Below are 230,686 nucleotides of genomic sequence, written 5' to 3'. Positions count from 1 at the left end.
GAAGCTGTGGAGCGCTTCTGTGCGCTGGCCGACGAAGAAAATCTGCAGGCGGTGGTGGTGGCTGAGGTCACCGAGCAGCCGCGTCTGCGCATGGAGTGGCGCGGCGACACCATCGTCGACCTCAGCCGCGCGTTCCTCGACACGAACGGTGTGACGCTTTCTGCGAGGGCGTATATCCCGGCTCCCGATCTTTCCCAGAACTACCGCGAGCTGGTTCCCGCCGAGCTTGCGGGTCAGCCGCTTACAAAAGCGTTTGAACAAAATCTGTCGCGCTTGCAGGTTTGTTCCCAGCAGGGCCTCGCAGAGCGCTTCGATGCCAGCATCGGCGCAGCGACCGTTCTGATGCCCTTTGCGGGAAAATACCAGAGAACCCCTGAGGAAGCCATGGTGGCAAAGCTCCCGGTACCCGGCGGAGAGACCGACGATGCGACTGCAATGAGCTTCGGCTTTATCCCCGGTATCTCTCGCTTCAGCCCGTTCCACGGTGCAGCCTGGGCGGTGGTGGAAAGTTTGTCGAAGCTGGCGGCGGTCGGCGCTGACCCTCTGTGTGCCCGGCTGACGTTCCAGGAGTATTTTGAACGCCTGCGCCAGGAGCCCGAGCGTTGGGGCAAACCGACGTCGGCTCTGCTCGGCGCGTTTTCCGCACAGATCGGCATGGGCCTTGCCGCCATCGGCGGAAAGGACAGCATGTCCGGTTCGTTTGAAGAGCTGGATGTTCCGCCCACGCTTGTCAGCTTCGCGGTGGCGATGACCAAAGCAAGCCGCACGCTTTCCGCGGCTTTCTCTACACCGGGCGACAAGGTGTATTTGCTGCCGCTGCCGGAGCAAAAGGACACCGGCCTGCCGGATTATCCTGCTTTGCAGGAGTATTACCGCGCGGTGCGCACAATGACGGAGCAAGGCGGCGTGGCCGCGGCATCCGTGGTGCGTGAGGGCGGCGCGGCTGCCGCGATTGCGCGCATGTGCTTTGGCAACCGTTTGGGCTTCCGCTTCGAAAACGGGGCGCTAGCGGAAAAGCTGTTGTTTGCGCCGCAGTCCGGTGCGCTGGTGATCGAAGCCGCGGCCGGTGCCGTTCTTCCGAAGGAGCTTCGCGCTGCCCTGCTGGGTATGGTGACCGAGGAGCCTGAGGTGATTTTGGGTAACGAAACGTTTGCTATTGATCATTTGCTTGCGGTTTGGACCGGTACTCTCGAAAAGATATTCCAGACGAAAACCAAAGAAGCTTCTGTGGAAGAGGTACCGCTGTTCACGGAGCGCTTTACGGGCGCGCCCGCCATCAAGACGGCAAAGCCCCGTGTGGTGATTCCGGTGTTCCCGGGCACGAACTGCGAGTACGATTCAGCCCGCGCGTTCGCGCTGGCCGGCGCGGAGCCGGAGGTTCTGATTGTGCGCAACCTGACCCCCTCGGCGATTGAGGAAACCATAGACCGGCTGGAGCGTGCGATTCAGAACGCGCAGATCATCATGCTGCCCGGCGGATTTTCCGGCGGCGACGAGCCGGACGGCTCCGGTAAATTTATCGCCACCACGTTCCGCAATCCGCGCCTTTCGCAGGCCGTGGAAGAGCTGCTGTATCATCGTGACGGCCTGATGCTGGGCGTCTGCAACGGCTTCCAAGCGCTGATTAAGCTGGGTCTTGTTCCGTCCGGCCATATTGTGCCAACGTCTGAATCCGCCCCTACGCTCACCTTTAATGAGTTGGGCCGCCACGTTTCCCGCATGGCGTATACGCGCGTTACTTCGGTAAAATCGCCCTGGTTTGCGGGTGCGCAGGCCGGCGACGTGTTCTGCGTACCGGTTTCGCACGGGGAGGGCCGCTTTGTGGCAGACGAGGAAACGCTGCGCCTCCTGATGCAGAACGGGCAGATTGCCACGCAGTACACCACCCCGGAGGGAATCCCCAGCGGAGAAACCCAGTGGAACCCCAATGGTTCTGTTTGGGCGGTGGAGGGCATTACCAGCCCCGACGGGCGTGTTCTCGGCAAGATGGGCCACTCGGAGCGCAAGGGCGAGAACCTGTACAAAAATGTGCCGGGTGCGAAGGATCAGCGCATTTTTGAATCCGGCGTAGCCTATTTTAAGTAAAATAAGTAAAATCGAAACAAAAAAATAGGGCTGTCGCGGCTGCTCCTAAGGAGCTCTGCGACAGCCCTTTTGTTTTTCAGCTTGCATATACGTTAACGCTCGCTTTCGTACCATTCTTCGCCATTGAAAATCAGATCATCCAGGTCAACACCGGTGCTTAGTTCGCTGTACAGACAACGGTACAGGTCATCATCCAGATTTTCAGGGCGATTCAGCTGCATGGACTGTTCCATGTCATCGCCTCCCCAATCCCTTATTTAAAAAGTGTTCTACCAGTATATGCTCTAACTTCTGAAAAAATCCCAAAAGAATGACGAATGATCTGCAAGTATTGAAATAATTTTGTCTGTTTTATTTTGCATGCTTTATCTTGCCCGCAGCGGTTGATTATTTGCCGAAGCGGTACTATAATAGAAGCCATATCCGTACAAATAAGCACCGGGCTTTGGGCCCGGTTATTGAATTTAAAGTAAGGAACCGGTGTTTCATGAATCATTTTTTAAAGCGTACCTGGGCAGAGGTTGACCTAGATGCTCTGGATCACAATTATGATGTGATCCGCGCGGCGGTGAACCCTAAAACGAAAATTTGCTGTGTCGTCAAGGCGGACGCTTACGGCCATGGTGCGTCGTTTGTGTCGCGCGAGTTTCAGAAAAAAGGAGCGGACTGGTTTGCGGTATCTAATTTGGAGGAAGCAATTCAGCTGCGCCGAACCGGGATTCTGCGTCCAATTTTGATTTTAGGCTATACGCCGCCTCAAATGGCGGAACGCCTACAGGAGCTTTCTATTTCGCAATCGGTATTTTCCGCGGAATACGGGAAAGAGCTTTCCGACTGCGCCATAGCCGCCGGCGTTCGAGTTCGAATTCACATTAAGCTCGACAGTGGGATGAGCCGCATCGGATTTTTGTATCAAAATCAGGAGAGAGACAAGGCTTCGCTATCCGAGATTGAGGCTGTTTGCAAGGAACCGGGCCTAATTCCGGAAGGAATTTTTACCCACTTTTCCGTTGCGGATGATGGCAGTGCCGGCGAAGATTTTACCATGGAACAATATGCTTGCTTTGATGGCGCGGTAAAAGAGTTGAAACAGCGCGGCATTATCTTTGAGCTGCGTCACTGCTCAAACAGCGGCGCGGTGGTCGACTACCCGAAGCTGGATCTCGACATGGTGCGCCCCGGCGTGATTCTGTACGGCCTGATGCCGTCGGATCAGATGCGGCGCGACCTGGATCTGCGCCCGGCGATGGAACTCAAAACGGTGATTTCGCAGCTGAAAACAGTGGAAACGGGCACGAGTGTGAGCTATGGGCGGAAATTCGTAACCGAACGGCGCACTACCTTGGCTACGGTTCCCATCGGCTATGCTGACGGCTATCCCCGCCGCCTGCACGACCGGGCAGATATGCTTGTCTGCGGTCGGCGCGCCCGTGTTGTGGGCAGCGTCTGCATGGATCAGGTGATGCTGGATGTGACTGATATTCCGGATGTGCGCCCGGGTATGACGGTGACCATCTGGGGCAGGGACGGAAAAAGTGAAGTCAGCGTGGATGAAATTGCCAAGCTGGACGAAACGATTCATTATGAGATGATCTGCCTTGTTGGCAAGCGTGTTCCGCGTGTGTTCTTGCGTTCGGGCAAGCCGGTAGGTCAGCTGAACTATATCTGCCCCGAAGAAGAGGGCTGATTTTTCTAAACGAGTTTCCCCTTGCCGAAGCGATGTGCTTTGGCAAGGGGAATTTTACGTAGATGATAATGAAAAAATGACCGGAGCTTTCCTTTGAGGGGGAAAGTTCCGGCCATTTTTTCGGGATGGATAAACGTATTCCCGTACTGTGAAAACATTACGCGGGAAAAGTAGACGAACGAAGGAGAGGAAGCTATGGAGAAAATAAAGGCGGCGGCCATTGCCGGGTTTACGGCACTTTCCGCTTGGATGGGGGTTTTGGCTGTGCCGGTGTATTTGCTGGTGCTGACCAACTTGATCGACTATGCCACGGGCATTGCGGCCTCCGTCTGCCGGAAAGAGGCGGTCAGCTCTTATCGGGGGATTCATGGAATCATCAAGAAAGTCTGCATGTGGCTTTTGGTCGCCGTTGGCGCTATCATTGACATTCTGGCGGCGTATGCCGCCGAGCAGGCGGGAATCTCGCTGCCGTTCGGCTATGCCGCGGCATCGCTGGCCGCCGTGTGGCTGGTCTGCAACGAGCTGCTTTCTGTTTTGGAGAACATTGCACAGACAGGCGTGCAGCTGCCGCCGTTTCTGGAAAAGATGGTTTCTTACCTGAAAACGCAGGCGGAAGATCTGCCAACCGGTGGGGGACAGAAATAAAGTAAGGGCAGGCCACGTTTATGGCCTGCCCTTACTTTTTGTGTGAGAGTTCAATCATCGATAAAGCCTGTATCGGCTACCAGAAGGACGCCGTTGGTCAGGCGGAGATATCATTGGCAAATAGTGTGGCGTGGCAGTTTCGAGGCTGCCGCCGCGGCGGTTTACGCAGATGCCGGCCATCGTGCGCGCCATGTCGGAGCTTGCGCCGGTAACAATGCAGATTTTATCTTGCCGTTTCACACGGTATTTTTCTAATGCTATAAAATAGTAGTATGCTAAATCAATCAAGTGATGGTTCATACTATAACAGATTCAGCATAAAAAGTATATATTTTTTATTGGGTAATTTTCAAATTCATTTAAATGCACGAAAGAAGACGGACAGGCTTGTTGAAATGGAAGAATCGAATACCGGTTTTTCGTTTGATTGGCAGTCTGCCGTTAGCTGAAAGATAAGGCGGGGTGCGGATTACGGTTCCTGTGCCGTTCGACAAAGTGAGCGCACTTGCTCGCGAATATTCTGTTCTTGCGTTTCCGAAGAGAGAATTACCAGATAATCTCCTGGCATAATTCTTGTTTTGCCGCTGGGAATCAGCTCCTTTGTTCCGCGCCGAAGACCCACAATCAAAAGCCCCTGCGGCCATTGAACCTCTTTTACCGTGTGGTTTGCAGCAGTGCTGCCGTACTCCACCGGGAATTCAATCAGGCCGCCCTGCTCAGGCTGGGGCAGCGAGTTGTCGCTCTTTTCCATCAGGCGGTTCAGCAGTGCGTCGTAGATTGGCTCGATTTTCAGCATATCGGAAACAAGCAGGGCGAGGAATGCACATGCCGCCACAGGCAGCAAATGCACCAGTGAACCGGACATTTCCGCCGTGAGCAGAATGCTGGTGACGGGCGCCTTAACGGAAGCCGCCAGCGCGCCGGCCATGGCGCAAACGGCAAAATCAGAAACATACTGCGTCGGCAGCCCTGCCGAAGAAGCTACGTAGCCCACAATACTGCCGGAGAGTGCCCCTACCGTCAGGATGGGAAAAAAGATGCCGCCTGGTACACCGCTGCCAAAGCTGGCACCGGTAAACAGCAGCTTTACGATCAGGTAAACAAGCAACATGCCAATGCCAAGCTGTGTGCTTTCCGAAAGGCGGATCAAATTCCGCCCGCCGCCCAATGTCAGAGGCAGAAACAGTCCGCAGGGCAATGCGATCAGCAGCGCGATGCACGGGCGCATCGGTGCGGGAAGCTTGGCGTACAGCTTTTGAAAATCCAGCAGAGTGCGGTTGAGCAGCGAGCCAATCAGACCCGAAATAAATCCAAGCGGCAAAAGCCACCCGTAATAGGAGATGGGCAGCACGGGCACATCCGTAAAATCAAGAACAGGCTTTAACCCAAAAAAATATTTAGAAATAAAATCAGCCGTAAGAGAGGCGGCAGTCGCAGAAATCAAGATCAGCGGGGAAAAGCTGCGGTGGATTTCCTCGAGTGCGAATACCATGCCCGAAAGAGGGGCGTTAAATGCTGCGGAAAGTCCCGCTGCCGCACCGCCTGTGATGAGGTAATCGTCTTCCAAGGTGCCGTGGCGGCCACAGCGTTCCGCGGCGGCTTGGCCTGCGGCTGCGCCAATCTGAATCGACGGGCCCTCACGCCCCAGTGACAGGCCAAAATAGGAACACAAAATTCCGCCGATAAACCGCACGAGCAAAATAGATTTCCATTTCATTTTTAAACCGAACAGCACAATGCCCTTTACCTGCGGAATGCCGCTGCCCGAGGCCATCGGCTCACGCCCCACCAGCCAGTTGAGCAGAAATCCGGCCCCTAAAATCAAGACCAACCATGGCAGCAGAAGAAGGGGATGCGCTTTCAGCCAGGCGTATATTTCTACGGAGGTATCTACTCCATGCTCAATGCCCATTCGATACAATACGGAGAGAAGGCCGGCCAGCAAACCCACGGCGACTCCCTTTAGGGTTAGGCTCCATTTGAGCTGGTTCATTCCGGAGAGAATGCGATATATTCTGGTTTTTGCTTTTTTCACGTATGATAGCTCCTGTTCAAAGAAATACGACCCTTTTGGCCGCGATTTTGATTATAGCACTTTGCATAGCCGTGTTCAAACCACACAGCATGGCGCGAAGGAAACCCCCTCCTTGTGAAGAGAAAATTTTGAATAAAAAATAAAATTGCTTTTTCGAGCGGATTAGAAATAATAAGTATTTTTTTACAAAAATGTAGGCCTGAAAAAGACGATTTGCAAAAGAATCACAAGTATTATTTAAAAAGTATTATAAATATTTATATAAAAATTTATATAAATCTAGATATAAAAACATTAAATATCGTTTATTTTTAAACAATTTGTTGTTGATATTAATAAAATAATAAAATTTTATTCGTTAAAATTATATAAATTAATTTTGAAATATGAAAATAACCAAAAATTCGATTGTAAAATTTTAAATGGTGTGTATAATGGTGAGCAACAGGGAAGAAATGAGGGATTCCGTTGAAGGGAACTATAAAATTGATTAGTGATATGACCGGTTTTTCTCCGGCAACCGTTTCAAATGCTCTGAACCATAAACGCGGAGTCAGCAAGCAAACGGTGGAACGTGTTTTGCAGGTGGCGGAGGAAATCGGTTACTCCGTCAAACCCAGAATATCCAAAATCAAGTTTGTTATTTATAAAAAGAACGGCCTCATCATCAACGACAGCCCGTTTTTTCCGGCGGTGATTGAGGGTGTGGAGCGCCAGGCGAAAAACCTGCAGTTTGAGACAATGTTTTGCAATATCGACAGCAGCAGCCCCGACTGCGCGGAGCAGGTACATAATATTTTAGAGGATACCAGCGCGGCGGTGATCTTGCTTGGCACGGAGCTGATGGAACAGGATTTTCAGCTATTCCGAAACCCCAAGTGCCACCTGATTCTGCTCGACGGCTGGAGCGATACCATCACGTTCGACAGTGTTTTGATCAGCAACACCGATTCCGCCTGCCATGCAGTGGAATACCTGATTGAAAAAGGGCACAAGAAAATCGGCTATTTGCGCGGGCGGTTCCGCATTAAGGCGTTTTCCTACCGGGGAATCGGCTACCGGCGCGGACTCAGTAAGGCCGGCCTGCCGATTGAGCCTCAGTATACCATTACGCTTGGCACCACCACGGATTCTGCCTACCGCGATATGGTGGACCATCTCGAAAAAAACCGTGAGCTGCCCACGGCGTTTTTTGCCGACAACGATGTGATTGCCCTTGGTGCGATGCGCGCTTTACAGGAAAAGGGCTACCGTGTGCCGGAGGATGTTTCGATTATTGGATTCGACAATATTCCGTACTGCGAGATTTCGAGTCCCCGGCTGAGTACCATTCACGTATTCAAGCAGGAGATGGGCGAAATTGCGGTGCGGCGGCTGAATGATCATATTCGGCAGGAGAGCAAGGTCAAAACAAAAATACAGGTCTGCACCGAGTTTGTCGAGCGCGAGAGCGTTCGGGACCTGAATGCGAACTAAAAACAGGGAGGGTTTTTCCATGGAGAAAATCAAGCTGGGATTCGCGCCCACCAGAAGAAGCATTTTCAGTGCGCCGGACGCGCTCAAATACAGGAACCTGACGGCAGACCGGCTGCGAGAGCTGGGCGTGGATTTCGTGGATATTACAGATGTTAACGACGAGGGCCTGCTGTTTGACGACGAGGACATGAAGAGAATCGCGGAGAAGTTCAGAGCCGAGAAAATTGACGGGCTATTTTTGCCCCACTGTAATTTTGGTACGGAATATGTGTGCGGAAGGCTTGCCAAGGAGCTGAACGTTCCCGTACTTCTGTGGGGCCCGCTCGACGAACGCCCCGAGCCGAACGGCGTGCGCTTGCGCGACACCCAATGCGGTCTGTTTGCCACAGGCAAGGTGCTGCGGCGCTTTCAAGTTCCCTTTACCTACATGACAAACTGTCGGCTCAGTGACCCCGTGTTCGAGCGCGGCCTGCGCGATTTTATGGCGGTGTGCAATACAGTGAAAACGTTCCGACATATTCGCATTTTGCAAATTTCAACCCGCCCGTTCGATTTTTGGACCACCATGTGCAATGAGGGCGAGCTGCTGGAACGCTTCAACATTCAGCTGTCTCCCATCCCGATGCCGGAGCTAACGCAGGAAATGCGCCTGGCCAAGGAGCAAACTCCCGACGAGGTGGCGCAGGTGCTCGATTACATACGCGAAAACATGGATGTTCGCATTTCGGAGGAAGCGCTTCAAAATGTTGCGGCTCTCAAGGTTGCAATGAAGCATCTGGTGAAAAAATACGGCTGCAACGCGGTGGCGATTCAGTGCTGGAACGCTTTGCAGCAGGAAATTGGGATTATGCCCTGCGCGGCAAATGCGCTGATGAACGACGAGGGAATCCCGGTTGTGTGTGAAACAGATATTCACGGCGCGATTACCGCCCTCTTGGTGGAAGCTGCCGGGATGGGCGAAACCCGCTCGTTCTTTGCGGACTGGACAGTGCGCCACCCCGACATTGAAAACGGCGAGCTGCTGCAGCACTGCGGCCCGTGGCCGGTTTCGGTCGCACAGCAGAAGCCGGTTTTGGGTTACCCACTTGCATTTAAGCACCCGGGCAGCCTGACCGCCGAGGCAAAGCACGGCGAGCTGACTCTGTGCCGGTTCGACGGCGACAACGGCGAATACTCCATGCTGCTAGGCAACGCGAAAGGCGTAGACGGCCCGAACTGCATGGGAACCTACCTTTGGATCGAAGTGGAAAACATTAAGCGCCTGGAAGAAAAAATCGTCTGCGGCCCGTATATTCATCACTGTGTAGGCATCCACAAGGATGTGGTGCCGGTTTTGTACGAGGCCTGCAAATACATTCATGTAAAGCCCGATTTTTACGATCCCATTGAGGAGCAGGTGCGCGCTTATCTCAGGGGGGAATGAAAATGGTGAATTTACAGGAAAAGGCATGGCAGATCCGCGAGGACATCGTGACGCTGATCCACAAGGCCGGGAGCGGCCACATTGGCGGCGACATGAGCGTGGCCGACATTCTGGTGACGCTGTACTACAAGCACATGAACTGTTCGCCCGAAAACCAAAACGACCCGAACCGCGACCGCTTCATTTTGAGCAAGGGCCATTGCGTGGAGGCGCTGTACTGCATTCTGGCAGATAAGGGTTACTTCCCGAAATCGGACCTCGACAACTATTCGGGCTATCTTTCGAAATACATCGGTCACCCCAGCGATAAGGTGAACGGCGTCGAGATCGGCTCCGGCTCTTTGGGGCATGGCCTGCCGTACAGCATCGGCATGGCGTTGGCCGGTAAAATGGATGGTGCGCCGTACCGGGTTTACACCGTGATGGGTGACGGCGAGCTGGCCGAAGGCTCCGTGTGGGAGGGCGCGATGGCGGCGGCCCACTACAAGCTCGACAACCTGACCGCCTTTATCGACCGTAACCGGCTGCAAATTTCGGGCTCAACAGAAATGGTGATGGCGCAGGACAGCCAGGAGGAGCGCTGGCGTGCGTTTGGCTGGCATGTAATTTCCGTAAACGGCAACAGCACTAAAGAGCTGGATTTCGCCGTGCAGGAGGCAAAACAGATCAAAGGCAGACCCACCATGATTATTGCGAACACCACAAAGGGTTGCGGTGTGTCGTTTATGGAGAATCAAGCGTCCTGGCACCACAAGTCCCTGGACGATGAGCATTATGAAATCGCGATGCGCGAGCTGGAGCAAAGGAGGGCGGCGGCACATGAACAAGATTGCAAATAAGCAGGTAATCTGCGAGGTGCTGCTGCAGAAATCAGAGCAGGACAAAGACATTGTTGTTCTGTGCAGTGATTCCCGTGGCTCCGGCTCCATGACACCTTTTGCCGAGCAGCGCCCACAGCAGTTTGTAGAGACCGGTATCGCCGAGCAGAATCTGGTTACGATCAGCGCGGGGCTGGCCAAATGCGGTAAAAAGTCGTTTGCGGTGTCCCCGGCGTGCTTTCTCTCCACCCGCAGCATGGAGCAGGCCAAGGTGGACGTGGCATATAACCACGCGAATGTGAAGCTGATCGGCATTTCCGGCGGAGTCAGCTACGGTGCGCTGGGCCTGACGCATCATTCCACGAACGACATCGCGACGATGGCCTCAATTGTGAATATGCGGGTGTATCTGCCGAGCGACCGCCTGCAGACCGAATGCCTGATTCATGCGCTTCTCAAAGACGAGGAGCCCGCATATATCCGGGTAGGCCGAAACGCCGTGGAGGATGTTTACGAGGAAGGAAATGTTCCCTTCGAGATGAACCGCGCGACATTGCTGCGCGACGGTACGGATGTGACGATCATCGCGTGCGGCGAGATGGTTTCTGCTGCGAAGCAGGCTGGTGAACTTTTGGAGCAGAAGGGCGTATCCGCCCGCGTACTCGATATGTACTGTTTAAAACCCATGGATCGGGAGGCGGTAATAAAAGCCACACGCGAAACAAAGGGGATTATTACGATTGAAGAACACACCGCATATGGGGGGCTTGGTTCGATGGTCAGCCAGATCGTCTGTGCGGAGCATCCCACACGGGTAAAGAGCCTTACTCTGCCGGATGAACCGGTAATCACGGGAAAATCCCAGCAGGTATTTGATTATTACGGCCTGAATGCCGAGGGCATTGTAAAGGCTGCGATGGAGTTGATCTGACGATGCGGCAAACCTATTTGCTTGCAATAGACCAAAGCACTCAGGGGACCAAGGGGATGCTGTTCGACTGTGAAGGGCGGCTGATTTCCCGCTGTGACCGCTCCCACGCGCAGCTGATTGACAACAAGGGCTGGGTGGAGCACGACCCGGAGGAAATCTACCGCAACACCGTTGCCGTGGTGCGCGACGTGGTGGAGAAAGCCGGGATCGACAAAAATCAGGTTGCGGCGGTTGGTATCAGTAATCAGCGCGAAACTGCCGTGGTATGGGACCGGGAATCCGGTAAACCGGTTTACAATGCCATTGTGTGGCAGTGCGCGCGCGGGGAACAGATTTGCGAAGAAATTCGCGCGGCAGGCTATGCGGAGCGGGTTCGCGAGAGCACGGGGCTCCCGCTTTCGCCGTACTTTTCAGCGGCGAAGATTGCCTGGGTGTTCCGGAATGTAGACGGCGTGGAGGAACGCGCCAGAGCCGGGGGCATCTGCTGCGGCACGGTAGACAGTTGGCTTTTGTACCGCCTGACCGGTGGGAAAACCTATGCCACTGATTACTCCAATGCGTCGCGTACTCAGCTGTTTAATATTCGCGCCCTTTCGTGGGACCCGGAGCTCTGTATGCTGTTCGGCATCCCGATGGACTGCATGGCACAGGTGCGAGGCTCTGACGAATGGTACGGGGATACGGATTTCGAGGGCTTTTTCGATCATTCCATTCCCATTCTTGCGGTGCTGGGTGATTCGCACGGCGCGCTGTTCGGGCAGGACTGCCGGGAGCCGGGCTTGGTAAAGGCCACCTACGGCACAGGTTCCTCTGTGATGCTCAACACGGGCGACGATCTCATCGTGAGCCAAAACGGGCTGGTCACTTCGCTTGCGTGGTGTATGCACGGCAAGGTGCAGTATGTGCTGGAGGGCAACATCAATTACACGGGTTCGGTGATTGGCTGGCTGAAGAACGATCTCGGACTGGTGCAAACGGTGCAGCAGGCTCATGAGCTGGCCGCCGCCGCGAATCCGCTCGATAAAACCTATTTTGTTCCGGCGTTCACAGGGCTGGGCGCGCCGTATTGGGACAGTGCCGCAACAGGACTATTTACGGGAATTACCCGTTTGACTGGCCGGGCCGAGCTGGTGAAAGCCGGCGTGGACTGTATCGCTTATCAGGTGGCGGATATTGTCAGTCTGATGCGCGAGGAGTCGGGTCTTGCTATCCGCGAGCTGCGGGTAGACGGCGGGCCCACGGAAAGCAGCTACCTGATGCAGCGCCAGAGCGATATTCTGGGGATTCCGGTCTGTGTGCCCCAGTGGCAGGAGCTTTCAGGGATGGGCGCGGCCTATGCCGCCGGAATTTCGGCCGGAATTTACGATCAGGGCATAATTTTCTCCTGTATGGAACGAACAGCCTATGAGCGCAAAATGCCGCCCGGGCAAAGCGAAGAGCTGTACCGGGGCTGGAAGCATGCCGTACAAACGGCACTGAATCACGGATAGAAGACCGGCGGGAAATTTGGGGTCCTGTGGTCTCTATTGGGGCGGGCCGGAAAAGAAATACGGCAGGCTCCAAATATATTACAAAATTGGGAGGAAACAAAATGAAGCACACAAAGAAACTGACAGCAGGTCTTTTGGCCATCGCAATGGCAGCGAGTATGGCGGGCTGCGGGGGCGGAACCACCGCTACAACCAGCTCTGCGGCACCGGCCGCCAGCACACCGGAAGCCGCCTCTTCCACAGCTGCGGCAGCAAAGCCTCTTACCGGCGGCGGTTCGAAAATCATGTACATCATCACTCCCTCGCACTCGAACCCCTTCTTTAAGACAGAAGCAGAGGCTGCTTCCGCCAAGGCAAAAGAGCTGGGCTATGAGGTGAAGGTCGTTTCTCATGATGACGACGCGACCAAGCAGGCCGAGCTGTTTGACAACGCCATCGCCGATAAAGCCGCCGCGATCGTCTGCGACAATGCCGGCGCTGACGCAACTGTTGCGGCAGTGAAAAAGGCTCGCGACAACAACATCCCCACGTTCCTGATTGACCGCGAAATCAACGAATCTGGCGTGGCAATTTCCCAGATCGTAGCGAACAACTACCAGGGCGCGAAGGCAATTGCTGAAAAGTTTGTGGAAGCGATGGGTGAGAAGGGCGAATATGCCGAGCTGCTCGGAAAAGAGTCCGACACCAACGCGGGCGTTCGTTCTGCCGCGTTCCATGAGATCATCGACCAGTACCCCAACATGAAGATGGTTGCCCAGCAGACCGCGAACTGGGAGCAGACTGAGGCTTACCAGAAGGTAGAGACTATCCTGCAGTCCAACCCCAAGATTAAGGGTATCGTTTGCGGCAATGACACTATGGCAGTCGGTGCGGCTGCGGCTATCAAGGCGGCGGGCCTGAAAGACATCGCCATTGTTGGCGTTGACGGTTCCGATGAAGCGGCTGAACAGATCAAAGCGGGCGCCATGGTCGGCACAGCGCTGCAGCAGGCTGCTCTTATCGCTCAGATGGGCGCGGAGCAGGCAGACCAGTACCTGAAGAACGGCACCACCGGCAAAGATGAGAAACAGCTGGTAGACTGCATCGCCATTACCAAGGACAACGTAGCCAAAGTGAAGAACTTCGTATACTCTGGCTGATAGAGTCGATACATTTTAAAACCGCCCGTATTTTTCCCGGTCCAAAGCGTGGGAAAACAAAAGACTCTATTTGATAAAGCTTTTTAAAGTGGTGTTGCGATTAAAAACCAAACTGGGCAAAAAACATAAGATTTGATTGGTGAGGATAAGGGCAGGGTAAAAGTGAAGGGCTCTCCCTTATCCTCATTCCTTTTTAAACAACGTGTAACTTGGAAAACAGAGCCTGAACAGGCTTTCAGCGATATTTCAGAAATGGGGAGTGCAAGTTGAAAAAACGATTAGCCGCGCTGCTTTTGGTTCTGGCGTTCGCAGCATCCTCCTTGACCGGCTGCGTAAAAGTGGTAAAAATCGGGGAAGAAGGTAAGCTGACGGGAGAAGTCGCCTTTAACGCGGACAGCGATGTGGAAAGCATCTGGCAGTCTAAGGCGGTGCCGGAGCTGACGGAAAAAGCGGTGGACCTGAACACGTTTCTGACGGATTCGAAAGGGGATCTGAAAACCCTCGCGGAAAAATACGGAAAATATTCCATGGGCTCCTCCGGTGAGCTGAACTATGTGGTGAAGGGAACCGCCGAGGTTGTAAAGGTAGACCAGTCGAAAAAAGCCGGGGTGATGGATGTAAAACTGCAGGGCTACAACGGCCCCGAAACCGTTCAGCTTCAAATCGGCTCGGTGTTTAAGGGCTCAGCCGTGCGAGATTCCCTGAACTTTATTAAGTATGAGGATTATAAGAATCAGGTGCAGTGGGCAAACGTATCTCAGAGTATTCACGCAGTGATTCAGAAGCAGGTCATTGACCCGCTAAACGTGACATCTTTGAGCGGAAAAACCGTTGAGTTTGTCGGGTGCTTTACGGTAGACGGCAACGACAAGCTGCTCATCACCCCAGTGCAGATGACAGTGAAATAGGGGGATTGCAGCATGGATAACAATGAAATCTGTCTGAGAGCGGAGCATATCTGTAAAATCTACCCCGGTACTAAGGCACTGGATGATGTTTCTTTCAACGTACTGAAAGGCAAGGTAAATGTGCTGATCGGTGAAAACGGTGCGGGAAAATCCACGCTGATGAAGATTGTTGCGGGGATTGAGCAGCCCAGCTCCGGTAAGCTGTACCTGGATGGGCAGGAGGTTTCCTTCCGGAACACCACCGAGGCCCGCGCGCACGGAATCGGCATCATCCATCAGGAGCTGAGCCTGTTCCCCAACCTGAATATTTACCAGAATGTATTTATGTCGCGTGAAAAAACAAAAAATCACATTCGGCTCGATAACGCCCAACACGCGGCACTCACCGAAAAAGTACTGCAGCGTCTGGAGCATCCCATCCCCCCGGAAACGCTGGTGGGCAACCTGCGCGTAGGGCAGCAGCAGATTATTGAAATTGCCCGCAACCTGATTCAAGACGACCTGAAAATTTTGATTATGGATGAGCCCACTTCGTCGCTTTCGGCGCAGGAGGTGCAGATTCTGTTCAAGATTATGCGCGAGCTGACAGCCGAGGGAATTTCGATTGTGTACATATCACACCGTCTGGAAGAAATTCTGCAAATCGGCGACCATGTTACCATTCTGCGCGACGGCAAGTACGTTGCGGACGAAGAAGTCGCAAACATCAATGTTCCGTGGATTGTAAAGCGGATGGTCGGCGAGGAAAAAGGCTACGCTCACCGGGAGCGGGGTGTGGATTGGAGTGAGGCCCCCACTGTGCTTGAGGTGCGTGACATCACCCTGCCGAAAAGCGGCGGTGGCTATTTGCTCGACCATGTCAGCTTTCAGGTCAGGCGTGGAGAAATCCTTGGAATCTATGGGCTGCTGGGAGCGGGACGTACCGAGCTGTTTGAGTGCATTATGGGTCTGCGCCCTGAGCATACCGGCCAGGTGCTGCTCGACGGCGAGGAAATCAAGATTGACAGCGTGGCCGGGCAAATCCATCGCGGCTTCGCGCTTGTGCCGGAGGACCGCCAGCGCGAGGGCCTGGTGCAGACGATGAACATCGCAAAAAATATTTCTCTTTCCAACCTGAAGGCCTGTACAAAAGGAATTTTTCTGGATAAAAAGAAAGAGAACGAACAGGTGGAGCGGCAGATTAAGGAGATTCACATTAAGGTTGCGGATAAGCGGCTGCCCATTTTATCGCTGTCGGGAGGCAACCAGCAAAAGGTTGTTATTGGCAAGGGCATCCTGACGGACCCCAAAATACTGCTGATGGATGAGCCCAGCCGAGGAATCGATGTTGGTGCCAAGGCAGAAGTGTTCGATATCATCAATCAGTACGCGGAGCAGGGACTGACCATCCTCGTGATTTCTTCGGAACTAAAAGAGATACTGGCAATTGCAGACCGGATTGTGGTGCTTTCCAACGGGAAGAAAACGGCGGAGCTGGCCGGGGATGAAATTACGGAAGATAACCTTGTGATGGCGTCCTACCAGGGGCATCATCTGCAGGCATCGGGAACATAAAGGGGAGAATGCTGGTATGAAAAAGAATCAATCCAACCATGGGCTTGCCATGACGCTGCTGAAGGGCCGAACCTTCATCGTGCTAATTGTTCTGCTGATTTTCTTCAGCTTTGCGGCGCCTAACTTCTTTTCGCAGAATACGATGCTTCTGATTGCGAAGCACGTGGCCTTGTACGGTATTTTGGCCATCGGCATGACCTACGTCATTATCACGGGCGGCATCGATCTTTCGGTTGGCGCGGTGGTCGGTCTGGCCGGTATGGTGGCCGGCGGTTTGATTAACAAGGGCCTGACCTTGCCGATGTTCGGCGTTACGCTGTATTTTGACGTGCCGCTGATCGTGCTGATTACCATCGTGGTCGGCGCTCTGGTCGGCTGGTTGAACGGCATCGTGATCACACGGTTCAACGTGGCCCCGTTTATCGCCACCCTGGGCATGATGTATGTGGCGCGCGGCCTGGCGATGCTGCACTCGAACGGAGCCACCTACTCGAATATCGTCGGCAAGCCGGCGCTCGGCAACACTGGCTACGATTTCTTCGGCAGCAGCGTTCTGGGCATCCCGGTCGGCGCGATCATACTGGTCATTATTGCGGTTATCACCGCAATCCTATTAAAATTCACGCCCTTCGGCTGGCATGTGTTTGCCATTGGCGGCAACGAAAAGGCCGCGAAGCTTTCGGGCATCAAGGTTAATCAAGTCAAAATTATGGTGTATATTTTGTCGGGTGTCTGCGCGGCGATTGTCGGCATTATCAATTCCGCGCAGCTGGTGGCCGCTCACCCCGCCTCCGGCGAGTCGTGGGAAATGAACGCCATTGCGGCGGCGGTTTTGGGCGGAACTTCTATGGCCGGTGGCATCGGTACCATTGGCGGCACCATTGTGGGTGCGTTTGTCATCGGTGTCATCAACGATGGCATGGTCATGTGCGGTGTTTCGGAGTTCTGGCAGATGGTCATTAAGGGCCTTGTCATCGTGTTCGCGGTTGTGATCGACCAGTTCCAGAGAAATCTGCAGGCAAAAATGGCGCTTCAGGCGCGCAATGAAGATAAAGAGGCAGTGGCTTCCAATTCGGGAGGGAATTTAGCATGAAAAAATTTGGAATTCTCAATGCGCAGCTGGCGGGTTATATTGCCGGGTTGGGACATAAGGAGCGTTTTTTGATCGGCGACGCGGGAATGCCGGTTCCCAAGGGGATTCCGGTTGTTGATCTGGTACTTTGCGGCGGGATTCCCAGCTTCCGGCAGGTGGTGGATGCTGTTCTGAATGAAACGGTAATAGAATGCTACACCTTTGCCAAAGAGGCCGAGGGAAAAAACCCCGAGATGGTGGCATATGTGCGCGGTAAGCTCGAGGGCATTCCCGGGCAGACGATTCCCCACGACGAACTGAAAAAACAGACGGAGACCGTGAAGTTTGCCATCCGCACCGGCGAGTTTACGCCGTATTCCAATTTGATTTTACAGGCGGGAGTGGCGTTCCCTGATTAAAAGGAGCCTTTCTATGAAGATACTGAATTTCGGTTCTCTGAATTACGATTATGTTTATTCTGTCGATCATATCCTGCTTCCGGGAGAAACCTCTGCCGCGTGGCGGATGGAAACCTTTGTGGGAGGCAAAGGGCTGAATCAGTCGGTAGCGCTGGCTCGTGCAGGAGCTGAGGTGTGGCATGCCGGGCAGGTAGGCGAGGAAGGCGAGGAGCTGCTTCACCTGTGCCGAGAAAACGGCGTGCATACCGAATACATTCGCAGGGTACCGGGTAAGAGCGGCCACACGGTAATTCAGGTGGACAAAAAGGGCCAGAATAACATTCTGCTGTTTGGGGGAGCCAATCGCAGCATTCCGGAGGACTATGCCGACGAGGTGCTGGCTGCGTTCGGCGAGGGCGACCTTCTTCTGCTGCAGAACGAGATCAACGGCATCCCCCGTTTGATTGACCGCGCATATGCGCGCGGTATGCGTATTGTTTTGAACCCCTCTCCCTATGATGAGGTGATCGGCGAGTGCGATCTTTCCAAGGTTTCCGTTCTGCTGATCAATGAAATCGAGGGTTGGCAGATTAGCGGGCAGCGAGAGCCTGACGCGATTCTGGATGATCTGGTGAAAACACACCCTGAGCTGGCGGTGGTGCTGACACTGGGCAGCCAGGGGGTTGTATACCGGCACAAAGACGAACACTTCTCGCACGGAGTCTATTCCGTGCCGGTGGTGGATACCACCGCGGCGGGCGATACCTTTACCGGCTATTTTCTGGCTGCAATCACCCGCGGCGGGAGTGTGCCGCAGGCTTTGGAACTGGCCTCAAAGGCTTCTTCCATCGCCGTAACCCGGCGCGGCGCTGCGCCGTCGATCCCCTTACTGCGGGAAGTGCAAAGTTACGCGTTCTAATCACTTTTTATTGTGATCTCATATTCCTCCTGAACGGCCCAAAGCATGCTGGATGCGATGGGCCGTTATTTTTTATAGTATTATTTTTTTCCGCCAAAGGCGGGGGGAGAAATCATTGACACGATTTACTGGTTTATTGAAGATGAATAGATGGATATTTTTCACATAAATAGAAAAAGTTTCCTCTCTGCTACTATAATAATAAAAAAGGAGGGGAAAAAGATGAAATTTGGTCGAAAAAGCCCGACTCTGGTCGTGCTGGCGGTGATCGCCGCCCTGTTGTTTGCGGCAATTGGCTCACGATCTATTTTTGCGGGTTCCTCTGCCGCCGCGGTATCGCTCCAGTTTCCCTCGGGTTTTTCGAACCCGGAGAGGGTGGAGCTGCTGCCGGCCGGGGATGATCGCTTTTTGCTCTGCGGAACGCAGGAGAACCGTTCGTTCGTCCTGCTTTTAGACGAAAACGGACAGGTAATCGATCAGGCCGTCGTTTCAGCTTACATGGCCTACCCCTTGTACCGAACGGGTGATCTTTCTCTGGTTTGTCCTTATCAGGGCAGTGGCGAGGATGAATTTGGTGTGGGCGTGTATACCTATACGGTTCATCAAAATGAGCTGGATTCACGTACCTTTATTGATCTGCCGCAGATTTATGTGGAGGAACGCAACGATTTTGATATGGATTCCGCCGGGCGGTACTATGCGATCCATACTCCAATGAAGGAAACAATGCTGCTGTTTGATTCTTCCGGTTGGATGCTGAATAGCATTCCCTCGTCGCACGGCGGCTTTTCCTCGCTCGCGGTGTCGCCCGATCATGTACTCTACATGCTATATTCCAGCGAAAGCAAGCTGGGGATAAAAGTGCTGCCCGATTCCATTCGGGAAGAAACACAGCTGGGGGAACCCTCGCTCCTTGACAGTGAAATTCCACAGCGCGGCTTCCGATTCTTAAGTGCTGGGATTTTGATTGATGGGGCTGGCGCTTTGTACAATGTGCAGCCCGATACGCATCTTTTGAGCCGCTCGGTAGAAACCGAGGGCAGCACGGACTGTGCCGCCGCGCTTTATTCCGGTCGGGTACTTGTCAAAACGGAAGAGTCTCGCGCGGCCGTGTTTGAAAACGGAGAGCGTACTGGAACCTATGGCTTCGATGGAGAACTGATTTCTCTGGCCGCGGACGGAGATCGGGCGCTCGCGGTGGTGCGCGGCGAAGACAGCTGGTATTTTGTACCGGTAACGGATGATCTGTTGGAAAATCCAGATGATTCTTCACGGGAAGAAAGCAGCGGGGAAACATCCTCCCAAACGGGAGAATCTTCGTCCTCCGCCTCCTCTCAGCCGGAGGATTCCTCCGGCTCGGGCCAGGCGACAGAGATTTTCAGCCTTAGCGACACCGTTCGAATTGACCGCGCAGTGCAAAAAATGTATCTTCCTGCGAATACTACCTATGCGGCACTCAAAAATATGCTGAGAGTGCAGAACGGAACGCTAGAGGTGCAAAAACCGAACGGAGTGCCTCTTGTGAGCGGCTATGTAATGACGGGAGCGGTTTTTCTCGCCAAGAATGAGAGCGGAGAGGTGATAGACGGCCTTACGGCCATTGTGCCCGGCGACCTGAGCGGTACGGGGCGCTTGACGCAGACCGACAGTAAGCTTCTGTACCGTGTTCTGAACGGCACGGCGGAGCTGGAGGAAGCGTCGTTCTCCGCGGCTGATCTGGACGGCGACGGACATCTGACGACTGCGGATCTGCTGATCCTGAAAAAAGAATTAAAGAAATCCCCTTGACTTTTGCTTTATTTCAGATAAAAATATAAGAATCAGCTTAAGAACGGGATTGGTTTTGTTCCTCGCTTTTCGTGGGGGACAAAACCGTCATTTTTCGCTAAGCAGGTGAATGGACAGGAAATAAAAAAATAATATCAATATTCAGGAGATCAGCAGTATGTCATTTATTGAAACAAAGGACTTATTTGATTTGACGCATACGCTGGCGGCTCCGTTTCTGCGGGACTGTCAGTATCCCTGGCAGGCGTTTTCCCAGATTAGCGGATGGATTCGTGAGCTGGGCGCGTCTCTTTCGGCGGAAGAATACGAACAGCGCGGAGAAGAGGTTTGGGTTTCGCGCAGCGCCAGGGTAGCCCCCACGGCTTACATTGCAGGCCCCGCGATTATCGGACCTGGCACCGAGGTGCGCCACTGCGCGTTTATTCGGGGCAGCGCTCTGGTGGGCGCGGACTGTGTGGTAGGCAACTCCACGGAGCTGAAAAACGTTATTCTGTTTGACCATGTGCAGGTTCCGCACTACAATTACGTGGGCGATTCGATTCTGGGCTATTGTTCCCATATGGGAGCCGGTTCCATTACGTCTAATGTCAAGTCCGACAAAACATTGGTTACAGTTCGCAGTAAGGAAGGCGCGCTCGAAACGGGGCTGAAAAAATTTGGTGCCGTTTTGGGAGATTCGGTAGAGGTTGGATGCAATTCGGTTCTGAATCCCGGCACGGTTGTGGGGTCCGGCTGCACGGTGTATCCGCTTTCTATGGTGCGCGGAGTGATACCGCCGAACAGCATTTACAAATGTGCCGGCGAAATTGCAGAAAAGAAATAGAGGTGTTTTAGTATGGAACGGCAAAAAAGAGTAGCGGCAATCCACGATATTTCAGGATTTGGAAAATGTTCCCTGACCGTGGCGCTGCCGATTATTTCAGCGGCTGGAATTGAAACCAGCGTGATGCCCACAGCGGTGCTTTCTACCCATACGGGTGGATTTACCGGTTTTACGTACCGGGATTTGACGGAGGACCTTTCCCCGTTTGCTGCGCACTGGAAGAGCCTTGGCCTGCAGTTCGACGCGCTGTACAGCGGCTTTTTGGGCTCCTTTGAGCAGATTGCGATTGTAGAGGACATTTTCCGCCAGTTCCGGACAGAGGATAACCTGATTATGGTTGACCCTGTGATGGCGGATAATGGGGAGCTGTATTCTATTTACACGCCCGAGATGGCTAAGGGGATGGCGCGCCTGTGCAAAAGCGCGGATTTGATCGTTCCGAACCTGACCGAGGCCGCTTTCCTTTTGGAGAGAGAGTACAAGGAAGGCCCCTATGAAAAGCAGGAGATCGAAGAGCTGTTGAAGGCTCTGGCAGCACTCGGCCCGAAGAAGGTGGTTCTGACCGGAGTTTGGTTCGATGAGAGCCAGCTTGGCTCCGCCGGGTACGACAGGACTACCGGCGAGATCAGCTACGCGTTTTCGGAGCGGATTGAGGGATCTTACCACGGTACAGGTGATGTATACGGCAGTGCGCTCCTGGCTGGGCTGCTGCGCGGCTTTGATCTGCAAAAATCCATGCAGCTGGCGGTCGATTTCACCTGCGGGGCGATCCGCAGAACCAAAGCGGCGGGAACGGACATCCGCTTCGGTGTGAATTTTGAAATGGAGATTCCCGCGTTCCTGAAAAACCTTGGCTTAGTGAAATAAAGGACGATGGTTCTTTATCAGAGAAGCGCCCCTGTGCATGGCACAGGGGCGCTTCTCTTTTCGGGATAAATAGAATTAGGTTAGAACCTAGGTGTAAGTAATAGAAAATGAGGATGAGTTAGCCAGGAAGTATAATGATATTATCTGAGGGAGCGAAAGCTCCGGTAGAATTTGATTGTGGGAAGGCAGCCTTCATTAGCTGCGTCGCTTTTTCCAGATTTTCCTGGAATGCCTTTGCTTGCGTTTCTTTTCTCAAATCACTTGTCCGAATATTAAGGGAGGGAGCCAGTTCGGCCAATTTTTTGGTATTGCTTTGAAACGTTTCCTCCTGTGGAATCCGGTTATCTGTTTTGAGCCTGTTTCCAAGCTGCTCCAAATAATCTGATTCTGCGGAAGTATAGGTGTTCAAAGACTGTTTGATTTCTGGTGAAATCAGCTGATTTTCCAGTGCAGACTGATTGGAGTAAATGTTTTGCAGAAAATAGCCGGTGCGGGAAGAGGTGCCGCCCCGCAGATACCCGAGCAGGTAGTCGGTGGATTTTTTGGAATTCGCATCAGTTGCCATTTCTGCAATGTTTTGTAAAGTATTACATTGATCGAACCAGCCGCGGGAAAAGGTGTTGTACAGTGCCGCAGATAACTGCATCTCTGCCGTGCTTTTTTTTGAAAACGAAAAAGCAGAGTCGGCAGGAGCACAACTGCCAAATAAGAAAAGAATCGCTGCAAGGCATAAAATAATAAATTTCGAAAAGGAACGGCTTTCCTTTTTACGACCTAGTAAATGCACTGTAAATCACCTGTAGTTCATTCAGATTCCTGATCAAAGGGTATGATTGGTTTTTCGGTTTGCTTATTTAAAAGAAAGCACTTGGAATCGTTGTAAAATATTTCTAGCACGGCGTGTCAATCAGAAGAGGTACCCAGTTTTTAAGAATCAGCAGGAATCACTGTCAGTAATACTGACGTTCTCAACTGTGCCGTTACGATAAATATTTGCGTTGACTTCCAACTCGTATGAATGCCCGCTCGCAACATAGTACGATTTGTCAAACAATAATTCATCGCCGGAAACGGTTTTCGTCCATGTTTTCACCGTTTTGGTTCCGTTGTCGGTTACCTGTTTCAATAAAATAGTAGCCTTAATTTTGGTCGCTCCGGATTTTGCCTCGATAATAGCAGAGCAATCCGCGCGATTGCCGGTAAAATTCAAGGTCGAACTCACTCGATCTGTGTTAGACCACATGATAATATATGGGGAATTTACCTTTGGAACATCCAGCCTTTCTGCTGCAAAAGCAGGGACGCTTAATGCAGCCATCATAGAAAAAGTTAATACTGAAGCAACAATTTTTTTGTTCATACCTATTCTCCTTTTCTTTTTAAAAATTGTTTCTGTTAATATAACGTTTTAGACCCCTGTTTTGTTACATGATTTTCCAAAAAAAATTATTTTTTTATACTTTCAGCAATTTTTGTCAATTCTTCTGGCGAGATTTCAGAGCTTAACAGAAAACTGTAGGTTTTGTCTTCCCAAGCCAGATAGGAGGTTCCTCCGGAAGTCTTGGCAACCAAAAGAATGGCTTTTTTTCCGTGTATTTCGATTTCTTTGCGAGTTGTGTGTTCTGAATCTAATGCGACACTTCCCTCTGCGGATAATGGTGTCAACTCGAAATAAATGGAGATTCCTTGAGTATTCTGGTATTCCGTTCTGTTTTTTAATCCTATTTTAGCTGTCTCTGTCTCTGCAAAGCCTTCTGGTAAATACTGCGGCTTGATAGTCGAGCTGCCGGGTTCCTCTGGTTCACTGGAGGAAACTGCGCCATCCTGATATTTAATCTTAACATGGTCAGATTCCCAATTCATCACAGCATTAAAAATCGCATTCCGGGAGGCTTCTACGCTGAGCAGGCTTACCATAGTAACCGGGATGAGGATTGCGACGATCACCGCCACTTTTTTGGCCGCCTTCTGAATACGCCGCCATTTTAAACGACGATTGGCTTCCCGAATCATGTTCTCTATTTTTATTCGGGTTGGCTGCGATAGCTCATATTGTTCCGTCAATTCTTTTGCCGTAGGAAGCTGCTGGCATTCTTTTTGAAAGTTTTCCGTTACTGCGGTTTGAAGCATGACCTCAAAAATTTGATCTTTCATTTCATTTTTGTTCATGATTTTCTCCCCTCTCTGTTAGCTTTTGTAGAAGGGCAGTTTTGGCCCGGTGGAGACGCACCCGTGCACTTTCTTGTGAAATATTTAGCAATTCGGCTATTTCACGATCGGAGTAATCGTAAATATATTTCAGCTTTAAAACGCTGCCCGATGTTTCACTTAACTCGGAAATCTCTCTTACAATAGTCTGGTAACTTTCTTCCGACGCGAGCTTTTCATAAGGAAGATCTTCCATATTGTGGGACCATTTTGCCTCATCCAATGCAATTACACTGTATCGATTCTCTAATCGAAGCATGTCGCAACAAATATTTCTTACTAATATAACGATTAAACCCTTCGTTTTGTTACAGTCTTTGAAAGAAAATTTTTGCAGGTTATCAATAATCTTAAGAAAAGTGAGAGAAACCGCGTCTTCCGCCTTTTCCTGATCATTTAAAATCCCTTTGGCTATGTACAGCATCAAACGATGGTAGTTGTGATATAAGGACTCTATTGTGCTTCGGTCTTCCTCGCTTTGAATTATCATGCCGCAAAGCAGCATTGGTCATCACCTCTCTCGTTGCTTTCATTATAACCATATCAATGGAGAAAACCAACTGTAATTATTGTGATTTGTTACAAGCTCAACAGGAATGTTTCACAGAGAAAGGGCAAGCGCCGCAGTGTACACTGCGGCGCTTGCCCTTTCTCTGTAATTCAGTTCCTATGTTTGTGAATTAGTCTGCCGCGGCTTTCCCCAGCGCAATCGACAGAATTTCTTTGGGGTCGCGCACAACGTGCTTTGCGTGGCTTCGCTCCAGCTCGCTGCGGCAGCGGAATCCCCACAGCACGCCCACAGTATCCATCCCGGCAGCCTCACCGGTTTGCATATCTACGTTGCTGTCGCCAATGTAAAGACAGTTTTTCGGTTCTACACCAAGCTCTTTTGCGATTCCCAGTGCGCCTTCCGGCGACGGCTTGCGCTCTATATGGAATCGCTGACCGTAGCACACATCGAACAGCCCGGGAGAATACAGCATCGTAATCAGGCGGGAGGTAATATTGTGGGGCTTATTAGAAAGCACCGCCAGCTTGATCCCATGATTTTTCAGCTCACGCAGCATGTCTTCCATACCTGTGTACTGATCTACAAAGTGCATCGGGTCCTGCTCGTAAAGACTCTCATAGATTTTGCGCAGCAGCATCACGTCGTCTTCCGTGTATCCCTTTGGTGAAACCTCCTGAAGCATTCCGCGCATCAGAAGATCCGAACCTTTCCCAACCAGATAACGGTACTTTTCGCGGTCAATTGCCGGGTATCCGCATTGCGCTAATGCAGAGTTGCCGAAATACGCGATGGAATCGAGTGTATCCGCGAGTGTTCCATCCAAGTCAAAAATACATGCTTGGTACATGATAAGCAATCTCCTTTCTGTATGGTATCTGAAATATTGCTTACATTCTTATCTAAACATATTTTTCTTTGTTTTGCAAGGATTTGCAGGAACTATTCTTGAAAGCTGCAGAAAATATGTTATACTGAAACCAAATGTGCAAAAATTGGAGGAATAGCAAATGGATTATGCAGCAGAAGCATTAAAAAAGCATAAAGAGTGGAAGGGAAAGATTCAGATTCAGGTGAACTGCCCTGTTGAAACCAGAGATGATCTTTCCGTTGCCTATACTCCCGGAGTGGCGGAGCCATGTAAAGAGATCAGCAAGGACGTGGATAAGTCCTACGAATACACGCGACGCGGCAACATCGTGGCTGTGGTAACGGATGGCACGGCAGTACTGGGTCTTGGCGATATCGGCCCGGAGGCCGGCATGCCCGTTATGGAGGGAAAGGCCGTGCTGTTCAAGGCGTTCGGCAATGTGGATGCGATTCCACTGTGTATCCGCTCTAAGGATACAGACGAGATTGTGCGTACGGTAGAGCTTCTGGCAGGCTCTTTCGGCGGCATTAATTTGGAAGACATTGCCGCGCCCCGCTGCTTCGAAATTGAGCGCAGGCTGAAGGCGTCGCTGGATATTCCGGTGTTTCACGATGACCAGCATGGCACGGCGATCGTGGTGGGCGCGGCGCTGATCAATGCGCTCAAGGTTGTAAAAAAGGAGATTGCCACAGTGCGCGGCGTTGTCAACGGCGCGGGCTCCGCGGGAATCGCCTGCGCGAAGCTGTTGCTGTCCCTCGGCGTCAAAAATCTGATTTTGTGTGACCGCAATGGCGCTGTCTGCGAGGGCGAGGATTGGATGAACCCCGCGCAGGCCGAGATGGCAAAGATCACAAACCGCGAGCACCTTCGAGGTACGCTGGCGGATGCGATGAAGGACGCGGATTTCTTTCTGGGCGTTTCCGCTCCGAACTGTGTAAATGCTGAGATGGTGAAAAGTATGGCGCAGCAGCCGATTGTGTTTGCGATGGCGAATCCCGTACCCGAAATATTCCCCGATGAAGCGTTGGCCGCCGGAGCGGCTGTAGTGGGAACGGGCCGTTCCGATTACCCAAACCAGATTAACAACCTGCTGGCTTTCCCCGGAATTTTCCGCGGTGCGCTGGATGTTCGAGCGAAAGACATCAACGACGAAATGAAGCTCGCGGCTGCATTCGCAATTGCTGGAATGATCCCCGACGAAGAGCTTTCGCAGGAGTATATCATTCCGTCTCCGCTCGACAAACGCGTCGCGCCGGAGGTGGCAAAGGCCGTGGCCGAGGCCGCGCGCCGCACCAATGTGGCCCGTATCTGAATGCTTTCAGACTAATTTCAGCTGGCGGACACATTTTTTTCTCGATTCCGTCACAAAAAAGATAAGAGGATTTCATAGGTTTTTCATATTCCTTTGGCATACTAAGACTATCGAAACAAGCCACACAGGAAAGGACCTGATGATATGTATCCCTATGATGATTACAACCGTCAGAATAACGCAGAACGCGACAATTATACAACGGATAGCAGCTACCAGTGGAGCAATCCGCAGCAGTCTGATCAGATTCGGTGGGACGGCAGCTCTTACCACTCGTACGGCTCTTCACCGGAGCCGGAGCCACCCAAAACACCCAAAAAGGGGACAGGCAAAAAAATATTATGCGGGGTCTTGGCTTGCCTGATGATTTCGGCTGGGTCGGTAGGCGGTTTTGTCGCACTGGTCAATAATGGCTATGTCACCTTAAACGGCGGCACTTCTTCCGGCAGCGCTTCCTCGAGCCAAACCTCTACGACTTCTTCTGTTATGACAACGCAGACCGCGACGAAGACCGGTACCCTTACGGCGCAGGAAATCGCAAAAAAAGTGATTCCCTCCGTGGTATGCATTCAGAATTATCAGGTGAGCCAGTCAACCCAGCGCAGGTCCTCCGACAGCGGTGACACAACTCTTTCTCCTACCAGTGAGGGCTCGGGGATCATCGCCTCCTCTGATGGGTATATCGTGACGAACGCCCACGTGGTATCTGGTGCGGATTCCTTGAAGGTGATTTTGTCCGACGGCAAATCCTATGAGGCCAAGCTGATCGGCAGCGATACTGTAACGGATTTGGCTCTGGTTAAGATTGAGGCCACAGGTCTGACCGCCGCTGAATTCGGTTCTTCTTCCTCCTTGCAGGTGGCCGATACCGTCATGGCGATTGGCAACCCCGGTGGATTGGAGTTTAACTCCAGCGTAACGATGGGTTATGTTTCCGCGCTGAACCGTGAAATCACCAACAGTGAAAACGGCTACACCATGAAGTGCATCCAGACCGATGCCGCGATCAACCCCGGCAACTCGGGCGGCGCGCTTGTCAATTCCGCCGGCCAGGTGATCGGCATCAACTCCTCCAAGATTGTGGCGGAGGGCTACGAGGGCCTCGGATTTGCAATCCCGATTGACGATGCCAAGCCGATTGTTGATGACCTCAAGCAGTACGGTTATGTGAAAGACCGCGCAATGCTCGGCATTTCCGGCCAGTTTGTCGATACCATGACTTCCCGCTTTTACGGTCTGCCGGTCGGGTACTATGTATCCTCCGTGGTAAACCCCTCTGTGAGTGCGGCGGGGATTGAAGCCGGCGATGTGATTACCAAAATTGACGGGAAAGACATTAATTCCAGCACTGTGCTTACCAGCGCGATTGCCGCGAAGAAGCCGGGAGAAACCGTATCGCTGAGTGTTACAAGGTCAAAGACGGGCAAAACCTTTACGGTTACCGTCACACTGGCTCAGTCCACCGGCAGCTGATAATACCAACAACGATTTTTCATAAACTCTCTTCCTTCCGAACAAAACGGCTCCTGGAATGTTTTCGGGCGCTACGGCAAAAAGCAGCAAAGCAAACAAATGCCTTGCTGCTTTTTCCATTTTTCGGGCATTTCGTCGCGTTGCAAACGCCCGTGAAACATGCTAGAATTGAATTGAAAATAAAAAGGATGGCTGTTTCCTTCCTACTGCCGAGGGCGGGGGGAAGAAATAAAACAGTTTGAGCTTTGAAATGGCATAACTACTAAAATAATAATACAGGTGATGAATTTGAGAAGGCTGCTTTCTGCGCTTCTTGTCGCGTGCATACTGCTGGCGTTCCCGTCCTGCGGGCAGCAGAAGAACGAGGCCGCGGACAAAACCATACAATATTATATCGATCAGGAGCCCCAAACGCTCGATCCGCAGGTGGCCTCCGATTCTTCGGCTATTCTGACCATCGGTGCCCTTTACGAGGGACTGGCCAGGCTGGATTCGGATGGAAAAGCCGCACCCGGTGTGGCGGAAAGCTGGAGCGCAAACGATGCCGGAACAGCGTTTACCTTCCATCTGCGAGAAAATGCCGTTTGGTCCGACGGTCAGCCGGTAACAGCGTCAGACTTTGTATTCGCGTTTCGCCGTGCGCTGGCTCCGCAGACAAAATCGGCGGCTTGCCGCCCGCTGTATGTGGTGAAAAACGCCCGCAAGATCAGTGACGGCTCTCTGCCCGCCGAGCAGCTTGGTGTTCGGGCCGAAAACGACAAAACGCTGGTGGTAGAGCTGGAGTACGCATATGCGGATTTTCCGGCGCTGACTGCCGAAACCGTGTTTATGCCCTGCAATGAGAAGTTCTTTCAGCAGACGCAGGGCAAATACGGACTGGAATACAAATCTATTTTAAGCAATGGCCCGTTTGTTTTAGGGGGAAAATACAGCTGGGATCACGGCAAGCAGATCAAGCTGACTCGCTCCGATACCTACAAAGGGGAGCAGCCGGCTCTGCCCGCCACACTGATCTTTGCCATGCTCGGCTCAGATGTGGATGTTTCCGACCCGATCAAGGCACTTACCGCCTCTAATGTAGACGCGATTGCTCTGCCGGAGCAACAGGTTGCCGAGGCGCAGAAGTTGGGACTGCCCCTCACCTCGTTTCAAGATATTACCTGGGGCCTTGCGTTTAACACCCAGGATTCACTGATGCAGAACGAAAAAATCCGCCAGGGCCTCACAGCGGCACTGCCACGGCAGAAGCTGCTGAATCATCTGCCCGAAAAGGCGGAGCAGGCGGAGTATATCATTGGGCCGCAGGCCATGCTAATGGGTGAAAATTACCGTAAGCAGGCAGGTACTGCCGTGGGGTACCTAAAAGAAAGTACACAGAGCGGCGCGCTGGTGCAGGCAGGCCTGAAGGAACTGGGGCACCCGGAATTTTCACACGTTACGGTTTTGTGCCCGGATATCGAGCAGGCGAAGTTAATGGTCAACGAAATGCTTGTGTCGTGGAATCGTTTGACCGGCCAGTATTTCAGCATGCAGCCCATGGCCGAAAGCGAGCTCCAAAAAGCGGTAGATTCCGGCGACTACCAGATCGCGCTCACCGGGATTTACCCGGAGAGGGACGGAAAGCTGCTTTCTGTGTTCCGATCCGACAGCCCGCAAAATCCGTCGCGTCTTGCCAGCCCGGATTTTGACCGTCTGCTTCTTACGGCGGAGCAGTCCGGCAGTGCCGCCGCGCTTTCTTCGTATCTTCAGGCAGAAAATTACCTGAGTGCGCATGCTGTTTTTTACCCGATTTATTATAAAAACAGCTATTACGCCTGCGCAAAAGGAGTGACTGGAATCGTGTTCCGCCCGAACTCGGCTGGAATTGATTTTCTGCTGGCTGGAAAAACGGACTAGGGATTGACGAAAGACAGCAAATTCTATATAATGTAACGACGGAGGCGCAGGGGGAGTGGGTTCCCCGCTTACAGCGTGCGCGGAGTATACTTGCCTTGGGCTACGGAGTACGGCTTTGGCAAAGAACCCTGACGGGGTTAAGGGAGGACGAAAGGATGTTGGATGCAGCCTTGTCGAAACAGCTTTCTTTGATCGTTGCGATTGTAAACCGCCATCAAGGGGAAAAGGTATCAAAGCTTTTGAATTCTGAAAATTTAACATTTAACTATATCTTTCTGGGACATGGCACAGCCAGCTCAGAGTTGCTGAATTATTTGGGGATCGGCGAAACGGAAAAGGATATTGTACTCAGCTCTGCCCCGGCGGAGAAAGTTCCGGCGCTGATGGAAAAGCTGCAGCATGAAATGCAGCTGGATAAAGCGGGCAGCGGCGTTGCGTTTACAATCCCGATTTCCAGTGTAGGCGGGTCGAAGACTCTGTCTCTTATGACGGGTGAGTTTCAAAAAGGAAAGGGGAATTCCTGTGATTGCTGCGAGCCAGTATAATCTGATCATTACCATTGTCAACCGCGGGTACTCGGAACAGGTGATGAAAGCGGCAAAGCTGGGCGGCGCCACCGGAGGAACCATTGTGTTAGCGCGCGGAGCGGGAATGCACGAGGCCGAAAAGATCCTCGGGTTCTCGATTCACCCGGAAAAGGAAATTGTTCTGATTTTAACCCTGCGGGAGAAAAGACAGGACATCATGCGGGCCATCTGCCAGAACTGCGGATTCTGCACCGAGGCGCACGGCATGTCGGTTGCGGTTCCGGTTGAGGATGCGATGGGTCTGCCGGTAGCCGACATGGAGCGGGAGCTGCACGCACAGGAGCTTCGTGAAACAGGTACCTGAACTGAATAAAGCAAAAAGCTCTTTCCCGAAAGGGAAAGAGCTTTTTTTCGCACTAGTACAAAAACCGACCCGTTATTACACGGGTCGGTTTATTTATCGAACTCAGCGGAGTTCTTCTTCAATTAAGTAGCGGGGTCTGTCCTTGACCTCGTTGTAGATTTTCCCGATATAACCGCCCAGCACGCCGATGCACAGAAGCTGAATGCCCCCGAGAAGCCAGATGGAACAGACAATAGCCGTCCAGCCCGCCACAGCGTTGCCGGTAAAATAAGAGATGAGGGCGTACAGCAGGCCGAGAATGCTCAAAATAGAAACCAAAACCCCCAGGTTTGCAATAATTTTCAGAGGCTTCACGCTGAACGAGGTGATGCCGTCGAGCGCAAAGGAGATCATCTTTTTGAGCGGGTATTTCGATTCGCCCGCAAAACGTTCGTGCCGCTCATACGTTACGGTGCCGCTGCGAAAGCCGATCAAAGGCACAATGCCGCGCAGAAAGAGGTTCGTTTCTCGGTAATCTGCGAGCGCATCCAGCGCCCGACGGCTCATCAGGCGGTAATCCGCATGGTTGTAAACGAGGTCGACACCCAGCGTTTTCATCATCCGGTAAAAGGCCAGCGCGGTGCTGCGCTTAAAAAAGGTATCAGTTTCGCGCTTGCTTCGCACGCCGTACACTACGTCGCAGCCATCCTGAAACTGGCGCACGAACTGGTCGAGCACCTCAATATCGTCCTGCAGATCGGCATCGAGGCTGATAACGCAGTCGGAGTATTGCCTTGCGGTCATAAGGCCCGCTAAAAGAGCGTTCTGGTGCCCCCGGTTGTGTGCCAGCTTGACTCCGCCCACCAGCGAATTCTCGCGATGATAGCCTTCGATGAGCTCCCATGTTTTGTCGCGGCTGCCGTCATCCACAAACAGCATACGGCTTTCAGGCGAAGCGATTCCGCTTTCGATCATGCTGCTGAGCTTTGCCGTCAGGCGTTTCACAGTTTCGGGGAGCACCTGCTCCTCGTTATAGCAGGGAATCACAAAATAGACAATAGACATTACAATTCCTCCTCCGCGGCTTCGCTTTCCGTGGCCGTGCTGCGCTCTGGGAGCTTGACCCGGAATACGCGGTGTTTGCGGTTTTTCTGCCGGCGGCCGTCCATGCGCACGGTCAGACGGTGATACAGCACAAAAAGAATCAGCGCCGCACCGGACAAAGCGATTCCCACCATGAGGCCCGGGGTGCGGTATTCAAAGCGGATGTCCGATTCCCCGGCAGGCACCTTGACTGCCATAAAACCGACGCTTACCTTTTCAACGGTAACCGGCTGCCCGTTTACTGTTGCGCTCCAGCCCGCTTCATACGGAACACTGAAAAAGACCAGCCGTTCCTTCTCTGCCGAATAGTGCAGGGAAAAGCCGGTATTGTCGTGAGAAAATTCCGTGCCCGCACTGGCTTGCCGCTCTTGACACGCCTCGTAATAGTCGTCGTGGTTAAAATTTAGGTCAGCGATATCCAGCTGCGTCAGCAGAGAGCCATACGTTTTAATCTGTTCCTCTGAGAGCACCAGAGCGTGCAGTAAAAGAAGGTCTCGATCTGCTTCTGAGGTTTCGTCGTACTGCTCCTGGGTTACATAAGAATCATAGCTGAATCCCATGGGAATATAGTATTCGTTTTCCCAAACATCATAGCCGTTTTGGGTTCCATAATAGTGCCAGCCCGGCATTTCAGGATTCTGCCGGTTTTCACCGCCAAAATAATTGTCGTCGCCGATATAGTCGAACAGCCAGCGGCAGGAGGTGAGCGCCCGCAGCCCGTACGTTTTCGTATCCGGCCGGGAGCCAACGTCACGCGTAACCCCGATGGTTGGATAAAACTCCATAATCGATCCGGGCACAATGCTGTGGAATGCCTGAATGCTGGGAATCTGCCAGTACATAGCCTGATTGTCCATCGCGTGGTAAAAATCGGAGCGCACGTTCTGCAGATCGGGCAGGGTAAGATCGGCGCCACCGTTGAGAGCGTAGGGGATCAGCTGCCGGCGCACGTCCTCCGACTGGGTCTTCCCGAGTGAGATAAAGAAGACGGAATATAGAAAGGCAATCGCGGCAATTCCGGCAAACAGCCGGCGCTGAAACGCTTTTCTGTCACGCCGCCAGTATTTTAGGACGATGCACAGGAGCAGAAGGCTGAGCAGGGCCAACGCCACATAGGCCCAGAAGCGGGTGGGGTATTCCTCAAGCCCGATGGTGCGGGTGGTAGTGCCGTTGCTGGTTTTTGACTGCGGCATCAGGCCGATCGGTAAAGCGATGCCAAGTGTGATTCCCAGAACCCAGCGAACAGCGCGGCGCCAGTTACTGCTTTCACGCTCGAGGGCGATCAGCGTAGCAAGACACATCATGAGTACCAGCATATAGAACCACCGTGCGTAATAGGAGGCGTTAAACAGCTGGAACGCGGAATTCAAAATTGGCACCATTGCCATTACAAACAGAATGCCTAACAGCTTTTTCAGCCAATGACGGCGGCGGCTTTGCAGAAACGCGAACACACCCGTCATGCTGAACAGCGGCAGCCATGCCCCGAGCGAAGCCCATTTTGCCTCGGAATTCGGGGTGAAGTTTGGCCGGGCCGGGATGTCCGGCGGGAAGAAGAACGACTGCAGGATGTGCATATAGCGCTGGTTCCAGCCGTAGAGCAACGCGCTCCAGCCGTCGGGCGGGTTGTTGACGCGGGGATTTTGAATTACCGCCATAATCGTTGGAACCAGCAGCGCGCTGGCCATTGCGACGCCCAGCACCGATTCCAAGAGCAGAAGCAGAAAATCCTGCGCGGTGAACTTCCAGCTGCCGCAGAAGGCCCTTACCAGCCAGTACAGAATGCAGAACACGACCTGCCCGACAAAAAAATAATAATTCACAAAGCAGCACGCAAATACCATCACCGCGAATACGCCGCGCCGCCGGTGGTACATGTATTCATCCATTGCCCACAGCAGCAGGGGGAACACGATGATTGCTTCGTGAAAGTGATTGAAGAAAATATTGTAGACGGAAAAGCCTGAAAACGCGTACAGCATTCCGCCGGCCACGGCAAACTCGGGGTCGCGGACATAGCGCCTGAGGTACAGGCAGCCAGTGCAGCCGGAGCAGGCAAATTTTAGTACCAGGAGCGGACCCATCAGGTATGGCACCGCATTGCTGGGAAACGGGATCGTCAGCCAAAAAAACGGGCTGCCCAACAGGTAAAAGGAATAGGAGCCGATGAAGTTGGCGCCCAGGTCGGTCGTCCAGCTCCACTGCCAGTTGCCGCTGCGAATCGCGTCGTGACACATGCGGTAGAACGGAATCTGCTGAACGTTAAAATCACCATAAAATAAAAAATAGCCGCTGTCTACCAGCTGAAAGGGCAGAAAAATCAGCGTGGCAAGACCCAGACTATACAAAAATGCTTTCAAGAGTACGTTTTTGTTTTTCACCGTTCCGGAAAGCAGGTTCAAAACCGTCCACTCCTTTGTGCAAAAAAAATAAGCGTCTGCCTATCCATCAAGAGACTGCGGTGTGGCGACAGTACGCAAACCGGAGGCAAAACGCGGCGGGCGGCCCGCGCGTTTGTAGCGTGAGATTATTATAACATAGGAATTCCCCTGAATGAAGAGGAAATCATGCCAATTGTAAAATAATTTCGATTTGTTGTATCTGGCGATTTTCTCTGATATAATAAACGCTGGACGTTTCTTATAGTAATCCTTTCATTGATAAAGAAGATTACGGCGGCGCTTGGCGCCCGTAATAGAAAAACTTTCGTAGTTGTTTTGATGCGAAATCTGTCGCATTCAGCGGCTGGGGGGAATGGGAATGTATCATTTTTATGCGATGCTGTCGCGCATGAAATACATTAACCGATGGGGCCTGATGCGTAATACCAGAAGCGAGAACATTTGCGAGCATAGTCTGGATGTTGCAGTGATTGCCCATGCTCTTGCGCTTTTGCGCAATACCCGCTTCGGCGGCAGCGTAAACCCTGAGCGGGCCGCCGTGTTGGCCATGTTCCATGATGTCACCGAGATTTTAACCGGGGATTTGCCTACACCGGTGAAATACGACAATCCCGAAATCCGGCAAGCCTACCGCCGGGTGGAAGAGATGGCGCAGCAGCGCCTTCTGGCCTTACTTCCGAAGGATCTTCAGGAGACATATGAGCCACTGATTTGTGAAAGTGAGCCGGGCGACAAAGAGCTTTATCCGCTGGTCAAGGCGGCGGACAAAATTTCCGCTTTGATTAAATGCGTGGAGGAGCGCGGCATGGGAAACGCTGAGTTCCGCCGGGCAGAGCAGACGCAACGGGAGGCGATTCTGGCGATGGGCTTACCGGAGGCGGAATGCTTCCTGACAGAATTTCTGCCGTCTTATGAGTTGACTCTGGATGAGCAGGACTTACCGGAGCAAGATTCCGAGCCGAACAATTCGGAGTGAAAATAAGGACAAACCCTGCCTGAGCGGAAGGACATAAAAAGGATAAAACAGAACAAGATAACACATAAGGGAGAACTGCGGTGCCGGCAAGCATTTGATCTGGCTGAGCCACCGAAGAAGGGATGATGTTGTGAAAAAGAAAAAGCCGATGAAGGGTCGCAGGCCCGCTTCAACAAAAGGAAAAAAGGCTGTGATTTTGAATGTGGCAATTTTGGTCGTCAGCCTTGTTTTGATTACGGTGGGCGGAACGCTGGTTTATGCGGATCATCTGCTGGGGCGGATACAGTTTCAGGAGGATCCCGCGCAGTCCTCAACTGCAAACAATTCGGGAGTTACGTCTTTCGATAATATGGGGGATTCCCAGTACGTCGTCAACGGGCTGTATCATGATGATAAAATCCTGAATGTGCTGCTGATGGGTGTGGATGATTACCAGGAAAACGACAAGGGCCGCAGCGACAGCATGCTGATGGTATCTTTGGATCGCCGGCACGAAAAGCTGAAAATGACGTCTTTTATGCGCGACATGTACGTTTCTATCCCCGGTCACCAGGCCAATAAGCTGACGGTGGCGTATTCTCTCGGTGGGCCGTCGCTGACGGTGCAGACCATTGAAAACAGCTTTGGTGTTGATATTGACCGCTATGTGCTGATCAGCAATGATTCCTTCAATAAAATCATTGACCGCTTGGACGGCGTTACGCTCGAGATTACCAACGCGGAAGCGAAGCTGATTAATACGTATTCCGGCGAATCTTCCTCTAAACGGCTGACCGGCGGTATGCAGCATATGACGGGACGGCAGGCGCATTATTATTCCCGCATTCGCGACATTGGCAACGATTATGAGCGTACGCTGCGCCAGCGCAAGGTGCTCCAGGCCATTATCGACAAATTCAAATCGTCCGATCTGGGTACAATCAATGGGATTTTGTATGATGTACTCCCGCTTGTGTCCACCAACATGACGAAGAACGAGATTTTGTCACTTGCAGCAAATTCGCTGACGTATCTCAATTACCCCACCAGCCAGAACCGAATTCCTGTGGACGGGGCTTTTGATGATCAAAATATTCCGGGTGTGGGTTCCTCTTTGATTGCTGATTTTGAAAAAAATCACAAGAATTTGGTGGAGTTCATTTACGAGGAACACCTTGGGTCGTCGGATTCCTCTCAGGAATCTTCTTTTGAAAGCCAGTGAGTTTGATTGAAAAAGCCTTGGGCCAGTTCATAGGCCCAAGGCTTTTTACCGCTCTTTCAGCAAAAGGCGTGTTTGGCCTTCATTCAGAGAAATGAGTTTGCTTTGAATCCGCGGGTGCTTTAGCTGGAATCGCACCATGTTTTTCAGTGCCTGTCCGTGGCTGTATCCGTGAATTACCACGACCTCATGTACGTCTTTTCCGGTGCGGGAGAGCAGCTGCTCCAGCTGACGCTTGGCATCGTTTGAATTGAGTCCATGAATGTCTACGGTCAGGATGCTTCCTTTTTGGTTCATCAGCATAACGGCTTCTCCTTTCCATTTTGGAAAATTCCCGTGCGGGGAATGCAAAAAAGCGGGGTTTATGATATAATTTACTAACAGTCTATCAGGCCGGACGGGCAGGCCGTATCCGGCGGGAAAGCGGGGGAATTCTATGACGGTTGTGGATATTCGCAACAAGGTCACTGACAGCCGCGTGAAACTGATCGAAATCAGCGGATCGACGGTCTATTACGCTGAAGAAAAAGCGGAAGAGGGGCATTACAGCCTCTTCCTGCTGGAATATGACAGGAATACCAAGACCGAACGGGTTGTTGCCAATTGCTTTTTAGGCGACCCGTCTGTGGTTCTGCACTTTTTTTCTTTTCCCGGCGACATCATTGTCGTGATGGAAAGCGGAGAGAGCTCTGCGCGCCTTTTGCGGTTCGACAAACAGACAGGACAGGAGAAAAATTCGGAGGAGCTGCGTTTTGTAGGCAGCTTTGCCGGCTGCCAGGCGCTGGATGAGAGCCGTGTGATTTTCTATACGGAAGAGAACGAGCGTCATCGGCACTTGTTTGAGGAATACAAAAAGGCGTCTGGCTTTGAGCGGATTGCTTACCTGTATGATCTGGAGGAAGGGCGCTATTATTATGTGAGGGATAAGCGGATCTGCAATCTTTCCGCCGAAAAGCTGGTTCCATTTGATGTGGCCGGTGAGCGGATGCTTCTGGTTCTGGAGCCCTACGGCAGTGATGAGGAAAAAGAAAAATGCTACCGTAATCGGCGATGGCTGGGGGACGAAATTTGTGATAATGTGTGGCTTTGCCCGCTGCTGGATTTTGTCGTTGCCGTTAAGGCGGACGAGACCCATCTGCCGTTGGAGCTGCTGCTCAGCGCCAGTACGCAGGGTTTGGTGCGTTATGTGGGGCAGGATGAACACAGCCTGTATTTCCGGGCGAAATACTACCCCAACAGCGACCAGCGCATCTGCGCGGTGGAGAAGGCCGGCGGTAAAAAAACCGTTGCGGCGGAGCTGAATCTAAAAGAAGGGGAGGAACCGGCCTCGTTTTTCATCGAGCCATGCCCTGCCCGGATTTACCGTGTGACGGAGCATGACGATACCTATGAAATTCTGGGTGTGTTCAATTCTTCGGTAAGCAGTCAGTACAGCAAAGAGCTTGGCCAGTTCGTCGCCTGTGTGGAGGACCGCTTTCTGGTAGCGGAATATGTGATCAGTGACGAAACGGATTCGTTCGTTTTTTACTCCATTTTCGATCTGGAAACGCAGCAGCAGCAGAGCTTTGAATGCAGGTGCGCCGTTCAGGGCGACACCATTGTGCTTTATTAAGGTAACGCGGGCTCATTTCAGTTGCAGACGAGTCAGAGAACACGGGAATCTCTGGCCCGTCAACCGTTTTTTCAGCCCCTTATTGTTCAGGCTTATTCATTACGTATTTATAATTCCTCTGTTCCGGCTTCTGCCGGAATGGGGGATTTTTTTGTTTCAGTTACAAATTAGATCCTAACACGCACCTTTTTATATTGCAAGAAAAAGATAGCCTTTCACGGCGGACAATCTCAGAACGGCTGCTGCATTTCATTAGGAAGGGAAGCCCCCCATTTATCTAACATCATAGAGAGTGGATAGAGGCGCTGATTTGAAAATGCTCTGGACGGAAAAAGCCACCCTTGAATCGAAGACCCAAAGGTGGCACAGAGGCGCAGTATTTTGAAAAGCGTTATTGAAGCGCAGAGGGATCGCCGCCAAGAGAGAGAAAATCCGTTTTCACTTTCTCAATGAGCGGCCCGATGGTTCTGATTTCTTCTCCGGCTTTATTAATATCTTCCACATTATATGGATGCTGCAGATGTTCCATCCATTGGTCTTTGTTGGCTTGCAAAGACGAATATAAAATGGCTGTTTCTTTAACGGTATACTCCATTGATGAATGCCTCCTTTCCATTGCTTTGTTTGCAATCTTAGCTTTCACGCTTTTGTTTTTTTCTATCCAGAAGCATGTTAAGTAAGACAAAACAAATGAGAAATCGATATTACAGATATTACCTTGTTACGGCCTCGCCCACTGATCGCAGATTGATTGGACGGAACTTCTGTAAACTGATAAGGGTCTGTTTTAACGGTTTCGGTTATGTGAAATAGAAAGGCATCTCAAGAGAGGAGTAAAAGATGGGCGAACATTTTTTTAAAATAAAAGATTTACTTTCTCTCAATAGGGAAAGATTCTCCCCGTTTGTGTGAGGTATTAGATACAGGTTTCCTATCATTGAATCGGGAGAGAGATTTGTGTTCCAAAAATTTGAAAGGTACCGTAGCTTGTTGCTACCGTTGCTTTCAGTTTATTTCCGTTCACAATGCCTTTTGCGGTATATCTTAAATAAAGAAGACCGGTGTTTAAAATCCCGGAGAATTCGAACGAATTTCCGCTTGCTTTTCCGTTTTTAAAGTAACTGGTATTTCCCATTGCGCGAATCGAGCCGCTTATTGCTATGCCTTCGTCTATAAAGGAAATCACTCCATTTTGCAGGCCGATTGGAGTACGCATAGAAATTCGGTAAGTTCCATTCATTTTCGCCACCACATTTCTTTCAATTTAATTTATAAGATATGCGGTTGGGAACAGAAATGTTTCAACAATTTCAACCGGATTATCAACATGTTGTGATTAGGTAAATGTGTATACACAATTTATTCTATAAAACGGAGGATGATTATGCAACTGCTTGAAAATATTACGATTCCGCATTCACTGCGTATCACGATTGAGAACGGCACTTTCACTGTTTCGGATCACCTGATGCTGGCTGCGGCACAGTTTACCGCCGCTTTGTTCCCGAACGCCACGATCTATATTGGTTCACAGCAAACGGTGAATGCTCCGGCTCTGTTTATCGACTACTGTTCCATCACAAATCAAAAACGGCTGAAGCTGACGACGGAATATGAATTCGGGCTAAAAATCACATACGTTCCGGCCGACGGCTCTGACTGCCGGGAACTGCAAAACGCCATATTTTTGCTTGAACAGAATTTGGACCGACTGGAAAGCGAGATTGGAGTATTCCGGTGCTTCTCCAAACATTCCGACATCACAGATGGGCTGGCCCATGTGACCGGCACTATAAAAGTATGGGAAACTGACGTGCCTGATGACCCGATCATTGGGCGCGCAGTCCAAAATATAACACCATAAGGAGCTGAAGAAGATTGATTACAAAAATCTTGCCTGGCACAAACATTGAGCTAAAATCCGGCGCCCGCGATGCCAATCTGAGCGTTACCGGAGTTGTGGCGATGGCCTTGCCTCTTAGTTGGGGTGATCAGGTTACCGTTATCAACGCAGGCGACAATACGCTTTATTCTTTGGGCTATAAAACCTCGGCGGCCGCACTGAAGCTGGTGCGCGAAGTCATGAACGGGGCAAAGCAGTTGATTTTGTATCGACTGAACGCCGCAGGCGGAAAGGCTTTCGCGGAGATTTCCTCCGGGGTCACCGCAGAAGCAATTTTCCCCGGTACACGCGGAAATGACCTTTCCGTTGTGATTGCATCCAGCGGTACAAAATGGCTTGTTAAGACCTATCTTGGCACACAGGAGGTGGATTCGCAGGTTATTTCCACTGCGGCGGATTTTTCGCCGTATTATGTGGCACTCTCCGGTACCGGAGCACTTACGGCGGCAACGGTAAAGCTGGCCGGCGGCAGCGACGGCACGACAGAAAGCGATTACACCGGATTTTTCACCGAGCTGGAAAAGCGGGAGTACAACGTGATTTGCAGCACAGATTCAGCCCGTGCGGCGGATGTGGTTTCTTTTGTGAAGGAACAGAACCGGAGTAAATCCTATGTGCAGGGCGTGGTGACCGGGGTGCAGCCGAACTGCGAAAACATTTATGTGTGCAGCTCCACCGGTGGTGTAACGGCTGATTATGAGCTGACACCCGCGGAATCCTGCGCGACACTGGCCGGCTTGATTGCGCAGGCCGGGGTGGAAAACAGCCTGACCTACCACAGGGGAATCACCGGCTGGACGGACGTACAGCCGCATTTGACCCCGGATCAGCAGATCCGCAGAACGCAGAACGGCGAAATGCTGTTTGTGCCGCTGTATGGCTCCCCGTCTGTTTTGTATGACATCACCAGTCTGACTGTGGTGGACGAGGATCATCCGAAGGATTTTGGGAAAGGGCTGGTTGTGCGCACCCTGCAGAAATATCAGGGTGATTTGCAAAAGCTGCTCGACACCAGATGCATCGGGAAAATCCGCAACAGTGTGGAAGGGCGCGCGCAGATTAAAGCGATGGTATTTGAAATGACCTCGCAAAGCTATTTTGCGCCGGGGTACATTGAGAATTTTTCTGCGGACGATATTACCGTGGCAGCCGGCACAGAGCGTGATGCGGTAAATGTAGTGGTAGGCATTCAGGCAGTGGATACGGTGGACAAGATTTACGTCACCGTAACCGCACTGTAAGGAGGGATTTAACATGGCAAGAACAAGATTGCAGGACGTTTTCTCAGGGCATGACGGAGAAGCCTTCATCCGACTCAACGGCTCCATTGTTTCGGCGTTTAAAATTTCAAAAATCAGCGCGAAATTAGAGGCTATTGTGGAAAACAGGCGTTTTCTGAACGACCCGATGGAGCAGGCCGCACAGCGCGGACTCAAGGGTAGCGGCGATATGACCTATTACCACACCACGCCCGCCTTTATTCAAGCGATGCGCAATTACAAAAACGGCGGTTCGGCTCCCAAAATCAGTCTGCAGTTCTACGCGGATTCCGCGGGCTCCCAATATGACCGCATCGGCGTGACGCTTTCGGATGTGGTTCTTGCCAATATTGGACTGATTGCGCTGGACGACAGCAGCGACAATGCCCAGACGATTGAAACGACCTTCACCTTTAATGATTTTGATTTGGCATAAGGAGGCACGGATATGGACAAGTCACTGATGCAGTTTTTACACCCCGACCGCAAGCCAAATGTAACATTTCGACTCAACAGCTTTGGAGACGCGGAATTTGAGATGCGCGTGCTGACAGCGGATGAGATGGCGCAGATGTCGGCCGAGGTACAGACCAAAAGTCTTAAGGGACTGGAGGCGCTTTACCCCACCATTGCCGCGAGTCTGGTGCGCCCGAATCTGCGCAGCGCGGATTTGCTGGACGCTCTTTCTGAGCGGGAAGGCCGCAAAATTTTAAACCCCACCGATGCACTCAAAGCGATGTTCACCGCTGGTGAGATCGGCGCGCTGCTCAGCATTTACAACGAGCATGCGGATGTGACGGTCGACTTCAGCAAAAAGGTGGAAGAAGCAAAAAACTGATTCAGCGGGGTGAGGACGGCTTTTTTTTCTATGCCCATCTCGCCCTGCAAAATCACAATATTCTTCCGCACGCTTTTATGGAGCTTTCGGTACAGGAGCGCGCGCTGATCATTGCCAGCGATCTGATTGTAAACAATGAGATGCGGGGAAAATAAGCGGCGGATTTGATCCGCCGTTTTTGGCTCCATTCATTTCAACTGATTTTTATATGCACCACAACGGAAAAGGGGTGATCCCTATCGCAAATAACTTAGATGATCTTTTAAAACTGGCAGAGAAATACTCTGCCGATATGGAGAAGATTTTGCAAACCTCCAAAAAGTATCGTCAATACCAGAAGCTGGCCGCAAATGCAACACAGGAGTTTAAAAGTGGCCTGACAAACATCAAGAGCGTTTCGAACGACGCTTCCAATGGGATTGGCAAAATCAATCAAAAAATTTCTGATACGATTTCAAAAGCCAAGCTGGGGAAAAAAGCGCTTGATTTGATGGTCAGCGGTGTAAAAAATGGAGCGAATCAACAGGTGCAGAAAATTTCGCTTCAATCAATGCTGGGCAGCGAAGCAGCCGGTTCCGCCGTGTACAATTACGCTGAAGCTTACGGTGCGCAGAAATCCATATTAGGTGCTGAAACAACGATTAGTGCTACAAAAGCCTTTTTGCCATATACACACGATATGGACGAACTAACCAGACTGTACGGACTGGCCGAACGCCTGTACGCGCGGGACCCCTCTCAGGATCCCGACAGTGCGGTTTCTTCCGTACAGGCGCTGTTGTCGGGAGATGCCTCCGGAATCCGGGATAACTATCACATTGCCGGGGTAGATGAGAATACAGTAAAGGGCTTTACCGACAGCGGAGATATGGCCGGGGCGATTGACTACCTTGACGGTGTGTTTAATAACTTTGGCGCTACCCAGGAAACGGTGGACAAAAATTTTCTCTCTTTGCAGACGCAGGCCGCTAAATTTGGTGAGAACATGCAGTATGCCATGGGTGATCAGTCCAGCTCGGTGGTGCAAGGGTTGGCTATCCTACTCCAGCAGCTCAACGATCAGCTGGTCTCCGGCGGCTTTGACTGGTTTTTTAACGCGGTCGGCAACGGAATGCAGATGCTCGGCTACGCGATGCAATGGGTGGCGGACAACAGTAACACACTAATTTTTGTTTTGAAAGCGGTTGTGGTTGCGCTGGCCGCCTATCAGATGGCCATGAAGACAGCCACGATTATAACTATAATTATGAAACTTGCAACGGGCGCGGCTTCAGGGAATATTGTTGGAGTTATTTCTGCTCTTGTTGGCGCCGGTGCCGGGATCGGAGCACTGAAGCTGATGGATCAGCTGTTTCCGGAAGATTCCAAAGGCGGGACCTTTGCAGATTTGGATCAGGCACACGCTACAGCCCAAAAAGAGATGGCTAATTCCAAAACGCAGACATTTGATGCAATGAATCAGAAGGTTCAAGCAGAGGTTACCAATACTGCCCCGATTGCGGTGACCGGTGAGGTGGAAATTCAAAAAGAAGTGCTGCGGTATCAGTTTGATCTGGCTGCGCAGAAGGCCATGGCGGTGTTCCGAATGCAACAGTTTACACCGCAGGTCATCATCCAGAACCAGAATGTCAGCCAGACGGCAGACCTCAATGAAATCAATTCCAGCCTGGGAGATATGATCTACCAGAATCAACAGCTGCAGCCAGCGGGGGTGTATGCATGACCTATTATGTAAATCTGGGCGGTATTCTGCTTTACGGGATCAAAAGTGTGGACGACGACAGCGAACGGGAAATCACCTCTTATGACGGTATCGGGCAGGGCTTCTTCCCGGTGCCGGAGTCCCGCAAGCTGCATACGTGGACAATTGAATGTGAAATGACGGAAAAGAATCTGAGCAGGCTGGCCAACTGGTCTGCCGCCAGTAAGGTTTTTACGGCGTTTGAGGTGCTGCTCGCCACCAAAGACCCCAGTCGCTTTATTTTTGTTTCGGACAACCGGAGTGAATCCATGTCCGGCTATTTAACCGGGTACAGCAAAAAAGAGGAATACCCCGGCGTTTACAGCGTGACGGTAAAAGTGACGGAGTATAAAGCGGCGGGGATGAAAACTACGGATATTCCGTATATTAAGCGGTCCGGGAAAGCTCCGAAAATACCGAAAACGGTGGTTTTCGGCAGCAAGACAACGCCATATGTATTGAAAAAAGACGAGGAAAAAGGTGGCGGAACGGGCACGGGCGTCACTGCATCTGGTGGAGGCGGCAGTGCGTCAAAAGGTGCCGGAGTTGGCAGGCTTACCGTAAAAGGTACAGGAAAGCCAGTTATAAACCCTGCTACATTGAAAGACGGAGAAGAGTATTCATACTCTGTTGCCCAAAAAGCTCCTGAAATTTACTCCGGAGTCAGAAGTGCACTTAGTGCAGTCGGCAAAGCGCTTTCATTTTTTGCAGATAAAGGCATTGGCAGAAATAACTGATTATTTTTGTTCCTTCGTTTGATTTTCTGAAATTTGTAACGGTGTGAGGCTATGGGACAGCATGTAGTTAGTATAACCCAACTGATCTATGATTTCTCCAATACCATACAAGACAGCCCCAGATATAGCACCTGCACCCCATATGCAGACTGCTAAATTAAAGGAAAAATTGCTGGGGATAACCGACGAACTTCCGTATTCTGCTCCAAAATATGCTGCAGCAGCAACGACAATAATGCCAAGAGCTTTTAAAATTTTAGATATCATCATTTTTAATTGCCTCCTCTTAATTAACTAAAGATTACCATTTTATGGCGGGTGATGCAATGCTATTAATCAACAATACCGATATTTCTGACATTGCGCTGAACGTAACGTATCAATCCTCCTGGAACAATGGGGCCGGTCAGCTGACGTTTGACTACCCTGCCTCCAAAGCAGGGATGTTCCCGAATGGCAGCACGGTTATTTTTACTTACGGCGGCGCAAATATTTTTTACGGGTTTCTGTTTACAACCAAGCAGGATACCAAAAAATTCAGCTGTGTCTGCTATGACCAGCTGCGATATTTTAAAGCGAAAAACACCATCATTCGGCCGCTCAGCACACTAACGGAGTTTATGAACACAGTAGCGGCGGCAATAGGCGACAGGGTACGCCTTGGACAGATTGACAGCACAATTGCAAAGCTGCCCCTGTACCGGTTTAACAACCAGACTCATCTGGATATGATTTACAAATCCATTGAGGAAACTCTTTGCACGAATGGGCATTGGTATGTTTTGCGCGACAACTTCGGAGCGATTGAGCTGCGCGATTTTGTAGACCTGCGGCTGCCGATTTTGATTGGGGACGGCTCAATGGCAACCGGCTTTGATTACGAGCGCTCCATCGACGAGGACAGTTACAACTATATTAAGGTTGCCAAGGACGACAGCAAAACGGGAATTTGCAACACTTATGTTGCCATGGATGCCGGCAATATCAAAAGCTGGGGCAAGCTGATTCTCCTGGACAAGGTGAGTGCGGATTTGAATGAATCACAGCTGGCGGCGCGCGCGCATCAACTGTTGCAGCTGAAAAACCGGGAAACACAAACCCTGAAGATTGACTGCATGGGCGACCCTCGGGTACTTGGCGGCAGCGGCATCCGGGTGAAAATCGCCGAGGCCGGGCTGGATTTATGGACGGTTGTGGACAGTGTAACGCACAATTTTAGCCACAACAAACACACCATGAATCTGGAATTAAAATTTGTGTGGTGATGAGATGGACTTAAATACCGCAATTAAAAGCATCGTTAAGGAATACCTGCAAAATGAGGTCTTGTGTGACTTGATCTACGGCACCTGGGGTGGCTCCAGCGTGAAAATTGACAATCGGCCTCTGGCGGTTCCGCTCGAAATGGTGGATGTGCCGCAGGGTCTGACGGTAACCATCGGAGCGCGGGTCAGCATGATTCAGAAGCATGGCGGCCAGCGATTTGCAGTGATAGGGGTGATTGGATGAGCGTACTGAAAACCTATGGCGACGATACGGACAGCTTTCACCCCTCTAAAACGTGGAGGTTGTCCGAAACTCGCCTGCAGGGGATGATCGATGGGAAGGAGGCCGCCGCGCAGGCAGCCGACCTGGCGCTTTCTACGGAGCGCTTTTTTTACGACATTTTTTCGTACGATTACGGCGTGGAGCTTGCCGACTTGATTGGCCAGGACCGAGACTATGTTAAGGCCGATTTGCGGCGGCGCATCGAAGAAGCACTTGGCGAGGACGACCGGATTACGGGAATCTCTGATTTTACGATTGACTTTGATCGGGAAGCCGCAAACGTGCGCTTTACGGTCAATACAATCTTTGGAGATTTTGATACAGAAAGGAGTGTAACGCTTGGCTGAACCATATGAGTATGAAGCAATCCTAAAGCAGATGCTGGACCGGGTACCCGATGACATCGACAAGCGCGAGGGGAGCATTATTTACCATACGCTCGCTCCCACCGCATTTGTGCTGGCTCAGCAAACCTATATGATTGCGTATTTGACAGACCTGCTGTTTGCAGATACGGCACAGGAGGAATGGCTGGAGCGGGTCACGTCGGATTTTGGCATTGACCGCGAGCAGGCGACGCAGGCAGTACGGCAGATCAACACCTTTGACAGCTCCGGCGCGCCGAAGGATATTCCGATTGGCAGCCGTTTTGCCGTTCAGGATGTCTCCTTTACTGTTACCGAAAAAATCGCGGTGGGTCAGTACAAAGCAGTCTGTGATCAATCCGGTATTCAGGGCAACGCCTATGGCGGTTCGATTTTGCCGGTGGATAACATCAATGGACTTGCGTCGGCGGAGCTGATCTCTCCCGCTCTGATTCCGGCGAGGGATCAGGAAACCGACGATGATCTGCGTACGCGGTTTCAGGTCGCTGTGCGGCAGCAGCCCTACGGCGGAAATATCGCGGATTACAAAGAAAAAACGTTGGCCATTGACGGTGTGGGTGCGGTTCAGGTGTTCGGAGCTCCCTCCATGGGTGCCGGGCGTGTTGGGCTAATCATTGGCGATGAACAGGGCAATACCGCTACGCAGACACTGGTGGATCAGGTACAGGCCGTAATGGGCACAGACGGTGACGGAATCGCGCCGATTGGCCACACCGTAACGGTGGGAACCTCGGTCAATCTTCCGGTAAATATTACGGCACAGATCCGCCTGAAAAGCGGTGTGAGCTTAGAGCTTGTAAAAGCGTCGGTAGAGCGGGCAATCGCCGATTACATTGGCAGTATCGATTTTGCCGCTGAAACGGTGTTTTACGCAAAGCTGGTCGCGAATATCCTGAACGCGCACGAAAGCATTGTTGACGTTGGTACGGTGACTATGAACGGCGTCAGTGCAAACCTCTCCCTGCTCAAAAACTTTACTACATTCCAAGTGCCGACAATCGGGGCAATCGCAGTGAGTGAGGTGGTCGGCTGATGTTTTACGACCACAAAAACGATTACAAAGCCTACCTGATTGACAAGCTACAGGACGTCGTGGAAATCGACGCGATTGCCGGAGTCGTGAACATTCAAATGGATGTTTTATCGGAACAGGTGCGGCGGATGGTGAAAAATAAATCCGTATCCACCTGTGACGAAGCGGGCGCACAGCGCTGGGAGAAGCTGCTCGGCGTTTCCTCTCCGTTGAATTCCACCTTGCAGGCGCGGCGTGACGCGCTGAAAGCCAAGCTGATGACAAAGCCGCCGATCAATACTACTGTGCTGCGTGGAATGGTAGAGGCATACATGGGCCTTGGCGTTACTGTAACCGTGAAGGATTCTGTCATTCAAATCCGCTACCGCGGAGAGAGCCGGATCGCCGACCTAAAGCCGCTCTACAAAACGGCGTATGAGATGATCCCGGCGAATCTGCTGCTGGATATTGCCTATCTCTATGTAACCTGGGACGAGCTGGACGGACAATCGATCACCTTTGACCAGCTGGACGAAAAGCATTTGACCTTAACACAATTTGAAAGGGGCGAGTGGATTGCCTGACATTACCACATTATTTGAGGGAACCGAAGGGGTATCCCGCACTCTGTTCAATCAGAAGCTGAGCGATATCAATACGCATGGGAAGGATGGGAACAGCCATATCTCCACCGCCCTCCACACCCGCACCGGCACGGTCAACAATCTTGCCGTAGACCCCGGCGCAAAAAACCTCACCTTTTTAGCCGTGGCAGACCTCGCTGACGGCGACACATGGACGGTCAACGGCAGCGCTGTAACCGCGGTGCTACAAAACGGCGAGGCTCTGCCCGGCGAGCTGTTCAAGGCGGGTTGTTGGGTGACGGGGGTGAGACTGAGCGACGACGGGACGCAGCTTTTTTTTAAGGGCGCGGGAGGTGCAATTTCTCAGGATTATGACTTCCCGCTGTCCATTCAAACTGCTGATGCTATTGGTGTTAACACCAATCACATATGGATAGTTAATGACAACAAGTTGCCTTTGATTATTGATGATGCTCCAAGAGTAACAGATGGAGATTGTTATTATGGTATTTTGGATACTCAAAAGACTTATGGCGGTTTTTCTAAAAACGGGTATAGACTTACCGACGGGTCAAAGGTAAATGTTTCTGACAGGATGATGCACTCTGCATATTCAAATCAACCTTGGACACCAAGTACCGCTAGAGATATTAAGGTCAATGGAACAGGGCGATCTCTTAAAGCCCCATTTCCGAGGGTTATGAGTAAAATCAATGGTGTGGTTGACCTTGAAACAGCAAAACGCTGGGACGGCTCAGCGTGGCAATATATAAGTCAAAAAGGAAGTATTGCTGTAGCTGGGAAAAATCTGTTTTCTATTACAGAAAATGGTGCAAGTTTAGAAAGTGTGGCGCCTAGTGCATCAGATAGTCTTGGAGAAAGAACAGTAATAAGTAAAGATGGGTCAAAAGTATTTATAGGTTCAAGATACTATAAAAGAATAGGAACAACTCTCTCTTTAGTTCAGACTCTAACTCATAATAGTTCAAATATTATTAGCGTAACATCTGTATCTGACGATAACTCTATTTGTGTTGCTTATTCTAATACCTTAGGAATGGTTGTTATTTATAAATTAAATACAACTACCGGACTATATGGGGAAATAAATCAACAAATTACACATCCAGCTTATGGTGCGGGTGGTTCTGGTGTCATTAGTCCAGATGGTAAAAGAGTAGTTACCTTACATGTTATATCTACTGAGTCCAATACGTACTTTCTATGCCGTGTTTTTAAATTTGATGGAACAACTTTTGTATTGGAAAATAGTGCTACAAGACAACAGACTGCTGATGGCCTTACTATACCTGTGTTAGCCTATACACCACCGGGCATTGCTTGGAGTGGAGACAGCAAAAAATGTTATTTGATTTATCCCAATAATTCAGGCGGTAATTATGGTGATCTTTGGGTATATGTACTAGTAGATGATAACGATATTACGGCTATATACATGAGCGCATCATTCATATTCAATTATGGTTCATATGCCCATATAGCTGTAAATTATGATGGGTCAAAAAACGTAATGTCCTGTACATGTTCACATTCAGACATAAAAAGTGTTTATGCAAACACAAATGATAACCTATATACTGGAGCTGGAGTAAGTGGAGTAGCTATCTCACTTGATGGTAGAAGAATCTTTATGTCTGGAAAGCCAGGTTATACTGGTAAGATATTCTGGTTAAATGCTCAAAATCATTTTGATTTCGCTTACAATTTACCAGATTTTATATCCAATAATGGCTGTTCTATATTGATGCCATACAACGTATAACACAACGTATAACCACAGGAGGTGTTTAAAAATGTATTATCTATATGATAGTCAGGCTGAGGTTTATGCCAAGTCTGATACTCAGCCTGAATCCGGCGATTATTGCACCAGCGACATTGACTTTGACCTTGACCTATACACTGTGTATGTTGGTGCGGTCAGTGCGGACAAGCAGCTCACCTATTACACCCAGCGGGCAAAACCAGCGGAGCAACTTGCACAGATCATCAAGAGCCAGCAAGCAGAAAATGTGGCATTACATCAAGCACAATCGGATTCTGACCTTGCGGCGCTCGATCTGGATTACAGATTGACGCTGCTCGAAAATGGAGTAAAGGTAGGTGAAATCTAATGACATACAAACTCCTGAAAAGGATCATCGACAGTGGAAATTATAACCGCGATGATGTGCAAAACAAAATGGATGTGTTTTTGACGTTTAATCGTATCACACAAGAGGAATACGCCGAGCTGCAGCTCGCAATGGGAGAGACAAGCATTGCTTAACGGTATCGACGTCAGCAACGCCAACGGATGCGTGGATTGGGACAAGCTCAAGGGCAATATTGATTTTGCCATTCTGCGCTGCGGGTATGGCAGCGATATGGTGAGTCAGGATGATGAGCAGTGGGCGCGAAATGTGGCTGAATGCAATCGGCTGGGAATCCCATGGGGCGCGTATCTTTACAGCTACGCAATGTCCACTGCCGAGGCCGAGAGCGAAGCCGCGCACGCTATGCGGCTGATGAAAGGCCTAAACCCCACCTACCCGGTCTATATCGATATGGAAGACGCTGATGGCTACAAAGCAAAGCGCGGCGGCATCAGCAAACAGATGGCAACAGCCATCTGTTTGCTTTTTTGTGAACGGTTCAGCGCCGCCGGGTATGTTGCGGGGGTATACGCCAACAAGGATTGGGTGGTCAACCGGCTCGATATGGCGCAGCTTTCTAAATACACGTTCTGGCTGGCACAATATAACGACAAGGTCACCTACCCCGGAAAATATGACATATGGCAGTACACCAGCGACGGCAGTATGCCGGGCATTGGCGGGCGCGTTGACCTCAATTATTGTTATCGGAATTTTTCTGCGAATGCCGTTCCAAGTAGCTCCGGCCTGAGTCTGGACACCTCGAGCAAAAACCTGGCATCTGGAGCGAAATACACCGTGTTGGCACGCTGCCGGGAAAAGCCCACGGTAACCACGGTTGGCCGCGACGTGATTGCTGTGTCGGAGCCTCGTTCCGACCCCAAAGGGCGCGGCTGGCTTATTGATGTGCAGGGTCTGCCGCCGGAACCTGTGGTAAGGCATGGACATATTATGGTTACGTCGGGTGGACAGACAGTGCAATGCAATTTTAATGTGGGCTGAAAATCCAATCTTACCTGGCAGAAAGAGGGTTCTTCATGAGTAAAATCAATTGGGCGCAGAAGCTGACATCTCGTAAATTCTGGCTGGCCGTGGCCGCTTTTGTGGTGGGTGTGCTGGCGCTGTTCGGAACAGACGCGAATACCACGCAGCAGGTCAGCGGCGTCATTTTGTCGCTGGGCGCTGTTGTTGCTTATATCGCCGGTGAAGGGTATGTTGACGGGCAGACGGCGGGGGAAAACAAAACCGAGTAGTGTTTAGACGGCATCCGAATGCAGAAATACCGCCGCGAGAAATGGATCATAAAAGCAAAGCCTCCAATTGCAGGGCAGACCTGCGATTGGGGGCTTTTTGCTGTTAATAGCAGTGGTGCTTGATGCGCTCTGGCATAAAGTGAATTTCGATTGATTAGCTTCCGTGTTGCTTCATTAAATATCACTGAAAAACGATAGAAAGCGTCTTTACAAAGCGCGGGGGATTTCCCCCGCTGTTGCGGAAAGCACCTTTTGCGCCAGCAGCTCGAGGTCATGAAAAACCGTCAGCTGCCCAGCCTCACGGCGAAAGGCTGCCGCGTTGGGCAGACCCTTGAGGTACCAGCCGGTGTGCTTGCGGGCTTCACGCATGGCGCGGTCTTCCCCTTTGTCCTCGCACATAGTACGCACATGACGCAGCATTACAAGAAGCCGCTCATTTAAGGTAGGCGGCGGCAGGAGGATTCCTGTTGTAAGGTAGGCGTGAACCTCGTGAAAAATCCATGGATTCCCTAAGGCTGCACGTCCGATCATCACCATGTCACAGCCGGTTTGTTCGAGCATTTGTGCGGCGCTTTTGGCATCGGTTACATCGCCGTTGCCGATTACGGGAATTTTAACAGCCTGCTTGACCGCGGCAATACTCTCCCAGTCCGCGCTGGGCTGGTACATTTGCTCGCGGGTTCGCCCGTGTATGGCAATTGCGTCTGCACCCGCCGCTTCGCAGATCTGCGCTACTTCTACGGCGTTGACGCTGTTTTTATCCCATCCCTTGCGGATTTTTACCGTTACCGGCACGTTGACCGCAGCCTTTACCGCCGCTACGATTTTTCCGCAAAGCTCCGGCTCCTTCATCAGCGCGCTGCCGCTGCCGTGGCCTCGGCCGCTGGTGCCGCATACCTTCGGCGCGGGGCACCCCATGTTGATGTCGATGGCGTCGGGAGAAAAGTTCATCGCGATCTCCGCGCCGCGCGCCAGGTAATCCGGTTCGTCCCCGAACAGCTGAATCGCAGCGGGGCGCTCTGTATCAGACAGCTTCATCAGCTGGTTTGTTTTATAATTTTTATACGTCAGGCCTTGCGCGCTCACCATTTCAGTCACGACATACCCGGCTCCGAAATCCACACACAGCTGGCGGAACGATGCGTCGGTAATCCCCGCCATGGGTGCGAGCGCGGCGCGGCTTTCAATTTGAAAAGAACCCAGTTTCAAGTAGAAAAATCCTTTCAATAAAAAGTAATGATGCTTTCATAATATACCACAATCCGGAACGAAAAGCACTTAATTTTTTCATTGGAAGATGTTATAATAACCTCACGGCATGAGCGAAAGCAAAGCTTTCGACGCCTGAGAGAGCATTGAATCATCAGCGATGCGATTCCGGAACTGCGTGTGGAATGCTCATAAGCCTGTTTGATGATTTATGATATAATAACTTAAGAATTAGAGTAAACAAAGGCAGAGCCTTTTTCAAATACACCAAGCCCGCTCCTTGTGGAGCGGAGGAATGGAGAAAAATGATGAAATTACTGGTGCTTGACGGAAACAGTATCCTGAACCGCGCGTTTTACGGGATTAAGCTGCTGACCACCAAGGACGGCCATTTTACGAATGCCATCTACGGCTTTTTGACGATGCTCAAGAAAATATCTGACGAAACGCAGCCGGATGCGGTTGCGATTGCGTTTGACCGCAGGGAGCCAACGTTTCGGCACCTGGAATACGACGGATACAAAGCTCAGCGCAAGGGGATGCCTGAAGAGCTGGCGGAGCAGATGCCGGTGTTAAAGGAACTGCTGGAGCTGCTCGGCTACCCCTTGGTGGAGCAGGCAGGCTTTGAGGCCGACGACATCTTGGGAACACTGGCCAAGGCCAGCCGCCAGCAAGGCGCGGAATGTGTGATTGCCACGGGAGACCGAGACAGCCTGCAGCTGGTGGGCGACGGCGTGACCGTACGCCTTGCCGCGACCAAGTTCGGCCAGCCGCAGGTAACGGTGTACGACACCGAGAAAATCCGCGAGGAATATGGCGTGGAGCCGCCGCAGATGATCGAGATCAAAGCGCTTCAGGGAGACAGCTCCGACAATATTCCCGGCGTGGCGGGCATCGGCCCCAAGGGCGCGGGCGAACTGATCCGCAGCTTTCACGACATCGACAATATCTACCAGAATCTCGATACCATCGAAATCAAAGAAGGAATGCGCAAGCGCCTGCGCGAGGGAAAGGACAGCGCTTACCTCAGCCATAAGCTGGGTACCATCTGTACGGAGGTACCCATCGACACGAAGCTCGAAAGCTACCGCCCGCAGCCGGGCGACAAAGCGGCTGCGGCTCGCCTGATGGCTCGCTTGGAGCTGTTTTCGCTGATTCCAAAGCTGGGGCTGGACGCTCCGGCAAAGGATACCCCCGAGCGGAGTGAAGCGGCAGAGGCTTTGCCGGTCAAAGTGTTGGTCGACGGCGCGGGGTTGCTGATCCCTCTGCAGGAGCGGGGCCGCGCGGATCTGACAGCTGTGTACGACGGCAACGAGATTTCTTCTCTGCTCTTGCCCATAGACGGTACGGTGTCGGTTCTCAAACCTGACAAAGCGTTTTTGCGCGCGCTGTGCGGCAACGCGAAGATCGTAAAGAACATTCACAACAGCAAGCCGTTTTTTGCCGCGCTGGAGCGCCTGGGGCTGGAAGTTAAAAACCTCGGCATGGATACTCTGCTCGCGGCCTATCTGCTGAACCCAACGTCGTCAGATTACGGGGTGGAGCGGCTCGCGGCGGAATACGAGGTACTGGTGCCGAACGCGAACGGGGAGTACCCGGATGCGGCCCGTGCGGCGCTTCTTCCCGCTCTGGTTGATCGCCTCACAGCCGAAATTGAAAAAAATGGTCAGCTTGATCTGCTAAGAAACATTGAGCTGCCACTTGCCAGTGTACTAGCCCGCATGGAAACCGCCGGTGTTGCGGTGGATGCAGCCGGTATTGAGGAATATGGCAAGGGCCTGCAAATCCGCATCGACGAAATCCAGAGCCGCATCTATGAACAGGTCGGCTATGAATTCAATCTGAATTCCCCAAAACAGCTTGGGCAGGCATTGTTTGAAAAGCTGGGGCTCCACACGGGTAAAAAAACAAAAAGCGGCTACTCCACCAACGTGGAGGTTCTGGAAAGCCTGCGCTATGACCATCCTGCGGTAGAAATGATTTTGGAATACCGCGGGCTGACGAAGCTCAAATCCACCTATTGCGACGGGCTGCTGAAGGTGATCGGGCCGGACGGGCGGATTCACTCGAGCTTTAACCAGACCGAAACGCGCACGGGGCGCATCAGCTCCACGGAGCCGAATCTACAGAATATTCCCGTGCGCACCGAGCAGGGCCGCGAGCTGCGCCGCTTTTTTATTGCCCGGCCCGGGTGGGTGCTGGTGGACGCCGACTACTCGCAGATTGAGCTGCGGGTGCTGGCCCATGTGGCTGACGATAAAAATATGATCGAGGCGTTCCGCGAAAACGCGGATATTCACCGCATCACCGCCGCTCAGGTGTTCCGAATGCCGGAGGAGATGGTCACACCGATGATGCGCAGCCGCGCCAAGGCGGTCAACTTCGGCATCGTGTATGGCATCGGCGCGTTTTCGCTGTCAAAGAACATCGGCGTTACCCGCAAAGAGGCGGATGATTATATCAAGGCGTATCAGGCTCACTACGACGGCGTGCAGCGATATATGAACCGTGTGGTAGAGCTGGCCAAGGAGCGCGGTTATGCCGAAACGCTTTTCGGCCGCCGGCGCTACCTGCCGGAGCTGACCAGCAGCAACTTTAATCTGCGTTCCTTTGGTGAGCGTGTTGCGATGAACATGCCGATTCAGGGCACCGCGGCGGATATTATTAAAATCGCGATGATTCGTGTGGCGGAACGACTGACCCGTGAAAAAATGCAGGCGCAGCTCATTTTGCAGGTGCACGATGAGCTGATCGTCGAAGCACCGGAGGAAGAGGCCGAGGCTGCGGCGAAGCTGCTCACAGAAGAAATGCAAAATGCGGTTTCGCTTTCCGTGCCGATGCTGGCGGAGGCCAAAATTGGCAACACATGGTATGACGCAAAGGAATAATGAAACATTCAGCTCCCGGCGACGGTAGGGAAGAAAGAGGAATGCATATGAAAATGCTATTTATCTGTACGGGCAATACTTGCCGCAGTCCCATGGCCAAGGGGTTATTTGATCAGCTGCTGGCTGAGCGCGGCATTACGGATATCACCTGCGACAGTGCCGGGCTGTTCGCAAATGCAGGCGAGCCTGCGGCAGAAAATGCGGTGGTTGCCTGCCTCGAACTGGGGGTCGACCTTTCCGTCCACCGCTCTAAAACCCTCACGAGGGAAATGCTGCAATCTGCCGATCTGTTTGTTGTGATGATGCAGAGCCACGCCGGGGTACTTCAATCAGCCGGGGTACCGCAGGAGAAAATTAAGGTACTGGGCGGCGGTGTGGGCGACCCGTTCGGCGGGAGCCTTGCGATTTACCGCGCCAGCCGCGACCAGATTCAGAAGGCGCTTGAGGAACTGTTACAGGAGCTGGGGTACTGAGATGGAGCAGGATAAAACAGTTGAAATTCACATTGTCCCCATGCAGGAACAGCATCTGGACGCGCTGGCCGAGTTGGAGCAGCTCTGCTTTTCTCAGCCTTGGTCGCGCGAGGGCCTTGCAACAGAACTCCTGGAGCCGACCGCCTGCTTCCTGGCAGCGGAATGCGGTGGTAAAACGATTGGCTACGCGGGAATGCACTGTGTTCTGGAAGAAGCGTATGTCACCAATGTTGCGGTTGACCCCAGATTCCGGCGGCACGGGGCCGGGCGGCTGTTGATGCAGGCGCTGGAGCGGGCAGCCGTCGAACGCGGCGCAGCGTCTTTATCACTAGAGGTGCGATTATCTAATCAGGGTGCGATTGATTTATACCGGGGCTGCGGATTTGAGGAAATCGGCCTGCGCCGGGGCCTGTATGAGCAACCGAAAGAGGATGGCCTGATTCTCACTAAGACCTTTTGCTGAAAGAAGGGTTTTCATGAAATACTGTGTTGTGTACGGTAGCCCTCGCAAAAAGAATACGTACCATGCGGTGCAGATCGTCAAGGAGCGTCTGACCGCTCTGGGCCCTGCGGAATTTACCGAATTTTACCTGCCTCAGGATTTGCCGAAGTTTTGCACAGGGTGCTTTACCTGTATTATGAAAGATGAGGCACTATGTCCTCATCGAGAATATACGGAGTCGATCGAACGCGCGATGCTGGAAGCCGACGGTCTGATTTTCTCTTCGCCGGTCTATGTGATGGAAGTGGCGGCTCCGATGAAGAACATGCTCGACCATTTTGGGTACCTATTTATGCCCCACCGCCCGCACAAAGAGATGTTCCGCAAGAGTGCGCTGGTTGTTTCCACCACGGCGGGTGCGGGAACAAAGTATGCGATGGATGCCATTGCCCGCTCTCTGTCATATTGGGGCGTTAGTCATATTTTTCGTTGCGGGTTTGCCATGCAGGCGGCAGATTTTAACGGAATGAAAAAAGAAAATCGCAGCAAAGCGGAGCAATCCTTGCGTCAGGCAGCAGATCGCCTGTATGAGAGCCTGAAAAAAGGCTCTCCGCCAACCATCCGAACACGGGGTATGTTCTTCGTGATGAAAAAGATGGTGCTGAATATCGCCAATAATCCTCCGGACCGTGCTTACTGGAAAGAACAGGGATGGGATCGGGGAGAAAAACCGTGGAATCAAGCAAAGGGGAAACAGGAATGAGAGTGTTAGGAATTGAAAGCTCGTGCGACGAAACAGCCGCGTCTGTGGTAGAGGACGGGAGGCGTGTGCTGTCGTCTGTCATTGCGTCGCAGGTGCTAGAGCACCGCAAATTTGGCGGAGTTGTGCCTGAAATTGCCTCGCGCCGCCATGCGGAGGCCATTGTGGGCGTGGTGCAGCAGGCGCTGGATGATGCCGAAATGAAGATAAAGGATTTGGATGCGATTGCGGTCACAGCGGCGCCGGGCTTGATCGGTGCGCTTTTGGTAGGCGTGAATTTTGCCAAGGGGCTGAGCTTTGCGTCCGGCGTGCCGCTGGTGCCGGTGCATCACCTGCGCTCGCACGTGGCGGCAAATTATCTCACAAGTCCCACGCTCGAGCCGCCCTTTTTGTGTCTGGTGGTTTCCGGCGGGCATACGCATATTGTCCATGTAGCGGATTATACGAAATTCCGCGTGCTCGGCTGTACGCGCGATGACGCTGCCGGCGAGGCGTTTGACAAGGCGGCCCGCGCCATGGGCCTGCCCTACCCGGGCGGCGTGTTTCTGGATAAAGAGGCGGAGCTTGGGAATCCGGGTGCGTTTTCTCTGCCCCACCCGTCGGTGGAGGGCGCACCGTTTGATTTCAGCTTCTCCGGCCTGAAAACATCGGTGATTAATCTGATTCATAATGCAGAGCAAAAGGGGGAGGAGATTCCATGCGCCGATCTGGCGGCATCGTTCCGCCGTGCGGTGGTAGAATGCCTGGTGCGCAATGTGACCGCCGCCATGCGCGAAACCGGGGAACACCGGCTGGTGATTGCGGGCGGCGTGTCCGCCAATTCTTTGCTGCGGCGCGAAATGGAGCGGGTCTGCCAAGAAAACGGCTGGGAGTTTTACCGGCCTGAGCTTTCTCTTTGCGGGGACAATGCCGCCATGGTTGCGTCGCAGGGGTACTACGAGTTTCAAGCAGGTCGGCGCGCCGGCTTGAATCTGAACGCATTGGCCACCATGGAAATCCAGCTCGATTTTCAGTGATTTGGAACAGATTGGCAGCTGATGTTTTTTTCGTGATTCCTTAAACGAACTTAACAGATATTCTGATTGTTTTTTGGTTGACAATCCACAAATATCAATTGATTCCTAAGTCAAAATCGATTATAATAAAAAACAGAGTTATCGTATTTGGCCAACAGGCCGGAAGGAGAACTGGAATGACAAACAACAAATCGGTATTGAACTGGATCGAAGAAATGAAAGCTCTTGTCAGCCCCGATCAGCTGGTCTGGATCGATGGCTCCGAGCAGCAGATCGAACAGCTGAGAGCAGAGGCTTGCTCTACCGGGGAGCTGATCAAGCTTAACCAGGAAAAGCTGCCGGATTGCTATCTGCACCGCACTGCGGTCAATGATGTTGCCCGCGTGGAGGATCGTACCTTTATCTGCTCCCGCAAGGAAGAGGACGCCGGCCCCACCAACAACTGGATGGAGCCCCAGAAAGCCTATGAAATGCTTTACGATATTGCTCGGGGCAGCTATCAGGGCCGCACAATGTATGTAATTCCCTACTCCATGGGCCCGGTTGGCTCGCCTCTCGCGAAGATCGGCGTGGAACTGACGGACTCCATTTACGTTGTGCTGAACATGGCGATAATGACCCGTGTAGGCCAGGCGGTTTGGGATGTTCTGGGCGATAATCCCGAGTGGGTGCGAGGGCTGCACTGCAAATGCCAGATTGATCAGGAAAAGCGCTACATATGCCATTTTCCGGAGGACAACACCATCATTTCCGTGAACTCCGGTTACGGCGGAAATGTTCTGCTCGGCAAAAAATGCTTTGCGTTGCGTATCGCGTCCAATCTGGGCCGTGAGCAGGGCTGGATGGCGGAGCATATGTTGATTTTGGGCATTGAAAACCCTGAGGGCAAGGTCACTTATATTTCGGCGGCGTTCCCGTCGGCTTGCGGCAAAACGAACCTGGCCATGCTGATCCCGCCGGAGGGCTACCGCAATCAGGGCTACCGAGTCTGGACAGTGGGCGACGACATCGCTTGGATGCGCCCCGGTACAGACGGCAGACTGTATGCCATCAACCCCGAGAACGGATTCTTCGGCGTCGCGCCCGGCACGAACGCCAAATCAAACTTTAACGCTTTGGAGTCTACAAAGAGGGGTACCATCTTTACCAACGTGGCGCACAATCTGGACGACAACACCGTTTGGTGGGAGGGTCTCGACAAGAACCCGCCCAAGAACGCTATGAACTGGAAGGGCGAGCCTTGGGACGGCACCACCTCCACAGAGAAAGGCGCGCACCCCAACAGCCGCTTTACCGCACCTGCCAAGAATTGCCCCTGCATCAGCCCCGAAATGGACAAGGGTGAGGGCGTGCCGATTTCCGCCATCATTTTCGGCGGTCGCCGCGCGCAGACTACTCCGTTGGTCTATCAGTCTCGCGACTGGGATAACGGTGTGTTTGTCGGTTCCATCATGGCCTCCGAAACAACCGCTGCCGCTGCGGGCGCTGTTGGCGTCGTTCGCCGCGACCCCATGGCGATGCTGCCGTTCTGCGGTTACCATATGGGCGATTATTTCGGCCACTGGATCGAAATGGGCAAGGTTCTGGGCGATAAGGCTCCGAAAATCTTCAATGTCAACTGGTTCCGTCTGGACGACGAAGGTCATTTTCTGTGGCCCGGTTTTGGCGACAACATGCGCGTGCTGGATTGGATTATCGCCCGCGTAGAAGGCAGAGCGGACGCGGAAGAAACCGCTATCGGCTTTGTACCCAAGGCCGAAGACATTAATATTCATGGCATTGAGGATGAGATTTCTCTCGATACGCTGCACAGCATCCTGAAGGTGGATCAGGCTCAGTGGGCCAAGGAAGCGGAGGGAATCGAGGAATTCTACCATAAATTCGGTGATAAGCTGCCCAAAGAGCTGCATGAGGAACTTGAGAAGCTGCAAAAGCGCGTGAAATAAGTTTTTAATCAGTAATGCGGGTTTTATTCCGATCATACAATCTGCATAAAAGGAACGGTTCCTTCCTGGAACCGTTCCTTTCTTATGTTTATGAGAAAATGTGCCTATATTTGGAGCCGAAAACGCGGGAGGAGCAGTAGTTTTTGACTATGGTGAAAATCTGTAAGTGAAATTGCTTGCGATATAAAATTCATAAATATAACTAAATAGATTATAAAATACTTAAAAAATCAAAAAAATACAATTAAATGAAGCGTAAATATTGATAAAATTCAAAATTTAGAGTATAATCAAAAATAATATGCAAGAGGAGGTAATCCACATGTCTTTTCAAAATCAATATCTGTTGTCCGTGTATCAAGCCGTATGCCAACGCAATGCAGGCGAACCGGAATTCCTTCAGGCTGTTCAGGAAGTTCTGGAATCCCTTGATTCTGTGGTGGAAAAACGACCGGATCTGGCAGCGTCAGGTATCATAGAAAGGCTTGTGGAACCGGAACGGATGATTCAGTTTCGGGTATCTTGGATTGACGATAAAGGCGAAGTACGGGTGAACCGTGGCTGGCGTGTTCAGTATAACTCTGCGATTGGCCCTTATAAAGGCGGGCTGCGTTTACACTCCAGTGTAAATGCTTCTATACTGAAGTTTCTCGCATTTGAGCAAACCTTTAAAAATTCTCTGACCGGTCTGCCGATAGGCGGTGCAAAGGGCGGTGCGGATTTTAATTCAAGAGACAAAAGCGAGGGGGAAGTCATGCGATTCTGCCAAAGCTTTGCCACAGAGCTGACCAAACACATTGGAGCAGATACCGATGTGCCTGCGGGCGATATTGGAGTAGGTTCCAGGGAGATTGGGTATATGTTTGGTCAGTATAAACGGCTTAATAACGAATTTACCGGTGCCTTTACCGGAAAATCTCTGTACTCCGGCGGTTCTTGGGTCCGTAAAGAGGCAACTGGTTATGGACTATGTTATTTTGCACAGGAAATGTTGTCTTACCTAAAACACGATTCCTTTGAAGGAAAAACCGTAGTGATCTCCGGTTCAGGGAATGTAGCGATTTATGCTAATGAAAAAGCAGCGCAGCTGGGAGCAAAAGTGGTTGCCATGTCAGATTCCAACGGCTATATTTACGATGAAAACGGAATCAATCTGGCGGTGGTGAAGCAAATCAAAGAGGTGGAACGCGGCAGAATTCAGTTGTATGCCGAGCGTGTTCCCGGAGCAGTATATACCCCGGGCTGCGGTGGAATCTGGAGTGTGAAATGTGATGTTGCTCTGCCTTGCGCCACGCAAAACGAACTCAATAGCGAACACGCGCAGCAGCTTGTGAATAACGGGGTCACCATTGTAGCGGAGGGGGCCAACATGCCATGTACTCCCGAGGCGATAGAGATCTTCCGCTCCAACCACGTTTTGTACTCTCCCGGCAAAGCTTCCAATGCGGGAGGCGTTGCGGTGAGCAGCCTGGAAATGTGCCAGAATTCCATGCGCTATTCCTGGAGCTTTGAAGAGGTGGATGCAAAACTGAAAGACATCATGGCGTGCATTTTTCATAATGCGTATCAAGCTTCCGAAGAGTTTGACCATAAAGGGAATTTGGTGATAGGTGCAAATATCGCAGGTTTTTTGAGGGTGGCCGAAGCAATGAAATGGCAGGGTGTCGCGTACTGAATCTGGTGCCTTATTATGTATGGAGAATGGTTTGTTCTACGGAACAAGCCATTCTTTTAAGTATAAAAAGCTGCAGATTATGACAATGAAATAGAAAAAATTATTTCGAAAAAAGAAAGAAATCATGTAAAATTCTTAAAATAGTTATGAATAAACTGTTTCTAAATCGAAAATTTTGTCGATTCGCACACTTGATTTTAAGGAAAGAATTCTCTATACTTAAGATTGTTGATTCAAGTCCTAAAGATAGGCAAAATCTCTAAGAAGCCGTATTTGGCTTCTTACTTTATTTCAGGAGGAATGAACGAATGGCGGAAAACAAGCAGGTCACGTTTCACCCTAAGGGAGATTTTTTTGACCTGAAAGGGCAGAACACCAATGTAAAAACCGAGGTTATGGCAGGCGTAACCACCTTCTTTACCATGGTATACATTATTATGGTAAACCCCAGCATGCTGTCGCAGACAGGGATGCCTTGGGGAGCGGTTTTTTTGGCAACCATTATCGCTTCGGTGATCGGTACTCTGGTTATGGGTCTGTTTGCCAACGTACCCTATGCACAGGCGCCCGGCATGGGTCTGAACGCCTTCTTTGTTTTTACCGTTTGTTTCGGTTTAGGCTTCAAATGGCAGGAAGCTCTCGCGATGGTTTTCCTGTGCGGCATTTTGAATATCATTATTACGGTGACCAAAATCCGCAAGATGATTATTGAGGCGATTCCTCCCATGCTGCAGCACGCGATCGGCGGCGGTATCGGCGTGTTCATCGCGTATATCGGCGTGAAAAAATGCGGATTGCTTTCCTTTACCTCAGACCCCGGCCAGAATATTGTTCTGGATGGCGGCACGGTTGTTGCAAATTCAAGCATCGTTCCTGCAATTGTACAGTTCAACACTCCGGCGGTTTTGTTGGCTCTGTTTGGCATTATCCTCACTGTGGTTTTGATTATCCGCAATGTAAAGGGTGCGATTCTGCTCGGTATTCTGGTTACCGCGGTGATTGGTATCCCGCTTGGCCTGACCACCATGAGCAACTCCATCAGCTTTTCTGACGCGGTCAGCCAGCTGCCGCAGACCTTCGGCGCGGCGTTCGGCAATCCCGGCATGCAGTCACTGTTCTCAGATACTTCAAAACTTCCCCTCGTTCTGATGACGATTTTCGCATTCAGCTTGTCTGATACGTTCGATACCATTGGTACCTTTATTGGTACCGGCCGTAAGTCCGGCATTTTCTCCGAGCAGGATGAAAAGGCTCTGGAGGAGAACAAGGGCTTCCAGTCTAAGATGGACAGAGCGCTGTTCGCGGATGCGACCGCTACCTCCATCGGCGCGATTTTCGGTACCTCCAACACCACCACATATGTGGAAAGCGCAGCCGGTATCGGCGCGGGCGGACGCACCGGCCTGACCAGTGTTGTTACCGCTGCTATGTTTATCCTCAGCGCATTTTTTGCTCCGCTTGTCAGTGCGATTCCCGACGCGGCCATTGCCCCGTCTTTGATTATTGTCGGTATTATGATGCTCAGTTCCTTCCGCGACATCAAGTGGGAGAACATGGAGGATGCGATTCCCGGATTCTTTGCCGGTATCTTTATGGCGTTCTGCTACAGCATTTCCTATGGTATCGCGGCAGGCTTCCTGTTCTACTGCATCATTAAGGTAGTGAAGGGGAAAGCAAAGGAAGTTCACCCCATTCTGTGGGTTGCCACCATCCTGTTCGTGCTGAATTTCGTTATCCTTGCAAAAATCGCTTAAATTTGTTTGTTTGCCTTTTTAGTTAGCTTGAGGTTTTATACAGAAAAAACCGCCTTGGGGATGGCACCCAAAGGCGGTTTTTTCTTTTGGGCGGCGCTGTTTGCCGCAAAGGGCTCCTTTTGTGAAGTCGCTCCACGGGAGATTCCGCTTGCGCGGGCTTTGCCCCTCGTGCCGGGGCTGGCACTTACTTTCGCGAAAGGGCGAAAGTAAGCAAAGGCCTTCCAAAGGACACCTTTGGAATCCGTTTGGGGAACGACTCCGGAACGCTTCAATAAAAGCTACTGGAAAGGCGCTCTATTGAAACTGCCCACTCGCCTTGTTTTGGCAAATGGGCAGTTTTACCGTTTTCGTCCGGCGCCGGTCATTTTCAGAGCGCTCTCGTCGGCTCGGAGCTTGTGAACGAAAGTTTCTTCTAAGGTGGTTTTTGCGTGAGGACAAGCCAGCTTATTCTGCTTGTCGCCACGCGATGTGGGTGCAAGCTCAGCCTGTGTTAGCGCCGTGCTTCTCTTTTGCGCGTCAGCTCGGTTAGGCGCTCAATGTTGCGCAGCATCGCCTCTTTGTCCTCCGGAAGCCGCCCGCGCACATCAATATAGTTGGAGGCGTGCGCGCTGGTGTAGTAGCAGTGCTTTAAATCGAGATGCTCGATCAGCAGCTTCATTTCCTCCAGTACCTGCGTCGCGGAGGGAAGACGGAATGTTCCTTCGGCAATTTTGCGGAACATATCGGTGTCGTTGCCGGCGTGCAGAACCAGCATGCCCACATAATCGGGCTGCATCTGGTTCAGGGCGTCTGCGGTTTCGAGAATATGCTCGCGCGAAAACTCCTGCCCACCAAGCCCTGAAATGATACTGATGGAAAGGCGCAGGCCCGCTTCGGTGGCCGCTGTTGCGGCCGCGATCATCTCCGCCTTAGTAATACCCTTGTTTACTTCCTCCAGAACCCGGTCGCTGCCGGATTCCAGACCGATGTACACCATTTCAAGCCCGGCCTCATGGAGCTGACACAATTCCTCATGGCTTTTGCGCAGAATGTCCTGAGCGGAGGCATATACGCGAACCGCTTCCAAATTGGGGTACAGCTCGCGGATGGTTTCCAGAATCTCGAGCAGCATCGGTGTTTTCAGCACCAGCGCGTCGCCGTCGCACAAAAAGATGCGGCGAATCTGGTTGCGCCAGCGGGAGCCTTCCTTCAGATCGGCTTTGATTTCATCCATGCTGCGCACGCGGAACTTCTTATCGGAATACATGTCGCAGAATGTGCATTTATTCCACGAACAGCCTACCGTCACCTGAACCAGCAGGCTGTCGGACTCTGACGGCGGGCGGAAAATGGTACCTTCATAATGCATAATTTAAAATCCTCCTTATTTGTGACGCGCTTCCCGCAAATTTTCGGGAGTGAGCGGGAATCTATTGCATATTGATGTTGTTTTCGGTATGCTAATATTAAATTGTAGCATGATTCGATTGTTAAGAAAAGGTCACACATTATTTTTTGGCGATTTTACCTGCCATATGTCTGAAACAAGATTGAGAGTGAACACAATGCTTGATTTTTTTCTTCTATATGGTAGTAATATGCAGGCTTGTTGCTTGCTTGGAATCATAATTATAGTAGGGAGGCTTTTATATGGATCAGGAGAGAATCAGAGCGGCGGTAACGGAGCTGCTGCTGGCTGTGGGGGAAGACCCACAGCGTGAGGGACTGCGCGAAACGCCGGACCGCGTTGCAAAAATGTATGCCGAGATTTTTTCAGGGCTGGAAGAAGACCCCATGGAGCACCTGAAAATCTTTCAGGAGCCGCAGCAGCACGGGGAGCTGGTTTTGGTGCGAGATATTCCGCTGTACTCTGTTTGTGAGCATCATCTGCTGCCTTTCGTGGGGAAGGTGCATATTGCCTATATTCCTAAGGATGGCAAAATCATCGGCCTTTCCAAATTCGCGCGGATTGTGAAATGCTTTGCCTCGCGCCCCCAGGTGCAGGAGCGTCTGACTGCGCAGATCGCGGATTTCCTGTTTGACAATCTCGAGCCGTACGGCGTAGCGGTTGTGGCTGAGGCCGAGCATCTGTGCATGACAATGCGGGGTATCCGCGCGGCCGGGGCGGTTACGCAGACCTCCGCTTTGCGTGGCGCGATGCGCACCGAGGCGAAAACCCGCAGTGAGGTTATGTCGCTGCTGGCGGGAGGGTGCCACCGATGAGCGGGTTCCAGGCGGGAAAATATTTCCTTTCATTGAATGGGCCGGCCTGTATCATGGGCATATTAAATGTAACGCCCGATTCCTTTTCCGACGGCGGGCAGAGCTTTCGCCCCGAGAATGCCGTGGCGCGCGCGCTCGAAATGCAGGAGCAGGGCGCCGGGATGATCGACATCGGCGGGCAGTCCACCCGCCCCGGCTTTACCGCCATTCCCCCGCAGGAGGAGTGGGCACGTATCGAACCGGTTTTAAAAGCCCTTGCAGGGCGTTTCAGCGTTCCGGTGTCCGTAGATACCTTTTATCCGCAGGTGGCTGCTCTGGCGCTCTCTGCGGGCGCGGATGTCATTAACGACGTGAACGGCTTTACCGATCCCGGGATGTTTCCTGCGGTACTCCAGAGCGGCTGTGGCTGTATCATCATGCACAACGGGCATGTATTGCAGGAAAACACGGAAGAGGATATTTTGGTTCGCGTGAGGCGCTTTTTTGAGGACAAGCTGCGTCAGGCACAGGGGATGGGCATCGCGCCAGAGCGCATCTGCTTTGACCCCGGCGTGGGTTTCGGAAAAACCTATGAGGAAAATTTGCGCCTGCTTGCAAACGTTGATGCCGTGCGAATCGAGGGCTGCGCATTTCTGATGGCCGCGTCGCGCAAGGGGGTCATCGGCAAAAGCTGCGGCAATCCGCCCGCGGCAGATCGAATGCCCGGTACGCTGGCGGCGCATACCCTAGCGCAGGCTGGCGGTGCGCAGCTGCTGCGTGCGCACGATGTTTTAGAAGCGGTGCAGGCGGCGCAGGTTGCACACGCGGTGCTTGGTGCAAGAGAGAGAGGGACAGGTTGTGGATAAAATAATAGTCAAGGGATTGCGGGTTTTCGCATATCATGGTGTCAATGCGGAAGAAAAGCGCGACGGCCAGCATTTCGTGGTCGATCTCACCGCGTCGGTGGAGTTGTCTGCGGCGTGCGCCAGCGATTGCATCGATGACACGGTCAGCTACGCCAAAATCATGAAAACGGCGATCCGCGTCATGACGGAACAATCTTATGATCTGCTGGAGCGGGTGGCCCAGCGGATTGCGGAGCAGATCTTCGAGGAATACCCGGCGGTAATGGAGCTGGAGGTTCTGCTGAAAAAACCGGAGGCTCCAATTCAAGCAGAGTTTGAGTACACAGCGGTATCGATTACCAGAAAGCGAAGTGATTTTAATTGAAAAAAGCAGTGATCGGCTTAGGTTCTAATTTAGGCAACCGGCTGGAGAACATCTCACATGCGCTCCAGGCGCTGAAAAACTTGCCCGGTACAACGGTGATTGCTACCTCCCGTTATTATGAAACGGCGCCGGTAGAGGTGCAGAGCGCACAGAATGACTACCTCAACGCCTGCACGCTGCTTCTCACGGAGCTTTCGCCTCATGCACTTCTGGGGGCGTGCCTTGGCATTGAGGCAGGGCTTGGCCGTGAACGCCGTGAATTCCACGGCTCGCGCGTGATTGATTTGGATTTACTTTTATATGAAGATGCTGTTTTTCGCGAGGATGAGCTTCGCCTGCCGCACCCCGGCATTTTAAGCCGCGGATTTGTCCTGGCGCCCCTTTCAGACCTCTTCCCAGAGAAAATGGCTCTGGGCCTGGATTTTTCCGACATTTTTCGCGAAACAGACTTCTCTGGAGTGCGCCTTTTTGAGGCAAAATGAAACTTTTTTAAAAAAAACCGAAAAAACTTTAAAAAAAGCATTGACAATAGGTGAATGGTTTGGTATTATAGTCAAGCGCCTTACAGAACGGCGCACGAAACGAAAGGCCGCAAAGCCCGGTAGAATCGGACAGGACCTTGAAAATTAAACAACGAGAAAGACAAGAAGGAACCCGTAATTTTTGAGAGAAAGCTTCTTGAAAAAGAAGTGAGTACTTCCGGATAAGAGTTCTCAGAACTCTATAAAAACTGAGAAACGCGAAAGCGTACTAATTGAGCAGATAAAATGCTCTAAAATAGATTAGATTGACTTCGGTCATTTTAATACAATATTTTAGAGAGTTTGATCCTGGCTCAGGACGAACGCTGGCGGCATGCCTAACACATGCAAGTCGAACGGAGTAAGAGAGAAGCTTGCTTAGCTCTTACTTAGTGGCGGACGGGTGAGTAACGCGTGAGTAACCTGCCTTTCAGAGGGGGATAACGTTCTGAAAAGAACGCTAATACCGCATAATATATCGGTGCTGCATGGTACTGATATCAAAGGAGCAATCCGCTGAAAGATGGACTCGCGTCCGATTAGCCAGTTGGCGGGGTAAAGGCCCACCAAAGCGACGATCGGTAGCCGGGTTGAGAGACTGAACGGCCACATTGGGACTGAGACACGGCCCAGACTCCTACGGGAGGCAGCAGTGGGGGATATTGCACAATGGAGGAAACTCTGATGCAGCAATGCCGCGTGAGGGAAGACGGTCTTCGGATTGTAAACCTCTGTCCTTGGTGAAGATAATGACGGTAGCCAAGGAGGAAGCTCCGGCTAACTACGTGCCAGCAGCCGCGGTAATACGTAGGGAGCAAGCGTTGTCCGGATTTACTGGGTGTAAAGGGTGCGTAGGCGGCTTTTTAAGTCGGGCGTGAAAGCTGTGGGCTTAACCCACAAATTGCGTTCGAAACTGGAAGGCTTGAGTGAAGTAGAGGTAGGCGGAATTCCCGGTGTAGCGGTGAAATGCGTAGAGATCGGGAGGAACACCAGTGGCGAAGGCGGCCTACTGGGCTTTAACTGACGCTGAGGCACGAAAGCATGGGTAGCAAACAGGATTAGATACCCTGGTAGTCCATGCCGTAAACGATGATTACTAGGTGTGGGGGGTCTGACCCCTTCCGTGCCGGAGTTAACACAATAAGTAATCCACCTGGGGAGTACGGCCGCAAGGTTGAAACTCAAAGGAATTGACGGGGGCCCGCACAAGCAGTGGAGTATGTGGTTTAATTCGAAGCAACGCGAAGAACCTTACCAGGTCTTGACATCCAACTAACGAGGCAGAGATGCATTAGGTGCCCTTCGGGGAAAGTTGAGACAGGTGGTGCATGGTTGTCGTCAGCTCGTGTCGTGAGATGTTGGGTTAAGTCCCGCAACGAGCGCAACCCTTGTGATTAGTTGCTACGAAAGAGCACTCTAATCAGACTGCCGTTGACAAAACGGAGGAAGGTGGGGACGACGTCAAATCATCATGCCCCTTATGACCTGGGCTACACACGTACTACAATGGTCGTTAACAGAGGGAAGCCAAGCCGCGAGGTGGAGCAAACCCCCAAAAACGATCTCAGTTCGGATTGTAGGCTGCAACCCGCCTACATGAAGTTGGAATTGCTAGTAATCGCGGATCAGCATGCCGCGGTGAATACGTTCCCGGGCCTTGTACACACCGCCCGTCACACCATGGGAGCCGGTAATACCCGAAGCCAATAGTCTAACCGCAAGGAGGACGTTGTCGAAGGTAGGATTGGCGACTGGGGTGAAGTCGTAACAAGGTAGCCGTATCGGAAGGTGCGGCTGGATCACCTCCTTTCTATGGAGACTTGATGGAGCTAAGGCTTCGTCAGACATCCAAGGTCAGGATTACGGAACCTAGTCTACTATCGTTGTTTAATTTTGAAGGCCCTGAAAAGGGACTTCAGGAAATGAAAGAAATCGAAACAGCAGAACGAAGCCTTAGTGTTCAATAGAATATGGGGGTGTAGCTCAGCTGGGAGAGCACCTGCTTTGCAAGCAGGGGGTCATCGGTTCGATTCCGTTCATCTCCACCACCAGACTTAGTCTGGAACAAAACGGGTAACAGAGGCAAGCGAGAAGCCGACGGCCTCTAGCCGAAGATATGGGCTCATAGCTCAGCTGGTTAGAGCACACGCCTGATAAGCGTGAGGTCGGTGGTTCGAGTCCACTTGAGCCCACCACCAAGCTACGCTTGGAAACAACTGCATAATGCAGGGCACAACGGCAGTTTGGTTGTGAACGCGACTGTGAGGAATTTTCCTCGGAATCGACGATCGCGACTAAAAAGTGCACGAGTGCACCGGACATTGAAAACTGAATAAAGAAAAGAAGCAGATAAAGCGAGAAAAATTGTTTTTTATCTAAATCTACAATTTACCAAACAATGCAGTTCTATCGAGTTCAGGACTGTATTGTATAGAACAAAGCAAGAACCAAGAATCACATGGTCAAGCTACAAAGAGCGCAAGGGGAATGCCTTGGCACTGAGAGCCGATGAAGGACGCGACTAACTGCGATAAGCTATGGGGAGCCGTAAGTGGGCATTGATCCATAGATTTCCGAATGGAGCAATCCGGCTGGAGTCATGTCCAGTCACTGCATGATGAATACATAGTCATGCAGGGGGAACCGCCTGAACTGAAACATCTAAGTAGGGCGAGGAAAAGACATCAACAGAGATTCCGCTAGTAGTGGCGAGCGAACGCGGAAGAGGCCAAACCGAGGGTAGCAATACCCTCGGGGTTCGGACAGCAACATGTACGACAAGAAATAGCAGAATGGCATGGGAAGGCCAACGAAACAGTGTGAGAGTCACGTATGCGAAATTTTGAGTCGGCTAGCTGTATCCAGAGTACCGCCGGACACGTGAAACCCGGTGGGAACATGGGGGGACCACCCTCCAAGCCTAAATACTACTCAGTGACCGATAGCGAAAAGTACTGTGAAGGAAAGGTGAAAAGAACCCCGGGAGGGGAGTGAAATAGAACCTGAAACCTTGTGCTTACAAGCACCGAGAGCCCGTCAATGGGTGATCGGGTACCTATTGTAGAATGGTCCGGCGAGTGAGTATAACTGGCAAGGTTAAGGACTTAAGGTCCGGAGCCGCAGCGAAAGCGAGTCTGAAACGGGCGCGTGAAGTCAGTTGTATTCGACCCGAAACCGGGTGACCTACCCATGTCCAGGTTGAAGTGGAGGTAAAACTCCATGGAGGACCGAACCGACTCCTGTTGAAATAGTAGCGGATGAGGTGTGGGTAGCGGAGAAATTCCAATCGAACCCGGAGATAGCTGGTTCTCTCCGAAATAGCTTTAGGGCTAGCCTCGTATTAGATTACTGGAGGTAAAGCACTGAATGGGCTAGGGGCCGAAAGGTTACTGAACCCTATCAAACTCAGAATGCCAGATAATTGATGTACGGGAGTCAGACAGTGTGAGATAAGTTTCATTGTCAAAAGGGAAAGAGCCCAGACCCACAGCTAAGGTCCCTAAATACGGTTAAGTGGAGAAGGATGTGGGGGTGCACAGACAACCAGGATGTTGGCTTAGAAGCAGCCATTCATTAAAAGAGTGCGTAATAGCTCACTGGTCGAGTGCCCCTGCGCCGAAAATTTAACGGGGCTAAATCGTATACCGAAGCTTGGGATAACACGTAAGTGTTATGGTAGGAGAGCGTTGTGTAAGGGGTGAAGTCAGAGCGGAAGCGCTGGTGGACTTTACACAAGTGAGAATGCCGGAATGAGTAGCGAGAAATATGTGAGAATCATATTGGCCGAAAGTCTAAGGTTTTTGGAGGAAGGTTCGTCCGCTCCAAGTAAGCCGGGAGCTAAGGTGAGGCCGAAAGGCGTAGCCGATGCACATACGGTGGATATTCCGTAGCCGCCAAAAGATTTAAGCAAGAGGACACCTTGAAAGGGCATAACCCAGGCGTTGGTTGACCTGGGCGTAAGGGACCGAAATTAGAGTAGGGAAGTATGCTTGGACGAGGGCGAGAAAAGTCTTGTGTATATCTAAGGCGCCCGTACCGCAAACCGACACAGGTAGACAGGAAGAGAATTCTAAGGCCAACGGGAGAAGGGTAGTTAAGGAACTCGGCAAATTGACCCCGTAACTTAGGGAAAAGGGGTGCCACAGCAATGTGGCCGCAGAGAATAGGCCCAGGCAACTGTTTAGCAAAAACACAGGTTTCTGCCAAATCGAAAGATGAAGTATAGGAGCTGACACCTGCCCGGTGCTGGAAGGTTAAGAGGAGATGTGCAAGCATTGAATTGAAGCCCCAGTAAACGGCGGCCGTAACTATAACGGTCCTAAGGTAGCGAAATTCCTTGTCGGGTAAGTTCCGACCCGCACGAATGGTGTAATGATCTGGGCACTGTCTCAATTACCCGCCCGGCGAAATTGTAGTACCGGTGAAGATGCCGGTTACCCGCGACAAGACGGAAAGACCCCATGGAGCTTTACTGCAGCTTAATATTGGGTTTTGATCATTTATGTACAGGATAGGCGGGAGACTAGGAAGCCGCGGCGCCAGCCGTGGTGGAGTCATCCTTGGGATACCGCTCTTAGATGGTTGAAATTCTAACCTGCGGCCGTGAATCCGGCCGGGGGACATTGTTAGGCGGGCAGTTTGACTGGGGCGGTCGCCTCCTAAAAGGTAACGGAGGCGCTCAAAGGTTAGCTCAGCACGGACGGAAACCGTGCCTCTGAGTGTAAACGCGTAAGCTAGCCTAACTGCGAGGATGACAATCCGAGCAGTAACGAAAGTTGGAGTTAGTGATCCGGCGGTATGAGAGTGGAATTGCCGTCGCTCAACGGATAAAAGCTACCCTGGGGATAACAGGCTGATCTCCCCCAAGAGTCCACATCGACGGGGAGGTTTGGCACCTCGATGTCGGCTCATCACATCCTGGGGCTGTATTCGGTCCCAAGGGTTCGGCTGTTCGCCGATTAAAGTGGTACGCGAGCTGGGTTCAGAACGTCGTGAGACAGTTCGGTCCCTATCTGTCGTGGGCGCAGGATATTTGAGGAGAGCTGTCCTTAGTACGAGAGGACCGGGATGGACGCACCTCTGGCGCACCAGTTGTCATGCCAATGGCACAGCTGGGCAACTAAGTGCGGATCGGATAAACGCTGAAAGCATCTAAGCGTGAAGCCGACTCCAAGATAAGATATCCCATAGCGTAAGCTAGTAAGACCCCTTGAAGACTACAAGGTTGATAGGCTGCGTGTGTAAGTGTAGTAATGCATTTAGCTTGGCAGTACTAATCGGTCGAGGGCTTGACCATTAATCTTGGTTAACGCCTTGCTCAATCGCTTTCTTCTGTTTCTTCTTTATTCAGTTTTCAGTGCCCGAAATGAGGGTACCAAAGATCGGCGAAGGGCTGCGAGCGCATCTGTTGCTGGAAACAGCGGCGAGAAGTTCAAGTTTTCGCTTGGCAAGCACCATTAGCTCAGTTGGTAGAGCACCTGACTCTTAATCAGGGTGTCCCGGGTTCGAATCCCTGATGGTGCACCACGAAGAATGAAGTCAGGCAGGGGTTCGAGGATCTCTGACCTCTGCACCTGGCTAAGGCTGAGATGTGGCCCGTTGGTCAAGCGGTTAAGACACCGGCCTCTCACGCCGGTAACGGGGGTTCGATTCCCCCACGGGTCACCAAAACAATCTTTGAAGTAGTCGTAAGAAACAGGAAACTGTTTTTACAAATATCCGACAGGAAGGCGAAAACCTCCTCTGCGGAACATAGTTGGTGTCGATGACGGTGAGGGTCCACCCGTTCCCATTCCGAACACGGAAGTTAAGCTCATCAGTGCCGAAGATACTTGGCTGGTAACGGCCCGGGACAATAGGATGACGCCAACATTGATATTCCTCAATAGCTCAGCCGGTAGAGCATGCGGCTGTTAACCGCAGGGTCGTTGGTTCGAGTCCAACTTGGGGAGCCAAGCAAAGTGCAGGGATGTGCCGTCGTTATTTTTTAGCGGCGGCTTTTTTCCTACTTTGCACTAAGAAAGTATATTAGGGCCATTAGCTCAGTTGGTTAGAGCAGCCGGCTCATAACCGGTCGGTCCAAGGTTCGAGTCCCTGATGGCCCACCATAAAAAAGGCTACACCAGACGGTTGAAACGTCTGGTGTGGCCTTTTTTATGGCTCCTTGTCAAAAAAACGTGCGTTCTGGAAGAACGGCTGGGACGATAGGAAGGCTTATTGATTGGCTTGTATGCCTCAAATGTTTCCCCAGCCATCCAAAGGGATGGCTGGGGACTTATTATATCAGCACAAACGATCGATCTGATTTCTACTTCGTCTGAGTTCAAAAAAATTAAAATTTTTTAAAAAACATGTAACAAAACAGAAGTAAAAAACGTTATATTAATGAAGAAAAAAATTGGAGGTAATTTCCATGGTTTAGTTATATACAAGTTATGATTTAAGCTGAAAAAAAGCAGCTTTTCCTGAATCGAGGTTAGCGTATACTGATTCGTCGATGAAACAAATTATAACAAGAAAAAAATTGAAATAGTTTATAAAAAAGATTATCAGCACAGTTTGTGTTTCCGCAATGTTGGTAGTTCCTACGACAAATATGGTTTTTGCGGCATCCAGTGGTGTCTGGAAGGAAATTCTCAAATTACAATGAATGGAAAAACAACCAATACTTATCTGAATGTTTCAGATGAAGAGAAAGCAGATATTTTAAGAAGCTATGGCTTTACGGAGCAAGAGGTTCAGTATTATGTCTGGCAAGAAAGCAATAAAAACCCGGAAAGACTTACTTTTGGCCCTAATAGCAAGTCTAGCGGTATTTCCATTATGGCTTTTCCAAGTAATCCGAAAATCGGAGATACTTACAGAATTAGCAGCAATGGAAATTATTCCGGAAGGAGCTTCCGTGCAGGAAATAGTAAAAGCACTCATGAAGAAAAAGCCGATTCTAATTCTTGCGGCCTTGCGGCTTTGGGAGTAGCGGCCTCAATTGCACAAATTTATGGAGACAGTAAAGGTTACAGAGGATATAATATTACTATTAATTATCTTTATACTTATGACAACGATGTATTTGCTAATTGGGTTTACAGCAAATTAGTAGTAAAGGGATATAAATAATTACCATTATAATAGATGAAGGTGTGTAGATGAACTCATCAGTTAAGTATTATGTCGCGCAAATTTTTTTGACTATGTTTTTAATTGTTTTGGGTATCCAATGCGTATTTCTTTTAATAACCGGTAACTCAAACATCCAACTAAGTCTTATTGTTTTGATTTATTTTCTGATTATTTTAGTAGTTGAGCAATTTATTAGCAGAAAACCATTGCCAGAAGAAATTCGCCAAGAATTAATGAGCAAAAAACCATATTATATATTGCAATTAGTGAATATGTATTTCAGTAGACTTATCAGTGCAGTAGCTACCGTAATACTGATTTATTCAATTTTTGTTCAGGAAAAATAATTTGGCGGCCCGGGAAAAGCGTAATTGCTTGCTCCCGGGCCTTTGCGATACAGAAATCATGGTTATGTTTCAAATAAAGCAAAATCAAAAATAGAATTGATTCATATTTTCCTTTACTAAGTTAGATTTTTATGGTATAATATGGTAAAAGTTGTGATTTTCTAACCGGATTTTCATTTGTCGAATTGCTTGAACAAGGTTCCCAAAGCCTTTTTTTCAATGCGTGATACATAAGAGCGGGAGATATCCAACGCAGACGCAACTTCTCTCTGTGTTAGTGGTGCCTGCCCGTTGAGACCATAGCGCAGCTCAATAATTCTCCTCTCCCGCGGGGAGAGGGATTGGCAAATGTATTTCTTCAGCTGCTCCGATTTGATTTTGCAGTCCAGATTATCGATAATATTATCTTCTGTGGACATAATGTCAATCAGAGTTAGTGTGTTCCCGTCCTTATCTGTGTCGATGGGCTCGTTCAGGGAAATGTCCTGAGCGCTCTTTTTCCCACTGCGAAAAAACATTAAAACTTCATTTTCAATACATCGGGCTGCATAGCTTGACAGCCGAATCCCTTTATCGCTATTAAAGCTGTCAATCGCTTTGATGAGCCCGATTGTGCCTATAGAGATTAGGTCCTCCTGATCATTTAGATTCGAGTAGTACTTTTTAATAATGTGGGCTACCAGGCGCAAATTATGTTCAATCAGTTTACTCCGTGCTTTCGTGTCACCGTTTTTCCATCGTTCCAGGTACTCGCGTTCTTCCTGCGCGGAAAGCGGGCGCGGAAACGATCCGTTTCCCGTTACGTGCAGCACGAAGAATAGCAAATTAGAAATAGCTTCCCGCAGCAAGGATAGCAGCATGCATCATCCCTCTTTTTCGGTGTTTTTTCATTTTATGCGTCCGACAGCCTGTATGTTGCAAGTCCCCCTGATAAAAATGCAATCGGAATCTTTACATTCCGCATATATCATGATATGATAATCATAAGAAAAATAATGATTATCGTTTTCTTTTGAAAGGATTGTACTTATGCAGAGACGTCAGAATTTCAGTCGAAAAAGAAAAGCGATTTTAGATGTGGTGATGAGTACCGACACTCATCCTACTGCAGAATGGATTTACCAACAACTCAAGCTGGAGTACCCGGATTTGAGCCTGGGAACCGTGTATCGCAATCTTTCCCGGTTTAAAGAGGAAGGGAAGATCATGAGTGTCGGTGTGGTAAATGGGCAAGAGCGCTTTGATGCGATTGTTGATCCGCACGAGCATTTCATCTGTGAACTTTGTGGGGCCGTGAGAGATTTGAAATACCAGCTTCTGCCGGATTCTGTCGATCAGCAGATGGCGCGCAGCTGTGGACTGCAGATTCATTCCCACAGTCTGGTATTTTACGGAATCTGCCCGGACTGCCTGGAAGCACAGAACGAAACGCGCTGATTTTCCAGGAGGGTTTGCATGAGAAAATATCAGGTTGGCATGGTGCAGTTGAGTTCCGGCGAGGATAAGGAAGAAAACCTGAACCGGATTGGCGGCTATATTGCAGAGGCTGCCAGTAATGGCGCCCGTCTGGTTGCCTTGACGGAGAATATGAACGTGATCGCTGGCACAGCTCTGCCCGCGTCAGATTTTGCGGAAGACGAGTCGGGGGAAACGTACCAGCGTATTTCTGACGCGGCCAAGCGGTTTGGGGTCTATATTCACGGCGGCAGCTGGGCCGAAAAAATTCCGGGGGATTCCCGGGTATACAACACCAGTTTTCTGTTTTCCCCAAAGGGTGAGCTGCTGGCGAAATACCGCAAGCTGCATACCTTCGATATCATCCTGCCCACCGGCAAGGCGGTGCGGGAATCGGAGGAGGTGGCCGCGGGCGACGGCATCGTAACGGTTGAAACAGAGCTGGGTGTGTTTGGTTTAGCCATTTGCTACGACCTGCGCTTTCCGGAGGTTTATCGCCTGATGGCGGAGCGCGGCGCCCAAATTTTGTTTAATCCCTCAAACTTTACCCTGCCCACTGGCAAGGATCATTGGGAGCCACTTTTGCGGGCGAGAGCGATTGAGAACAGCTGTTATATGATTGCCCCGAACCAGATTGGCCGAAATGCCCGCCTAACGGCATTTGGAAGCAGTATGGTCATAGACCCCTGGGGGACAGTGATTGCCCGCGCAAAGGAAGAGCCAGGCGTAACTATGGCGGAGATTGATCTGGATTATCTAGACCGTGTGCGTGCGCGCATGCAGACGATGGAGAATCGTCGTACAGATATTTACCGTTTGGAAGAGATTTCGCGTTCCTGAGAGTCAAAACGATTATAAAAAACAGATGCTGTTCAAGGCATCTGTTTTTTTGTTTGGTAATTTGATTTTTAAGACGGTATTCTATATTAATTTTAAAGGCAAGGGTTTCTTTACGCTTCCACCACAGGGTTTCTGCTGGCGCAGGCTTGCCCCTCGTGCCGGGGCGGGCATTTACTTTCTTTACGAAAAGAAAGTAAACAAAGATTTGCCCAAGGCTCCGCCTTCGGAATCCGTTTTTGGGAACGGTTTCGGTGAGTATTAACGCCAGCCTTCGGGAAGGCGCTCTATGGTAAGTGTACACGCGCCTTGTTTTTTGGAAGCATGTAGTGTGTCGCTTTCGTTCGGCGGCGCACCCTTACCGAGCGCTCTCGTTGGCTTGGGGATGGGCGGCACTGCGTGCCGGGGCTTGATTTGTGGCGGGTTTCCCCCGCGCGGGAAATTCTGCTAGCGCAGGGCTTGCCTCTCGTGCCGGGGCGGGCATTTACTTTCTTTACGAAAAGAAAGTAAACAAAGATTTGCCCAAGGCTCCGCCTTCGGAATCCGTTTTTGGGAACGGTTTCGGTTAGTATTAACGACAGCCTCCGGGAAGGCGCTCTATGGTAAGTGTACACGCGCCTTGTTTTTTGGAAGCATGTAGTGTGTCGCTTTCGTTCGGCGGCGCACCCTTACCGAGCGCTCTCGCTGGCTCGGGGAGGGACGTCCTTACGGTAGCTTTGATTCAAAGTTTACCATAGTTCTAAATATGTCGATTAAAAACGCGGCGAAGCCGCACCTAAAAACTGTGAGCCAACGAGAGCGCTTTGAAAATGCCCGCCGACAGACGGGACAGCAAAGTTTATTTTCAGATGAAGCTCGGAGAGTGGGCATTTTCAATGGAGCGCCTTCCCGGTGGCTAGTGGCAGCACTCGCTGGAACCGTTCCCCAAACGGATTCCAAAGGTGCCCTTTGGAAGGCCTTTGCTTACTTTCGTCCTTTCACGAAAGTAAGTGCCCGCCCCGGCACGAGGGGCAAGCCCTGCGCCAGCAGAATTCCACGGGGAACCCCCGGAGACCGGGAGAGATTTTTTCTAACCGGGGTTCCGTCTGAATCTCATTTTATGGAAAGCAACATACAAAAAAAGCTATTTTTTAGCACTCTGACTGTTACAAGGATCTTCTGTTTCTTCCTGTTCTTCCTCGCCGGGAGGGGGCTTTTTCGCTAACAGCTCCCGCACGCCTATGAAAAGCAGCATCACGCCGAAAATTCGCCGAAGCCAGACAACATCGATCCAGCCCGAAAGAAAGACGCCGCCCAGCGCACCGACAAGGCCGGCAGCGGCTGCCGCCAAAGCAGTGCGGAAATCAATCAGTCCCTTACGCACATAACAAAATAACGCCAGCACGGCGCAAGGGATAAACAGAATCAAGTTAATTCCCTGTGCGGCGCGCTGATCCAGTCCTGCGATCAGCGTTAAATAAATGATCAGCACTCCGCCGCCGCCCATTCCCATAGAACCCAGAATGCCCGAAATCAGTCCGGCTAAAGCCATCCAAATCCATTCCATCAGAACAGAATCCTCCATGCGGCCCACAGCATCAGCGCGCCAAACAGGCGGCGCAGCAGCATCCTATTGAGCCGGGGCAGCGCCCACGAACCAATGACGGAGCCGGCTAACATCCAGGGCAGGTACGGCAGCGCCTGACCAATCGTTACGCTGCCGCGGAATAAGTATAGCCCGGCGCTTAGTATGCAGATGGGAAGGATCACCGCTACGGAGGTTGCGTGGCTTTTTACTACGGGCAGCCCCGATTTTCTCAGCATGGGTACGATCACCATGCCGCCGCCCGCACCCAAAAGTCCGTTAGCCACGCCCGCCAGGAAACCGCCCAGCACGCGAAAGGTTCGTTTCATACCTCCACTCCTTTGCGGATTCCAGTCACACGCCACTGAACCATAATAATTGAAATTGACAATTTGTTTCCCTGCCAAAGGCGGAGAAGAACTTTATGCCGTCTTCTATTGGTATGTGCTGTATTCTGCCCGAATAAGAGAAAAAAACACGCAAAACAAAAACAGAGCAAAAGAAAAACGCCCTTGCAGCAATTTTGCTGCAAGGGCTGATTCTTGTTATAAATGGCCCGCCTGGCCGTAACGAGCGAAAAAAACCTGCTACTAAACAGCAGGTGGGTGCCCTCCCAACGTTTTCATGCTCCCTTCTTCCAGCCAAAAGGCCGGGAGGTCTGCAATCCGCCGCCGGAGCCGGGCTCCCGGTAAGATCATTGTAGGGTTAATTTGCATCGGTCCACGCACCAGGCAGGGAGTACGTTTTTTTGTTCCTGCAAGCATTAGTATAACAGAAAATAACGAAAAATAATTCTATAAACGAAATTATTCGTCGCTTTCGTCAGAAATATCTTCCTCTTCGTCATACAGCTCGTCAAAGCGGCTCTCAAAGAGCTCTGCCAGCTTATCCAGCAGTTCTTCGTCTTCCACCTCGGCCAGCTGCTGCTCGCCATCCTGATCGATTGCTTCGAAAATATAGTAAGTGCCTTCAGATTCCACGCTGTCCTGCGGGTTCTCGAAGGTGGGGAGCAAAGCATAGAAGCAGCCGTCTTCGTTGTCGATTACGTCTAGCACTTCAAATTCATGCTCGTTTCCTTCGTCGTCCACCAGAGTCAGAACATCTGGGCCAAATTCTTCGTTCATATTGTCATCTCCTCATCAGTTAAAAGGTATGGATTCATTTTACCGTTGTTCTCGGGGGAAGTCAACAAAAAATTTTATTAGAATAAAAACAACATAATTTAATTAATTTATTTTAAAAAACTATTGACATTAACCTAACTTGTGCTATACTATAGTTGCAAAGGGAAAGGATATTGGTAACAGGCGGATCAGGAAAAACGGCTTCGGCGGTTTATTCTGATAAAAAGCTCAGGTGCCGCCACAAAAATGGCTGCATAACAGATGCTTTACGGAAGGAACGCCTGAGATCAACATTCGGTTTGAAAGGGGTGAGTCCAATGGTACAAGAAGAAACGCAGCACCAATCAGCCGGTCTGTTGGGCTTAGGCTGCCGGAGATGCAAAGTTCGTGCGCATCATTTCAACAAAAGGAGTTGAGTCCTAAATATCAGGTAATGTCAGTCACCGCAAATTCGGTTATCAATCGTTTGGAACCGATCCGGCGGGATGGCCGCCTGGGAATTGCGTGGAAATCCTCCCGCGTTCCGTATTTGGCTCCCGAAAAGAGTTTCAGTTTGGGGTAATGTTTTTCCAATGTTCCCTTAGGGTACCTTTCTTTAAAGGGTTTTATTCTAGAAAAATTTGTAACAGGGCATGAGTAACCGAAAAGCGATTCCCAGAATAACTGAAATATTGCAGTACGACGAATTGATTAGTTTTACAAGAATCGGACCAATGCGTTTGAAACGACAGCGGTGCAAATGAAATAAAATTCCTATAGTTAACCATAAGAGGGCTGTGACGATTCCGTCACAGCCCTTTCCAATATTCTGTACGGCTTTATAAAGGGGTAATTAGTCCAACTAGAGCGGTGCAGAGTCAACAGAGGTGTGGGTTGTGAGATAGTTTGTGTTTATGGAGAACAGCGGCAGGTAAGAAAAAGAAAAATCAAAACAAAAAACTGCTTCCCTCGTTTTTAGAGGGAAGCGGTTTTTCAGTTTTCGTTACCTGGAGCAATCAGCCGGCGGTGGAAGAACTGCCGGTATCTTTCGGAATAAACATCGTGGGCTGGTACGAATTGATTGCTTTTTGATTGACGGTAATATCCTTGGATTCTTCGGCAATCTTCGTCATTTCATCCTCGAACTCTTTGTTCTTCATGCCGCTCAGAACCTGGGAACGAGTGCTTTCGTCCGAAAGCTGTGTGGCGGTCTTTTTCGTCACGTCATTTTTCACGACGAGCAGCGCAGCGCTCACGGTGGAAAGAGTGATGGTCTTTGCCTCGCCGGTCTTCATACCGCTCAGCAGAGAAATCAGGTCGCTTGGGTAGCCGGATTCCTCATTCAGCTGGGTCGTCACGGTCTGAGAGGGGGCGTAGTCAAGGCTCAGCTTCTTCTGCGCCGCGGTGGAAACCGCGTCAAAGGTGGTGCTGCCCTTGTTCAGAGCTGCCGCCTGATCCTCAAGGAACTGCTTGTAGTCCTTTTCGGTCTTTTCATCCAGCGCGGCATAGGTGGTGGGATTGTACAAAGGAAGCATCACATAGGAAAAATCGGTATAGTTTTTCTCAAAGAATGTTTTCAGGTCTGCATCGCTGACGGCCTTCGTGCCGTTCTTTCCGTAAATTGCATTAAACACCTTAGCGGATTTCGTATTGAATTCCGCCGTAGCGGTCGAGTAGGATTCCTTCGAGATGCCGTAGCCCTCCAGCGTACTGCTGTATTGGGTCCACTGGCTGGTCGCTGTGCTGGCAATTTCTTTGGTTTCCGCATCGGTCAGCGAGAGTTTCAGCTCTTTCATCTTATTGTCGATGACAAACAGGAGCTTGGTGTAATCCAGCGCCTTTTTCTTGATCCACTCGGTTGCGTCGGTGTTTTCAACCTTCTGCTCCAGTACCGGCTTTGAGGAATCCTCAATCTTGCTAGAAGCATTCTGGTAGGCCAGATATTCATAATAGATATATACGCCGATGGGGAGGGTCTTTTCATTCGTTTTGGCAGCCCAGGTTTTGTCCGCACCCGAGCAGGCCGTCATTCCTGTCAGCATCGCGACACAAAGTAAGGATGCCGTCAGTCTTTTCAGAAAATTCATACGTCACACTCCGATTTTTTGAATTTCATGATTGCAGTTAATACACTTTAAAAGCGTTTGTTTCTTCCTCCCCACCATAGGCGAAGGGAAGAAACATGGCATTCCATTTTGAAGCGATTAAAGTGATATTACTATAAACTATACACGCAGAAAAAGGCTTTGTCCAGCAATTGGTGGAAATCTCATCCAGTTGAGGTATTAGTCCTTCGTGTTCTGCATGGCGTGCAGGGCCTCCCGCAGAGTTTCGAGCGGAGGTGCTCCCTTGGTTTCGCGTACGCTGATGTACGGTTTTGAGCCCGCGCTGAGCATCACGCGCGAACGCAGGGAGCTGATCATGCCGGAAATGCGCTTCATATCCACCTGATCCACATACAGCAAAAGCATTTCACCCTGCTGCTTAATCTCGTACACACCCAAAGAGGCAGCTGTGTTACGCAGCAGAGCTACGTCGATCAGGCCGCGTACGGAGGCCGGCGGCTCGCCGAAACGGTCGATCAGCTCGTCGAGTACGTCGCTTGCGTCGTCGTCGCCGCGAATGTCCGCGATACGGCGGTAGATTTCCAGCCTTTGGTTTAAGTTTTCGATATATTCCTCCGGAATATGCGCCTCGATCTGCAAATCTACCAAACATTCTCCCGGCGGCGGCGCTTCGCCTTTTTCCTGACTGACGGCTTCTCCAAGAAGCTTTAAATACAGGTCGTAGCCGACAGCTTCCATGTGGCCGTGTTGTTCACCGCCAAGGATGTTGCCCGCGCCGCGGATTTCGAGGTCGCGCATCGCGATTTTAAAGCCGGAGCCGAACTCGGTGAACTCGCGGATGGCCGAAAGGCGCTTCTGCGCGATTTCGGAAAGCACCTTGTTGCGGGTAAAGGTGAGATAGGCGTAAGCGCGGCGCGACGAACGCCCCACGCGCCCGCGCAGCTGATGCAGCTGGGAAAGGCCCATGCGGTCGGCGTTGTCAATGATCAGCGTGTTCGCGTTCGGGACATCTACGCCGGTTTCAATAATGGTAGTGCAAACCAGCACGTCAATTTCCTGATCGACCAGCCGCCGCCAGATTTCGGACAGTTCGTTTTCATTCATCTTACCGTGGCCGATGCCGATGCGCGCTTCGGGTACCAAGGCCTGCAGCGTAGCGCTGACGCGGTCGATGGTGCCGATGTCGTTGTGCAGGTAATACACCTGCCCGCCGCGCCGCAGCTCACGGTGAATGGCGTCGGCCAGAATGCCGTTGTCGTGCTCGAGTACATACGTCTGTACCGGGTGGCGGTCGTGCGGAGCCTCCTCAATGACAGACATATCGCGGATGCCTGAAAGTGCCATGTTCAACGTGCGGGGAATTGGGGTAGCGGAAAGCGTCAGCACATCCACGTTTTTGCAAAGGTCCTTGAGCTTCTCCTTCTGTGCCACGCCAAAGCGCTGCTCCTCGTCAATGACGACCAGTCCCAAATCGCGAAAACGCACGTCTTTCGAAACCAGGCGGTGTGTGCCAACAACAAAATCCACTTCGCCGCGTTTCAGGCGGTTTAAAATATCCTCCTGCTGTTTGGGCGTGCGGAAACGCGACAGAAGCTCCACCCGCACAGGGAAGCCTTCCATCCGCTTGATGATTGTCTGATAATGCTGCCAGGCCAAAATTGTGGTTGGCACCAGCATGGCGCACTGCTTGGAATCGCTGACGCATTTGAACGCGGCGCGCAGGGCCACCTCGGTTTTGCCGAAGCCCACGTCGCCGCATAAGAGGCGGTCCATGGGGGATTCCCGTTCCATGTCGGCTTTGATTTCTTCGATGCAGCGCAGCTGATCGTCTGTTTCTTCAAATTCAAAGTGGGATTCAAAATCGTGCTGCCATTCCGTGTCCTCGGCAAAAGCATGGCCCTTGGCGTTCATGCGCTGGGCATACAGCTTAATTAGCTCCTTAGCCATGTCCTTAACGGCAGAGCGGACACGCGCCTTCGTCTTTTGCCAGTCGGAGCCGCCCAGGCGGTGCAGGCGTACCTGCGCGTCCTCCCGTGGGCCGATGTATTTGGAAACCAGGTCGAGCTGCGTTACCGGCACATACAGCGTATCGTTCTTGGCATACCGCAGCTTCAGGTAATCCTTAACGATGCCTTGCATGCTGATTTTGTGGATGCCCTCGAACACGCCGATACCGTGCGCGGAATGCACCACGTAGTCGCCGGGGTTCAGGTCGGACAGGCTGTAAATCTCCTGGCTGTTTTTGGAACGCTTGCTCTGGCGGATTTTGCGCTGTGCCAGCAGGCGCCCGTGGGTAATCAGTCCAAAGGCTGCACCGGGGTATTCCATGCCGGCGGAGAGGCCGCCTTCCGTTACGATGACCTGCCCGGGTGAGAGCTGCTCCGGCTTGGGGAGATACACCGCGTTTACACCTTCGCGCTGCAGGTCTGCGGCAATGGTCTGCGCCGCGCGCTCGCTGCCGGCCAAAACCACGCAGCACCAGCGGTTGTGCAGCATCGCCTGCACGTCCTCGGTCAAAAGCTGCATACTGCCGCTCCATACCGAATTCTGGCGCACGTTCATGTTTTCCAGCGAGTGTACCGGGGTTTCATAGCTGCCGCGGGCAAAGGCATCCAGGTAAATCGCTCCAAGAGTATTACACTGCTCCAGCGCATACTGCCAGTCGGCACTGTACGTATCGAGCCCGCGGCACAAAACGCCGTGGGAAAGGTAATCCTTTAAATCCTCACCCCACTGCCACAGAGCGGTGCGAACCTTCTCCTTGTTTTTGACCGGCTCCGAAACGAACAGCAAGGTGTTTTCGTCCGCGTAATCAAATACGGTGGCGGGTTTGTCATAGAGAAAGGGAATATACTTATCCGCACAGCCTGGTAAAGCTCCGGAAGTTAGCTTGTCGGCCTCGGCTTCCAGAATCTCGCGGGCGGCGGCTGCGGTTTTTCCGCGCAGGGTGGCAGCGTGGCGGCGGATTTTTTCTGCGAGCATGTTCGGGTGCTCGATGAGTGCCTCCACCGACGGTGCGATCGTAATTTCATCAATAGTGTTGGTGCGGCGCTGGGTTTCGCGATCAAAAAACGACAGCGTGTCGATCTCGTCACCCCAGAACTCCACGCGCACAGGGTTTTCCGCGTCGGGCGTGAAAAAGTCGAGAATACCGCCGCGCAGTGCGAACTGCCCTGTGCCTTCGATCTGGTCGGCGCGCTCGTACCCGCACGACACCAGTATGTTCAGAACCGCCTCCGGCGTGATCTGCTGGGCGGTGCGCAGCGTAACGGTGCGGCGCTGCAGCTCCCCGGGCGGAAGCGTGTACTGGAGGGCGGCGTCCATGCAGAATATCACGCAGTCGCAGCCTCCGGTCAGGTAGCGCGAGAGCGCATGCAGGCGTTGATGCTCGTATTCGTGTGAACTGCCCTGCGTATCACGAAAGTTAAAATCACGCAGAGGGTACAGCGCGGGGTGCATACCCATGGCGGCTAGGTCGTCATGCAGGCGCTGTGCTTCCGCTTCTTCGGAGGCCGCGACAAAAGCTCTGCGTCCGTTCAGGGCGCAGAGCGAATAGATCATATTGGCTTTATGGATTCCCGAAAGCCCTGTAACGGCCGCCGGGAGTGCCTTGGATTTTACAGCCTGATCCAGCGCGGAGAATTCCTTCAGCGCACTGATGGCGGTAGTGAGAAATTTCATGGAAAGCTCCTTGCTTTTTGAAAAAAGATAGCTCCGGCCGGGGCTGCTTCTTTATTCAGAATACGAGACCAGGGAAGAAAAGACGGTCGAATTTTGCGGCGGAGCGAACGGTTTCAGGAATTAAACCGGTTCATTGCTTCGTCGGTTTTTCCCTGTACCATGAGTTCAAGCGCCTGTATGGCGTGATCGATGGCCTCGCTAACGCCTTTGGACTCCTGTGCGGAAAAGGTGGAAAGCACCCAGTCTGCCAAATCCCACCCGGGGTTTGGCTTTGCACCGATGCCCATTTTCACGCGCGGGAACGAGTCGCTGCCCGAAAGGTAGATGATATTCTTCATCCCGTTCTGCCCGCCGTCGCTGCCTTTACGGCGAATACGCAGACGGCCCGGCGCGAGCGAAATATCGTCAAGAACGACAATCACCTGCTCGGGGGGGAGTTTATAAAAGCGCATGGCCTCGGTTACGCTTTGCCCGCTCAGGTTCATAAAGGTGGAGGGCTTCAGAAGCAGCACCTTTTTCCCACCGAACAGGGCTTCTGCGCATAGGCCCTTGAATTTGAGGCGGTCGATTTTTACTCCCAGTGTTTCGGCCAGGCGATCCAGCACCATAAAGCCGGTATTGTGCCGGGTTTGTTCGTACTGCCGCCCGGGATTGCCCAGACCGACAATGATTGCCTGCACCGGTCCGGGAGCAACCGAGGGCCGGGAAAAGATTGATTTTAGCATAACGCACCTCTGCTGGCAAAAGACTCATGGCGGGACAAAAGAATTCTGCCCCGCCTCTGTTGAGTATTGCTTTTTATCAAAAATGGGGCAGGGCGTGCCCCTGCCCCGCGTCCGGTTTTCTGTTTGTGCAGATCACACAAACATGGGAGAAACCGGCTTGTCTTCGTAAATGCGCTCAATGGCCTCCGCAAACAAGGGAGCCACCGGCAGAATCGTAAAGCCCGGCAAACGCTTTTCTTCCGGCACCGGAACGGTGTCCAGCAGAATCAGCTCAGAAATGCAGCTGTTTTTAATGCGCTCCACCGCGGGGCCGGAAAGCACGCCGTGTGTTGCGCAGGCGGTCACTTCAATCGCGCCGCCCACTTCCACCAAAGCGGTGGCGGCGTTGCACAGAGTGCCGGCGGTATCGATCATGTCGTCCACCAAAATTACTTTTTTGCCGCGAACATCACCGATGATGTTCATTACTTCAGACACATTGGCCTTCTGGCGGCGTTTGTCAATAATCGCCAGCGGGCTGCCGATCCGGGCGGCAAAATTGCGGGCGCGGGTAACGGAGCCGAGGTCGGGGGAAACCACGACATAATCATCGCTGTTGTCACCCACCCTGTCTTTCAGGAAGGAAGAGAGAATCGGAGCGCCCAGCAGGTGATCCACTGGAATGTTGAAAAAGCCCTGAATCTGGGGCGCGTGCAGATCCATAGTAAGAATTCGGTCGGCTCCGGCGGTAGTGATCAGGTCAGCCACCAGCTTTGCGGAAATCGGGTCGCGGGCCTTGGCCTTGCGATCCTGACGGGCATAGCCGAAATACGGAATAACTGCGGTGATACGAGCGGCCGAAGCGCGCTTCATTGCGTCGATCATGATGAGCAGTTCCATGATGTTGTTGTTTACCGGCGCGCAGGTCGACTGCACAATAAAACAGTCCGAGCCGCGAACAGATTCAAACAACGACATGGCAATTTCCCCGTCGCTAAAGGTAGAAACCTCTGATTTCCCCATGGGCAGGCTAAGGCAATCTGCAATTTGCCGGGCGACTTGCGAGCTCGCGTTCGCCGCGAAAATCTTGATATCCTTACCATGAAAATTCATTGAAAAAATCCCCCTAAACAGTTTGGCCGCCAAACGGCGGCGATTTATAGACGTTAGTGTATCAGTACGCGCTCGGAGCGCGTAGAGTGGTGAAGGGTTCGGGCGTTTGTCCGTCATTCAGTGAAACACTGTGGCACTGCACGTTCTGCAGCACGCAGCCATCCCCGGCGGTAGTGTTTTCCAGCAGGGCATTGGGGCCCACGATGCAGCCCGCGCCCACACGGGTGTGGCCGGTTAAAATGCTTCCGGGCAGAATTCGGGTATCGGGCCCCACGGTTACGTCAGGACCGATGAGAATGCCGTCCGGGCAGGGAATATCGACTCCATCTGCCATCAAACGGAGTAAAATGCTCTGTTTGGCGATCGAGTTCAGTTCAGCAAGCTGCCTCCGGTCGTTGGCACCCAAAACGACATTGCTGTCGCCGGTTAAAAACGCGCCGGCTTTTTGGTCACGCGAAAGGAGCAGCCGGATTGCATCGGGCAGGTAATATTCCCCTGTGCTGTTATTATTTTGAATATCGTTAAGCACCGAAAGCAGACTGTCTACCCGGAACCAGTAAGCCCCGGAGTTGATTTCTCGAATCTGCTTTGTCGGCACGTTGGCTTCTTTTTCTTCTACAATGGCACGTAAAGCACCGGTTTCGCTGTCTCGCACGATGCGCCCGTACCCGAATGGGTCGGCCGGTTCTGCGGAAATTACCGTAACGGCCTGCTGCCGCTCCTGATGCTCCGCCAGCGCAGAACCAATCGTTTCGGGGTCAAGAAACGGCGCGTCGCCGCTCAAAATCAGTACGTTTGCACCGCTGTGGCTGTGCAGGAACTGCTCCGCCATCATTACGGCGTGCGCGGTACCCTTTTGTTCAGCCTGAAACACATGCTCAAAGGGAGCGGGCCGACACTTCTTTTCGGCCAGTTGATCCAAAAAGGATTCCACTTCGCTGTGCAGATGCCCGGTGACTACGCATATATTGGAAACTCCGGCGCCCTCTACGGCGTCGATCACCCATTCGAGCATGGGTTTGAACAAAACCTGACACAATACCTTGGGCCCCTGGGACTTCATTCGCTTTCCCTCACCCGCCGCAAGGATAATGGCACAGTTTTCCATAGGTGAATCCTCCGTCAGTTTCGCAGATAATCATACGGTATTATTATCGCATATCATCAAAATTTTTCAAGACCTATTTTACTGTTTTGTTAAAAGATTGTTTTAATTGCGTTAGAAAAAAGACGATTGCGATTCTTTTTTAGAGAAAATCTGCACAATACTTCTTTCAAAGCAAGTGCAGATTTCACAGAGAGGAATTTTACCGTCAGTAGGATTTCTTTAAATTTTTCTGTTTTCGGGCATTAAGGAAGCGACTTAATTGATAAGCCGAATTGATAGAGCGACGATTTATTGATAGAAATTTGGTTTTCTTTCTTTTTTAATTATAAAACATTTTCTATTTTTGGAGCGCATATACCGATCAATTATGATTGCAAATTTATCGAATAATAGAATTTTTTCAGGAAAAATGTGACAGTGCAGTACGCAACCAAGGGGTATTTGTAATTATTGATCATTCTGTGACGAAATATTTGTGAAAGAATTACTAATCCCATGATTTCGGGTCTTTCGGCATGCATAGCAAGGAAGAATCTTCATAAAAAATTATTATATTAGATGTAAAATAGGATGGATTTTTGGTGTTGATTTTGATATAATCCACAATAGATGTCCAAATTGGTTCTCCTGAATCATGTTTGCGTTGAAAAGATGAAGCACAGGTATCTTCCTCCGCCGGAGGCGGGGTAAGGTACGAATTGTGATTCATTGCTTTTTGAAAGAGCGGATAGATTGGATAACCGATTTCATAGATTCCTTAAATTATAGGAGGTAGAAGAATGAGTCATAAGTATGTGTACCTGTTTTCGGAAGGAAACGGCAGTATGAAAAACCTGCTGGGCGGCAAAGGAGCCAACCTGGCGGAAATGACGGTGCTTGGAATGCCCGTACCGCAGGGCTTCACGATTACAACGGAAGCCTGCACCCAGTATTATAATGACGGAAGACAGATCAATGAGGAAATTCAGGCACAGATTTCTGATTACTTGGCCAAGATGGAAGAAATCTGCGGCAAAAAATTCGGCGATGTCAAAAATCCGCTGTTGGTTTCCGTGCGTTCCGGTGCGCGTGCTTCCATGCCTGGCATGATGGATACCATTCTTAATCTGGGCCTCAACGACACCGTGGTGGAAGGCCTGGCTGCATTGACCAGCAATCCCCGCTTTGCTTACGACTCCTACCGCCGTTTTATCCAAATGTTTTCCGACGTTGTCATGGAGATCCCCAAAAGCAACTTTGAGCGCGTGATCGACGCTAAGAAGGAAGAGCGTGGTGTGAAGCAGGACACCGAGCTCAATACTGACGACATGAAGGATCTGGTTGTCCGCTTTAAGGCGCTGTATCGCGAAAGAAAAGGAACCGATTTCCCCACCGAACCCCGTGTTCAGCTGATGGAAGCGGTAAAAGCTGTGTTCCGCTCCTGGGACAATCCCCGTGCGAACGTATACCGCCGCATCAATGAAATTCCGTATGACTGGGGTACCGCAGTCAACGTGCAGTCCATGGTGTTCGGCAATATGGGAGACACCTCTGGCACCGGCGTTGCATTTACCCGCAACCCTGCTACCGGTGAAAAGAAGCTGTTCGGTGAGTACCTGATCAATGCACAGGGCGAAGACGTTGTGGCAGGTATTCGCACTCCCGAGCCGATCGACCACCTGAAAGACACCCTGCCCGAGGTGTACACCCAGTTTGCAGAGACCGCTCAGCGCCTGGAAGATCATTACAGCGATATGCAGGATATGGAGTTCACCATTGAAAACGGCAAGCTGTACATGCTGCAGACCAGAAACGGCAAGCGCACCGCGGCCGCTGCTCTGAAAATTGCCGTAGACCTGGTGGATGAGGGTAAGATCAGCACCGAAGAAGCGGTTCTGCGCGTAGAGCCCAAGCAGCTCGATTCTCTGCTGCATCCCCAGTTCGACCCGGCCGAGCTGAAGAAGGCGCAGGCCATTGGCAAGGGTCTGGCGGCTTCCCCCGGAGCGGCCTGCGGCCGTGTGGTATTCAGCGCGGAAGACGCCAAGGCATGGAGCGACAAGGGCGAGAAGGTTGTTCTCGTTCGCCTGGAAACCTCCCCGGAGGACATTGAGGGCATGGCCGTTGCACAGGGCATTTTGACCGTTCGCGGCGGCATGACCTCTCACGCGGCGGTTGTTGCGCGCGGCATGGGAACCTGCTGCGTATCCGGCTGCGGCGACATTGCAATGCATGAGGATGAGAAATACTTCACCCTGGGCGGTCAGACCATCCGCGAGGGCGACTATATCTCCATCGACGGAACCACCGGCAGCATTTATGGTAGTGCTTTGCCTACCGTGGAAGCTTCTATTTCCGGTGATTTTGACAAATATATGAGCTGGGCGGATGAAGTGCGCCGCCTGCAGGTTTACACCAATGCCGATACGCCCCACGACGCGGCTCAGGGCAAGGCGTTCGGCGCGCAGGGCATCGGCCTGTGCCGCACCGAGCACATGTTTTTTGAGGGTGACCGCATCAAGGCAATGCGCGAAATGATTGTTGCCAAAACCACGGAGGCTCGCCGCAAGGCTCTGGCCAAGCTTCTGCCGTATCAGCAGGGCGACTTCGAGGGCATTTACAATGTCATGGAAGAACTGCCGGTCGTCATTCGCTTTATTGACCCGCCTTTGCATGAGTTCCTGCCCACGAAGGCAGAAGACATCAAAGAGATTTCCGAAGAGCTCGGCCTGACGGTCGAAGAGCTCAAGGAAGTCATCGTGAGCCTGCACGAGTTTAACCCGATGATGGGCCACCGCGGATGCCGCCTGACGGTTTCTTATCCGGAAATCGCGGAGATGCAGACCACCGCTGTGATCACTGCGGCGATCAATATTTCCCGCAAGAAGAACATCAACATCGTTCCCGAAATCATGATCCCGCTGGTCGGCGAGGTCAAGGAGCTCAAGTTCGTGAAGGACGTCGTTACCTCCACTGCGGATAAGATCATCGCCGAGTCCGGTATGGATATGAAGTACGAAGTCGGCACCATGATCGAGATTCCCCGCGCTGCTTTGACTGCGGATGAGATTGCCGGTGAAGCGGACTTCTTCAGCTTCGGCACCAACGATCTGACCCAGATGACCTTCGGCTTCAGCCGTGACGATGCCGGTAAGTTCCTCGACTATTACTACGAGAACAAAATTTACGAGTCCGATCCTTTTGCTCATATCGACCAGAAGGGTGTTGGCAAGCTGGTTGAAATGGCTACCGAGAAGGGCCGCGCGGCAAACCCGCACCTGCATGTCGGAATTTGCGGCGAGCATGGCGGCGATCCCACCTCTGTGGAATTCTGCCACCGTACCGGGCTCAATTATGTTTCCTGCTCGCCCTTCCGTGTGCCGATCGCTCGTTTGGCTGCGGCTCAGGCGGCAATCAAAGAGAAAAGAGCATCCGCAAAATAAAAAACGCGATTTCATGGGCATAAAGGCCTGAAAAAAATTTGTACTGATTTTTGTTTTTCAGGGCGCGCGCCTTGGGAGCTTCGGTTCCTAGGGTGTGCGCTCTGTTTTTTCCATTGTCAAAGTTCCTGATTTGGCGTTGAAAGGGACAATCGTAAAAGTGAGGGACAGTTTTGTTTCTTTCAGAATAAAATACGGTATTCCATTCGGTTTCTATTCCATTGCCATCAAATTGCCAGATTGATTACAGTTCCGTTATTCTCATTGACTTTTCATTTTTATTCGCGTAATATATCGTCATATTAAACAATGTTTTTAGTTCATATCCGAAAGAAGGTGTCCAGATATGACGAATATGCGTCACCGTTTGGCGGCACTATTTGTCGCTTTTTGTACTTTTATAGCCATACTGGCTGGCTGCGCTCCCAGTGGGAATATAGAGGAAATAACCGCGGTATCCAATGCCGAAGAAGCGCCGCAGACCGTGGTTCAGCCGACAGATAAAAATACGGAGAAGCACTCTGCTGCAAAACCTTCAATCAGCACAGGGTTCAATTTTGGAAAATTTAGTGCTTCCTTTTTGACACTGCAGAGAATGTATGATCTTGCCGCTGTACCCACATATGACGGGTATAATCAGGCGACGCACCCAAAAATTCTGTATTTCCCTAAGAAGTGGAACGGATATGAATACTGGATGTCTGTTACACCGTACCCTTTTGGAAACGACGATTTCGAAAACCCCTGCATCCTTGTTTCCAATGACGCAAAATCATGGGTAACACCGGCCGGGCTGAAAAACCCGATTACGGGAGTTCCTTCCGATGTGAAGAACGGTGCGCACTATTCCGATTCTCACCTTGTGAAAAACGGCGAAGTGATGGAAATGTGGTACCGTTATAACAAGGGAAACCCGAAAACAAAGCACCCTGATTCCAGTATGGATTACTATTACCGTACTGTCAGCAGTAATGGGCGGGACTGGTCGGTGCCGCAGCTGATGCAAAAATCCAAAACGGGCATTCTTAGCCTTGCGGTCAACCACGAAAACAATCAATATCAGTTTTGGTATACCACCTCGAAAAAGCAGCTGATGCACGCCGTGAGTACCGACGGAAGCGCATGGACGGATCTGCAGCAGTGTACAGTAGAGCTACCGGGTGGCTATCTGCCGTGGCATCAGGATGTCATCCATTACAAGGGAAATTATTATCTGCTCCAGACCGGCATTTTACCAAAGGAGTATTCCTTTGCGCTGTTTTTGTCCAAATCGGCCGATGGAATCCATTTTACAAAGGGCGTTCCGTTTTATCCAAGTGACAATCCGGTGATCCTGCATAAAACATGGCTGTACCGCAGCACGGTTTATGCAGACGGCGACACTTTGCACATGATGATTTCATATCGTCTGCCGCAGAAAAAATGGTATATGGCCTCGACCGCTGTTTCCGTTCAGCAGTGGAACGACGCGTGTAATTTGCAAAAGGCTCTAATTCTGCCGGACCCCGTAACAGCAAAAGAATCTGCGGAGAAAAAGACGCAAGCGAAAAGCCCACAGAAGATGGTTCCTAATGTGGCAGCAAAAACTGCGGTTGAGAAAAACTTTGCCTGAATAAGTTCCCCGCTCAAGATACCGAAACCACGTTATGGTTTCAGTATTTTGGGCGGGGATTCCTTTTGCGCTCTCCTTATGGTATCATATGAGTAAATGTTACAAAAAACGTCGAATCACTGCAAATGTGTTTTCGGAAAGGGGAGTTACCATGCTCTGGAAAGAAAAGTATCTGTTGGGGGTTCCGCTGATCGACGAGCAGCATAAAGAGCTGTTCCGCCGCGTGACGGATTTTGTTGAGATCGTAAGAAAGCCGGTTTCATGGGAGCAAAAGACCGAACAGGTCAATCAGACTTTGATATTTATGAGGGATTATGTTGTCACGCATTTTCGGGATGAGGAAAATCTTCAGCGGGAGCTGGGATATCCCGAATTGCCGTCACACAGAAAGAGGCATCAGGAGATGGTGGCCTATGTGCTGGAGGTTTCGCGCCGATACGAGGAAAACGACGACCAGGAGCAGCTGATGCAGCAGTTCGCAGGGCGCCTGTTGGCATGGCTGATTAACCACGTGGCCTCTGAGGATCAGAAGATTGCGGATTTTGCAAAGAGAAAGGAGCAGGAAGTCCATGAATGACACGCTGCACCTCTCCTTTTTTGAAGCGACCCGCGAGGTGTTCGAGCTGATGCTCGATCTGCAGAAGATTTCTGAAACCACTGCAGCCCCGAGTGAAGACGCCTGCGGTAATCTGGCGATTTCCATCGGCGTGACCGGCGACCTCACAGGAGATATTCTGTATACGTTCCCGAAAGAGACCATGCTCGAAATGGTACGAATCATGACTGGTGGGATGGAAGTGAGCGAGGTGGATGATTTTGTCACCTCCGCAATCGGCGAAATTTCCAATATTATTAGTGGTAAGGCGCTGATCGCCTTGTCTGAAAAAAATGTCACCTGCGACATTCTTCCGCCGAAGGTCATTGAAAACGAAGAAGGAATATGCGCGTATCCGGTGGACTCCAACACGAAGATCAACACCGAGATTGGCAGCGTAGGCCTTGAGGTTCGTTTGCAGAGTAAATAAACAGGATAGAAAAACCAGCCCCATGAATCGGTTCATGGGGCTGGTTTTTTGTTCGTGTTTTTCCAAATGAATATCAGGATTCTTCCTTGATCTCCTGAATCGAAGGAACGTGAATGTTAAAATACAGGCTCAGCATCCGGATGCTTACTGTGAGGAGTACGCTAAGCAGCACGGCAACAGACTGCGGAATGTGGGTGCGGGCAAAATAATACAGCAGAGCGCCGGCCACAGAAGCCAGTGCATAGATTTCGCGCCGCAGCACAACGGGAATCTGCTGTACCAGAACGTCACGGATCATGCCGCCGCCCACGCCGGTAAGCATGGCAACAAAAATGCACAGAAAGCCTTCCTTTTCATACCCGGCAGAAATCGCGGCGTCCACGCCGATCACGGTGAATACGGCCAGACCCAGAGCGTCAGAAATATAGTAGCTCCAGGTGTAAACGGGGCTTCCGCTGCTTACAAGCCGGCGAAAACGACCAAGTGCCAGCAAAAGGAACGTGGTGATCGATGCAGTGGTTAAATAAATGGGGTTTACCAGCCCGACAGGGGGTGACACCCCCAGAATAATGTCGCGCAGAACACCGCCGCCGATAGAGGTGGTTACGGCCAGCAAAAAAATCCCGAAATAGTCTAGCTTGTGCTGCATGGCAACAATGGCACCAGAGATGGCGAAAGCCACTGTACCGATGATTTCAAACACAAGCAAAAGAGCGGTTGGCATATTGTTTTCCCCCCAACGCAGGCAGTTTCCCCCGTCTGATCGCTATGTTATGTGTTTTACCGGATTTCGGTGCGGGATCTTCGGTCAGATCAGACCCAGATGCCGCAAGCCTTTTTCGATCCCATCGCAGAGCATGGAATCCGTTACATAATCGGCTGCGGCCTTGGCCTCAGGTACTCCGTTCTCCATAGCCACACCGATCCCCACGGTTTTGAGCATTGTCACGTCATTCGTGCCGTCTCCGAAGGCCACCGTGTCCTTTAGATCAATTCCGGTATGCTGGCAGAAGAAACGAATCGCCTCGGCCTTGTCCTGATTTGGGAAGGATAGATCGCCCGAACGCCCGCCCGGGTGCAGGTTCAGCACCATCGAGCCGGTAAACGCCGGCCTGCACCGCTCATAATGATCTTTGTCGGCAAAGATACAGTCCACAGCGCCGGCCTGCACCTGCTCCGGTTCCCAGTCGGTGATGACGTAATCCCCCAGATTGTAAACCCGGTTTAAAAGCGCAATCATTTCGGGAGTCAGGTTTCGGCCCCAGCCGTGACGCATACCGATAAAATTATAAGAAATGCCGAATGAATCAAAATGCCCCATGATTTCATGTACGCGCTCTGGAGGAAAAAATTTTTGCAGGATCGTTTTCCCTTCGTATACCACATGTGTGCCGTTCATTGCAATGTAGCTTGTAAAAAAGCCGCCGAACATCTTTTGGATAAACGGCTCCTGCCGGCCGGAGCAGATGGCGACGCCATGTCCGTTCTGCTTTGCCAGCTCAATGGCCTGTAAAGTTCCATCCGGCACAAAATACCCTTCTTTGCCGGAGGCAAGCAGGGTACCGTCTATGTCAAAAAAAATCATTTTTTTCAGTGAAATCACTCCTTGCGTTCAATTCAACCCTGCTGTTGCCATACAACTTGAAAAATGGCAGCGATTTCCCCTCGGCCAAGGCGGGAAAGGGATCACCGGTTTTCATCGGGGAGCTTGTTGCATTGCTTAGCAATACATAATTGCAGGGTACGGCGGAAACAATAGACCTTGAAAAATCAGAAAGGATCTGAATCCATGGAATATGTCAAGGCTTTTGTGGTAGGTGGTCTGATCTGCGTGATCGGTCAGATACTGATCGATAGAACAAAGCTGACTCCCGCCCGGATTTTAGTGATGTTCGTCACGCTCGGCGTCGTTCTTACGGCGGTTGGCCTGTACGAGCCACTGGTGCAGTTTGCCGGGGCCGGGGCTACGGTTCCGCTGTCCGGGTTCGGCTACGCAATGGCCAAGGGGACGGAAGAAGCCGTGCGCGAGCATGGTCTGCTCGGTGCCCTGATGGGCGGCGTTACCTCCAGTGCTGCTGGAATCGCGGCGGCAGTGTTCTTCGGCTACCTTGCAGCGCTTCTTGCAAAGCCGGGCGATAAGTCCTAACAAAACAAAACGGGCAGGAACGGGAACAAAAGCTCCTGTTACCCTGCCCGATTTTTTGCTTTCACTTACTGGATGGAGTAATCCAAATAATGCTCCAGCTCTTCTTCGTCCTTTTTCTTCTTCTCAAGGAACAGAAGCGTGGTCGTGACGATCGCGGCTACCGCAACGGCAGCGGAAACAATTCCAAGGATCAGTGCCAACGTATTGTTTTTCCTCATTACAAAACGCCTCCAAAAACAAATTAAGCTTCCCTGTGTTCGTTCAATTCATCCGTTTGTCCTTATGATACCCAAAAATCTCGAAAAAGTCAATTCACACTCAATCTATGGTAAAAAGTGTATCCTATCGTTTTCTTCCCCCAAAAAAGGAGCGGAGAGAACCATACCACGCTTCACAAGTCTATGGAAGGCTCATATCAGCAGATGGGGGCGGATGCCAAAATGTATTCCAAGTAAAAAAAGCAGAGCACAAAGCTCTGCTTTTCAATACAAAGATTCAGAAAACAACCTGTCTAATCAGGACGCGCTGGTTGTGTTCAGCTTGCGGGCAAGGGCAGACTTCCTTCTGGCGGCGGTTTTTTTGTGAAGGATTCCTTTAGCAGCAGCTTGGTCAATCTTCTTTATCGCAGTACGAACAGCCTCCGCCTTGTCCTCAGCCTGAGCCTCAAGAGCAAGATTGGCCTTCTTAATCTCTGTTTTCAAAGCAGAATTAATCGCTTTGTTCTGAAGAGTCTTAGCCGCGATTACCTTAACGCGTTTCTTGGCTGATTTAATATTCGGCATAGTCACACCTCCTTTGTCGCATTTGTCATGTAACAAAAATCTTAGCACAAAAATAGATAAAATGCAAGAATTTTTTCTTACTTTTCGCAAAGCCTTAATAACTTAATGAGTATATCATAAGAGAGGAGAAAAAGCAATGATTTTTCGTACAGATTTGGCAATTGAGGCCACCGAAACAATCACGCACCCGTTCCCCGATATTTCGCAGACACAGGAGCGGCACGGCAGCTGTACCATTACACGTATTCGTGTGGAGGGGCCAAGGGGCGCCCGGCAGCTGAATAAAGAAATGGGAAATTACGTTACGCTTGAGATGCCCCCCATTTCGGACACGGTGGATCTGGAGGATGAGTGTCAGGAGCTTTTACGAAAAGAGATCGCAGCTCTGCTGCCGAAGGAGGGTCTTGTGCTGGTGGCGGGGCTCGGCAACCGGCAAATTACGCCGGATGCGCTTGGCCCACAGACGACGGCGCTAGTGATGGCCACGAGGCATATTAAAGGTGAGCTTGCCCGGGTAACGGGGCTGACCGGTCTGCGCGGCGCGGCGGTAATCACTCCCGGTGTGCTGGGCGATACAGGCCTCGAAACAGTGGAGTTTTTGCAGGGAATCTGCAAGCAGCTGCAGCCGAGCGCGGTCGTGGTGATTGATGCTCTTGCTGCGCGCAGTCTGGCCAGGCTTGGCTGCACCGTACAGCTGAGCGATACGGGAATTTCTCCCGGCGAGGGAGTAGGCAACCTCCGTCCGCGCATTGATCAGCATACAATGGGCGTGCCGGTCATTGGTATCGGTGTTCCCACCGTGGTGGATGTAGAAACGCTGGCACTAGATTTGTTCGGTGGTGACCGAAGTCAGGCAGAGCGTAGCGAAGAAAAGCTGACGCCGCGCGGTGCGCGCATGGTGGTCACGCCCCGGGAGATCGATCTGCTGGTATCCAGAGCGGCCCACATGCTGGCCATGGGGATCAATCGCGCACTCAATCCGAGCCTTTCCGTAGAAGACCTCACAATGCTGACCGCACCATAATCGGAAGGTATATCCCCAAGCGTTGACGCATACCAATAGTTAGCAGTCTGTTTGGGGAGAAGCATATGAAAATGATCAATTTGAAAAAGAAAAAAAGGGGCGGTCATTCACCGCTGCGCAATGCGGCGGCGCTGGCGGTAGCCATAATTTCCGTCGCCTGCTTTATTGCGCGTTTGGGGCCGCAGGTGCTGGCCCAAAGGGAGACGGCAGCGCTGGCCGCCGCTGGCTTTATTATGCCCGACGGAGCGGCAGAGCTTTTGCGTACAGGCCTTGAGGAGCAGGACGGCGAAGAAGCCCCTGCAACTGAGCACACCCTGCCGGAGGAATCCTCCGAAGCGGTGCGTGACCCGGCGGAGGCTCAGAGCGGATCTTCTTCCTCCTCCGCACAGGGAAGCAGTTCGCAAACCTCGTCTGCACAAAGCCAGGCACCCGCTGCAAGCGGTTCCGGCTCACCAATTCAAGAGCTGGCAGTTCAGAACTCCGGTGTACAATACCTAAACGTATTTGTAAAAAATACCAATCAAAATCAGAAAATCGACATTAAGGCTGAATTAGAAAAACAACCTGAGGTCAAAATACAAACAGACGGCAAGCCACAGGTGCTGATTTACCACACCCATACAACAGAAGCGTACCTGCTGCAGGAGGCCGCTTCCGTTCCGGCTGGTTCCGAAAGCAGAAGCACAGACGGTACCCGGAGCGTGGTAATGGTGGGTAATGCGATTGCGGCACAGCTAAAAGCGGTCGGGATCGGCGTGGTGCACGATACCACCATTCATGATTCTCCGGCGTACAACGGCTCTTATATCCGTTCCGCGCAAACCATGTCTAAGAATCTAAAGCAGTACCCCAGCATTCAGGTCACTCTGGACATTCACCGCGATTCGATGACGGCCTCAAATGGCACGCGGTATAAGCCTACGGCTGTGATCAACGGAAAAAAAGCGGCGCAAATCATGATTTTGTCGGGCTGCGACGATGACGGCACCCTTGGGTTCCCAAACTGGGAATATAATCTGCGCCTTGGAGTGCGGGTTCAGAAGCAGCTTTCGGATTTGTATCCCGGGCTGGCACGACCCCTCAATTTCTGCCCGAGAAAATATAATCTGAATATGACCAAAGGCTCCTTGCTGGTAGAAGTTGGTACTGAGGTCAATACGCTGGACGAAGCGGTTTACTCCGGCGAGATGTTCGGCGCGGCCCTCGCAAAAACACTTTTGGGGCTGAAGTAACTCCCAACCAAAGGAAGGGGAAGAACGGAATATCTTTTTATAGTGATATTGATAAGTAAGAAGGAGTAAAAATTTTGAAGGATGTAAAAGAGACACGTTGCTTTTGGGCGTCTTTTTTCGCAACACTCTGCCTGATCATACTGGTGTGCGGGATTATTATGGTGGATTACCAGACCGCGCGGGTCGGCTTTGGGCAGAGCCAGCCGCTGATTCTGGTGCAGGTAAGCGAACAGAAAACCAGCCTGAGCGTCCATGTAATGGGGGCGGGCGGAGAATGGGACATTACCGCGTTGGACCAGTGGGCTCATCGCGCGGAAGACGCGGTAATGACGGCAGTGGAGGAGGGCCAAAAGCTCCTGGAACAGATTCCGTTACAAAAAGCTTACAAATAAGCCCAAAGATTGCTTTTTACAACGATTTTTGTTATACTGAGTCGTGTAAAAAAACTGCAGGCTCTGGAATGCAGAGTGTTGGAATAATCAATGGAGGAATCGCGCATGTTCAGAAGAAAACAGGTAATGGTGTCTATGCTGACGCTGATACTGGGCTTTTCCCTCATTTGCACACCGGTTTTGGCTACCTCAACGGAGCCGGTCATAGGCGGACAAGGGCAGTCTCAGGCAGACCCGGGTGGCACGGTTTCTATCCCGGGCAGCACGCCGGGTCAGCAAACCTCTTCGGCACCGGCCAGCAGTGCGCCGACAAAGCAGGAGTCCTCTTCGGCTGTAAGCCAAAAGCCGGTAAGCTCTTCTTCCTCGTCATCCTCTAAGACAGCATCGTCCCGGAGCACTTCTTCTAAGTCGACTGTAAAGAAAAAGGTGGTATCGTCGCAGGTTTCCTCATCTGAGATTTCCAGCAGTGAGATCGGTGAGTTTTGGGGCATTTCCGAGATTTCTTCCTCCTCCGGCATTTCTCTGCCGCCGGCCGGTACGGTGAGTGAGGCAGAGAATCTGATCGGTTCAGGCGTAGAGGTTCAAACGCAGAAATCCACAAACTGGTGGGGCGTTCTGTCCTGGGCATTGATCGGCCTTGGCGTCCTGATCGTTGTGATCGTACTGCTCAGCACGCTGCGCAGGCCGCCGCCGGGTGGCCCGGGTCGCAAGCGCTATCGCCGTCATCCGTTCCCAACGAAAAAAAAGCGTTTGCTCAACGATAAATACTATCGCAACAAATTTGATTAATCAAAACGCCTCCGGTTAGCTCCGGAGGCGTTTTTGGGTTCGTTTTTCAAGAGAAGGCTTCCTTTTTACCTGAATGAGGAAGGATTTTTCTGTAAAGGGAAACCCTTGTCACAGAGAGGCGTTTTGGCGATTTTACCCGGCGAAATCGAAAAGGCGGCGCGGGAAAGCAAAAGAAGAGCTTCTTTTCTCTGTAAAGAGGAAATACTTACCATACAAAATAATCTGTTTTTTGCATCTTTTTGGTTTCGTTATAGCTCCAGTTCTGCGCGGAACACGATCACGGCGTTTCCAAAAATTCGAATTTCTGCCGGTTCGTTATTTTGCAGGTCTACTTCTACCGCAATGATCCCGGCGCGACCCATCATTTTGCCCTGCAATACTGAAAAACGAAGCTGCCCGTCTGTTGGCTGCAGGAATCCGTAGTGGGCCAGATACCCGCCCAGCGGGCCGTTGGCGTTGCCGGTAACAGGGTCTTCGCGGACGCCGCTGATGGGTGCGAACATTCTGCCGCAGAACAGGTAATCGGCATTTTGCGGGGCCGGTGCGAATACATAATAGCCGTTGCAGCCAATTTTTTCACTCAGATGGCACAGTGCGTCCCAATCCGGCTCCAGATTGTCGAGAATCTCCTCGTCCAGAATCGGAACCATGATTTTGCCGAACCCGGTAGAAACCTCCTGAATCGGCCAGCCCTCGCGCAGCTGATCGGGAGAAAGGCGCAGCGCGGTGCAAAGCTCCTGTTTTTGTGTTTCGTCAAACGGAAGCCCTAAACGGAAAAGTCCCTGCGTCATCGAGATGCGAAGTGAGTTGTTTTCCCTCACAATATCGACGGGCAGAATTCCCGCGCCGATTTTCTGCATAATCCGACCAGACGGCAGATTCTGTTCCAGCGCGCGCACATAGTGGGATGCGATTGTAGCGTGGCCGCACATGGGAACTTCGCGCACCGGAGTGAAAAAACGTATCTCTACGTCGTACTCCGGGGAGTCGGAAGAAAAAACGAAAGCCGTTTCTGAATTGTTCAGCTCCCTTGCAATCTCCTGCATTTGAAATTCCGTCAGACCATCCGCGTTCAGCACAACACCGGCGGGATTTCCACGGAACCGCTGCTCGGTGAAGGCATCGACTTGATACAAATGGTATTTTTTAGACATGTTTTTCCCTCCTGTAATATATTTTGATCTTTTTTGCAAGCTTATGCCGAAATTCGGCGAAATGCACCGGGTTATCCCAGTGCAGAACAGCTTACACAAACAAACTCCTTGGCCGCGGAATACGTTTCCATAACAGAGGTTACCAGTCTTGCCCGTCAGCGGGCAAAAACCGCCGCAATGGACAGCAAACTGCTCAAATCCCCCAGAAAGCATCTTTCTAAGTATACGGTTAGTATATTTTTAGAAAAATTCTCCAAATTGGATTGAATTTATCTTGCTTTGTCGAATTATGCAGGCAGAACAATGTCGTATGCCACCTTGCAGAACAGAAGAACCAGAGAAACGATCAGCATGGGTCGAATGACCTTTGTATTATAACGCAGCGCCAATCCGGAGCCGATGTAATTGCCCAGTACGCCGAACAGTGCGCCCGGCAGCCCCAGAACAAACACGACTTTACCGGCCAGCGCAAAGGTGAGCAGCGAAGAAAGATTAGACATCAGGTTAACCACCTTCGCGTTTCCGGAGGCGGTAGTGGAATCGAAGCGGGTGAGTCCGGTAAATAAGAAAATCAAAAAAGTCCCGGTGCCGGGGCCGAAAAATCCATCGTAGGTACCAATCACAAAACCGATGCCCATGGACAGCGCCGTCAGCAGTGACGGGCGAAGTAAAGTATGTTCATCCGTTTCCCCGCGATTTTTTTTCTTTTTTAATGTAATAAAAGCAATGACAGGCAGAACGCCAAGCAGCAGGTAGCGAAGGTATTCTTCATCCAGCACCATGTTCAGCTGCGCGCCGAGCGCCGCGCCGAACAGTGCCATCACGCCTGCGGTTGCGGCAGTGCGCAGGTGGATTTTTCCACCCCGCATGTAGCGAATGGTTGCCGTGAGTGTACCTGCGGTAGAAGACAGCTTGTTTGTTCCCATCGCGAGGTGAGGGGGCAGGCCGATGGCCAGATATGCGGGAAGTGTGATCAACCCGCCGCCGCCGGAGATAGAATCAATAAATCCTCCCAAAAACGTGCAGGTACACACAACGATTAGTTGCAGCAGTAAATCATCCATGAAATTCGCTCCTTTTGGCCACTTGATTCAAATTATATCGAAATTCGCCAGTAACTACAATAGAAAATTGCTTTTGGCGAAATATAAAAAATCATAAGAGAACATATAGAATTATGATATAATGCGCCCTTTCCCTTCCGTGTGAAAGCCCAGACGGCAGAAAAAGTGCGGCTCTTCTAAAAGGATATGTAATGCCTCACAGCCCGGTGAATTTGAGGATAGGAGGCTGCGGCGCAGAAAATCCCCGCCGCAGCAAAATGCGGCGGGGAAGCAAAGGTACATTTAAAGTCTGTTGGTTTGGCCATCCCAGTAAATTTCCACTTCGTCGCCGTTCTTCAGCGGCTCCAGGTAGCCGGACTCGTGCCCGTTGATGCGCAGAACAATGGCTCCCTGCGGCGTGGTAAGGTCCACATCCACCAGATTCAGCGTGTCGATCAGGCAATAGGGGGAACGGTCCGTTTTTCCTTCTAATCGCACGGGGCGCCCGTTCAGAATGACAAGGATGGGCGGCGTCGGCTCTATTGGCGGCTGTGGCATCTGTTCCTGTGCCTGCGGCGGTACAGAATCTTCTGTGGTCCGCCCGGGGGATTCTTTCTGGAACGCCGGTAACAATCCGGCAGCGTTCTGTGCCTGTAATCCCAGTGATTTTTTTTGTGCCGAATTCCTCGCTTCCAACTCCAGTAAATCGACCAGATCTGGCTGTGAGGTAGGTGTCAACGGCTGAATTGGCGCGGCTGGGAGAGCGTCGGTCTGGGGTCTATCAGGCCAAGACTCCGGTGAGGGTGTTTCGGATTTTTCCCAGTTTAGTGGCTCCAGCCGGTCGCCGGGGTGCAATAGCGTGTGCGGAGGCACCGCGTCACCGTTGACCAGAAAGAGTGTGCCCTCTGGCATACCAGCGAAGGACAGCAGCTGCTCCAGCGTGCTGACCGGTCGGGTGCGAATCCGGTCCCGGGTATGGATTGTTTGCTCCGGTGTGCCGGGCTGACCGTTGACCGCAGCGCGCAGACCAAGGGAGATTTCTTCACTGCCCAAAAAAACCGTGCCGGGGGAGTGCAGGTCGATCATCTCGCCCAGTGTCAGCGTGGCGTCCCTGCCGCCCTGCGCCGGTTCGAAGATGATGGTGTCTCCTGCTTTTACGGTATCGGAGAGACTGGCGTCTTGCCCGTTGAGCTGTATTTTGGCCAGTGTAGGGTGGTCTCCGTAGATCATTTTGTTTTCTCCGTCGAGCTCAAACACCAAACTTTTGCCGGAGCGCCCAATCATCTGGTCGTGACGCCAGCCGTTCATGAGCAGAACATCCAGCACCGAAAGGCTGTTGCTGCGGAACAGCTTCGCCCTTGTGCCGTTGAGCAGAATCGTAAAGCTGTCATTGATCAGGTTCAGCGCGGAAGAAACGGCAATCCCCAGCGGCGTGGCAAACTCGGGAGTTGTCAGCGATGGGTCGGCCTTGGTCAGGTAAGCGGAAAAATTCCGGCCGCCCAGCGCTACGCGAGCCGTGGGAAGCCCCAAAAGCTCTGCCACGCAGGCACAAAGGCCGGGCAGCTTACTGCCGCCGCCCACCAAAAAGACGGCGCTGGGCGCTTCACCGTTCGCCGCTAAAATCTGCTGGGTAATTTCTTCTGCCAAACGCCGCAGGACGGGGGTAAGCTTTTCTTTCAGCTCTGCCGGAGAAACCTGCTGTTCCAGCCCCAGAATATCCTGAAATGAAATGTCGTCGTCCTGCCCTAACCTCAGCTTGATCTTCTCCGCGGTGGGGAAATCGACCAGGTATTCGCGCATCAGCGCTTCGGTGACCTCATCTCCGGCGATCGTCGCCATGGTGTAGCCCACCACGCCGCCGTCGCGCGAAACGGCAATGTCTGAGGTGCCCGCGCCGATGTCGACCAGAGCGAGGTTTAAGAGGCGAAGGCTCTGCGGAATCGCCGCATTCATGGCGGCGATTGGCTCCAGCGTCAGGCTCGAAACCTCAAGACCGCACTTTTGCATGGCGGAGTAAAGGCTGTCTACCACCTCACGCGGCAGAAATGTTGCGATCACGTCCGCTGAAAGCTGTTGGCCACGGTGGTCAAGCAGGCTTGCCAAGGGGTAGTTGTCGAGCAGATAGCGCGATACGGAATACCCCACCAGATAAAACAAGGAGCGGCTCTCCTCTTCAGTGGGAGGCGAAAACTCGTGTTCGGCCTGCTGCACCGCTCCGGCCTCGAGCCGGCATAGAATTTCGGGAGTGATGACCTGCGGGGTTTGCAGATCCAGCTCAAAATGCACCTCGCAGGTGCGCAGGGCGCGTCCGGCTGCCGCCACACAGACTCGATTTAAAGGGTAACCCACCCGGACTTCCAGCCGCTTTTTTACCAACCCTGCCACACGGCTCACCTGTTCAATATCTTCAATCTGCCCATCGATCATTGCGCGCTTTTCATGCTCCGCGATTTCAATGGCGCAAACCTCGAGCCGCTCGCCGCGGGGCACCCCAACAATACCGATCACGCTGCGTGTGCCAATGTCCAGCGCAAACACATAGTTCTCCGGCGGGATTTTCTCCCCGGAATCCGTGGCCGGCCGGCCCGCCTGGTTTTCTTCTTGCATGAAAAAGACCTCCGCATCTTCCGTGTTCGCCAAAATTTGATCAAATCATACAATATATATTACAATAACAAAGGGAAAAATGCAATTATTCTGAGCCGGAAATAGCCCGCTGCATCTACAAAAAACAAAACCGCTCGGATGCTGGACAGAATGTGGCAAAAATGATATGATGGTGCTGTTATCAGGCAGGAAGCCCCGGGCGTGGCGCAGAAATGCGTATTGCTTTGGGGCAGATTTGTTTTGGTTGTATTTCGGAAGAACCGGAGGGAAAGTCATTGAATATTTTGGTGGTAGGCTGCGGCCGTCTTGGCACCACTCTGGCCGAGCAGCTTGATAAGGAGGGCCACGACGTAGCCGTGGTGGACGGGCTGGAAGAGAACCTGCTGCGCTTGTCCGATACCTTCAGCGGCATCAAGGTGACCGGCATGCCTATGGATCAGAGCGTGCTGCAGGCGGCGGGGGTCGATAATTGTGATGCGGCTGCAGTTGTTACGCCGGACGATAACCTGAACATAACGGTCGCGCAGATTATCAGGAATTTTTTCGGGGTGGAGAACGTAGTGGCTCGGATTTCGGACCCGCGGCGGGAAAGTGTGTTCCACCGGTTCGGGCTGCGTACTGTTTGCCCTACAAACCTTGCGGCAGATGCGATGAACACGGTGCTTACCTCGCCCTGGGAGCCGGTACAGATGACGTTTGAAACGGCTTCTGTCACCTTTCGCGTGAGAGAGGTGGAGGAACAATATATTGGAAAGGGCATTTCCACCGTCCCAATTGAAGATGGCTGGGTGCCGTTCGGAGTGATTCATCCGAACTATGAATCCGAACTGTATGACCACCAAAATGATATTGTGCTGCAGGCGGGGGAAAAGCTAATGCAGGCTCATGTCAGCGATTAAAGTAAAAAACACAATGGCATTTGCCCATTAAAGTCAGGGAAATGTGATCAGTTTGAAGCACTGTGTGCTAGAAGACTCAGTATAAAGGGAGAAATACGATGAAGATAGTGATCATGGGCGGCGGCAAGCTGGGGTATAACGTAGCCCGCAATATGCTTGACCGCAAGTATCAAGTGCGCCTGATCGAAAAGGAATACGCCAAGTGCGTCAAGATCGCGAACGATCTGGGTGTTGAGGTAACCTGCGGCGATGGCACCGAGCCTGCCATTCTGGAAAGCGCCTCTACCAAAGACGCGGATGCCTTTATCGCGGTGACCGGCAGTGACCAGGATAACCTGGTGGCGGCACAGCTGGCCAAGATGGAATTCGGCGCCAAAAAGGTGATCGTTCGCGCGAACAACCCCCGCAATCTGGAGGTTCTGCGAACCATGGGGCCAGATATTGCCGTGTCCAGCACAGAGATTATTACGAACATGATCGAGCAGGAGGTTGATTTGGCGGAAATGCACCTGCTGGCTACTTTGAATAAGGGCCGCGCGGGCATTTGCAGTATGGTGCTGCCAGACGATACATCCTTGCACGGTGTTCGCCTGATGGATGTTGTACTGCCGGAAAACACGCTTATTGTTTCCGTGATGCGCGGCGGGCAGATGATCATTCCGAACGGCCGCTCGGTTCTTCACGCGGGCGATCAGGTGGTCGCGGTGTGCGAGAATAAAAATCAGAAAAAATTGCTTCATATTCTTGGAAAACGGATTCACTGATCATTGTGCAGCTTTAAATAAGACCATTTCAGGCGGATTGATTGTGGTTTGATACGCCAAGGATTTTATTGTAAAAAATACAGAACGAATTGCATTTTACTATGAAAAGGAGTATTCTATAATTCATGCCCAAAAGGCATAGTCAGTCGCAAGATCCTGACTTAAAATAAAACTACGGAGGAATAAAAAATGAAAACATCTCTATCTCGGCGCACCGCATTTTTGGTGCAAGGCGCCATGGTTGCCGCCCTTTATGTGGTGCTTACGATTCTGTCGTCGGCGATGGGGCTTGCTTACGGGCCGGTTCAGTTCCGGCTGTCCGAAGCACTCACGATTCTGCCGGTGTTCACGCCGGCGGCGGTTCCCGGCCTCGTGATCGGGTGCCTGCTTTCCAATCTGGGCAGCCCATACGGCGTGGTAGATATTGTTTGCGGTACCGGCGCTACTCTGCTGGCGGCGGTGATTTCTTACCAACTGCGGCGCTTCCGCTTTCGCGGGCTTCCGGTGTTGTCTGCACTGCCGCCCGTTCTGTGCAACGCGTTGGTCATTGGGGTTGAGCTGGCATTCTTTCTGCCGTCCGGCTTTACAATAGCCGGGTTTCTCGCGGCGGCGGTTTCCGTCGGTGCGGGCGAGCTGGTGGTGCTTACGGTGTTAGGTTTGCCGCTGGCGGCGATCCTAGAAAAATCCGGAACGGCGCAGAATCTGTTCGGTGTGCTAAGATAACTTGACTGAGGGAGAGTAAAAACTTCGATGGGCTTAAGTGCGGTTTTGTCTAAAAAGGTAAGAACCACCCCTCCGGTGCGGCTGGTGGTAATCAGCTTCTTGATGTTAATTATTATCGGTGCGCTGATTTTGATGCTGCCGATCTGCTCACGCAGTGGGCAGGGCACGCGCTTTATGGATGCTTTGTTTACTGCGGTGTCAGCCGTGTGTGTTACCGGCCTGACCCGTTTTGATACATGGATCCACTGGAACGGTTTGGGGCAGGCAGTAATTTTGCTTTTGATTCAATTAGGGGGATTAAGCATCATTACTGTGACAACAGGCTTCTCTTTACTGCTGCGGCAGAAGTTGGGGTTGCGCGAGCTTTCTTTGGCTCGCGAAAATCTGCAGGGGGATGACCTGAACATTTCCCATTTGCTGCGCATGATTTTAACCGTCACATTTTCGGCCGAAGGATTAGGTGCCCTGATTCTGATGCTGCGGTTTGTGCCTCAGTACGGGTTGTATGGAATCTGGATGTCTGTCTTTCATGCAGTTTCAGCTTATTGCAACGCAGGTTTTGATCTTATGGGGTTTCGGACACCATCTGGAAGCCTGATATCGTATGCGAGCGATCCTTTGGTGCTCATTCCTTTAGATCTGCTTATTATTACGGGTGGTTTGGGCTTTATTGTAATAAGTGATATTTATTATGCGAAGCTGAGGCACTGTTTCAAGAGGGAAAAAACAGTACCTCTCAGTCTGCATTCTACTGTGGTACTGATTGCTGAAGCGGTTCTGCTCATTGTTGGTACGGCAATGATTTTGGGATTGGAACATGATAATACGCTGCGGAATTTGGATTGGCCTGCTAAATTGAATACCGCTTTTTTTCAGTCAAACAGTCTTCGAACCGCCGGACTAACTGCAATGGATACGGCTAATCAGCAGGATTTAACCAAGCTGATTTCCGCTATGCTCAGTTTTATCGGTGTTGCTCCTTGCTCTACCGGCGGCGGAATTAAATATACCACTCTGGTGGTGTTAGGGGCTGCTGTACTAAGTGTTCTGCGTGGCAGTGATGAAATCGTTCTTCGGCATCGAAGAATTGCTCATGCTGTGGTATATCGTTCACTGACATTCTTTTTCGGAGGACTTCTTACGGTGTTCATGACAACCGGGGTGCTGATGATGCGCGATGTTCAGAACAAAATCAGCAGTGTAGATGCCCTGCATGAGGCGGTGGCGGCATTCAGCACATCAGGAATGGGCATTGGGTTGACGCCTATGCTGGATGATCCTTCTATGCTGGCTTTGATCTTTGCTATGTTTATTGGGCGCGTGGGCTTTGTATCGCTTGGGCTTTCGGTTTCCATCCGCCATACGGGTAAGCCCGGCTGTGTAATGCCGGAAGCTCGCATCATTGTGGGGTGAGGGCTATGTGCTTCTCCCCAAACATCTTTATCCCAACAAAAAAGGTGCTGCTGCAAAACGAAAGCTTTGCAGCAGCACCTTTTTGTTTTTTGAGAGGAGTCAATTTCTTAGCACCGCTTCTTAAACCGGATACAAATACCCCGACACCTCTTTTGCGGGAGTGACTGCGGTTATGGTGATCTGCGGCTCGGGCGAGCCCTGATATTCGCCGTAATGAAGCGTGCCTTCCGCTGTGATCCAACTGTCTGCTTTCAGCTCGGCGGTTTTATCGTACTGGCACAGCAGGCCGACCGGTGTTAAATCTGCGACACAGCAGCTCATCATCAACCTGGCCGGAACAAATTCATTGTTTGTCATCTGTGAGGAATCGCGGAAGACGTAGCCGGTCATGCGGATATGGTATCCATCGTATTTCTGGGGATTCTCATACAGCGCAGAGATCCACAGATAAAATTCGCTGTCGCTTACGGTAATCGTCTTGTTCGCTTCATCCAGTCCCGACAGTGCAGAGCCGTAGGCGGGCTCCGACGATTGGCTCTGGAGCTGCTGCGCCTGCTGGACAGTGGTTCCGGGATTGGTTGCCCCCACATAGCCGGAGGAAAGTGACGAGGAGGTTACCGCGCTGTGAGGAAGCAGGAGAAACAAAATCGGGATGACGAGGGTCAGGCAGTGGGCGGTGCGTGTTTTTTGCACGGAGCGGGTGCGGCGCAGCAGGCCGAAGAAGCCCCATAGCGCCATCACGCACACGGTAAAATACAGGTATGGCAGTGTTTTGGGCGTAACGTACTGCAAATACGTTCCGGTGACCGCCAGGTAAAGAATCATGGCGGCAAACGATAAGCAGCAGGCGGATTCCAGCAGGGTCTGCGGGCTGTGCATTCTTTTTTCCATAGCCAATCAGCCTCCTACAAACAAGCGTGCGGTTGTGTAGACCACCACAAAACAGACGGTAAAGCAAACCAGGAACAGCTTTGCGACAAAGCGGCGGGAGAAGCCGCCGGAAAGCATCAATACGTTCTTAAGATCCATCATCGGGCCAAATACAAGAAAGCCCATCACCGGCGCCATGGGGAAACGTGCCGCAAAGCTTTTTGCAACAACGGCATCGGAGGAGGAGCAGAGCGACAGCAAAAATGCCAGTACCATCATCAGCAGCAGTGAAAGGGCAAAATCCGCAGGGGTTTGCAGCAGCAGCGAATTTGTTACCATCACCTGGAACACGGCGGCGAGGAACGCGCCGACGGTCAGGTATTTTGCCACGCTGAAGAACTCGGCCTGTGAATGCCGCAGCAACAGCGAAAGCTTCTCTCCCAAGGTGGAAACGTCTGTGGCCCCGCCGTAGCAGCCGCACGAACACATAATGCGGTCATACCCCGCGGAAAGGGCAGGCAGTTTTCCGGGGCGCAGCGCGAACCAGCAGCCGATCAGCACGGCGGAGAGAATCCCCATGCCCACCCGGCCCAGCATGACCGAAAGATTGCCGTTAAAAGCCGTGTAGGTGGAGAGCATCACCACGGGGTTAATCACCGGGGTGGCGGTCATAAAGGTAACGGCGACGGGCAGCGGAATGCCCTTTCGCACCAGACTGCGGAAGATCGGGATGGAAGCGCAGTCGCATACCGGCAGGCAGAAGCCCGCCAGAATGGCAACCAGCATCCCTCCCGCCAAATTTTTCGGGAAGAGCCGCTCAATCGCCCGCTGCGGAATCAGCACCTGAATCGCCGAAGAAATCAGCACTCCGATCAGCAAAAAGGGGATGGCCTGCAGCATGATGCCGAGGAAGATGTTGATCACTGTATTCACACGGGTCTGCGAAAGATGGAACAATGCCTCCGCGCCTAAATACAGTGTGGCAAAGGCAAGAATCGACGTGGCAAAGACCGCCGGGGGATTTGTTTTTCTACGGATGGCCCGCGTCATAATTTCGTCGAGGGCGTCATCGCCCATAACGCGCAGGCCGGGGTTAATTTCGCGCAGGAGCCGCCGCGCACCGCGAAATTCGGCGTCTGTATAGGCACCGCGCAGCACCGCAAAATCGCACGCGGCAATTTGCCCGGGCAGGGCAGAGCCGGTTCGCCCCAGCAGGTGGCTGAGCGTCTGTGCGTCTGCCATATGAATTATTTTTTCCAGCCGGCAGCCGGAAAGCTCCGGGCGCGAAAACAGTGCATACAGCTCCTCGAGCGGCGTTACGCCGTTCCACTCCACCCAGATTTCTTCCAGCGCGGATTCTGTTACATAATTGCTAATACTCACAGCGGATTTTTCAGGGGAGTCCTCCAGTACACGCTTGGGAACAATCATCACATCGCAGCCGGTTTCGTTTGAGATTTCCTCAATTCCCGATTCAAACTGAACAATCAGGCGGTGCTTTTGAGATTCCTGCCGGAACAGGTGGTTGAGCAGAGTGGTCTTGCCGGACTCCAGAAAGCCCGTGACCACATAAACGGGAATAGCCAAGCGATCACTCCTTCCCGAATACCCTCTTGAGTTCCTGTTCGTTTAGATCCCGGCCGATCAGGCACAGGGAGCCGGGGCGCAGATCACACAGGGTCAGGTTTAGCTCGCCGGGCAGGTACTGCACGGTGGCGGGGCCGTCCGGTGTATTCACAATCCCCTTGGCGCGAAGAAGCCCAAGTCCTGTTTTTTCAGCGGTATGAAATGCTTCCTCCAGCTCCGGTCGGGTCATCGTGCGGGAGAGAGAAAGCGTGACGGTATCGAACGCCTCATACGCCGCATGGTCGTGAGGATCGTGGCCGCATTCATCGTGGTGATGATCGTGGAAATGCCTATGACAGCAGCAGGCATCCTCGTGGCAGTTCGTTTCATGTACGGCAGGCTTGCCAAGCAGAGAGGAGAAATCTAGAGAATCCAAGGATGAGGAGAAAATTTGCGCTTCGGGAGCCAGAGTGGCCAGCAACGTTTTGGCAACACTGATTTTATCCGGGTTCTGTTCCGTGCGGCTAAGCAGAATGGCATCCGCGTGCCGAATCTGGTCTTTGTAAAATTCCCCAAAGTTTTCTATGTACATGCGGCAGCGCACAACATCCGCCACGGTGATCTTGCGCCGTATCTGTGCCATATCCAAAATTTTTGCGGAGCGGCAGGCAGCCTCAATATCGGAAAGCTTTCCCACACCGGACGGCTCAATGAGAATCTGCTTGGGTGAAAATTCGCACAGCACCTCAAGAATCGCCGCCTGAAAATCACCGGTCAGGCTGCAGCAGATGCACCCTGCGCTAAGCTCCTTCACGGCAAAGCCGCCGGAGCGGATGAGCGAAGCGTCGAGGCTGACCTCGCCGAAGTCGTTTTCAATGACCACGGTCTCTTTCGGGTCAAATACTTCCCGCAGCAAATGGCCAATCAGTGTGGTTTTTCCGGCTCCCAGAAAGCCGGAAATAATGTAGATGTCGGTTTTCATTGGAATCTCCTTATCGGGGTCACGCGCTCGCGCTTCCCCTTGCTCCAAACAGACTTTTTGCCAGCAGAATGACCACCAACACGACAACGCCGATCAAAACGATCGTCGCGCCGGGTCGCAGTCGGGCATAGTACGACAGAAACAGCCCCGAAACGGTGAACAACAGCGCGAATACAATGGACCACAATACCGTTTGGCGGTAGCTTCTGGCAATTTGCATCGCGCAGGTGACGGGAATCACCATCAGGGAAGAGATGATCAGCGCGCCGACGGTGCGGGCTGCCACGGAAACAGTAACGGCAGTCAGAATCGTGAAGATAAAGTTCACGGCCTTTACCGGCACGCCGGCCAACCGGGCAGTGCGCTCATCCAGAGTGATCAGAAACAGCTCCCGGTACAGCACCAAAAAGCACACCAGCACCGCCGCGCTGATGCAGCAGACGAGAATCAGCTCAAAGTCGCTGATGGCGACGATGCTGCCAAACAGAAAGCTGTTGAAGTTGGCGGCGTTTTTAACAAAGCTGGATAAAACGCCGGCCAGACCAACGCCGGCTGACAGAATAATGGCGATGGAAAGCTCGGAGTACTTGGGAATTCTCTTGCGGATGGCCTCAATACTCAGCGCGGCGGCGATACACGCCGCTACCGCGCCCAGAATGGGGTTAATCCCCAGCACCAAACCGGCGGCAACACCCGCAAGACTGGTGTGAGACAGTGCGTCGCCCATCATGGAAAGACGCTTTAACACCACAACAATGCCGATGCAGGGAACCGTGGCCGCTAGCAGAATGCCGACCAGAAAGGCCCTCCGCATAAATTCATAGTCCAAAATGGACACTAAAACCAATCCTTTCAGAGGGAAAGTCGCAAAAAAGCAGGATGCCCGCCCCGGCAAGACAAGGCTTTGCCGGAGCGGGAAGAGGCGGCGGTCTGCCGCTCAAACAGAATACGTTCGGTTGGTTTGTTTTGGGGGAATGGGGTGCTTGTGTCGATGCCCCATCTCGTCCAGCAGCTGGGCGTGGTTCAGCTCGACCAAAGAGCCGTCCTCCAGGCACAACACCCGGCTCACGGTATCCATCGCCCCGGCAATGTCGTGCGTAATCATAATAATGGTCAGCCCGGTTTCGCGGTTGAGCCGCCCCAGCAGCTCATACAGCGATTGCACGGTTTGGGCGTCCACCCCGGTGGTCGGTTCGTCCAGAAGCATCATCCGCGGGTTCGCAGCCAGTACTCTGGCCAGCATCACCCGCTGCTGCTGCCCGCCCGAAAGCTCGCTGAGCATGCGTTTGGCGTAGGGCAGCATATTCACCGATTCTAGTGCGTGCCGAGTCTGTTCGCGCTGCCGCTTTCCGCCAAAGTGCAGAAAACCGGTTTGGGAATACAGGTTCGCGCGCACAATTTCTTCCGCTGTGGCGGGGAAATTCTCGCTCGCTGCGGCGCCGTTCTGCGGCACATAGCCAATCTTAGGCCAATCGCGAAAGTGCGAAAGCTCCTGCCCGAACAGCGTGATTTCGCCTTCTTGGGGAGAAAGCTCGCCCAAAAGCAGCTTCATCAGCGTGCTTTTGCCGGCGCCGTTCACACCGATAATCGCCGCGAAATCGCCGCGTTCCAGCGAAAAGCTGACATCGGATAAAATTGGCTGCGAACCGTAGGCAAAGCTGAGATGGTTGACTTCAAGAATAGGATTCATTCTGTTCGCTCTTTTCTATGAGGTTCGATGAGGTTTGGGTGAATCCAAAGATCAGCTGCCGTTCGCCTCGCGGATGGCCTCGATGTTTTTCTCCATGATCGAGAAATAATCCAGTCCCTTGGCTTTGTTCTCATCGCTGAGGCCCTCTATGGGGTCCAGCACAGCGGTTTTGGCGCCGGTGGCCTGCGCAATTGTCTCCGCAACCTTCGGATTTACCATCTCTTCAAAGAAGATGGTGGTGATCTTGTGTTCCTTCGCGAACTGGATGATCTCGCTCATACGGGCGGCATCCGGCTCGGAATCGGGGGAAAGACCCTCGATTGCCACCTGATTGAGGCCATATGCACTGCAAAGGTAGCCGAAGGCCTGGTGCGCCACAATCAGATCCTTGTTTTTCAGTTCGCTCGTCATCTTTTTGAACTGGCTGTCCAACTCATCGGCTTTTGCTGCATAGGTGCTGTAATTCGCCTCGTAGGTCTCTTTGTTGGCGGGGTCGGCCTGCACAAACGCATTTTTGATATTTTCCATCTCTTTTTTTGCGTTTTCGGGATTGAGCCACACATGCGGGTCGGTGGAGGAAACTTCCTCCGCGCTTTCGGCGGCATGGCTTTCCTCACCCTCGTGTTCGCCCGTTCCCTCCAGCAGAGAAATCCCGGAGGAAGCCTCTACCGCAACAAGCTTTTTGTTCTGGATGGAATCCAGCACACTGTTTACCCAGTGCTCCATTCCCGCGCCGTTATAAATGAAAACGTTCGCCTTCTCCAGCCCGACAATGTCGTTCGGCTGAGGCTCCCAGTCGTGCGGCTCCGTTCCCGGGGGAACGAGATTCGTAACCGTCACTTTGTCGCCGCCGATTTTTTCCGCGAAATCGTACATCGTGTAAAAACTGGTGTAGACCAAGAGTTTTTTTCCTTCGTTTGCACCGGATGCGCTTTCACCCGCAGAGCTTACAGAGCCTGTACCGCCGGCACAGCCGGCCAGCAGAGCGGCAGAGAGCGCTGCGCTGACGAACCCAAGCAACCATTTTTTCATGAACATCCTCCTGCTGAAATTAATCGCAAATGAAATTCAATTGCATTTAGAATACGGCTATTATAACTCTCCTGTCGGCGGGCTGTCAAGAAAAAAGAGGGAAAAGGATCAAAAATACAGTATGGTGCAGATTACTGTTCACAGGGGTAACGCATTCCCCAGTCGGCCCGAATGGAATCCATCCTGCGTAAAATACGAAGCGTTTCCGCGTGGGGCATTTCGGGGCATTCCATCTGCCCGTATTCAATGGCGTTCAGGCATGAGCGTACCTCGTATTCCATGCCACTGATTTGCTCGGGGCGGCGGTAAACGCCCGTAGAACAGCGGTTTTGATCGAACACTTCAATCTGCTCGGGATTATTCAGGTTATCAATGGTAAGAAAGCCCTTACTGCCGTATACATACGCCCTGCGGTCACTAACGGCCAGCATGGTGCTGCTGAGTACCGCGAGTTTTTGACCGGGATGAAGCAGGGAAAGGCAGCTTTGAAGATCGATCCCCTCGGCGGAGCGGATGACGCTGGTGGAAATGCTTTCTACCTCGGAGCCGAACACCAGTGCGTCGATTGTAAGCAGGTATACGCCAATATCCAACAGCGCGCCGCCGCCTAAATTAGGGTCCTTCAGCCGGGGCAAGGGAGAAAGTGCGCTCATGCTGGCCTGCAGCAAAAACGGCTCGCCGATGGCGCCGTCTTTGAGTAATCTGCATAGCTGTGCGGAAAGCGGCATATACCTTGTCCAGAGGGCTTCGGTAACAAGGAGCCGCCGTTCGGCCGCCTTGGCGAACACCTCTAAGGCTTCGGCTTCATTCATAGTAAAGGGCTTTTCGCACAGCACGTGCTTTCCATTATTCAGGCAAAGCAGGGCGTGTTCCCGGTGATAATTGTTCGGGGTGGCAATGTAGATCAGGTCGATGTCCGGATCCTGTGCCAGAGCCAGGTAAGAGCCGTAAGCCCTCGGTACGCCGAACCGCTGTGCAAACGCGCGGGCTCGTTCCTCATCTCTGGCCGCTGCCGCAAGCAGGAGTACCTCGGGCATGCGGCTCAGAGTGTAAGCCATTTTTTCAGCAATGCCGCCGGTACCGAGAATTCCAATCTTCCATTGGTGCATCATGTGCTTTCCTTTCCGTGAAAAGTTATTTTCATTATATCGGCCCAAAAGGTGCTTTGCAAGAATTGTTTTTTCTAACCGAAATTGTTACAATACTGCGTCGCTTCCCCGACGGAACTGGGGAAATGACAGATGAAATTTGTGGCCAGTAGGGCACTTTTATTCATTATTGAGTAAAAGAACATTAAAAAAACAGGGGATCAAATAATATTTGTATAAAAATTCTAGACAGAAAACACATTCTCTATTATAATAGTAACATTAGAGCGTCTTTTTTTAAACAAAGTATTGGTAACAATTTTCTTTTTTGTGTCGTTTTATTCTACAAAAGCGCGGCATGGCCACCCTTTTTTGGCCTTTGGTGCGTCTTTTTGTACAAAATGCGGTCTTAAAGGCAAAAAAATGCGGGACGCGAAGCAAAAAAATTCAAAAATCGAACGAAATTTTTGAAAAAGCACTGGACAAATAATGTCTTATGAGAGATAATAGATTTTGTAACAGGAACTGAATTCATATTGTGGGGAATGACTGTGCTATATGGGTTCTAGCTACATTTTTTTTCGGGATTGCTGCCTGGCGCTCCCGTCTTTTTGTTTGATTTGACATTTTTTTCGGGGGAAGAACGCTGTTATTTTTCAAACAAAGGCGGTCGCTTTTTTGACGGAGGAAAAACACTCTCTTGCAATTCACCGGAAAAGCCCGGCCCGGCTATACTTGATTGGCTATGGTCAAATTCAAAATTATTGGAGGTTGACATCTAGGAATGAATTGGCACGCTGAAGCTCTAGAAAAAATTCAGGAAACCCTGAAAACGGACTTCAAGCTTGGTCTGACCACTTCGGAGGCAGAATCCCGCCTTCAGAAATATGGTCTAAATAAGCTGAACGAAAAGCCGCCCCGTACCTTCTTCCAGCGTTTTATGGACCAGATGAAGGATGTTATGATTATCATCCTGATGGTTGCGGCCTTGATTTCTGTTGTACTTAGTATCTACAACACGATGATTGGCCATGAGGCTGAGTGGATTGAGCCCATCGTAATCGTATTGATCGTCGTGCTAAACGGTGTGATGGGTGTGATTCAGGAGAGCCGAGCGGAAGCCGCTCTGGAAGCGCTGAAAAACATGACAGCCCCCAACGCAAAGGTGCTCCGTGACGGTAAGATACAGTCCATTCCTTCTTCTCATCTGGTTCCCGGCGATGTCGTTGAACTGGAAGCGGGCGACTTTGTTCCGGCAGACTGCCGACTGATTCGCAGCTCCAGCCTCAAATGTGACGAAGCGGCTCTTACCGGTGAATCTGTTCCAGCAGACAAAATAGCAACGGACGACATAAAAGTAGACGCCCCTCTGGGCGACCGCTTTAACATGGTACATTCTGGCTGCGCGGTTTCTTATGGTACCGCCAAGGCGCTTGTGATCGGTACCGGTATGGAAACCGAAATGGGCAAGATCGCCGCACTGCTGGATGAGGAAGAGAAGGGTATGACCCCGCTGCAGCAGAAGCTGGCTCAGCTCGGTAAATACCTGGGTATCCTCACTCTGGTGATCTGTGCGATCGTATTCGTCGTTGGCTTGATCGACGTGGTCGGCCCGATGGATGGCGAAGATGCGGTAACCGGTATTCTTGAAATGTTTATGACGGCTGTTTCTCTGGCTGTTGCGGCAATCCCCGAAGGTCTGCCGGCAATTGTTACCATCGTGCTCGCGATCGGCGTACAGCGCATGGTTGAGAAAAACGCAATCATCCGTCAGCTGCCTGCGGTTGAAACACTGGGTTGCACCTCTGTTATTTGCTCTGATAAAACCGGAACTTTGACCCAGAACCGCATGACTCTGGTAAAGGCGTATACCGAAAAGCAGGGCGTCGTTCCGCTGGATGGCGACCTTTCTGATGAGACTCTTTCTCTGTTGCGTTTGGGAACCCTGTGCACAGACGGTATTGTGCGCATTGAGGAGGACGGAACGGAGAAGCACTTGGGTGACCCGACTGAAACCGCTATCGTAGCCTGCGCCATGCGCAACGATATCCACCGCTCAGAGCTGGATTGCTCCGCTCCCAGAATTGGCGAGGTTCCGTTTGACTCCGACCGTAAGCTGATGACAACCGTGGTAAAAACCGACGGTAAGATTATCGTCATTGTTAAGGGCGCTCCGGACATACTGTTCGGTCGTTGCGCCTCTGGCGATATTGAAGCAGCTACCCGCGCTAACGAGCAGATGGCACAGGATGCACTGCGCGTTCTGGCAATCGGCAGCAAGGTGATCGATGAAGAGCCTCGGGAATACACCGCCGCCGAGCTGGAGAAAGACCTCTCCCTTGTTGGCTTGGTCGGTATGATTGATCCGCCAAGACAGGAAGTAAAGGCTTCCATCGCCGAGTGCTACAAGGCCGGTATTCAGACCATTATGATCACCGGTGACCATGTAGCGACCGCTTCAGCCATTGCGAAGGATCTGGGAATCCTGCGTGAGGGCGATCAGGCCATCACTGGCGCACAGTTGCAGGCGATGAGCGACGAAGAGTTGTCCGAGAACATCAAGCATTACAAGGTGTATGCCCGTGTTACTCCGTCGGATAAAATCCGCATTGTAAAAGCGTGGCAGAAGGAAGACCAGGTTGTTGCGATGACCGGCGACGGCGTAAATGACGCTCCGGCGCTGAAAGCGGCGGATATCGGCTGCGCGATGGGTATTACCGGTACCGACGTAGCCAAGGGCGCTGCCGCCATGACACTAACGGACGACAACTTCTCTACGATTGTTACGGCCGTTAAGGAAGGCCGCGGTATTTATGACAATATCCGCAAAGCGGTTCACTTCCTGTTGTCGTGCAACCTGGGCGAGGTTATTACCGTGTTTGTTGCAATGCTGCTGTGGAAGGAATCTCCGCTGATGCCTGTCCAGCTGCTGTGGATCAACCTCGTAACAGACAGCCTGCCGGCGCTTGCGCTGGGCATGGAGCCGGTTGAGTTCGACGTGATGAGCCGTAAGCCCCGCTCGAAGTCCGAGAGCATCTTTGCCCACGGGGTAGGTGCTATGGCAATTGTTCAGGGTGTGATTATCGGTACCATTACGCTGGTTGCATACTATCTTGGTACCCGCGTCATCACCCCGATTAGCCCGAATGCACAGGGAATCGATATTGTATTGGGCGAGAGCATGGCGTTTGCCGTGTTGGCGATCTCTCAGCTGATCCACGCGTTCAACATCCGTTCCAGCCACTCGCTGTTTAAGGTTGGCTTCTTCACTAACAAGTACATGAACGGTGCGTTCCTGGCGTCTCTGGCTTTGATGCTGGTGGTACTGCTGGTTCCGTCTCTCAATGGTGTCTTCAATGTTGACTTTATGCATATGGAGGCATGGCTGATCGTGATCGGTCTGGCTTTTGTTCCGCTGGTGGCAGTGGAAATCATCAAAGCAATTCAGCATGCGATCGCCAAAAAGGATTAAGCAGGATTTGTTTTGATCACAGCTTTATAATGAGGCCGGATTCCAGAGAGAACCCGACCTCATTTTTTCTTTCTAAAAACGGTTGGCGTACGGAAAAAGATGCGATATAATAGCTTTACGGATTCGAAGGGAAGCTTCGGGCGGCTGAGAGCGGATGAAATCATCCGCTTGGTGATTCTACGGATTCAGATAATGTCTTTGTAAGCTTATTTGCTGATTTATGATAGTATGAGAAATAATTCAATTCGCCCGCCGCTGGGGGAAGGAGTGGAAACGATGAAAGCATTGATTACAGGGGCCAGTTCGGGAATCGGCCGTGACATGGCCAAAATTCTGAGCCGCCGCGGCTATGACCTGATTCTGGTGGCCCGCCGCAAGGAACGGCTGGAGGAGCTGCAGCATCTGCTGCCCTCGCAGGTGAAAATTATTTGCGCCGATTTGGGGCAGGAACAGGCTTGCTTTGATCTGTACGAGCAGACCAGAGGAGAAAACATCGATATTCTCATTAACAATGCAGGCTTCGGCTTGTTTGGTTCCTTTGCGGAAACAGATCTGCACCGAGAGCTGGAACTGCTGGATGTCAACGTCCGCGCGGTGCATATCCTCACAAAGCTGTTCCTGCGCGATTTTCTGAACCGGGATTCCGGGTATATCCTCAATGTAGCGTCGAGCGCGGCGTTTTTGCCCGGCCCGCTGCTTTCCTCCTATTACGCGTCCAAAGCGTATGTGCTGCGGCTGACGCAGGCTGTGGGCGAAGAGCTGCGCCGCCGGGGGAGCCACGTGTATATCGGGACCCTTTGCCCCGGTCCGGTGAATACGGAGTTTGACCAGGTGGCAGACGTGCGCTTCAGCGTTCGCAGCATGTCGAGCCAGCGTGTAGCGATGATTGCGATTCAGCAGATGTTCTCCCGCCAGCCGGTGATCATTCCCGGCAGCACGATGAAGGTGTCAAAGCTTTTGATGCGCGCGATACCGGATGCGCTCCTGCTCCGAATTTCTTATCATTTACAGAAGAGAAAGCAGGGGCCAAAGCCCAATCAAGCAGAAAGGAGTGGCGCGTCTGACGCGCCGGAACAGAAGAGATGAAAGCTAGAGTAGTACAAGAGGTGGTTTTACTATACCGCCTGACAGAAGATACAGAACTGGGGAAAAGCGCAATAGAGGCATTCAGCCGGGCGGGAATTCCCTGCCGGCCTGTGACACAGGAGCAGCTCGGCGAAACGGTGGGAGCGCTTGCGTCCGCTTCACCCGAAGGGAAGAGCTATGACGGAGAAATCCCGGAGCGCAGTGCCATGGTGTTTTCCGGCTTTACCTCCAATCGGCTGGATCAGGTGCTGAATCGTCTGCACACGGTTGATCCCCGGAATCAGGCGATGAAAGCGGTCGTGACCGACACAAACCGCACCTGGTCGTTTGAGGAGCTTCTGCACGAGCTGTCCCGTGAGCGCGAGGCAATCCGCCGCCAGCTGCAGGAGCAGCAGGAAAATGCAACGGCCGAACAGGCACAAGCTACTGAATAATAAAAAAGCCGGGGATGCTCCCCGGCTTTTTCTGTGCTATGGCTTCAGATACCCCGCGTTTTACTCGTCATGAAGCAGTGGTAATTGTTTTCTTGCAAATGGTATAAACCACGGCTGAAGAAATCTTAAATCCGCAGCAAAGAGGGAGCCGCTGTGGATGCGATTGGCTGAAGACAGGCCAAATGATCGAGCAAAGCGCAGAGCTGCTGCTCGTCAAACACGCAGTAATCGGCGCTGTCGCGCGCAGTGGGCGCTATTGGGCGTGAACCGCCAAAGCCGATCCCTACGCTGGCCAGGCTCAGCATTTCGGCGTCACTGGCCCCGTCGCCGACGGCCACAACAGGAGTGGGGAAATGCCCCACAATCTCCTTTTTGTTCAGATAATAGGAAATACGGTCTATGTATCCGTTTCTCGTAATGGTTTTGGAGGAAAAACATCGCCCCTCCATTTGAAGACGGCGTAGCAGCGGCTGCGTCCATACATCCGGGTGCTCAGTCGCTAAAAAGCAGCGCTCGCGGTGAACGCGAATCCAGGCAGCCAGGCGCTCGTTCAGGGCAATCTCGCCGGCAATTTTTTGGGCGTCAGCAATGGGGATTTGACGCAGCAGCTCAATTTGCAGCCGAAAGCTCTCTTCAAAGGGGAGAAGGCCGCGTCTGGCCTGCTCTGTAATCTCACTCGATTTTTGTTCCATTCCGATCTGCTGAGCCAGCAGCGGAAGCAGCTCTTCCCGGGTGACGGTTGAATCCAGATCAAATATAAAATAAGGTTCCTGCATGAACGAAAGTCCCTCCTACGGTTGATTCTTTCATTATAGCGGAAAGTCAAAGCGGAGAAAAGCAAAATGCCAGAAGATACTGCTTTTAACATTATTTACAAGACAAAGCACCGCCGCCCTGCCTTAAGAGGCGTTTCCCGACGTTTTTTCAAGGGAATACGGCGCGTGATTGACCGGCTGAACCATTGCTTTTTTAGCGTTGCTTTTGTACCTGTTCAATTTCGGCAGGAAAGCTGCCAGAATTTACAGCTTGCAATATGTTACAAAAGTGTTACACTTATGACAAGTTATTACAAGCTTTACCAAGGAGGTACATTCTATGAAATTACGTAGGTTATACGCCACTGTATTAGCGGTGGCAATCGGTTCTACCGTCACAGCATCTGCGGTTGCTTACCAGCAGAAAACAGTACAAACCTCGGGGAACGTTACATCCTGCCCCACCAGCACTGCCTCAAAGACTACGAGCACAGGCTCCAGTGCGGTGGAAAAGGCAGTCAGTCAGGCGCTTACATCTGCCGGAAAGAGCGCATCCTCTCAAAACTGCGGAGCCACTACTGCGGCTTCAAAAACTTCTTACGGTTCTTCGAACTGCACCGGCAACACCGCCGTGAAGGCACAGACCACCAGCACCTGCCCGACGGCTTCCGCAATTCCGGAGCTCTCCGCTGTGTTGGATAAGGTCTCCTGCAAACAGGCGGAATGTGCGAACGGTACTTCTTCCAACTGCGCGGCGAACGTACCCAACTGTTTCCGCCAGGTGCTGGAACGCTGCGGTGTTTCGGTACCTGATTCCCTGGCCTCATTGAAAAACTGCGGTAACTCTGGTTCTTCCTGCTCCGGTAAGACCACCAATTGCACGGGTTCCTCCTGCAATTCTTCTTCCGGCAGTCAGGCTTCCAGCAAGCCTTCCAGCAGTCAGGCTTCCAGTAAGCCCTCCAGCTCTTCTTCCAGCAGTCAGGCCACATCCAGCAAACCCTCCAGCTCCTCGTCCAGTGCTTCTTCCAGCACACCGTCCTCCAGCCAGTCGAGCTCCAGCGCGGTTTCTTCCGCAAAGCCCTCCGATACGCTGACCTTTGAGGAGCGGGTTGTCGAGCTGGTTAACCAGGAGCGTGCCAAGGCCGGCCTGAAATCCGTGACCATGAACCTGAAGCTGTCCAACGTGGCGAGAGCCAAGTCGCAGGATATGCACGACAACAACTACTTCTCGCACACCAGCCCCACCTATGGTTCTCCGTTTGATATGATGAAGAAATTCGGGATTACTTACCGCACCGCCGGCGAGAACATCGCCATGGGCTACCGTACCCCCGAAGCCGTTATGGAGGGCTGGATGAATTCTCCGGGCCACAAAGCCAACATTCTGAACAGCGCTTATACCGAGATCGGCGTGGGCTATGTTTCTGACGGCAACTATTGGACTCAGGAGTTCATCGGCTGATTTTCGCCAACAGCGCGATGACAGGGTTAGGATCGGCCGAATCCAGTATGGACTTGGTACGGTTCCCCTGAGAAAGCACATGAAAAGTTCATCCTTTTTATAGTAATGAAAGAAGCCGCGAAGATTTTCTTCGCGGCTTCTCAGTGTTTCGGAGGGTCACGCGACCGTGACCGGTTTCACATTTGTGCTTACCTCGTTGAGTTCACTGCAATATCAGTTATATACGACAAGGATGCTCCTTTATTACAGCGCTTAGCCTTGTGCCTTCGGCGATCTGTCTGTTTTGCACGCAAAAATCTCCCGGCTTAGCCGGGGGATTTTTGAATCAATATACAATTGCGCCATATTTGCTTGCGGTGCGTTCGATCAGCTCCAGATCAATCTGGCAGTTGGTGTCCACGATCAGCCGCCCTTGTACATAGCGCAGGGCCGCCTCCAGAATTGTACGGCTGTCGGTATGTACAGCCAGCGGCAGGCGGGTGACGGAGCCGAACTGAGAGAGCAGCATCACGTCATCCAGCGTGTTGAGTTCAATCAGAGCGGCGTTGACCTGCTCGTCGTCCAGATCAATCAGGTCTTCCTCCAGCGCAATCGAGCATTCAATCGGCTCGCTCAGGGTGATGTCGCTGCCGAGGAAGAAGGCCTCGTTTTCCGTTGCGGCGGCATAATTGTCCGCGTCGGCATAATCCGACCCGAACGCAAAGGGCTCTTGTGCCTTCTGCCGCAGGGCCTGCCAATGCGCGGGAGTCTGATCACCGCCGATTCCCAGCACCGGAACCCCTGCGCGGAGCAGCGCCTGTGCCTGCTCCGCAAACGCTTCGGGCGAAAGCCCTTCGGCGGAGGGAATCGCGCACAGCGGAACCGACGCGTGGGGAATCACTTCCTTCAGCAAGGGGAGCATTTCAAGTGGAGGCATCGGGCCGCCAAGGCCGATCGCTTCCACGCCCATAGCCTGCAGGGTGATCACGGCGGGCAGCAGCGAGCAGCCCGTAAGGGTTTTACCGCTTTCGTCCACGGAAAGGGTGACAAAAACAGAAAAGTCGGAGGTACGGGAGGCCAGCACCGCCGCCCGCATGTCTGCCATCGAGGATTGATTCTCAATCAGAATGAACTCTGCGCCGCCCTGCTCCAGTACACGGATTTGGTCGCGGTAGCCATCGTAAATGTCGTCAAAATCCGCTTCACCGTAGGGGGGCACAAACAGCCCGCTGCCGCCAACCCGCGCGCCTACCGGCACCCCAAAGCGCTGCGCCGACTGACGGGTTATTTCCAGAAGCCCGGCGTTCAGCAGGCGCACCTGCTCCCGCAGAGCCTCGCGGTCGGGGGAAAAGGCATGTGAAAAGGCGGTAGGGGCACACAGGCCGCCAATTCCGGTAGACAGCCACTCTTCCTGCTTTTTCCGCAGAAGCTCACCGTTCTGAAGCAGCCATTGTTCTGCACTCAGATCGTTGCCGGCGGAAGAAACGTGAAAATCTTCCGCGGCAGGGCCGCCCAAAAGGAAAGGCAGCCTCCAAGGAACATTCATGATGACATCCTCCTGTAATTGATCCTGAAATTTGACAGCAAAGCGGCTTTTAAAAGCCTATGAATTTCCCACCCCGTCATAGACGGGGAAGAAATTCTGGTTTCAGAATGTGCGGCTTTGCCATAAAAGTAAAATGAAAGTGATTTTATGCTCCCCCTGCCGTTGGCGGGGAACACAGTGCGTTTTTTACATCGACTCGGGCGCTGAAATTTTAAACATGGAAAGCACATTGCGAATGACGGTGGTAACCGCCGTGCAAAGAGCCAAACGCGCTGCCGTCAGGCTTTCTTCCTCGCCGCGGACACGGCAGGTATTGTAGAATTTGTGGAACAGCGTTGCCAGCGTGATCACATAGCGATTGATGCGCGCGGGGTCGTAATCCTTGGCCGCCTGCACGATCTCCTCAGTAAACGATGACAGATGCCGGATCAGCTCCAACTCCTCGGGCGCGGTCAGAAGGGCCAGCTCGCTGTTGGTGCATTCGCGCGGGGCGATGCCGTCGGCCGCCAAGTTCCGCAGGATACTGCAAATTCTGGCGTTGGCATACTGTACATAATAGACGGGATTCTGGGAATCCTGTTGCACGGCCAGATCCAGGTCGAATTCCATCTGCGAATTCGGCTCGCGCATGTTAAACAGGAAGCGCGCCGCGTCTACGGGCACCTCGTCGAGCAGATCGGCCAGCTGAATTGCTTTTCCGGTGCGCTTGCTCATGCGCACAACCTGGCCGTCGCGGGTGAGCCTCACAAGCTGCATCAGCACAACGTCAAGCTGGCTTCCCTTCAGGCCAATCGCGTCGAGCGCGCCCTTTAAACGGGCAACATGGCCGTGGTGGTCGGCGCCCCAAACATCGATACACAGATCATAGCCGCGCTTTTCAATCTTGTTGCGATGGTATGCAATGTCCGCCGCAAAATAGGTGGGGTTGCCATTCTGGCGAACAAGCACCTCGTCCTTTTCCGCACCGAAGTCGGTGGCGCGGTACCACAAAGCGCCATCCTTTTCATAGGTGACTCCTCGATCGGTCAGAAGCTTCAGCGCTTCCTTCAGCTCGCCATCATTGTGCAGAGTGCTTTCCAAAAACCATTGGTCGTATTCGATACGGTATTTTTTCAGGTCATCCTTCATTTTTTGGATGTTGCGGGGCAGAACATATTCTACCAGTTCGCGCCGGCGGGTTTCTTCGTCGGCCTGCAGCAGCTTTTTGCCGAACTCATCGGCATACAGCTTAGTATTTTCCTTAATGTCCTCTCCCTGATAGCCGTCCTCGGGGAACTCCACGGCATCCTCACCCAAAAAGAGCTGTTGGTACCGGGCGGACAAAGAAGCACCGAATTTTTCAATCTGATTGCCGGCATCGTTGACATAAAACTCGCGCCATACCTCAAAGCCCGCCATATCCAGAACAGCGGAGAGGCAGTCTCCCAGAGCGCCGCCGCGGGCGTTGCCCATGTGCATGGGGCCGGTGGGGTTGGCGGAAACGAATTCCACCATCACTTTTTTCTTTTTGCCGTAATTGCTGCGGCCGTAGTTGCTGCCCAGCGCGGCAATGTCCTTCAGCACATCCACATAAAAGCGGGAGGAGAAGAAGAAGTTCAAAAAGCCCGGGCCCGCTATTTCGTAGCGGTCAAAATAAGTACCGCTGAGTACCAGATGCTTTGTGATCAGCTCGGCGATTTTACGCGGGGGCAGACGGAATGCGCGGGCCGAAACCAGCGCGGCGTTGGCAGACCAGTCCCCATGGGCGCGGTCTGCCGGAATTTCGAGCGTAAAAGCGGGCATTGGCTCAGCGGAAAGTTCCCCTGCGGCCACCGCGCGGCCCACGGCGTTCAAAATGGCTTCTCTCAGCTCTTCAGTGGCTTGCTGTACTAGTTTCGACATCTTTCTGTTCTGCCTCCTTGACGGTAATCAGGATTTCATTGATGCTGGACAAATCCGCATTGATGTCCAGCGTATAGTTTACGGCCAGCTCGCCGCCTTTGTCGTGAAGGCGGGAATCCACCTCGCTGGTGAACACACCAACCATCAGAGCGCCAAAGCCGGTATCATACTGGCACTGGTGGCGCTTTCCCTTTTCAAGAATCAGGCGGGTATTTCCGCCGCCGCGCATCAGTGAGACGGTATTGCTGCCGTCTACCTTCAGCACAGAGGTGATGGCTGCGTTGTTGTGGTCGGGGTCATATTCCTTATAAACAATAAAGCGAGTGTCGCCCTTGGTTAAATAGGAGCCAAGGGTTGTGAGGGTCACTTCACCCACATCATCGTCGATCGTCTGTCGGCCGACGATATTGATCCAATAATTTTCCTGCATGAATGATCCTCTCCTTCCGGTGCCCTCCGGTAAACCGGAAGCATCGCAATCAGAAATACACTTTGTCAAAAGCCAGCTGAATCAGGCGGTCCAGTAGCTCGGGATAGGGCAGGCCGGAGGCCTCCCAGAGCTTGGGGTACATGCTGATGCTGGTAAAGCCCGGCAGGGTGTTCAGCTCGTTGAGCAGAACGGCGCCGTCGCTTTTACGCACAAAGAAATCCACGCGCGCAAGGCCGCTGCAGCCAAGCATGCGGTAGGCCCGCAGGGCGTTTTCCCGCACCTCTTCGGCGATATCCTCCGGGATGTGGGCGGGGATGAACAGCTTTGCAGCACCGGTTTTATATTTATCGTCGTAATCATAAAAGTCTGCGCCGGAGGCGATTTCACCCACGATTGAGGCTTCGGGGCGCGAAAGCCCCAGAACGGCGCACTCGACCTCCTGTCCGACGACGGCTTCCTCCACAACGACCTTGATGTCCTCGCGGGCCGCGCGCTGAATGGCAGCGTCCAGATCCTCGGGGCGGGTAACCTTGCTGACTCCAACGGAGGAGCCGGAGTTTGCGGGCTTTACGAATACGGGGTAGCCAAGGCGTGCTTCAATCTTTTTGCAGATTTTCTCCGCGCCGGTGAAGTAGTTGTCGGTAAAGAACCACAGGTAATGGGCCTGGGGGATTCCGGCGGTTTCGAGCAGGCTGTTGGTGATCGCCTTATCCATGCACACCGCGGAAACAAGTGACGAGCAGCCCACGAACGGAATGCCCGCCATCTGCAGCAGGCCCTGCACAGTACCGTCCTCGCCGTTTTTGCCGTGCAGCACCGGGAACACCACATCCACAGGGATGGTTTCAAAGCCGGTTTCGGTTTGGGCCAGAATGCCGTGAACCGTGCGGTCGGGCGAAATCAGCGCGGTGCGGTTTGCGGGGTTTTGTTCCCAGCTGCCGTCAGGCATTTCGGCCGGGTCACCGGAAAACAGCAGCCACCGGCCTTCCTTCGTAATACCGATTTTGACGACGTTGTATTTGTCCTGTGGGATATTCTGAATCACAGAGGCCGCCGAAACGCGCGAAACCTCATGCTCGGTAGAGCAGCCGCCGAACAGAACGGCGACAGTTGTTTTTGACATGATATTCCCTCCGTATTCTTGCAAAATCACGCTGCGCTCCAAACAGGTATCTACTGCTGTTATGATACGCCAGCAGAAGCGCGGTTCATGCACTGCGGCAAGATACAATATTTCAAATATATATCATAGCACAAGCGGGCGGCGGGCGCAATGCGAAATTCGCGGGATCTCTGGGGTCACCCTGAATTTTTGCGTGATCCCACTCAACAAAAATGCTCCGCGGTTTTATACCGCGGAGCGCGCATAAGCAGAGTGTGAATTCTCCCAATATTCACCGGCCAGAATTTTTGGGATGCGTGACGCGACAAAACGCAGCCTCCCTGTCTATTCGGCCGGCGGAAAACAGCGGTTTTCTTCATAATAATAAATATTCCCGGAAGGGAAGTGCTTCTTAGTGACAAGCCGTAAAAAATAGTGTATACTAAACTACGTGTTTTCAATACAGAACGATCTATGGGCTGCGCCCAGATGAATGGCAGTATTCATAAGCTAGAGTAAAATGATGCTGTTTTGTATCCCTGCCTATGGGGAAGACAAAACAGCACTTTCGAACACGATTTGATTCCTTTGGTTGATTACAATAGCAGGAGTGATGACAGTTGGAACAAAAAGCATTTGACCTGATTGCCGAAAAGGTGCGTTCCGTTCTTTTGGAGCAGGGATTCCAAAGAAAGGAGGACGTGCAGGAGGAACAGGGACAGGCTGCGGTTTATCTCAGCGAAGACGCGGCGTACAGCGTGCTGTATGAGCGGGCGACAAAGCTGTTTCATCTGCGCGCCTGTGGGGTAACGGATGCCAAGCCGGACAATCAGTGGAAGAAGCTTTCTTCTTGGGCGTTTGACCCCGAAGCCGACACCGCAGCCTACGCGGCAAGCATTGCGGAGGATTTCGCAGAAACGCTGGGCGGCAGCAGCCGTAAGGAGCTGATACGTCAGCAGAAAAAGAGAAAGAAAAAGGACGAGGATGCGACAACCGACCCCCTGTTCTTCTTTAACCGTCTGGCCAGTATTTTCCCAGAGCTGCGTGCTGAGCTGGCGCAGGAGCGGGCCACCTATGGAACCGTGCGCAGCGTTACCTTTACACGCGAGCATGTGGTAAGCCGTGTAGAGCAGCTGGCGAAAACCTATTCGGGTACCGAGCCGTTTAAAAAGCTGTGCAATGTTCTGAATGAAATATATGAGCATGGTGATATGGACGTTCGTTCCATTATCACGATTGTTCTGCTCAATGGGATCAACGACCAGCAGGCGCTTGAGAACCTGAGCAAAAACTTCAGCGAGGATCTTTCCAAGGTATACGACAAAGCCAAGGCACTCAAGGGCAAAAAAATCCGGCCGGAAAAGAAGAAAAAGAAACCGAAATATGCGGATGAGATGCTCCAAACCCTTGATGATCACGTGTAACGGAACCCGGTGCGCTCCGTCTCCGGCGAAAGGCCGGCCGGGTGCGCACCCGGCTTCGTCGGGCGTGAAAAAAACAGTTGACCGCCGGCAAATAGTATGTTATAATATGAAATACCTCAAATAAGGGGTTATTTTTTTGTGCCCTTTTAAGAGGGAGGCCGTGGTCCTTTACGGATCCAATAATTTTCCGTGAAACGGGAGGTGCCGTCATGAGAGTAAAAGTCACATTAGCCTGCACAGAGTGCAAACAGCGTAACTACGACACAATGAAAAACAAGAAGAACGACCCGGACAGGCTTGAGATGAACAAGTACTGCAGATTCTGCAAGAAACACACTGTTCATAAGGAAACGAAGTAAGTCGGAGGGAGAAAACAGATGGCTGAGAAAAAACCCAACGCTCTCGTCAATTTCGGCCTGGGTGTGGCGAAGTTTTTCCGCGACTGCAAAAACGAACTCAAGAAGATTGTCTGGCCTACCCCGAAGTCGGTGTTTAAAAATACCGGCGTGGTTCTGGCGATGATTCTGATTATCGGTCTGTTCATTTTCGGCCTGGATACCGTTTTTATGAATCTGTTGGGGCTGTTCATGAATATTGCGAAGTGAGTATGCGGAGGAAATAACTATGCCGGAAGACGTCAGGTGGTACGTGATTCATACCTATTCCGGGTATGAGAACAAAGTGGCATCCAACCTGGAAAAAACGGTGGAGAATCGCCAGCTTCAGGATTTGATTCAGGAAATCCGAGTTCCGACTGAGATGATTACTGAAATCAAGGACGGAAAGAAACGTGAAGTGGAGCGCAAGATCTACCCCAGCTATGTTTTGGTGAAGATGGCCCTCACCGATGAATCCTGGTATGTGGTTCGCAATATCCGCGGCTGTACCGGTTTTGTAGGACCTACGTCCAAGCCGATTCCGCTTACCGATGAGGAAGTGGCGCGCATGGGCGTGGAGAAGAAAACCGTGGAGGTATCGTACCAGGTGGGCGATTCGGTCCATATTGTGGACGGTCCGCTGGAAGGATTTGTCGGTACGGTCGAAGAAGTGGATCTGGACAAAAACCGTGTTCGTGTCACGGTATCTATGTTCGGACGCGAGACTCCGGTAGAGCTTGAGTTGGATCAGGCCGAGCTGGTGTCTGATTAAACAACAGTTTAGTATAATCAGCGGAATTTCCGCTCATTATGAGGGGCTTGCCCCTGTGGGAGGGACGGCGCAATCGCTGCTGTTCCGCCATCTACCACGAATTTTGGAGGTGCAACAAAATGGCTCAAAAGGTTACGGGCTTTATTAAGCTCCAGATACCCGCTGGCAAGGCGACCCCGGCTCCCCCGGTTGGTCCGGCCCTCGGTCAGCACGGTGTCAACATTATGGCGTTTACGAAGGAATTCAATGAGCGCACAAAGAACGACGTCGGTCTTATTATCCCTGTGGTGATCACGGTTTACGCAGACCGCTCTTTCTCGTTCATTACCAAAACTCCGCCCGCTGCGATTCTTATCAAAAAAGCCTGCGGGATCGAGAGTGGTTCGGGTGTTCCGAACAAGACTAAGGTTGCAAAGATTACCCGTGAGCAGGTCAAGAAGATTGCGGAACAGAAGATGCCCGATCTCAATGCTTCCAGCGTAGAGTCTGCCATGAGCATGGTAGCGGGAACCGCGCGCAGCATGGGCATTGAAGTCGTAGATTGATCACCCGGGTGGGAGGAATAATCCGATTTTACCACTCAATAGGGAGGAAAACCAATGAAACACGGTAAGAAATATGTAGACGGTGCCAAGCTGGTTGAACGCGCAAAGCTGTATGATCCTCAGGATGCTCTGGAGTTGTGCGTAAAGACTGGTACCGCAAAATTTGATGAAACAGTCGAAGTCCATGTCAAGTTGGGCGTAGACGGCCGCCATGCGGATCAGCAGGTTCGCGGCGCGATCGTTCTGCCGAACGGCACCGGCAAGCAGGTTCGCGTTTTGGCGATCTGCAAGGGTGATAACCAGAAGTTGGCTGAGGAAGCCGGCGCTGAGTTTATCGGTGCGGAAGACATGGTTCAGAAAATTCAGTCTGAAAACTGGATGGACTTTGATGTGCTGATCACCACACCCGATATGATGGGTCTGGTTGGCCGTCTTGGTAAAGTGTTGGGCCCGCGCGGCCTCATGCCGAACCCGAAGGCCGGCACCGTAACCCCGGATATCGCCAAAGCGGTAAAAGAGGCCAAGGCAGGTAAGATCGAGTATCGTCTGGATAAAACCAACATCATTCACTGCCCCATCGGCAAGGTTTCTTTCGGTACCGAAAAGCTGCAGGAGAACTTCTCCGCTCTGCTTGGCGCTATTGTAAAGGCAAAGCCCTCCGCTTCCAAGGGTCAGTATGTAAAATCCTGCGTTGTGGCTTCCACTATGGGCCCCGGCGTCAGAATCAATCCCAGCAAGGTAGGCGGAATGTAATTTCCCCTTCGTTGCCCGAGCGGTTTTTTCTTGACAAGCTTTCGGAAAAATGATATAGTATCTAAAGCTGTTCTTTATCCAAAGACAGCAGGTGCGTATGCTTAATGAAACCGTGCTTCGGTTTCGGCCTGCCGAGGAAAGAGCCGTTCACTTTATTGTCTATTTTTAGCTAAGTGACGCCTTTCCTGCGCTTGCAGGAAAGGCTTTTTTGTTTATTAGAGAGTGCTGACGAATCATGATGTTTGTTTTTGTGAAAATCAGCAATGCTTAATAACTTAAGAATACGCACGATTCCTTTGGATCGATGGAGGTGAATACTTTTGCCAAGTGAGAAGATTTTAGCGGAAAAGCAACAGTATGTTGCTGAACTGAAAGAAAACCTCAAGTCCGCTTGTGTCGGTGTGATCGTCAGCTATAAGGGCATCACAGTGGCCGAGGACACCAAACTCAGAAAAGATCTGCGTGAGGCCGGCGATACCTACCGCGTGATCAAGAATACCTTGCTGTCCCGTGCGCTGAAAGACGCGGGGATCGAGGGTCTGGATCATGTACTGGAAGGTACCACTGCAATCGCTTACAGCGAGGACAACTATGTGTCCGGTGCAAAGATTCTGTCTGCGTTTGCGGAGAAGAATAAGAAGTTCGAGATCAAGGCGGGTTTTGTTGACGGCGGTGCCGTTGATGCCGCTGCGGTGAAAGAGCTGGCGGAGCTGCCCTCGAAAGAGGTTCTGGTTGCGAGGGCTCTGGGTGGCTTGAATGCCCCCATTACCGGTTTTGTCACTGTTCTGAACGGAACAATGAAAGGCCTGGTGGTCGCGCTCAATGCGATTGCCGAAAAGCAGGCTGCAAACGCCTGATTGCTTGAAAAAATTTAAAATTTAAATTTGGAGGTTCCACCATGTCTGATAAAGTTGTTAAGTTGATTGAAGATGTTAAGGCTCTCACCGTTCTCGAGCTGTCCGAGCTCGTTAAGGCTCTGGAAGAGGAGTTCGGCGTTTCCGCTGCTGCTCCTGTTGCTGTTGCTGCTGCTCCGGCTGCTGCTGCTCCTGTTGCAGAAGAGAAGACCGAGTTTGACGTTGTGCTGAAGGCTGCCGGCGCTAACAAGATCCAGGTTATTAAGGTTGTTCGCGAGATCACCGGCCTGGGCCTGAAAGAAGCGAAGGAACTCGTTGATGGCGCTCCCAAGAACGTTAAAGAGGGTGCTTCCAAGGACGACGCTGAAGCAATCAGAGCGAAGCTTGCTGAGGCTGGCGCAGAAGTCGAAGTTAAATAAGATTTCTTGTTGCAATCAAAAGGATGCCGTGAATTTATTTCGCGGCGTCCTTTTTTGTTGTATTTTCGCTGTTGCCCGACGGTCTTTACAACCGCAAAGGAAGAACCAGCTCGCCAGATTGTAATTCGTTTGCGGTGGGGTGGTTCTTTTCTTCTTGTACATAGGGGAAAGCCGGTTGTGGAGGGCTGAAAAAGAAAGATTTTCTGTTGACAATCCGTTTGCTGCCTGCTATGGTTAGGGCGAAGGATTTGCTTTGCCGATTCCGATGAAACCGGTTCGGGAGCAATGACAAAGATGTTTTTGGCAATTGGCGCTGTTTGGCGCATAGAGGAAAGGAAGTGCTGCCGTGTCGGCAAAGTATATGAAAAAATCACCGAGAGTGAGCAGACTCTGGGTTGTAATTTGTATCCTGTTGGCTCTGATTGTGGGAGCTATTGCTTTCTTTTGGGTGACTCAGGGGCGCTTCCCTCTAGCTCCGGGGACATCTCAGTCTGGGAGTGAACCTGCCGGCTCTCTGGCTGGCAGTATGGCAGAGAGTTCCTCTGCTTCGGAATCGGCTCTTGAAAATTCCGGGAATGCGTCTTCCAGTGTGATGAACGCGGTGGTTTACACGAACAAAGCCTATGGTTTTACGGTTGCCCTGCCACAGGATTTTGAGGGTTACACCATCCTAAATGGCGAGTGGAAGGGAACTGACATTAAAAACACAGGAAGCAAGGCACGGGTGTTCAAGGGCCCGCAGATCTCTATTCGTGACCCGCGATGGACCAGCCAAGTTCCGCGTCAAGATATTCCGATCATGATCTTAACGCTGGAGCAGTGGAATCAACTGCAAAACGAAGAGTTTTCCATCGGTGCGGCACCAATCAATCCCAGTGAACTGGGCAGGAATTCCAAGTATGTCTTTGCGTTGCCGGCTCGGTACAATTATGCGTTCCCGGAGGGATACGAAGAGGTGCAAACGATTCTGGACGGCAATCCTCTCGCCGCTTTTGAGCCGACTTCCGGCAAATAATCTGCATTCAGGAGGGAACATTGACCAAAAAGGAGGTGATTTTATCGTCGATTTTAAATGGGAACCCCTTTCTGCTCACCATGCAGAAGAACTGTTGAACTTGTGGGGGGATGAGGATGTTATTCGCTACACTGCGATTCCATCGCCCTGCTTACTGGAGCAGATACGCAGCAGAATTGATAACTTGTCTGCTTTCGACGTGTTTGTAATTCGGGTGGAGGATGAGGTCGTGGGTGTAGTCGGCTGTATTCCCATGGAGGGGCCACAAGAGAGGTATGGTGTTTTTTACCAACTGAAAAAGATTTTTTGGGGAAAAGCGTTTGCTACTCACATGGTGGATGAGATGCTGATGAAAATGAAAGAAAAATCTCCGTCTGCCGTTTTTTATGCGGATGTAGTTGCTGATAATATTGCCAGCGAAAAAATATTACGACACTTCGATTTTCAATGCATATCTGTTGAGCAAGACGGATTTGAACGGGATGGTAGTAAGATGGACGTGCGACATTATATGTTGTCTTTCGAAGGCGCAAAAAGCTGATTTTTGCCACAATTGAAACAGAGAGGCCAACCCTGCTTTGGGCTGGCCTCTCTGTTTTGTCAAAGCGTCGGATACGGCGCTGCTTTTTATTTTTTCACAACGGGAATCCATACCTCATATTGTGCGTTGAGTGGGTCGGCATTAAAATATACTTCAATGTCCGGCCCGTTGTCATACTCATATCCCGAGGTGGGGAGCCACTCCGTTACAATTTGCTGCTCAAGCTTCTGTATTGCCTGAGGGCATTGGCCTGCACCGGAAAAGATCGCCCAGGTAAACGCCGGTACAGTGTATTCCTCCAGTTTGTCACCAGTGGCCTGCGTACTTGCGGCTGCAATCAAATATCTCCATTCCTCTGTGCAGCCACATACGCTGACCCCCAGGATCCCTTTGGGCTCGCTGTCTATCATAGACGCCAGGCGCTGCGCTGTGCCGTCTGCCGCGGCCCGTTGCCACATTTGAGGGACAATCTCAAAGTTTTTCTCAATTTCATGGTACAGCGGCTGAGAGACCCCTACAATGCGAAATGCCTCTTTCTGTTCGATTCGATAGTTCATTTCTTCCACTCCTTTGATCGTAATTTTAAAACTGATCGGAGGAAATGACTTGATTTTGGCACCCTTTTCACGGATCAAGGAGGGTGCGGTTTTGTGAACGCTTTGAAAAGCCCGGTTAAACGCGGTGGGAGAAGTGTAACCATATTTCATCGCGATGTCAATAATTTTTGCTTCCCGATCCTGCAAATCCACCGCCGCCAGAGACATCCGTCTTCTGCGGATGTATTCGGAAAGTGGGACCTCTGCCATATAAGCAAACATTCTTTGAAAGTGATACGGGGAGCAGCAGGCGATTTGGGCCAACTGCTCGTAATCAATCTCCTCTGTCAAATGTTCCTCAATATAACGGATACTCATGTTTAACCGGTTCATCCATTCCATGTCATTCTCTCTCCTTACCAAAAGTATAGCGAAGAATTGACCTGCCGTCCTCTCTTTCCCTGCACAAATTAACGAGGGTGCTGCAGAAGCACAAGTACGTAATCGGTAACAAGGAGTTTTTTATTATGCAGGAAAATATCGTGAACTGATAGGGCTTATTTTTAACTTGCATGTTAATCAGGATTTTCGTACAGTGGCACTTGTGTTGTTACATACAGAATCTTCTTGCAAGCGGTTTGAAGGTATTATTATATAAAATAGAAAATATTGATATATATCCATCGTTAATGATGATATAATTCTATCATAAAAATACGGAGGAATAAAATGTGGTTCATATATTATTGTTAGTTATCTATTTCGCTTTTATCAGTCTTGGGTTGCCTGACTCTTTACTTGGTTCAGCATGGCCGTCAATGTATGGTGGATTTGGCGTACCCGTTTCTTATGCGGGTATCATTTCAATGATAATTGCACTTGGAACAATTATTTCCAGTTTACAAAGCGACAGACTTACTCGGAAGCTTGGAACAGGAAAGGTCACTGAAATCAGTGTAGCAATGACAGCAACTGCATTATTTGGTTTTTCTATCAGTCCTTCTTTTGGGAGTTTGTGTTTGTGGGCAATTCCATATGGCCTGGGAGCGGGGAGCGTCGATGCTGCACTTAACAATTATGTAGCTTTGCACTATGCAAGCCGTCATATGAGTTGGCTTCATTGTATGTGGGGTGTTGGTGCATCTCTTGGCCCATACATTATGGGTCATGCTTTGACCGGTGGACAAAGTTGGAGTATGGGTTATCGATATATTGCTGTTCTGCAAATTGCATTGACTTCCGTTTTGCTGTTTAGTCTTCCTCTCTGGAAAAGCAGGGATACAGAAGAAGCAAGCAAAAGCGATCAAGGTACGGAGAAGGCCCTCTCTTTGCGGCAGATTGTGAGGATTCCCGGCGCAAAAGAAGTGATGCTCACATTCTTTTGTTACTGTGCCATAGAGCAGACAACAGGTTTATGGACAAGTAGCTATCTGGTGCTTTACAAAGGGGTTTCGGCAGAAACAGCGGCGGGTTTTGCCGGCCTGTTCTTTATCGGGATTACCATTGGCCGGGGTTTTTGCGGCTTTCTTACGATGAAGCTGAATGATACGAACATGGTGCGCTTAGGCGAGTGCATCATCCTAATTGGCATTGCCGCCTTATTTCTGCCATTTAATGAAAATGCCACACTGGTTGGGCTAATTTTGATCGGTCTTGGTTGTGCACCGATTTATCCCTCAATCATTCACGCCACCCCTGCAAACTTTGGCGCGGATCGGTCGCAGGCCATTATTGGTGTACAAATGGCCTGTGCTTATGTGGGAACTTGTTTTATGCCTCCGCTGTTTGGGGTGATTGCAAATAATATTAGTGTAGCGTTGCTGCCACTGTATCTGCTTTTGATATTGGCACTTATGTTTGTTATGCACGAGCTGCTATTGAAAAGTGTAAAGGAGAAAAGAAAATTGATGGTTGATTTACATATACACAGTGGATATAGCGAAGATGGAGAGTAAGACCCAAAAAAGCTCGTGCAGCAACACCATATTATCCGGTGTAAATTTTTTCTCGTGTCCTTTTGTCAATTTTGTGGGTTTGATCTCCAAACAACCGCAAAAGAAACAAGCCAACCCGAAAAGGTTGGCTTGTTTCTTTTGGAGCGGATGATGGGAATCGGGTGTAGCGGCCATAGCACGCGTTCCGCGGTAAAACCGTTTTTCTGCCCACCATCCAAAAGCCTGCGTCCCTTTTGCCACTTTTCTTGGGTTCTCATCCCAAGCATCTGCAAAAAGCCAGCCTTGAAGGCTGGCTTTTTCGTTGGAGCGGATGATGGGAATCGAACCCACACGGTCAGCTTGGGAAGCTGAAGTTCTGCCACTAAACTACATCCGCGAATAGAGCATATAATTACTTTTATAACTATTGAATTTTATCATATTCCTATTTTGTTTTCAAGGTGTTTTTTAAAAAAACTCACTTCTTTTTGCTCTACTTAACATAATGTTTTTAAGATAAAGAAAGATTTCCTTTTTATTCCACACTTTCCACAGACTTTTCCACAAACAACCACGGACAACATGGGAGATCAAGCTCTTTTGCTCCGTTTTCCCCATCAATTATTCACACAGAGGGTGGAAAGTTGCTTCGTTTATCGGTTTACATAACGACAGAAAGCGGAAATAAAAAAAGGGAGCCAAACGGGATTCCCGTCTGGCTCCGCTTACAGAATCAAGAAATAAAAAGGCAAATATTGACAAGTGCTTGTTTATTTTGTCTTGGAACGAACCTCTTCCGTCGCTTTTGTGATGAAATCCGACAAAGGCATGGTTCCGATGTCGCCGTCGCGACGGCTGCGGACAGCGACAACGCTGTTCTCCACTTCCTTGTCGCCGATGACGAGCATATAGGGAATTTTTTCGAGCTGCGCCTCGCGGATCTTATAGCCGATCTTCTCACTGCGGTGGTCGCAGGTAACCTCAAGTCCGGCCTCTTCGAGCTGACGTTTGATCTCATCTGCCTGGTCGTGCAGGCGTTCGCTGATCGGCAGCACACGAACCTGCTCGGGCATTAGCCACATGGGCAGCGCACCGGCGTATTTTTCAATCAGCAGGGCCAGGGTGCGCTCATAGCAGCCAAGAGAGGTGCGGTGGATGATATAGGGGTTCTTCTTCACGCCGTCCTTATCCACAAATTCCATGCCGAATTTCTCGGCAAGCATCTGGTCGATTTGAATGGTAATCAGGGTATCTTCCTTACCGTATACGTTGCGGATCTGAATATCGAGCTTCGGGCCATAGAATGCCGCTTCATCAATGCCGATAGAGTATTCAATTCCCAAATGATTCAAGATACGTTCCATCACGCCCTGTGCTTCATCCCATTGCTCCGGAGTGCCAATATATTTCGCGCGGTTGTTCGGGTCCCATTGAGAGAAGCGGTAGCTGACGTCTTGATCTAACCCAAGGGTTTTGAGCATAAAGTTAGAAAGCTCAACACAACCCTTAAACTCTTCTTCCAACTGTTCGGGGGTGCAGATCAAGTGGCCTTCAGAAATTGTGAACTGACGCACGCGGATCAGGCCGTGCATCTCGCCGGAATCCTCATTGCGGAACAGGGTAGAGGTTTCACCCAGGCGCATCGGCAGGTCGCGGTAGGAGCGCTGACGGTTCAGGAATACCTGGTACTGGAAGGGGCAGGTCATCGGGCGCAGGGCAAATACTTCCTTGTCCTTCGATTCGTCGCCCATTACAAACATGCCTTCCCGATAGTGGTCCCAGTGGCCTGAAATTTTATACAGATCGCTTTTTGCCATCAGCGGAGTTTTGGTCAGCAGGTAACCGCGCTTCTTTTCGGTATCCTCCACGAAACGCTGGAGGGTTTGCAGAACACGCGCGCCCTTCGGCAACATGATCGGCAGGCCCTGACCAATATAATCGACGGTTGTAAAGTATTCGAGCTGGCGGCCCAGTACATTGTGATCGCGTTTTTTGGCTTCCTCTACCTTGGCCAAGTATTCCTCAAGCTCCGAAGCCTTGGGGAACGAAATGCCGTATACGCGCTGCAGTGCCTTATTCTTCGAATCGCCGCGCCAGTAGGCAGAGGTGGCAGCGGTCAGCTTGACGGCCTTCACGCTGCCGGTGGAAAGCAGGTGCGGGCCGGCGCACAGATCCACAAATTCACCCTGACGGTAGAACGAAATATCCTCGCCCTTGTCCGCATGCTCCTCAATCAGCTCCACTTTGTAGGGCTGCTCCCGTTCCTCCATCAGATGCTTTGCTTCGGCGGGGGAAAGGAGAAACCTCTCAATCGGCAGGCCCTCTTTGATGATCTTCTTCATCTCCGCTTCGATCTTCGGCAGATCCTCGGGGGTCAGGGTGCGGGGCAGATCAAAGTCGTAGTAAAAGCCGCGCTCAATCGACGGGCCAATGGCGAATTTCGCTTCGGGGAACAGGCGCCCCACCGCCTGCGCCATAATGTGAGAGGTGGTGTGCCAGTAGGCCTTCTTGCCGTCTTCCTGATCAAAAGTCAGGATTTCGAGGGAACAATCCTCGCTGATAGGGGTACGCAGATCAACCACCTTGCCGTTCACGCGCCCGGCACAGGCAGCCTTGTAAAGGCCCGCGCCAAGGGATTTCGCCACTTCCGCGACGGTAATTCCGGATTCATATTCTCTGACATCGTCTTTCAGTGCTATTTTAATCATGGTGCTTCCTCCTGAATCAATTTATTCTGGATAGAGATTCATTTCGCAAAAAGCCTCTTCTTCCTTTTCCAGCCGTAGGCAGGGAAAGGAGGCTCTGTTATTGCGGTAAGGCTTCTTTTCCGGCGAATTTGGATATAAAAAAAGCCCCGCCCCAAAATCCTGGGGCGAGACTTGTAATCCCGCGGTTCCACCCGGTTCGGCAAAACAAAACAGCTTTGCCCTCCTTGCGGCCGATAACGGTGCCTGCCGTCACGCCTTAAACCGGGAACGGTTATTCGGCGCGCGCTCCAAGACGGTAATCCGGATTCTCTTTGCCGCACCCGCTTTCAGCCGACGACGGGCGCTCTCTGCTGCAAAGCACTGAAATCGGATCTTCTTTTCAACGCTTTTCTGTGTTCTGGTTTCATACTACCACCCGGCGGCGGCCTTGTCAAGCGAAGTGCTTCGTGATATTTCACGATTTTGTCCGGCTCCGCAATCAATTTTCTTGACAGAGGGGCTGTAAAAGTAATACAATTAGAAACAAGATGCGCTAAGTGGTGTATCTATGGGATTGACGCACCCGGCTTAATTAATTTGAATTAAAAAATATGAAAAAATTCACAACAAGGAGGTGTCCGTAATTTGAATGTTCCCCTATGGTTATGTTTGATAATAGCGTTCGGCTGCGCTGTTATTTTTGGGATAGTTGCTTTTTTCGCAGGGGTCAACCACAGAAAGAAAATCGCGGAATCCGCGATCGGTTCCGCTGAGCAGGAAGCTAAGCGCATTGTCAGCGATGCCATGAAAACGGCTGAAGCGAAGAAAAAGGAAACGATTCTAGAGGGCAAAGACGAGATTCACAGACAAAGAACGGAATCAGAGAGAGAACTGAATGAACGCAGAAAAGAAGTCCAGCGGCAGGAGCGAAGAATTCAGCAAAAGGAAGAAACCTTAGACAAAAAGCTGGAAGGGCTTGAGTCGAAGGAAAATGCGATTAACACCAAGAACAAAAAAGCGGATGAAAGGCTCGCCGAAGCGGAAGCCGTGAAGAAAAGCCAGTTTGACATGCTGGAACGTATCTCCGGTTTCACTGTAGAGCAGGCCAAGGAATATATGCTGAAAAATCTTGAGGACAAGTTGACGCACGAGAAGGCCGTCAAAATCCGCGAGTTTGAGCAGCAGGCAAGAGACGAAGCGGAAAACAACGCCCGCGAGATTATCTCGCTGGCGATTCAGCGCTGTGCCGCCGACCATGTGGCAGAGGCGACCATTTCTGTGGTGCCGCTGCCCAACGACGATATGAAGGGCCGTATCATCGGCCGCGAGGGCCGCAATATTCGCGCCATTGAAACAATGACAGGCGTGGACCTGATTATCGACGACACGCCGGAGGCGATTACACTGTCTTGCTTTGAGCCGGTACGCCGCGAGGTTGCCCGCATCGCCTTGGAGCGCCTTATTTCCGATGGCCGGATTCATCCTGCCCGCATTGAGGAAACGATTGAAAAAGCCCGCCGCGAGGTGGACGCCACCATTAAGCAGGAGGGCGAACGCGCCGTTATTGAAGCCGGCGTGAACGGAATCCATCCCGAACTGATTAAGCTGCTGGGACGGCTGCGTTACCGCACCAGCTATGGTCAGAACGTATTGAACCACTCTCTTGAGGTGGCGTATCTCTCTGGTATTATGGCGTCGGAGCTGGGGCTGGACCCCACACTGGCGCGCAGAGCTGGTTTGCTGCACGACATCGGCAAGGCGCTCGACCACGAAATCGAGGGCTCGCATGTTGATATCGGCGTAGACGTAGCGAGAAAGTATAAAGAAAGCGAAGCGGTTGTCCACGCGATTCAGGCCCACCACGGCGATGTGGAGGCGAAAACCGTCATTGCATGTCTGGTACAGGCAGCCGATGCGATTTCTGCCGCACGCCCCGGTGCCCGACGCGAAAATCTGGAAAACTACATCAAGAGGCTGGAAAAGCTGGAAGAGGTGGCTTCCTCCTTCAACGGAGTGGAGCGCTGCTATGCGATTCAGGCCGGCCGCGAGATTCGCATTATGGTAAAGCCCGAAGTGGTCAACGACGACCGCATGGTGCTGCTGGCCCGCGAGATCTGCGACAAGATCGAGCAGGATCTGGAGTACCCCGGGCAAATCAAGGTCAATATTATCCGCGAAAGCCGGGCAATCGAGTACGCGAAGTAACCGGCCCGCGGCAGAAGAGAGGGAACAATTTTGTTCTCTCTTTTTTTGTTGGCAGCGAGAATTTCCCCGCTGCCCCTTGTGTTATTTTCCGCAGATGGTGTAGAATAATCCTAAGGATAGCCCATACACTTTAAAACGGACAATTCCTTAGTAACACTGTATTCTCAACAGATAGAAAGAGTGAAATAAATGAACATTTTGGCAATAGGCGATGTTGTGGGCAGTATTGGCTGCCGTTTTCTGCGCGAACAGCTGCCCCGCCTGAAAAAGGAAAAACAGATCGATTTGGTGATTGCCAACGGCGAAAACTCCGCCGACGGAAACGGTATCACTCCAACCTCAGCGGAGTTTTTGCTCTCCAGCGGTGTGGATGTGATTACAACCGGCAACCACAGCTTTCGCCGCAAAGAAAGCTATGAGCTGTACGACCGGTGCGAAACCCTGCTGCGCCCCGCAAACTTTCCCGGCGGCGTGCCTGGGCATGGCGTATGCGTGGTGGACCTTGGCCGCGTGCAGGTGGCGGTGATCAACCTGATGGGGACCTCGTACATGGATAGTCTCGACTGTCCCTTTGCCACGATCGATCGGATTCTAAGCGACCCCGATCTGCCGCCGGTGCGCCTTGTGGATTTTCATGCGGAAGCCACTGGGGAAAAGGGTGCGATGGGGTATTATCTCGACGGCCGGGTTTCTGCGGTATTTGGCACACATACGCATGTGCAGACGGCCGATGAGCAGCTGCTGCCACAGGGAACCGCGTTTCTTTCCGACCTCGGGATGACGGGCCCGATCCATTCTGTGCTCGGCGTAAAGCCTGAGCTTGTAATTCAAAAGCTGCGTACCCACATGCCGGTTCGTTTCGAGGTGGCTGACGGTCCCTGCCAAATGGCAGGCGCAATTTTCTCCGTAGATGTTCGAAAAGGAAACGCAGTTTCTGTTGAAAGGGTGCAAATAAAGACATAATTCACAAATGTTAGATACTCTTATAATTTTTTATGATTTATTTCAACAAAAAATCTCTTGCCAAATCTTATTTTTTGTTTTATGATAGAGGTGCAACTTAGAGGCGGGAGGTTATAAAAATGGAAGTATTAAAAGTATCATCAAAATCTTCACCCAATTCCGTAGCTGGGGCTATTGCAGGTGTGATTCGTGAAAGCGGTGCCGTAGAGGTGCAGGCAGTAGGTGCCGGAGCCTCTAATCAAGCCATTAAGGCAGTTGCGATTGCTCGCGGTTATCTTGCACCGTCCGCGATTGACATTGTGTGTATCCCCGCCTTTGCCAGCGTCACCATTGACGGCGACGAACGAACCGCCATTAAGCTGATTGTAGAGCCGCGGTAATGGTTTCGCCGCCAGAAAGTTCTGCGGCGCCGGAACTGACCAAGAGAATAGAAGCGGATCGGGGGCCTGGTTTTGAAGACCCTAGAGAATTCCGTTTTAGATCTGCCACAGGGTGCGTTGTCATCCCGTGGCTTTTCTTTTTTCGGGGGCATCCTATTTACAGGCTTGTTTTTTCAATGCCGCCGCGCCCTTGGGGAATAAATGGATTGAATCCGGGTCAACAATATGTTATAATATACCAAGCATCGGTTCCGATGCTCTGTTACTCTGCGGTGTTTCCGCACAGGCGGCCCGCAGTTTTCCGTTTTATATGAATTTTAAATCTTTTGGAACTGCAGTGCCTTTTCAGGCAGTTTCCCTTTTAAAATTTTCAATTGAAGAGGAGATGCGACACAATTGATCAATGGAGCTGAATTAAAGCGCGCCATATTATCCGGCGCCAACCATATTGTCAGGAACAAGGCTCTGGTGGATGGGCTGAATATTTTTCCGGTTCCTGATGGGGATACCGGCACCAATATGTCCATGACAATTTCAGCGGCGGCCAGAGAGCTGGAAAAGTCGGACGAAAGCGCCGGAATCGGCGCTGTTGCCCACACGGTCGCTTCTGCCATGCTACGGGGGGCGCGCGGAAATTCCGGTGTGATCCTTTCTTTGTTGTTCCGCGGCTTCTCCAAAGGGCTTGAGGGCTTAGAGCAGGCTACGGGCGCCGATTTGTGCAAGGCCCTGGGTCTTGGCGTGGATGCCGCCTATAAAGCGGTGATGAAGCCTACCGAAGGAACCATTCTGACGGTGTCGCGCGTCGCGTTCGAAAAGGGACAGGCTGCGGTCGAGTTGGATGACGAAGCCGTAAGCGTTTGGGCCGCCATTTGCAAGGGTGCAAACGAAGCACTGGAAACAACGCCTGAGCTGTTGCCTGTGCTGAAAAAGGCTGGCGTTGTGGATGCCGGAGGAAAGGGGCTGTGCCTGATTTTCGAGGGAATGCTTTCCGTCTTTCAGGACGGCGTGATTTTGGACAGCGAGCAGAATACGTCCAGTACCGGCGCAGGTGCCGCGGGCGTTCAGAGTGCGGCGGAGGAATTCCACCGCAACGTGGCCGCGGAGTTTGACCAGGAGATCACGTTTACCTATTGCACAGAGTTCATCGTGGGCCGTGATTCCGAGATTGAAACCGACCCGCAGACAGACCTGCGCCCATTCCTTGAGGGAATCGGCGACTGTGTTGTGGTGGTGGATGACGAAGAGATCATCAAGGTACACGTGCATACCGAAAACCCCGGCAACGCGCTGCAGAAGGCACTGGAATACGGCCAGCTGCTGACGGTGAAGATTGAGAATATGAAGGAGCAGCATCGCATCGCTGTTGAAAATAACCGGTCAGCTCCGGCTCCCGCAGAGGCCCTCCCCGATGCGCCCAAAATCGCGGAGCCCGAAGAGGAGATCGGCTTTGTGGCGGTTGCCGCCGGAGAAGGCCTGCGTTCTCTGTTCATGGATCTTGGCTGCGCTCAGGTTGTAAGCGGCGGTCAAACCATGAACCCCAGCACCGATGATATTATGGCGGCCGTGCTTGCCACTCCGGCCAAGACGGTGATGGTACTGCCGAACAATAAAAATATTATTATGGCGGCGGAGCAGACCATTCCGCTCGTCAAAGACCGTAAGGTGGTTGTTCTGCCTACCCGCACGATCCCGCAAGGCCTCTCTGCGATGCTGGCATACGACCCTGAGGTATCTGTCGAGCGCAGCACAGTCATCATGATGGAGGCCGCCGGCTCCGTTGCAACCGGCCAGGTTACCTTTGCCGCCCGCGATTCTGAATTTGGCGGGCACCGTATCAAAGAGGGCGATGTTCTCGGTCTGAAAAACGGCAAGCTCGATATGATCGAGAAGGACCCGGTGCATACCGTTGTCAAGCTGACCCGTTCCATGATCAGCCGCACCACCTCTTTTGTCACGTTGATTTACGGGAAAGACATCACCGAAAGCCAGGCGCAGGATGCGTATAATCGCATTAAGTCTAAGATCGGCGGCGACGTAGAGGTTACGCTGGTAGACGGCGGGCAGCCGGTGTACTACTTTATCGTTTCCGTGGAATAACTTCTGTTTGGAGAAGATTTGCCATGGCATCGCTGTTTCAGAAAAATATTCAGGAATTAAAGGGCGTCGGCGAAAAGCGCTCCCGGCTGTTTGTTAAGCTGGGGGCGCCTACTGTCGGCGCTCTTCTGCGCCTTTATCCCCGTGATTACGAGGATTGGAGCCATCCCGTCCCACTCGCCGAGGCTCCGGCGGAGCAGGTGTGCGTTGTTCGCGTTACCACTGTATCGCCGGTGTCGGAGCAGCGTATCCGTTCCGGGATGACGCTGTATAAGCTGCGGGCTACCGACGGGCATCATGATGTGCAGATTACCTATTTCAATAATCCGTTTATCAAAAATCTGCTGCTCGAGGGCAAGGATTATTTGCTGCGCGGCAAGGTGAGCGGATCGTTTCTGCGCCGCGAGATGGCTTCGCCGGATTTTATGCCGGCGGATCGCCCCCTGCCCCTGCGCCCCGTTTACCGTCAGACGGCGGGGCTTACCTCGCGCCAGATATCCACTGCGGTGCGCGCCGCACTGGGGATGCTCCCTAAACCCCTGCCAGACCCTCTGCCTGAGCCGATGCGCAGCGCCTGCCGGCTGTGTGGGCTTCGTTTTGCGCTGGAGAACATCCATTTTCCAAAAGACCGAGAATCGTTGGAGCAGGCGCGGCGCAGACTGATTTTTGAAGAGCTATTGGTGCTTCAGCTCGGGCTGCTGCGCCTGAAAAATCGGGGAAGACAGCAAACCTCCCTGCGGCTGGAGGTGGACGCTTCTGCGGAGTTTTTCCGCTCGCTGCCCTTTACGCCGACAAACGCGCAAAAAAAGGCTGTGGAGGAATGTATTGCGGACATGCAGGGTAATTACCCGATGAACCGGCTTTTACAGGGCGACGTCGGCAGCGGAAAAACCGCTGTGGCCGCCGCGCTCTGCCACAGTGCGATTGCCTCGGGAATGCAGGCGGCATTTATGGCGCCCACAGAGATTTTAGCCCGCCAGCATTATGACACGATGCGGAACTTCTTTGAGCCGTTCCACCTGCGTGTGGCGCTGCTCACCGGTTCTGTTTCAGCTGCAAAACGGCGCGAGCTGCTGCTTCAGCTAAAACAGGGAAGCATCCATCTTTTGGTGGGAACGCATGCCATCCTGAACGAAACAGTCGAGTTTCGCCAGCTTGGGCTGGTTGTAACGGATGAGCAGCACCGCTTCGGTGTGGCACAGCGTGCTGCCCTCACCCAAAAGGGCGATCATCCCCATATCCTTGTCATGTCTGCCACGCCGATCCCGCGCACACTGGCGCTGATGATTTACGGCGATCTGGAGGTTTCGGTGCTGAATGAGCTGCCGCCGGGGCGACAAAAAACCGAGACGTATGTAATCGACAGCGCAAAGCGAGCCCGTGCGTTTGGCTTTATTCGAAAGAAGATTGACGCCGGGCGGCAGTGCTATATCATCTGCCCGCTGATTGAAGACAGCGAGAGCGATATGGCGTCCGTTACGCAGTATGCTAAGGATTTGCAGGAAAAATGGTTTTTCGCGAACACGGTAGGCGTTCTGCACGGCAAAATGCGCCCCGCGGAAAAGGAGCGTGCCATGGAGGAATTTGCCGCCGGGCGCACGGATATTCTCGTTTCCACAACGGTGGTGGAGGTTGGCGTGGATGTACCGAATGCCGTAGTGATGTTGATTGAAAACGCGGAGCGGTACGGCCTTTCCCAGCTGCATCAGCTGCGGGGGCGCATTGGGCGCGGTACAGAGAAATCCACCTGTATTTTGGTGTCGGATGCGCAGAATGAGGAAGCACAGAAGCGCCTGCGCGTGATGTGCGAAACAACCGACGGCTTCCAGATTGCGGACGAGGATCTTCACCTGCGCGGCCCGGGTGATTTTTTCGGCTCGCGCCAGCATGGCCTGCCAGAGCTGAAAATTGCGGATATGAGCGCCGATTTTGCCTTGTTGCAGCTTGCGCAGGGGGAAGCGAAGGAACTGCTTGCACGCGACCCAGCTTTGGAGTGTGCGGAGCATCGTGGCCTGCGGGCCGAGGTGCGCCAGTTGTTTTCCGTGCTTGAATAGGGAAAGAAAAGGCTTCTCTCAGCTTGCCGCTGTGAGAAGCCTGATTTATTACGATTGTGTGCCCCTCTGAAAACAAGAGCAGGCAATGCCTTGCTTTTTACATATCGCGGTATTTTTTTACCTTGCGCAGACGTTTGCGTTTTTTATTATACAGCAGCGCCAGAACCAGGTAAACGATCACCAGCGCCACAATAATGCCGGCAATCACAAGGAACCAGACGGAGGTAACGATCTTTTTGACGACATCTGCGGAATGCAGTAGCTCACTGCGTTCCACCGATTCGGAGGCCACCAGATTAATGGTTGTCAGCTCTTGATTGGCGTAGCTGAGTACCGCAGTACCCACAACCTGTCCCTTTTTCACGGGAGCCTCCACTTTTTCGGGGAGCTTCGGGGTAATCAGAACGCTTGAGGCGGAAACGCCCTTTGGCAGGATGGTGGCGTAGCTTTTTTCGGCGACCAGCAGCAGCTTATCCTTGTTCCAGGCGTAATCGAGCTTTACCTCGCCCACGCTGGTGCCGCTTTCCACAACAGTTTTGATTTGAAGGTTATCAAAAGCCCATTGATACAGCTTCTTAGAATCGATCATTTCCCCACGGGTGGTAATGGTGTTCCCTTTGGAGTCGATCTTCGGCGCATGCAGCGCGACCGCCATGTAGCTGTAGCCATCCTTGATCGCGGTGGAAACCAGGCAGTACCCGGCCTGATCATGCGAACCGGTCTTAATGCCCTTGGCGTATTTGTAAAAATAGTCGCCGCCGGTGTAGCGGTCGGTCAGATAGTTGGTCGTTACCAGAGTACGGGGCTTGGGGTATTTGTTGGTGGCCGCCAGCTCGTAGCGAGTCTGCGAGGTGATGTCGGTAAAGTAAGGCAGCGTCATGGCGTATTTTGAAATGGTGTACAGATCGCGCGCCGTGGTGTAGTGCTGCTCGTTATGCAGACCGTGCGGGTTTGCGAAGTGAGTGTTTTCACAGCCCAGCTCTTTTGCCTTTTCATTCATCATATCCACAAATTTGCTGATGTCGCCGCCGCCCACGTAATCGGCCAGCACCATGGCGGCGTCGTTACCGGAGGGGACCATCAGGCAGTTGAGGAGCTGGAGGGCGGTCAGTTCCTCGCCCACCAGAACGCCGGAAAGCGAGCTGCCGGTTCCCTGAAGCTCGTCGAGAACCGATTTTTTCACCGTGATCTTGGTACCGGTTAAATCTTTAATATGTTCGGACGCCACAATAAACGTCATGATTTTCGTTGTGGAGGCGGGCTCCATTTTTTTGTCGGCGTTCTGCTCAAATACAACGGTGTTGGTGTCGAGATTCACCAGCAGAGCCGCTTCGGAATTCAGTGTAAAATCTATGTTGTATGCCGCCGCAGAGACCGGAGCCGACGAGAAAATGACACAAAAAGTCAGCAAAAAAGTCAGTACGGGTGTTAGCATTTTTTTCATGGAAAAATGGCCTCCAATGTGATATGATGATGGAAAGAAAAAATGGTTGTTTTATCATTCGTCCACTTTAAACCGGATGTTCTCCCCCGCCAAAGACGGGGGAGAACAGAAAGTTTGATTCAATTAAGTATAACAGCTAAATGTGAAAAGATAAAGAATGATTCAGAAAAAACACAAATTTTTAAGAGATAGGCGGGAGCGGTCTTGATTTATCTAACGGGAGACACTCACGGCGAGCTGGAACGGTTCCAGTCCCCGGAGGTACGGCGCCTGCGGCGCGGAGACAGCCTGATTGTATGCGGCGATTTTGGCTTTTTGTGGAATGGTGACAGTAGTGAAGAAAAAATTCTGAAAAAGCTGGGGTCGAGAAAATATAATATTCTGTTTGTAGATGGTGCGCATGAAAACTACGAGCTTCTGGAGAAGTACCCGGTTACCGAGTGGAACGGGGGGAAGGTACAGCAGATCAGCGGCAACCTGTACCACCTGATGCGCGGGCAGGTTTTCACATTGGAGGGCAAAACATTTTTTACCTTTGGCGGCGGAGAAAGCAAAGAGCGGCAGATGTATAAAGATGTAGGCCGGTGGTGGCCGCAGGAAATGCCAAGCCGTGAGGAGATGGAAGAGGGGGTTACCAATCTGCGGGAGCATCAGATGCATGTGGACTACATTGTCACTCACGAGCCGTCGCCGCGCATGCGTGCGCTGATTGACGAAGAGCATCAGATCAGCCCGCTGGAGATGTACTTTGAGGGCTTGATCCGTTCGATAAAATTCGAGAAATGGTTTTTTGGCTCGCTGCATATCAACCGCGGTATTACGGGCAGCCATATCTGTCTGTTTGATCAGGTGGAGAAGGTCGATGGACGGAGCGGAGGCTCACACTATCGGTAATTTCGCTTTTAAAAGCCATTGATTCCGTCCTCTGCCTTTGGTAGGTGACGGAGTTTTTGTTTTTATGGAACGAAATGCTTCAGGTGACTGATGATAAAGTGTGGTGAGCGCAGGTTTATCACACAGCAAATATACGGCAGGGGAACGGTGATCGCTCCGTTCCCCTGCCGTATATTTATGCTCATGAAAAGTTTGGGAGAAATCCCGCTATTTCCCGTTGTAGGTATAATTTTCGATCTCCACCTTGTCAACCTCCTGGTAGGGGGCCAGGGTAGAAACCATTTTCACCGGCTTGTCATAATTGTTGATGCAGTAATGCGTTTCGTGTGGCTCAATATGGATAAACTGGCCGGGGGTCAGGTGATGCACCACACCGTCTACCACGATGTCGATTTCGCCCTCGATAATATAGAAGTTTTCTTCCATAATGTTATGCAGATGAGCCTTAAAATCCTGGCCGGGCTGGAACTGCACCAGCGCAAAGTTCATGCGCGGGCCTTTCATCAGGTATTTGGGGCCGCTGTCGCCGAAACGGTATTCCTTCTCTTTTTCATCAATAATATACATAAGTTTATTGCATCCTTTCTTCAGTAAGTGGTCATACGCCGGGAGCGCTCCACATTGGTTTTGTCAGTTTTTCGCGGCACAGCTCCAGCTGCGCTGTGTATACCTTGTGCCAAGGCTCATACATCCGCAGGTAAAGGGCGTGGGCTTCCGCGTTAGGTTGATACTCACGATCCCATTTGACCAGTTTCTGCGCGGCCTCTGCCGCGTCACTGTAAATGCCTACGCCCACACCGGCCAGAACGGCCGCACCCAGTGCGGTAGCTTCCTTTACCACAGGCACCTTCACAGGCAGCCCCAGTACGTCGGAAAGGATTTGGCACCAGAGCGGGCTTTTGGAGGCGCCGCCGGCAAAGATGATTTCCTTCGGCATGTTCTGAGTGGCTTCCCGTACCAGATCGAGATGGCCCTTTGTGACCATCGCCGTGTTTTCCAGAATGGCGCGGTAGAATGTATAGCGATTGAATTTCTGGGGGTCAAGCTCAAAGTTGGTAAAAGTGGGGGCCGCATGCTGCCAATGAATGAAATTCATCACGTCTGAAAACGTGCACATCATTCCGTAGCACCCGGCGGGCACCTCGGCGGCCTTTTTGTCCATCAGGTAATAGGGGTCTTTTCCGCTTTCCTCGCCCTGCTGCTTTTCCAGCTCGCAGAATCCGTCGCGGAACCAGCGCATGACCAGGCCGGGCTTAAAGGCCAGCGCTTCGTACTGCCAAACGCCGGGAATCGCGTGGCAGTTAACTCTCACGCGGCAGCCGGGGTCTGTTTTGCCGTTTGCGGTATTGTATTCGTACTGCCAGAAGCTGCCACCGAACACCGCAGCCTGCCCCGGACTGACCACGCCGACGCCGATGCTACCCAGCTGTGCGTCTCCGCCGCCAGACACAACGGGAATTCCCGCTGCCAGGCCGGTCTGCTTTGCAGCCGCTTCGCTGACGGAGCCGACCACCTTGCCGCACTCTGTCACAGCGGGGAAGATGTCGGTACGCAGTCCGCATTTTTCTGCAATGGTGGGGTCCCAGCTACGCTTCTGTAAATCAAAAATACCGGTGGTAGAGCCGTTGCTTGGCTCCACAGCCAGAACGCCCGTCAGCTTATAGATCAGCCAGTCGTTGAACATGCCCACCGCGGCAGTTTTTTCGTACAGTTCCGGCATCTTGTTCTTCAGCCACATTAAACGGGGCAGAGCGCTGAGCGCATAGGTCTGCCCGGATTCGAGATATAGCTCTTTTTCCATTTCCGGGTCCCGCCGAATCAGCTCCACCACTTCATCCTCGCTGCGGGCATCCACGTTGGCGCAGGCCCAGATTTCCTGTCCCGCGGCATCGTACAGAACAATGCCTTCCCGCATGCAGGTGGTAGAAATTGCCGCCAGCTCCTTGGGGTCAATCCTGGTTTTTTCCAGAACACCGCGAATGCAGCCCGAGGCGAGCTCCCAGTTATGAACCCAGTCAAAATCCATGCTGCCGGGGTATCTGGGGTCTTCCTTGTGATCCCACTCCTGCTGCACAACGTCAACCTGGTTTCCTTCCAGATCAAACAGCACAGCTCTTACGCTGCCGGTACCGGCGTCCACCGCCATCAGATAATTGTGCGCCATTTCCGATTTCCTCCCGTCTGAACGTTTTTCCATACAAAGATGCTTTCAAAACACACGATACGATTGTTGCTGAAAAAGAGGTTTGCTTCTTCCTGCGCTTTCTGCGGAGGAAGAGTGATAGGATACCTTGCTTTATTCTGCCGTTTCACCGTCGATGAGCGCCTGTGCGGTTTCTTCGTCGGTGATGAGAATATCCAGATATTTTCCGCGCAGTGCCGCGCGAATGCCCTCCACCTTGTCGGCTCCGGCCGCCACGCCAACCACATTGTCCAGCTGGCGCAGAGTGTCTAGTGGGGTGCTGATCAGGCGGTCTTCAATGCCGGTGTGAACCGGGTTGCCGTTTTTGTCAATGAAATGACTGAGCACGTCGCCAACTGCACCGCGCATCGAAAGATAAAAGAAATCATTTTTACTGACGATCCCGTTGGTCAGGATCGTCGCGTTGTCGGCCATGCCGCCAATACCGATCAGTGTCATAGAGGCAAGCTTTGCCATGCGCATAATTTCGGTTACGGAAGGCTCCTGCATCATAGCTTTCACCATTTCGGGGGAAGATACCAGCAGAGGAGCTGGCAAAAGGTAAAGCTTCGCGTTAAAAATATGCGATTGGGTGTTTGGCAGATAATAATTGACACCGCCGGTGAGCGAAACGACTGAAACGGGGAACTCACTCAGCGTGGCTAGATGGTTCAGTACTCGGCTGAGCGTATCGCCGTAGCCCATATTGATAAACGAATGCTCAGTGATTCTATCGCTTACATACATCGAGGCGGCCTGCGCAATGGTTTTATTTGCATCGGCTGTATCCGGCGGAGTGGGCACAATAAAAGTGTCCTTCAGGCTCCATGTTTCCGAAAGCTGCCGTTCCAGCTCCATGCGCTGAACGCCGTCCTGGTGTATTTTAAATTGGATGACGCCGTCCTGTCGGGCCTTTTCCAATAATTTAATTACACGCATGCGCGAGATTCCCAGTCGTTCCGAGATTTTCTGCTGGGTCATGTTTTCCACATAATAGTACCAGGCAGTTTTCACGACGAGAACATCTTCATAATTCAAATGAAGCACCTCCAGAGTTGTTTTTGCTTTCCTATCATACCATTCCCGGCGGGGGGAGCGTCAAGATGCTTCTCCCCCCGGGAGGAAAACCGGGATTGGCCCGCCTTATGAGAAGTGGTATCACATCTGTATCAAAACAAAACAAATGTTACTAATAAAATATTTTGTTCTTGATTTCAAGTATATCAGCAAAGCGTTTAGCTGTCAATTATTAATTTTTTTTGATAATATATGGTTTTAGAATTCGCTTTAATTCACACAGTTATGTACTTTTTATTGTTTTTATCGCTTAAATTTGAAAAAAACAAGCAAAAATAGAATGAATATTATCTAATATATTTCGATTGGGAAAGAAAAACCCCGTTGACAATGCAAAGAAAATATCGTATGATAATCGCACAGATAAAAATTCGTATTAAAAACAATTGTTTTAAATTGGCGCACAAAAACAGGTATTTTGTAGAAAGCCTACGAGTCTATGGTGTATGGAGGGGGAAAAATGGCGCAATCCCAAACAGAACGTTCCGGCCAGTCTTTGCTGAGTGTTCGTGGAATCTGCAAAATGTTCAGCCTGAACCAGGTGCTGAAAGGAATCAATCTGGAGATTCACTCCGGTGAGATTCTGGCCCTGATCGGCGGAAACGGAGCGGGAAAAAGCACCTTAATGAAAATCATTATGGGCATTTATCAGCCGGACCAGGGTGAAATTGAAATCCGGGGCGAAAAAGTGTTGCTGACCAAGCCGTCCGTCGCTTTAACGCATGGTATTTATATGGTACCCCAGGAACCGATGCTTTTCCCCAACATGACGGTAGAAGAAAATATTCTTGTCGGCGTCGGGTTCGACGCACCCAGCGCAGAGCTTCGCCGGCGGCTGACGCAGCTGATGGATGACATCGGCTGGCATCTGGATTTAACCAGAAAAGCGAGCAGCCTTTCCATTGCTGAGCAGCAGCTGGTAGAAATTCTTCGCGGCCTGCTGCGCAACGCAGAGCTGTTGATTTTTGATGAGCCGACCAGTGCGTTAACCTTTGATGAAGTAGAAAGCCTGTTCCGCTGCATCCGCGATTTGCAGAAAAAAGGAATCGGTATGATCTACATCACTCATCGCCTCACGGAGGTGTTTGATATTGCCACCCACGTCGCGATTATGTGCGACGGCGTGATTACGCTGCACGGGCCGATTGGTGACTTTACCCGCGAGATGCTTGTTAAAGGGCTTTTGCCCCCAAACATGCAGGAGCAGGAGATAAAAGAAACCGCCAGTGCCGCCGCGCTGAATTACAAGGACGCAAAGCCCGTACTTGAGCTGGTGAATTATTCGGGCTACGGCTTCCGCGGGATTAACCTGAAGATTTACCCCGGCGAGATTCTCGGTGTTGCGGGCGTTGTTGGCGCGGGCCGTACCGAGTTGGCCACAACCATTTTTGGTCGGGACAAGGTTTTGGGCGGCCAGGCGATTTTGGATGGGAAGAATATTACGGGTCTTTCCACGAAAAAAGTTCTGGAAGCCGGCGTCAACTATGTTCCCGAAGACCGTCACCTAAATGGATTGTTTAAGATCAGCGATGTCGCCGCCAACACCACCTCTGCGATTCTGAACCGTATGGTAATGGGCAAAGTGTTTCTCAACCGCAAGACGGAGCAGGAGCTGACGCAGGAATATATTGAACATTTCCGAATTAAGGCAACGGGGCAGGATCAGCTGACCGGCAGCCTTTCCGGTGGAAACCAGCAGAAGGTGGTCATTGCCAGAGCGCTTTCTACGAAACCAAAGCTGGTCATTCTGGACGAACCCACCCGCGGCATTGACGCCGTGGCGCGCGGCGAAGTTTATTCAATCATCCACCAGCTCAAGGAGCAGGGGGTAGCGGTGATGCTGATTTCTTCCGATATGGAGGAGATTGTCGAACTGTCTGACCGCGCGGTAACCGTATATCAAGGGCGAATCAACGGGGAGTTCTCCAAAGAGGAGATCAACCAGGATAACCTGATGGCAGCTGCGTTTGACGTGATTTCGAGAGAGCAGGTGGTTTCATGACGCTGCTGAAAAAATTGGGCAAGGCAAGAGAAATTAGCAGCCTTTTCTTTCTGATTTTTCTCTTTGGCCTGGTGGGTCTCGTCAACAGTGACTTTCTAACACCAACGAGCCTGTTCAACTGCTTTAATGACAGCGTGGTGTTCACCATGCTGGCCGTGGGAATTTCCTTTGTCATCCTGACCGGTGAAATCGATGTTTCCATCGGTGCCACGCTCGGCCTTTCCGCGGCGGTTTCTTCCACAATCCTGCGTGACGGCGGCAGCGGAATCGTCGCCGTACTGGCGGCAGTGCTGATAGGCTGCCTGGTTGGCCTGTTCAATGGATTGGGAATCGCAAAGCTGGGAATTCCTTCTTTGATCTTTACTCTCGGTACGAACGGCCTGGTGCGTGGACTGGTGTATGTGTATACCGGCGGCGCGTGGGTGGAAAACCTGCCTGCCGGCTTTACCAAGCTGGCAAACGTGAAGCTCATAGGCGAGCTGACCACCTTTTACGCGGCGGCGCTGGTGCTGGTAATTGCTTCTCATTTAATACTTACTAAAACACGGCGCGGTAAATACTTTATCACAGTTGGCGATAACCCGGCGGGCGCAACTATGGTCGGAATCCCGACCATGCAGACCAAGATTATGGCCTATGTGTTGTGCGGGCTGTTTGCATCGGTAGCCGGCGTGCTGTATTCCTCGCGTATCGGTTTCATTACCCCAACAGCGGGCAACGGCTACGAAATGAAAGCCATCGCGGCCTGCGTACTTGGCGGCGTCAGTCTTTCCGGCGGTCTCGGCAGCTTAATCGGCGCATCCATCGGTGCGGTGATCATGTCCTCCATCAGCCGTATTCTGGTGTTTCTCGGCTTCTCGTCCGATTACGACAATACCATTACCGGTATTCTTCTAATCGTGATCGTTGTAGTTGACGCGGTGGCGCAGAACCGTGCCGCTGTAAAAACCCGGCATGCGCGCCTGGCCTCGCGGTCTGGCCCGCTGGAGGAGGAACCCAAGGAAAGGGGAGCTGCATCATGAAGCAAAGCCTGTTTGGGCGCCTTGGCCAGAAAACGAAAAGCTGGGAGTTTGTCCTGCTTTTGATTTTAATTCTGGAATTTGTCATTTTCGGCGCGAAAAACCCGAAATTCCTGATGCCGAATGTCCTTTTGGGCAGCATCAACGATATTATCTCCATCTGCATTATTTCCCTGTTTGTCACGTTTGTTATGATCACGGGCGGTATCGATATTCAGGTGGCGTCCATCGTGGGCCTCACATCCATTGTAGTCGGCGTTACATGGCAGGATTTCGGGATGAATATTTGGGTTTCCTGCGTGCTGGGGATCGGCGTGGCCGCGCTGTGCGGTGCGCTTTCCGGATTCTTTGTGGCATACTGCGGAGTGCAGCCCATGGTGGTTACACTGGGCGGCAGCTTCCTTTACAGCGGCATCGCACTTCTGATTTCAAAGCTTTCTGCAACGCAGAGCTACAAGGGCATCAGCGGATTCCCCGACGGCTTTACCCAGATCGCTTCATTCAAGCTGTTCGGCGTCATCCCCAGTCAGGTATTAATTTTCGCGGGGCTCACGGTGATTGCGTATTTTCTGCTTCACCGGTCAAAATATGGTCGTAAGGTATTCCTGATCGGCATTAATCCCAGGGCCGCGGAATACTCCGGCATTAACAGCCGCTTGATCATCCTGAGTACCTACGTACTTTCGGCGATCAGCGCCGCGATTGCCGGCATTGTGCTTACCTCGTATCTGGGCACGGCCAAGAGTGACATCGGTGTAACGTTTACCCTGCCGATCATTACTGCGGTTGTGTTGGGGGGTACACTCAGCACCGGCGGCAGGGGCAGTGTCATCGGCACCGCACTGGCTGCACTGGTTATTGGTATCCTGCGCTTCGGCCTGCCGCTGTGCTTTAAGATCAACACGCAGTATCTCGACATTCCCGTGGGGCTCCTGCTGCTGATCGTCATCACCGGCCGCGCCCTCTCGGCAAACCCCAAGGTCATTCGGCTGATGGCCGGAAAATTCTCTCGCCCTTCGAGGCTGAAGAGTTGAGTGTTTCTTTTTATTCCGGTGCGTTTTGGCATTATAAGCCATGCAAATAAAAAATCAGGAGGCTCTTTTATGAAAAAGGTACTTGCATTTGTCCTTGCAGCGGCAATGGCGTCTTTACCGCTTGCGGGCTGTGGCAGCAGCGAAAAACCCGCTGCATCCAGCGGGACTACTTCTCAGGCGGCGTCTACCGCAGAGTCCGGAACGAAAAGTGTGGCAGGCAAAACAGTTGTATTTATTCCGAAGCTGACCGGCAACGCGTTCTTTGAATCCGCAAATACCGGCGCGCAAAAGTACGCCAAAGAATGGGGCTTTACCGTCAGCTATCAAGGCAGCCCGAGTGCAGCCGTGGCCGACCAGGTACAGGTCGTGAACAACGCGATCGCCAGCGGAGCGGATGCCATCTGCATTTCTTCCGTTGATGCCACCGGCCTGGATTCTGTGCTGAAAAAGGCGAAGGATGCCGGCATTACCGTGGCAACATGGGATTCCGACGTATCCTCCGACGCCCGTACGCTGATGGTTTCTCAGGGCACACCTGACATCCTCGGCAAAATGCTGGTTGACATGGGTGCCGATTCTCTGACCAAGAGAGGCAAGGACATTAAGAAAGACAAAATCAAATATTGCTGGCACTATTCTCAGGCGACTGTTGCCGACCAGAACTCCTGGCAGGTAGCGGGCGAGGCTTATATTAAAGCGAACTATCCCAACTGGGAAAACGTAGCCCCCAGCAACTACTATTCCGAGCAGGATGCAGAAAAGGCCGTTTCCATCGGTTCCTCCATCCTGGAAGCGAACAAGGATATTGACCTGATCATCTGCAACGACTCCACTGCTCTGCCCGGCCAGCTCAAGGCTGCTCAGAACAAGGGCCTGACCAAGGACAAAATCACCATCACCGGTTTTGCTTCCCCGAACTCCATCCGTGACTATGCAAAAGCAAACGTCATTGAGCAGTGGGGTCTGTGGGATTGCGGAATTCAGGGTGCAATGGGCTGCTACCTGGCTGCTTACCTGGCTGCCGGCAACACCGTTAAGGTGGGTGACACGATTGACATCCCGAGTATTGGCAAGGTAGAAGTAAAGGCCAACGACAGCCTGGTATCCGGCGCGAAGACCGGCGATACCAACAACGGCGTTGTTCTGCTGCCGGAGCGCGTGGTATTCACCACGGCCAACGTGGACAAATACAACTTCTAAACGACCGGATTTCGGTTCCCGGCCCGGTGAACGAATGGAAGACGGCGATTTAACTGCGAATTCCCTGTAAGCAGTGGAGCTAGGACGGTTCTTGTTCCTCGCCATAGGCGGGGAACAAGAACAAAGGCTTTGTTTTTGACGGGAGATTCGTGTTTTTCGGACTTTTAATGGATAAAGGAGATCAATGATTATGGCTGACAAAGACGGCAACAAAGTTGCAAAGGATTATCATGTGGAGGTGCCTTTCGCCAATCAAGGTGGTTTTCATGTGAAAGGTTCAAACAGTTTGGATTGGGGTATGAAGAAGCACCTTGCCAATATTTTCGACCCCAAAAGCGGAAACACGGTGATGTTCGCCTTTGACCATGGCTATTTCATGGGCTCCACCGCCGGCCTCGAACGACTCGACCTGCTGATTCCCGAGCTTTTGCCCCATGTAGATGTTCTAATGGGCACACGCGGCGCGCTTCGCACCTGCGTTCCCCCGGAGTGCCGAAAAGCAATTGCGCTGCGCACCACTTCCGGTTCCTCCATGCTCAACGACGATCTTTCTCACGAAGTGATCGCCGTGGACATTGAGGATTCCATCCGTATGAACGCGGACTGCATGGCCGTGCAGACCTTCGTCGGCGCGGACGGCCAGCTCTCCAGCCTGGATAATTTGTCCCGCAGCATCAACGCGGGCCTGCGCTATGGAATCCCCACCATGGGTGTTGTGGCGGTTGGCAAGCAGATGGAGCGGACGGATCGGTTCTTTAAGCTGGCAACCCGCCTTTTGGCAGAGCTGGGAGCAAACATTATTAAAACGTATTACTGCGAGAACTTTGAAGAGATCGTGTCGGCCTGCCCGGTTCCGATCGTAGTTGCGGGCGGCAAAAAGCTGCCGGAGGACGAAGCTCTTACGCTGGCGTATCACGCGATCAGCGAGGGCGCGCGCGGCCTTGATATGGGACGCAATATCTTCCAGAGCGAGCATCCCGCCGCAATGGCGGAAGCGATTGGCAAGATCGTACACCATGGCTTTACCGACAAACAGGCCTTTGAATTCTATCAGAACGCGACCCACCTGTAAAAACAGTAGTTTCTTTCTAATGCCGGACTCGGCGGCGGGGAGAAAAACACGACGAAGCCGTATGCCCTTATCCTGTTTTTGGATAGGGGCTTTCGGTGTTTTCCATATCAATAAACGGGGTGAATCATATGATTGAAAAGAAAAAATTCCATACCATTGAAGAATTGCAGCAGCTCCAGTATTTTGCAACAAAATGCCCCGAGAACGTGGGCCTGCATTCCATGGATGGCAGCATCATTGTGGATGCGAAAAGCTACATCGGTATTTATGCGCTGAATTTCAAGGAGCCGATTCTGGTTGTGAGTGAATCCAAGGAATTCTTCGACATTATTGAGGGAATCGGCGAAACTTTGGAATAAGCAGGCGTGCAGGTTAAACCTGCACTTCAGTTTGGGGAGAGTGTGGAGAAAAAATTCCGCTTCGCACTCCATTCGTCGAGCCTGCACTGCCTGTTCTTATGCGGAAACAGCCTGAGTGGAAATTTCCGTGTCCAAAAGCTGCGAGCCAACGAGAGCGCTCTGAAAATGACCGCCGACGGACGAGAGCTGTCAGCTTCTTTCTTTTGTAATTCAGGAGAGTGGGCATTTTCAATGGAGCGCCTTAACGGTGACTGTCATAGACGCTGTCCGAAACTGTTCCCAAAACGGATTCCAAAGGTGTCCTTTGGCGAGTCTTTGCTTACTTTCGCCTCGCGGCGAAAGTAAGTGCCCGCCCCGGCATGAGGGGCAAGCCTGCGCAAGCAGAAATCTCTGTGCGGGAAACGCAGGAAAATAGGAGCGTATCCTTTGGGTACGCTTCTTTTTTGCTATATTGACATTTGGTGAAGATCATATCATAATTTGCTCAATGACAATTAGCAAATGTCACGGATTGGTGAGATGCTATGTATAAAAACAAAGCTCCCGATGGAAGCAAGCGGGAAACGTATCAAGGAGTTTCGTGAACAGTTGCCGGAAAAAACTTCTCAAAAGCAGTTTTCGGATATGCTGCAGATTGCCGGGTTGGATGTAGATAAAAATGCAGTGCAGAGGATAGAAAGCGGAGACCGCTTTGTCACGGATATTGAATTAAAGGTGATCGCAAGGGTATTAGGCGTATCTTATCAGAAATTACTGGATTAAAGAAGAAATTCCGTTGCCGTTTTCGGGGACTAGGTTTCCACTTTTCGTACTAGATAAAAAAGGAACAGCCGCGCGGCTGTTCCTTTTTTATTTTCTGATATCAGCGGATATAATTACTGCCCACCAGCAGATCACCAATTACATCAGTTGGGATCACAAAATCCACAACGCCCATATACCCGGGCGCCACTTCGTACTTGTCGAACGAAATCACAAGCTTGTGGTCGGTGTTGATATAAAAGTTTTGCTCCGCAGAAATATTCTGGAACAGCTCGGTGCCTTCACCGCTGTCGACGCCTTCTACCCAGTACATCTTATCCGGGTCGGCCTTGTTCTGGTCGATCATCTGCTGTCGAATATTTTTACTGATGACCTCGACATACTGTTCATCCTTAAATAGACTGGGCAGGGTGATCAGCACCTGATTTTTTTTATCAATAGTGTCGTATTTCATGGTAGTAGAGGACGAGCCGACTGTGTTAACGACATAGCGGCCAATCGAAAGAAGGGTATCATCGTCGCACTTTATCTCGTATCCGCTGTCTATGCCAAGGTGTCCGCCACCGTTTTTCTTCAGCTCCGCAACCTCGGATTCAAACTGCTCAAACAGCTTTTTATTTTCCTCCATATATTTCTGGTTCAGGCTGTTTTCCAACGGTTTGTTGCTTTCCAGACCCTCCACAGCGGGTGTTTTGATGTCCGCGTGATAGGTACCGTCATCCATTGCGTACTCCCGGAAGGTAAGCACCTTTACAATTCCACCGACGACCGGCACGTTACCCATTGTGGCCGCGAATACAGGGCTTATATTTGCTCCGGCCGTGATCACAACAAAGGCCGCGGCGACAGAAGCGGCTGCTATTTTCAGTCCTTTATGGCTGTGCTTGTTATCCATAGCGATTCCTCCATTTTCCTGCAATGCTTTTCGAACCACAAAATCCAGTTCCTTCGGGATCGGTGTATTCTGGTACTGATTTTTCAGCTGTTCCAAATCCTGTTTGTTCATGAGGGTTCCTCCTTACTCTGCCTCGCTCATTTCCACACGCAGTAGCTTCAGCGATTTGTAAAGACGCGTTTTCACGGTGCTGAGGTTCTCGTTGAGAATCCCCGCGATTTCGTCCAGCGTCAAATCTTCAAAATAGCGCAGGACGACAATGCTGCGATACATGTCCGGCAGACTGTCCAGCGCCCGTTTCAGGTCAATATCCTCGTAATGGTCATCGGAGGCGTTTTCCCCGCGCGAAAGAATGTCCTCGTCCGGTTCGGCTTCCCGTCTTTTGCGGCGCAGAAAATCCAGCGCCGTATTGACCACAATCCGGTAAATCCAGGGGCGGATGGATTCGGATTTGTTCAGCGTTTGTTTTCCAGTCATGGCCTTGTAAATCGATTCCTGTACAATGTCGAGCGCGTCGTCTTTGTTATGAACATAGCTGAAAGCCAGCGTATAAATTTGATTCTGATTCAAAATAATGTATTTTTCTATCATCTCTTGTGTATTGCTGTCACCCATTCGTACGAAATGCTCCTTCCCGTATCTGATGGCGCCATCATTTATCTTACAACAAATAGACGCTGGGGCCTATGGAAAAAGTTTTAGACTTTAAAAATTTTTATTTTTTTATGATATGTTGAGAAAGATTGTCCGAAGGAATTCCGTTCCATATTAGGAAAGAAGGGAGAAGCAGATCCGGATCGGCAGGAGAAAATGCATGGTAATGCGAATGGCTTTCCAAGGAGAAAAACAATCATAAAATGGGGCGAGACTTCATAAATTAGAAGGAGAATCTAAAAGGTACGGCGGCCGGGGAGTCAAAGAGGAAAGAATTAACAGCACAATGACCGGGGGACTCCATTCCAAAGCGGCGTATTCGATGAAAAGGCAGTTGCCCTGAGAGTCAGAGGGAGTGAGAGAATGTATTTGATTTTAAAAAAAAGACATGTGGCTGTGGCGCTGGTGTGCTGCCTGCTGCTGATCGGCGGGCCATTGGCCTACCATTTTACCGCGAGAACAGCGGTGGAAACCGGCGGGGCTGTCAGCTGGGGGCTCTGCTTTCAGGGACCGCAGGGGAACACTCCTGTGGTGGACGCAAGCGAAGCGGAATTAAAGCCCTATAACGCGTTTTACATTGGTGACACCAGCCAGAAAAAGGTGTACCTTACCTTTGACTGCGGGTACGAGAACGGCTACACTGCTTCCATTCTGGATACTCTGAAAAAGCAGAATGTCAAGGCGGCGTTCTTTGTGGTGGGGCATTATATTGATACCAGCCCCGACCTCGTCAAGCGCATGACGGAGGAAGGCCACATTGTAGGCAACCATACCTTCCACCACCCGGACATGGCGAAGATTCAGGATAAGGCTTCGTTTGAGAAGGAAATCAACTCGCTGGAGGACGCCTACCAAACGGCAACCGGGCAGACGATGAAGAAATTCTACCGCCCGCCGCAGGGAAAGTACAGCAAGGAAAACCTGCAAATGGCAAACGAGCTGGGCTACCGCACGATTTTCTGGAGCCTTGCTTACGTAGACTGGTACGTTGACAAACAGCCCAGCCATGAAGAAGCGATGAAGAAGCTGACAACGCGGATTCACCCCGGGGCGGTGGTGCTGCTTCACAGCACGTCCAAAACAAATGCGGAGATTCTGGATCAGCTAATTACCGAGTGGAAAAATCAGGGCTATACCTTTGGAACGTTGGATGAGCTTGTTTCTTAACACACTTTTCTTTTCCGAATTCTAATAAAAAAATGGTTCCGCCGCGCGGTGCCGGAAGAAACGCCGGGGGCTTTTTGGCTCCCGGCGTTTTTGCGCACGCAAACGCAGGAACCTGTCAAAATACAGCGGAAATGCTTGCATTTTCGCGCTGTGTGCATTACAATAGAAAAGTTGATTCACATGCCGGTTTTCTTCGGCTGCGTGAAAAAATGAAACACCGGCCGCGCTTCCAAGACGGCTTAGGCCCGGCGAAAGGTTCGTGCGGCTGTCGGCGGTGGAAAACAATGAGAATGAGAAAAAAAGCCTGGGCGCGCCCGGAGCTGTCCGATTGTCCGTATTTTATTGGCAGTCCCGAAGAGTGGAAGGGCCGCTGGAGCGAATGGTTTCCGGAGAAACATCCGATCCATCTGGAACTGGGTTGCGGCAAGGGTGTCTTTTTGGCCCAGCTTGCGCCTTTGCATCCGGAGATTAACTATATCGGAGTCGATCAAAGCCCGGATGTTCTGGGCGTTGCGCGCAGAAATCTGGAAACAGCATATGGGGAACAGGAAAAACCGGTTCATAATGTGGCGCTCATGGCGCATCATATTGAGGACATGCCTAAAATTGTGAACCAAAGCGACCGGGTAGAGCGAATCTACATTAACTTCTGCAACCCCTGGTCAAAGGTGCGGCACCATAAGCGGCGCATGACGCATCCGAATCAGCTGGAGCTGTACAAGGCTTTTTTGGCCGACGGGGCGGAGATCCATTTTAAAACGGATGACGAGGATTTGTACCTTGCTACTCTGCGGTATTTTAAAGAGGGCGGATTTACGCTTTTGCGTTCTACGCAGAATCTTCATGCGGAGCAGTGGTTTGAGAGCCCTTCCACGGAGCATGAGCTGATGTTTTCCGCGCAGGGCATTCCCATTAAGGCGGCGGTGGCTCGTTGGGAGAAGAAAAAGTGATTTTTGCAGGTTTTGCCATGTAGACTTTCGTATTTTCAACAGTGATACTAAAAAAACCGTAAATGTTGAAAGAAATTGAACACGAGCAGAGAACAAAACGCATTTTTTTACGTTTCAGTTGCAAAAGTTGCCTGGCAGGAGTATAATTTGAAAAAGATTTTTTAAAGAAAAGTTTCGCTTTCGACTGGTCGCTTTTTCAAAGTGACACGGTATCTTTTTTATTTTTTAAAGCATGGTATTGGCTACCTTTGACACGGTTGATTTCACAGCAATGGAAAAGGGGAAGTCGGACAAGAGGGGTCCGCGAATATGTATTTTCGGCTCAGCCGATGATATTATATTAATATTTATTATTAGGAGGAAACACGATGAAACAGCGTATCTTGGCCGCTGCAATGGCTGCGGTAATGATGGGTACTGCACTGACCGGCTGCGGCAATAAGCCAGCGGAAAGCGGCTCTTCCAGTGCCGCTGCAAATACGGATGCAAGTGAGATTGTAATTGGTGGTCTGGCTCCCCTAACCGGCAGCGTATCTATTTACGGTACTGCGGTAAATAATGCGGTTCAGCTGGCGGTTGATCAGATTAACGAAGGCAAAGGTGTTTTGGGCAAAAAGATCAAATATATTTCTTACGATACAAAGGGCGACGCAACCGAGGCCGTTAATGCTTATAATAAGCTGGTGCAGAACGACAAGGCCGTCGCACTGGTTGGCGATGTTACCTCCACCCCAACACTGGCGGTTGCGCCTGAGGCGGTAAAGAGCGGCCTTCCGATGATCTCCGCTACCGCTACTGCTGAGGATGTTACTGCGGCAGGCCCGAACGTATTCCGCGCTTGCTTCACCGATCCCTTCCAGGGAGACCTGATGGCGAACTACGCAAGCAAGAAGCTGAACGCAAAAACCGCTGCTATTATTTATAATATGGCTGACGACTATTCCGTCGGTCTGGCAGAGACTTTCGAAAAGACTGCCAAAGACCTTGGTTTGGAGATTGTTGCGAAAGAGAGCTACACCACCAATGATGTTGACTTTAAATCGCAGCTGACGAAGATTTCCGCAAAGAGCCCCGATGTGTTCTTTGTTCCGGTGTATTACCAAGATGTTGCTCTGATTGCAACACAGGCCAGACAGTTGGGCATTAAATCCACCCTGCTTGGCGGCGACGGCTGGGATGGCGTGATCAAGCAGATTGGCAAAGACAATGCTTCCGCTGTGGAAGGTTCTTTGTTCTGCAGCCAGTATTCTTCGGAATCCACTGACCCGGCCCTGCAGAAGTTCCTCGCAGACTACAAAGCCAAGTACAACACAGAAGCGGATCAGTTTGCTGTTTTGGGCTACGACGCTCTGCACATTCTGGTGCAGGCGATGGAAGAAGCCGGCACGACCGATTCCAAAGCGGTTGTTGAGAAAATGGCAGCGATTAAGTACAGCGGCCTGACCGGTGAAATCACTTATGACGAGAATCGCAACCCGATCAAGCAGGCTGCAATTACTCAGATTAAGGGCGGAGCCTATAAGTTCCTCGAATACTATTCGAAATAAGTAATAACTGTGATAGTCTGGTGAAAAGAGGGCGATTGCATCACCCTCTTTTTGCCGTATCGAATCAAGGAAGGTGCGGACATGGGGTTTATTTCACAGGTGATTAACGGCTTGGGGCTGGGCAGTATCTATGCCCTTGTTGCGTTAGGTTACAGCATGGTGTACGGAATCGTTCAGCTCATTAACTTTGCGCACGGCGATATTATTATGGTGGGCGCATACGCGATGTTCCTGTTGCTAACGGTGGCGGGCGTTCCTCTTTGGGCTGCGGTTTTGGGCTCTATTTTGTTCTGTGTGGTTGCTGGTGTGTTCATTGAACGCGTCGCGTACCGCCGCCTGATCAATATGAAAGCACCCCGAATTTCTTTGCTGATCACGGCAATCGGCGTCAGCATTTTTCTTCAGAATTTATCGCAGCTGCTGTTTACCTCCAGCGGCAGAACGATTCCCGCTATGTTTGACTTGGGAACACTGCAGGCCGGTTCTCTGCAGGTGCCGTCGGGCAGCATCATCAATATTCTCACCTCTGTGGCTATGATGATCGGTCTGAGCGTTCTTGTTAATAAAACCAAAATTGGCAAGGCGATGCGTGCCACGTCGGAAGACGCCGACGCAGCCAGGCTGATGGGCATTAACACGAATCACTCCATCGCGTTTACATTTGGCGTTGGCTCCGGTCTTGCGGCTGTGGGCGCAGTGCTGTACTGTAACACATATCCAATGATTACCCCTTATATGGGCGGCCTCTTGGGCTTGAAAGCCTTTGTTGCGGCTGTTCTGGGCGGCATCGGCAGCATTCCCGGCGCTATGCTGGGCGGCTATGTGTTGGGTGTTGCGGAAAGCCTGACGAAAGGCTATATTTCCAGCAGTTTTACCGACGCGGTTGTCTTTGGCATCCTGATTCTTGTTTTGCTGGTCCGTCCTGCGGGTCTGCTCGGCAGGAACGTCAGCGAAAAGGTTTAAGGAGGCGCAAAGAAGCATGAATCGAAAAAAAGTCGCCGTTTACGGTGTGATCCTTGCCCTGATTTTGGCGATTTACGCCCTGGTCACAGGGCTTTCGGGTGCCGGTGTGCTGAATTCGTATTATTCCGGTATCCTCATTATGGTTTGTATCAATATTATTTTGGCGGCCAGTCTAAACCTTTCCACCGGCTTTCTCGGCCAGCTGATTTTGGGGCATGCCGGCTTTATGTCGGTCGGCGCTTATGCCGCCGCGCTGGTTACCCTGCACGCCGGGCTGCCGGATTCTCTTGGCTTCCCGACTGCGCTTCTTGTTGGTGGGTTGACGGCTGCACTGTTCGGCCTGATTATCGGTATTCCCGCTCTGCGCCTGAAGGGTGACTACCTGGCGATCATTACGTTGGGCTTCGGGGAAATTATCCGCGTAGTCATTATTAACCTTGGTTTTACCGGCGGCGCCAGAGGCTTGCGTGGAATTCCCAGAGAGACGAATTTTTCTTGGGTATACCTGCTGGCGGTGCTGACCGTTGCAATTATTTTTGCGTTTATCCATACCCGGCACGGCCGTGCGGTGATTTCTATCCGTGAGGATGAAATCGCCGCCGAGGCGTCTGGTATCAACACAACCTATTACAAGCTTTTGGCATTTATTATGTCGGCGTTTTTTGCCGGAATCGCCGGTGGTTTGTATGCGCATCACATCGGCATCCTGAACCCCAGCAAATTTGATTTTAACTATTCTACCGAAATTCTCGTCATGGTGGTTCTGGGCGGCATGGGCTCCATTACCGGTTCGGTTATCGCGGCCACGGTGCTTACCATTCTGCCGGAAGCGCTGCGTGATTTTTCGAGCTACCGCATGCTGGCTTACTCGGTCGTGCTGATCTGCGTCATGCTGTTCCGCCCCTCCGGCCTGCTGGGGCAATACGAATTCTCTTTAACCCGCCTGTTTGGAAAACTGAGCGGCTCAAAAGGCAATAAAACGAAAAAGAATCCCGCGTCAGGCGGAGAAAAGGGGGCGTAACGGATGCCGCTGTTGGAAGCGAAGCATTTGGGAATTGCGTTTGGCGGCCTGCGCGCCTTGGAAGACGTCAATTTTCAACTGGAAGAAAATCAGATTATGGGTCTGATCGGCCCGAACGGCGCCGGCAAGACGACCGTGTTCAACCTGCTGACGCAGGTATATCAGCCTACGGAAGGTACGATTGAGCTCGAGGGGAAAAGCATCATCGGCAAAAAGACCTACGATGTCACCCGCGGCGGAATTGCGCGTACCTTTCAAAATATCCGCCTGTTCAAGGATATTTCGGTTCTGGACAATGTTCGCATCGCGATGAACTACCAGATGAAATACTCCGCTTTGTCGGGCATTTTGCGCCTGCCTTCTTACTGGAAGGAAGAAAAAGCCATGACTGAGCGCGCGATGGATCTGCTTTCGGTCTTTAACCTGCAGGATCACGCGGAGTCTAAAGCGAAAAACCTACCCTACGGCCAGCAGAGAAAACTCGAGATTGCCCGCGCTCTGGCGGCATCTCCGAAGGTCCTGCTGCTCGATGAGCCGGCCGCCGGTATGAATCCTACTGAAACGCGCGAGCTGATGGAATCCATTCAGCTTATCCGCGACCGTTTCTCTATTTCCATCCTTTTGATCGAGCATGACATGAGCTTTGTCATGGGAATCTGCCAGCGCCTGGTGGTGCTGGATTACGGCAGAATCATCGCGGAGGGTTCCGCGGAGGAAATCCGCAAAAACCCCAAGGTGATCGCGGCGTATCTGGGAGGGGAATAAAATGGAAGCAATGCTGTCTGTTCAGGATCTGGTTGTGAACTACGGCTCGATCCGGGCAATTAAAGGAATTTCTTTTGAAGTGAATCAGGGCGAGATTGTCACGCTTATCGGTGCAAACGGCGCGGGGAAGACGACGACTCTGCACGCGATTTCTGGGCTGGTTAAGACCAAAGGCGGCAGTGTGCATTTTTGCGATCACGATCTGCTCAGCACGGAGCCGCATAAAATTCTGGGACTTGGCATGGCTCATGTTCCGGAGGGCCGCCGTGTGTTTTCCCGTATGACAGTGATGGAAAATCTGCAGATGGGTGCATATATTCGCAGTGATGCCTCCGGTATTTCGGAGGATTACGATATGGTGTTCGAGCGGCTGCCGCGTTTGAAAGAGCGCCGCAAGCAGGCGGCGGGCACGCTTTCGGGCGGCGAGCAGCAGATGCTGGCCATTGGCCGTGCACTGATGGGTCGGCCAAAAATGTTGCTGCTGGATGAACCCTCCATGGGTCTTTCACCGCTTCTGGTGGGCGAAATCTTCAAGATTATTTCCGATGTAAATGAATCCGGCGTGACCGTGCTGCTCGTTGAGCAGAACGCAAAAAAGGCTCTGGAAATCGCGGACCGCGCCTATGTTCTGGAAACCGGAAAGATCGTCATGTCTGGTGACACCCTCGAGCTAGCTGATAACGAAGAGGTGCGCAAGGCCTATCTGGGCGGATAATCACAGATAAAAAAGCCTGGAATATTCCAGGCTTTTTTTGTAGCATTTTCGCTTGAAAATACGGCGCTTTTTTGTAAAGGCACGGAAACGGTTAATCGAAATAACCAATTATTTTTTATTGTAAATAATTTGATAAAGCAGATGCCTAAGGAGAAAAATTTTCAGGGGATAAAGAAAAATGCGCTTCACAAATGTGAAACGCATTTTATGGCAGGGGCAGAAGGACTTGAACCCTCGGCACGTGGTTTTGGAGACCACTGCTCTACCAACTGAGCTATACCCCTATGTTAAATACTGCAAAAATGACTAGTGCGGGTATTATAGTATCATTTTATAGGGGTTCTGTCAATATCCCTTTGCATTTTTTCCTCGGCAAAGATTCTTCCTTACCACTTGACATCTTTCTTTTCTGCCGGTATAATTATTTTTATGTTATACGGGATAACTAATACCCCTGCCTGGTGGCGGAGGGGAGGGAAAATAAATGGCTGAAATCAGAATCAAAGACAATGAATCTTTGGACAGTGCTCTGAGACGTTTTAAGAAGCAGTGCGCTAGAGCCGGAGTGATTGCCGAGGTTCGTAAGAGAGAAGCTTACGAGAAGCCTTCGGTAAAGCGGAAGAAAAAGTCCGAAGCCGCACGTAAGCGCAAGTTTAAGTAAGTTGAATGGATGAAAAGCGGGCTGATTCAGCCCGCTTTTTTAACCATTTTAAGGGTTTGTGGGGCAGATTTGTTTGAAAAGAGGAGAGACGGTATGTCGTTGTTCTTGCCTACGGCGGCGGTGGACAGAGTTACCGACATTACGCCGGAGATGGTTAGAGAAATGGGTGCGAGTGCAATTATTCTGGATGTGGATAATACGCTGGCCACCCATGGCTCGCCGGTTCCCCTTGTGGGAACCGTGGAATGGGCCCATGCCATGCGGTTGGCGGGGCTTGCGGTTGTGATTGTATCGAATAATTTTAAAAATAGGGTTGCACCGTTCGCAGAAAAGTACGATCTTCCTTTTTTATGCGTGGCGATGAAACCGCTGCCGTTTGCCTATTGGCGCGCGGCGCGTTTTCTGGGTGTTCCCCGCAGCCGGGCGGTGGCGGTGGGCGACCAGGTTTTTACCGATGTGATGGGCGCGAATGTGGCCGGAGTTAAATCGATTCTGCTGCGTCCCAGTGACCCGGAAACCAGCGTGTCGTTCCGGGTGCGCAGGCGTCTGGAGGAGCCGATCCGCAGCAAAATCCAACGGCGTCAGGCAGAGCGAAAGAAAACAGACGGGAGTGGAAAAGCATGAGCAAAAAGAGGGTGCTGGTGTTATTGGGCCCTAACCTAAACATGGTGGGAATCCGTGAAAAGGGTGTGTACGGTGATGAAACTGCCCAGAGTATCGAAATGCAGATCCGTGAATACGCGGAAAAGCTTGGATTTGAATGTGAAATCTTCCAGTCCAACTGGGAGGGTGCGCTGATTGACAAGATTCACGGAGCCAAGGGAGTTTTTGACGGCGTGGTGCTCAATGCCGGAGCGCTGACCCATTACAGCTACGCACTGCGGGACGCGGTTGCCTGCCTGCGGATTCCATTTATTGAAACTCATATGTCGAATGTGTTTGCCAGAGAGCCGTTCCGCGCTCATTCCGTTTTGTCGGAGGTGTGCGCCGGCGTGGTTTGCGGCTTTGGCAAGCATAGTTACTTTTTGGCGCTGGAGGCGCTGAAAGGCCTGATGTAATCAGAAGGGAGATCTTACTTCATGAAAACAGCAGTGGAACAGCTGCAGCAGGTGCTGCGGGATCATGTGCTGGAGAAGGAGGCAGATGCCGCGCTGGTGACGTCGCCACAGAATCGACTGTACCTCACAGGCTTTCCCTCGTCGGCCGGCTGGGTACTCATTACGCCGAAGGAATCGTATTTTTTGACGGACTTCCGGTATTTTGAGGCAGCCGAGCGGCAGGTCAAATCCTGCAAGGTGGTGCTGATGAACCGCCTTTCGGAAAACTTCCGCGAGATTGCGCAGCGCCACGGAATCAAACGGGTTCTGGTGGAAAATGCCGGGCTCAGCCTGGCGGACGCGAAAACCTACCGTGAAATGTTCGGCACTATGGGGGCACAAACGGTGGAGGACAACACGCTGGACCGCCTGCTGCGCGGCCTGCGGGCGATCAAAACACCGCGGGAGCTGCAGAAGATTCGCGATTCGCAGGCGATTACGGACGCTGCGTTCTCGCATATTCTTAACATGCTGCGCCCCGGCCTGACGGAGCGCGAGGTTGCGCTTGAGATCGAGTTCTTCATGCGCCGCAGCGGCGCTGAGGGCGTGGCGTTTGATCTGATTGTCGTTTCCGGCGCGAATGGTTCGCTGTGCCACGGCGTTCCCTCCGAAAAGAAAATTGAGCAGGGCGACCTTGTCACCATGGACATCGGCGCGCTGCTGGACGGCTACCATTCCGATATGACGCGTACCGTCGGCATGGGGCATCTGTCCGAAGAGCAGGAGAAGGTCTATCATACGGTGCTTTCGGCTCAGCTGTCCGCCATTGAAAAGGCGGCGCCCGGGGTTGTGTGCAGCGAGGTTGACCGTGCCGCGCGCGACATCATCGACAAAGATTACCCCGGCACGTTCGGGCACAGCACCGGCCACGGCGTAGGAGTAGAGATTCATGAATGGCCGAACTTTTCCCCCACCTGCCAGGAGGTGCTGCGCCCCGGTATGGTGGTTACCGTAGAGCCCGGCATTTATCTGCCCGGAAAGTTTGGTGTGCGCATTGAAGATATGATCGCCGTCACCGAGCACGGCTGCGAAAATTTGACAGCCTCCGACAAGATGCTGCTGATTTTATAGAGCGATAGCAGTCGTATGGCTGCTCCCTTTTACGGTTCCTTGAGCAGTAGGAATTCTGTTTCAATATTCTCTCAGGCGCAAACCGAAGGAAAGCCTCGGCTTGCGCCTGAGGTTTTTGGTAGGAACCAGTAAAAAAACAGTCACAACCTGCTTTTCCGTCTTAAAAAAGTCAAAAGAGTGTTGATATTGTCAACTGGCGGGGTGTATAATAAAAAACGCAGAAGTCTAAGGATAAAGGCTGTAATATGTAAATAACGGAGGAAAAGTGACATGTTTGAAGAGCTGATTGCACAGCTGAAGGGCAAGAACAGAAGGCTTGTGTTTACCGAAGGTTCGGAACCCAGGATTCTGAGTGCGGCCGCTCGTCTTCATCAGCAGGGGATTGTCGTGCCGGTGCTGCTTGGCGACCCGGCGGAGATTAAGGCCGCCGCAAAAGAAGGCGGATTTGATATTGAGGGGATTGAGATTGTAGATCCCGCCAATTTCGAAAAGTTTAATGAAATGGTTGACAAGATGGTTGAGCTGAGAAAAGGGAAGATGGATGCCGACGCTTGCCGCGCTGCGCTTTCCAAATCCAACTATTTCGGCACCATGCTGGTAAAGATCGGCTATGTGGATTGCCTCCTCGGCGGCGCCACCTACTCCACGGCAGATACGGTTCGCCCCGCTTTGCAGCTGATTAAAACAAAGCCCGGCAACAAGATTGTTTCCAGCTGCTTTATTATGCTGAGAGAGCAGGACGGAAAAGAAGAAAAATATGCGATGGGTGACTGCGCGATCAACATCTCCCCGAATGAGGATGAACTGGTCGAGATCACGGTGGAAACGGTTCGCACTGCCCGCCTGTTTGGCATCGACCCGAAGGTTGCTCTGCTTTCCTTCAGCACCTTTGGCTCCGCCAAGGGCGACTCTGTCACGCTGATGCAAAACGCAACCGCAAAGGTAAAGGCTCTGAACCCCGATTTCCCGGTGGATGGAGAGCTGCAGTTTGACGCGGCGTTCTCTCCCGCGGTTGCAAAAACCAAGGCGAAGGGAAGCCCTGTTGCAGGCCAGGCCAACACCTTTATTTTCCCCGACGTGGATGCCGGCAACATCGGCTACAAGATTGGCCAGCGCTTGGGCGGCTTTGAGGCTTACGGCCCGCTGCTGCAGGGTCTGAACGCTCCGATCAACGATTTGTCCAGAGGCTGCAACGCCGAGGAAGTGTACAAGATGGCGATTATCACTGCTGCGCAGAAGTAATTTCCGCGGCAGCGCGAATCAAAATCCCGGCAAAAAGCCGCCGTACCGGAGATGATCCGGTATGGCGGCTTCGTTGTTGCTGTATGGTAAGGCGGTTCGGCGGGCTTATCGCCGGCGTGAAGAACCCTGACTTCTGTCATCGACGGAATCCACGGATTCAAACTGCATTTTGCGCCGAAGCAGAATTTCACGCTGCTTGGCAAACACAAACTGCATGACTGCTTCCTGATCGCGTTTTTCGGGAAAATAGAATCGAGCCCGGTATTCATACATTCCATATATCTCTCTGGAATCATCCGGCGAATCGGTGTGCAGCACAACGGCCTCAACGGTAATTGTCTGGTCTTTCAGCGGCAGGGTGCAGTAAACAGGCTCCTCCTCCGAAAGAAGAGTAGGGGAAAGAAAGCACATTCCGCCTCCGCTGAGGTTCTCGGCCGTTGCGGGGTACAGGGGAAGATTTCCTGCTTCGTCAGCTCCGAGCATGGGGCGCGTATAGGTAAACTCAAAGGTTGTGTTCACCCGGTAAAATTCGCGGCGCTGAATTGATTCCAGTCGGCCAATCTGGATTTTCACGATCGCCACGTTGTTTTCCACCAGATTGGCCACAACCTTACCGTCCGCGCGGTAAAGCCCGGTTTGAGCATAAAAAATAAATTCATAGTCCTCATATGTAGAAAGCCGAATGACCTGCCCTTTGAAAATCGGGGTGTAAATGAGAAGGGTCTGCTCATCCGTAATGGTGTCGATATAACTCATGTAAGAACGTTTGGGACCGTCGCTGACGATAACACTAATGCTTACTTTATCACCGGGGTTGATATAAGATGATCTCATGAAAGTTCTCCTTTCCCACACTGTATGGGAATGCAGGCCGAGCAATTCTCTGGGTACCTAAATTCCATTTTCTTTTATTATACCATGCTCAGCGCAAACACACTATCTAATTTAAGAAAACCGTTAGAAAAATTTTCATTCGAATCTCATTTTAAAAAGCGGTCGCAATCGGCATGATTTCTAAACTTTATCAGATAATGCTTGAAAAAAGGGAAAAAATATTATAAACTATGGAATAGTAAATAATAATTTGGAGGAATCAAACCCATGATATCAGCAGGCGATTTTCGCAATGGCGTGACCTTTGAAATGGACGGCAACGTTGTGTCCATTATAGAATTCCAGCACGTCAAGCCGGGAAAAGGCGCGGCGTTTGTCCGTACCAAAATTAGAAATGTAATTACCGGCGCTGTGACAGAAAGAACCTTTAACCCCAATGATAAATACCCGTCCGCCTTTGTGGAACGCAAGGACATGCAGTACCTGTACAGTGACGGCGATCTGTATTATTTCATGGACAATGAATCATACGAGCAGATTCCGATCAACAAGTCTGTTTTGGGTGATAACTTCCGCTTTGTAAAAGAGAATATGGAGTGCAAGGTGCTGTCTTACAAAGGGAATGTGTTTGGGGTAGAGCCGCCCAACTTTGTTGAGCTGCAGATCACCGAAACAGATCCCGGCTTTAAGGGCGATACCGCTACTAACGCCACCAAGCCTGCTACACTGGAAACCGGCGCAGTCATCCGCGTGCCGCTGTTTATCGACGAGGGAGAAATGATTCGCATCGATACCAGAACTGGTGAATATATGGAGCGTGCATAACGCATAATCTTTCTGAACAGAAGTTTATGATATATTAATGTGAAAAGGGGGCATCATTATGACCAACACAGAGAAAGTAGCTTACATCCGCGGCCTGACCGAAGGACTTGAGCTGGACACGGACAAAAAAGAGGTTAAGGTAATCAATGCGATTATTGATTTGCTGGATGATATTGCGCTGACACTGGCGGATATCGAAGCAGATCACGAAGAGCTGGCGGATCAGCTCGATGCTGTTGACGAGGATCTTGGTACGCTGGAGGATGATTTCTACGGCGACGAGGATGACGACGAGGATTATGATGCTGATGACGATGATTGCTATTACGAAGTAACCTGCCCGGCCTGTAACGAAACGCTGTGCCTGACAGAGGACATCATCAATGAAGGCCACATCGACTGCCCGAACTGCGGTGAAAACCTGGAGTTCGATCTTGAGAGCCTGGCAGACGAAGAAGAAGAGGGATGCAGCTGCGGCTGTGAGCATCACTAATATTCGGCGGGAATTCCTGCTTTTGGGAAAAACCGGTGCCGTGTGCACCGGTTTTTTCGCGAAATAATAGTTAGTCGACAGTTACGGAAAGAGGGATTTTATGGAACTGATCAAAAAAATTGCGGCACTGGTACTGTCTACGGCGCTTCTGGCAGCCTCTGCCGGCTGCGCGAGCAAACCCGCCGCTTCTTCCTCCGCGGCCGAAGCACCGCAGAGCAGCGCGGCGTCTGCCGCAGAGAAAACGCAAATGCGTGTTGGCGTGCTGAAAGGGCCTACAGGCCTCGGTATGCTTCAGGTGATGGAGAATAACGACCAAAAGACCGCCGCGAACAATTACACCTTTACCGTGGCGGGCAGCCCCGATGAGGTTGTAGCCAAGCTGATTTCCGGCGAGCTGGACGCGGCTGCGGTTCCTACCAATCTGGCGGCGACCCTGTACAACAAAACAAAGGGCGGAGTGCAGCTTGCCGCAATCAACACACTGGGCATTTTGTATCTGGTTACCAGCGATGAGAGCATTAAGAGCGTCGCGGACCTGAAGGGCAAAACCGTTACTTCCTCCGGTCAGGGTGCAGTGCCGGAATACGCGCTGGATTATATCCTGACAGCAAATGGAATTAAGGGTGACGTGAAGGTTGACTACCTTGCCGAGCACAGCGAGGTAGCGTCGCAGCTTCTTGCAGGTAAAATAACCGCCGCGGTTCTGCCTGAGCCCTTTGTGACTCAGGTGACCGCCAAGAACGCGAAGCTAAAGTCTGCGCTGGACCTGACAAAGGAGTGGGGAAAAGCCGTTGAGAAGGCCGATCAGGGCTCAAGCGTTCTCACGATGGGCGCTCTCGTCGTGCGCAGCGAGTTTGTGAAGCAGAATCAGGCCGCCTTCGACAGCTTCCTGTCTGAATACCAGAAATCTGTGGAGTATGTGAATCAAAATCCGCAGCCCGCAGGTACTTTGTCTGAAAAATATGATATTATGCCTGCGGCGGTCGCACAGAAGGCGATTCCGAATTGCAATATCGTTTTTATTGCCGGAAATGATATGCGGGTGAAAGCAGAGGATTTTCTCAAGGTGCTTTACGATTATAATCCCAAATCCATCGGCGGCGTGTTCCCGAAGGATGACTTTTATTACCTGAATACAGCCGGATGAGCCGGGATGCGATTGGCCGGGCGGCGCGCGCCTTTGGCGTAGCGGCGTTCTGGCTTGTGGTTTGGCAGCTGTTATATCAAAGTGTAGGACAGGAGATCCTTCTGGTATCTCCTGCCCAAACTTTATCCCGTGTTTTTGAGTTGTCGGGTCAGGTGGATTTCTGGATTTCTGCCGGAGTGTCGCTGCGCAACGTGGCGGCCGGATTTGTATGCGCGTCTCTCCTGGGGGTCGTGCTGGGGGCGCTTTGCAGCCGGTTTCGCTTTCTGTATCAGCTCATTTACCCGCTGCTTAGCGCGATAAAGGCAACTCCGGTGGCTTCGTTTATTATCCTCGCGCTCGTGTGGCTGCAGTCGGCCAGGGTTCCGTCGTTTATCGCGGGGCTGATTGTTCTGCCCATCGTGTTCGGCAACGTTTGCCAGGGTGTGGCGGCGGCTGACCGCGAGCTGCTGGAAATGGCACGTGTGTTCCGCCTTGGGCGGTGGAAAACGCTGCGGTACATTTATCTGCCGACAATTGCGCCGTATCTTGCGGCAGCCTTTACCACCGGAATTGGTTTGGCGTGGAAAGCGGGCGTGGCGGCAGAGGTTCTGGCCAACACCAGAAGTTCCATCGGGGGCCGGATTTACGGCGCAAAGATATATCTGGATACCACCGATCTGTTTGCATGGACAGCGGTGGTCATTGTGCTGAGCGTGATGCTGGAGCGGCTGCTGCTGGCCGGAATCCGCCGCATACCCTGGGGGGAGGGAAAGCTGTGAAGATCGAGCATCTGAATCAGAAGTACGGGGAGCGTGCCGTACTGCAGGATTTTTCTCTGGAACTGCCCGAGCGCGGTACGGTCTGCCTGTTCGGTCCCTCCGCGTGTGGAAAAACGACGCTTTTAAACTGCCTTGCAGAAATCCTTAAGCCTGAAAGCGGAAGAATCGCGGGCCTTTCCGGCAAACGGATTTCGTATGTATTTCAGGAAAGTCGACTTTTGCCCTGGGCAACGGTGCAGGAAAACGTGGAGCTGGTGCTGCCTGCGGGTCAGACCCAAGCGGCGCTGGAGTGGATTTCGCGCGTGGGGCTTTTGCCATATGCCGGGCAGTACCCGCGAGAGCTTTCCGGCGGTCAGCGGCAGCGGGTGGCAATCGCGCGAGCCTTGGCTTACGGCGGCGAGGTGCTGCTGCTCGATGAGCCGTTTCACGCGCTCGATCAGGCGGCAGCTCAGAAAATGGCATCACTGTTACAGCAGTCGTTCCCCGAATCGCTGAAACTCCTTGTCACCCACAACCGCGAGGAGGCCGAGCGTCTTTCCGACCAGATTTATTTTCTGGATGGACCGCCGCTGCGTGTCATTTCCCGCATAGAGAAAAACACGCAATAATGAGATTTATTTTCGGGATAATAGGGAAAAGAGAGTACTTTGCGCTGTCGAATTGATCTGGGTCACATCAATTTTAACGATTTTCGTATTTCTTTTGTTGTGCAGTTGTGATATACTCTATGAGTTATAGCTGATTCACTTGAAAAGTGCATTATAGCAAAATAGCGATTTCTTCCTCCGCCGGAGGCGGGGGAAGAAATCGGCAGACTTTTAAAGTGGCATGCTATCTTATTTCATTGGCTTTCGGGAGTAGTTTACATGAAAAATAAAAGGGTTAGTTTGTTTTACACGCTGCCGCAGATTCTGTTGGACATCGTGTGTATTTACGCCAGCTATTGGATTGCCTTCATTCTGCGGCTGGATAACAATGTTCCCCATTATTATATCAAGGCATTCCAGCATTTTATGCCGTGGGCGACGGTCATTTGTTTGGCAGTGTTTGCACTTTCTAGATTTTATAATACCATGTGGCAGTTCGCCAGTCTGGACGAGCTGCTCCAGATTTGCTTTGCCACGGGCTTTGCCAGTGTATTGCTGCTGGTACTGGGGTATACACTCTTTAACCCCGAGCGTTTTCCGTTTACAGTGTATGTGATGGGCGGCATTCTCATGCTGCTGTTTGTGGGTTTTTCGCGCTTTAGCTTCCGCTTGATGCGTCGCGCCAGAAAAAAGAATGAGCTGGCCAGACAAAAGGATAAAGAGGAATTTCATCGTGTTATGATCATCGGCGCGGGTGAAACCGGCTCTATGATCATCAAGGAGATGAAAAGCGCACCAGAAACCAGCGGAATTCCCGTTGTCGCGATCGATGACAACCGCGCCAAGCGCGGCAGCCGCATCCACGGTGTGAAAGTGGTGGGGGGGCGTGAGAGCATTGTCCGTATGGCGGCGCGCTATAATGTGGACCAGATTTTGCTGGCGATTCCCACCTCCAAGAAAAAGGATTTGCAGGAGATCCTCCAGATCTGCTCGAAAACCGGCTGTCAGCTAAAAACCGTACCCGAATACAGCGAGGTGCTGGAAAACGGAGTCGATACGCAGTCGATTCGCGATGTGGAGATCACCGACCTTTTGGGCCGTGATGAAATAACGCTCGATGTGGACGAGATTTGCAGCTACCTGAAGGATAAAACCGTGCTGGTAACGGGCGGCGGCGGATCAATCGGCTCAGAGCTGTGCCGGCAGATTGCGCTGTTTAATCCGAAAAAAATTATTATATTTGATATTTATGAAAATAATGCTTACGACCTGCAGAACGAGCTGCTCATGCGCTTTAAGCGCCTGAATCTCGAGGTTCTGATCGGCTCGGTGCGAGATGCCGGCCGCGTCAACCATGTATTTGAGGTCTGTCGCCCCGATGTGGTATTCCATGCGGCGGCGCATAAGCATGTGCCTCTCATGGAGCTGAGCCCCGGTGAGGCGGTGAAGAACAACGTGTTCGGCACGCTGAATGTGGCCAGAGCCGCAGACAAATACGGCGTGAAGCGTATGGTGCTGATTTCCACCGATAAGGCTGTAAACCCCACGAATGTGATGGGCGCGACGAAGCGCATCTGCGAGCTGATCATTCAGTATTTCAGCCGTCACAGCAAAACGGATTATGTGGCGGTGCGCTTTGGCAATGTATTGGGCAGCAACGGCAGCGTGATTCCGCTGTTTAAAAAGCAGATTGCGTCCGGTGGGCCGGTGACAGTTACCCACCCGGACATCATCCGCTATTTCATGACGATTCCCGAGGCGGCGCGTCTGGTGCTGCAGGCGGGCGGTATGGCAAAGGGCGGCGAAATCTTTGTGCTGGACATGGGTCAGCCGGTTAAGATCGCTGATCTGGCCCGCAACCTGATCCGTCTTTCCGGGTACGAGCCGGACGTAGATATTAAGATCGTCTACACAGGGCTGCGCCCCGGGGAAAAGCTATACGAGGAGCTTCTGCTCGACAGCGAGGGCGGCTGTGCCAAAACCTCTCACGAGCTGATCTATATCGGTACGCCAATTCCGTTTAACGAGGGTACCTTTCTCAGCGAGCTGGATGAATTGCGCCACTGCGCCGGCGTCAATAATATTCTGATGATGGAGATCATTCACCGCTTGGTGCCAACATACAGCGGCCACGCGGAAAAGAGCGATGCTCTGGCCCAGCAAGGCGAAGAGGAAACAGAAGAATAAAGAACGGCCCCGCTAAAAAAGCGGGGCCGTTTTCCATTTGTTATGCTGTTTAACCCAGGATTTCCGCTTTTCAGAGTTTAAGAAAACCGCGGGCGAATTACCTATTGATAAAATCCACAATCTGACGTACCGGGATATCCAGGTCGCCGCTGAGCAGCGACAGCAGCTTTTCCTGCTTTTCGGCTTTCAGGACGGGAGCGGTGATTCTCCGGTTCTTCGCGGCGTACTTTCTTGAAAGCAATAATTTACTTTTTTGTTTCGCTATGGATTGTACTGTTGAATAAGTACAAACACTTTGCTGGCATAATAAAAAGGCGATAGCTGGAACTATCACCTTTTTATCGATCAAACCGCAAGCTTTACACGCCGAGTGATTTAATTTGTTTTCACTTTTCAGGCTATTAAAAGAGCGTAGAATCACTCCCGGCACCAGAAGAGTAAAGCTTTGAAAAGAGAAACTTCAATACATTTGAGATGCAGGGAATATTTAGTAATTGCAGATTACCTATTGTATCGCGTTATCGCTATCTTTATAATGAAAATAAATCCAATGAAAATTCATCCATTGAAAAAAGACGGTATCGCCTTTTCGAACTCCCGATGCGTTTCGCGGAGAGGCAGTCCCGAGCAGCAAGAGGAGAGTAATAATGAAACAGCGATCGATATGGGGCAGATGCCTTTCCGTCCTGATGACCGCCAGCTTGCTGGTTCTGTCGGGTGTGTCTGCGGGGGCGCAACAAAGCACAGCGGAGCGCACGCTCATGATGGATACCAGAAGCTACCAGATGGCACCCGGTAACCTCTACGACGTCAGGGTGGCTGTAAGCGGCGCAAGTGTGAGCCAGGCGGATGTTCTGGTGTATTCCTCGCGCGATTCCGTGGCCAAGGTCAGCCGCATTGCCGGAACAAACAAATACCGTGTTACCGCGCTGAGGGAAGGGGTCACCTACATTACCTCGGATGTGTACGGAGTTCACGCTTCCGTTCGTGTTACGGTGAAAAAGGGTATGCAGCAGCAGGGCGAGGCCAACCGCGCCATCACTGTGATCGGTACGGTGTCTTCACAGGCCGAGATGCGCGCGGTGTGGATTCCATACATGAGCCTTGACATGAGCTCTCAGGCAGATCAAAGCGAGGCGGCCTTCCGCAAGAAATTTGATGCCCTTGTCGCACAGGCGAAAAGCAGCGGTATGAATACCCTGATTGTCCATGTGCGCCCGTTTGGGGATTCGCTGTACCCTTCCTCCTATTATCCCTGGTCGCACCTGCTGACCGGCACACAGGGAAAATCGCCGGGGTATGATCCGCTGGCCTACATGGTTCAGGCCACGCATCAGGCTGGGCTGAAATTCCACGCCTGGGTGAACCCGCTACGCATTTCCTTAAAAGGGTTGCCAAAGTCGTTTTCTTCCGATAATCCGGCGGTACAGTGGAAAAACGATTCATCAAAGCAGAACTGGACAATGGAATGGAACGGCGAGTGGTATTATAATCCCGGGATTACCGATGTACGCGACCGGATTGTATCCGGCGTGCGTGAAATCGTTCAAAATTACGACGTGGACGGCGTTCAGTTCGACGATTATTTTTATCCTACCACAGCCACTTCGCTAGACAGCATCTCGTATCTCGCCAGCGGAACGTCGCTGTCTGTGGCCGACTGGCGGCGCCAGAACATCAATACTATGGTGTCGCAGGTATACGCGGCGGTCAAGCAGACAAAATCGGCTGTTTTGTTCGGCATTTCTCCACAGGCCAATCTCCAGAATAACCGGAATATGGGCGCCGACGTTGCCACCTGGGGCAGTCGGGCCGGGTACGTGGATTATCTTTGCCCGCAGCTGTATGTCAACTCCAGCAATGCGGTAATGCCCTTTGACGCAACGGCGGTCACCTGGCGGAAGCTGGTAACGAATCCAAGCGTCAAGCTGTATTTTGGCTTGGCGTTGTACAAGGCTGACTCCAGTATGGATGGCGGCACCTGGCTGACCCCTGGCTCCGTGATGGCGTATCAGATACAGAAAAGTAGGAGCCTTGGCTCAAACGGTTTTATGCTGTATTCCGCCGCGTTTCTGGAAAACAACCAGACTGCCTCTGAAATGGCGCAGGTGAAAAAGCTGCTCAGCCTGTAATATAAAAACAGGACGTCGCAAGGCATGATTTCGTCACAAAACGTTTGGAAGCATACCAAGCGAATACGAAAAATGGAGAGAGGAGTTGTCCCGGAAGGGAGAACTCCTCTTTTGATAGAAAACACTTCAAAAACTGCTGTGCGGGACTTTTTGACATTCTATCCACTGTGAGAAGGAGAAGTTATAGGGAATAGCTATAACGTAATATAGAATTATAGAGTTACCATATATGTTTAATTATATAATATAATGGTGTCATTAAACATGCAGGAGGGATTCTCAATGAGCAAGAAATTTCAAACTGTCGGCAGTTTACTTCGTCCCCAGAAGCTGCTGAGCTACAAACACCAGATTGAACAGCGTGACGATATTACTTACCCGTTCTATGCCGATTTGGAAGGGTATGAGGAATGCGAGCAGGAAGCAACTCAGGATGTAGTGAACAAGCAAATTCAACATGGGATTGAGATTATTACAGACGGTGAATACTCTAAGTCTATGTGGCATTTGGACTTTGTTTGGGGCTTGCGTGGCATCAGCCGATATATTGCGGAGCATGGCTACTTTTTCCGCGACAAGGATCAAATTCAAAAATACGAAACCCGCCGTGACATTGGCCTGCGTATTACCGGCCCTCTGAGTGGACGGAATCACCACTTCATTCAGGTTTTCAAAAAGCTGGTGTCGATCGCGGGCGAGAGAGAAACCAAGCTCTGTGTACCGTCGCCGTCGCATATCTTTGGGGAGCTTTCGTGGTCGGACAATATCGGCGGGAAAGATTCCGTCTATGCGACGACGCAGGAGTTAAAAGAGGGACTGGTTCAGGCCTACCAAGAGTTTGTTGAGGAATACGCCGCGGCGGGAGGCAAAATTCTGCAATTCGACGATTGCTTGTGGGAGATTTTTGCCGATGACAACCCCAATTCTCCGTATACGGGCGAAAATATCGACCAGAAAACGGTTCGTGCCTTGGCGGCGGAGTTTATCGACATCAACAACACAATCATTGAATTCGGCCACAGCCTCGGGCTGAAAATATGGACCCATAACTGCCGCGGCAATTACGATTCGCGCAATATGGGCGGTGGTTCGTACATCAAGATTGCCAATTTGTTTCTGAAACAACTTAAATACGACCGGTTTTTTTTGGAGTGGGACGATGAGAGAGCGGGTTCGCTGGAGGCGCTTGCAGTATTTCAGGACAAACCAAATACCGAAATCGTGCTTGGCCTGCTTTCAAGCAAAACAAATACCCTTGACGACGAGGCGCGCGTGGTCCGGTTTCTTGACGAAGCCTCTCAAATTATCCCGAAAGACCGCTTGCTCCTTTCACACCAGTGCGGCTTTGCCTCCTGCGACTGTGGCAATGAGCTGACCGAAGACGAGCAGTGGGCGAAGATTGACCAAGGGCAAAGAATCGCTCTGCAGTACTGGGGCGAATGAAGGTCTGATTTGTAGGAAGGCAACATTCTTTTTTTACGCATACGCAAAGAATACCAGCTGAGGGCGGATTCCATTTGGAATCCGCCCTCAGCTGGTATTCTGATAAAGCTTTGTTTGCAAGAATTATTATAAAAAACTATTTAATTCAACAGTGTGGCTGTAAGATTAAAACTGTCCACGTCGGCGTTCAGCCTTACATTGCGCGTTTGTGTGGAACCGTCGTTGAAGGTTACAGTAATGCGTAACGTACTTCCATTCATCTGCGAAGTCATACCTGCCAGAATACTGGTTTCAAATTCTTGCCAGGGGTTCTTAAAAGAAGGGTCTTCCACCAACTGTTTCAGTTGCTCTTTGTTTAAACCGGCAGTAACCTTGGCCCATTCAGTGTTTGCTTTTTTCAGCGCTTCGTCAGAAACATGGCTGGCTAGCTTATAGCCATACTGTTTTCCAAAATCATTCTGATCCTCATAGGCGATGGTGTAGCTTTTTCCTACTGTTTTATAACCCCATTCCACCTGAGTTGAGTCTTCCTTGCTGTATTTTTCTAAATTAAAATAATTGGGAATATCCCAGTTTTTGGGGTTTGTCCCCGTCATATCAAACGCCCAGGGGTCAATTGCATAGTCTTTCGCATAATAATCTCCTTTCTTATCATCGATTTCCTGAAAAATTGCCTCAAGGTCACTTACTTGTTTTTTGCTTAAAATTACAATCTTTGCAAAAGACAAGCGGTTGGATTCATAAGTAATGCTTTTTATGTTTTCTCCTCTGCATTTTATTCCGAACACGTTATAAATCTGCCATTCTTCCGATCCATCTGGCAATTCAAGAGTTCTTGGGGCATAGTAGTTTGCACTGTATGTCTGTAACTGAATCGTTTCTCCTTTTTTCATGACACTATTTTTTTGTTCCGCCGCCACTGCAACCAGTGAGAATTGATTGTTGGAAGAGGGAGCAGCCGGATTCGGTCTGCCCCAGAAGCCGCCTAGCATCAAAATCAGAATTGCTCCAAAGCATAAAGCCACTTTTTGCAAGCGGTGCGCGGAGTGTTTCTGCCGGGGAGAAAGGGCGGCGTTCATTACCTTGCCTTTCAGTGCGGGGTTCATCTGGATTCGTTCTACGGATCGCTTGATATCTTGTTCATTCATATGCCGAAGCCTCCTTTAGCTGCAATTTCAATTTTTCCCTGCCGCGCCGGGCGGCAGCTTTTACCGCGTTTTCCTTCATGCCAAGCAAATCGCCGATTTCCTTTAGCCGGTATCCCTCCACATAATGCAGAAATAAAATCGTTTTGTTTTTATATGGCAGGGCGGCCAGCTGTTCCAGCACAAAAAGATCGTTCGGATATTGTGCCATGCCCTCAAGCGCCTCCATTCCGGTGGTGGACCGGCGGAACCAGCTGCGGAGCCTGTCTTTGCTTCGGTTCGTCGCAACACGGATCAGCCAGGCTTTTTCGTGTTCGGCGTCTTGAAAATCAGGGCGCGTTTTCCAATAGCGCACAAAGGTATCCTGTACCGCGTCCTCGGCATCCTGTTGGTTTCCCAGTAGAACCATGCACATCCGGAACAACATGGCACCGTAGTAGTCAAATTTTTCAGCAAGTACAGACTCTTCCTGATCTTGCATTTCCTCACTCCTCTCATAAATAAAACGATTGTCAGAAGGGAAAGGTTACTTTAACAAAAAAAAATTCAATTTATCTTTCATTTTATTATAGTCTCCGGGCAGCCAAAAAGAAAAGACACAGAAAAAAGCACCTCTGTTCCCAAGGCTTATCGTACAGACAAGCGGGAGCAGAGGTGCGCTGTGAAACAGAAATTTGGGGCTAAAAATAAAATCGAATAAATTTAATGTTATAAAAATCGCAGGCCAAAAGGTCGTCGCTGTCGGTTTCATTAATGAGGATATAGTTTGCGCCGACGCCCAGCAGCGTACCGGTACGGTCAGTCATGGTGTTGGTGCCCAACAGGAACTCTACCCTCACGCGCCGCCCGATTTGAGTGCGCATAAAGCCGTTCAGGTATTGCAGGCTTTCTACCGTCATGGGCATCGGCTGGTTGAGGTCGGTGATCGCGCCGGGAAAGCTTTCCGGCGGCTGGTTGGGTACAAAACCGGCTGCGCCGGAAATTGTGCCCTGCGTTAGTGCCGAGGACGGTGCCGCTCCGGCGGGCTGCTGAAAGCTGACCTGCTGCTGGTATGGCGTGGGGGAGATGGTGGCTGGCATTGCCGGCATGGTCTGCGGCGGAATTTGCGCTGCCATTTGGCTTTGTGCACTTACGGTCTGTGCCTGCGCGCCTTGTGCGGCGGGCTGCCAGGGAGTCATTCCGCAGGATGGGCATGCTCCGGGTTGGGAATAAACTGCGCTATAGCCTGTGTTTGTTTGATTCATGGTGGTGTCACCTCATTATGTGAGTTTGTATTTTTCTGTGGGAGCATAAAAACAGTGCTGATAGATGTGGCTGTAAAACGTGCCAACGCCGCCGGGCGGGAACTTATCCGGGCAGGTAGGGCGGTAGGGGTTAAAGTAGAACAGACTGTTTCCAACGCCGGAAAATAGATTACCAGCCATCACGGCGTCAGCAATCTGGTAGTGAATCTCCTCCGGATCCATATTAAAAACATTCTGTGCGTTGTATTGTCCGCCCACAGTAGTCATCATGCAAGTAAACTGGCCGGGTTGTTCAATGATGTTGCGAATGCTGCCGCCCTGACTGACCCTGAAAAATTCACCGTAAGGAACATTGGCCCGATTTGCCACGATGGTTGCCACGGCGTTCATTCCGTTGTCCCCTTCGCCCCCGGCTTCGCATTTAATCAGCCGTGCCAGCAGTTCTCTTTCATTATAGGGCATGTAAGCTCATTCCTTGCTTTATACAATTGGCGAAAATATGCCTTAACACAGTATATGGTTGTACTTTCATTCTGACACAAAATACTTTTTTGGCAGTAAACCACATAAACCATCGGCGCTGATTTATACTAAACAGTGCCGGGCATTGGCTTTGGCCGCTGGACGGTCTTTTGGTAATGTGTGGCTTGCAGTTTGCCAGTAACGGAAAGAGGGGGAGCATGAAAACCATTGTGTTGTGCGGAAAACAAAGCGATATGGCTCTTTCGCAGGCGCTGATCGACGCGCTGCGGCGGTATGGACGGGTGCAATATTATAACGGAGCACAGTTGAGCAGCATTCCCGGGGAGCGGGCCGGCGTTTTTTGTATTTATGATTGTGAGCGGCCGCCGGTTTTGGATACGCCACATGCCATTCTTGTTTTTAAAAACAGCTTTTCTTCCTCACAGGAACCGGTTAGTCTGCCCCATGGAATTCCGGCTGTATTCAGCTCGCGCTGTGAAAAAGCGGCTGAGCAGCTCAAGGGTGCTCCTGTCATTCCGGTAGTGTGCGGCACGTCCTCCAAAGATACGCTCAGCGTCGCAAGTCTGGCGGAGGGCAGTGCGTGTGTCAGCCTGCTGCGCAGCCTATGCACCCTCACCGGCGAAATTCTGGAGCCGAGGGATATTTCCGTTGTGCTTCAGCGCGAAATTGGCACGTACTCTCTGCTGGCCGCCTGCGCTGTTTGCCTTTTGTGCGGCATCGACTCAGATCAGGGTTACGGTTTTTAATTTCAAAATATTGTCAGTTATAAAAAATGCGTACCCGCACACAATAAGGATGCAGACGCACAAAGAGTTTTAAAATTAATTTAAAAAAGATTAGGAGTGTATTATTTTATGGCAAGCAATAAGAATGTTGTTCCTCAGGCTCGTGAGGCACTGAATAAGTTCAAGATGGAAGCCGCTTCTGAAGTGGGCGTAAACCTGAAGCAGGGTTACAACGGTGATTTGACCTCCAAGGATGCCGGTTCTGTCGGCGGCCAGATGGTCAAGAAAATGATCGAGAAGTACGAGCAGGACATGAAATAAACTTCTGCCGAATAGCGGAGCCCCATATCCAGCCGGATATGGGGCTCCAAACTTTTTCAGGGGGAAACGTGGAACATATGAGTTACAGTTTAGCTTTCGTAATCTTCTCGAATTCGCTGGAGCTCAGCGGCGGAATCCGCCTTGATTCCTGTAGCCAGCAGGAGCTGGTCGGTTTGGGGCAGGGAGGAAACATCCACGTCTATCACTTCAAACGGGGATGTTTCCTCGTTTTTGAAAATGCCGATTTTACCGTCATAGGTGCGCACTAGGTAGCTTTCCTGCTGGCTGGTCATGGCGGGCAGGTTACCGTTTTCTTGACTTGAAGGGGCATTTGAGGTAAAATGAATCTGATTTTCTGATGCAGAAGAGGCGGAATTGCCGCTCACCTGAGGGCTGAAATGCGCAACCAGCATCAGGCCGACCAGGACCAGTACGGTACACACGGCAAGACTGACGAATTTTTTCAAAAGGAATCACCTCAGCGATAGTATTAGATGATGATTGGAAAATTATTCATATCTCTGCAAGATTACCGGCAGACTGTGCCAAACTAAGGGCGCGGGGAATGTGCCGGGCAAAAAAAGCAAAAGGAGGTGACCGCCTATGAGGAAAACCGATTTAAATAAATTTGTGGGGGCACAAGATACCGGCAGTGCTGCAAGCGCATCGATGGCCGGACGAATTGCTCTGAAGGGTTTAAGCAGTATCATAGCGGTTCTGGCGGTTGCCGGAGTCATTGTGCTGGTTTTTTTGATCTCGTTTATTATGAGCTTCCGGAGTGAATCCATCAAAATGGATCTCAATAATCTGAAGCTCAATTATACCAGTTTTATCTATGTGAACGATGATGCAGGCCAGCCGGTGGAATACCAGCGGCTTTACAGCTCAGAAAACCGCATTTGGGTGGACTATGACAAAATCCCTCAAAACATGAAAAATGCGATGATCGCGATTGAAGATAAGCGCTTTATGGAACATAACGGGGTAGACTGGCGCCGTACTGCCGGTGCGGTAACTACTCTCTTTACCAAAGGCGGCAGCTATGGTGGCTCTACCATTACGCAGCAGCTGGTCAAAAACATTACCGGCGATAATGAGGTGAGTTTGACCCGAAAGGTAAAAGAGATTTTTCGGGCCATCAATCTGGACTCCCGCTATTCCAAGGAGCAGATATTAGAAGCATACCTGAATGTTGTCAACTACGGCAGCGGGTGTCAGGGTGTGCAGGCGGCGGCAAATTTGTATTTTGGTAAAGAAATCAGCCAGGCATCTCTGGCCGAGTGCGCTTCCATCGCGGCTATCACACAGAATCCTTATAAATACAATCCACTGAATTTTCCTGAAAATAACAAAGAGCGTCAGCGTGTGGTGCTGGGTGAAATGCTCGATCAGCAGATGATCAGTCAGGATGAGTACAACAGCGCCATCAAAGAATCAAACAATATGGTGTTTGTCGGCAGTAAAAACGAAAATGTGGTCAACGATTCTCCGGTTTGGAACTGGTATACCGACGCTATGTTTGAGGATATTGTGGAGGATCTGCAGACAACGCAGGGCATTTCCAAAGAAAAGGCCGTTTACATGATGTACCACGGAGGTTTGAAGATTTACTCCGCTATGGACCAGAAGGCGCAGCAGACCGCGGAGGAAGTGATTTCCGGCGACAACATGCCGTCGGATCAGAAGATTCAGCTGGGCTATCTTATGATGGACTATACTGGTCGTGTGCTTGCCACCGTGGGTCGGCGCGGAGAAAAGACGGGCAACCGACTGCTTAGCTACGCGACGGACAGCCAACGGCAGCCCGGTTCTTCCATTAAGCCCATTGCTTCCTACGGCCCGGCGGTCGATATGGGAGTGATTCATTATTCCTCCATTCTGCCAGATGAACCGGTTGATAATTATTTTGGCTCCGGTAAGCCAGGCCCTAACAACTGGTATAAAAAGTTTTATGGCTCCATCACGGTACAGCGCGCGCTGGAGATTTCTTCCAACGCTGCTGCCGCGCAGCTTGTGAAAAAGATTTCGCCTGCCGCGTCGTATCGGTTTCTGACCGATCAGCTTCACTTTACCCATTTAAACCCGAAAACGGACAGCGTTCAGGTTTCTGCCATGGCGATCGGCGGCATGAACGGAGGCGTTACGGTGAAGGAAATGACGGCGGCCTACCAAATGTTCGGCAATGGCGGCCAGTATTATAAGCCTTACACCTATTATTACGTGGAGGACCACGACGGCAACGTGATTCTGGACAACCGCCAGAACACGGGCACACAGGTTATCAAGTCCACCACCTCCACTATTATGAACCGTCTTCTGCGAAACGTTGTGTATGGTTCTGAGGGAACCGGCGGAGGAGCGGCTGTGAGCGGCTGGGAGGTGTTTGGTAAAACCGGTACTACCGATGAGGATAAGGACAGCTGGTTTGTAGGCGGTACGCCCTATGCGGTAGCCGGAATCTGGACGGGTTATGAAACCCCGAAATCGCTGTCTTATCATCAAAAAGAAAATAATACCAAGTGGGCCGCTAAAATCTGGCGAAACATTATGACTAAATATCTGGATGGAAAGAAAAAAATCTACTTCCAATACGATTCCAATGTGGTTTCCGCTACCTTCCGTACGGATAACGGGAGGCTGTCCGGCGCGGATGTTGGTGTTACCACAAAAACTGGGTGGTATGAGCGCGGCAATATGCCGGAGGTCGATACCAGCCCGCCTGTGGCTTCCTCTACTGCTTCTGATATTCTTTCGGAGCCGGAGCAATCCGACCCTGAGAATTCACAAGGGGAAACGTCGCACCAGTCTACTCCTGAAACCAGCTCAAAGCCGGAGGAAAACTCTTCTCCCGCGAGTTCTCATTCTCCGCCATCCTCTTCTCATTCGCAGGGGAATGGGAATGGAAATACCCCCGGGCAGGACGGAAACGGCCTTTGGGTTCCGCCGGATACGGAAGTTCGCCCGGGAGCCTGAAGCCTCTCAGTAAACAAAAAACGCATTACTCCCGAGAAAACGGTGGTTTTTTCGGGAGCTTTTTTATACCATTTTTGTTTCCGATTCGTCAAAGCATACGGGTTTTTCAGAGTGAAAGCACTGAATTTCACGTTTTTGGCTATTGAAATTCACGTTGGGAAATGATAAACTGTATCTTAACACAATACAATAGTTCGCGGGTGGTGGACAATGAAAGAGTCAATTTTCTTTTTAGTGGATAAAAAGGTTCTGCCAAAGGTGTATTCCAAGGTAGTGGAAGCCAAGCAGTATATCATGAACTCTGAGGCCGCCAGCACATCTGAGGCGGCGAGGATGGCGGGAATTTCCCGCAGCGTGTTCTACAAATACAAGGATTCTGTGTATCCTTACCAGCCGGAGGCCACAAACCGGATTCTGACCATTCAGGCGGTGCTGTACGACCGTCCTGGCGTTTTGATGTCGCTGGTGTCTGAATTCTACGGTGCGGGTGCTAATATTCTGACGATCAATCAGAATATTCCGGTTAACGGCAAGGCGATGGTTTCGATCTCCGCACGAATCAATAACATGATGGGTACGGTCGACGAGCTGCTTGCTTTGCTCGGAAATGTGGACGGCGTGTGCAGCATCGACAATATTAGCGATCAATAGACAATAGAGTCGCTTCAAATAGAAAGTGACTTTAGCATAAGAGGCAATTCTTCCTCCGCCTTTGATGGGGGAAGAAATGAGCGGCCTACTTCAAGGGAAAATTCGATAAGGGGTGGAAAAAATGGTAGAAATCGCAATCATGGGGTATGGTGTGGTAGGCTCCGGTGTGGCGGAGGTTCTGTGTAATCATACCGAAAATATTGCCAAACGGGCAAAAGAGGAAATCAGAATCAAATATATTCTGGATTTGAGGGAATTCCCGGAGGATCCGCTGGCGGATCGCTTTACGAAATCCTTTGATGACATTCTGAACGATCCCGATGTTAAAATCGTGGTAGAGGTTATGGGCGGTCTGCACCCGGCATATGATTTTGTGCGCAGCTGCCTTTTGGCGGGCAAGAGCGTGGTTACCTCCAACAAAGAGCTGGTGGCGCAAAAGGGCGCGGATCTTTTGGCTTTGGCGCAGAAGCAGAACCTGAACTTTCTGTTTGAGGCCAGTGTTGGCGGCGGTATCCCGATCATCCGCCCCATGAGCCAGTGCCTGGCGGCAAACGATGTAATTGAGATTGACGGTATCCTCAACGGTACCACCAATTTCATTCTGACCAAGATGATTCGCGATCAGATGGATTTTGATGACGCGCTGGCCCTCGCGCAGAAGCTTGGCTACGCGGAGCGCAATCCCGCCGCGGACGTGGAGGGGCTGGACGCCTGCCGCAAGATTTGTATTCTGGCGTCTTTGGCATTTGGCAAGCATGTGTACCCCGATCAGGTGCATACTGAGGGAATCACCAAGGTGACTCTGGCCGACGTGGAATACGCTGAGGTGTGGGGCGGTGTGATTAAACTGATTGGTCGGGTCAAGATTCTCGAAAACGATCAGATTCATATTATGGTTTGCCCGATGTTTGTTCCCCGCAGCAGCCAGTTGGCCACTGTGGATGATGTGTTTAACGGTATTCAGGTGCGCGGCGATTCGATCGGCGACGTAGTATTTTACGGCAAGGGTGCAGGAAAGCTGCCTACTGCCAGCGCCGTAGTGGCGGATGTGATCGATTGTGTGCGGCACTTTAAGGCCCGCAAGTACCTGTTCTGGGATCAGGCCGTGCCGAACTATGTGTGCGATTACCGCAAGGATACCGTCGCATTTTATGTTCGCGCCAAATCCGAAGATTCCGCCTTTGCGCTGGGCCAGGCGGAGGGTCTGTTTGGGCCGGTTCGCCAGCTGGTGCGAAAGGGAGCGGGAAAAGACGAGTTTGCCTTTGTCACCGAGCCTTTGGTGGAGGAGGATTTCCTCGACAAGCTGGAGCAGCTCAAGGACGAAGGGGCAGAGGTGCTTTCTACCCTGCGCATCGGCGAATTTTAATCATTATTTTATAAGCATCTGTTTCCCCATGCCGAAGGCGGGAAGCGAAGCGAAATGTTATGTGGAATTGCAATAGCTACAGAAAGAGGATATCCTATTATGATCAGAATACAAGTGCCGGCGACCAGCGCGAATTTGGGGTCCGGTTTCGATGCGCTGGGAATCGCTTTGACCTTGTACAATCAGGTTTGGATGGAGGAAAGCGATACCCTTCAGATTTCCAGCAGAGATGCAACTGCTGTGCCGCTGGATGAGCATAACCTGGTTTATTGGGCGGCAAAGCTGCTGTATGAGCGCTGCGGGCACACCCTGCGCGGGCTGCATATTGAGCAGGAGAACAACATTCCCATGGCGCGCGGCCTCGGCAGCAGCTCTGCCTGCATTGTAGCCGGCCTGCTCGGCGCCAATCATCTTTTGGGCAACCCGCTCGGCCAACAGGAGCTCATTGATTTTGCGGCAGAGATTGAGGGTCACCCCGATAATACCACGCCGGCCCTTTTGGGCGGGCTAGTCACCTCGGCAATGGAGCAGGGGCGCGTGTACAGCGTCAGCGTGCCGGTATCCGAGAAAATCCGGTTCGCTGTTTTTGTGCCCTCCTTTGAGCTGAAAACCGAAACGGCGCGCTCGGTGCTGCCGAAGGAATATTCGCGGGAGGACGCGGTCTACAATCTGTCACGTTCGGCACTGATGACGGCTTCCCTCTTTTCGGGCAATCTTGAAAATTTGCGTGTGGCGGTACAGGATCGCATTCACCAGCCTTACCGCAAAGGCCTGATTGACCATTGCGACAAGGTGTTCGAGATGTGTGCTTCTTTCGGCTCCCTCGGTACCTATATCAGCGGTGCAGGCTCGACTATCATTGCGATGGTGGAGGCCGGGCAGGCGGAGGACTTTGCGAAGCGTGCGCGGGCACATATGGCAGAGTGGGGCGTAGCGGATTGGGAAATCTCGATTCGCAGCGCGGAGGCGCACGGTGCCAAGGTTTTTGAAGAAACAAATTCTTTCGAATGAATTTTTATCTGATAATGGAGGACAGAACGTTATGAGCTTGATCGTTCAGAAATTCGGCGGCAGCTCCGTGGCTAACGCGGACCGTTTGCGCAACGTCGCCGACATCATCACCAAGACGTATTCCCAAAACAACGATGTAGTCGTTGTTGTGTCTGCACAGGGCGACACAACAGATGATCTGATTGCCAAGGCAAAAGAGGTGAACAGCCGTCCCTCCAAGCGAGAGATGGATATGCTCCTGACTGCCGGCGAGCAGATGTCTGCATCACTTTTAGCCATGACCATTGAGCAGATGGGTTTCCCCGTCGTTTCGCTTCTCGGCTGGCAGGCGGGCTTTCAGACCGATACGGCCTACGGCTCCGCCCGCATTAAACGCGTGGTGCCTGACCGCATCAAGAAGGAGCTGGATAAACGCAACATCGTCATTGTTACGGGCTTCCAGGGTCTGAACCGTTACAACGACATGACCACCCTGGGCCGCGGAGGCTCCGATACCAGCGCCGTTGCGATTGCGGCGGTTATGAACGCGGATTTGTGCCAGATTTACACCGATGTGGAGGGCGTATATACCGCCGATCCCCGCAAGGTGAAAAACGCGAAGAAAATCGATGTGATCTCTTACGATGAAATGCTGGAGCTGGCCACGCTCGGCGCGCAGGTGCTGAACAACCGCTCTGTTGAAATGGCGAAGAAATATAATATTGAGCTGGAGGTTCTGTCCAGCTATAACCGGGTACCGGGTACGATTGTGAAGGAGGCAACCAAAATGGAAAAAATGTTGATCAGCGGCATTGCAAAGGATAACGGGGTAGCCCGTGTAGCGATTATCGGGGTTCCGGATCGTCCCGGCCTGGCGTTTAAGGTGTTTTCCAAGCTGTCCGCAAAGGGCGTGAACGTCGATATTATCCTGCAGTCTATTGGCCGCAACGGCACAAAGGACATCAGTTTTACCATTTCCGAAGATCATCTTCAGGCCGCTATGGAGGTTCTCACCCCTTATGTGGAGCAGATTGGTGCTTCCAGCGTTGTGTATGATGAGGATGTCGCAAAGGTTTCCATTGTCGGCGCGGGCATGGAAACACACCCCGGCGTAGCAGCCATGATGTTCGAGGCTCTGTTTGAGTCCAATATCAATATTCAGATGATCTCCACCAGCGAGATTAAAATTTCGGTTCTGATCGAGCGCAAGGACGCCGACAAGGCGGTTGCGGCGATCCACAATAAGTTCTTCCCCGAGGTAGTCGATCAATAAGCCTCCTGAATGCTGTTTTTTCACCGTTCGGGTGGAGAAACGCGGATTTTATAATAACGAACAGAAAGGAAGCTCTCGAAAGCGAGGGCTTCCTTTCTGATATTTCCATTTATGATAACATGATCGCTATTATATATAATAAAAATACGCGCTGCCACTTGCAGGTGGCTTTCATTTCATCTACATAGTAAACGAAAGGGACAACACGATTGGCAAAAAAGGTCGAGAGTCTTCTTTTCGGTAAATGCTAGAATAAGGCATATAGGGGAGGTGAAAAAATGGAGGAACACAGAGAAGCTGTTCAGCGTATGCAGGACTATATCGCAGAGCATTTGTGCGAAAATATAACTCTTACGGATTTGTCGGCGGTCTCCTTGTTTTCGCCGTGGTATTCCTATCGGCTATTTACACAGTGGACGAATCTAACGCCTGCGGATTATATTCGGCGGCTTCGTCTATCCAAATCGGCGCTGAAGCTACGTAATGAAGCCTACAAAATCCTTGACGTTGCATTGGAACTTGGCTTTGGTAGCGTAGACGGATATCAGCGTGCCTTTTTCCGTGAGTTTGGCTGCAACCCAAAGGAATATGCCGCTGCACCCATTCCTCTTTATCTTTTCACCCCTTATGGAGTAAAGTACAGAGCTACCCGAAAGGAGAAAAAGATGGAAACTGTAAAAAATGTATTTATTCAGGTCATCGAGAAACCGGCACGCAAGGTGCTTATCAAGCGAGGATTGAAAGCTGCCGACTATTTTGCTTACTGCGAGGAGGTTGGTTGCGATGTATGGGGCCTGCTGCTGAGCATCAAATCCATTAGCGGAGAGCCAGTTTCCCTTTGGCTCCCCAAAAGCTACATCAAACCAGACACTTCGGAATATGTACAGGGCGTTGAGGTCGCAACGGATTATGCTGATATTATTCCGGACGGCTTTGATGTGATTAACCTGCCCGCATGTAAATATTTGATGTTTCAAGGCGAACCGTTTGCCGAAGAAGACTATTGCGAGGCAATCGAACAGGTGTGGGAAGCAATTAAAAAATATGATCCCACTGTGATTGGCTACACTTGGGACAAAGAAAACCCACGTATCCAGCTTGAGCCAATCGGGACGAGAGGATATATTGAATTGGTGGCAATCAAATAAGAAGATCTTTATTTTCAAAGCAGCACAGAGTGCCCAAACGGGCACTCTGTGCTGCTTTGTTACATCTACAAAATCGTACATAAAAGTGACCTTTCAGCCCCACAGGAACGACTTTGCAATTACTGCGGTGTTTGTCCGTAAATTCCCTGCACGACGACCTCTCCGGAGTTGATCTCAACACGCCGCCCATCGTCCGTTTGAACCACCAGTTCGCCACCTTCGGTAATGTCTACCGCTGTGCCGATTATTTTCTCCTGCCCGCGTGTCGCGCCTACGGTGCGGTCCAGCGAAACACAGTTTTCTTTATAAGCCTGTAACCAGTTTTTGCTTCTCTGGACGAAATATTCCAGATAAAGCGCCTCAAACTCCTGCAATATCTGTTGCAGCAGTGCTACACGGGAAACCGGCGCGCCGGTTTCAAGCCGCAGGGAGGTCGCTTTTTCCTTCAGCTCTTCCTCAAAGCCCTCATCGTTTACGTTGACCCCGATGCCGACGACGGCAAAATGAACCCGGTCAACTTCAGCGGTCATTTCTGTAAGAATACCACAAACCTTTTTGCTGCCGATGACAATATCGTTCGGCCATTTGATTTTCGCGTCACAGCCGGTTAAAGAGTGAATCGCACGGCTGACGGCTAGCCCGGCCAGCAGCGTCAGGTTCGAAACCTGCGGGGGCGCTGCGTCGGGGCGCAGCAGCACCGTAAACCACAGTCCCGATTTCGGCGGGCTTTGCCATGGGCGCCCCAAGCGGCCTTTCCCTCCGAGCTGTCGTTCCGCCACAAATACGGCGCCGTGCGGCGCGCCCTTGTGCGCCTGGCGTTTTGCTTCTTCATTGGTGGAGTCTGTCTCTGCAAAAACGGCCACGGTTTGGCCGAACGCTTCGGTTAAAAGCCCGTCCTGTATTTCGGTGGGGGTCAGCGCGTCAGAGGAATTCTGAATCCGATAGCCGCGGTTTGTCACCGATTCAATCACATACCCGCTCTCCCGCAGGCTGTTGATGTTCTTCCATACCGCGGAACGCGAAATTCCCAAACGCCGGCTCAACTCCTCGCCGGAAAGATAGTCTTTGCTCTCTTTTAAAGATTGAAGGATAATCTCTTCATTTTTCATAGCGTTTTCTCCGTCCTTTTTCATCCGGTTCTTTTCCCATTATAGACCGTTTTCCCCTGTGTAGGCAAGCACAGAAGGGCAAACTGATGAATTTTCGAAAAAGCGTGGGACTTTTTCGCAATTAGTGCTATAATAATGACTGTTGAATCCGTCATGTTTCACGGCTTGCTCAGGCACGAAATGGCATTCGCCGTTTTGTGGGGAAGGGCTTTCGCCTTTTTGGAAGATGTATTATAATGAGAGCAGTGAGAATCCGGAGGACTGGAGGGATACGGTATGGATGTACGCCCCGGTGATATTTTGCAGATGAAAAAGCCGCATCCCTGCGGCAGTAAGGACTTTGTGGTGCTGCGCGCCGGCATGGATTTCAAGATCCGGTGCAAGGGCTGCGGGCACGAGGTAATGGTGCCGCGTTTGAAATGTGAAAAAAATATAAAAAAAATCCTGCGCGAAGAAACGCAGGATACCTTGTAGCTACCTAACCGATTACTTTGTTTGATTAAAATAGTTAAGGTGGTAGCGAAATGTTTGAAAATCTAACCGTGTTTGTAAACCGGCTGGAGGAACTGGGTCAGCGCATGTTCGACCCCGCTGTGGCGGCGGACGCAAAAGGATATGCCGAGCTGATGAAGGAATATAAAAATCTTGAGCCGATTGTGGAAAAATACCGCGAATACCTGAAGGCGGTGCAAACGGTGGAGGAATCCACCGAAATGCTGAATGAATCCGGCCTCGAGCGCGAGATGAAGGAAATGATTCAGCACGAGCTGGACGATGCCAAAGATCAGGTGGAGCAGACGGCGGATGAGCTGAAGATTCTGCTTCTCCCGCGCGACCCGAACGACGAGCGCAACGTGATTATGGAAATTCGCGGCGGTGCGGGTGGGGAAGAAGCGGCGCTATTTTCGGCGCGGCTGTTCCGCATGTACAGCATGTACGCGACCCGGCGCGGCTGGAAAACCGAGCTTCTGAACGCGAATGAAACCGAGCTGGGCGGGTATAAAGAAATCAGCTTTCAGATCACAGGCGACGGAGCGTATTCGCGCCTGAAATACGAAAGCGGCGTCCACCGGGTGCAGCGTGTGCCCGAAACGGAAACGCAGGGCCGCATCCACACCTCTACCGCAACGGTGGCGGTTCTGCCTGAGGTGGACGATGTGGAAATCGAGATCAACCCCACCGATCTGCAGATCGATACCTACCGGGCCAGCGGCGCGGGTGGTCAGCATGTCAACAAGACGGAGTCGGCGATCCGCATTACGCACCTGCCCACGGGTACGGTGGTGGAATGCCAGGATGAACGAAGCCAGTTTAAAAATAAGGACAAGGCCATGAAGGTTCTGCGCTCGCGTCTGTACGAGGCAAAGCAGCGGGAGCAGGATGCGCAGGTGGCGCAGCAGAGAAAATCCCAGGTAGGCACGGGCGACCGCTCCGAGCGGATTCGCACCTATAACTTCCCGCAGGGGCGGCTGACCGATCACCGCATCGGTTTGACCCTTTACCGGCTGGAAGAGGTGCTCAACGGCGATCTCGATGAGGTGATCGCCTCGCTGATTACGGCAGACCGCGCCAGACAGCTGGAGGAAACCATCGACCGTCAGGAGTAACAGAAGCAAAGCCATGAAACAGCAAAAAAACACCCTGCGTCTTTCGGCGAACAGGGAAGAGGATATTCTAACAGCGGGCAATTTGCTCAAAAATGGGGGTCTTGTGGCAATTCCGACCGAAACAGTGTATGGCCTTGCGGCCAACGCGCTTGACGGCCCGGCGGTTGCCGCGATTTTTGCCGCCAAGGGGCGGCCGATGGACAACCCCCTGATCGTCCATATTTCACAGCTCGACCAGTGGGCGGCACTCGTCAACGAAATTCCGCCGCGCGCGATGGAGCTGGCAAAGCAGTTCTGGCCGGGGCCGCTCACCATCATTCTGCCAAAGTCGAGCCTGATTCCCGATGAGGTGAGCGCCGGGCAGGCCACGGTGGCGGTGCGCTTTCCGTCGCACCCGGTGGCCCGCGCGGTGATCGACGCGGCGGGAGTGCCGCTGGCTGCGCCGTCGGCGAACCTGTCCGGCAGCCCCAGTCCGACCGAAGCCGAGCATGTACTGGCCGATCTTGACGGCAGAGTCGACGCCGTGTTGGACGGGGGCCCATGCCGCGTGGGCGTGGAGTCAACCGTCATCACGCTGGCACAGGAGGTCCCGCGCCTGCTGCGGCCGGGCGGAATCACGCCGGAGCAGCTTTCGCAGGTGCTGGGTCGAGTTGAGGTGGACCCCGCTGTACTCAATCCGCTTGCGGCGGGAGAAAAAGTTCTTTCCCCCGGCATGAAGTATAAGCATTATTCGCCGAAGGCCAACGTAATTTTAGTAAAAGGCGGGCTTTCGGCGTATTCGGAGTATGTGAACAGCCGCGCAGGTGCGGGCGTATTTGCCCTGTGCTACGACGGTGAGCAGGAAGCGCTGCGCGTGCCCGCCGTCGCCTACGGCGCAAGGCAGGATGCTGCCCAGCAGGCCAGGCATCTGTTTGACGCGCTGCGCAAGCTGGATCAGATGGGCGCGAGGGTTGTGTATGCTCGCAGTCCGCAGCCGAAGGGCGTGGGTCTTGCCGTGTATAACCGGTTGATTCGCGCGGCGGGATTCGAGGTGGTAGAGCTTGACTAGGTCTGTGATCATCGGCCTGACCGGCCCGACCGGAGCGGGAAAATCGACCGTAGGTGGCATTTTGGGCGAGCTTGGCTGCGCGGTGATCGACTGCGACAAAACGGCACGGCAGGTGCTTGTGGACTGCGAGCCGTGCGTGCGGGAGCTGCGGCAGGAATTTGGTGACGATATTGTGGCGGAAAACGGCAGGGTAGACAGAGCGCTTTTGGCGCGCCGCGCCTTTTCGTCCCATGAAAAAACGAAGAGACTCAACGCAATTACCCACCCGTGGATTTTGGGGCGGGTGCAGGATGAAATCGACGAGTGGAAGAACACAGGAAAGGAATTTATCGTTGTCGACGCGCCGCTGCTGTTTGAAAGCGGGGCCGAAAAGCTCTGCGATAAAATTCTGGCGGTGATCACACCAATGCCCGTTCGGCTGGAGCGCATCATCCTGCGGGATCATATTGACCGTGAGATGGCCGTTTCGCGCATCCATGCCCAACAGGAGGATGCCTATTACACGGAGAGGGCCGATGCCTGTTTAAGAGGGGATGAGAATCCCGAGGAACTGCGGCGGCAGGCTGCCGCTCTTCTGGAAAGGTGGCGCAGATGAGAACTTACGCGCGGGCAAGAAAAGGCGGCAGAGGGAAGAAAATGCTGGCTGCCTTGCTGATTCTGCTATCGTTGACAGCGTTGGGATATTTTTTTCTGGCAAACGGCTACGAAATTTTTATGAAACGCCAGTATCCTCTGGGGTATCAGGACATCATAGAGAAAGAGGCAAAAAACTATAATCTGGACCCGGCGCTGGTGTATGCGGTGGTCAAGGCCGAAAGCAATTTCGACCCCGACGCGAAATCCCGTGCGGGCGCTATGGGACTGATGCAGCTGACGCCCGCCACCTTCGAGTGGCTGCAAACCAAGCTCTTGGGGAAAAGCACTATGGATGAGACCTCGCTGTTAGACCCGGCAACCAACATCAAATACGGCTGCTACCTGCTGTCGCTGCTCAGCTCGATTTATTCAGACCGCACGACGGCTCTGTGCGCGTATAACGCCGGGATGGGAACGGTAGACCGCTGGCTTTCTGACCGCTCAGTTTCGTCGGACGGGGTCACGCTGAGTAAAATTCCTTACCCCGAAACAGCGCATTACACTGACGCTGTGATCAAAAATTATGGAATCTATCAGGAGTTATACGATTTTTAAATCCTGTTTCAGATAGATCGTCAAGGATTGCAAAGAATATTTGAAAAAATTAATTTTAATTGGAAAGAATATGGCTCAATATGACAAAGGAGGTTTTTGATATGGCGAAGAAAGAAGAGAAAAAGGCGGGCAAAAAAGAAGACGTGAAGTCTGAAAAGAAGTCTGCCGCAGAGGAAAAGACTGAGGTTGACCGTTTGCGCGAGGAGCTTTTAATTAATCGCAAGAACGGTTTTTTCTCTGTCACTGACGAGCAGGTCAAAGAGGCCGATGAATACTGCGAGGGCTATAAAAAATTCCTCGATCTGTGCAAAACAGAGCGTGAATGCGTGGTGTATGCTATTGAAGAGGCCGAAAAACACGGCTTCCGTGAGCTCGACTCCGATTCGGTGTATCACCCCGGAGATAAGGTGTATTTCAATAACAGAGGGAAATCAATTATTCTGGCGGTCATCGGCAAAAAGGGCTGCCGCGAGGGAGTTCGCATTTCTGCCGCACATATCGATTCTCCCCGTCTGGATTTAAAGCCCTATCCGCTGTATGAATCCAACGATCTGGCGCTGCTCAAGTCACATTACTATGGCGGCATCAAGAAGTACCAGTGGACAGCCATTCCGCTGGCGATGCACGGCCGCGTTGTGCGCAAGGACGGCAGCTTTGTCGATGTGCGCATCGGCGAGGAGCCGGGCGAGCCGCAGTTCTGCGTGACCGATCTGTTGCCGCATTTGGGCGCCGAGCAGATGGCAAAACCGCTTGCGAAAGCGATTGAGGGCGAAAACCTGAATATTCTGGTAGGCAGCCGTCCTGTCCGCACCGAAACCGGCAAGGGCGAAAGTCTGTTTAAGCTCAATGTGATGCGTCTGCTGAACGAAAAATACGGAATTACCGAAGAGGATCTCGTTTCCTCTGAAATCGAGTTTGTGCCTGCCTGGCACGCGCAGGATTTGGGCTTTGACCGCAGTATGGTTGGAGCTTACGGCCACGATGACCGCGTGTGCGCCTACCCGGCCTTGTCGGCGATTCTGGAATGCAAAACGCCCGAGCATACCGCAATCACCGTTCTGGCGGATAAAGAGGAAGTCGGCAGCGACGGAAACACCGGCCTGAACTCCTCGTTCCTGCGGTACTTTGTGGAAACGCTGGCCCAGCACGACGGCGTAGAGGCCAGAGATGTATTTACCCGCTCTCAGTGCTTGTCTGCGGATGTCTGCGCGGCGTATGACCCCATTTATGCCAGCGCCTATGAGCCGGCTAACTCCTGCTACCTGAATAACGGCGTTTCCGTGATGAAATATACCGGCTCGCGCGGTAAGTCCGGCACCTCCGACGCTTCTGCGGAATTTATGGCACAGGTGCGCAATCTGCTGTATCAGAACAACGTTCTGTGGCAGACCGGCGAGCTCGGCAAGGTAGATGCGGGCGGCGGCGGAACTGTTGCCATGTTCATCGCGAACCTGAATGTAGATGTTGTGGATGTCGGCGTTCCCGTGCTTTCCATGCACGCGCCGCTGGAGATTACCGCAAAGCTTGACATTCATATGGCTTACCGCGGCTTTAAGGCGTTCTTTGAAACGCCGATTGAAAAATAAAACCAAACCGGCGGGCCGAGCGCCCAAGGGCAAAGGGGCTCCCCTGTGAAGGGAGCCCTTTTTTTGCATCCCCGTAAGGAGGTCTTTTTAACCAAAGAGGTCTTCCTATCTTCGGTTTGCTCCTCAGGCCGGTACCAATCCCGCGCAGGCAGAAGCCCCGGGGTAGATACCACAAATAATTTATTTTAAATTAATACTGTTTGTATGCTACAATAATAGAAATAAAAAACTCAAATGAGGGAGAATGTGTGTGAAACAGTTTCAGGGAGCGGTTTTTGATTTGGACGGTACACTGCTGGATTCCATGGGAGTTTGGGCGCAGATCGACCGCGACTCCTTGGGCCGCCGGGGAATTCCGGTGCCGGAGGATTACGCGAAGGCGGTGGCCCTGCTCGGCTTTTGGGCATCGGCGGAGTATACCATCCGCCGCTTTCAGCTGCCGGACACCCCACAGCAGCTGACGGAGGAGTGGAACCGGATGGCGCAGGATGCCTACCGGTTTCGGGTAGAATTGAAGCCCGGAGCCAAAGAGTATCTTTCTTACCTGCGGGAGCAGGGGGTACCCCTTGCCGTAGCAACCTCTTCCTATCGCGAGCTGTTTGTTCCCACACTGGAGCGCCACGGGATATTGGATTGGTTTGATGCGGTAGTCACCGTGTCGGAGGTGAGCCGTGGAAAGGGCTTCCCCGATATTTACGAGGAAGCGGCCCGGCGGATGGAGCGCCGCCCACAGGAATGCGCCGTGTTTGAGGATTTGCCGGGTGCGCTGCGTGGTGCGCGGGACGGCGGATTTTACACAGTAGGTGTGTACGACCCACACAGTAAAGAGGAAGAAACCTTAATGCGCCAGATGTCGGACAGGTATATCCGCGATTTCCGCGAGCTGCTGGAATAGCGTTGCCAAGCAGAAGGGCGCGGCGCACTGCGGCAGCTTTTCCACTATGGAGTGTTTGATCCCGGCAAAAGAGAAGATCTTTGCCGCACTGGAAGATGAAAATTGCGTGAGATTTTCTGCTTTTTAATCATAGTAACGCTTTTCCAAACATATAACGATTGGTTTCTAAAATTTATAGGTTAGCAAGAGAGCTTTATGAATGCAATTATCGCTTTCAGGCAAAGATTCAAATTTTCTTCACAGTATTTTATGGGAACTCTCATGCAGCTGCAATAGTCCGTACACACCGGTCCTGTACACTGAATTTAATGAAAAAAGAATCATTTTTTCTACACTGTTTACGGAGTTGCAGCTCCGGGCAGCAAAAAAATTACACGCTCCTCTTGTGAGGATTACAATACATTTTCATCTTCCTTTCTGTGGAGCCGCCCTCTAACGAGGGCGGTTTTCCCTTTATGTCATTAAGCGAATTTAATTAAATAAAATGACAGACTACCTGTGGGATATAAGGCAATTCTGTTTTTGCGGTGCATATCCGTATTCCCTGTGCCGATACTATGGGCGAGGTGATTAATTGTGTCAAAACAGAGCGCATATTTTAAAGTGCCGGAGCTCAGCGGAATGCATCAGATAAAAAAGATGAAACGGAGCCTCGACGCGATTCCGGGCGTTTTATCTGTGAGCGCGAATGACAAAGACGGTCGGGTTGCGGTTGATTATGACAGCAGCGGAACAGATGTATCCGCAATTGAGAAGCAGCTGCGGGGGATCGGTATCGATGCTGAGCTGATTAGTAACCAGAATCATATCATGTGATGCAGAGCCTCGCTTCGGCGAGGCCGATTTTTTTACTCTCTTTTCGCACGCAAAGACAAAATTACGTTACATACCGGTATTCAGTTTCATTACCAGCCGGAGAGTGGATAAACCCTGCGAATTTGTGTAAGCTAATTTTGAGGTGATAACAGTGATGGAAACCGGTACAAACGGCCTAATATATCCTTTCGCCTTTCAGAAGTTTTTCAGGAACGACTCCGATCTTGAAAACTATTTTTTATCTTTATCGGAAGACACGCAAAAAGAAATACTCAGGGAAGACATCCATTCCGAAAAAGACCTTCACGACTGCATTGAAAAATATAAACTGAAACAGTAACGAGGAAACGATATGGAACCTAAAAAAAATCAGCGGATATGGCCCGCAGACGATGATGCCGAAAAGCCCATTCCGGAGGATATTTATCCGGTAATCGATACCGATTTAGCTCGGGATAATCTGGAAAACAATATTCCCGAAGCGGATTTGCAGGATTTATAGTTTCGGCTCCCCAAAAGGGTGGCTGCAAACAAAGAAACAATAGTAAAAAACGCACTTCACGAAAAGTGAAGTGCGTTTTTTGTTCGCAGCTCTCCTGTTTTAATGGATGAGCGACATGGTGAGGAACAGAGTAGACATCAAAGAAGCCACCAGAGAAACCACGGTGATCTGCGTATTGATGGAGGGGCCTGCCGTATCCTTAAAGGGATCGCCTACCGTATCGCCTACAACGGCCGCTTTGTGAGCATCGCTGCCCTTGCCTCCGTTGTGCCCGGATTCGATGAATTTTTTAGAGTTATCCCATAGTCCGCCTGCGTTGCTCATAAACAGGGCCAGCAAGAGTCCGCTGACAATGTTTCCGGTCAAAAAGCCGCCAATGGCATCCACGCCGCCAACAAAGCCGACGACAAGCGTTGAAAGAATTGCCATGAGCCCGGCGGGGATTAATTCTTTGATCGCACCATGAGTGGCGATTTCAATGCACTTGTCATACTCAGGTACCGCGTTGGGGTCTCCTTCCTTTAAACCGGCGATTTCCCGGAACTGGCGATGAATTTCCGTAATCATCCTTTGCGCATTGCGGTCAACACCCAGCATTAGCATAGCGCTGAATACCGCCGGAATCGATGCACCGACCAGCATTCCGAAAAATACGGTGGGGTTCATGACGTCAAAACCGGTAATCGGGAGAAAGCCAGCAATGGAAGCCCCCGCTTCGTTTACTTCACTGATAAACGCACCTAACAGCGCGATGACCGTCAGGCCGGCCGCCCCAATTGCAAAGCCCTTGGTTACCGCTTTTACGGTATTGCCGGCGCTGTCCAGCGAGTCGGTAATCTCCAGAACCTCGTCTCCCAGATCGCCCATTTCAGCAAGTCCGCGGGCATTGTCTACAATCGGACCGTAGGCGTCGTTGGAGATGATCATTCCCACGATGGAAAGCATGCCGACCGCCGACATGGCAATTCCGAACATAGGGTAGCCGCCGCCCAGAGGTTCGCAGATTTTGTAAGCGGCCATGGCGGAAATGCCAATGCCGATCATTGCGGGCAGGGTACTGATGAACCCGTAGGAAACGCCGGAAAGAATCGTAAAGGCCGGGCCAGTTTCGGAAGCGTTTGCAACATGATGTACCGGCGGCTTTGTGTCGTCCGTAAAATAATCACTGGCAATTCCGATCACAACGCCAACCATCAGCCCGATGATGCTGGCGCCCCAGATTCGCCATTCCAAGCCGAAGAACCAGGTGGCGAGCGCGGTTAAAACAGCAAAAATAGCAGTGGTAACATAGGTGCTGCTGTTTAAGGCTCGGGTTGGATTTCCGTTTTTCCCCATTCTGGCGGTTGCCACACCAATGATGGAGGCCAAAAGTCCAATCGCCGCATAACAAAATACGGTAGCGGCATTTTGGGAGCCGCCTGCAGCCTTATCTAATGAAACCGCCATTACCAGCGCCGCGGCCATGGAGGCAACATTCGAATCAAACAGATCTGCGCCCATACCGGCTACATCTCCGACGTTATCGCCTACATTGTCCGCAATCACAGCGGGGTTACGGGGGTCATCTTCCGGAATTCCAAGCTCTACTTTGCCAACCAGGTCTGCGCTGATGTCTGCCGTTTTGGTGAAAATACCGCCACCGGCTTTGGCAAACAAGGCCAGAGAGCTTGCGCCAAAGCTGAAGCCCAAAAGGGAAGTGGTGCTGTTCGTCAAAAAGAATACCAGAGAAACACCCAGCAGGGTGCTGCCGACTACGGCCATACCCATAACGGCGCCGCCGCGGAATCCGCACATAAAAGAGGGCTGAATTCCTTTTTGCGCCGCTTCAGCTGTTTTGCCATTGGCGATGGTTGCGATTTGAATCCCAATTTTGCCTGCGGCAGCGGAAAATACGGTACCAGCCAGGTAGGAAATCGTCATGATGATATTGGCGGTTACGTCACCCATCCAAATAGGAGACGGCAAAAACAGAAAGATCAGGATGGCCGCAACTCCGGCGAATTTTGCCAGTACAGTGTATTCTTTTCTCAGGAACGTATTGGCACCGCCACGAATCAGTCCACTGATTTTGGCGATTTGAGCATTCGAGGAGGGCTGTCGTACGACCCATTTGTACAGCCACACAGCGAAAAGAAAGGAACATACAGATACGATTACAGAAACAGCCAGGAATAGATTTACATTGTTTTTCACAGAATGTCAACTCCTTGCCTTGTTAAAAAATAATCGAAATTGCCCCTATTGTATCACAGTTGCTGTCCATAAACTATCTTAAAAAAGGATAAGAATAAAATTGCTGCTTTGTGTATTTTTCTGATTTTTTTTGAATAATAGAAATATGCGCTAAACTTTTTGTTAGAAATTTGACATTGACCAAAATTCGATTTTTTTTGCGCTATTCCAAGGCATTACTGGAAGAAATTTTATTGAAAAAGAATTTATTCTTTTTGCTGTGAACTTTTCATAGCTGAGAATGAAGCACCCCAGATGAAATACGATATTGATGATATGATAAAAAGATTAATAGTCTAATAAAAATAAATTTGATGGGAAATATAAGGGCAGAGGTGATGATTATGAAAGTTAGAAATATCATGTCAACAGGAGTTACCAAGCTAAACCCGGGCGATTCCATCGAGAAAGCCGCCCAACTGATGAAGCAGCACGATATAGGCTCCATTCCTGTCTGTGATCAGGAAAAAGTAATTGGTATTGTGACGGACAGGGATATCGCAACAAGATCTGCCGCAGAAGGCCAGGATGCAAAACAGCAAAGAGTTTGCGATATCATGAGTACAAACCCAGTGGTAGGCAGCCCTGAAATGGATGCACACGAGGTTGCGAAGCTGATGAGCGAAAAGCAAATACGAAGACTGCCTATCGTAGAAAACAATAGTCTTGTAGGTGTGGTCGCACTGGGCGATATTTCCGTTCAACCTACGCTTCAGGATAATGCGGGGGAGGCCCTGAAAAACATTTCACAGTCCGACAGCGGCAGCCAAATGTGAGTGCGCTTTGAAATTCTAATGACTTTTTTTAGAGAAGGTAGTACGTGTGAATCGTCAATTTGATGTGAATGCTAATATGCCTACCGGACTCAGAATGGCACTTACAGAAAATCTGGAGGCATTGAACCGATTTTCCGCCCTTTCTCAACAGGCCCAGGAATCTTTTATTCGCGGGGCTCAACAGGTTCATTCAAAACAAGAAATGCAATCATACGTGATCAATCTTTTATAATGCTCCTATTGAATTGGATAACCTAAATTCCGAGGTGATAAGGATGTCTTATGTCGATCCAAAAATTCGAGGCAAATTTGAATCGCTGTCCATTGATCTAAAAAATGAAATTCTTGGTCGTAATGTAAAGCTGTATACAATAAATGACCTGATGAAATGTTTGCAGGATATTGCAGACGGTAAGTAAATCTTTGCGGCTCTTGCTGAAAGGCAAGGGCCGTTATTGTTTCTCTGTGACAGACGACAACCTGTCGCAATTCTCTGCATATTATAATATTGCAAAATATTATAAAGGAGAAAAAACGATGAATCAGGATATCCACTTTTCAGCGTGCAAAGATATGATTGATTTGATAAACACTCTACGTAAACTTTGGGAACAGCATATAATGTGGACAAGATCATTCATCATTAGCACAGCATCTAATTTGGGAGATTTGCAGTATGTTACAGAGCGTCTTTTACGAAATCCATCTGATTTTGCAGAGGTTCTAAAAAAATACTATGGTGTAGAAAAAGCAAATCCATTTAAGTCGCTGCTAACCGAGCACTTAACCATTGCTGCGAAGCTTGTGAACGCCGCAAAGGCAAATGATACGAACACGGTAAACGACGAAAGAAAAAAGTGGTATGCAAATGCAGATCAAATTGCAGCTTTTATGGCAAGCATAAATCCATATTGGTCCCAGCGCGAATGGCAGTTAATGCTATATGACCATCTTAAGATCACTGAGGACGAAGCTGTGTATCGATTAACCAATCAGTACGCAAAGGATGTTGCTCTTTATGATGCAATTGAAGATCAGGCTCTTATGATGGCCGATAAAATGGCAAGCGGTATTATTAAACAATTTAGTATCTGATGTACCCTTGTAATCATGTTGCGAGGGTTTTATGATATCAATGAAATAGTCCAAACTCTCGTCAGCGGTATCAGCGTCAAAGGCCTCAGCAGAAGGATCACCTGGCAAATACCATGGGCCTTAATCGTCAGAATAAGAACGACCAAGCAATGACCAAACAGCGATATATAAAAAGGAAACACCCCTAAGAATTCAGCTTGCAAGCCAATTCTTAGGGGGTGTTATTATGGTGGAGGCATGCCCTCGCTGGTCGAACACATTAGTTGTTATTAGCTTTTTCATACTTCCATTTTAGTAATTCCTTTGAAGGCCAATTATCTTCACTTTCTGGATACTCAATGTATGCGGCCTCAATCGTAATATCCTCAACCAAAGAAATAATCTCTCCATCAGGTTTAATCTTCAACGTTCCTCTATCAAATGCTATTTCGTGATTTGCACATAGACATATGCCATTGCAAGGTTCTTCTATCCCTCCACTAGCAGCATCTTTTATATGTGCCGCCCGTAAAACATCAACATTATTATTGCCACATACAGCACACCGATTATTATATATATTTAAAATTTTCTTCCTAAATGATGGCTTTCTGTAGGGCTTTTTGTAGACTTTTTCAGTATACTCTTTTCCATCATATGGCATTTTTTCTCTTATATCAGCCTCTTCTAATACCAAGTATTTTCCATCGCTGTCTTCAAGAGCAACAGGTATCGTTTCGTATCTCTCTGTTGACATATCTAAAAATGCAGACGTCCCTTTATCATCAAAAATGACCATCGTACGGACTTCATGGAGGGTATTGTGAATCATAATAAATTTTACTGGATAATACTTCTCGGGCAAAGATTCTAAGTAATCTTCACGAATATTACGGTTGCGTTTTTCCCTAATTGAAGCCATATTAAATTCAATAAGTAGCTTTTTTGTTAAGTAACGTATTTCACCACTATGCAAAAAATCATCCTCCATTCACCGAAGCTGTATCTAAGTCTACATTTAGCACAAACCCGTAATAGAAAACATAAATGTTTCTGTTACGGGTTTGTACAGTGATAAGGTTGGTGGAGATGAGGAGAATCGAACTCCTGTCCGAAGATCACCTACCAAAGCTTTCTACGAGTGTAGCCGGTGTTTTTACATTCCCTCCGCACGGCGCCCGTCGGCAGGCTTCGTGCATCAGTAGCCTTTGATCCATGACCGGGTTAAAGGCGTGGCCCGGTTCATGTTCACCGCTAAATGACGCCCTTATCCGGACCGCGGTACTTCCGGTAAGAACGAGCAGCCTAAATTAGGCTGCTAAAGCAACTTTATTGTTGTTGTTTAATTTTAAGTTTGCGGATTTTATAGCGGTTCCGCACCGCTACTCGCTTACTTAGGCTCACAACCCCCGTCGAAACCATTACATCCCCATATAAAAGAATTTAGGTCTCTGGTAGATATTATGCCCGGTTTTTGTCTTTCATCGCACGTTCAATGTCACGCTTTGCAGCTTTTTCTGCCAGGTCCTGCCGCTTGTCGTACAGCTTTTTACCCTTGCAAAGACCAACCTGCACCTTAACAATCGAGCCCTTAAAATACAGTGACAGCGGAATCAGGGAGTAGCCGTCCTGCTTTACAAGGCCAAACAGCCGCATGATCTCGCGCTTATGCATTAAAAGGCGGCGTACGCGAACAGGGTCTTTGTTAAAGATATTTCCATGCTCATACGGGCTGATGTGCATCCCATTGAGCAGAAGCTCGCCGTTCACGACGGAGCACCACGAATCCTTCAGGTTGGCGCGGCCCTGGCGCAGGGATTTCACCTCGGTGCCGGCCAGCTCGATGCCGGCCTCCATGCTTTCTTCCACAAAGTAGTCGTGAAAGGCTTTTTTGTTTTGCGCGATCGTTTTGGTTGCTTTCTTTTCGGCCATACAAAAAAGCCTCCTCTCCTAAATTTCTCTGCGGCCCTCCATCGCACGGGTCAGGGTGACCTCGTCGGCATATTCCAGATCGCCACCGACGGGAATGCCATAAGCCAGGCGCGTGACCGTAATTCCCATAGGCTTGAGCAGCCGTGAGAGATACATGGCGGTGGCCTCGCCCTCTACTGTGGGATTGGTGGCCATGATGATCTCCTTGACCTCGTCGTTCATGCGAGCCAGAAGTTCCTTGATGCAGAGCTGGTCGGGTCCCACACCGTTTAGGGGGGAGATTGCGCCGTGCAGCACATGGTAAAGGCCTTTGTATTCGTTGGTGCGCTCGAGTGCGAATACGTCGCGGGGGTCCTCCACCACGCAGAGGATCGAACGGTCGCGGTTCGCACTGCGGCAGACGGGGCAAAGCTCCTGATCCGTCAGGTTGCAGCACTCTTTGCAGTAATGGATTTTCTCATGGGCCTCCCGGATAGCTCCAGTGAACTGCTCCGTTTCCTCCTTGGAGAGCCCGAGAACATAATAGGCCAGACGCTGGGCGCTTTTATGGCCGATACCGGGCAGCCGTTCAAACTGCTCGATTAGCCGTGCCAAGGGCGCCACGTAATAGGCGGGCATGGATTAAAACATCCCAGGTACGTTCAGGCCGCCCGAAAGGGATTCCATCCGCTCGCTCTTGTCGGCGGCGGCGGCGCGCAGCGCTTCGTTTGTCGCGGCCAAAATTAGGTCGGAGAGCATCTCCACATCCTCGGGGTCTACAACCTCGGGCTTGATGGTGATGGATTTCAGCTCCATTTTGCCGGTTGCAACAACCTCTACAGCGTTTCCGCCGGAGGTGGCAGTGTATTCCTTGGTTTCAAGCTCGGTGGTGGCTTTGTCCATTTCTTCCTGCAGCTTTTGGGCCTGCCGTGCCAGCTGCTGTAAATTGGCGGCGCCGCCTTTGCCGTAGCCTTCCGGTAATCTTGCTTTCATGTCAAATCCTCCCGTTATTGTTGAATCACTGGGATTCCCGCCGCCGCGGCGCTTTCCGCCAGGGCTTTGAGCGGGTCCTGTTCTTTTGTCTGTTCTGTCTGGGGCTTTTTGTAGGGTCCCAGTTTATAGGTACGTCCCGTTACCTGCTTGATGGCGTCGCGCATTTTGTCCCGCTGGGCGGGGCGGCGAAGCAGCTCAAGAGCGGTAGGGCTGGGTGCGTCGATCAAAACGTATTCACCGCTTACGTAGGCGGTGGAGCCTGCGAAGGAAGCGGCAACAACCCGCGAATACTCCTTCATGGTCTGTAGGATTTCCGGCCACACATCCAGCGGCTGGGCTAAGTCTTGCAGGTCGTCGAGAGTAGGAGGTGCGCCGGAGTCCCTTGCGGCCTGAGAAATTGCGGGCGGCTTCGGAGGCTCCTGAAGCTCCGAAGCTTCGGGAACGGGGGACGGTGCGGGAAAAGTTGGTTCCTGCGAAGCCGGCGGCGGCTCTTCCATCCACGGCGGTACCTCGTCTAGTTCCTGCCGTACCACGGGTGCGGAGGAGGCGGAAGCCGCTGGGGGAATGGTGGCGGTAGAGTTGGGGGCAGGTTCCGGTATGCGCGGAGCCTGAGGTTCTAATCGAGACAGCTGTGCCGCGGGAACAGCGCCGTTCCTCTCGAGCGCGGCGATCCGTCGTACCAGCGCGTCCGTGCCGGAATCCAGCTCGGGCGAGCAAAGGCGCAGAATCGCCATTTCCATTTCGATCCGCCGGTTGCCGCCCCGGTACATCCGTTCCAGCGTATCTTGCGTTGTATCCAGACAATGCAGAATCACCGGCAGGGAGGTAGGTAGCGCCCGCGCGGCCATGGCCTGGTATTCCTCCTCGGGAACCGCCAGAATATCTCTGGCGTCTTTCATGGTTTTCAGCAGCATCAGCCCGCGAAAATAGCTCGAAAGCTCTTCGCACAGCCGTACCATATCCTTTGACGCGGTATACAGCTCGTCGATCACCAACAGCGCTGTGGCCGCGTCCTGTCCGGCGATGGCGTCCGCCAGCCGAAACAGATGCTCCCGTCCAGCCAGTCCGGCGGTCTGGGTAACGACATCTACCGTAACGTTGCGGCTGCGCCCCAGGCATTGATCCAGCAGCGAGAGCGCGTCGCGCAGAGCGCCGTCGGCCAGCCTGGCCAAAAGCAGCGCCGCCTGCGGCTCAATGCTCGCGTTTTCCTCACCAGCAATATAGGTCAGGCGATCCGCAATGTCTGCCGGGGCAATCCTGCGAAAATCAAATCGCTGGCAACGGGATAAGATTGTCGCGGGGAGCTTATGCACCTCGGTAGTGGCCAGAATAAAGATGACATGCTCCGGCGGTTCCTCCAGTGTTTTCAGCAGGGCGTTGAACGCGCCGATCGAAAGCATGTGAACCTCGTCGATAATGTATACCCGGTATTTAGCGGCGGCGGGCGTAAAATTCGCTTCCTCGCGCAGGGTGCGGATATTCTCCACACCGTTGTTGCTGGCGGCGTCGATTTCCACCACATCCAGCACAGAGCCGTTGTCGAGCCCGCGGCAGAGTTCGCATTCCCCGCAAGGGTCGCCGTTTTTGGGGTTTAGGCAGTTGACCGCTTTGGCCAGTATTTTGGCGCAGGTTGTTTTTCCGGTTCCCCTGGAGCCGGTGAACAGATACGCGTGGGCAAGCCGCCCGGAGATCAGTTCGTTTTTCAGAGTGGACGTAACCTGAGGCTGCCCCACAACATCTGAAAATTGCCGTGGCCGCCATTTGCGGTATAAAACCTGATACATCGGAATGTGCCCACCTGCCTTTGCGCCAATAAACCGAAAGCAAGACAGCTCGCCCCAAATGACGACACATGCAATAGGATATGCGGACGAACAGACACAACCTGCATCGCACCGGCCAATCCGCTTAATGCTGCTCGGTTCCCCGCCTGACATGGTTCACGGCGGCCAGCCGCACAGAGCCCGCCCGCCCGCATATCCTATTGCACGCAATTCTGCCTTGCTTTTTCATAAGCTAACTCAAATAGTATAAACGATTTTTGAAAAAAAAACAACACTTTTCTATGATTTACCGCGGGGAGTATTCGACTTTTCGCTCTCATTTTAGCAGGCGAACGAAAAAAATGCAACTGAAAACGAATGTTTTGTGGTATGATAAAAAGCAAAGATCCGGTGAGAGATCGGCGGTGATAAGGCCGCGCCGCGAAGCCGCTTCGGGCACACCGGTAACAATGGAGGACAACATGAAAATGACTTGGGAAGAGCTGGAGTCAACCTGCTTGCAGTGCCGCAAATGCGGGTTGTGCGAAACGCGCACCAATGTGGTGCTTGGGGTGGGAAGCCGCAGCGCGGATGTGATGTTCATCGGCGAAGGCCCCGGAGAAAACGAGGATTTGCAGGGCGAGCCTTTTGTTGGGCGCGCGGGCCAGCTGCTGGATAAAATGCTGGCGGCGGTCGATCTGGACCGCCGCAGCAACATTTATATTGCAAATATCGTCAAGTGCCGACCGCCCAAAAACCGCGATCCGGAGCCCGGCGAGCAGGAGGCCTGCCTGCCCTGGCTGCGGGCTCAGGTAAGTCTGATCCGCCCGAAGATCATTGTCTGTCTGGGGCGTGTGGCGGCGATGAAGCTGTTAAAGCCGGACATCAAGATCACAAAGGAGCACGGCGAGTTTTACGACAGGGGCGGTGTGCTGATGATGGCAACCCTGCACCCGGCCGCCCTGCTGCGAAACCCTAACAACAAACCCGCCGCGTTCGAGGATTTCTTAAAGCTGCGCAAAAAGCTGGACGAACTTCAGCTTGCTCCCGCATCGGGCGATCTCCCTTTTTAATTCAGGAGCCTTTTATTGGCCGGCACTTGTTGTGTGCCGGCCTTTGTGTTGTTGACACAATTCTAAACATGAGAAAAGAAGGTATATTTTCCCCAATTTGGCAATATATACCTTTTATACAAAAATATTCAATGGTTTTTACAAAAAAATATGATAATTTTCTATATTTCTTTCTCGTATTTTGGCGGTTGAATAATAATGATTTGTTTTTTTTTGCCGATATACTTTATATCAGTATCCAGAAAGCTTGGAATTCGGTTATATCGGGAGGTCGGCCAAGCTGAATTGGATTCAAATAGGGGGTATGCAGCGTGAGAAAAAACGAGAAAAAAGGGCGCAAGAAAAGTCTGCGCGGCAAAATCATTTTATTCGTTGGCATTCCGGTTGTTTTATCTTACTTGATCGTCGGTTCTATTATTGCAATGATTGTAAGAAGCAATGTCACTCAGTTGACCAATCAGCAGTTGGCATCTGATTCCAAGGCGGCTTCCAGGCAGATTGAAAACTTTTTTCAGCAGTATACAGCGCTGCCGGATGAGCTCTCCAAAAATGTGGAAGTACAAACAATGATGACCACGATTGGTCAGGGTCATGCGATGGAGCAGTATACCGGTTTTGCCAGCCTGTATAACACTATGAAAAACATGGTGGGAAAAGACACAAACATTCAGTCTCTGTGGGTAGCAGACGTTGATGCAAAGCAGTATTTAGATACTCAGGGGGAGAACACCAAAAATTATCCTGCCACTGAGAGGCCATGGTTTATTCAGATGAAAGAGCGGGGCAGTATGACCATGACCGACCCGTATGAGGATATTAATACGAAGAAGCAGATAGTATCGATCGTAACCCCTGTGTTTCAAGCAAATACCAACGAGATCATCGGCGCGGTGGGTATCGATCTGACACTTGATAATCTGAATCAAATTATGGGAACTTATAAGCTGGGCAATACCGGCTTTTACATTCTGCTTTCTGCCGGTGGGCAGGTCATTTACCATCCCGAGCAGGAGGATGTGAACAAAAGCCTCGCGGATGTTGATTTGTCCGACAGCTTCAAACAGGCTGCCACTGCTCATACGGAAGGCCTGATTGAATACACATCTGGTACAACGCACAGTCACGGGTACCTTGCTCCGGTAGGGGATACGGGCTGGATGCTCGCAACCGGTTTGCCTAACGCAGAATTCTATGCAAACTACAATCAGATCGTGTGGCTCTGGTGTATTGTGATGCTGGTGTCGATGGTGCTGGTTCTCCTGATGATTCTGTTTATTTCCAGCCGTCTGGTGGTACCGATCAAGCATTTGGAGAAAGCGGCAACCGAGGTGGCCGAAGGCAATCTGGATGTAACAATATCGGTCAAATCACGGGATGAAACCGGTCAGCTTGCGCGGGAGTTCGAGCGTATGGTCGCTCAGCTCAGAAATTACCGCGGCTATATTCAGGAGATTACCAATACGCTGGATACAATGGCAAACGGCGACATGCGCATTCACCTGCAGTACGAGTACGCCGGGGAGTTTGCGCCCGTGAAGCAGGCGCTTCTGGGCATTTCTGATTCGCTGCGCAAAACGCTCTCTTCCATTGATGAAATCGCGGCGCAGGTCAACTCGGGAGCCGAACAGGTTTCGAGCGCGGCGCAGGCGCTGGCGGCTGGCGCTACCCAGCAGGCGGCCTCTGTGGAGGAGCTTTCCTCCATGATCGCCCACATTGATGAATCGGCGAGAGGAAATGCCAAAAATGCGGAAAACACAGTGGCTGTGTTTGAAAAATCCAATCAGAAGTTTCAGTCCATCAGCCGAAGTGTCGAGCTGCTCGAGGGCAACATGCGGGAGATCAGCAATTCCTCCGCAATGATTATGGGGATTACCCGTACCATTGAGGATATTGCGTTCCAGACGAACATTCTGGCGCTGAACGCGGCGATTGAAGCTGCCCGGGCCGGTGCGGCGGGCAAGGGCTTTGCCGTGGTGGCGGACGAGGTTCGCAACCTTGCGGCAAAATCAGCCGAAGCCGTAAAGCGGACTGCGGAGCTGCTGGCAAAATCAAGCCAGACGGTGGAGCTTGGCGTTACTGCGGTGAATGAGGTTTCCGGAACAATTCAGAGCGTGATTGAGATGGGCAACCAGACGAACATGGCGGTTGTGGGCATGGGCAAGTCCGCGCAGGAGCAGGCCGAGGCGGTCACGCAGATTTCGGAGGGGCTCTCTCAGATTTCGGCGGTGGTGCAGACCAACGCCGCCACAGCGGAGGAAAGCTCCGCTTCGAGCGCCGAGCTTTCGAATCAGGCCGAGGTTCTGCATCGGGAAATCCGCAAGTTCCAGCTGCACGATTTGGAGGAGTCCCCTGCGGCTTCTGCCGGGCAGCCGGAGAATCTGGATTTTTATTCCATGAATGAATATAAATGAGTATAAATTCCAATTTGGCATTAACATCGTATAAATGACAGAAAAATAAGCATTTTCTACAAAAAAGTACGGTGTTTTCCTCTCTGTTGCTTTCCGTATTCTGGCGCTTTTGAATAAAGATTCACTTACTATGGCCGATATACCGTGTAGGCACCCGGGATTTTGAATTGTGCTTACAAATACATCTCCATATAAGCAGCCGAATACAACCGGGTGAAAGACGGAGGGGTACGGTGTGATAAGAAAAAGAAAAGATGGACGCAAAAAAAGTCTACGCAGTAAGATCATTTTGTTTGTTGGAATACCGGTTATATTATCTTATTTAATCGTTGGTTCCACAATTTTGATGATCGTGAGGGACAATGTCAGTCAGCTGACGAATCAGCAGCTGGCATCTGATTCCAAGGCAGCTTCAAGGCAGATTGAAAACTTTTTTCAGCAGTATATGGCGCTTCCGGATCAGCTCTCCAAAAATGCAGAGGTACAAAAAATGATGACCACGATTGGTCAGGGTCATGTGATGGAGCAGTATACCGGTTTTGCCAGCCTGTATAATACCATGAAGAACATGGTGGGGAAAGACACAAATATTCAGTCTCTGTGGGTGGCAGACGTGGATGCAAAGCAGTTTGTAGATACTCAGGGGGAAAGTGCCAAGAATTTCCCCACCTCTGAGAGGGCGTGGTTTGCTGAAATGAAGAAGCGGGGAGGCATAACAATGACCGACCCGTATGAGGTGTATACTACAAAAAAACGCGTGGTGTCGATTGTAGCGCCTGTGTTTCAGCCAAATACAAATGAAATTGTTGGCGCAGTAGGACTTAATTTGACACTGGATAATCTAAATCAAATTATTGGAAACTACAAACTGGGCAGCACTGGTTTTTATATTCTGATGTCTGCCGGCGGGCAGGTTATTTACCATCCGGTGCAGGACAATGTGAACAAGAGTCTTGACGATGTTGATTTATCAGACAATTTTAAGCAGGCAGCTACTTCTCATACGGAGGGCTTACTCCAATATACCTCCGGTACAACGCATAGCCACGGGTATCTTTCCCCTGTTGGGGATACAGGCTGGGTGATTGCAACCGGTCTGCCGGATGCGGAATTCTATGCGAACTATAACCAGATCGTGTGGATTTGGAGTGTTGTAATGCTGGTGTCGATGGTGCTGGTTCTGCTCATGATTCTGTTTATCTCCCAACGTCTTACAGCGCCGATTAAGCAGTTGGAGAAAGCGGCAAGCGAGGTAGCAGAGGGCAATCTGAATGTAACGGTCTCCGTGAAATCTCGGGATGAAACCGGTCAGCTTGCGCAAGCGTTTGAGCGTATGGTGGCTCAGCTCAGAGATTACCGCGACTATATTCAGGAGATTGCCGGTACGTTGGAGACCATGGCGGCCGGCGATATGCGTATTCACCTTCAGCAGGATTACGCCGGAGAGTTTGCGCCCGTAAAGCAGGCACTGCTGGACATATCCTCCTCTCTGTGTACTACGCTGTCCTCCATTGATGAGATCGCGGCGCAGGTCAACTCGGGAGCAGAACAGGTTTCGAGCGCGGCGCAGGCGTTGGCGGCCGGCGCTACCCAGCAGGCGGCCTCCGTGGAGGAGCTTTCCTCCATGATCGCCCACATTGATGAATCGGCGAGAGAAAATGCGGAAAATGCGGAAAACACAGTGGCTGTGTTTGAAAAATCCAATCAGCAGTTTCAGTCCATTAGCCGAAGTGTCGAGCTGCTCGAGGGCCACATGCGGGAGATCAGCAATTCCTCTGCAATGATTATGGGAATTACCCGTACGATTGAGGATATTGCGTTCCAGACAAACATTCTGGCGCTGAATGCCGCGATCGAAGCCGCACGGGCCGGCACGGCGGGCAAGGGCTTTGCTGTGGTTGCCGACGAGGTTCGCAACCTTGCGGCAAAATCCGCCGAGGCTGTAAAGCGGACTGCGGAGCTGCTGGAAAAATCCGGCCAGACGGTGGAGCTTGGCGTTACTGCGGTGAATGAGGTTTCCGGAACAATTCAGAGCGTAATTGAGATGGGCAACCAGACGAACACCGCGGTTGTGGGCATGGGCAAGTCCGCGCAGGAGCAGGCCGAGGCGGTCACGCAGATTTCGGAGGGGCTCTCTCAGATTTCGGCGGTCGTGCAGACCAACGCTGCCACAGCGGAGGAAAGCTCCGCTTCGAGCGCCGAGCTTTCGAATCAGGCCGAGGTTCTGCATCAGGAAATCCGCAAGTTCCAGCTGCACGATTTGGAGGAAGCCCCTGCGGCTTCTGCCGAGCAGCCGGAGAATTTGGATTTCTATTCCGGTGAAGGCGATTAAGAACAGGGATTCTTCCTAAAGAACATACAGTAAAATAACCGTAGCCGTGCTTCTCCAAGGTGAGAGACACGGCTTTTTTTTTCGTCCGTTTTCTCAGAAGCAGATGAAAAAGTGCGGCAGAAAATGGACGCACAGTTGGATGTTTTGTAGAATCAGACTTCATAACTAAAAATTATAGTAAAAAAATTTAACGTTTTTTATTAAATTCTTACAATTGGCCGACCGATATAAAAGACAGAGGGTACGGATAGTTTAAACACTTTACGGAGCTATTCGTGTTTTTGAGCGGGGTATCACGATTGTGAGTTCCCGTTTCAAAACAAAAGAATTTAGAGATGAAAGGGAATAACGAATGAAGAGAGAAAATCAAACAACGGCACAAGGCACTGCAATGAAGGGCTTTCAAAGCTTAGGGGCTCGAATGATAGCTTTTATCGGGATACCGGTACTTCTTTCCTATGTGATCATAGGCGGAATTCTGCTTAGTCTGGTAGGAAATTCTGTGTCTGACCTGACGGAGAATGAGCTGCAGTCCAGGTCGGAAGGCGCGGCTTATCAAGTGGAAGAGTTTTTGATGCAGTACACCGAGATCTCAAGCCGGCTGGCTCAAAATGCAGATTTACAGCAGATGATGACAGATTCCAATAAAAGTCATACGATGAGTGACGATGCAAGGTTTGCAAACCTGTATCAAACCATGAAGAACATGCGCGGAACAGATAAAAACATTTTATCTATTTTTATCTCAGACGTAGACGCGGAGCAAAGCATTAATACGAATGGCAAAAATAATAAGGCATATAAAACAACGGAACGCCCCTGGTTCATTCAAATGAAAGCGAAGAATGGCCTCACGTTGACCGAGCCTTATGAGGATATTAATACAAAGCAGCAGGTGGTGACAATTGCGTCACCTGTTTATAAAAAGGGAACGACAGAGATTATTGGCGCTGTGGGATTGGATCTTACTTTATCCAGTTTGAGTGAAAATGTACGCTCATTCAAAATCGGGCAGGAAGGGTACTATATTTTAGTGTCCTCCGATGGAAACATCGTTTCCCACCCCAAAGATGAGTACCTGAATAAGAATATTACTGATACGGATCTGACGGAATCTATTGTGAAAAATTTTCAGGGGAAAAAGGAGGGGGCCGTTCAATATACCTCTCATGGCATTCTCAGCTACGGATATACCTGCCCTGTGGGTGATACCGGCTGGATGGTGGCAACCGGGCTGCCGGAGAAGGAATATTTTCAGGAATTTGACGCGGTTCGTTCGGTACTGTTGATTTCCTTCCTGATTGCTTTGGGTGCAATTTTCTTCATCCTAGTGTTAATTTCCAGGCGGTTGGTGTCTCCTCTGCGTAAGCTGACTGTAACGGCTAATCAGATTGCAGACGGAAACCTGGATGTGGAAATTTCCATCCACAGCCGAGATGAAATCGGGCGCCTGGGGGATGCTTTTAACCGAACTGTGTTCCAGCTTTCCAATTACAGGGGCTATATTCAGGAAATAACCAAAACACTGGAGACCATGGCGGCCGGCGATATGCGTATTCACCTGCAGCAGGAGTACGCCGGAGAGTTTGCGCCCGTAAAGCAGGCGCTGCTGGACATATCCTCCTCTCTTTGCACTACCCTGTCCTCCATTGATGAGATCGCGGCGCAGGTGAACTCAAGCGCGGAGCAGGTTTCGAGCGCGGCGCAGGCGCTGGCGGCTGGCGCTACCCAGCAGGCGGCCTCTGTGGAGGAGCTTTCCTCCATGATCGCCCACATTGATGAATCGGCGAGAGGAAATACCAAAAATGCGGAAAACACAGTGGCTGTGTTTGAAAAATCCAATCAGAAGTTTCAGTCTATCAGCCGAAGCGTCGAGCTGCTCGAGGGCAACATGCGGGAGATCAGCAATTCCTCCGCAATGATTATGGGGATTACCCGTACCATTGAGGATATTGCGTTCCAGACGAACATTCTGGCGCTGAACGCGGCGATTGAAGCTGCCCGGGCCGGTGCGGCGGGCAAGGGCTTTGCCGTGGTTGCCGACGAGGTTCGCAACCTTGCGGCAAAATCAGCCGAAGCCGTAAAGCGGACTGCGGAGCTGCTGGCAAAATCAAGCCAGACGGTGGAGCTTGGCGTTACTGCGGTGAATGAGGTTTCCGGAACAATTCAGAGCGTGATTGAGATGGGCAACCAGACGAACATGGCGGTTGTGGGCATGGGCAAGTCCGCGCAGGATCAGGCCGAGGCGGTCACGCAGATTTCGGAGGGGCTCTCTCAGATTTCGGCGGTGGTGCAGACCAACGCTGCCACAGCGGAGGAAAGCTCTGCTTCGAGCGCCGAGCTTTCGAATCAGGCCGAGGTTCTGCATCAGGAAATCCGCAAGTTCCAGCTGCACAATTTGGAGGAAGAGACCCCTGCGGCTTCTGCCGAGCAGCCGGAGAATTTGGATTTCTATTCCGGTGAGAGTTATTAAGAATCAGTATATTGCCTGAAAATGAATGGAAACTAAAATGAAAGGGCCGTGCTTCTCTCAGGCGAGAGGCACGGTCTTTTGCATATTAATCATCACTATCGCAAAATTGTATTTAAAAAAGCCCACCGAGTAACGGTGGGCTAAACTTGTATTACGCAACGGTTTTATTTCTGCTTTGGCTGGGAGAGAACCTCCAGAAAGCGGTTTGAAAGCACATCGTATTCGTGGTGCTTTAAAATATATTCCTGGCCGCGGTTGCCCATGATCTGCAGCTCCGCTTTCGGTGTGGAAGCCAGAATCTGCGCCGCGCGTGCGATTTCTGCGGGGTCCTCCGGAGGGATCGATATGCCGCATTTGGCGTCTGCCACCATGTCGTTGCCGGCTTCAATTGCAAAGATGACCGGCTTTGCCGCCATCATGTAATCCATCAGCTTGTTGGGGCTGACGCCGAAGCGGAACAGCGGCTGACGCTGCAGACCAACATATAACGCATCCATCTGCTCCAGCAGGCCGGGCACCTCATCGCGCTTGACTGCGGGAAGAGCTTCGACAACATCATTCAGCTCCAGATCGCTGATTTTCTGAATCAACCGGTCACGCTCCGGACCCTGGCCAACGAGCAGCAGCTTAATCTTTTTATCTCGCAGAAGCTCTCCGGCCTCTACGTAGCTGTCTAGCGCGTTGGCAACGCCATGCGCGCCGGTATAGCCGATCAAAAAATAGCCGTCCTCGTGGTAACGGCTGAGTTTTTCCGCGTAAACCGGTGTTCCGGTTTCGGCGGTTTCCCAGTCCTCTTTCACGATGCCGTTGGGGATGCACACGAATTTTTCTGGTGCCATGCCGTGTTCAATCATATGCTCCTGCGCGTTCGGCAGAATCGATACGATAGAGTCGCAGTGCTTATAGCAGTAATTTTCCGCAGCCTGCATCAGCATGATGTATGGGTGATGTTTCGAAATTCCCCCCAGCTCCATCGGGCTGAGCGGCCACAAATCATGCACCTCGTAAATCAGCTTCGCACCGTGCTTCTTCGCCATTTTGCGCAGCGGGTAGATTTCGAGTGGGTACGTGGAGGACGCGATCACGGCGTCGGGCTTTCCTGTTTCCGTAATTGCGCTTTCAAAGGTGGAAAGCCCCCGGATAAACGACAGCATATTCTTGATGCGTCCCATTCCATTGCCCTGGTATTCGGGCCCGGCAATCCAGAAATAACGCACACCGTCGATCATTTCTACCCAGTACGGTCGGCCCTTCGGGTCTGGATTATCGCCGCGCAGGTGTGAGAAGGAAGAGGCCACGATGGTAACCTGATGCCCCTCCTGCACCCAGCGCTTCGCCATGAAATAGGGGCGGTATTCCATGCTCTTACCGGTGCCGGCATAGTGGTTGGATAAAATGATATTCATGCCGACGCCCCCTTAGTTGTTGTATGCAAGCAGTGCCGCCGCGATTTTCTGGCTGGCCGCGCCATCGCCGAACGGCATCAGTCCGCGCGTTGCGGGGTCTGGAATGGTATGCAGGGCCTTATCGAGAATATCCTCTGTTTCGAGCTTTGAGAGGATGTTCCAGTTCCCGACCAGAGTTTCGACCCACTCGGTTTCCTGCCGCAGAGTAACGCAGGGAACCTCCATAAACCAGGCTTCCTTTTGCAGTCCGCCGGAATCGGTTAGCACCTGCTTTGCCCCGCTGGTCAGCAGCAGCATTTCAAGGTAGCCTACCGGGTCGATCAGCTGAATATTGCGAAAGCCCTCTTTCGAGATGGCCTCTTCTGCCAGAGAACGGGTGCGGGGGTGAATCGGCAGTACCACGGGTTCCGGCAGCTGCTCAAACGCGCGGAAAATATGCACCACGGCATCAATTCCGCCGTCGGTGGTTTCTGCCCGGTGGAGCGTTGCCAGCCGGTATCCCTTGGGGGTAATGCCCAATTGCTCATAAATGACTGTTTTTTCCGGGTTAGACTTTGCCAGCTTCAGAAAATGCAGTACAGAATCGAGCATTACGTCGCCGGAGATGGAAACGCCAGCTTCGACCCCTTCTTTTTTCAGGTTATCCACTGCCGTCTGCGTGGGGCAGAACAGCCAGGTGGAAATATGGTCGGTCAGTACGCGGTTTTGCTCTTCCGGCATGCGGCGGTTATACGAGCGCAGGCCCGCCTCTACGTGCGCTACGGGGATATGCAGCTTCGAAGCCGCCAGCGCCCCGGCCAGCGTGGAGTTGGTGTCGCCGTAGACCAAGAGAATATCCGGTTTTTCGCTGAGCAGCACCTCTTCAATGCGCATCAGCATTTCGCCGGTCTGCTTTCCATGTGTGCCGGAGCCGACCCCCAGATTGTACTTCGGGCGGGGGATAGAAAGCTCCTCAAAGAACACGTCGGACATATTGCGGTCGTAGTGCTGCCCGGTATGCACAAGAATTTCTTCGCACGCGGGCGCCAGTGCGGCAGATACCACAGAAGCCTTGATGAACTGCGGTCTTGCGCCGACAATCGTTACGATCTTCACTGGGCGGCCTCCTCTGAATGATAGCGCACATCGCTGTCATTCATATCCAGAGTAGAGAATTCCAGATCGTCAAAGTTGACGGCCTGGCCGGTTTTCTGGGATTTGTACGCCGCAAGGATAATCTTAAGCGCCTTAATGCCCTCGGTGCCGCTCACGAGCGGCTGGGTGCCGGTTTGCACGGCACGAATATAGTTCGCGTACAGCGCGTTGTGGCCGTGGCCGTATACGTCTGTTGGGTCTGTTCCGGCCAGCGCCGCCACGCGCTCATCCTGCTCGGCGGGCTGTGCGAAGTTCCAGGTTTCCATGCGGTTCACCGCGAGGCCGCCGATGACGGCAGCGCCGGTTTCACCGAAAACAGACAGGGTTTCTTCCAGATTCTTGGGGTATACGCACGCGGTACCCTCGATCATGCCGATGGCGCCGTTCTTGAAACGAATGAGAATCGCGCCGAAGTCCTCGGCCTCTATGTCGCGCAGGTAGTTGCCAGTCATGGCCATGACGGTTTCCGGCTCACCGCCGAGGCTCCACTGCAACAGGTCAATATTGTGAATGCACTGGTTCATCAGTGTGCCGCCGTCCTGCGCCCAGGTTCCGCGCCAGGGAGCCTGCTCATAATAAGGCATGGAGCGGTTCCACAGAATGCGCGCGGTGCCGTTTACCAGCTTGCCGAAGCGGTTGTCCTCAATTGCGCGGTGCAGCTCCTGAATGGGGGCGTTAAAGCGATTCTGGTGGCAAACGCCCAGCTTCAGGCCGCGCGAGTTTGCTTCCTGAATCATCAGCTGCGCGTCATGGGTAGAAAGCGCCATGGGCTTTTCTACCAAAACGTGCTTGCCGCGGCGCAGGCAGTCCAGCGCGATTTCAGCATGATAGCCGCTTTCCGTCGCGATGGTGCAGCAGTCAATTGTGAGCTCTTCCAGCGCTTTTTTGTAGTCGGTATATACGGCGGGGCGCTTGCCGGTTTTTTCCAGCAGGCTGTCTGCCCTCTGTTCCGCCCGCTCTTCGACCAGGTCGCAGACGGCGACAAGTTCCATCAGCCCGGCGTTTTCCGCAGCCGCGGCAATGTGGTTTTTCGAGATTCTTCCGCAGCCGATCAGCAGGAAATTCAGTTTTTTCATTTCGTTCCCATCCTTCATCTTGCATCCAGAATTTTAGTTTTTTACGCAGGAAGGAGCGCTGGCCCGGCCGGCGCTCCTGAACATGCTTTCGTCGAGAAATCTTACAGAAGCTCGATGTTACTTCTGTCCGCTACGTCCTTCATGGCATTTCTTGTATCGAAAATCGCCTTTGCGAGGGACTGGATCTTGTTGTAATCAAAGCATTCGTGCGCAGTGCAGATCAGAACGATATCGGCGTTTTTTAGCTCATCGTCAGTCAGGACGGTCAGGCCCTTGTGCACTTTTCCCTTGTGCTTGTATTCGGGAATATAGGGATCGAAGAAGACCGCATCCGCGCCCTGCTCCAGCAGGTGGTCGATCACGTTCAGCGCGGGGGATTCGCGGTAGTCGTCGATGTCGTTCTTGTAGGCAACGCCCAGCACCAGCACGCGTGCGCCGTTCATGGCCACCTTGTGGCGGTTTAATACCTTCATTGCGCGGTCTACAACATACTCGGGCATTGCGGTGTTGATCTCGCCGGAGGTTTCGATCAAACGGGTGTGGTAATCAAACTCGCGGGCCTTCCAGGTGAGGTAGAAGGGGTCCAGCGGAATGCAGTGGCCGCCAAGGCCGGGGCCGGGATAAAACGCCTGGAAGCCGTAGGGCTTTGTTTTCGCGGCGTCGATCACATCCCACACGTTGATGCCCATGCGGTTGCAGATGATGGCCATTTCGTTGGCCAGACCAATATTAATGTTGCGGTAGGTGTTTTCGAGCAGCTTTTCCATTTCCGCCACGGCGGGGGAGGCCACCTCGTATACGCCGCCCTCCAGCACATTGCGGTACAAAGCGGCGGCAACCTCGGTGCTGTCTTTGCCTACGCCGCCAACCACCTTGGGGGTGTTTTTGGTCTTATACTGCTTGTTGCCGGGATCGACACGCTCCGGAGAAAAAGCAAGGAAGAAATCCTCGCCGCAGACAAGGCCGCCCGCCTCTAAGATGGGCTTTAAAAGCTCTTCGGTAGTGCCGGGGTATGTGGTGGATTCAAGAATCACCAGCATGCCGTCGTGCAGATATTTGGCAACAGACTCCGTAGAGCCCTTCACATAGCTGATGTCTGGCTGCTGGTATTGATCGAGCGGAGTGGGAACACAGATGGCGACGCAGTCTACGCTGCTGATAAAGGAGAAATCGCTGGTGGCGGAAAGTCTGCCGCTTTTTACCACATCCTCCAGGGCACTGTCTACCACGTCGCCAATGTAGTTATGCGCGCGGTTGACCTGCTCCACCTTCTGCTCCTGAACGTCAAAGCCGATGGTTTTGTAGCCGGCCTTGGCGATTTCCACAGCCAGGGGCAGCCCGACATAGCCCAGCCCGATAATGCCGACTGTGGCGGTTTTGCTTTCTATTTTGGAAAGAAGCTCCGTCTTGCGATTTGACATAGTTTGTTACCTACCTTTTTGTTTGCATTTCTTTCACTTTTATAAACCAGGCGGATGGGTTCCGCCGAAGAGAGCCAAAGTGCGGCGGAATTATTCCGCCAGGGAGTTCAGAGCCTGTGCCACATAGGTGACGATCTCGGGAGTGATATAACCGTGCATGGGCAGGCTGAATACCCGGTGGCTCAGGCTTTCGCTGACAGGGAAGTCACCCTCTTTGTAGCCGAGATCCTTGAAAGCCTCCTGTAAGTGCAGCGGCTTCGGGTAATAAATCATCGTGGGAATTCCCTGCTCCTCCAGCCCCTTTATCAGGCGGTCGCGCTCCTCTGGAGACTTGGCCTTGAGGGTGTAATATCCAAAACTGGATTTGAGCTTTTCCGGAATAACGGGGACATCGAATTTGTCCTTCAGCAGGGAGTTGTACAGTGCTGCCGCTTTGGCGCGGGTTTCGTTTTCTTTGTCAAAGGCGTGCAGCTTCGGCAGCAGGATCGCGGCCTGGATGGTGTCGAGGCGGGCGTTGAGGCCGATGCGTACGTTGTCGTATTTAAAGCTTCCCTTGCCGTGCACACGGATGGAAACGAGCAGGTCATACAGCTCTTTGTCGTCGGTAAAGATCGCGCCGCCGTCGCCGTAGCAGCCCAGCGCTTTTGCCGGGAAAAAGCTGGTGGCGGAAGCATCGCCGAACGAGCAGGCCTTGCGGCCGTTGTTGACTCCACCGAAGCCCTGAGCGGCGTCTTCCATCATGAGCAGCCCGAATTCGCGGCAGATGGAAAGAATCTCGTCATAGTCAGCGGTTTGGCCGAACAGGTCGACCGGAATAACGACCTTCGGGTTCAGCTTGCCCTCCGCCTTCACGCGCTCGACCTGCTTACGCAGGGAGGCGGGGTCAAGGTTGCAGGTGTCCTCTTTTACGTCGCAGAACACGGGGGTAGCGCCCACAAGGCTTGCCACCTCAGCCGACGCCATAAAAGTAAAGGCCGGTACGAACACCGCGTCGCCGGGGCCTACGCCCCATGCCATCAGCGGCATTTGCAGCGCGTCGGTTCCGTTCGAGACGGAAACGCAGTATTTGCGGCCCACATACTTGCAAAGCTCCTGCTCCAGTTGTTCTACCTGCGGGCCGGAAATAAAGTGGCATCCTTCCAGAACCTTAGCAATCCCCGCGTCGATTTCCGGTTTCAGGTTTCGGTATTGGGCCGCCAAATCGTTGAATTCAATTTTCTGCATGATTGTTTTCCTCCTTCAGGCCTTCCGGCGTTTGTGTGTACTGCCTGCCGCATTTCGGGCAATGCAGGGCTTCATCCAGCGTTTCGCCGCATTCGCAGGCCCAGCCGCGCTGGCGTGCGGGGCTTCCCATCATAATGGCATGCGCGGGTACGTCTTTTGTCACCACGCTGCCCGCGGCAATAAACGCGTGCGCACCGATGCTGTGGCCGCATACGATGGTTGCGTTGGCGCCGATGCTGGCACCTTCGCCTACTGGAGTATGGGCATAAAACTCAGAGCCCCGCTGGGGATATTTGCAGCGGGGGCGCTGTACATTGGTAAACACCATAGAGGGGCCGCAGAACACGTAATTACCGAGCTCCACTCCCTCGTAGATGGAAACGTTATTTTGAATTTTGCAGTGATCGCCGATGGTTACACCCGGGGCCACAAATACGTTCTGCCCCAGATTGCAGCCCTTGCCGATCCGGCAGCCGGAGGAGATATGGCTGAAGTGCCAAACCTTGCTTCCCTCGCCGATCTGACAGCCGTCATCTGCGAAAGCGCTTTCATGTACAAAAAAATTTTTCTCGCTCACTGTGAGTAACCGCCATTCTCCGGCAGCAAAATAGTAGTAGGCCGGCCCAGCCGCGCGCCGCTGCCGAATCTGGCGCCCGGTACCAGTTTCCCCTGATTTCCGGCATAATCTTGGTTTATTATATCGCTATTATTTACCAGAGTCAATCGTTTCAATCCGCAATTGGCCGGATTCGTATTGACAAGAATTTCCGATCGTATTATCATAAGCAGTAACTTTCGTATAATGGCAGATAGTCAATTCACTTTATAAAAGTAGCGCTTTTCTTTTCCTGCCGAAGGTGGGAGGAGAAAACAAGCAGTTTTTATAAGTGAGATTGCTGTCATAAAAACCCTCAATACCGGATGTTTTGCGTAATTCATTCCTGCTCGGCCGATCCGGTCAGTGCCAAAAGCAGGGGAAAGGGATAGTTATGAGCCAGTTTGTTAGCCGCGATACGTTTATTCCCTATAATGTTCCCGACATTACAGAGGCCGAGATTGATGAGGTGGT

Annotated in this window: 214 protein-coding genes, 8 tRNA genes, 3 rRNA genes, 3 other RNA genes and 1 other annotated feature (2 of these 229 only partly in view); of the genes, 151 read left to right on the top strand and 77 right to left on the bottom strand. The window is 51.6% G+C overall.

Annotated features, from left to right (window positions below; genetic code table 11):
- Nucleotides 1-2,085: the 3' portion of a phosphoribosylformylglycinamidine synthase gene (locus tag QOS46_RS09705; RefSeq protein WP_283609277.1), read on the top strand. The gene continues 1,662 nt to the left of window position 1, outside the view; only the last 2,085 of its 3,747 coding nucleotides appear in the window; its start codon lies beyond the left edge, outside the window; its stop codon occupies nucleotides 2,083-2,085.
- Between the two features lie 92 nt (nucleotides 2,086-2,177).
- Here the strand turns inward: QOS46_RS09705 and QOS46_RS09700 are convergent, their stop codons facing one another.
- The gene (locus QOS46_RS09700) at nucleotides 2,178-2,318 is read right to left on the bottom strand and encodes a hypothetical protein (RefSeq protein ID WP_283609275.1); all 141 of its coding nucleotides are present in this window, start codon (nucleotides 2,316-2,318) and stop codon (nucleotides 2,178-2,180) included.
- 254 nt (nucleotides 2,319-2,572) lie between these two features.
- Between QOS46_RS09700 and alr the strand changes: the two genes are divergently transcribed.
- Together alr and QOS46_RS09690 are read left to right on the top strand one after the other, a co-directional pair.
- A complete protein-coding gene (gene alr, locus QOS46_RS09695; protein ID WP_283609274.1) occupies nucleotides 2,573-3,772 on the top strand; it encodes an alanine racemase in 1,200 nt (399 codons plus the stop codon).
- A 195-nt stretch (nucleotides 3,773-3,967) separates the two neighbouring features.
- Entirely contained in the window at nucleotides 3,968-4,417 is a 450-nt protein-coding gene (locus tag QOS46_RS09690; protein WP_283609273.1) for a phage holin family protein, read from the top strand.
- 469 nt (nucleotides 4,418-4,886) lie between these two features.
- Here the strand turns inward: QOS46_RS09690 and QOS46_RS09685 are convergent, their stop codons facing one another.
- Complete coding sequence (locus tag QOS46_RS09685) at nucleotides 4,887-6,452, bottom strand: ClC family H(+)/Cl(-) exchange transporter (protein ID WP_283609271.1); 1,566 nt, start codon at nucleotides 6,450-6,452, stop codon at nucleotides 4,887-4,889.
- Between the two features lie 486 nt (nucleotides 6,453-6,938).
- Between QOS46_RS09685 and QOS46_RS09680 the strand changes: the two genes are divergently transcribed.
- The 14 genes from QOS46_RS09680 to QOS46_RS09615 all read left to right on the top strand — a co-directional run bounded on the left by QOS46_RS09680 (nucleotide 6,939) and on the right by QOS46_RS09615 (nucleotide 22,058).
- Entirely contained in the window at nucleotides 6,939-7,928 is a 990-nt protein-coding gene (locus QOS46_RS09680) for a LacI family DNA-binding transcriptional regulator (protein WP_333782974.1), read from the top strand.
- A 19-nt stretch (nucleotides 7,929-7,947) separates the two neighbouring features.
- Complete coding sequence (locus QOS46_RS09675; protein ID WP_283609267.1) at nucleotides 7,948-9,351, top strand: L-fucose/L-arabinose isomerase family protein; 1,404 nt, start codon at nucleotides 7,948-7,950, stop codon at nucleotides 9,349-9,351.
- A 2-nt stretch (nucleotides 9,352-9,353) separates the two neighbouring features.
- Nucleotides 9,354-10,190, top strand: a complete 837-nt coding sequence (locus QOS46_RS09670; protein ID WP_283609265.1) for a transketolase — start codon at nucleotides 9,354-9,356, stop codon at nucleotides 10,188-10,190.
- Entirely contained in the window at nucleotides 10,171-11,100 is a 930-nt protein-coding gene (locus tag QOS46_RS09665) for a transketolase family protein (RefSeq protein ID WP_283609263.1), read from the top strand. The genes QOS46_RS09670 and QOS46_RS09665 overlap by 20 nt, the downstream gene beginning before the upstream one ends.
- A gap of 2 nt (nucleotides 11,101-11,102) precedes the next feature.
- On the top strand, nucleotides 11,103-12,590 hold the full coding sequence (locus QOS46_RS09660; protein ID WP_283609261.1) for an FGGY-family carbohydrate kinase: 1,488 nt from the start codon (nucleotides 11,103-11,105) through the stop codon (nucleotides 12,588-12,590).
- 101 nt (nucleotides 12,591-12,691) lie between these two features.
- Entirely contained in the window at nucleotides 12,692-13,729 is a 1,038-nt protein-coding gene (locus QOS46_RS09655) for a D-ribose ABC transporter substrate-binding protein (protein WP_283609259.1), read from the top strand.
- A 266-nt stretch (nucleotides 13,730-13,995) separates the two neighbouring features.
- A complete protein-coding gene (locus QOS46_RS09650) occupies nucleotides 13,996-14,637 on the top strand; it encodes a DUF2291 domain-containing protein (protein WP_283609257.1) in 642 nt (213 codons plus the stop codon).
- A 12-nt stretch (nucleotides 14,638-14,649) separates the two neighbouring features.
- Nucleotides 14,650-16,191, top strand: coding sequence for a sugar ABC transporter ATP-binding protein (locus QOS46_RS09645; RefSeq protein WP_283609254.1), 1,542 nt, complete (start codon nucleotides 14,650-14,652; stop codon nucleotides 16,189-16,191).
- Nucleotides 16,192-16,207: 16 nt separating this feature from the next.
- Entirely contained in the window at nucleotides 16,208-17,284 is a 1,077-nt protein-coding gene (locus QOS46_RS09640; RefSeq protein WP_283609252.1) for an ABC transporter permease, read from the top strand.
- The gene (gene rbsD / locus QOS46_RS09635; protein WP_283609250.1) at nucleotides 17,281-17,682 is read left to right on the top strand and encodes a D-ribose pyranase; all 402 of its coding nucleotides are present in this window, start codon (nucleotides 17,281-17,283) and stop codon (nucleotides 17,680-17,682) included. Before QOS46_RS09640 ends, rbsD begins: the two co-directional genes overlap by 4 nt.
- A 13-nt stretch (nucleotides 17,683-17,695) precedes the next feature.
- Nucleotides 17,696-18,580, top strand: coding sequence for a ribokinase (locus tag QOS46_RS09630; protein WP_283609248.1), 885 nt, complete (start codon nucleotides 17,696-17,698; stop codon nucleotides 18,578-18,580).
- 222 nt (nucleotides 18,581-18,802) lie between these two features.
- A complete protein-coding gene (locus tag QOS46_RS09625) occupies nucleotides 18,803-20,368 on the top strand; it encodes a dockerin type I repeat-containing protein (protein ID WP_283609247.1) in 1,566 nt (521 codons plus the stop codon).
- 157 nt (nucleotides 20,369-20,525) lie between these two features.
- Entirely contained in the window at nucleotides 20,526-21,191 is a 666-nt protein-coding gene (locus QOS46_RS09620) for an acyltransferase (RefSeq protein WP_283609245.1), read from the top strand.
- Between the two features lie 12 nt (nucleotides 21,192-21,203).
- Nucleotides 21,204-22,058 carry a pyridoxamine kinase gene (locus QOS46_RS09615; protein WP_283609242.1) on the top strand — a complete coding sequence of 285 codons (855 nt, stop codon included), beginning with the start codon at nucleotides 21,204-21,206 and terminating at the stop codon, nucleotides 22,056-22,058.
- 118 nt (nucleotides 22,059-22,176) lie between these two features.
- On the opposite strand, the gene QOS46_RS09610 is transcribed toward QOS46_RS09615, so the two are convergent.
- The 5 genes from QOS46_RS09610 to QOS46_RS09590 form a co-directional block, all read right to left on the bottom strand.
- Nucleotides 22,177-22,704, bottom strand: a complete 528-nt coding sequence (locus QOS46_RS09610) for a hypothetical protein (RefSeq protein ID WP_283609241.1) — start codon at nucleotides 22,702-22,704, stop codon at nucleotides 22,177-22,179.
- Between the two features lie 288 nt (nucleotides 22,705-22,992).
- The gene (locus tag QOS46_RS09605) at nucleotides 22,993-23,418 is read right to left on the bottom strand and encodes a hypothetical protein (RefSeq protein WP_283609239.1); all 426 of its coding nucleotides are present in this window, start codon (nucleotides 23,416-23,418) and stop codon (nucleotides 22,993-22,995) included.
- An 86-nt stretch (nucleotides 23,419-23,504) separates the two neighbouring features.
- Nucleotides 23,505-24,227 (bottom strand): DUF4367 domain-containing protein, encoded by a 723-nt coding sequence (locus tag QOS46_RS09600; RefSeq protein WP_283609238.1) that lies wholly within the window; start codon nucleotides 24,225-24,227, stop codon nucleotides 23,505-23,507.
- Entirely contained in the window at nucleotides 24,214-24,771 is a 558-nt protein-coding gene (locus tag QOS46_RS09595) for an RNA polymerase sigma factor (RefSeq protein ID WP_283609237.1), read from the bottom strand. Before QOS46_RS09595 ends, QOS46_RS09600 begins: the two co-directional genes overlap by 14 nt.
- 175 nt (nucleotides 24,772-24,946) lie before the next feature.
- On the bottom strand, nucleotides 24,947-25,624 hold the full coding sequence (locus QOS46_RS09590; RefSeq protein WP_283609235.1) for an HAD family hydrolase: 678 nt from the start codon (nucleotides 25,622-25,624) through the stop codon (nucleotides 24,947-24,949).
- Nucleotides 25,625-25,784: 160 nt separating this feature from the next.
- Here QOS46_RS09590 and QOS46_RS09585 point away from each other — a divergent pair, with 160 nt between their 5' ends.
- The 5 genes from QOS46_RS09585 (at nucleotide 25,785) to QOS46_RS09565 (ending at nucleotide 31,217) form a co-directional block, all read left to right on the top strand.
- Nucleotides 25,785-26,957 carry an NAD(P)-dependent malic enzyme gene (locus QOS46_RS09585; RefSeq protein WP_283609233.1) on the top strand — a complete coding sequence of 391 codons (1,173 nt, stop codon included), beginning with the start codon at nucleotides 25,785-25,787 and terminating at the stop codon, nucleotides 26,955-26,957.
- A gap of 144 nt (nucleotides 26,958-27,101) precedes the next feature.
- Complete coding sequence (locus QOS46_RS09580) at nucleotides 27,102-28,430, top strand: S1C family serine protease (RefSeq protein WP_283609231.1); 1,329 nt, start codon at nucleotides 27,102-27,104, stop codon at nucleotides 28,428-28,430.
- A 288-nt stretch (nucleotides 28,431-28,718) separates the two neighbouring features.
- Nucleotides 28,719-30,326 (top strand): peptide ABC transporter substrate-binding protein, encoded by a 1,608-nt coding sequence (locus QOS46_RS09575; protein WP_283609229.1) that lies wholly within the window; start codon nucleotides 28,719-28,721, stop codon nucleotides 30,324-30,326.
- A 155-nt stretch (nucleotides 30,327-30,481) separates the two neighbouring features.
- On the top strand, nucleotides 30,482-30,871 hold the full coding sequence (locus QOS46_RS09570) for a hypothetical protein (protein ID WP_283609227.1): 390 nt from the start codon (nucleotides 30,482-30,484) through the stop codon (nucleotides 30,869-30,871).
- Complete coding sequence (locus QOS46_RS09565) at nucleotides 30,849-31,217, top strand: P-II family nitrogen regulator (protein ID WP_283609225.1); 369 nt, start codon at nucleotides 30,849-30,851, stop codon at nucleotides 31,215-31,217. Before QOS46_RS09570 ends, QOS46_RS09565 begins: the two co-directional genes overlap by 23 nt.
- 102 nt (nucleotides 31,218-31,319) lie before the next feature.
- Here the strand turns inward: QOS46_RS09565 and QOS46_RS09560 are convergent, their stop codons facing one another.
- Both QOS46_RS09560 and QOS46_RS09555 read right to left on the bottom strand, forming a co-directional pair.
- Nucleotides 31,320-32,261, bottom strand: coding sequence for a glycosyltransferase family 2 protein (locus QOS46_RS09560; RefSeq protein ID WP_283609223.1), 942 nt, complete (start codon nucleotides 32,259-32,261; stop codon nucleotides 31,320-31,322).
- Nucleotides 32,261-34,702, bottom strand: coding sequence for a YfhO family protein (locus QOS46_RS09555; RefSeq protein ID WP_283609221.1), 2,442 nt, complete (start codon nucleotides 34,700-34,702; stop codon nucleotides 32,261-32,263). The genes QOS46_RS09560 and QOS46_RS09555 overlap by 1 nt, the downstream gene beginning before the upstream one ends.
- 358 nt (nucleotides 34,703-35,060) lie before the next feature.
- Here QOS46_RS09555 and yfbR point away from each other — a divergent pair, with 358 nt between their 5' ends.
- Both yfbR and QOS46_RS09545 read left to right on the top strand, forming a co-directional pair.
- Nucleotides 35,061-35,678, top strand: coding sequence for a 5'-deoxynucleotidase (gene yfbR, locus QOS46_RS09550; RefSeq protein WP_283609219.1), 618 nt, complete (start codon nucleotides 35,061-35,063; stop codon nucleotides 35,676-35,678).
- 130 nt (nucleotides 35,679-35,808) lie between these two features.
- The gene (locus QOS46_RS09545) at nucleotides 35,809-36,879 is read left to right on the top strand and encodes an LCP family protein (RefSeq protein WP_283609217.1); all 1,071 of its coding nucleotides are present in this window, start codon (nucleotides 35,809-35,811) and stop codon (nucleotides 36,877-36,879) included.
- A gap of 45 nt (nucleotides 36,880-36,924) precedes the next feature.
- On the opposite strand, the gene QOS46_RS09540 is transcribed toward QOS46_RS09545, so the two are convergent.
- Complete coding sequence (locus QOS46_RS09540) at nucleotides 36,925-37,179, bottom strand: Smr/MutS family protein (RefSeq protein ID WP_283609214.1); 255 nt, start codon at nucleotides 37,177-37,179, stop codon at nucleotides 36,925-36,927.
- A gap of 133 nt (nucleotides 37,180-37,312) precedes the next feature.
- Between QOS46_RS09540 and QOS46_RS09535 the strand changes: the two genes are divergently transcribed.
- Complete coding sequence (locus tag QOS46_RS09535; protein ID WP_283609212.1) at nucleotides 37,313-38,488, top strand: hypothetical protein; 1,176 nt, start codon at nucleotides 37,313-37,315, stop codon at nucleotides 38,486-38,488.
- A 391-nt stretch (nucleotides 38,489-38,879) separates the two neighbouring features.
- Here QOS46_RS09535 and QOS46_RS09530 read toward each other — a convergent pair whose 3' ends face one another.
- Nucleotides 38,880-39,083 (bottom strand): hypothetical protein, encoded by a 204-nt coding sequence (locus tag QOS46_RS09530; protein ID WP_283609211.1) that lies wholly within the window; start codon nucleotides 39,081-39,083, stop codon nucleotides 38,880-38,882.
- Nucleotides 39,084-39,422: 339 nt separating this feature from the next.
- A complete protein-coding gene (locus QOS46_RS09525) occupies nucleotides 39,423-39,728 on the bottom strand; it encodes a hypothetical protein (protein ID WP_283609210.1) in 306 nt (101 codons plus the stop codon).
- A 144-nt stretch (nucleotides 39,729-39,872) separates the two neighbouring features.
- Here QOS46_RS09525 and QOS46_RS09520 point away from each other — a divergent pair, with 144 nt between their 5' ends.
- The 6 genes from QOS46_RS09520 (at nucleotide 39,873) to QOS46_RS09495 (ending at nucleotide 44,966) form a co-directional block, all read left to right on the top strand.
- Entirely contained in the window at nucleotides 39,873-40,352 is a 480-nt protein-coding gene (locus tag QOS46_RS09520) for a phage tail terminator family protein (RefSeq protein WP_283609209.1), read from the top strand.
- Nucleotides 40,353-40,366: 14 nt separating this feature from the next.
- Nucleotides 40,367-41,632 carry a phage tail sheath subtilisin-like domain-containing protein gene (locus QOS46_RS09515; protein WP_283609207.1) on the top strand — a complete coding sequence of 422 codons (1,266 nt, stop codon included), beginning with the start codon at nucleotides 40,367-40,369 and terminating at the stop codon, nucleotides 41,630-41,632.
- Nucleotides 41,633-41,645: 13 nt separating this feature from the next.
- Entirely contained in the window at nucleotides 41,646-42,086 is a 441-nt protein-coding gene (locus tag QOS46_RS09510; protein ID WP_283609205.1) for a phage tail tube protein, read from the top strand.
- A gap of 12 nt (nucleotides 42,087-42,098) precedes the next feature.
- Nucleotides 42,099-42,488, top strand: a complete 390-nt coding sequence (locus QOS46_RS09505; RefSeq protein ID WP_283609203.1) for a phage tail assembly chaperone — start codon at nucleotides 42,099-42,101, stop codon at nucleotides 42,486-42,488.
- Between the two features lie 292 nt (nucleotides 42,489-42,780).
- Nucleotides 42,781-44,211 (top strand): hypothetical protein, encoded by a 1,431-nt coding sequence (locus QOS46_RS09500; protein ID WP_283609201.1) that lies wholly within the window; start codon nucleotides 42,781-42,783, stop codon nucleotides 44,209-44,211.
- Nucleotides 44,208-44,966, top strand: coding sequence for a hypothetical protein (locus QOS46_RS09495; RefSeq protein ID WP_283609200.1), 759 nt, complete (start codon nucleotides 44,208-44,210; stop codon nucleotides 44,964-44,966). The genes QOS46_RS09500 and QOS46_RS09495 overlap by 4 nt, the downstream gene beginning before the upstream one ends.
- On the opposite strand, the gene QOS46_RS09490 is transcribed toward QOS46_RS09495, so the two are convergent.
- Nucleotides 44,967-45,236, bottom strand: coding sequence for a hypothetical protein (locus QOS46_RS09490; RefSeq protein ID WP_283609198.1), 270 nt, complete (start codon nucleotides 45,234-45,236; stop codon nucleotides 44,967-44,969).
- Between the two features lie 56 nt (nucleotides 45,237-45,292).
- Between QOS46_RS09490 and QOS46_RS09485 the strand changes: the two genes are divergently transcribed.
- From QOS46_RS09485 to QOS46_RS09440, 10 genes are read left to right on the top strand one after another with little or no spacing between them, the layout of a single operon-like run.
- Complete coding sequence (locus QOS46_RS09485; RefSeq protein WP_283609196.1) at nucleotides 45,293-46,231, top strand: XkdQ/YqbQ family protein; 939 nt, start codon at nucleotides 45,293-45,295, stop codon at nucleotides 46,229-46,231.
- A gap of 4 nt (nucleotides 46,232-46,235) precedes the next feature.
- Nucleotides 46,236-46,475, top strand: a complete 240-nt coding sequence (locus QOS46_RS09480) for a hypothetical protein (protein ID WP_283609195.1) — start codon at nucleotides 46,236-46,238, stop codon at nucleotides 46,473-46,475.
- A complete protein-coding gene (locus tag QOS46_RS09475) occupies nucleotides 46,472-46,861 on the top strand; it encodes a DUF2634 domain-containing protein (RefSeq protein ID WP_283609193.1) in 390 nt (129 codons plus the stop codon). Before QOS46_RS09480 ends, QOS46_RS09475 begins: the two co-directional genes overlap by 4 nt.
- On the top strand, nucleotides 46,854-47,933 hold the full coding sequence (locus QOS46_RS09470) for a baseplate J/gp47 family protein (RefSeq protein WP_283609191.1): 1,080 nt from the start codon (nucleotides 46,854-46,856) through the stop codon (nucleotides 47,931-47,933). Before QOS46_RS09475 ends, QOS46_RS09470 begins: the two co-directional genes overlap by 8 nt.
- Nucleotides 47,933-48,496, top strand: coding sequence for a putative phage tail protein (locus tag QOS46_RS09465; protein WP_283609190.1), 564 nt, complete (start codon nucleotides 47,933-47,935; stop codon nucleotides 48,494-48,496). Before QOS46_RS09470 ends, QOS46_RS09465 begins: the two co-directional genes overlap by 1 nt.
- Complete coding sequence (locus QOS46_RS09460; RefSeq protein WP_283609188.1) at nucleotides 48,489-50,279, top strand: hypothetical protein; 1,791 nt, start codon at nucleotides 48,489-48,491, stop codon at nucleotides 50,277-50,279. The genes QOS46_RS09465 and QOS46_RS09460 overlap by 8 nt, the downstream gene beginning before the upstream one ends.
- 31 nt (nucleotides 50,280-50,310) lie before the next feature.
- Entirely contained in the window at nucleotides 50,311-50,631 is a 321-nt protein-coding gene (locus QOS46_RS09455; protein WP_283609186.1) for a hypothetical protein, read from the top strand.
- Entirely contained in the window at nucleotides 50,631-50,786 is a 156-nt protein-coding gene (locus tag QOS46_RS09450; protein WP_283609184.1) for a hypothetical protein, read from the top strand. Before QOS46_RS09455 ends, QOS46_RS09450 begins: the two co-directional genes overlap by 1 nt.
- On the top strand, nucleotides 50,779-51,654 hold the full coding sequence (locus QOS46_RS09445; protein WP_283609182.1) for a glycoside hydrolase family 25 protein: 876 nt from the start codon (nucleotides 50,779-50,781) through the stop codon (nucleotides 51,652-51,654). Before QOS46_RS09450 ends, QOS46_RS09445 begins: the two co-directional genes overlap by 8 nt.
- A 35-nt stretch (nucleotides 51,655-51,689) precedes the next feature.
- Nucleotides 51,690-51,905 carry a phage holin family protein gene (locus QOS46_RS09440; protein ID WP_283609181.1) on the top strand — a complete coding sequence of 72 codons (216 nt, stop codon included), beginning with the start codon at nucleotides 51,690-51,692 and terminating at the stop codon, nucleotides 51,903-51,905.
- Nucleotides 51,906-52,112: 207 nt separating this feature from the next.
- On the opposite strand, the gene dusB is transcribed toward QOS46_RS09440, so the two are convergent.
- Nucleotides 52,113-53,114, bottom strand: coding sequence for a tRNA dihydrouridine synthase DusB (gene dusB / locus QOS46_RS09435; protein WP_283609180.1), 1,002 nt, complete (start codon nucleotides 53,112-53,114; stop codon nucleotides 52,113-52,115).
- A 305-nt stretch (nucleotides 53,115-53,419) separates the two neighbouring features.
- On the opposite strand from dusB, the gene polA reads away from it, so the two are divergent.
- From polA to QOS46_RS09395, 8 genes are all read left to right on the top strand, one after another.
- Entirely contained in the window at nucleotides 53,420-56,002 is a 2,583-nt protein-coding gene (polA, locus tag QOS46_RS09430; protein WP_283609178.1) for a DNA polymerase I, read from the top strand.
- Nucleotides 56,003-56,049: 47 nt separating this feature from the next.
- Entirely contained in the window at nucleotides 56,050-56,475 is a 426-nt protein-coding gene (locus QOS46_RS09425; RefSeq protein WP_283609176.1) for an arsenate reductase/protein-tyrosine-phosphatase family protein, read from the top strand.
- A 1-nt stretch (nucleotide 56,476) separates the two neighbouring features.
- Nucleotides 56,477-56,938, top strand: a complete 462-nt coding sequence (gene rimI / locus QOS46_RS09420) for a ribosomal protein S18-alanine N-acetyltransferase (protein WP_283609175.1) — start codon at nucleotides 56,477-56,479, stop codon at nucleotides 56,936-56,938.
- A gap of 13 nt (nucleotides 56,939-56,951) precedes the next feature.
- Nucleotides 56,952-57,680, top strand: coding sequence for a flavodoxin family protein (locus QOS46_RS09415; protein ID WP_283609173.1), 729 nt, complete (start codon nucleotides 56,952-56,954; stop codon nucleotides 57,678-57,680).
- Entirely contained in the window at nucleotides 57,677-58,693 is a 1,017-nt protein-coding gene (gene tsaD, locus QOS46_RS09410; RefSeq protein ID WP_283609171.1) for a tRNA (adenosine(37)-N6)-threonylcarbamoyltransferase complex transferase subunit TsaD, read from the top strand. The genes QOS46_RS09415 and tsaD overlap by 4 nt, the downstream gene beginning before the upstream one ends.
- 176 nt (nucleotides 58,694-58,869) lie before the next feature.
- A complete protein-coding gene (locus QOS46_RS09405; protein WP_283609169.1) occupies nucleotides 58,870-60,639 on the top strand; it encodes a phosphoenolpyruvate carboxykinase (GTP) in 1,770 nt (589 codons plus the stop codon).
- 322 nt (nucleotides 60,640-60,961) lie between these two features.
- Nucleotides 60,962-62,314 carry an NADP-specific glutamate dehydrogenase gene (gene gdhA / locus QOS46_RS09400; protein ID WP_283609167.1) on the top strand — a complete coding sequence of 451 codons (1,353 nt, stop codon included), beginning with the start codon at nucleotides 60,962-60,964 and terminating at the stop codon, nucleotides 62,312-62,314.
- A 308-nt stretch (nucleotides 62,315-62,622) separates the two neighbouring features.
- Nucleotides 62,623-64,068 carry an NCS2 family permease gene (locus QOS46_RS09395; RefSeq protein ID WP_283609165.1) on the top strand — a complete coding sequence of 482 codons (1,446 nt, stop codon included), beginning with the start codon at nucleotides 62,623-62,625 and terminating at the stop codon, nucleotides 64,066-64,068.
- 490 nt (nucleotides 64,069-64,558) lie between these two features.
- Here QOS46_RS09395 and QOS46_RS09390 read toward each other — a convergent pair whose 3' ends face one another.
- Nucleotides 64,559-65,416: a radical SAM protein gene (locus QOS46_RS09390; protein ID WP_283609163.1), complete on the bottom strand. Its 858-nt coding sequence runs from the start codon at nucleotides 65,414-65,416 to the stop codon at nucleotides 64,559-64,561.
- A 281-nt stretch (nucleotides 65,417-65,697) separates the two neighbouring features.
- Between QOS46_RS09390 and folE the strand changes: the two genes are divergently transcribed.
- The 14 genes from folE (at nucleotide 65,698) to QOS46_RS09320 (ending at nucleotide 75,116) form a co-directional block, all read left to right on the top strand.
- A complete protein-coding gene (folE, locus tag QOS46_RS09385) occupies nucleotides 65,698-66,270 on the top strand; it encodes a GTP cyclohydrolase I FolE (RefSeq protein ID WP_283609161.1) in 573 nt (190 codons plus the stop codon).
- Nucleotides 66,267-67,115, top strand: coding sequence for a dihydropteroate synthase (gene folP / locus QOS46_RS09380; RefSeq protein WP_283609159.1), 849 nt, complete (start codon nucleotides 66,267-66,269; stop codon nucleotides 67,113-67,115). Before folE ends, folP begins: the two co-directional genes overlap by 4 nt.
- Nucleotides 67,108-67,479: a dihydroneopterin aldolase gene (gene folB / locus QOS46_RS09375; RefSeq protein ID WP_283609157.1), complete on the top strand. Its 372-nt coding sequence runs from the start codon at nucleotides 67,108-67,110 to the stop codon at nucleotides 67,477-67,479. The genes folP and folB overlap by 8 nt, the downstream gene beginning before the upstream one ends.
- On the top strand, nucleotides 67,476-67,961 hold the full coding sequence (gene folK, locus QOS46_RS09370; protein WP_283609155.1) for a 2-amino-4-hydroxy-6-hydroxymethyldihydropteridine diphosphokinase: 486 nt from the start codon (nucleotides 67,476-67,478) through the stop codon (nucleotides 67,959-67,961). Before folB ends, folK begins: the two co-directional genes overlap by 4 nt.
- A 330-nt stretch (nucleotides 67,962-68,291) precedes the next feature.
- Nucleotides 68,292-69,810, top strand: a 16S ribosomal RNA gene (locus tag QOS46_RS09365).
- Between the two features lie 162 nt (nucleotides 69,811-69,972).
- Nucleotides 69,973-70,048, top strand: a tRNA-Ala gene (locus QOS46_RS09360).
- Nucleotides 70,049-70,118: 70 nt separating this feature from the next.
- Nucleotides 70,119-70,195: transfer RNA gene (locus tag QOS46_RS09355), tRNA-Ile, on the top strand.
- A gap of 265 nt (nucleotides 70,196-70,460) precedes the next feature.
- A 23S ribosomal RNA gene (locus QOS46_RS09350) occupies nucleotides 70,461-73,296 on the top strand.
- Between the two features lie 154 nt (nucleotides 73,297-73,450).
- Nucleotides 73,451-73,526: transfer RNA gene (locus tag QOS46_RS09345), tRNA-Lys, on the top strand.
- 66 nt (nucleotides 73,527-73,592) lie between these two features.
- Nucleotides 73,593-73,667, top strand: a tRNA-Glu gene (locus QOS46_RS09340).
- Between the two features lie 87 nt (nucleotides 73,668-73,754).
- A 5S ribosomal RNA gene (gene rrf / locus QOS46_RS09335) occupies nucleotides 73,755-73,871 on the top strand.
- Together the 16S, 23S and 5S rRNA genes with 6 tRNA genes alongside form the textbook arrangement of a ribosomal RNA operon.
- Nucleotides 73,872-73,878: 7 nt before the next feature.
- Nucleotides 73,879-73,954 (top strand) — tRNA-Asn (locus QOS46_RS09330).
- A gap of 76 nt (nucleotides 73,955-74,030) precedes the next feature.
- Nucleotides 74,031-74,107, top strand: a tRNA-Ile gene (locus tag QOS46_RS09325).
- Nucleotides 74,108-74,645: 538 nt separating this feature from the next.
- A complete protein-coding gene (locus QOS46_RS09320) occupies nucleotides 74,646-75,116 on the top strand; it encodes a hypothetical protein (RefSeq protein ID WP_283609153.1) in 471 nt (156 codons plus the stop codon).
- 523 nt (nucleotides 75,117-75,639) lie between these two features.
- Here the strand turns inward: QOS46_RS09320 and sigK are convergent.
- Nucleotides 75,640-76,326 carry an RNA polymerase sporulation sigma factor SigK gene (gene sigK, locus QOS46_RS09315; RefSeq protein WP_283609151.1) on the bottom strand — a complete coding sequence of 229 codons (687 nt, stop codon included), beginning with the start codon at nucleotides 76,324-76,326 and terminating at the stop codon, nucleotides 75,640-75,642.
- Between the two features lie 169 nt (nucleotides 76,327-76,495).
- On the opposite strand from sigK, the gene QOS46_RS09310 reads away from it, so the two are divergent.
- On the top strand, nucleotides 76,496-76,903 hold the full coding sequence (locus QOS46_RS09310; protein ID WP_283609149.1) for a Fur family transcriptional regulator: 408 nt from the start codon (nucleotides 76,496-76,498) through the stop codon (nucleotides 76,901-76,903).
- 18 nt (nucleotides 76,904-76,921) lie between these two features.
- The gene (locus tag QOS46_RS09305) at nucleotides 76,922-77,761 is read left to right on the top strand and encodes a carbon-nitrogen hydrolase family protein (RefSeq protein ID WP_283609147.1); all 840 of its coding nucleotides are present in this window, start codon (nucleotides 76,922-76,924) and stop codon (nucleotides 77,759-77,761) included.
- A gap of 1,120 nt (nucleotides 77,762-78,881) precedes the next feature.
- On the opposite strand, the gene QOS46_RS09300 is transcribed toward QOS46_RS09305, so the two are convergent.
- The 9 genes from QOS46_RS09300 to QOS46_RS09260 form a co-directional block, all read right to left on the bottom strand.
- The gene (locus QOS46_RS09300) at nucleotides 78,882-79,304 is read right to left on the bottom strand and encodes a TSUP family transporter (protein ID WP_283609146.1); all 423 of its coding nucleotides are present in this window, start codon (nucleotides 79,302-79,304) and stop codon (nucleotides 78,882-78,884) included.
- The gene (locus tag QOS46_RS09295) at nucleotides 79,304-79,651 is read right to left on the bottom strand and encodes a TSUP family transporter (protein ID WP_283609144.1); all 348 of its coding nucleotides are present in this window, start codon (nucleotides 79,649-79,651) and stop codon (nucleotides 79,304-79,306) included. Before QOS46_RS09295 ends, QOS46_RS09300 begins: the two co-directional genes overlap by 1 nt.
- A 220-nt stretch (nucleotides 79,652-79,871) precedes the next feature.
- A non-coding RNA gene (ssrS, locus tag QOS46_RS09290) (6S RNA) lies at nucleotides 79,872-80,063 on the bottom strand.
- 65 nt (nucleotides 80,064-80,128) lie between these two features.
- Nucleotides 80,129-80,446 (bottom strand): DUF1292 domain-containing protein, encoded by a 318-nt coding sequence (locus QOS46_RS09285; protein WP_283609142.1) that lies wholly within the window; start codon nucleotides 80,444-80,446, stop codon nucleotides 80,129-80,131.
- A 995-nt stretch (nucleotides 80,447-81,441) separates the two neighbouring features.
- Nucleotides 81,442-82,512 carry a hypothetical protein gene (locus tag QOS46_RS09280; protein WP_283609140.1) on the bottom strand — a complete coding sequence of 357 codons (1,071 nt, stop codon included), beginning with the start codon at nucleotides 82,510-82,512 and terminating at the stop codon, nucleotides 81,442-81,444.
- 198 nt (nucleotides 82,513-82,710) lie between these two features.
- Nucleotides 82,711-86,172: a transcription-repair coupling factor gene (gene mfd / locus QOS46_RS09275; RefSeq protein WP_283609139.1), complete on the bottom strand. Its 3,462-nt coding sequence runs from the start codon at nucleotides 86,170-86,172 to the stop codon at nucleotides 82,711-82,713.
- 113 nt (nucleotides 86,173-86,285) lie between these two features.
- Nucleotides 86,286-86,897: an aminoacyl-tRNA hydrolase gene (pth, locus tag QOS46_RS09270; RefSeq protein WP_283609136.1), complete on the bottom strand. Its 612-nt coding sequence runs from the start codon at nucleotides 86,895-86,897 to the stop codon at nucleotides 86,286-86,288.
- Between the two features lie 132 nt (nucleotides 86,898-87,029).
- Nucleotides 87,030-87,989 carry a ribose-phosphate diphosphokinase gene (locus tag QOS46_RS09265; RefSeq protein ID WP_283609134.1) on the bottom strand — a complete coding sequence of 320 codons (960 nt, stop codon included), beginning with the start codon at nucleotides 87,987-87,989 and terminating at the stop codon, nucleotides 87,030-87,032.
- Nucleotides 87,990-88,050: 61 nt separating this feature from the next.
- Nucleotides 88,051-89,097 carry a sugar phosphate nucleotidyltransferase gene (locus tag QOS46_RS09260; protein WP_283609133.1) on the bottom strand — a complete coding sequence of 349 codons (1,047 nt, stop codon included), beginning with the start codon at nucleotides 89,095-89,097 and terminating at the stop codon, nucleotides 88,051-88,053.
- Nucleotides 89,098-89,876: 779 nt separating this feature from the next.
- On the opposite strand from QOS46_RS09260, the gene ppdK reads away from it, so the two are divergent.
- From ppdK to QOS46_RS09240, 4 genes are all read left to right on the top strand, one after another.
- Nucleotides 89,877-92,516, top strand: coding sequence for a pyruvate, phosphate dikinase (gene ppdK / locus QOS46_RS09255; RefSeq protein ID WP_283609131.1), 2,640 nt, complete (start codon nucleotides 89,877-89,879; stop codon nucleotides 92,514-92,516).
- 343 nt (nucleotides 92,517-92,859) lie between these two features.
- Nucleotides 92,860-94,125, top strand: coding sequence for a glycoside hydrolase family protein (locus QOS46_RS09250; RefSeq protein WP_283609129.1), 1,266 nt, complete (start codon nucleotides 92,860-92,862; stop codon nucleotides 94,123-94,125).
- Nucleotides 94,126-94,276: 151 nt separating this feature from the next.
- Nucleotides 94,277-94,702 (top strand): bacteriohemerythrin, encoded by a 426-nt coding sequence (locus QOS46_RS09245; RefSeq protein ID WP_283609127.1) that lies wholly within the window; start codon nucleotides 94,277-94,279, stop codon nucleotides 94,700-94,702.
- Nucleotides 94,695-95,150 carry a chemotaxis protein CheX gene (locus QOS46_RS09240; RefSeq protein WP_283609125.1) on the top strand — a complete coding sequence of 152 codons (456 nt, stop codon included), beginning with the start codon at nucleotides 94,695-94,697 and terminating at the stop codon, nucleotides 95,148-95,150. The genes QOS46_RS09245 and QOS46_RS09240 overlap by 8 nt, the downstream gene beginning before the upstream one ends.
- A 73-nt stretch (nucleotides 95,151-95,223) precedes the next feature.
- Here QOS46_RS09240 and QOS46_RS09235 read toward each other — a convergent pair whose 3' ends face one another.
- Both QOS46_RS09235 and QOS46_RS09230 read right to left on the bottom strand, forming a co-directional pair.
- Nucleotides 95,224-95,874: a trimeric intracellular cation channel family protein gene (locus QOS46_RS09235; protein WP_283609124.1), complete on the bottom strand. Its 651-nt coding sequence runs from the start codon at nucleotides 95,872-95,874 to the stop codon at nucleotides 95,224-95,226.
- 84 nt (nucleotides 95,875-95,958) lie between these two features.
- On the bottom strand, nucleotides 95,959-96,753 hold the full coding sequence (locus QOS46_RS09230) for an HAD family hydrolase (RefSeq protein WP_283609123.1): 795 nt from the start codon (nucleotides 96,751-96,753) through the stop codon (nucleotides 95,959-95,961).
- A gap of 186 nt (nucleotides 96,754-96,939) precedes the next feature.
- Between QOS46_RS09230 and spoVAE the strand changes: the two genes are divergently transcribed.
- Nucleotides 96,940-97,296 (top strand): stage V sporulation protein AE, encoded by a 357-nt coding sequence (spoVAE, locus tag QOS46_RS09225; protein WP_283609121.1) that lies wholly within the window; start codon nucleotides 96,940-96,942, stop codon nucleotides 97,294-97,296.
- 65 nt (nucleotides 97,297-97,361) lie between these two features.
- Here the strand turns inward: spoVAE and QOS46_RS09220 are convergent, their stop codons facing one another.
- Both QOS46_RS09220 and rpsT read right to left on the bottom strand, forming a co-directional pair.
- A complete protein-coding gene (locus QOS46_RS09220) occupies nucleotides 97,362-97,514 on the bottom strand; it encodes a hypothetical protein (RefSeq protein WP_009060536.1) in 153 nt (50 codons plus the stop codon).
- A 297-nt stretch (nucleotides 97,515-97,811) separates the two neighbouring features.
- Entirely contained in the window at nucleotides 97,812-98,078 is a 267-nt protein-coding gene (gene rpsT / locus QOS46_RS09215; RefSeq protein ID WP_085834271.1) for a 30S ribosomal protein S20, read from the bottom strand.
- Nucleotides 98,079-98,214: 136 nt separating this feature from the next.
- Between rpsT and gpr the strand changes: the two genes are divergently transcribed.
- From gpr to QOS46_RS09195, 4 genes are all read left to right on the top strand, one after another.
- Nucleotides 98,215-99,102, top strand: a complete 888-nt coding sequence (gene gpr, locus QOS46_RS09210) for a GPR endopeptidase (protein ID WP_283609115.1) — start codon at nucleotides 98,215-98,217, stop codon at nucleotides 99,100-99,102.
- A gap of 65 nt (nucleotides 99,103-99,167) precedes the next feature.
- Nucleotides 99,168-100,334 (top strand): stage II sporulation protein P, encoded by a 1,167-nt coding sequence (spoIIP, locus tag QOS46_RS09205; RefSeq protein WP_283609113.1) that lies wholly within the window; start codon nucleotides 99,168-99,170, stop codon nucleotides 100,332-100,334.
- Nucleotides 100,335-100,408: 74 nt separating this feature from the next.
- Nucleotides 100,409-100,726, top strand: a complete 318-nt coding sequence (locus QOS46_RS09200; protein WP_283609111.1) for a hypothetical protein — start codon at nucleotides 100,409-100,411, stop codon at nucleotides 100,724-100,726.
- Between the two features lie 105 nt (nucleotides 100,727-100,831).
- Complete coding sequence (locus tag QOS46_RS09195) at nucleotides 100,832-101,515, top strand: hypothetical protein (RefSeq protein WP_283609109.1); 684 nt, start codon at nucleotides 100,832-100,834, stop codon at nucleotides 101,513-101,515.
- Between the two features lie 248 nt (nucleotides 101,516-101,763).
- On the opposite strand, the gene QOS46_RS09190 is transcribed toward QOS46_RS09195, so the two are convergent.
- The 3 genes from QOS46_RS09190 to QOS46_RS09180 form a co-directional block, all read right to left on the bottom strand.
- Nucleotides 101,764-102,669 (bottom strand): PhzF family isomerase, encoded by a 906-nt coding sequence (locus QOS46_RS09190; RefSeq protein WP_283609108.1) that lies wholly within the window; start codon nucleotides 102,667-102,669, stop codon nucleotides 101,764-101,766.
- A gap of 287 nt (nucleotides 102,670-102,956) precedes the next feature.
- A complete protein-coding gene (locus tag QOS46_RS09185) occupies nucleotides 102,957-103,733 on the bottom strand; it encodes a sulfite exporter TauE/SafE family protein (protein WP_283609106.1) in 777 nt (258 codons plus the stop codon).
- Nucleotides 103,734-104,015: 282 nt separating this feature from the next.
- Complete coding sequence (locus QOS46_RS09180) at nucleotides 104,016-106,319, bottom strand: cell division protein FtsA (RefSeq protein WP_283609104.1); 2,304 nt, start codon at nucleotides 106,317-106,319, stop codon at nucleotides 104,016-104,018.
- A 275-nt stretch (nucleotides 106,320-106,594) separates the two neighbouring features.
- On the opposite strand from QOS46_RS09180, the gene QOS46_RS09175 reads away from it, so the two are divergent.
- The 4 genes from QOS46_RS09175 to QOS46_RS09160 all read left to right on the top strand — a co-directional run bounded on the left by QOS46_RS09175 (nucleotide 106,595) and on the right by QOS46_RS09160 (nucleotide 110,118).
- The gene (locus tag QOS46_RS09175) at nucleotides 106,595-107,218 is read left to right on the top strand and encodes a potassium channel family protein (RefSeq protein WP_283609102.1); all 624 of its coding nucleotides are present in this window, start codon (nucleotides 106,595-106,597) and stop codon (nucleotides 107,216-107,218) included.
- Nucleotides 107,219-107,316: 98 nt separating this feature from the next.
- A complete protein-coding gene (locus QOS46_RS09170; RefSeq protein WP_283609100.1) occupies nucleotides 107,317-107,982 on the top strand; it encodes a potassium channel family protein in 666 nt (221 codons plus the stop codon).
- A 189-nt stretch (nucleotides 107,983-108,171) separates the two neighbouring features.
- Nucleotides 108,172-108,705 (top strand): QueT transporter family protein, encoded by a 534-nt coding sequence (locus QOS46_RS09165; RefSeq protein ID WP_283609098.1) that lies wholly within the window; start codon nucleotides 108,172-108,174, stop codon nucleotides 108,703-108,705.
- 27 nt (nucleotides 108,706-108,732) lie between these two features.
- Entirely contained in the window at nucleotides 108,733-110,118 is a 1,386-nt protein-coding gene (locus QOS46_RS09160) for a TrkH family potassium uptake protein (RefSeq protein ID WP_283609096.1), read from the top strand.
- A gap of 120 nt (nucleotides 110,119-110,238) precedes the next feature.
- Here the strand turns inward: QOS46_RS09160 and QOS46_RS09155 are convergent, their stop codons facing one another.
- The 7 genes from QOS46_RS09155 to QOS46_RS09125 form a co-directional block, all read right to left on the bottom strand.
- Nucleotides 110,239-111,009, bottom strand: a complete 771-nt coding sequence (locus QOS46_RS09155) for a TIGR03943 family putative permease subunit (protein ID WP_283609094.1) — start codon at nucleotides 111,007-111,009, stop codon at nucleotides 110,239-110,241.
- A 6-nt stretch (nucleotides 111,010-111,015) separates the two neighbouring features.
- Complete coding sequence (locus tag QOS46_RS09150; RefSeq protein ID WP_283609092.1) at nucleotides 111,016-112,575, bottom strand: permease; 1,560 nt, start codon at nucleotides 112,573-112,575, stop codon at nucleotides 111,016-111,018.
- A 4-nt stretch (nucleotides 112,576-112,579) separates the two neighbouring features.
- Nucleotides 112,580-113,536 carry a CobW family GTP-binding protein gene (locus QOS46_RS09145; RefSeq protein ID WP_283609090.1) on the bottom strand — a complete coding sequence of 319 codons (957 nt, stop codon included), beginning with the start codon at nucleotides 113,534-113,536 and terminating at the stop codon, nucleotides 112,580-112,582.
- A 19-nt stretch (nucleotides 113,537-113,555) separates the two neighbouring features.
- Nucleotides 113,556-114,350: a metal ABC transporter permease gene (locus QOS46_RS09140; protein ID WP_456298796.1), complete on the bottom strand. Its 795-nt coding sequence runs from the start codon at nucleotides 114,348-114,350 to the stop codon at nucleotides 113,556-113,558.
- A gap of 123 nt (nucleotides 114,351-114,473) precedes the next feature.
- Nucleotides 114,474-115,226: a metal ABC transporter ATP-binding protein gene (locus QOS46_RS09135; RefSeq protein ID WP_283609086.1), complete on the bottom strand. Its 753-nt coding sequence runs from the start codon at nucleotides 115,224-115,226 to the stop codon at nucleotides 114,474-114,476.
- A 51-nt stretch (nucleotides 115,227-115,277) separates the two neighbouring features.
- A complete protein-coding gene (locus QOS46_RS09130) occupies nucleotides 115,278-116,258 on the bottom strand; it encodes a metal ABC transporter substrate-binding protein (RefSeq protein ID WP_283609084.1) in 981 nt (326 codons plus the stop codon).
- Between the two features lie 131 nt (nucleotides 116,259-116,389).
- On the bottom strand, nucleotides 116,390-117,367 hold the full coding sequence (locus tag QOS46_RS09125; protein ID WP_283609082.1) for a Gfo/Idh/MocA family protein: 978 nt from the start codon (nucleotides 117,365-117,367) through the stop codon (nucleotides 116,390-116,392).
- A gap of 763 nt (nucleotides 117,368-118,130) precedes the next feature.
- On the opposite strand from QOS46_RS09125, the gene QOS46_RS09120 reads away from it, so the two are divergent.
- The 3 genes from QOS46_RS09120 to QOS46_RS09110 all read left to right on the top strand — a co-directional run bounded on the left by QOS46_RS09120 (nucleotide 118,131) and on the right by QOS46_RS09110 (nucleotide 122,338).
- Nucleotides 118,131-120,818: a calcium-translocating P-type ATPase, PMCA-type gene (locus tag QOS46_RS09120; RefSeq protein WP_283609080.1), complete on the top strand. Its 2,688-nt coding sequence runs from the start codon at nucleotides 118,131-118,133 to the stop codon at nucleotides 120,816-120,818.
- A gap of 276 nt (nucleotides 120,819-121,094) precedes the next feature.
- Nucleotides 121,095-121,904, top strand: a complete 810-nt coding sequence (locus tag QOS46_RS09115; RefSeq protein ID WP_283609078.1) for an SDR family NAD(P)-dependent oxidoreductase — start codon at nucleotides 121,095-121,097, stop codon at nucleotides 121,902-121,904.
- Nucleotides 121,901-122,338 (top strand): DUF3783 domain-containing protein, encoded by a 438-nt coding sequence (locus tag QOS46_RS09110; protein ID WP_283609076.1) that lies wholly within the window; start codon nucleotides 121,901-121,903, stop codon nucleotides 122,336-122,338. Before QOS46_RS09115 ends, QOS46_RS09110 begins: the two co-directional genes overlap by 4 nt.
- A gap of 125 nt (nucleotides 122,339-122,463) precedes the next feature.
- On the opposite strand, the gene QOS46_RS09105 is transcribed toward QOS46_RS09110, so the two are convergent.
- Complete coding sequence (locus QOS46_RS09105) at nucleotides 122,464-123,114, bottom strand: HAD-IB family phosphatase (RefSeq protein WP_283609074.1); 651 nt, start codon at nucleotides 123,112-123,114, stop codon at nucleotides 122,464-122,466.
- Nucleotides 123,115-123,433: 319 nt separating this feature from the next.
- On the opposite strand from QOS46_RS09105, the gene QOS46_RS09100 reads away from it, so the two are divergent.
- Nucleotides 123,434-124,555, top strand: a complete 1,122-nt coding sequence (locus QOS46_RS09100) for a CAP domain-containing protein (RefSeq protein WP_283609072.1) — start codon at nucleotides 123,434-123,436, stop codon at nucleotides 124,553-124,555.
- A 325-nt stretch (nucleotides 124,556-124,880) separates the two neighbouring features.
- Here QOS46_RS09100 and QOS46_RS09095 read toward each other — a convergent pair whose 3' ends face one another.
- The 4 genes from QOS46_RS09095 to QOS46_RS09080 all read right to left on the bottom strand — a co-directional run bounded on the left by QOS46_RS09095 (nucleotide 124,881) and on the right by QOS46_RS09080 (nucleotide 129,514).
- The gene (locus QOS46_RS09095) at nucleotides 124,881-126,080 is read right to left on the bottom strand and encodes a homocysteine S-methyltransferase family protein (RefSeq protein WP_283609070.1); all 1,200 of its coding nucleotides are present in this window, start codon (nucleotides 126,078-126,080) and stop codon (nucleotides 124,881-124,883) included.
- Nucleotides 126,081-126,266: 186 nt separating this feature from the next.
- On the bottom strand, nucleotides 126,267-127,961 hold the full coding sequence (gene argS / locus QOS46_RS09090; protein WP_283609069.1) for an arginine--tRNA ligase: 1,695 nt from the start codon (nucleotides 127,959-127,961) through the stop codon (nucleotides 126,267-126,269).
- Nucleotides 127,933-128,391, bottom strand: a complete 459-nt coding sequence (locus QOS46_RS09085; protein WP_283609067.1) for a DUF1934 domain-containing protein — start codon at nucleotides 128,389-128,391, stop codon at nucleotides 127,933-127,935. Before QOS46_RS09085 ends, argS begins: the two co-directional genes overlap by 29 nt.
- A 49-nt stretch (nucleotides 128,392-128,440) precedes the next feature.
- Nucleotides 128,441-129,514 (bottom strand): D-alanine--D-alanine ligase family protein, encoded by a 1,074-nt coding sequence (locus tag QOS46_RS09080; protein ID WP_283609065.1) that lies wholly within the window; start codon nucleotides 129,512-129,514, stop codon nucleotides 128,441-128,443.
- A 599-nt stretch (nucleotides 129,515-130,113) separates the two neighbouring features.
- On the opposite strand from QOS46_RS09080, the gene QOS46_RS09075 reads away from it, so the two are divergent.
- The 10 genes from QOS46_RS09075 to QOS46_RS09030 all read left to right on the top strand — a co-directional run bounded on the left by QOS46_RS09075 (nucleotide 130,114) and on the right by QOS46_RS09030 (nucleotide 136,193).
- Nucleotides 130,114-130,917 carry a DUF7674 family protein gene (locus QOS46_RS09075; RefSeq protein ID WP_283609063.1) on the top strand — a complete coding sequence of 268 codons (804 nt, stop codon included), beginning with the start codon at nucleotides 130,114-130,116 and terminating at the stop codon, nucleotides 130,915-130,917.
- 209 nt (nucleotides 130,918-131,126) lie between these two features.
- Complete coding sequence (gene rpmG, locus QOS46_RS09070; protein ID WP_009060563.1) at nucleotides 131,127-131,276, top strand: 50S ribosomal protein L33; 150 nt, start codon at nucleotides 131,127-131,129, stop codon at nucleotides 131,274-131,276.
- An 18-nt stretch (nucleotides 131,277-131,294) separates the two neighbouring features.
- Nucleotides 131,295-131,522 carry a preprotein translocase subunit SecE gene (gene secE / locus QOS46_RS09065; protein ID WP_283609060.1) on the top strand — a complete coding sequence of 76 codons (228 nt, stop codon included), beginning with the start codon at nucleotides 131,295-131,297 and terminating at the stop codon, nucleotides 131,520-131,522.
- Nucleotides 131,523-131,541: 19 nt separating this feature from the next.
- Nucleotides 131,542-132,066, top strand: a complete 525-nt coding sequence (gene nusG / locus QOS46_RS09060) for a transcription termination/antitermination protein NusG (protein ID WP_283609058.1) — start codon at nucleotides 131,542-131,544, stop codon at nucleotides 132,064-132,066.
- A 119-nt stretch (nucleotides 132,067-132,185) separates the two neighbouring features.
- Nucleotides 132,186-132,611, top strand: coding sequence for a 50S ribosomal protein L11 (gene rplK, locus QOS46_RS09055; protein WP_009060576.1), 426 nt, complete (start codon nucleotides 132,186-132,188; stop codon nucleotides 132,609-132,611).
- 54 nt (nucleotides 132,612-132,665) lie between these two features.
- A complete protein-coding gene (rplA, locus tag QOS46_RS09050) occupies nucleotides 132,666-133,364 on the top strand; it encodes a 50S ribosomal protein L1 (RefSeq protein WP_283609056.1) in 699 nt (232 codons plus the stop codon).
- A gap of 60 nt (nucleotides 133,365-133,424) precedes the next feature.
- Nucleotides 133,425-133,583: a sequence feature (ribosomal protein L10 leader region), on the top strand.
- A gap of 101 nt (nucleotides 133,584-133,684) precedes the next feature.
- Complete coding sequence (gene rplJ, locus QOS46_RS09045; protein ID WP_283609054.1) at nucleotides 133,685-134,221, top strand: 50S ribosomal protein L10; 537 nt, start codon at nucleotides 133,685-133,687, stop codon at nucleotides 134,219-134,221.
- Nucleotides 134,222-134,262: 41 nt separating this feature from the next.
- Complete coding sequence (gene rplL, locus QOS46_RS09040) at nucleotides 134,263-134,637, top strand: 50S ribosomal protein L7/L12 (protein WP_283609052.1); 375 nt, start codon at nucleotides 134,263-134,265, stop codon at nucleotides 134,635-134,637.
- 346 nt (nucleotides 134,638-134,983) lie between these two features.
- A complete protein-coding gene (locus tag QOS46_RS09035) occupies nucleotides 134,984-135,652 on the top strand; it encodes a hypothetical protein (protein WP_283609051.1) in 669 nt (222 codons plus the stop codon).
- Complete coding sequence (locus QOS46_RS09030) at nucleotides 135,630-136,193, top strand: GNAT family N-acetyltransferase (RefSeq protein WP_283609049.1); 564 nt, start codon at nucleotides 135,630-135,632, stop codon at nucleotides 136,191-136,193. The genes QOS46_RS09035 and QOS46_RS09030 overlap by 23 nt, the downstream gene beginning before the upstream one ends.
- A gap of 86 nt (nucleotides 136,194-136,279) precedes the next feature.
- Here QOS46_RS09030 and QOS46_RS09025 read toward each other — a convergent pair whose 3' ends face one another.
- Nucleotides 136,280-137,131 (bottom strand): AraC family transcriptional regulator, encoded by an 852-nt coding sequence (locus tag QOS46_RS09025; RefSeq protein WP_283609048.1) that lies wholly within the window; start codon nucleotides 137,129-137,131, stop codon nucleotides 136,280-136,282.
- A 329-nt stretch (nucleotides 137,132-137,460) separates the two neighbouring features.
- Between QOS46_RS09025 and QOS46_RS09020 the strand changes: the two genes are divergently transcribed.
- On the top strand, nucleotides 137,461-138,684 hold the full coding sequence (locus QOS46_RS09020; RefSeq protein ID WP_283609047.1) for an MFS transporter: 1,224 nt from the start codon (nucleotides 137,461-137,463) through the stop codon (nucleotides 138,682-138,684).
- On the opposite strand, the gene QOS46_RS09015 is transcribed toward QOS46_RS09020, so the two are convergent.
- The 3 genes from QOS46_RS09015 to thrS form a co-directional block, all read right to left on the bottom strand.
- Nucleotides 138,646-139,014: a hypothetical protein gene (locus tag QOS46_RS09015; RefSeq protein WP_283609046.1), complete on the bottom strand. Its 369-nt coding sequence runs from the start codon at nucleotides 139,012-139,014 to the stop codon at nucleotides 138,646-138,648. The two genes, QOS46_RS09020 and QOS46_RS09015, sit on opposite strands and share 39 nt — an antisense overlap.
- A tRNA-Gly gene (locus QOS46_RS09010) sits at nucleotides 138,987-139,060 on the bottom strand. The genes QOS46_RS09015 and QOS46_RS09010 overlap by 28 nt, the downstream gene beginning before the upstream one ends.
- A 373-nt stretch (nucleotides 139,061-139,433) precedes the next feature.
- A complete protein-coding gene (thrS, locus tag QOS46_RS09005; RefSeq protein WP_283609044.1) occupies nucleotides 139,434-141,371 on the bottom strand; it encodes a threonine--tRNA ligase in 1,938 nt (645 codons plus the stop codon).
- A 624-nt stretch (nucleotides 141,372-141,995) separates the two neighbouring features.
- Here thrS and rny point away from each other — a divergent pair.
- The 5 genes from rny to recG all read left to right on the top strand — a co-directional run bounded on the left by rny (nucleotide 141,996) and on the right by recG (nucleotide 149,046).
- Nucleotides 141,996-143,555: a ribonuclease Y gene (gene rny, locus QOS46_RS09000; RefSeq protein WP_408611453.1), complete on the top strand. Its 1,560-nt coding sequence runs from the start codon at nucleotides 141,996-141,998 to the stop codon at nucleotides 143,553-143,555.
- A gap of 189 nt (nucleotides 143,556-143,744) precedes the next feature.
- The gene (locus QOS46_RS08995; RefSeq protein ID WP_283609043.1) at nucleotides 143,745-144,518 is read left to right on the top strand and encodes a TIGR00282 family metallophosphoesterase; all 774 of its coding nucleotides are present in this window, start codon (nucleotides 143,745-143,747) and stop codon (nucleotides 144,516-144,518) included.
- Nucleotides 144,519-144,637: 119 nt separating this feature from the next.
- Entirely contained in the window at nucleotides 144,638-144,898 is a 261-nt protein-coding gene (locus tag QOS46_RS08990) for a stage V sporulation protein S (protein ID WP_283609042.1), read from the top strand.
- 396 nt (nucleotides 144,899-145,294) lie between these two features.
- The gene (locus tag QOS46_RS08985) at nucleotides 145,295-146,995 is read left to right on the top strand and encodes a DAK2 domain-containing protein (protein WP_283609040.1); all 1,701 of its coding nucleotides are present in this window, start codon (nucleotides 145,295-145,297) and stop codon (nucleotides 146,993-146,995) included.
- Nucleotides 146,996-147,018: 23 nt separating this feature from the next.
- A complete protein-coding gene (gene recG / locus QOS46_RS08980) occupies nucleotides 147,019-149,046 on the top strand; it encodes an ATP-dependent DNA helicase RecG (protein ID WP_283609038.1) in 2,028 nt (675 codons plus the stop codon).
- A 97-nt stretch (nucleotides 149,047-149,143) separates the two neighbouring features.
- Here the strand turns inward: recG and QOS46_RS08975 are convergent, their stop codons facing one another.
- Nucleotides 149,144-150,490, bottom strand: a complete 1,347-nt coding sequence (locus tag QOS46_RS08975) for a D-alanyl-D-alanine carboxypeptidase family protein (RefSeq protein WP_283609036.1) — start codon at nucleotides 150,488-150,490, stop codon at nucleotides 149,144-149,146.
- Between the two features lie 204 nt (nucleotides 150,491-150,694).
- Between QOS46_RS08975 and QOS46_RS08970 the strand changes: the two genes are divergently transcribed.
- A complete protein-coding gene (locus tag QOS46_RS08970; protein WP_283609034.1) occupies nucleotides 150,695-151,384 on the top strand; it encodes a metallophosphoesterase in 690 nt (229 codons plus the stop codon).
- A 207-nt stretch (nucleotides 151,385-151,591) separates the two neighbouring features.
- On the opposite strand, the gene QOS46_RS08965 is transcribed toward QOS46_RS08970, so the two are convergent.
- The 3 genes from QOS46_RS08965 to QOS46_RS08955 form a co-directional block, all read right to left on the bottom strand.
- Nucleotides 151,592-151,951 (bottom strand): cupin domain-containing protein, encoded by a 360-nt coding sequence (locus QOS46_RS08965; RefSeq protein ID WP_283609031.1) that lies wholly within the window; start codon nucleotides 151,949-151,951, stop codon nucleotides 151,592-151,594.
- Nucleotides 151,952-151,982: 31 nt separating this feature from the next.
- Nucleotides 151,983-153,548, bottom strand: coding sequence for an autoinducer-2 kinase (gene lsrK, locus QOS46_RS08960; protein ID WP_283609028.1), 1,566 nt, complete (start codon nucleotides 153,546-153,548; stop codon nucleotides 151,983-151,985).
- Between the two features lie 132 nt (nucleotides 153,549-153,680).
- Complete coding sequence (locus tag QOS46_RS08955) at nucleotides 153,681-154,613, bottom strand: sugar-binding transcriptional regulator (protein WP_333782973.1); 933 nt, start codon at nucleotides 154,611-154,613, stop codon at nucleotides 153,681-153,683.
- A 490-nt stretch (nucleotides 154,614-155,103) separates the two neighbouring features.
- Here QOS46_RS08955 and QOS46_RS08950 point away from each other — a divergent pair, with 490 nt between their 5' ends.
- The 7 genes from QOS46_RS08950 (at nucleotide 155,104) to QOS46_RS08920 (ending at nucleotide 162,091) form a co-directional block, all read left to right on the top strand.
- On the top strand, nucleotides 155,104-156,645 hold the full coding sequence (locus tag QOS46_RS08950; protein ID WP_283609024.1) for a sugar ABC transporter ATP-binding protein: 1,542 nt from the start codon (nucleotides 155,104-155,106) through the stop codon (nucleotides 156,643-156,645).
- Nucleotides 156,642-157,667, top strand: a complete 1,026-nt coding sequence (locus tag QOS46_RS08945) for an ABC transporter permease (protein WP_283609022.1) — start codon at nucleotides 156,642-156,644, stop codon at nucleotides 157,665-157,667. Before QOS46_RS08950 ends, QOS46_RS08945 begins: the two co-directional genes overlap by 4 nt.
- Nucleotides 157,664-158,698, top strand: a complete 1,035-nt coding sequence (locus QOS46_RS08940; RefSeq protein WP_283609021.1) for an ABC transporter permease — start codon at nucleotides 157,664-157,666, stop codon at nucleotides 158,696-158,698. The genes QOS46_RS08945 and QOS46_RS08940 overlap by 4 nt, the downstream gene beginning before the upstream one ends.
- Nucleotides 158,699-158,767: 69 nt before the next feature.
- Entirely contained in the window at nucleotides 158,768-159,898 is a 1,131-nt protein-coding gene (locus QOS46_RS08935) for a substrate-binding domain-containing protein (RefSeq protein ID WP_283609019.1), read from the top strand.
- A gap of 190 nt (nucleotides 159,899-160,088) precedes the next feature.
- Nucleotides 160,089-160,970: a 3-hydroxy-5-phosphonooxypentane-2,4-dione thiolase gene (lsrF, locus tag QOS46_RS08930; RefSeq protein WP_283609017.1), complete on the top strand. Its 882-nt coding sequence runs from the start codon at nucleotides 160,089-160,091 to the stop codon at nucleotides 160,968-160,970.
- A gap of 128 nt (nucleotides 160,971-161,098) precedes the next feature.
- Nucleotides 161,099-161,329, top strand: a complete 231-nt coding sequence (locus tag QOS46_RS08925; RefSeq protein WP_283609015.1) for a hypothetical protein — start codon at nucleotides 161,099-161,101, stop codon at nucleotides 161,327-161,329.
- Between the two features lie 546 nt (nucleotides 161,330-161,875).
- Nucleotides 161,876-162,091 (top strand): helix-turn-helix domain-containing protein, encoded by a 216-nt coding sequence (locus QOS46_RS08920; RefSeq protein WP_326521345.1) that lies wholly within the window; start codon nucleotides 161,876-161,878, stop codon nucleotides 162,089-162,091.
- A 100-nt stretch (nucleotides 162,092-162,191) separates the two neighbouring features.
- Here QOS46_RS08920 and QOS46_RS08915 read toward each other — a convergent pair whose 3' ends face one another.
- Together QOS46_RS08915 and QOS46_RS08910 are read right to left on the bottom strand one after the other, a co-directional pair.
- Entirely contained in the window at nucleotides 162,192-163,097 is a 906-nt protein-coding gene (locus tag QOS46_RS08915) for a DUF3298 and DUF4163 domain-containing protein (protein ID WP_283609013.1), read from the bottom strand.
- Nucleotides 163,098-163,109: 12 nt separating this feature from the next.
- Nucleotides 163,110-163,601 carry an RNA polymerase sigma factor gene (locus tag QOS46_RS08910; protein ID WP_283609011.1) on the bottom strand — a complete coding sequence of 164 codons (492 nt, stop codon included), beginning with the start codon at nucleotides 163,599-163,601 and terminating at the stop codon, nucleotides 163,110-163,112.
- 402 nt (nucleotides 163,602-164,003) lie between these two features.
- Between QOS46_RS08910 and pdaA the strand changes: the two genes are divergently transcribed.
- The 7 genes from pdaA to QOS46_RS08875 all read left to right on the top strand — a co-directional run bounded on the left by pdaA (nucleotide 164,004) and on the right by QOS46_RS08875 (nucleotide 170,768).
- The gene (pdaA, locus tag QOS46_RS08905; RefSeq protein WP_283609009.1) at nucleotides 164,004-164,807 is read left to right on the top strand and encodes a delta-lactam-biosynthetic de-N-acetylase; all 804 of its coding nucleotides are present in this window, start codon (nucleotides 164,004-164,006) and stop codon (nucleotides 164,805-164,807) included.
- A 284-nt stretch (nucleotides 164,808-165,091) separates the two neighbouring features.
- A complete protein-coding gene (gene trmB, locus QOS46_RS08900) occupies nucleotides 165,092-165,757 on the top strand; it encodes a tRNA (guanosine(46)-N7)-methyltransferase TrmB (protein ID WP_283609007.1) in 666 nt (221 codons plus the stop codon).
- Between the two features lie 368 nt (nucleotides 165,758-166,125).
- Nucleotides 166,126-167,304 (top strand): ABC transporter substrate-binding protein, encoded by a 1,179-nt coding sequence (locus QOS46_RS08895; RefSeq protein WP_283609005.1) that lies wholly within the window; start codon nucleotides 166,126-166,128, stop codon nucleotides 167,302-167,304.
- A gap of 81 nt (nucleotides 167,305-167,385) precedes the next feature.
- Nucleotides 167,386-168,267 (top strand): branched-chain amino acid ABC transporter permease, encoded by an 882-nt coding sequence (locus QOS46_RS08890; RefSeq protein ID WP_283609004.1) that lies wholly within the window; start codon nucleotides 167,386-167,388, stop codon nucleotides 168,265-168,267.
- A 16-nt stretch (nucleotides 168,268-168,283) separates the two neighbouring features.
- A complete protein-coding gene (locus QOS46_RS08885; protein ID WP_283609002.1) occupies nucleotides 168,284-169,288 on the top strand; it encodes a branched-chain amino acid ABC transporter permease in 1,005 nt (334 codons plus the stop codon).
- A gap of 3 nt (nucleotides 169,289-169,291) precedes the next feature.
- Complete coding sequence (locus tag QOS46_RS08880) at nucleotides 169,292-170,053, top strand: ABC transporter ATP-binding protein (protein WP_283609000.1); 762 nt, start codon at nucleotides 169,292-169,294, stop codon at nucleotides 170,051-170,053.
- A 1-nt stretch (nucleotide 170,054) separates the two neighbouring features.
- The gene (locus tag QOS46_RS08875) at nucleotides 170,055-170,768 is read left to right on the top strand and encodes an ABC transporter ATP-binding protein (RefSeq protein WP_283608998.1); all 714 of its coding nucleotides are present in this window, start codon (nucleotides 170,055-170,057) and stop codon (nucleotides 170,766-170,768) included.
- Between the two features lie 208 nt (nucleotides 170,769-170,976).
- Here the strand turns inward: QOS46_RS08875 and QOS46_RS08870 are convergent.
- Nucleotides 170,977-171,052: transfer RNA gene (locus tag QOS46_RS08870), tRNA-Trp, on the bottom strand.
- A gap of 200 nt (nucleotides 171,053-171,252) precedes the next feature.
- On the opposite strand from QOS46_RS08870, the gene rpsU reads away from it, so the two are divergent.
- The 5 genes from rpsU (at nucleotide 171,253) to pta (ending at nucleotide 174,839) form a co-directional block, all read left to right on the top strand.
- Nucleotides 171,253-171,429: a 30S ribosomal protein S21 gene (gene rpsU, locus QOS46_RS08865; protein WP_009060718.1), complete on the top strand. Its 177-nt coding sequence runs from the start codon at nucleotides 171,253-171,255 to the stop codon at nucleotides 171,427-171,429.
- Between the two features lie 93 nt (nucleotides 171,430-171,522).
- Entirely contained in the window at nucleotides 171,523-172,053 is a 531-nt protein-coding gene (locus QOS46_RS08860; protein ID WP_283608995.1) for a YqeG family HAD IIIA-type phosphatase, read from the top strand.
- Nucleotides 172,050-172,487, top strand: coding sequence for a type II 3-dehydroquinate dehydratase (gene aroQ, locus QOS46_RS08855; RefSeq protein ID WP_283608993.1), 438 nt, complete (start codon nucleotides 172,050-172,052; stop codon nucleotides 172,485-172,487). The genes QOS46_RS08860 and aroQ overlap by 4 nt, the downstream gene beginning before the upstream one ends.
- Nucleotides 172,488-172,508: 21 nt before the next feature.
- Nucleotides 172,509-173,597: a M24 family metallopeptidase gene (locus tag QOS46_RS08850; RefSeq protein ID WP_283608991.1), complete on the top strand. Its 1,089-nt coding sequence runs from the start codon at nucleotides 172,509-172,511 to the stop codon at nucleotides 173,595-173,597.
- Nucleotides 173,598-173,867: 270 nt separating this feature from the next.
- Complete coding sequence (gene pta, locus QOS46_RS08845) at nucleotides 173,868-174,839, top strand: phosphate acetyltransferase (RefSeq protein ID WP_283608989.1); 972 nt, start codon at nucleotides 173,868-173,870, stop codon at nucleotides 174,837-174,839.
- 105 nt (nucleotides 174,840-174,944) lie between these two features.
- Here the strand turns inward: pta and QOS46_RS08840 are convergent, their stop codons facing one another.
- Nucleotides 174,945-175,673, bottom strand: a complete 729-nt coding sequence (locus QOS46_RS08840) for a flagellar brake protein (protein ID WP_283608988.1) — start codon at nucleotides 175,671-175,673, stop codon at nucleotides 174,945-174,947.
- Between the two features lie 267 nt (nucleotides 175,674-175,940).
- On the opposite strand from QOS46_RS08840, the gene efp reads away from it, so the two are divergent.
- From efp to QOS46_RS08810, 6 genes are all read left to right on the top strand, one after another.
- Nucleotides 175,941-176,498 (top strand): elongation factor P, encoded by a 558-nt coding sequence (gene efp / locus QOS46_RS08835; protein ID WP_283608986.1) that lies wholly within the window; start codon nucleotides 175,941-175,943, stop codon nucleotides 176,496-176,498.
- 58 nt (nucleotides 176,499-176,556) lie between these two features.
- A complete protein-coding gene (locus QOS46_RS08830) occupies nucleotides 176,557-176,991 on the top strand; it encodes a CD1247 N-terminal domain-containing protein (RefSeq protein WP_283608984.1) in 435 nt (144 codons plus the stop codon).
- A 100-nt stretch (nucleotides 176,992-177,091) separates the two neighbouring features.
- A complete protein-coding gene (locus QOS46_RS08825) occupies nucleotides 177,092-178,138 on the top strand; it encodes an ABC transporter substrate-binding protein (protein ID WP_283608983.1) in 1,047 nt (348 codons plus the stop codon).
- Complete coding sequence (locus QOS46_RS08820) at nucleotides 178,135-178,896, top strand: ABC transporter permease (protein WP_283608982.1); 762 nt, start codon at nucleotides 178,135-178,137, stop codon at nucleotides 178,894-178,896. Before QOS46_RS08825 ends, QOS46_RS08820 begins: the two co-directional genes overlap by 4 nt.
- On the top strand, nucleotides 178,893-179,504 hold the full coding sequence (locus QOS46_RS08815) for an ABC transporter ATP-binding protein (protein ID WP_283608981.1): 612 nt from the start codon (nucleotides 178,893-178,895) through the stop codon (nucleotides 179,502-179,504). Before QOS46_RS08820 ends, QOS46_RS08815 begins: the two co-directional genes overlap by 4 nt.
- 258 nt (nucleotides 179,505-179,762) lie before the next feature.
- Complete coding sequence (locus QOS46_RS08810; RefSeq protein ID WP_283608979.1) at nucleotides 179,763-181,670, top strand: nucleoside-diphosphate sugar epimerase/dehydratase; 1,908 nt, start codon at nucleotides 179,763-179,765, stop codon at nucleotides 181,668-181,670.
- A gap of 97 nt (nucleotides 181,671-181,767) precedes the next feature.
- Here the strand turns inward: QOS46_RS08810 and QOS46_RS08805 are convergent, their stop codons facing one another.
- Entirely contained in the window at nucleotides 181,768-181,911 is a 144-nt protein-coding gene (locus QOS46_RS08805) for a hypothetical protein (RefSeq protein ID WP_283608977.1), read from the bottom strand.
- A 406-nt stretch (nucleotides 181,912-182,317) separates the two neighbouring features.
- Here QOS46_RS08805 and QOS46_RS08800 point away from each other — a divergent pair, with 406 nt between their 5' ends.
- On the top strand, nucleotides 182,318-183,802 hold the full coding sequence (locus QOS46_RS08800) for a glycoside hydrolase family 10 protein (RefSeq protein ID WP_283608976.1): 1,485 nt from the start codon (nucleotides 182,318-182,320) through the stop codon (nucleotides 183,800-183,802).
- 282 nt (nucleotides 183,803-184,084) lie between these two features.
- The gene (locus QOS46_RS08795; RefSeq protein ID WP_283608973.1) at nucleotides 184,085-185,245 is read left to right on the top strand and encodes a cobalamin-independent methionine synthase II family protein; all 1,161 of its coding nucleotides are present in this window, start codon (nucleotides 184,085-184,087) and stop codon (nucleotides 185,243-185,245) included.
- Between the two features lie 140 nt (nucleotides 185,246-185,385).
- On the opposite strand, the gene QOS46_RS08790 is transcribed toward QOS46_RS08795, so the two are convergent.
- From QOS46_RS08790 to QOS46_RS08775, 4 genes are all read right to left on the bottom strand, one after another.
- Entirely contained in the window at nucleotides 185,386-186,393 is a 1,008-nt protein-coding gene (locus tag QOS46_RS08790; protein ID WP_283608971.1) for a hypothetical protein, read from the bottom strand.
- A complete protein-coding gene (locus tag QOS46_RS08785; protein ID WP_283608969.1) occupies nucleotides 186,386-186,871 on the bottom strand; it encodes an RNA polymerase sigma factor in 486 nt (161 codons plus the stop codon). Before QOS46_RS08785 ends, QOS46_RS08790 begins: the two co-directional genes overlap by 8 nt.
- 199 nt (nucleotides 186,872-187,070) lie before the next feature.
- The gene (locus QOS46_RS08780; protein WP_283608967.1) at nucleotides 187,071-187,634 is read right to left on the bottom strand and encodes a hypothetical protein; all 564 of its coding nucleotides are present in this window, start codon (nucleotides 187,632-187,634) and stop codon (nucleotides 187,071-187,073) included.
- A 15-nt stretch (nucleotides 187,635-187,649) separates the two neighbouring features.
- Nucleotides 187,650-188,096 (bottom strand): cell wall hydrolase, encoded by a 447-nt coding sequence (locus tag QOS46_RS08775; RefSeq protein ID WP_283608965.1) that lies wholly within the window; start codon nucleotides 188,094-188,096, stop codon nucleotides 187,650-187,652.
- A 218-nt stretch (nucleotides 188,097-188,314) separates the two neighbouring features.
- Between QOS46_RS08775 and QOS46_RS08770 the strand changes: the two genes are divergently transcribed.
- Together QOS46_RS08770 and QOS46_RS08765 are read left to right on the top strand one after the other, a co-directional pair.
- Complete coding sequence (locus QOS46_RS08770) at nucleotides 188,315-188,863, top strand: hypothetical protein (RefSeq protein ID WP_283608963.1); 549 nt, start codon at nucleotides 188,315-188,317, stop codon at nucleotides 188,861-188,863.
- A 108-nt stretch (nucleotides 188,864-188,971) separates the two neighbouring features.
- A complete protein-coding gene (locus tag QOS46_RS08765; protein WP_283608961.1) occupies nucleotides 188,972-189,163 on the top strand; it encodes an alpha/beta-type small acid-soluble spore protein in 192 nt (63 codons plus the stop codon).
- A gap of 89 nt (nucleotides 189,164-189,252) precedes the next feature.
- Here QOS46_RS08765 and QOS46_RS08760 read toward each other — a convergent pair whose 3' ends face one another.
- Nucleotides 189,253-189,630, bottom strand: coding sequence for a hypothetical protein (locus QOS46_RS08760; RefSeq protein ID WP_283608959.1), 378 nt, complete (start codon nucleotides 189,628-189,630; stop codon nucleotides 189,253-189,255).
- A 136-nt stretch (nucleotides 189,631-189,766) separates the two neighbouring features.
- Here QOS46_RS08760 and QOS46_RS08755 point away from each other — a divergent pair, with 136 nt between their 5' ends.
- The 6 genes from QOS46_RS08755 (at nucleotide 189,767) to QOS46_RS08730 (ending at nucleotide 197,564) form a co-directional block, all read left to right on the top strand.
- Complete coding sequence (locus tag QOS46_RS08755) at nucleotides 189,767-192,136, top strand: transglycosylase domain-containing protein (protein WP_283608958.1); 2,370 nt, start codon at nucleotides 189,767-189,769, stop codon at nucleotides 192,134-192,136.
- 210 nt (nucleotides 192,137-192,346) lie between these two features.
- Nucleotides 192,347-192,787, top strand: coding sequence for an ACT domain-containing protein (locus QOS46_RS08750; protein WP_283608957.1), 441 nt, complete (start codon nucleotides 192,347-192,349; stop codon nucleotides 192,785-192,787).
- A gap of 121 nt (nucleotides 192,788-192,908) precedes the next feature.
- Complete coding sequence (locus QOS46_RS08745) at nucleotides 192,909-194,153, top strand: homoserine dehydrogenase (protein WP_283608955.1); 1,245 nt, start codon at nucleotides 192,909-192,911, stop codon at nucleotides 194,151-194,153.
- Nucleotides 194,154-194,252: 99 nt separating this feature from the next.
- The gene (gene thrB, locus QOS46_RS08740; RefSeq protein WP_283608954.1) at nucleotides 194,253-195,164 is read left to right on the top strand and encodes a homoserine kinase; all 912 of its coding nucleotides are present in this window, start codon (nucleotides 194,253-194,255) and stop codon (nucleotides 195,162-195,164) included.
- Between the two features lie 31 nt (nucleotides 195,165-195,195).
- On the top strand, nucleotides 195,196-196,416 hold the full coding sequence (locus QOS46_RS08735) for an aspartate kinase (RefSeq protein ID WP_283608952.1): 1,221 nt from the start codon (nucleotides 195,196-195,198) through the stop codon (nucleotides 196,414-196,416).
- A 278-nt stretch (nucleotides 196,417-196,694) separates the two neighbouring features.
- The gene (locus QOS46_RS08730; RefSeq protein WP_283608950.1) at nucleotides 196,695-197,564 is read left to right on the top strand and encodes an AraC family transcriptional regulator; all 870 of its coding nucleotides are present in this window, start codon (nucleotides 196,695-196,697) and stop codon (nucleotides 197,562-197,564) included.
- 119 nt (nucleotides 197,565-197,683) lie between these two features.
- On the opposite strand, the gene QOS46_RS08725 is transcribed toward QOS46_RS08730, so the two are convergent.
- Nucleotides 197,684-198,673, bottom strand: coding sequence for a biotin--[acetyl-CoA-carboxylase] ligase (locus QOS46_RS08725; protein ID WP_283608948.1), 990 nt, complete (start codon nucleotides 198,671-198,673; stop codon nucleotides 197,684-197,686).
- Nucleotides 198,674-198,949: 276 nt separating this feature from the next.
- Between QOS46_RS08725 and QOS46_RS08720 the strand changes: the two genes are divergently transcribed.
- The 9 genes from QOS46_RS08720 to QOS46_RS08680 all read left to right on the top strand — a co-directional run bounded on the left by QOS46_RS08720 (nucleotide 198,950) and on the right by QOS46_RS08680 (nucleotide 206,318).
- Nucleotides 198,950-199,147, top strand: a complete 198-nt coding sequence (locus QOS46_RS08720; RefSeq protein WP_283608946.1) for a DUF951 domain-containing protein — start codon at nucleotides 198,950-198,952, stop codon at nucleotides 199,145-199,147.
- Nucleotides 199,148-199,197: 50 nt separating this feature from the next.
- Nucleotides 199,198-200,280 (top strand): peptide chain release factor 1, encoded by a 1,083-nt coding sequence (gene prfA, locus QOS46_RS08715; protein WP_283608944.1) that lies wholly within the window; start codon nucleotides 199,198-199,200, stop codon nucleotides 200,278-200,280.
- A gap of 13 nt (nucleotides 200,281-200,293) precedes the next feature.
- Nucleotides 200,294-201,328: an L-threonylcarbamoyladenylate synthase gene (locus QOS46_RS08710; RefSeq protein ID WP_283608942.1), complete on the top strand. Its 1,035-nt coding sequence runs from the start codon at nucleotides 200,294-200,296 to the stop codon at nucleotides 201,326-201,328.
- Entirely contained in the window at nucleotides 201,321-201,923 is a 603-nt protein-coding gene (gene coaE, locus QOS46_RS08705) for a dephospho-CoA kinase (RefSeq protein WP_283608940.1), read from the top strand. The genes QOS46_RS08710 and coaE overlap by 8 nt, the downstream gene beginning before the upstream one ends.
- Complete coding sequence (locus QOS46_RS08700; protein WP_283608938.1) at nucleotides 201,920-202,519, top strand: lytic transglycosylase domain-containing protein; 600 nt, start codon at nucleotides 201,920-201,922, stop codon at nucleotides 202,517-202,519. The genes coaE and QOS46_RS08700 overlap by 4 nt, the downstream gene beginning before the upstream one ends.
- 101 nt (nucleotides 202,520-202,620) lie before the next feature.
- Nucleotides 202,621-204,105 carry an aminopeptidase gene (locus QOS46_RS08695; RefSeq protein ID WP_283608937.1) on the top strand — a complete coding sequence of 495 codons (1,485 nt, stop codon included), beginning with the start codon at nucleotides 202,621-202,623 and terminating at the stop codon, nucleotides 204,103-204,105.
- Between the two features lie 250 nt (nucleotides 204,106-204,355).
- Nucleotides 204,356-205,000 carry an HAD family hydrolase gene (locus QOS46_RS08690; protein ID WP_283608936.1) on the top strand — a complete coding sequence of 215 codons (645 nt, stop codon included), beginning with the start codon at nucleotides 204,356-204,358 and terminating at the stop codon, nucleotides 204,998-205,000.
- Between the two features lie 621 nt (nucleotides 205,001-205,621).
- Nucleotides 205,622-205,816 carry a cation transporter gene (locus QOS46_RS08685; protein ID WP_283608934.1) on the top strand — a complete coding sequence of 65 codons (195 nt, stop codon included), beginning with the start codon at nucleotides 205,622-205,624 and terminating at the stop codon, nucleotides 205,814-205,816.
- Nucleotides 205,817-206,168: 352 nt separating this feature from the next.
- Complete coding sequence (locus tag QOS46_RS08680) at nucleotides 206,169-206,318, top strand: hypothetical protein (RefSeq protein WP_283608933.1); 150 nt, start codon at nucleotides 206,169-206,171, stop codon at nucleotides 206,316-206,318.
- Between the two features lie 99 nt (nucleotides 206,319-206,417).
- Here QOS46_RS08680 and QOS46_RS08675 read toward each other — a convergent pair whose 3' ends face one another.
- Nucleotides 206,418-208,511 (bottom strand): sodium-translocating pyrophosphatase, encoded by a 2,094-nt coding sequence (locus tag QOS46_RS08675; RefSeq protein ID WP_283608930.1) that lies wholly within the window; start codon nucleotides 208,509-208,511, stop codon nucleotides 206,418-206,420.
- 383 nt (nucleotides 208,512-208,894) lie between these two features.
- Here QOS46_RS08675 and QOS46_RS08670 point away from each other — a divergent pair, with 383 nt between their 5' ends.
- The 3 genes from QOS46_RS08670 to QOS46_RS08660 all read left to right on the top strand — a co-directional run bounded on the left by QOS46_RS08670 (nucleotide 208,895) and on the right by QOS46_RS08660 (nucleotide 210,421).
- Entirely contained in the window at nucleotides 208,895-209,326 is a 432-nt protein-coding gene (locus QOS46_RS08670; protein ID WP_283608927.1) for a CBS domain-containing protein, read from the top strand.
- Nucleotides 209,327-209,372: 46 nt separating this feature from the next.
- Nucleotides 209,373-209,558 carry a hypothetical protein gene (locus QOS46_RS08665; RefSeq protein WP_283608925.1) on the top strand — a complete coding sequence of 62 codons (186 nt, stop codon included), beginning with the start codon at nucleotides 209,373-209,375 and terminating at the stop codon, nucleotides 209,556-209,558.
- A gap of 305 nt (nucleotides 209,559-209,863) precedes the next feature.
- Nucleotides 209,864-210,421, top strand: coding sequence for an acetylglutamate kinase (locus QOS46_RS08660; RefSeq protein ID WP_283608923.1), 558 nt, complete (start codon nucleotides 209,864-209,866; stop codon nucleotides 210,419-210,421).
- 259 nt (nucleotides 210,422-210,680) lie between these two features.
- Here QOS46_RS08660 and QOS46_RS08655 read toward each other — a convergent pair whose 3' ends face one another.
- The 7 genes from QOS46_RS08655 to ffs all read right to left on the bottom strand — a co-directional run bounded on the left by QOS46_RS08655 (nucleotide 210,681) and on the right by ffs (nucleotide 215,274).
- A complete protein-coding gene (locus QOS46_RS08655; protein ID WP_283608922.1) occupies nucleotides 210,681-211,376 on the bottom strand; it encodes an HNH endonuclease in 696 nt (231 codons plus the stop codon).
- A gap of 105 nt (nucleotides 211,377-211,481) precedes the next feature.
- Nucleotides 211,482-211,831, bottom strand: a transfer-messenger RNA (tmRNA) gene (ssrA, locus tag QOS46_RS08650).
- Between the two features lie 30 nt (nucleotides 211,832-211,861).
- Nucleotides 211,862-212,332, bottom strand: a complete 471-nt coding sequence (gene smpB, locus QOS46_RS08645; RefSeq protein WP_283608920.1) for an SsrA-binding protein SmpB — start codon at nucleotides 212,330-212,332, stop codon at nucleotides 211,862-211,864.
- Nucleotides 212,333-212,350: 18 nt separating this feature from the next.
- Entirely contained in the window at nucleotides 212,351-212,950 is a 600-nt protein-coding gene (gene recR, locus QOS46_RS08640; RefSeq protein ID WP_283608918.1) for a recombination mediator RecR, read from the bottom strand.
- A 3-nt stretch (nucleotides 212,951-212,953) separates the two neighbouring features.
- Entirely contained in the window at nucleotides 212,954-213,304 is a 351-nt protein-coding gene (locus tag QOS46_RS08635; protein ID WP_283608916.1) for a YbaB/EbfC family nucleoid-associated protein, read from the bottom strand.
- A 14-nt stretch (nucleotides 213,305-213,318) separates the two neighbouring features.
- Nucleotides 213,319-215,088 carry a DNA polymerase III subunit gamma/tau gene (gene dnaX / locus QOS46_RS08630; RefSeq protein WP_283608915.1) on the bottom strand — a complete coding sequence of 590 codons (1,770 nt, stop codon included), beginning with the start codon at nucleotides 215,086-215,088 and terminating at the stop codon, nucleotides 213,319-213,321.
- Nucleotides 215,089-215,176: 88 nt separating this feature from the next.
- An RNA gene (ffs, locus tag QOS46_RS08625) (signal recognition particle sRNA small type) lies at nucleotides 215,177-215,274 on the bottom strand.
- Between the two features lie 275 nt (nucleotides 215,275-215,549).
- On the opposite strand from ffs, the gene QOS46_RS08620 reads away from it, so the two are divergent.
- From QOS46_RS08620 to QOS46_RS08605, 4 genes are all read left to right on the top strand, one after another.
- Nucleotides 215,550-216,140 carry a uracil-DNA glycosylase gene (locus tag QOS46_RS08620; RefSeq protein WP_283610809.1) on the top strand — a complete coding sequence of 197 codons (591 nt, stop codon included), beginning with the start codon at nucleotides 215,550-215,552 and terminating at the stop codon, nucleotides 216,138-216,140.
- A 311-nt stretch (nucleotides 216,141-216,451) separates the two neighbouring features.
- The gene (locus tag QOS46_RS08615) at nucleotides 216,452-218,551 is read left to right on the top strand and encodes a methyl-accepting chemotaxis protein (RefSeq protein WP_283608913.1); all 2,100 of its coding nucleotides are present in this window, start codon (nucleotides 216,452-216,454) and stop codon (nucleotides 218,549-218,551) included.
- Between the two features lie 235 nt (nucleotides 218,552-218,786).
- Entirely contained in the window at nucleotides 218,787-220,883 is a 2,097-nt protein-coding gene (locus tag QOS46_RS08610; RefSeq protein WP_283608911.1) for a methyl-accepting chemotaxis protein, read from the top strand.
- 421 nt (nucleotides 220,884-221,304) lie between these two features.
- Complete coding sequence (locus QOS46_RS08605; protein WP_283608909.1) at nucleotides 221,305-223,356, top strand: methyl-accepting chemotaxis protein; 2,052 nt, start codon at nucleotides 221,305-221,307, stop codon at nucleotides 223,354-223,356.
- 164 nt (nucleotides 223,357-223,520) lie between these two features.
- Here QOS46_RS08605 and QOS46_RS08600 read toward each other — a convergent pair whose 3' ends face one another.
- The 6 genes from QOS46_RS08600 to QOS46_RS08575 all read right to left on the bottom strand — a co-directional run bounded on the left by QOS46_RS08600 (nucleotide 223,521) and on the right by QOS46_RS08575 (nucleotide 230,194).
- Nucleotides 223,521-224,762 (bottom strand): glycosyltransferase family 4 protein, encoded by a 1,242-nt coding sequence (locus QOS46_RS08600; protein WP_283608907.1) that lies wholly within the window; start codon nucleotides 224,760-224,762, stop codon nucleotides 223,521-223,523.
- A gap of 12 nt (nucleotides 224,763-224,774) precedes the next feature.
- Nucleotides 224,775-225,857, bottom strand: coding sequence for a non-hydrolyzing UDP-N-acetylglucosamine 2-epimerase (wecB, locus tag QOS46_RS08595; RefSeq protein ID WP_283608905.1), 1,083 nt, complete (start codon nucleotides 225,855-225,857; stop codon nucleotides 224,775-224,777).
- Nucleotides 225,854-226,972 (bottom strand): Gfo/Idh/MocA family protein, encoded by a 1,119-nt coding sequence (locus QOS46_RS08590; protein WP_283608904.1) that lies wholly within the window; start codon nucleotides 226,970-226,972, stop codon nucleotides 225,854-225,856. Before QOS46_RS08590 ends, wecB begins: the two co-directional genes overlap by 4 nt.
- A 101-nt stretch (nucleotides 226,973-227,073) precedes the next feature.
- Complete coding sequence (locus QOS46_RS08585) at nucleotides 227,074-228,393, bottom strand: nucleotide sugar dehydrogenase (protein ID WP_283608902.1); 1,320 nt, start codon at nucleotides 228,391-228,393, stop codon at nucleotides 227,074-227,076.
- A gap of 90 nt (nucleotides 228,394-228,483) precedes the next feature.
- The gene (locus QOS46_RS08580) at nucleotides 228,484-229,617 is read right to left on the bottom strand and encodes a DegT/DnrJ/EryC1/StrS family aminotransferase (protein ID WP_283608900.1); all 1,134 of its coding nucleotides are present in this window, start codon (nucleotides 229,615-229,617) and stop codon (nucleotides 228,484-228,486) included.
- Nucleotides 229,604-230,194, bottom strand: coding sequence for an acyltransferase (locus tag QOS46_RS08575; protein ID WP_283608898.1), 591 nt, complete (start codon nucleotides 230,192-230,194; stop codon nucleotides 229,604-229,606). Before QOS46_RS08575 ends, QOS46_RS08580 begins: the two co-directional genes overlap by 14 nt.
- Before the next feature lie 412 nt (nucleotides 230,195-230,606).
- Between QOS46_RS08575 and QOS46_RS08570 the strand changes: the two genes are divergently transcribed.
- Nucleotides 230,607-230,686: the start of a DegT/DnrJ/EryC1/StrS family aminotransferase gene (locus QOS46_RS08570; RefSeq protein ID WP_283608896.1), read on the top strand. 1,099 nt of this gene lie beyond the right edge of the window; 80 of the gene's 1,179 nt are visible here — the first part of the coding sequence; its start codon is at nucleotides 230,607-230,609; the stop codon falls past the right edge of the window.

This window comes from Faecalispora anaeroviscerum (genome assembly GCF_947568225.1).
Lineage (GTDB): Bacteria > Bacillota > Clostridia > Oscillospirales > Acutalibacteraceae > Faecalispora > Faecalispora anaeroviscerum.
The sequence above is the reverse complement of the archived record's forward strand: the minus strand, read 5'-3'. Positions and strand labels throughout refer to the sequence as shown.

Bases quoted from the DNA above. Each gene is read 5' to 3' on its own strand.
- QOS46_RS08735 (WP_283608952.1), top strand. From the start codon at position 195,196: ATGAGCTTGATCGTTCAGAAATTCGGCGGCAGCTCCGTGGCTAACGCG.
- QOS46_RS09260 (WP_283609133.1), bottom strand. From the start codon at position 89,097: ATGGAAAACTGTGCCATTATCCTTGCGGCGGGTGAGGGAAAGCGAATG.
- tsaD (WP_283609171.1), top strand. From the start codon at position 57,677: ATGAGAGTGTTAGGAATTGAAAGCTCGTGCGACGAAACAGCCGCGTCT.
- QOS46_RS09390 (WP_283609163.1), bottom strand. From the start codon at position 65,416: ATGCATTATGAAGGTACCATTTTCCGCCCGCCGTCAGAGTCCGACAGC.
- gdhA (WP_283609167.1), top strand. From the start codon at position 60,962: ATGTCTTTTCAAAATCAATATCTGTTGTCCGTGTATCAAGCCGTATGC.
- prfA (WP_283608944.1), top strand. From the start codon at position 199,198: ATGTTTGAAAATCTAACCGTGTTTGTAAACCGGCTGGAGGAACTGGGT.
- QOS46_RS09625 (WP_283609247.1), top strand. From the start codon at position 18,803: ATGAAATTTGGTCGAAAAAGCCCGACTCTGGTCGTGCTGGCGGTGATC.
- QOS46_RS09195 (WP_283609109.1), top strand. From the start codon at position 100,832: ATGTTCAGAAGAAAACAGGTAATGGTGTCTATGCTGACGCTGATACTG.
- QOS46_RS09605 (WP_283609239.1), bottom strand. From the start codon at position 23,418: ATGAACAAAAAAATTGTTGCTTCAGTATTAACTTTTTCTATGATGGCT.
- QOS46_RS08780 (WP_283608967.1), bottom strand. From the start codon at position 187,634: ATGAATCAAACAAACACAGGCTATAGCGCAGTTTATTCCCAACCCGGA.
- QOS46_RS09265 (WP_283609134.1), bottom strand. From the start codon at position 87,989: ATGAATTTTCATGGTAAGGATATCAAGATTTTCGCGGCGAACGCGAGC.
- QOS46_RS08830 (WP_283608984.1), top strand. From the start codon at position 176,557: ATGACCAACACAGAGAAAGTAGCTTACATCCGCGGCCTGACCGAAGGA.
- QOS46_RS09245 (WP_283609127.1), top strand. From the start codon at position 94,277: ATGCTCTGGAAAGAAAAGTATCTGTTGGGGGTTCCGCTGATCGACGAG.
- QOS46_RS09590 (WP_283609235.1), bottom strand. From the start codon at position 25,624: ATGTACCAAGCATGTATTTTTGACTTGGATGGAACACTCGCGGATACA.
- rbsD (WP_283609250.1), top strand. From the start codon at position 17,281: ATGAAAAAATTTGGAATTCTCAATGCGCAGCTGGCGGGTTATATTGCC.
- QOS46_RS08825 (WP_283608983.1), top strand. From the start codon at position 177,092: ATGGAACTGATCAAAAAAATTGCGGCACTGGTACTGTCTACGGCGCTT.
- QOS46_RS08725 (WP_283608948.1), bottom strand. From the start codon at position 198,673: ATGAAAAATGAAGAGATTATCCTTCAATCTTTAAAAGAGAGCAAAGAC.
- QOS46_RS08750 (WP_283608957.1), top strand. From the start codon at position 192,347: ATGAAAGAGTCAATTTTCTTTTTAGTGGATAAAAAGGTTCTGCCAAAG.
- QOS46_RS08795 (WP_283608973.1), top strand. From the start codon at position 184,085: ATGAGCAAGAAATTTCAAACTGTCGGCAGTTTACTTCGTCCCCAGAAG.
- QOS46_RS09645 (WP_283609254.1), top strand. From the start codon at position 14,650: ATGGATAACAATGAAATCTGTCTGAGAGCGGAGCATATCTGTAAAATC.
- QOS46_RS09660 (WP_283609261.1), top strand. From the start codon at position 11,103: ATGCGGCAAACCTATTTGCTTGCAATAGACCAAAGCACTCAGGGGACC.
- QOS46_RS09455 (WP_283609186.1), top strand. From the start codon at position 50,311: ATGTATTATCTATATGATAGTCAGGCTGAGGTTTATGCCAAGTCTGAT.
- QOS46_RS09505 (WP_283609203.1), top strand. From the start codon at position 42,099: ATGGACAAGTCACTGATGCAGTTTTTACACCCCGACCGCAAGCCAAAT.
- QOS46_RS08790 (WP_283608971.1), bottom strand. From the start codon at position 186,393: ATGAATGAACAAGATATCAAGCGATCCGTAGAACGAATCCAGATGAAC.
- QOS46_RS08995 (WP_283609043.1), top strand. From the start codon at position 143,745: ATGAACATTTTGGCAATAGGCGATGTTGTGGGCAGTATTGGCTGCCGT.
- QOS46_RS09450 (WP_283609184.1), top strand. From the start codon at position 50,631: ATGACATACAAACTCCTGAAAAGGATCATCGACAGTGGAAATTATAAC.
- QOS46_RS09140 (WP_456298796.1), bottom strand. From the start codon at position 114,350: ATGCGGAGGGCCTTTCTGGTCGGCATTCTGCTAGCGGCCACGGTTCCC.
- QOS46_RS09405 (WP_283609169.1), top strand. From the start codon at position 58,870: ATGACAAACAACAAATCGGTATTGAACTGGATCGAAGAAATGAAAGCT.
- QOS46_RS09415 (WP_283609173.1), top strand. From the start codon at position 56,952: ATGAAATACTGTGTTGTGTACGGTAGCCCTCGCAAAAAGAATACGTAC.
- dnaX (WP_283608915.1), bottom strand. From the start codon at position 215,088: ATGTATCAGGTTTTATACCGCAAATGGCGGCCACGGCAATTTTCAGAT.
- QOS46_RS09640 (WP_283609252.1), top strand. From the start codon at position 16,208: ATGAAAAAGAATCAATCCAACCATGGGCTTGCCATGACGCTGCTGAAG.
- QOS46_RS09560 (WP_283609223.1), bottom strand. From the start codon at position 32,261: ATGTCTATTGTCTATTTTGTGATTCCCTGCTATAACGAGGAGCAGGTG.
- QOS46_RS09280 (WP_283609140.1), bottom strand. From the start codon at position 82,512: ATGAATTTTCTGAAAAGACTGACGGCATCCTTACTTTGTGTCGCGATG.
- QOS46_RS09485 (WP_283609196.1), top strand. From the start codon at position 45,293: ATGCTATTAATCAACAATACCGATATTTCTGACATTGCGCTGAACGTA.
- QOS46_RS09530 (WP_283609211.1), bottom strand. From the start codon at position 39,083: ATGGAGTATACCGTTAAAGAAACAGCCATTTTATATTCGTCTTTGCAA.
- QOS46_RS09510 (WP_283609205.1), top strand. From the start codon at position 41,646: ATGGCAAGAACAAGATTGCAGGACGTTTTCTCAGGGCATGACGGAGAA.
- QOS46_RS08700 (WP_283608938.1), top strand. From the start codon at position 201,920: ATGAGAACTTACGCGCGGGCAAGAAAAGGCGGCAGAGGGAAGAAAATG.
- QOS46_RS09165 (WP_283609098.1), top strand. From the start codon at position 108,172: ATGAAAACATCTCTATCTCGGCGCACCGCATTTTTGGTGCAAGGCGCC.
- QOS46_RS09610 (WP_283609241.1), bottom strand. From the start codon at position 22,704: ATGCAGTTATCTGCGGCACTGTACAACACCTTTTCCCGCGGCTGGTTC.
- QOS46_RS08975 (WP_283609036.1), bottom strand. From the start codon at position 150,490: ATGAAAAAAATGCTAACACCCGTACTGACTTTTTTGCTGACTTTTTGT.
- QOS46_RS09480 (WP_283609195.1), top strand. From the start codon at position 46,236: ATGGACTTAAATACCGCAATTAAAAGCATCGTTAAGGAATACCTGCAA.
- QOS46_RS08585 (WP_283608902.1), bottom strand. From the start codon at position 228,393: ATGTCAAATCGCAAGACGGAGCTTCTTTCCAAAATAGAAAGCAAAACC.
- QOS46_RS08755 (WP_283608958.1), top strand. From the start codon at position 189,767: ATGAGGAAAACCGATTTAAATAAATTTGTGGGGGCACAAGATACCGGC.
- QOS46_RS08590 (WP_283608904.1), bottom strand. From the start codon at position 226,972: ATGAAAAAACTGAATTTCCTGCTGATCGGCTGCGGAAGAATCTCGAAA.
- nusG (WP_283609058.1), top strand. From the start codon at position 131,542: ATGCCGGAAGACGTCAGGTGGTACGTGATTCATACCTATTCCGGGTAT.
- QOS46_RS09670 (WP_283609265.1), top strand. From the start codon at position 9,354: ATGGTGAATTTACAGGAAAAGGCATGGCAGATCCGCGAGGACATCGTG.
- QOS46_RS09240 (WP_283609125.1), top strand. From the start codon at position 94,695: ATGAATGACACGCTGCACCTCTCCTTTTTTGAAGCGACCCGCGAGGTG.
- QOS46_RS09115 (WP_283609078.1), top strand. From the start codon at position 121,095: ATGAAAGCATTGATTACAGGGGCCAGTTCGGGAATCGGCCGTGACATG.
- rplA (WP_283609056.1), top strand. From the start codon at position 132,666: ATGAAACACGGTAAGAAATATGTAGACGGTGCCAAGCTGGTTGAACGC.
- QOS46_RS08890 (WP_283609004.1), top strand. From the start codon at position 167,386: ATGGGGTTTATTTCACAGGTGATTAACGGCTTGGGGCTGGGCAGTATC.
- QOS46_RS09490 (WP_283609198.1), bottom strand. From the start codon at position 45,236: ATGATGATATCTAAAATTTTAAAAGCTCTTGGCATTATTGTCGTTGCT.
- mfd (WP_283609139.1), bottom strand. From the start codon at position 86,172: ATGAAATTTCTCACTACCGCCATCAGTGCGCTGAAGGAATTCTCCGCG.
- QOS46_RS09080 (WP_283609065.1), bottom strand. From the start codon at position 129,514: ATGTCAAAAACAACTGTCGCCGTTCTGTTCGGCGGCTGCTCTACCGAG.
- QOS46_RS08685 (WP_283608934.1), top strand. From the start codon at position 205,622: ATGCATCAGATAAAAAAGATGAAACGGAGCCTCGACGCGATTCCGGGC.
- QOS46_RS09580 (WP_283609231.1), top strand. From the start codon at position 27,102: ATGTATCCCTATGATGATTACAACCGTCAGAATAACGCAGAACGCGAC.
- pta (WP_283608989.1), top strand. From the start codon at position 173,868: ATGTTTGAAGAGCTGATTGCACAGCTGAAGGGCAAGAACAGAAGGCTT.
- QOS46_RS08850 (WP_283608991.1), top strand. From the start codon at position 172,509: ATGAAAACAGCAGTGGAACAGCTGCAGCAGGTGCTGCGGGATCATGTG.
- argS (WP_283609069.1), bottom strand. From the start codon at position 127,961: ATGTCGAAACTAGTACAGCAAGCCACTGAAGAGCTGAGAGAAGCCATT.
- QOS46_RS09025 (WP_283609048.1), bottom strand. From the start codon at position 137,131: ATGGAATGGATGAACCGGTTAAACATGAGTATCCGTTATATTGAGGAA.
- QOS46_RS09185 (WP_283609106.1), bottom strand. From the start codon at position 103,733: ATGGATGATTTACTGCTGCAACTAATCGTTGTGTGTACCTGCACGTTT.
- folE (WP_283609161.1), top strand. From the start codon at position 65,698: ATGGATCAGGAGAGAATCAGAGCGGCGGTAACGGAGCTGCTGCTGGCT.
- QOS46_RS09235 (WP_283609124.1), bottom strand. From the start codon at position 95,874: ATGCCAACCGCTCTTTTGCTTGTGTTTGAAATCATCGGTACAGTGGCT.
- spoVAE (WP_283609121.1), top strand. From the start codon at position 96,940: ATGGAATATGTCAAGGCTTTTGTGGTAGGTGGTCTGATCTGCGTGATC.
- QOS46_RS09570 (WP_283609227.1), top strand. From the start codon at position 30,482: ATGTTGGATGCAGCCTTGTCGAAACAGCTTTCTTTGATCGTTGCGATT.
- pth (WP_283609136.1), bottom strand. From the start codon at position 86,897: ATGCTAAAATCAATCTTTTCCCGGCCCTCGGTTGCTCCCGGACCGGTG.
- lsrK (WP_283609028.1), bottom strand. From the start codon at position 153,548: ATGGCGCACAATTATCTGATGGCGGTGGACGCCGGTACCGGCAGCGTA.
- spoIIP (WP_283609113.1), top strand. From the start codon at position 99,168: ATGAAAATGATCAATTTGAAAAAGAAAAAAAGGGGCGGTCATTCACCG.
- QOS46_RS09145 (WP_283609090.1), bottom strand. From the start codon at position 113,536: ATGAAAACCGACATCTACATTATTTCCGGCTTTCTGGGAGCCGGAAAA.
- QOS46_RS08935 (WP_283609019.1), top strand. From the start codon at position 158,768: ATGAAAAAGGTACTTGCATTTGTCCTTGCAGCGGCAATGGCGTCTTTA.
- secE (WP_283609060.1), top strand. From the start codon at position 131,295: ATGGCTGAGAAAAAACCCAACGCTCTCGTCAATTTCGGCCTGGGTGTG.
- QOS46_RS08600 (WP_283608907.1), bottom strand. From the start codon at position 224,762: ATGAATATCATTTTATCCAACCACTATGCCGGCACCGGTAAGAGCATG.
- QOS46_RS08895 (WP_283609005.1), top strand. From the start codon at position 166,126: ATGAAACAGCGTATCTTGGCCGCTGCAATGGCTGCGGTAATGATGGGT.
- QOS46_RS09540 (WP_283609214.1), bottom strand. From the start codon at position 37,179: ATGCTGATGAACCAAAAAGGAAGCATCCTGACCGTAGACATTCATGGA.
- trmB (WP_283609007.1), top strand. From the start codon at position 165,092: ATGAGAATGAGAAAAAAAGCCTGGGCGCGCCCGGAGCTGTCCGATTGT.
- QOS46_RS08885 (WP_283609002.1), top strand. From the start codon at position 168,284: ATGAATCGAAAAAAAGTCGCCGTTTACGGTGTGATCCTTGCCCTGATT.
- QOS46_RS09125 (WP_283609082.1), bottom strand. From the start codon at position 117,367: ATGCACCAATGGAAGATTGGAATTCTCGGTACCGGCGGCATTGCTGAA.
- QOS46_RS09285 (WP_283609142.1), bottom strand. From the start codon at position 80,446: ATGAACGAAGAATTTGGCCCAGATGTTCTGACTCTGGTGGACGACGAA.
- rpsU (WP_009060718.1), top strand. From the start codon at position 171,253: ATGGCTGAAATCAGAATCAAAGACAATGAATCTTTGGACAGTGCTCTG.
- QOS46_RS08925 (WP_283609015.1), top strand. From the start codon at position 161,099: ATGATTGAAAAGAAAAAATTCCATACCATTGAAGAATTGCAGCAGCTC.
- QOS46_RS09620 (WP_283609245.1), top strand. From the start codon at position 20,526: ATGTCATTTATTGAAACAAAGGACTTATTTGATTTGACGCATACGCTG.
- QOS46_RS08605 (WP_283608909.1), top strand. From the start codon at position 221,305: ATGATAGCTTTTATCGGGATACCGGTACTTCTTTCCTATGTGATCATA.
- QOS46_RS08880 (WP_283609000.1), top strand. From the start codon at position 169,292: ATGCCGCTGTTGGAAGCGAAGCATTTGGGAATTGCGTTTGGCGGCCTG.
- folP (WP_283609159.1), top strand. From the start codon at position 66,267: ATGAGCGGGTTCCAGGCGGGAAAATATTTCCTTTCATTGAATGGGCCG.
- QOS46_RS09440 (WP_283609181.1), top strand. From the start codon at position 51,690: ATGAGTAAAATCAATTGGGCGCAGAAGCTGACATCTCGTAAATTCTGG.
- thrB (WP_283608954.1), top strand. From the start codon at position 194,253: ATGATCAGAATACAAGTGCCGGCGACCAGCGCGAATTTGGGGTCCGGT.
- rimI (WP_283609175.1), top strand. From the start codon at position 56,477: ATGGAGCAGGATAAAACAGTTGAAATTCACATTGTCCCCATGCAGGAA.
- QOS46_RS09425 (WP_283609176.1), top strand. From the start codon at position 56,050: ATGAAAATGCTATTTATCTGTACGGGCAATACTTGCCGCAGTCCCATG.
- QOS46_RS09155 (WP_283609094.1), bottom strand. From the start codon at position 111,009: ATGGAAAAAAGAATGCACAGCCCGCAGACCCTGCTGGAATCCGCCTGC.
- QOS46_RS08785 (WP_283608969.1), bottom strand. From the start codon at position 186,871: ATGCAAGATCAGGAAGAGTCTGTACTTGCTGAAAAATTTGACTACTAC.
- QOS46_RS09120 (WP_283609080.1), top strand. From the start codon at position 118,131: ATGAATTGGCACGCTGAAGCTCTAGAAAAAATTCAGGAAACCCTGAAA.
- QOS46_RS08770 (WP_283608963.1), top strand. From the start codon at position 188,315: ATGAAAACCATTGTGTTGTGCGGAAAACAAAGCGATATGGCTCTTTCG.
- QOS46_RS09110 (WP_283609076.1), top strand. From the start codon at position 121,901: ATGAAAGCTAGAGTAGTACAAGAGGTGGTTTTACTATACCGCCTGACA.
- QOS46_RS09180 (WP_283609104.1), bottom strand. From the start codon at position 106,319: ATGCAAGAAGAAAACCAGGCGGGCCGGCCGGCCACGGATTCCGGGGAG.
- QOS46_RS09630 (WP_283609248.1), top strand. From the start codon at position 17,696: ATGAAGATACTGAATTTCGGTTCTCTGAATTACGATTATGTTTATTCT.
- QOS46_RS08775 (WP_283608965.1), bottom strand. From the start codon at position 188,096: ATGCCCTATAATGAAAGAGAACTGCTGGCACGGCTGATTAAATGCGAA.
- QOS46_RS09160 (WP_283609096.1), top strand. From the start codon at position 108,733: ATGGGCTTAAGTGCGGTTTTGTCTAAAAAGGTAAGAACCACCCCTCCG.
- QOS46_RS08745 (WP_283608955.1), top strand. From the start codon at position 192,909: ATGGTAGAAATCGCAATCATGGGGTATGGTGTGGTAGGCTCCGGTGTG.
- alr (WP_283609274.1), top strand. From the start codon at position 2,573: ATGAATCATTTTTTAAAGCGTACCTGGGCAGAGGTTGACCTAGATGCT.
- QOS46_RS08840 (WP_283608988.1), bottom strand. From the start codon at position 175,673: ATGAGATCATCTTATATCAACCCCGGTGATAAAGTAAGCATTAGTGTT.
- QOS46_RS09095 (WP_283609070.1), bottom strand. From the start codon at position 126,080: ATGAATGTTCCTTGGAGGCTGCCTTTCCTTTTGGGCGGCCCTGCCGCG.
- QOS46_RS08875 (WP_283608998.1), top strand. From the start codon at position 170,055: ATGGAAGCAATGCTGTCTGTTCAGGATCTGGTTGTGAACTACGGCTCG.
- smpB (WP_283608920.1), bottom strand. From the start codon at position 212,332: ATGGCCGAAAAGAAAGCAACCAAAACGATCGCGCAAAACAAAAAAGCC.
- QOS46_RS08910 (WP_283609011.1), bottom strand. From the start codon at position 163,601: ATGGGTGACAGCAATACACAAGAGATGATAGAAAAATACATTATTTTG.
- QOS46_RS09655 (WP_283609259.1), top strand. From the start codon at position 12,692: ATGAAGCACACAAAGAAACTGACAGCAGGTCTTTTGGCCATCGCAATG.
- QOS46_RS09320 (WP_283609153.1), top strand. From the start codon at position 74,646: ATGAATGGAAAAACAACCAATACTTATCTGAATGTTTCAGATGAAGAG.
- QOS46_RS09585 (WP_283609233.1), top strand. From the start codon at position 25,785: ATGGATTATGCAGCAGAAGCATTAAAAAAGCATAAAGAGTGGAAGGGA.
- ppdK (WP_283609131.1), top strand. From the start codon at position 89,877: ATGAGTCATAAGTATGTGTACCTGTTTTCGGAAGGAAACGGCAGTATG.
- QOS46_RS09700 (WP_283609275.1), bottom strand. From the start codon at position 2,318: ATGGAACAGTCCATGCAGCTGAATCGCCCTGAAAATCTGGATGATGAC.
- rpsT (WP_085834271.1), bottom strand. From the start codon at position 98,078: ATGCCGAATATTAAATCAGCCAAGAAACGCGTTAAGGTAATCGCGGCT.
- QOS46_RS09305 (WP_283609147.1), top strand. From the start codon at position 76,922: ATGAGAAAATATCAGGTTGGCATGGTGCAGTTGAGTTCCGGCGAGGAT.
- QOS46_RS08800 (WP_283608976.1), top strand. From the start codon at position 182,318: ATGAAACAGCGATCGATATGGGGCAGATGCCTTTCCGTCCTGATGACC.
- recR (WP_283608918.1), bottom strand. From the start codon at position 212,950: ATGCCCGCCTATTACGTGGCGCCCTTGGCACGGCTAATCGAGCAGTTT.
- QOS46_RS09250 (WP_283609129.1), top strand. From the start codon at position 92,860: ATGACGAATATGCGTCACCGTTTGGCGGCACTATTTGTCGCTTTTTGT.
- gpr (WP_283609115.1), top strand. From the start codon at position 98,215: ATGATTTTTCGTACAGATTTGGCAATTGAGGCCACCGAAACAATCACG.
- QOS46_RS08670 (WP_283608927.1), top strand. From the start codon at position 208,895: ATGAAAGTTAGAAATATCATGTCAACAGGAGTTACCAAGCTAAACCCG.
- QOS46_RS08915 (WP_283609013.1), bottom strand. From the start codon at position 163,097: ATGAACAAACAGGATTTGGAACAGCTGAAAAATCAGTACCAGAATACA.
- QOS46_RS09475 (WP_283609193.1), top strand. From the start codon at position 46,472: ATGAGCGTACTGAAAACCTATGGCGACGATACGGACAGCTTTCACCCC.
- QOS46_RS08710 (WP_283608942.1), top strand. From the start codon at position 200,294: ATGAAACAGCAAAAAAACACCCTGCGTCTTTCGGCGAACAGGGAAGAG.
- QOS46_RS09520 (WP_283609209.1), top strand. From the start codon at position 39,873: ATGCAACTGCTTGAAAATATTACGATTCCGCATTCACTGCGTATCACG.
- QOS46_RS08810 (WP_283608979.1), top strand. From the start codon at position 179,763: ATGAAAAATAAAAGGGTTAGTTTGTTTTACACGCTGCCGCAGATTCTG.
- QOS46_RS09100 (WP_283609072.1), top strand. From the start codon at position 123,434: ATGAAATTACGTAGGTTATACGCCACTGTATTAGCGGTGGCAATCGGT.
- QOS46_RS08945 (WP_283609022.1), top strand. From the start codon at position 156,642: ATGACGCTGCTGAAAAAATTGGGCAAGGCAAGAGAAATTAGCAGCCTT.
- QOS46_RS09135 (WP_283609086.1), bottom strand. From the start codon at position 115,226: ATGAATCCTATTCTTGAAGTCAACCATCTCAGCTTTGCCTACGGTTCG.
- QOS46_RS09190 (WP_283609108.1), bottom strand. From the start codon at position 102,669: ATGTCTAAAAAATACCATTTGTATCAAGTCGATGCCTTCACCGAGCAG.
- sigK (WP_283609151.1), bottom strand. From the start codon at position 76,326: ATGCTGCTATCCTTGCTGCGGGAAGCTATTTCTAATTTGCTATTCTTC.
- QOS46_RS08940 (WP_283609021.1), top strand. From the start codon at position 157,664: ATGAAGCAAAGCCTGTTTGGGCGCCTTGGCCAGAAAACGAAAAGCTGG.
- QOS46_RS09465 (WP_283609190.1), top strand. From the start codon at position 47,933: ATGTTTTACGACCACAAAAACGATTACAAAGCCTACCTGATTGACAAG.
- QOS46_RS08990 (WP_283609042.1), top strand. From the start codon at position 144,638: ATGGAAGTATTAAAAGTATCATCAAAATCTTCACCCAATTCCGTAGCT.
- lsrF (WP_283609017.1), top strand. From the start codon at position 160,089: ATGGCTGACAAAGACGGCAACAAAGTTGCAAAGGATTATCATGTGGAG.
- QOS46_RS09220 (WP_009060536.1), bottom strand. From the start codon at position 97,514: ATGAGGAAAAACAATACGTTGGCACTGATCCTTGGAATTGTTTCCGCT.
- rplL (WP_283609052.1), top strand. From the start codon at position 134,263: ATGTCTGATAAAGTTGTTAAGTTGATTGAAGATGTTAAGGCTCTCACC.
- QOS46_RS08695 (WP_283608937.1), top strand. From the start codon at position 202,621: ATGGCGAAGAAAGAAGAGAAAAAGGCGGGCAAAAAAGAAGACGTGAAG.
- QOS46_RS08720 (WP_283608946.1), top strand. From the start codon at position 198,950: ATGGATGTACGCCCCGGTGATATTTTGCAGATGAAAAAGCCGCATCCC.
- rplK (WP_009060576.1), top strand. From the start codon at position 132,186: ATGGCTCAAAAGGTTACGGGCTTTATTAAGCTCCAGATACCCGCTGGC.
- QOS46_RS09295 (WP_283609144.1), bottom strand. From the start codon at position 79,651: ATGAAACGAACCTTTCGCGTGCTGGGCGGTTTCCTGGCGGGCGTGGCT.
- QOS46_RS08580 (WP_283608900.1), bottom strand. From the start codon at position 229,617: ATGCAGAAAATTGAATTCAACGATTTGGCGGCCCAATACCGAAACCTG.
- QOS46_RS09525 (WP_283609210.1), bottom strand. From the start codon at position 39,728: ATGAATGGAACTTACCGAATTTCTATGCGTACTCCAATCGGCCTGCAA.
- QOS46_RS09675 (WP_283609267.1), top strand. From the start codon at position 7,948: ATGGAGAAAATCAAGCTGGGATTCGCGCCCACCAGAAGAAGCATTTTC.
- QOS46_RS09300 (WP_283609146.1), bottom strand. From the start codon at position 79,304: ATGGAATGGATTTGGATGGCTTTAGCCGGACTGATTTCGGGCATTCTG.
- QOS46_RS08660 (WP_283608923.1), top strand. From the start codon at position 209,864: ATGAATCAGGATATCCACTTTTCAGCGTGCAAAGATATGATTGATTTG.
- QOS46_RS09595 (WP_283609237.1), bottom strand. From the start codon at position 24,771: ATGCTGCTTTGCGGCATGATAATTCAAAGCGAGGAAGACCGAAGCACA.
- QOS46_RS09600 (WP_283609238.1), bottom strand. From the start codon at position 24,227: ATGAACAAAAATGAAATGAAAGATCAAATTTTTGAGGTCATGCTTCAA.
- QOS46_RS09495 (WP_283609200.1), top strand. From the start codon at position 44,208: ATGACCTATTATGTAAATCTGGGCGGTATTCTGCTTTACGGGATCAAA.
- rpmG (WP_009060563.1), top strand. From the start codon at position 131,127: ATGAGAGTAAAAGTCACATTAGCCTGCACAGAGTGCAAACAGCGTAAC.
- recG (WP_283609038.1), top strand. From the start codon at position 147,019: ATGGCATCGCTGTTTCAGAAAAATATTCAGGAATTAAAGGGCGTCGGC.
- polA (WP_283609178.1), top strand. From the start codon at position 53,420: ATGATGAAATTACTGGTGCTTGACGGAAACAGTATCCTGAACCGCGCG.
- QOS46_RS09690 (WP_283609273.1), top strand. From the start codon at position 3,968: ATGGAGAAAATAAAGGCGGCGGCCATTGCCGGGTTTACGGCACTTTCC.
- QOS46_RS08680 (WP_283608933.1), top strand. From the start codon at position 206,169: ATGGAACCTAAAAAAAATCAGCGGATATGGCCCGCAGACGATGATGCC.
- QOS46_RS08765 (WP_283608961.1), top strand. From the start codon at position 188,972: ATGGCAAGCAATAAGAATGTTGTTCCTCAGGCTCGTGAGGCACTGAAT.
- QOS46_RS08620 (WP_283610809.1), top strand. From the start codon at position 215,550: ATGAAAATGACTTGGGAAGAGCTGGAGTCAACCTGCTTGCAGTGCCGC.
- QOS46_RS09130 (WP_283609084.1), bottom strand. From the start codon at position 116,258: ATGAAAAAATGGTTGCTTGGGTTCGTCAGCGCAGCGCTCTCTGCCGCT.
- QOS46_RS09310 (WP_283609149.1), top strand. From the start codon at position 76,496: ATGCAGAGACGTCAGAATTTCAGTCGAAAAAGAAAAGCGATTTTAGAT.
- QOS46_RS09170 (WP_283609100.1), top strand. From the start codon at position 107,317: ATGAAGATAGTGATCATGGGCGGCGGCAAGCTGGGGTATAACGTAGCC.
- QOS46_RS08820 (WP_283608982.1), top strand. From the start codon at position 178,135: ATGAGCCGGGATGCGATTGGCCGGGCGGCGCGCGCCTTTGGCGTAGCG.
- pdaA (WP_283609009.1), top strand. From the start codon at position 164,004: ATGTATTTGATTTTAAAAAAAAGACATGTGGCTGTGGCGCTGGTGTGC.
- QOS46_RS08965 (WP_283609031.1), bottom strand. From the start codon at position 151,951: ATGTATATTATTGATGAAAAAGAGAAGGAATACCGTTTCGGCGACAGC.
- QOS46_RS09395 (WP_283609165.1), top strand. From the start codon at position 62,623: ATGGCGGAAAACAAGCAGGTCACGTTTCACCCTAAGGGAGATTTTTTT.
- aroQ (WP_283608993.1), top strand. From the start codon at position 172,050: ATGAGCAAAAAGAGGGTGCTGGTGTTATTGGGCCCTAACCTAAACATG.
- QOS46_RS08860 (WP_283608995.1), top strand. From the start codon at position 171,523: ATGTCGTTGTTCTTGCCTACGGCGGCGGTGGACAGAGTTACCGACATT.
- QOS46_RS09085 (WP_283609067.1), bottom strand. From the start codon at position 128,391: ATGCAGGAAAATTATTGGATCAATATCGTCGGCCGACAGACGATCGAC.
- QOS46_RS08950 (WP_283609024.1), top strand. From the start codon at position 155,104: ATGGCGCAATCCCAAACAGAACGTTCCGGCCAGTCTTTGCTGAGTGTT.
- QOS46_RS08635 (WP_283608916.1), bottom strand. From the start codon at position 213,304: ATGAAAGCAAGATTACCGGAAGGCTACGGCAAAGGCGGCGCCGCCAAT.
- efp (WP_283608986.1), top strand. From the start codon at position 175,941: ATGATATCAGCAGGCGATTTTCGCAATGGCGTGACCTTTGAAATGGAC.
- QOS46_RS09535 (WP_283609212.1), top strand. From the start codon at position 37,313: ATGACGGTTGTGGATATTCGCAACAAGGTCACTGACAGCCGCGTGAAA.
- QOS46_RS09500 (WP_283609201.1), top strand. From the start codon at position 42,781: ATGGAGAAGATTTTGCAAACCTCCAAAAAGTATCGTCAATACCAGAAG.
- thrS (WP_283609044.1), bottom strand. From the start codon at position 141,371: ATGATTAAAATAGCACTGAAAGACGATGTCAGAGAATATGAATCCGGA.
- QOS46_RS09615 (WP_283609242.1), top strand. From the start codon at position 21,204: ATGGAACGGCAAAAAAGAGTAGCGGCAATCCACGATATTTCAGGATTT.
- yfbR (WP_283609219.1), top strand. From the start codon at position 35,061: ATGTATCATTTTTATGCGATGCTGTCGCGCATGAAATACATTAACCGA.
- QOS46_RS09665 (WP_283609263.1), top strand. From the start codon at position 10,171: ATGAACAAGATTGCAAATAAGCAGGTAATCTGCGAGGTGCTGCTGCAG.
- QOS46_RS09105 (WP_283609074.1), bottom strand. From the start codon at position 123,114: ATGCAGGAACCTTATTTTATATTTGATCTGGATTCAACCGTCACCCGG.
- QOS46_RS08920 (WP_326521345.1), top strand. From the start codon at position 161,876: ATGGAAGCAAGCGGGAAACGTATCAAGGAGTTTCGTGAACAGTTGCCG.
- QOS46_RS08730 (WP_283608950.1), top strand. From the start codon at position 196,695: ATGGAGGAACACAGAGAAGCTGTTCAGCGTATGCAGGACTATATCGCA.